Source organism: Micromonospora sp. NPDC005087, from assembly GCF_042872965.1.
Classification (GTDB): domain Bacteria; phylum Actinomycetota; class Actinomycetes; order Mycobacteriales; family Micromonosporaceae; genus Micromonospora.
In genome coordinates, this window is record NZ_JBIALB010000004.1 from 282,904 (window position 1) to 505,776 (window position 222,873).

214 protein-coding genes, 4 tRNA genes, 2 pseudogenes and 1 riboswitch (2 of these 221 cut by a window edge) are annotated in these 222,873 nt (G+C 72.4%); of the genes and pseudogenes, 141 read left to right on the forward strand and 79 right to left on the reverse strand.

The genetic code is table 11. The features are described from left to right. Nucleotides 1-954, reverse strand: the 5' end (the start) of a protein-coding gene (locus ACFYPS_RS12390) for a S8 family serine peptidase (RefSeq protein WP_354963550.1). Its footprint begins 1,527 nt before the window's first position; 954 of the gene's 2,481 nt are visible here — the first part of the coding sequence; it begins with the start codon at nt 952-954; its stop codon lies beyond the left edge, outside the window. A 79-nt stretch (nt 955-1,033) separates the two neighbouring features. On the opposite strand from ACFYPS_RS12390, the gene ACFYPS_RS12395 reads away from it, so the two are divergent. Both ACFYPS_RS12395 and ACFYPS_RS12400 read left to right on the forward strand, forming a co-directional pair. After that, entirely contained in the window at nt 1,034-2,851 is a 1,818-nt protein-coding gene (locus ACFYPS_RS12395; protein WP_354963666.1) for a glycerol-3-phosphate dehydrogenase/oxidase, read from the forward strand. An 88-nt stretch (nt 2,852-2,939) separates the two neighbouring features. After that, on the forward strand, nt 2,940-3,476 hold the full coding sequence (locus tag ACFYPS_RS12400; RefSeq protein WP_354963551.1) for a hypothetical protein: 537 nt from the start codon (nt 2,940-2,942) through the stop codon (nt 3,474-3,476). Nucleotides 3,477-3,497: 21 nt separating this feature from the next. Here ACFYPS_RS12400 and ACFYPS_RS12405 read toward each other — a convergent pair whose 3' ends face one another. Further along, the gene (locus ACFYPS_RS12405; RefSeq protein WP_354963552.1) at nt 3,498-4,898 is read right to left on the reverse strand and encodes an FAD-linked oxidase C-terminal domain-containing protein; all 1,401 of its coding nucleotides are present in this window, start codon (nt 4,896-4,898) and stop codon (nt 3,498-3,500) included. 68 nt (nt 4,899-4,966) lie between these two features. On the opposite strand from ACFYPS_RS12405, the gene ACFYPS_RS12410 reads away from it, so the two are divergent. Beyond that, nucleotides 4,967-5,251, forward strand: coding sequence for a DUF4031 domain-containing protein (locus tag ACFYPS_RS12410; RefSeq protein WP_387324400.1), 285 nt, complete (start codon nt 4,967-4,969; stop codon nt 5,249-5,251). On the opposite strand, the gene ACFYPS_RS12415 is transcribed toward ACFYPS_RS12410, so the two are convergent. Next, complete coding sequence (locus ACFYPS_RS12415; protein ID WP_354963554.1) at nt 5,223-5,879, reverse strand: metal-dependent phosphohydrolase; 657 nt, start codon at nt 5,877-5,879, stop codon at nt 5,223-5,225. The genes ACFYPS_RS12410 and ACFYPS_RS12415 overlap by 29 nt on opposite strands. Before the next feature lie 139 nt (nt 5,880-6,018). Between ACFYPS_RS12415 and ACFYPS_RS12420 the strand changes: the two genes are divergently transcribed. Continuing rightward, nucleotides 6,019-7,221 (forward strand): FUSC family protein, encoded by a 1,203-nt coding sequence (locus tag ACFYPS_RS12420; protein WP_354963667.1) that lies wholly within the window; start codon nt 6,019-6,021, stop codon nt 7,219-7,221. A 44-nt stretch (nt 7,222-7,265) separates the two neighbouring features. Here ACFYPS_RS12420 and ACFYPS_RS12425 read toward each other — a convergent pair whose 3' ends face one another. Then, a complete protein-coding gene (locus ACFYPS_RS12425) occupies nt 7,266-8,516 on the reverse strand; it encodes an aminotransferase class V-fold PLP-dependent enzyme (protein ID WP_387324639.1) in 1,251 nt (416 codons plus the stop codon). 70 nt (nt 8,517-8,586) lie between these two features. Continuing rightward, nucleotides 8,587-8,707: riboswitch (SAM riboswitch) on the reverse strand. 23 nt (nt 8,708-8,730) lie between these two features. Between ACFYPS_RS12425 and ACFYPS_RS12430 the strand changes: the two genes are divergently transcribed. Then, nucleotides 8,731-10,209 (forward strand): PrsW family intramembrane metalloprotease, encoded by a 1,479-nt coding sequence (locus ACFYPS_RS12430; RefSeq protein WP_387324404.1) that lies wholly within the window; start codon nt 8,731-8,733, stop codon nt 10,207-10,209. Nucleotides 10,210-10,224: 15 nt separating this feature from the next. On the opposite strand, the gene ACFYPS_RS12435 is transcribed toward ACFYPS_RS12430, so the two are convergent. Beyond that, nucleotides 10,225-10,392 (reverse strand): hypothetical protein, encoded by a 168-nt coding sequence (locus tag ACFYPS_RS12435; protein ID WP_354963556.1) that lies wholly within the window; start codon nt 10,390-10,392, stop codon nt 10,225-10,227. An 80-nt stretch (nt 10,393-10,472) separates the two neighbouring features. Beyond that, nucleotides 10,473-10,811, reverse strand: a complete 339-nt coding sequence (locus ACFYPS_RS12440; RefSeq protein ID WP_089018760.1) for a co-chaperone GroES — start codon at nt 10,809-10,811, stop codon at nt 10,473-10,475. A 267-nt stretch (nt 10,812-11,078) separates the two neighbouring features. Here ACFYPS_RS12440 and ACFYPS_RS12445 point away from each other — a divergent pair, with 267 nt between their 5' ends. Next, on the forward strand, nt 11,079-12,266 hold the full coding sequence (locus ACFYPS_RS12445; RefSeq protein ID WP_387324408.1) for an AI-2E family transporter: 1,188 nt from the start codon (nt 11,079-11,081) through the stop codon (nt 12,264-12,266). 14 nt (nt 12,267-12,280) lie between these two features. Here the strand turns inward: ACFYPS_RS12445 and ACFYPS_RS12450 are convergent, their stop codons facing one another. Next, nucleotides 12,281-14,488: an ATP-dependent DNA helicase gene (locus tag ACFYPS_RS12450; protein WP_387324410.1), complete on the reverse strand. Its 2,208-nt coding sequence runs from the start codon at nt 14,486-14,488 to the stop codon at nt 12,281-12,283. A gap of 102 nt (nt 14,489-14,590) precedes the next feature. Here ACFYPS_RS12450 and ACFYPS_RS12455 point away from each other — a divergent pair, with 102 nt between their 5' ends. After that, on the forward strand, nt 14,591-15,097 hold the full coding sequence (locus tag ACFYPS_RS12455; protein WP_354963559.1) for a DUF402 domain-containing protein: 507 nt from the start codon (nt 14,591-14,593) through the stop codon (nt 15,095-15,097). A gap of 27 nt (nt 15,098-15,124) precedes the next feature. Here the strand turns inward: ACFYPS_RS12455 and sigJ are convergent, their stop codons facing one another. Beyond that, nucleotides 15,125-16,090, reverse strand: a complete 966-nt coding sequence (gene sigJ / locus ACFYPS_RS12460; RefSeq protein WP_354963560.1) for an RNA polymerase sigma factor SigJ — start codon at nt 16,088-16,090, stop codon at nt 15,125-15,127. A 146-nt stretch (nt 16,091-16,236) separates the two neighbouring features. Here sigJ and ACFYPS_RS12465 point away from each other — a divergent pair, with 146 nt between their 5' ends. From ACFYPS_RS12465 to ACFYPS_RS12475, 3 genes are all read left to right on the forward strand, one after another. Then, nucleotides 16,237-17,178 (forward strand): PPK2 family polyphosphate kinase, encoded by a 942-nt coding sequence (locus ACFYPS_RS12465; protein WP_354963561.1) that lies wholly within the window; start codon nt 16,237-16,239, stop codon nt 17,176-17,178. A gap of 127 nt (nt 17,179-17,305) precedes the next feature. After that, nucleotides 17,306-17,932 carry a DUF47 domain-containing protein gene (locus ACFYPS_RS12470; protein WP_074314917.1) on the forward strand — a complete coding sequence of 209 codons (627 nt, stop codon included), beginning with the start codon at nt 17,306-17,308 and terminating at the stop codon, nt 17,930-17,932. Between the two features lie 4 nt (nt 17,933-17,936). After that, complete coding sequence (locus tag ACFYPS_RS12475) at nt 17,937-18,944, forward strand: inorganic phosphate transporter (RefSeq protein ID WP_354963562.1); 1,008 nt, start codon at nt 17,937-17,939, stop codon at nt 18,942-18,944. 48 nt (nt 18,945-18,992) lie between these two features. Here the strand turns inward: ACFYPS_RS12475 and ACFYPS_RS12480 are convergent, their stop codons facing one another. Then, nucleotides 18,993-19,961 (reverse strand): Gfo/Idh/MocA family protein, encoded by a 969-nt coding sequence (locus ACFYPS_RS12480; protein ID WP_387324415.1) that lies wholly within the window; start codon nt 19,959-19,961, stop codon nt 18,993-18,995. Between the two features lie 263 nt (nt 19,962-20,224). On the opposite strand from ACFYPS_RS12480, the gene ACFYPS_RS12485 reads away from it, so the two are divergent. Beyond that, the gene (locus tag ACFYPS_RS12485; RefSeq protein WP_354963564.1) at nt 20,225-21,058 is read left to right on the forward strand and encodes an NUDIX hydrolase; all 834 of its coding nucleotides are present in this window, start codon (nt 20,225-20,227) and stop codon (nt 21,056-21,058) included. A gap of 70 nt (nt 21,059-21,128) precedes the next feature. Here the strand turns inward: ACFYPS_RS12485 and pstB are convergent, their stop codons facing one another. From pstB to ACFYPS_RS12520, 7 genes are all read right to left on the reverse strand, one after another. Beyond that, nucleotides 21,129-21,905, reverse strand: a complete 777-nt coding sequence (pstB, locus tag ACFYPS_RS12490; RefSeq protein ID WP_089018767.1) for a phosphate ABC transporter ATP-binding protein PstB — start codon at nt 21,903-21,905, stop codon at nt 21,129-21,131. 17 nt (nt 21,906-21,922) lie between these two features. After that, nucleotides 21,923-23,011, reverse strand: a complete 1,089-nt coding sequence (pstA, locus tag ACFYPS_RS12495) for a phosphate ABC transporter permease PstA (RefSeq protein ID WP_387324419.1) — start codon at nt 23,009-23,011, stop codon at nt 21,923-21,925. Beyond that, entirely contained in the window at nt 23,008-24,099 is a 1,092-nt protein-coding gene (gene pstC, locus ACFYPS_RS12500; RefSeq protein WP_074314909.1) for a phosphate ABC transporter permease subunit PstC, read from the reverse strand. Before pstC ends, pstA begins: the two co-directional genes overlap by 4 nt. A 39-nt stretch (nt 24,100-24,138) precedes the next feature. Then, on the reverse strand, nt 24,139-25,245 hold the full coding sequence (gene pstS / locus ACFYPS_RS12505; RefSeq protein ID WP_387324423.1) for a phosphate ABC transporter substrate-binding protein PstS: 1,107 nt from the start codon (nt 25,243-25,245) through the stop codon (nt 24,139-24,141). 291 nt (nt 25,246-25,536) lie between these two features. Further along, on the reverse strand, nt 25,537-26,463 hold the full coding sequence (gene mshD, locus ACFYPS_RS12510) for a mycothiol synthase (RefSeq protein ID WP_354963567.1): 927 nt from the start codon (nt 26,461-26,463) through the stop codon (nt 25,537-25,539). 63 nt (nt 26,464-26,526) lie between these two features. Next, entirely contained in the window at nt 26,527-27,396 is an 870-nt protein-coding gene (locus ACFYPS_RS12515; protein WP_354963568.1) for a polysaccharide deacetylase family protein, read from the reverse strand. Between the two features lie 155 nt (nt 27,397-27,551). Further along, a complete protein-coding gene (locus tag ACFYPS_RS12520; protein ID WP_181518701.1) occupies nt 27,552-28,271 on the reverse strand; it encodes a response regulator transcription factor in 720 nt (239 codons plus the stop codon). A 242-nt stretch (nt 28,272-28,513) separates the two neighbouring features. Here ACFYPS_RS12520 and ACFYPS_RS12525 point away from each other — a divergent pair, with 242 nt between their 5' ends. The 7 genes from ACFYPS_RS12525 to ACFYPS_RS12555 all read left to right on the forward strand — a co-directional run bounded on the left by ACFYPS_RS12525 (nt 28,514) and on the right by ACFYPS_RS12555 (nt 33,679). Further along, entirely contained in the window at nt 28,514-29,545 is a 1,032-nt protein-coding gene (locus ACFYPS_RS12525) for a hypothetical protein (protein WP_387324427.1), read from the forward strand. A gap of 107 nt (nt 29,546-29,652) precedes the next feature. Next, nucleotides 29,653-30,441, forward strand: a complete 789-nt coding sequence (locus tag ACFYPS_RS12530) for a DUF2993 domain-containing protein (RefSeq protein WP_354963569.1) — start codon at nt 29,653-29,655, stop codon at nt 30,439-30,441. 106 nt (nt 30,442-30,547) lie between these two features. Then, a complete protein-coding gene (locus ACFYPS_RS12535) occupies nt 30,548-30,625 on the forward strand; it encodes an Ms5788A family Cys-rich leader peptide (protein WP_310503780.1) in 78 nt (25 codons plus the stop codon). 207 nt (nt 30,626-30,832) lie between these two features. Continuing rightward, entirely contained in the window at nt 30,833-31,681 is an 849-nt protein-coding gene (locus ACFYPS_RS12540; protein WP_354963570.1) for a sulfurtransferase, read from the forward strand. A 2-nt stretch (nt 31,682-31,683) separates the two neighbouring features. Further along, the gene (locus ACFYPS_RS12545) at nt 31,684-32,004 is read left to right on the forward strand and encodes a DUF1416 domain-containing protein (RefSeq protein WP_089018777.1); all 321 of its coding nucleotides are present in this window, start codon (nt 31,684-31,686) and stop codon (nt 32,002-32,004) included. Nucleotides 32,005-32,259: 255 nt separating this feature from the next. After that, nucleotides 32,260-32,772 (forward strand): winged helix-turn-helix domain-containing protein, encoded by a 513-nt coding sequence (locus ACFYPS_RS12550; RefSeq protein ID WP_354963571.1) that lies wholly within the window; start codon nt 32,260-32,262, stop codon nt 32,770-32,772. Between the two features lie 58 nt (nt 32,773-32,830). Further along, the gene (locus ACFYPS_RS12555) at nt 32,831-33,679 is read left to right on the forward strand and encodes a hypothetical protein (RefSeq protein ID WP_387324431.1); all 849 of its coding nucleotides are present in this window, start codon (nt 32,831-32,833) and stop codon (nt 33,677-33,679) included. Nucleotides 33,680-33,714: 35 nt separating this feature from the next. Here the strand turns inward: ACFYPS_RS12555 and ACFYPS_RS12560 are convergent, their stop codons facing one another. The 3 genes from ACFYPS_RS12560 to ACFYPS_RS12570 form a co-directional block, all read right to left on the reverse strand. Continuing rightward, nucleotides 33,715-35,751: a glycogen debranching N-terminal domain-containing protein gene (locus ACFYPS_RS12560; RefSeq protein ID WP_354963573.1), complete on the reverse strand. Its 2,037-nt coding sequence runs from the start codon at nt 35,749-35,751 to the stop codon at nt 33,715-33,717. Then, entirely contained in the window at nt 35,748-36,128 is a 381-nt protein-coding gene (locus tag ACFYPS_RS12565; protein ID WP_354963574.1) for an SCP2 sterol-binding domain-containing protein, read from the reverse strand. The genes ACFYPS_RS12560 and ACFYPS_RS12565 overlap by 4 nt, the downstream gene beginning before the upstream one ends. An 81-nt stretch (nt 36,129-36,209) precedes the next feature. Next, nucleotides 36,210-36,584, reverse strand: coding sequence for a DsrE family protein (locus tag ACFYPS_RS12570; RefSeq protein ID WP_387324435.1), 375 nt, complete (start codon nt 36,582-36,584; stop codon nt 36,210-36,212). A gap of 12 nt (nt 36,585-36,596) precedes the next feature. Between ACFYPS_RS12570 and mtfM the strand changes: the two genes are divergently transcribed. Beyond that, on the forward strand, nt 36,597-36,701 hold the full coding sequence (gene mtfM, locus ACFYPS_RS12575; protein WP_030327764.1) for a small membrane protein MtfM: 105 nt from the start codon (nt 36,597-36,599) through the stop codon (nt 36,699-36,701). A gap of 5 nt (nt 36,702-36,706) precedes the next feature. Then, nucleotides 36,707-37,297 carry an FABP family protein gene (locus ACFYPS_RS12580; RefSeq protein ID WP_354963576.1) on the forward strand — a complete coding sequence of 197 codons (591 nt, stop codon included), beginning with the start codon at nt 36,707-36,709 and terminating at the stop codon, nt 37,295-37,297. A 3-nt stretch (nt 37,298-37,300) separates the two neighbouring features. On the opposite strand, the gene ACFYPS_RS12585 is transcribed toward ACFYPS_RS12580, so the two are convergent. Further along, nucleotides 37,301-38,182, reverse strand: coding sequence for an aminotransferase class IV (locus ACFYPS_RS12585; RefSeq protein WP_354963577.1), 882 nt, complete (start codon nt 38,180-38,182; stop codon nt 37,301-37,303). Nucleotides 38,183-38,251: 69 nt separating this feature from the next. Here ACFYPS_RS12585 and ACFYPS_RS12590 point away from each other — a divergent pair, with 69 nt between their 5' ends. The 4 genes from ACFYPS_RS12590 (at nt 38,252) to ACFYPS_RS12605 (ending at nt 41,694) form a co-directional block, all read left to right on the forward strand. Next, nucleotides 38,252-38,680: a Fur family transcriptional regulator gene (locus ACFYPS_RS12590; RefSeq protein ID WP_089018784.1), complete on the forward strand. Its 429-nt coding sequence runs from the start codon at nt 38,252-38,254 to the stop codon at nt 38,678-38,680. Further along, a complete protein-coding gene (locus ACFYPS_RS12595; RefSeq protein WP_387324439.1) occupies nt 38,677-39,789 on the forward strand; it encodes a YgfZ/GcvT domain-containing protein in 1,113 nt (370 codons plus the stop codon). The genes ACFYPS_RS12590 and ACFYPS_RS12595 overlap by 4 nt, the downstream gene beginning before the upstream one ends. 23 nt (nt 39,790-39,812) lie before the next feature. After that, on the forward strand, nt 39,813-40,640 hold the full coding sequence (locus ACFYPS_RS12600; RefSeq protein ID WP_354963579.1) for a 3-keto-5-aminohexanoate cleavage protein: 828 nt from the start codon (nt 39,813-39,815) through the stop codon (nt 40,638-40,640). 94 nt (nt 40,641-40,734) lie between these two features. Further along, entirely contained in the window at nt 40,735-41,694 is a 960-nt protein-coding gene (locus tag ACFYPS_RS12605; RefSeq protein WP_354963580.1) for an asparaginase, read from the forward strand. A gap of 51 nt (nt 41,695-41,745) precedes the next feature. On the opposite strand, the gene ACFYPS_RS12610 is transcribed toward ACFYPS_RS12605, so the two are convergent. After that, a complete protein-coding gene (locus ACFYPS_RS12610) occupies nt 41,746-42,543 on the reverse strand; it encodes an alpha/beta hydrolase (RefSeq protein ID WP_354963581.1) in 798 nt (265 codons plus the stop codon). A 112-nt stretch (nt 42,544-42,655) separates the two neighbouring features. On the opposite strand from ACFYPS_RS12610, the gene ACFYPS_RS12615 reads away from it, so the two are divergent. The 6 genes from ACFYPS_RS12615 to ACFYPS_RS12640 all read left to right on the forward strand — a co-directional run bounded on the left by ACFYPS_RS12615 (nt 42,656) and on the right by ACFYPS_RS12640 (nt 46,990). Continuing rightward, on the forward strand, nt 42,656-43,279 hold the full coding sequence (locus ACFYPS_RS12615; protein WP_354963582.1) for a helix-turn-helix transcriptional regulator: 624 nt from the start codon (nt 42,656-42,658) through the stop codon (nt 43,277-43,279). Continuing rightward, nucleotides 43,276-43,947: a hypothetical protein gene (locus tag ACFYPS_RS12620; protein ID WP_354963583.1), complete on the forward strand. Its 672-nt coding sequence runs from the start codon at nt 43,276-43,278 to the stop codon at nt 43,945-43,947. The genes ACFYPS_RS12615 and ACFYPS_RS12620 overlap by 4 nt, the downstream gene beginning before the upstream one ends. A gap of 71 nt (nt 43,948-44,018) precedes the next feature. Then, nucleotides 44,019-44,333, forward strand: a complete 315-nt coding sequence (locus ACFYPS_RS12625; protein ID WP_030327754.1) for a DUF2516 family protein — start codon at nt 44,019-44,021, stop codon at nt 44,331-44,333. After that, on the forward strand, nt 44,330-45,217 hold the full coding sequence (locus ACFYPS_RS12630) for an alpha/beta hydrolase (RefSeq protein ID WP_354963584.1): 888 nt from the start codon (nt 44,330-44,332) through the stop codon (nt 45,215-45,217). The genes ACFYPS_RS12625 and ACFYPS_RS12630 overlap by 4 nt, the downstream gene beginning before the upstream one ends. A gap of 11 nt (nt 45,218-45,228) precedes the next feature. Next, nucleotides 45,229-45,966 carry an alanyl-tRNA editing protein gene (locus tag ACFYPS_RS12635; RefSeq protein WP_354963585.1) on the forward strand — a complete coding sequence of 246 codons (738 nt, stop codon included), beginning with the start codon at nt 45,229-45,231 and terminating at the stop codon, nt 45,964-45,966. Between the two features lie 109 nt (nt 45,967-46,075). Next, on the forward strand, nt 46,076-46,990 hold the full coding sequence (locus tag ACFYPS_RS12640) for an SDR family oxidoreductase (RefSeq protein WP_354963586.1): 915 nt from the start codon (nt 46,076-46,078) through the stop codon (nt 46,988-46,990). Here ACFYPS_RS12640 and ACFYPS_RS12645 read toward each other — a convergent pair. The 5 genes from ACFYPS_RS12645 to ACFYPS_RS12665 are packed head-to-tail and all read right to left on the reverse strand — an operon-like array spanning nt 46,981 to nt 51,545. Next, nucleotides 46,981-47,949 (reverse strand): helix-turn-helix transcriptional regulator, encoded by a 969-nt coding sequence (locus ACFYPS_RS12645; protein ID WP_387324444.1) that lies wholly within the window; start codon nt 47,947-47,949, stop codon nt 46,981-46,983. The two genes, ACFYPS_RS12640 and ACFYPS_RS12645, sit on opposite strands and share 10 nt — an antisense overlap. Before the next feature lie 22 nt (nt 47,950-47,971). Continuing rightward, on the reverse strand, nt 47,972-48,613 hold the full coding sequence (locus ACFYPS_RS12650) for a response regulator (protein ID WP_387324447.1): 642 nt from the start codon (nt 48,611-48,613) through the stop codon (nt 47,972-47,974). Further along, on the reverse strand, nt 48,610-49,878 hold the full coding sequence (locus ACFYPS_RS12655) for a sensor histidine kinase (RefSeq protein WP_354963589.1): 1,269 nt from the start codon (nt 49,876-49,878) through the stop codon (nt 48,610-48,612). Before ACFYPS_RS12655 ends, ACFYPS_RS12650 begins: the two co-directional genes overlap by 4 nt. An 11-nt stretch (nt 49,879-49,889) precedes the next feature. After that, a complete protein-coding gene (locus tag ACFYPS_RS12660; protein WP_387324450.1) occupies nt 49,890-50,624 on the reverse strand; it encodes an ABC transporter permease in 735 nt (244 codons plus the stop codon). A 12-nt stretch (nt 50,625-50,636) separates the two neighbouring features. Beyond that, on the reverse strand, nt 50,637-51,545 hold the full coding sequence (locus ACFYPS_RS12665; RefSeq protein WP_354963591.1) for an ABC transporter ATP-binding protein: 909 nt from the start codon (nt 51,543-51,545) through the stop codon (nt 50,637-50,639). Between the two features lie 240 nt (nt 51,546-51,785). Here ACFYPS_RS12665 and ACFYPS_RS12670 point away from each other — a divergent pair, with 240 nt between their 5' ends. Both ACFYPS_RS12670 and ACFYPS_RS12675 read left to right on the forward strand, forming a co-directional pair. Beyond that, nucleotides 51,786-52,616 carry an EI24 domain-containing protein gene (locus ACFYPS_RS12670; protein ID WP_354963592.1) on the forward strand — a complete coding sequence of 277 codons (831 nt, stop codon included), beginning with the start codon at nt 51,786-51,788 and terminating at the stop codon, nt 52,614-52,616. Between the two features lies 1 nt (nt 52,617). Further along, complete coding sequence (locus ACFYPS_RS12675) at nt 52,618-53,142, forward strand: O-acetyl-ADP-ribose deacetylase (protein ID WP_354963593.1); 525 nt, start codon at nt 52,618-52,620, stop codon at nt 53,140-53,142. Nucleotides 53,143-53,352: 210 nt separating this feature from the next. Here ACFYPS_RS12675 and ACFYPS_RS12680 read toward each other — a convergent pair whose 3' ends face one another. From ACFYPS_RS12680 to ACFYPS_RS12700, 5 genes and pseudogenes are all read right to left on the reverse strand, one after another. Then, complete coding sequence (locus tag ACFYPS_RS12680) at nt 53,353-54,249, reverse strand: GNAT family N-acetyltransferase (protein ID WP_387324454.1); 897 nt, start codon at nt 54,247-54,249, stop codon at nt 53,353-53,355. A gap of 1 nt (nt 54,250) precedes the next feature. Further along, nucleotides 54,251-54,664, reverse strand: a complete 414-nt coding sequence (locus tag ACFYPS_RS12685) for a RidA family protein (protein WP_354963595.1) — start codon at nt 54,662-54,664, stop codon at nt 54,251-54,253. Between the two features lie 59 nt (nt 54,665-54,723). Continuing rightward, the gene (locus ACFYPS_RS12690; protein WP_354963596.1) at nt 54,724-55,731 is read right to left on the reverse strand and encodes a LacI family DNA-binding transcriptional regulator; all 1,008 of its coding nucleotides are present in this window, start codon (nt 55,729-55,731) and stop codon (nt 54,724-54,726) included. 19 nt (nt 55,732-55,750) lie between these two features. After that, nucleotides 55,751-56,230: pseudogene (locus tag ACFYPS_RS12695) on the reverse strand (family 1 glycosylhydrolase); the annotation flags it as partial. Between the two features lie 133 nt (nt 56,231-56,363). Next, the gene (locus ACFYPS_RS12700; protein WP_354963597.1) at nt 56,364-57,122 is read right to left on the reverse strand and encodes a maleylpyruvate isomerase family mycothiol-dependent enzyme; all 759 of its coding nucleotides are present in this window, start codon (nt 57,120-57,122) and stop codon (nt 56,364-56,366) included. 69 nt (nt 57,123-57,191) lie between these two features. Between ACFYPS_RS12700 and ACFYPS_RS12705 the strand changes: the two genes are divergently transcribed. Then, complete coding sequence (locus ACFYPS_RS12705; RefSeq protein WP_354963598.1) at nt 57,192-58,274, forward strand: UDP-N-acetylmuramate dehydrogenase; 1,083 nt, start codon at nt 57,192-57,194, stop codon at nt 58,272-58,274. An 18-nt stretch (nt 58,275-58,292) separates the two neighbouring features. On the opposite strand, the gene ACFYPS_RS12710 is transcribed toward ACFYPS_RS12705, so the two are convergent. Further along, a complete protein-coding gene (locus ACFYPS_RS12710) occupies nt 58,293-59,093 on the reverse strand; it encodes a class I SAM-dependent methyltransferase (RefSeq protein ID WP_354963599.1) in 801 nt (266 codons plus the stop codon). A 69-nt stretch (nt 59,094-59,162) separates the two neighbouring features. After that, a complete protein-coding gene (locus ACFYPS_RS12715) occupies nt 59,163-59,930 on the reverse strand; it encodes an SDR family oxidoreductase (protein ID WP_354963600.1) in 768 nt (255 codons plus the stop codon). Between the two features lie 216 nt (nt 59,931-60,146). Here ACFYPS_RS12715 and mshA point away from each other — a divergent pair, with 216 nt between their 5' ends. From mshA to ACFYPS_RS12730, 3 genes are all read left to right on the forward strand, one after another. Further along, nucleotides 60,147-61,511, forward strand: coding sequence for a D-inositol-3-phosphate glycosyltransferase (mshA, locus tag ACFYPS_RS12720; RefSeq protein ID WP_354963601.1), 1,365 nt, complete (start codon nt 60,147-60,149; stop codon nt 61,509-61,511). A gap of 55 nt (nt 61,512-61,566) precedes the next feature. Next, a complete protein-coding gene (locus tag ACFYPS_RS12725; protein ID WP_354963602.1) occupies nt 61,567-62,076 on the forward strand; it encodes a YbjN domain-containing protein in 510 nt (169 codons plus the stop codon). Nucleotides 62,077-62,226: 150 nt separating this feature from the next. Next, nucleotides 62,227-63,390, forward strand: coding sequence for a hypothetical protein (locus tag ACFYPS_RS12730; RefSeq protein ID WP_387324461.1), 1,164 nt, complete (start codon nt 62,227-62,229; stop codon nt 63,388-63,390). A 390-nt stretch (nt 63,391-63,780) separates the two neighbouring features. On the opposite strand, the gene ACFYPS_RS12735 is transcribed toward ACFYPS_RS12730, so the two are convergent. Further along, nucleotides 63,781-65,064, reverse strand: coding sequence for an MFS transporter (locus tag ACFYPS_RS12735; RefSeq protein WP_354963603.1), 1,284 nt, complete (start codon nt 65,062-65,064; stop codon nt 63,781-63,783). A 118-nt stretch (nt 65,065-65,182) separates the two neighbouring features. Next, entirely contained in the window at nt 65,183-66,463 is a 1,281-nt protein-coding gene (locus tag ACFYPS_RS12740) for an MFS transporter (protein ID WP_354963604.1), read from the reverse strand. A 161-nt stretch (nt 66,464-66,624) separates the two neighbouring features. Between ACFYPS_RS12740 and ACFYPS_RS12745 the strand changes: the two genes are divergently transcribed. Next, nucleotides 66,625-67,392 (forward strand): phosphoglyceromutase, encoded by a 768-nt coding sequence (locus ACFYPS_RS12745; RefSeq protein ID WP_354963605.1) that lies wholly within the window; start codon nt 66,625-66,627, stop codon nt 67,390-67,392. Between the two features lie 60 nt (nt 67,393-67,452). Here the strand turns inward: ACFYPS_RS12745 and phoU are convergent, their stop codons facing one another. Beyond that, on the reverse strand, nt 67,453-68,106 hold the full coding sequence (phoU, locus tag ACFYPS_RS12750) for a phosphate signaling complex protein PhoU (protein ID WP_354963606.1): 654 nt from the start codon (nt 68,104-68,106) through the stop codon (nt 67,453-67,455). A gap of 203 nt (nt 68,107-68,309) precedes the next feature. On the opposite strand from phoU, the gene ACFYPS_RS12755 reads away from it, so the two are divergent. Then, nucleotides 68,310-69,593, forward strand: a complete 1,284-nt coding sequence (locus tag ACFYPS_RS12755; RefSeq protein WP_354963607.1) for an ATP-binding protein — start codon at nt 68,310-68,312, stop codon at nt 69,591-69,593. Between the two features lie 23 nt (nt 69,594-69,616). Continuing rightward, entirely contained in the window at nt 69,617-70,300 is a 684-nt protein-coding gene (locus ACFYPS_RS12760) for a response regulator transcription factor (protein WP_074314832.1), read from the forward strand. A 253-nt stretch (nt 70,301-70,553) separates the two neighbouring features. Here ACFYPS_RS12760 and ACFYPS_RS12765 read toward each other — a convergent pair whose 3' ends face one another. After that, complete coding sequence (locus ACFYPS_RS12765) at nt 70,554-71,351, reverse strand: hypothetical protein (RefSeq protein WP_354963670.1); 798 nt, start codon at nt 71,349-71,351, stop codon at nt 70,554-70,556. An 80-nt stretch (nt 71,352-71,431) separates the two neighbouring features. Here ACFYPS_RS12765 and ACFYPS_RS12770 point away from each other — a divergent pair, with 80 nt between their 5' ends. Both ACFYPS_RS12770 and ACFYPS_RS12775 read left to right on the forward strand, forming a co-directional pair. Further along, a complete protein-coding gene (locus ACFYPS_RS12770) occupies nt 71,432-72,376 on the forward strand; it encodes a Ppx/GppA phosphatase family protein (protein WP_354963608.1) in 945 nt (314 codons plus the stop codon). Nucleotides 72,377-72,452: 76 nt separating this feature from the next. After that, nucleotides 72,453-73,259 (forward strand): sugar phosphate isomerase/epimerase, encoded by an 807-nt coding sequence (locus ACFYPS_RS12775; protein ID WP_354963609.1) that lies wholly within the window; start codon nt 72,453-72,455, stop codon nt 73,257-73,259. A 38-nt stretch (nt 73,260-73,297) separates the two neighbouring features. On the opposite strand, the gene ACFYPS_RS12780 is transcribed toward ACFYPS_RS12775, so the two are convergent. From ACFYPS_RS12780 to ACFYPS_RS12790, 3 genes are read right to left on the reverse strand one after another with little or no spacing between them, the layout of a single operon-like run. Continuing rightward, complete coding sequence (locus tag ACFYPS_RS12780) at nt 73,298-73,885, reverse strand: CGNR zinc finger domain-containing protein (RefSeq protein ID WP_354963610.1); 588 nt, start codon at nt 73,883-73,885, stop codon at nt 73,298-73,300. A gap of 19 nt (nt 73,886-73,904) precedes the next feature. Then, complete coding sequence (locus tag ACFYPS_RS12785) at nt 73,905-75,071, reverse strand: glutathionylspermidine synthase family protein (protein WP_354963611.1); 1,167 nt, start codon at nt 75,069-75,071, stop codon at nt 73,905-73,907. A gap of 1 nt (nt 75,072) precedes the next feature. Continuing rightward, nucleotides 75,073-75,345, reverse strand: a complete 273-nt coding sequence (locus tag ACFYPS_RS12790; RefSeq protein ID WP_354963612.1) for a hypothetical protein — start codon at nt 75,343-75,345, stop codon at nt 75,073-75,075. Between the two features lie 85 nt (nt 75,346-75,430). Between ACFYPS_RS12790 and ACFYPS_RS12795 the strand changes: the two genes are divergently transcribed. From ACFYPS_RS12795 to ACFYPS_RS12845, 11 genes are all read left to right on the forward strand, one after another. Continuing rightward, nucleotides 75,431-76,351 (forward strand): proline dehydrogenase family protein, encoded by a 921-nt coding sequence (locus tag ACFYPS_RS12795; RefSeq protein ID WP_354963613.1) that lies wholly within the window; start codon nt 75,431-75,433, stop codon nt 76,349-76,351. Between the two features lie 52 nt (nt 76,352-76,403). Beyond that, a complete protein-coding gene (locus ACFYPS_RS12800) occupies nt 76,404-77,204 on the forward strand; it encodes an alpha/beta hydrolase (RefSeq protein WP_354963614.1) in 801 nt (266 codons plus the stop codon). Between the two features lie 21 nt (nt 77,205-77,225). Continuing rightward, entirely contained in the window at nt 77,226-77,354 is a 129-nt protein-coding gene (locus ACFYPS_RS12805; protein WP_354963615.1) for a hypothetical protein, read from the forward strand. Next, nucleotides 77,351-78,640: a hypothetical protein gene (locus ACFYPS_RS12810; RefSeq protein ID WP_354963616.1), complete on the forward strand. Its 1,290-nt coding sequence runs from the start codon at nt 77,351-77,353 to the stop codon at nt 78,638-78,640. The genes ACFYPS_RS12805 and ACFYPS_RS12810 overlap by 4 nt, the downstream gene beginning before the upstream one ends. 41 nt (nt 78,641-78,681) lie before the next feature. Continuing rightward, the gene (locus tag ACFYPS_RS12815) at nt 78,682-80,073 is read left to right on the forward strand and encodes an efflux RND transporter periplasmic adaptor subunit (RefSeq protein ID WP_387324472.1); all 1,392 of its coding nucleotides are present in this window, start codon (nt 78,682-78,684) and stop codon (nt 80,071-80,073) included. Beyond that, nucleotides 80,070-80,996, forward strand: a complete 927-nt coding sequence (locus ACFYPS_RS12820) for an ABC transporter ATP-binding protein (protein WP_354963618.1) — start codon at nt 80,070-80,072, stop codon at nt 80,994-80,996. Before ACFYPS_RS12815 ends, ACFYPS_RS12820 begins: the two co-directional genes overlap by 4 nt. Then, nucleotides 80,993-82,177: an ABC transporter permease gene (locus ACFYPS_RS12825; protein ID WP_354963619.1), complete on the forward strand. Its 1,185-nt coding sequence runs from the start codon at nt 80,993-80,995 to the stop codon at nt 82,175-82,177. Before ACFYPS_RS12820 ends, ACFYPS_RS12825 begins: the two co-directional genes overlap by 4 nt. 223 nt (nt 82,178-82,400) lie before the next feature. After that, the gene (locus tag ACFYPS_RS12830) at nt 82,401-82,610 is read left to right on the forward strand and encodes a helix-turn-helix domain-containing protein (RefSeq protein ID WP_007465625.1); all 210 of its coding nucleotides are present in this window, start codon (nt 82,401-82,403) and stop codon (nt 82,608-82,610) included. A 249-nt stretch (nt 82,611-82,859) separates the two neighbouring features. Then, nucleotides 82,860-82,961 (forward strand): 30S ribosomal protein bS22, encoded by a 102-nt coding sequence (locus tag ACFYPS_RS12835; RefSeq protein WP_007465623.1) that lies wholly within the window; start codon nt 82,860-82,862, stop codon nt 82,959-82,961. 121 nt (nt 82,962-83,082) lie between these two features. Then, complete coding sequence (locus ACFYPS_RS12840) at nt 83,083-84,156, forward strand: NAD-dependent epimerase/dehydratase family protein (RefSeq protein ID WP_354963620.1); 1,074 nt, start codon at nt 83,083-83,085, stop codon at nt 84,154-84,156. Next, nucleotides 84,153-85,259 carry a 1-acyl-sn-glycerol-3-phosphate acyltransferase gene (locus ACFYPS_RS12845; protein WP_354963621.1) on the forward strand — a complete coding sequence of 369 codons (1,107 nt, stop codon included), beginning with the start codon at nt 84,153-84,155 and terminating at the stop codon, nt 85,257-85,259. The genes ACFYPS_RS12840 and ACFYPS_RS12845 overlap by 4 nt, the downstream gene beginning before the upstream one ends. 12 nt (nt 85,260-85,271) lie before the next feature. On the opposite strand, the gene ACFYPS_RS12850 is transcribed toward ACFYPS_RS12845, so the two are convergent. The 3 genes from ACFYPS_RS12850 to ACFYPS_RS12860 all read right to left on the reverse strand — a co-directional run bounded on the left by ACFYPS_RS12850 (nt 85,272) and on the right by ACFYPS_RS12860 (nt 88,408). Then, nucleotides 85,272-86,171 (reverse strand): HAD-IB family hydrolase, encoded by a 900-nt coding sequence (locus tag ACFYPS_RS12850; protein WP_354963671.1) that lies wholly within the window; start codon nt 86,169-86,171, stop codon nt 85,272-85,274. Between the two features lie 119 nt (nt 86,172-86,290). Next, nucleotides 86,291-87,169: a DUF5667 domain-containing protein gene (locus ACFYPS_RS12855; protein ID WP_354963622.1), complete on the reverse strand. Its 879-nt coding sequence runs from the start codon at nt 87,167-87,169 to the stop codon at nt 86,291-86,293. 288 nt (nt 87,170-87,457) lie between these two features. Continuing rightward, nucleotides 87,458-88,408: an ECF subfamily RNA polymerase sigma factor, BldN family gene (locus tag ACFYPS_RS12860; RefSeq protein WP_354963623.1), complete on the reverse strand. Its 951-nt coding sequence runs from the start codon at nt 88,406-88,408 to the stop codon at nt 87,458-87,460. Between the two features lie 574 nt (nt 88,409-88,982). Here ACFYPS_RS12860 and ACFYPS_RS12865 point away from each other — a divergent pair. Genes ACFYPS_RS12865 through ACFYPS_RS12875 form a run of 3 tightly spaced genes read left to right on the forward strand, consistent with a single transcriptional unit; the run spans nt 88,983 to nt 91,544 of the window. Beyond that, nucleotides 88,983-90,617, forward strand: coding sequence for an AMP-binding protein (locus ACFYPS_RS12865; protein WP_387324478.1), 1,635 nt, complete (start codon nt 88,983-88,985; stop codon nt 90,615-90,617). Then, on the forward strand, nt 90,607-90,861 hold the full coding sequence (locus ACFYPS_RS12870) for a glutaredoxin family protein (RefSeq protein WP_354963625.1): 255 nt from the start codon (nt 90,607-90,609) through the stop codon (nt 90,859-90,861). Before ACFYPS_RS12865 ends, ACFYPS_RS12870 begins: the two co-directional genes overlap by 11 nt. A gap of 20 nt (nt 90,862-90,881) precedes the next feature. Continuing rightward, nucleotides 90,882-91,544, forward strand: coding sequence for an HAD hydrolase-like protein (locus tag ACFYPS_RS12875; RefSeq protein ID WP_354963626.1), 663 nt, complete (start codon nt 90,882-90,884; stop codon nt 91,542-91,544). Here the strand turns inward: ACFYPS_RS12875 and ACFYPS_RS12880 are convergent. Further along, the gene (locus tag ACFYPS_RS12880; RefSeq protein ID WP_074314799.1) at nt 91,525-92,178 is read right to left on the reverse strand and encodes a response regulator transcription factor; all 654 of its coding nucleotides are present in this window, start codon (nt 92,176-92,178) and stop codon (nt 91,525-91,527) included. The two genes, ACFYPS_RS12875 and ACFYPS_RS12880, sit on opposite strands and share 20 nt — an antisense overlap. 58 nt (nt 92,179-92,236) lie before the next feature. Beyond that, nucleotides 92,237-93,535 (reverse strand): sensor histidine kinase, encoded by a 1,299-nt coding sequence (locus tag ACFYPS_RS12885; RefSeq protein WP_354963627.1) that lies wholly within the window; start codon nt 93,533-93,535, stop codon nt 92,237-92,239. A gap of 367 nt (nt 93,536-93,902) precedes the next feature. On the opposite strand from ACFYPS_RS12885, the gene ACFYPS_RS12890 reads away from it, so the two are divergent. The 6 genes from ACFYPS_RS12890 (at nt 93,903) to ACFYPS_RS12915 (ending at nt 100,382) form a co-directional block, all read left to right on the forward strand. Further along, entirely contained in the window at nt 93,903-94,673 is a 771-nt protein-coding gene (locus tag ACFYPS_RS12890) for a redox-sensing transcriptional repressor Rex (protein ID WP_354963628.1), read from the forward strand. Next, nucleotides 94,670-96,067: a glutamyl-tRNA reductase gene (locus ACFYPS_RS12895; protein ID WP_354963629.1), complete on the forward strand. Its 1,398-nt coding sequence runs from the start codon at nt 94,670-94,672 to the stop codon at nt 96,065-96,067. The genes ACFYPS_RS12890 and ACFYPS_RS12895 overlap by 4 nt, the downstream gene beginning before the upstream one ends. Next, nucleotides 96,064-97,032: a hydroxymethylbilane synthase gene (gene hemC / locus ACFYPS_RS12900; RefSeq protein WP_354963630.1), complete on the forward strand. Its 969-nt coding sequence runs from the start codon at nt 96,064-96,066 to the stop codon at nt 97,030-97,032. Before ACFYPS_RS12895 ends, hemC begins: the two co-directional genes overlap by 4 nt. Beyond that, entirely contained in the window at nt 97,029-98,609 is a 1,581-nt protein-coding gene (locus ACFYPS_RS12905; RefSeq protein WP_354963631.1) for a uroporphyrinogen-III synthase, read from the forward strand. Before hemC ends, ACFYPS_RS12905 begins: the two co-directional genes overlap by 4 nt. 21 nt (nt 98,610-98,630) lie before the next feature. Next, the gene (gene hemB, locus ACFYPS_RS12910; RefSeq protein ID WP_354963632.1) at nt 98,631-99,614 is read left to right on the forward strand and encodes a porphobilinogen synthase; all 984 of its coding nucleotides are present in this window, start codon (nt 98,631-98,633) and stop codon (nt 99,612-99,614) included. Between the two features lie 264 nt (nt 99,615-99,878). Then, a complete protein-coding gene (locus tag ACFYPS_RS12915; protein WP_354963633.1) occupies nt 99,879-100,382 on the forward strand; it encodes a helix-turn-helix transcriptional regulator in 504 nt (167 codons plus the stop codon). An 89-nt stretch (nt 100,383-100,471) separates the two neighbouring features. Here the strand turns inward: ACFYPS_RS12915 and ACFYPS_RS12920 are convergent, their stop codons facing one another. The 3 genes from ACFYPS_RS12920 to ACFYPS_RS12930 form a co-directional block, all read right to left on the reverse strand. Then, nucleotides 100,472-103,750, reverse strand: coding sequence for a lamin tail domain-containing protein (locus ACFYPS_RS12920; protein WP_387324485.1), 3,279 nt, complete (start codon nt 103,748-103,750; stop codon nt 100,472-100,474). Between the two features lie 93 nt (nt 103,751-103,843). Then, nucleotides 103,844-104,860, reverse strand: a complete 1,017-nt coding sequence (locus ACFYPS_RS12925) for a GNAT family N-acetyltransferase (RefSeq protein ID WP_354963672.1) — start codon at nt 104,858-104,860, stop codon at nt 103,844-103,846. Nucleotides 104,861-104,932: 72 nt separating this feature from the next. Further along, nucleotides 104,933-106,327, reverse strand: a complete 1,395-nt coding sequence (locus ACFYPS_RS12930) for a lytic murein transglycosylase (protein ID WP_354963635.1) — start codon at nt 106,325-106,327, stop codon at nt 104,933-104,935. Between the two features lie 55 nt (nt 106,328-106,382). Between ACFYPS_RS12930 and ACFYPS_RS12935 the strand changes: the two genes are divergently transcribed. Both ACFYPS_RS12935 and ACFYPS_RS12940 read left to right on the forward strand, forming a co-directional pair. After that, nucleotides 106,383-106,595, forward strand: coding sequence for a zinc ribbon domain-containing protein (locus ACFYPS_RS12935; RefSeq protein ID WP_354963636.1), 213 nt, complete (start codon nt 106,383-106,385; stop codon nt 106,593-106,595). 152 nt (nt 106,596-106,747) lie between these two features. Continuing rightward, nucleotides 106,748-109,588, forward strand: a complete 2,841-nt coding sequence (locus ACFYPS_RS12940) for an ATP-binding protein (protein ID WP_387324487.1) — start codon at nt 106,748-106,750, stop codon at nt 109,586-109,588. A gap of 108 nt (nt 109,589-109,696) precedes the next feature. On the opposite strand, the gene ACFYPS_RS12945 is transcribed toward ACFYPS_RS12940, so the two are convergent. Further along, nucleotides 109,697-110,233 (reverse strand): phospholipase, encoded by a 537-nt coding sequence (locus ACFYPS_RS12945; RefSeq protein ID WP_354963638.1) that lies wholly within the window; start codon nt 110,231-110,233, stop codon nt 109,697-109,699. A gap of 187 nt (nt 110,234-110,420) precedes the next feature. Beyond that, entirely contained in the window at nt 110,421-112,082 is a 1,662-nt protein-coding gene (locus ACFYPS_RS12950) for a family 10 glycosylhydrolase (RefSeq protein WP_354963639.1), read from the reverse strand. 376 nt (nt 112,083-112,458) lie between these two features. Here ACFYPS_RS12950 and ACFYPS_RS12955 point away from each other — a divergent pair, with 376 nt between their 5' ends. Then, nucleotides 112,459-112,887 (forward strand): amino acid permease, encoded by a 429-nt coding sequence (locus ACFYPS_RS12955; protein WP_354963673.1) that lies wholly within the window; start codon nt 112,459-112,461, stop codon nt 112,885-112,887. Between the two features lie 57 nt (nt 112,888-112,944). Here ACFYPS_RS12955 and ACFYPS_RS12960 read toward each other — a convergent pair whose 3' ends face one another. The 5 genes from ACFYPS_RS12960 to ACFYPS_RS12980 are packed head-to-tail and all read right to left on the reverse strand — an operon-like array spanning nt 112,945 to nt 118,709. Next, nucleotides 112,945-113,970: a glycoside hydrolase family 43 protein gene (locus ACFYPS_RS12960; protein ID WP_354963640.1), complete on the reverse strand. Its 1,026-nt coding sequence runs from the start codon at nt 113,968-113,970 to the stop codon at nt 112,945-112,947. Continuing rightward, nucleotides 113,967-114,821 carry a carbohydrate ABC transporter permease gene (locus tag ACFYPS_RS12965; RefSeq protein ID WP_354963641.1) on the reverse strand — a complete coding sequence of 285 codons (855 nt, stop codon included), beginning with the start codon at nt 114,819-114,821 and terminating at the stop codon, nt 113,967-113,969. The genes ACFYPS_RS12960 and ACFYPS_RS12965 overlap by 4 nt, the downstream gene beginning before the upstream one ends. A gap of 10 nt (nt 114,822-114,831) precedes the next feature. Then, a complete protein-coding gene (locus ACFYPS_RS12970; RefSeq protein ID WP_354963642.1) occupies nt 114,832-115,797 on the reverse strand; it encodes a sugar ABC transporter permease in 966 nt (321 codons plus the stop codon). Between the two features lie 6 nt (nt 115,798-115,803). Next, entirely contained in the window at nt 115,804-117,135 is a 1,332-nt protein-coding gene (locus tag ACFYPS_RS12975; protein WP_354963643.1) for an ABC transporter substrate-binding protein, read from the reverse strand. A 59-nt stretch (nt 117,136-117,194) separates the two neighbouring features. Then, a complete protein-coding gene (locus ACFYPS_RS12980) occupies nt 117,195-118,709 on the reverse strand; it encodes an alpha-N-arabinofuranosidase (protein WP_354963644.1) in 1,515 nt (504 codons plus the stop codon). Nucleotides 118,710-118,855: 146 nt separating this feature from the next. Here ACFYPS_RS12980 and ACFYPS_RS12985 point away from each other — a divergent pair, with 146 nt between their 5' ends. Further along, entirely contained in the window at nt 118,856-119,905 is a 1,050-nt protein-coding gene (locus tag ACFYPS_RS12985; protein ID WP_354963645.1) for a LacI family DNA-binding transcriptional regulator, read from the forward strand. Here the strand turns inward: ACFYPS_RS12985 and ACFYPS_RS12990 are convergent. The 3 genes and pseudogenes from ACFYPS_RS12990 to ACFYPS_RS13000 form a co-directional block, all read right to left on the reverse strand. Next, complete coding sequence (locus tag ACFYPS_RS12990) at nt 119,902-120,627, reverse strand: methyltransferase domain-containing protein (protein ID WP_354963646.1); 726 nt, start codon at nt 120,625-120,627, stop codon at nt 119,902-119,904. The genes ACFYPS_RS12985 and ACFYPS_RS12990 overlap by 4 nt on opposite strands. Nucleotides 120,628-121,092: 465 nt before the next feature. Then, nucleotides 121,093-121,338 (reverse strand): annotated as a pseudogene (locus tag ACFYPS_RS12995) (hypothetical protein); the annotation flags it as partial. Between the two features lie 38 nt (nt 121,339-121,376). Next, on the reverse strand, nt 121,377-123,014 hold the full coding sequence (locus ACFYPS_RS13000) for an ABC-F family ATP-binding cassette domain-containing protein (protein ID WP_354963647.1): 1,638 nt from the start codon (nt 123,012-123,014) through the stop codon (nt 121,377-121,379). A 62-nt stretch (nt 123,015-123,076) separates the two neighbouring features. Between ACFYPS_RS13000 and ACFYPS_RS13005 the strand changes: the two genes are divergently transcribed. From ACFYPS_RS13005 to ACFYPS_RS13025, 5 genes are all read left to right on the forward strand, one after another. Continuing rightward, nucleotides 123,077-123,847 (forward strand): ROK family protein, encoded by a 771-nt coding sequence (locus tag ACFYPS_RS13005; RefSeq protein WP_354963648.1) that lies wholly within the window; start codon nt 123,077-123,079, stop codon nt 123,845-123,847. A 100-nt stretch (nt 123,848-123,947) separates the two neighbouring features. After that, entirely contained in the window at nt 123,948-124,316 is a 369-nt protein-coding gene (locus ACFYPS_RS13010) for a M48 family metallopeptidase (RefSeq protein ID WP_089018862.1), read from the forward strand. A 121-nt stretch (nt 124,317-124,437) separates the two neighbouring features. After that, nucleotides 124,438-124,692 carry a Smr/MutS family protein gene (locus ACFYPS_RS13015; protein ID WP_007465523.1) on the forward strand — a complete coding sequence of 85 codons (255 nt, stop codon included), beginning with the start codon at nt 124,438-124,440 and terminating at the stop codon, nt 124,690-124,692. A 171-nt stretch (nt 124,693-124,863) separates the two neighbouring features. Continuing rightward, a complete protein-coding gene (locus ACFYPS_RS13020) occupies nt 124,864-125,184 on the forward strand; it encodes a metalloregulator ArsR/SmtB family transcription factor (protein ID WP_354964869.1) in 321 nt (106 codons plus the stop codon). Next, on the forward strand, nt 125,181-125,663 hold the full coding sequence (locus tag ACFYPS_RS13025; RefSeq protein ID WP_354964868.1) for an SRPBCC family protein: 483 nt from the start codon (nt 125,181-125,183) through the stop codon (nt 125,661-125,663). Before ACFYPS_RS13020 ends, ACFYPS_RS13025 begins: the two co-directional genes overlap by 4 nt. A 271-nt stretch (nt 125,664-125,934) precedes the next feature. Here the strand turns inward: ACFYPS_RS13025 and ACFYPS_RS13030 are convergent, their stop codons facing one another. Beyond that, complete coding sequence (locus tag ACFYPS_RS13030; RefSeq protein WP_387324496.1) at nt 125,935-128,355, reverse strand: M28 family peptidase; 2,421 nt, start codon at nt 128,353-128,355, stop codon at nt 125,935-125,937. Between the two features lie 297 nt (nt 128,356-128,652). Here ACFYPS_RS13030 and ACFYPS_RS13035 point away from each other — a divergent pair, with 297 nt between their 5' ends. The 7 genes from ACFYPS_RS13035 (at nt 128,653) to ACFYPS_RS13065 (ending at nt 137,384) form a co-directional block, all read left to right on the forward strand. Continuing rightward, nucleotides 128,653-129,870, forward strand: coding sequence for a fused response regulator/phosphatase (locus ACFYPS_RS13035; RefSeq protein ID WP_354964867.1), 1,218 nt, complete (start codon nt 128,653-128,655; stop codon nt 129,868-129,870). Further along, a complete protein-coding gene (locus ACFYPS_RS13040; protein ID WP_387324499.1) occupies nt 129,867-131,615 on the forward strand; it encodes an ATP-binding protein in 1,749 nt (582 codons plus the stop codon). Before ACFYPS_RS13035 ends, ACFYPS_RS13040 begins: the two co-directional genes overlap by 4 nt. Further along, nucleotides 131,612-132,064 (forward strand): response regulator, encoded by a 453-nt coding sequence (locus ACFYPS_RS13045; RefSeq protein WP_354964865.1) that lies wholly within the window; start codon nt 131,612-131,614, stop codon nt 132,062-132,064. The genes ACFYPS_RS13040 and ACFYPS_RS13045 overlap by 4 nt, the downstream gene beginning before the upstream one ends. Next, entirely contained in the window at nt 132,057-132,866 is an 810-nt protein-coding gene (locus ACFYPS_RS13050; RefSeq protein WP_354964864.1) for an inositol monophosphatase family protein, read from the forward strand. The genes ACFYPS_RS13045 and ACFYPS_RS13050 overlap by 8 nt, the downstream gene beginning before the upstream one ends. Before the next feature lie 193 nt (nt 132,867-133,059). Continuing rightward, nucleotides 133,060-134,076, forward strand: a complete 1,017-nt coding sequence (locus tag ACFYPS_RS13055) for a hypothetical protein (protein WP_354964863.1) — start codon at nt 133,060-133,062, stop codon at nt 134,074-134,076. 36 nt (nt 134,077-134,112) lie between these two features. Then, the gene (locus ACFYPS_RS13060; RefSeq protein WP_354964862.1) at nt 134,113-135,675 is read left to right on the forward strand and encodes a fused MFS/spermidine synthase; all 1,563 of its coding nucleotides are present in this window, start codon (nt 134,113-134,115) and stop codon (nt 135,673-135,675) included. Nucleotides 135,676-135,746: 71 nt separating this feature from the next. Continuing rightward, nucleotides 135,747-137,384, forward strand: coding sequence for a protein kinase (locus tag ACFYPS_RS13065; protein WP_387324503.1), 1,638 nt, complete (start codon nt 135,747-135,749; stop codon nt 137,382-137,384). Nucleotides 137,385-137,431: 47 nt separating this feature from the next. Here the strand turns inward: ACFYPS_RS13065 and ACFYPS_RS13070 are convergent, their stop codons facing one another. Then, nucleotides 137,432-138,100 carry a TrkA family potassium uptake protein gene (locus tag ACFYPS_RS13070; protein WP_354964860.1) on the reverse strand — a complete coding sequence of 223 codons (669 nt, stop codon included), beginning with the start codon at nt 138,098-138,100 and terminating at the stop codon, nt 137,432-137,434. A gap of 156 nt (nt 138,101-138,256) precedes the next feature. After that, a complete protein-coding gene (locus ACFYPS_RS13075; protein ID WP_354964859.1) occupies nt 138,257-139,591 on the reverse strand; it encodes a potassium transporter TrkG in 1,335 nt (444 codons plus the stop codon). A gap of 480 nt (nt 139,592-140,071) precedes the next feature. On the opposite strand from ACFYPS_RS13075, the gene ACFYPS_RS13080 reads away from it, so the two are divergent. The 8 genes from ACFYPS_RS13080 to ACFYPS_RS13115 all read left to right on the forward strand — a co-directional run bounded on the left by ACFYPS_RS13080 (nt 140,072) and on the right by ACFYPS_RS13115 (nt 149,149). Further along, nucleotides 140,072-141,277: a substrate-binding domain-containing protein gene (locus tag ACFYPS_RS13080; RefSeq protein ID WP_354964858.1), complete on the forward strand. Its 1,206-nt coding sequence runs from the start codon at nt 140,072-140,074 to the stop codon at nt 141,275-141,277. Nucleotides 141,278-141,280: 3 nt separating this feature from the next. Further along, on the forward strand, nt 141,281-142,024 hold the full coding sequence (locus ACFYPS_RS13085; RefSeq protein WP_354964857.1) for an ABC transporter ATP-binding protein: 744 nt from the start codon (nt 141,281-141,283) through the stop codon (nt 142,022-142,024). Next, on the forward strand, nt 142,021-142,791 hold the full coding sequence (locus tag ACFYPS_RS13090; RefSeq protein ID WP_354964856.1) for an ABC transporter ATP-binding protein: 771 nt from the start codon (nt 142,021-142,023) through the stop codon (nt 142,789-142,791). Before ACFYPS_RS13085 ends, ACFYPS_RS13090 begins: the two co-directional genes overlap by 4 nt. Next, entirely contained in the window at nt 142,791-143,681 is an 891-nt protein-coding gene (locus ACFYPS_RS13095) for a branched-chain amino acid ABC transporter permease (RefSeq protein WP_354964855.1), read from the forward strand. The genes ACFYPS_RS13090 and ACFYPS_RS13095 overlap by 1 nt, the downstream gene beginning before the upstream one ends. Then, nucleotides 143,678-144,802: a branched-chain amino acid ABC transporter permease gene (locus ACFYPS_RS13100; protein WP_354964854.1), complete on the forward strand. Its 1,125-nt coding sequence runs from the start codon at nt 143,678-143,680 to the stop codon at nt 144,800-144,802. Before ACFYPS_RS13095 ends, ACFYPS_RS13100 begins: the two co-directional genes overlap by 4 nt. 134 nt (nt 144,803-144,936) lie before the next feature. After that, complete coding sequence (locus ACFYPS_RS13105) at nt 144,937-145,683, forward strand: SDR family NAD(P)-dependent oxidoreductase (protein WP_354964853.1); 747 nt, start codon at nt 144,937-144,939, stop codon at nt 145,681-145,683. Between the two features lie 108 nt (nt 145,684-145,791). Then, complete coding sequence (locus tag ACFYPS_RS13110; RefSeq protein WP_387324509.1) at nt 145,792-147,924, forward strand: DEAD/DEAH box helicase; 2,133 nt, start codon at nt 145,792-145,794, stop codon at nt 147,922-147,924. Nucleotides 147,925-148,219: 295 nt separating this feature from the next. Then, nucleotides 148,220-149,149: a hypothetical protein gene (locus ACFYPS_RS13115; RefSeq protein WP_354964851.1), complete on the forward strand. Its 930-nt coding sequence runs from the start codon at nt 148,220-148,222 to the stop codon at nt 149,147-149,149. Between the two features lie 21 nt (nt 149,150-149,170). Here ACFYPS_RS13115 and ACFYPS_RS13120 read toward each other — a convergent pair whose 3' ends face one another. Beyond that, nucleotides 149,171-149,587, reverse strand: coding sequence for a helix-turn-helix domain-containing protein (locus ACFYPS_RS13120; RefSeq protein WP_354964850.1), 417 nt, complete (start codon nt 149,585-149,587; stop codon nt 149,171-149,173). A gap of 250 nt (nt 149,588-149,837) precedes the next feature. Between ACFYPS_RS13120 and ACFYPS_RS13125 the strand changes: the two genes are divergently transcribed. Further along, nucleotides 149,838-150,284: a hypothetical protein gene (locus ACFYPS_RS13125; protein WP_354964849.1), complete on the forward strand. Its 447-nt coding sequence runs from the start codon at nt 149,838-149,840 to the stop codon at nt 150,282-150,284. A 21-nt stretch (nt 150,285-150,305) separates the two neighbouring features. Here ACFYPS_RS13125 and ACFYPS_RS13130 read toward each other — a convergent pair whose 3' ends face one another. Next, complete coding sequence (locus tag ACFYPS_RS13130; RefSeq protein WP_387324513.1) at nt 150,306-151,469, reverse strand: class I SAM-dependent methyltransferase; 1,164 nt, start codon at nt 151,467-151,469, stop codon at nt 150,306-150,308. Between the two features lie 86 nt (nt 151,470-151,555). Beyond that, entirely contained in the window at nt 151,556-153,244 is a 1,689-nt protein-coding gene (locus ACFYPS_RS13135; RefSeq protein ID WP_354964847.1) for a DEAD/DEAH box helicase, read from the reverse strand. A 316-nt stretch (nt 153,245-153,560) separates the two neighbouring features. Here ACFYPS_RS13135 and ACFYPS_RS13140 point away from each other — a divergent pair, with 316 nt between their 5' ends. After that, nucleotides 153,561-154,211: a ferritin-like fold-containing protein gene (locus ACFYPS_RS13140; protein ID WP_354964846.1), complete on the forward strand. Its 651-nt coding sequence runs from the start codon at nt 153,561-153,563 to the stop codon at nt 154,209-154,211. Between the two features lie 122 nt (nt 154,212-154,333). Here ACFYPS_RS13140 and ACFYPS_RS13145 read toward each other — a convergent pair whose 3' ends face one another. Both ACFYPS_RS13145 and ACFYPS_RS13150 read right to left on the reverse strand, forming a co-directional pair. Continuing rightward, nucleotides 154,334-154,561: a DUF3107 domain-containing protein gene (locus ACFYPS_RS13145; RefSeq protein ID WP_030329796.1), complete on the reverse strand. Its 228-nt coding sequence runs from the start codon at nt 154,559-154,561 to the stop codon at nt 154,334-154,336. Nucleotides 154,562-154,625: 64 nt separating this feature from the next. Further along, nucleotides 154,626-155,264, reverse strand: coding sequence for a TetR/AcrR family transcriptional regulator (locus ACFYPS_RS13150; RefSeq protein ID WP_354964845.1), 639 nt, complete (start codon nt 155,262-155,264; stop codon nt 154,626-154,628). Nucleotides 155,265-156,526: 1,262 nt separating this feature from the next. Between ACFYPS_RS13150 and ACFYPS_RS13155 the strand changes: the two genes are divergently transcribed. The 6 genes from ACFYPS_RS13155 to ACFYPS_RS13180 all read left to right on the forward strand — a co-directional run bounded on the left by ACFYPS_RS13155 (nt 156,527) and on the right by ACFYPS_RS13180 (nt 164,000). Beyond that, a complete protein-coding gene (locus tag ACFYPS_RS13155) occupies nt 156,527-158,863 on the forward strand; it encodes a hypothetical protein (protein ID WP_387324644.1) in 2,337 nt (778 codons plus the stop codon). 23 nt (nt 158,864-158,886) lie between these two features. Next, nucleotides 158,887-159,861, forward strand: coding sequence for an alpha/beta hydrolase (locus ACFYPS_RS13160; RefSeq protein ID WP_354964843.1), 975 nt, complete (start codon nt 158,887-158,889; stop codon nt 159,859-159,861). 5 nt (nt 159,862-159,866) lie between these two features. Continuing rightward, on the forward strand, nt 159,867-160,727 hold the full coding sequence (locus ACFYPS_RS13165) for a DUF3152 domain-containing protein (RefSeq protein ID WP_354964842.1): 861 nt from the start codon (nt 159,867-159,869) through the stop codon (nt 160,725-160,727). A gap of 101 nt (nt 160,728-160,828) precedes the next feature. Next, on the forward strand, nt 160,829-161,671 hold the full coding sequence (locus ACFYPS_RS13170; RefSeq protein ID WP_387324518.1) for a DUF3152 domain-containing protein: 843 nt from the start codon (nt 160,829-160,831) through the stop codon (nt 161,669-161,671). 123 nt (nt 161,672-161,794) lie between these two features. Next, nucleotides 161,795-162,976: an adenylyltransferase/sulfurtransferase MoeZ gene (gene moeZ / locus ACFYPS_RS13175; RefSeq protein WP_387324521.1), complete on the forward strand. Its 1,182-nt coding sequence runs from the start codon at nt 161,795-161,797 to the stop codon at nt 162,974-162,976. Between the two features lie 139 nt (nt 162,977-163,115). Next, complete coding sequence (locus tag ACFYPS_RS13180) at nt 163,116-164,000, forward strand: prenyltransferase/squalene oxidase repeat-containing protein (RefSeq protein WP_387324647.1); 885 nt, start codon at nt 163,116-163,118, stop codon at nt 163,998-164,000. Nucleotides 164,001-164,011: 11 nt separating this feature from the next. Here the strand turns inward: ACFYPS_RS13180 and ACFYPS_RS13185 are convergent, their stop codons facing one another. Further along, a complete protein-coding gene (locus tag ACFYPS_RS13185; RefSeq protein WP_354964840.1) occupies nt 164,012-165,253 on the reverse strand; it encodes a glutamate-5-semialdehyde dehydrogenase in 1,242 nt (413 codons plus the stop codon). Between the two features lie 64 nt (nt 165,254-165,317). Next, the gene (gene proB / locus ACFYPS_RS13190; protein ID WP_354964839.1) at nt 165,318-166,475 is read right to left on the reverse strand and encodes a glutamate 5-kinase; all 1,158 of its coding nucleotides are present in this window, start codon (nt 166,473-166,475) and stop codon (nt 165,318-165,320) included. Between the two features lie 13 nt (nt 166,476-166,488). Between proB and ACFYPS_RS13195 the strand changes: the two genes are divergently transcribed. From ACFYPS_RS13195 to ACFYPS_RS13205, 3 genes are read left to right on the forward strand one after another with little or no spacing between them, the layout of a single operon-like run. Next, nucleotides 166,489-166,803, forward strand: coding sequence for an MGMT family protein (locus ACFYPS_RS13195; RefSeq protein ID WP_354964838.1), 315 nt, complete (start codon nt 166,489-166,491; stop codon nt 166,801-166,803). A gap of 32 nt (nt 166,804-166,835) precedes the next feature. Then, a complete protein-coding gene (locus ACFYPS_RS13200; RefSeq protein WP_387324526.1) occupies nt 166,836-168,245 on the forward strand; it encodes an MFS transporter in 1,410 nt (469 codons plus the stop codon). Nucleotides 168,246-168,272: 27 nt separating this feature from the next. Further along, nucleotides 168,273-169,796: a pyridoxal phosphate-dependent decarboxylase family protein gene (locus tag ACFYPS_RS13205; RefSeq protein WP_387324529.1), complete on the forward strand. Its 1,524-nt coding sequence runs from the start codon at nt 168,273-168,275 to the stop codon at nt 169,794-169,796. Between the two features lie 105 nt (nt 169,797-169,901). Here ACFYPS_RS13205 and ACFYPS_RS13210 read toward each other — a convergent pair whose 3' ends face one another. From ACFYPS_RS13210 to ACFYPS_RS13230, 5 genes are all read right to left on the reverse strand, one after another. Continuing rightward, nucleotides 169,902-170,747 carry a hypothetical protein gene (locus tag ACFYPS_RS13210; protein ID WP_387324531.1) on the reverse strand — a complete coding sequence of 282 codons (846 nt, stop codon included), beginning with the start codon at nt 170,745-170,747 and terminating at the stop codon, nt 169,902-169,904. Continuing rightward, a complete protein-coding gene (locus ACFYPS_RS13215) occupies nt 170,748-171,293 on the reverse strand; it encodes an RNA polymerase sigma factor (RefSeq protein WP_387324534.1) in 546 nt (181 codons plus the stop codon). A 110-nt stretch (nt 171,294-171,403) separates the two neighbouring features. Continuing rightward, on the reverse strand, nt 171,404-172,321 hold the full coding sequence (locus ACFYPS_RS13220; RefSeq protein WP_354964833.1) for a hypothetical protein: 918 nt from the start codon (nt 172,319-172,321) through the stop codon (nt 171,404-171,406). Between the two features lie 219 nt (nt 172,322-172,540). Next, complete coding sequence (locus ACFYPS_RS13225; protein ID WP_387324537.1) at nt 172,541-173,764, reverse strand: hypothetical protein; 1,224 nt, start codon at nt 173,762-173,764, stop codon at nt 172,541-172,543. Then, nucleotides 173,757-174,317, reverse strand: a complete 561-nt coding sequence (locus tag ACFYPS_RS13230) for a SigE family RNA polymerase sigma factor (protein ID WP_354964831.1) — start codon at nt 174,315-174,317, stop codon at nt 173,757-173,759. Before ACFYPS_RS13230 ends, ACFYPS_RS13225 begins: the two co-directional genes overlap by 8 nt. Nucleotides 174,318-174,548: 231 nt before the next feature. Between ACFYPS_RS13230 and ACFYPS_RS13235 the strand changes: the two genes are divergently transcribed. Together ACFYPS_RS13235 and ACFYPS_RS13240 are read left to right on the forward strand one after the other, a co-directional pair. Then, on the forward strand, nt 174,549-175,130 hold the full coding sequence (locus ACFYPS_RS13235) for an NADH-quinone oxidoreductase subunit B family protein (protein WP_354964830.1): 582 nt from the start codon (nt 174,549-174,551) through the stop codon (nt 175,128-175,130). A gap of 87 nt (nt 175,131-175,217) precedes the next feature. Further along, nucleotides 175,218-176,534 carry a DUF2252 domain-containing protein gene (locus ACFYPS_RS13240; protein WP_354964829.1) on the forward strand — a complete coding sequence of 439 codons (1,317 nt, stop codon included), beginning with the start codon at nt 175,218-175,220 and terminating at the stop codon, nt 176,532-176,534. A 16-nt stretch (nt 176,535-176,550) separates the two neighbouring features. Here the strand turns inward: ACFYPS_RS13240 and ACFYPS_RS13245 are convergent, their stop codons facing one another. Then, nucleotides 176,551-177,597 carry a glucose 1-dehydrogenase gene (locus ACFYPS_RS13245; protein WP_354964828.1) on the reverse strand — a complete coding sequence of 349 codons (1,047 nt, stop codon included), beginning with the start codon at nt 177,595-177,597 and terminating at the stop codon, nt 176,551-176,553. A 116-nt stretch (nt 177,598-177,713) separates the two neighbouring features. Between ACFYPS_RS13245 and ACFYPS_RS13250 the strand changes: the two genes are divergently transcribed. Continuing rightward, on the forward strand, nt 177,714-178,532 hold the full coding sequence (locus ACFYPS_RS13250) for an NADH-quinone oxidoreductase subunit C (protein ID WP_354964827.1): 819 nt from the start codon (nt 177,714-177,716) through the stop codon (nt 178,530-178,532). Then, on the forward strand, nt 178,532-179,494 hold the full coding sequence (locus tag ACFYPS_RS13255; protein ID WP_121656084.1) for a complex I subunit 1 family protein: 963 nt from the start codon (nt 178,532-178,534) through the stop codon (nt 179,492-179,494). The genes ACFYPS_RS13250 and ACFYPS_RS13255 overlap by 1 nt, the downstream gene beginning before the upstream one ends. A 90-nt stretch (nt 179,495-179,584) precedes the next feature. Here the strand turns inward: ACFYPS_RS13255 and ACFYPS_RS13260 are convergent, their stop codons facing one another. After that, the gene (locus ACFYPS_RS13260) at nt 179,585-180,604 is read right to left on the reverse strand and encodes a glutathione S-transferase C-terminal domain-containing protein (protein ID WP_354964826.1); all 1,020 of its coding nucleotides are present in this window, start codon (nt 180,602-180,604) and stop codon (nt 179,585-179,587) included. A gap of 174 nt (nt 180,605-180,778) precedes the next feature. Here ACFYPS_RS13260 and ACFYPS_RS13265 point away from each other — a divergent pair, with 174 nt between their 5' ends. Next, nucleotides 180,779-181,207, forward strand: a complete 429-nt coding sequence (locus ACFYPS_RS13265; RefSeq protein ID WP_354964825.1) for an ester cyclase — start codon at nt 180,779-180,781, stop codon at nt 181,205-181,207. Here the strand turns inward: ACFYPS_RS13265 and ACFYPS_RS13270 are convergent. After that, the gene (locus ACFYPS_RS13270; RefSeq protein ID WP_354964824.1) at nt 181,188-181,763 is read right to left on the reverse strand and encodes a Uma2 family endonuclease; all 576 of its coding nucleotides are present in this window, start codon (nt 181,761-181,763) and stop codon (nt 181,188-181,190) included. The two genes, ACFYPS_RS13265 and ACFYPS_RS13270, sit on opposite strands and share 20 nt — an antisense overlap. 96 nt (nt 181,764-181,859) lie before the next feature. Here ACFYPS_RS13270 and ACFYPS_RS13275 point away from each other — a divergent pair, with 96 nt between their 5' ends. The 8 genes from ACFYPS_RS13275 to ACFYPS_RS13310 all read left to right on the forward strand — a co-directional run bounded on the left by ACFYPS_RS13275 (nt 181,860) and on the right by ACFYPS_RS13310 (nt 190,888). Next, nucleotides 181,860-182,468, forward strand: coding sequence for an NADH-quinone oxidoreductase subunit I (locus tag ACFYPS_RS13275; protein ID WP_354964823.1), 609 nt, complete (start codon nt 181,860-181,862; stop codon nt 182,466-182,468). Between the two features lie 40 nt (nt 182,469-182,508). Then, a complete protein-coding gene (locus ACFYPS_RS13280) occupies nt 182,509-183,072 on the forward strand; it encodes an NADH-quinone oxidoreductase subunit J (RefSeq protein WP_354964822.1) in 564 nt (187 codons plus the stop codon). After that, nucleotides 183,069-183,455: an NADH-quinone oxidoreductase subunit NuoK gene (gene nuoK / locus ACFYPS_RS13285; RefSeq protein WP_354964821.1), complete on the forward strand. Its 387-nt coding sequence runs from the start codon at nt 183,069-183,071 to the stop codon at nt 183,453-183,455. The genes ACFYPS_RS13280 and nuoK overlap by 4 nt, the downstream gene beginning before the upstream one ends. Then, entirely contained in the window at nt 183,452-185,389 is a 1,938-nt protein-coding gene (locus tag ACFYPS_RS13290) for an NADH-quinone oxidoreductase subunit L (RefSeq protein WP_387324545.1), read from the forward strand. Before nuoK ends, ACFYPS_RS13290 begins: the two co-directional genes overlap by 4 nt. A 114-nt stretch (nt 185,390-185,503) precedes the next feature. Next, nucleotides 185,504-187,012 (forward strand): NuoM family protein, encoded by a 1,509-nt coding sequence (locus tag ACFYPS_RS13295; protein WP_387324548.1) that lies wholly within the window; start codon nt 185,504-185,506, stop codon nt 187,010-187,012. Then, nucleotides 187,009-188,499 carry a proton-conducting transporter membrane subunit gene (locus tag ACFYPS_RS13300; RefSeq protein WP_354964818.1) on the forward strand — a complete coding sequence of 497 codons (1,491 nt, stop codon included), beginning with the start codon at nt 187,009-187,011 and terminating at the stop codon, nt 188,497-188,499. The genes ACFYPS_RS13295 and ACFYPS_RS13300 overlap by 4 nt, the downstream gene beginning before the upstream one ends. A 112-nt stretch (nt 188,500-188,611) precedes the next feature. Then, complete coding sequence (htpX, locus tag ACFYPS_RS13305; RefSeq protein ID WP_354964817.1) at nt 188,612-189,487, forward strand: zinc metalloprotease HtpX; 876 nt, start codon at nt 188,612-188,614, stop codon at nt 189,485-189,487. Between the two features lie 141 nt (nt 189,488-189,628). Further along, entirely contained in the window at nt 189,629-190,888 is a 1,260-nt protein-coding gene (locus tag ACFYPS_RS13310; RefSeq protein WP_354964816.1) for an MFS transporter, read from the forward strand. A 19-nt stretch (nt 190,889-190,907) separates the two neighbouring features. Here the strand turns inward: ACFYPS_RS13310 and ACFYPS_RS13315 are convergent, their stop codons facing one another. Beyond that, a complete protein-coding gene (locus tag ACFYPS_RS13315; RefSeq protein ID WP_354964815.1) occupies nt 190,908-191,675 on the reverse strand; it encodes a MerR family transcriptional regulator in 768 nt (255 codons plus the stop codon). A 93-nt stretch (nt 191,676-191,768) separates the two neighbouring features. Between ACFYPS_RS13315 and ACFYPS_RS13320 the strand changes: the two genes are divergently transcribed. Continuing rightward, nucleotides 191,769-192,296, forward strand: coding sequence for a dihydrofolate reductase family protein (locus tag ACFYPS_RS13320; protein ID WP_387324553.1), 528 nt, complete (start codon nt 191,769-191,771; stop codon nt 192,294-192,296). 108 nt (nt 192,297-192,404) lie between these two features. On the opposite strand, the gene ACFYPS_RS13325 is transcribed toward ACFYPS_RS13320, so the two are convergent. Together ACFYPS_RS13325 and ACFYPS_RS13330 are read right to left on the reverse strand one after the other, a co-directional pair. Beyond that, nucleotides 192,405-192,839, reverse strand: coding sequence for a hypothetical protein (locus ACFYPS_RS13325; protein WP_354964813.1), 435 nt, complete (start codon nt 192,837-192,839; stop codon nt 192,405-192,407). Nucleotides 192,840-193,021: 182 nt separating this feature from the next. Continuing rightward, complete coding sequence (locus ACFYPS_RS13330; RefSeq protein ID WP_354964812.1) at nt 193,022-193,516, reverse strand: YajQ family cyclic di-GMP-binding protein; 495 nt, start codon at nt 193,514-193,516, stop codon at nt 193,022-193,024. 147 nt (nt 193,517-193,663) lie between these two features. Between ACFYPS_RS13330 and ACFYPS_RS13335 the strand changes: the two genes are divergently transcribed. The 31 genes from ACFYPS_RS13335 to rplB form a co-directional block, all read left to right on the forward strand. Continuing rightward, a tRNA-Tyr gene (locus tag ACFYPS_RS13335) sits at nt 193,664-193,747 on the forward strand. A gap of 183 nt (nt 193,748-193,930) precedes the next feature. Continuing rightward, nucleotides 193,931-195,127, forward strand: coding sequence for an epoxide hydrolase family protein (locus tag ACFYPS_RS13340; protein WP_354964811.1), 1,197 nt, complete (start codon nt 193,931-193,933; stop codon nt 195,125-195,127). A 573-nt stretch (nt 195,128-195,700) separates the two neighbouring features. Beyond that, nucleotides 195,701-195,892: a hypothetical protein gene (locus ACFYPS_RS13345; RefSeq protein ID WP_354964810.1), complete on the forward strand. Its 192-nt coding sequence runs from the start codon at nt 195,701-195,703 to the stop codon at nt 195,890-195,892. A gap of 115 nt (nt 195,893-196,007) precedes the next feature. Then, complete coding sequence (locus ACFYPS_RS13350; protein WP_354964809.1) at nt 196,008-198,536, forward strand: bifunctional diguanylate cyclase/phosphodiesterase; 2,529 nt, start codon at nt 196,008-196,010, stop codon at nt 198,534-198,536. Nucleotides 198,537-198,629: 93 nt separating this feature from the next. Beyond that, nucleotides 198,630-198,702 (forward strand) — tRNA-Thr (locus tag ACFYPS_RS13355). Nucleotides 198,703-198,726: 24 nt separating this feature from the next. Next, nucleotides 198,727-198,799 (forward strand) — tRNA-Met (locus ACFYPS_RS13360). A gap of 132 nt (nt 198,800-198,931) precedes the next feature. Continuing rightward, nucleotides 198,932-199,099, forward strand: coding sequence for a 50S ribosomal protein L33 (gene rpmG, locus ACFYPS_RS13365; protein ID WP_007073056.1), 168 nt, complete (start codon nt 198,932-198,934; stop codon nt 199,097-199,099). A gap of 126 nt (nt 199,100-199,225) precedes the next feature. Beyond that, complete coding sequence (locus ACFYPS_RS13370; protein WP_074314636.1) at nt 199,226-199,672, forward strand: MaoC family dehydratase N-terminal domain-containing protein; 447 nt, start codon at nt 199,226-199,228, stop codon at nt 199,670-199,672. A 1-nt stretch (nt 199,673) separates the two neighbouring features. Further along, nucleotides 199,674-200,066: a MaoC family dehydratase gene (locus ACFYPS_RS13375; protein ID WP_354964808.1), complete on the forward strand. Its 393-nt coding sequence runs from the start codon at nt 199,674-199,676 to the stop codon at nt 200,064-200,066. Nucleotides 200,067-200,194: 128 nt separating this feature from the next. After that, nucleotides 200,195-200,267 (forward strand) — tRNA-Trp (locus tag ACFYPS_RS13380). 210 nt (nt 200,268-200,477) lie between these two features. Then, nucleotides 200,478-200,870, forward strand: coding sequence for a preprotein translocase subunit SecE (secE, locus tag ACFYPS_RS13385; RefSeq protein WP_089018931.1), 393 nt, complete (start codon nt 200,478-200,480; stop codon nt 200,868-200,870). A gap of 41 nt (nt 200,871-200,911) precedes the next feature. Further along, the gene (gene nusG / locus ACFYPS_RS13390) at nt 200,912-201,634 is read left to right on the forward strand and encodes a transcription termination/antitermination protein NusG (protein WP_354964807.1); all 723 of its coding nucleotides are present in this window, start codon (nt 200,912-200,914) and stop codon (nt 201,632-201,634) included. Nucleotides 201,635-201,821: 187 nt separating this feature from the next. Further along, on the forward strand, nt 201,822-202,253 hold the full coding sequence (gene rplK / locus ACFYPS_RS13395) for a 50S ribosomal protein L11 (RefSeq protein ID WP_053653970.1): 432 nt from the start codon (nt 201,822-201,824) through the stop codon (nt 202,251-202,253). Between the two features lie 73 nt (nt 202,254-202,326). Beyond that, nucleotides 202,327-203,043 (forward strand): 50S ribosomal protein L1, encoded by a 717-nt coding sequence (gene rplA / locus ACFYPS_RS13400; RefSeq protein WP_354964805.1) that lies wholly within the window; start codon nt 202,327-202,329, stop codon nt 203,041-203,043. Nucleotides 203,044-203,128: 85 nt separating this feature from the next. Next, nucleotides 203,129-203,974: an ATP-binding cassette domain-containing protein gene (locus ACFYPS_RS13405; protein ID WP_387324561.1), complete on the forward strand. Its 846-nt coding sequence runs from the start codon at nt 203,129-203,131 to the stop codon at nt 203,972-203,974. Next, nucleotides 203,971-204,660: a hypothetical protein gene (locus ACFYPS_RS13410; protein ID WP_387324564.1), complete on the forward strand. Its 690-nt coding sequence runs from the start codon at nt 203,971-203,973 to the stop codon at nt 204,658-204,660. The genes ACFYPS_RS13405 and ACFYPS_RS13410 overlap by 4 nt, the downstream gene beginning before the upstream one ends. A 347-nt stretch (nt 204,661-205,007) precedes the next feature. Then, a complete protein-coding gene (gene rplJ / locus ACFYPS_RS13415) occupies nt 205,008-205,553 on the forward strand; it encodes a 50S ribosomal protein L10 (protein ID WP_354964802.1) in 546 nt (181 codons plus the stop codon). Between the two features lie 54 nt (nt 205,554-205,607). Next, nucleotides 205,608-205,991 (forward strand): 50S ribosomal protein L7/L12, encoded by a 384-nt coding sequence (rplL, locus tag ACFYPS_RS13420; RefSeq protein ID WP_354964801.1) that lies wholly within the window; start codon nt 205,608-205,610, stop codon nt 205,989-205,991. Nucleotides 205,992-206,562: 571 nt separating this feature from the next. Beyond that, nucleotides 206,563-209,994 (forward strand): DNA-directed RNA polymerase subunit beta, encoded by a 3,432-nt coding sequence (locus tag ACFYPS_RS13425; RefSeq protein ID WP_387324568.1) that lies wholly within the window; start codon nt 206,563-206,565, stop codon nt 209,992-209,994. An 81-nt stretch (nt 209,995-210,075) separates the two neighbouring features. Continuing rightward, entirely contained in the window at nt 210,076-213,966 is a 3,891-nt protein-coding gene (locus ACFYPS_RS13430) for a DNA-directed RNA polymerase subunit beta' (protein ID WP_387324571.1), read from the forward strand. Between the two features lie 94 nt (nt 213,967-214,060). Beyond that, a complete protein-coding gene (locus ACFYPS_RS13435) occupies nt 214,061-214,429 on the forward strand; it encodes a hypothetical protein (protein ID WP_387324573.1) in 369 nt (122 codons plus the stop codon). A gap of 551 nt (nt 214,430-214,980) precedes the next feature. Then, nucleotides 214,981-215,361: a hypothetical protein gene (locus tag ACFYPS_RS13440; protein ID WP_387324650.1), complete on the forward strand. Its 381-nt coding sequence runs from the start codon at nt 214,981-214,983 to the stop codon at nt 215,359-215,361. A 522-nt stretch (nt 215,362-215,883) separates the two neighbouring features. Next, nucleotides 215,884-216,258: a 30S ribosomal protein S12 gene (gene rpsL, locus ACFYPS_RS13445; RefSeq protein ID WP_014440718.1), complete on the forward strand. Its 375-nt coding sequence runs from the start codon at nt 215,884-215,886 to the stop codon at nt 216,256-216,258. 1 nt (nt 216,259) lies between these two features. After that, entirely contained in the window at nt 216,260-216,730 is a 471-nt protein-coding gene (gene rpsG / locus ACFYPS_RS13450) for a 30S ribosomal protein S7 (protein WP_007465317.1), read from the forward strand. Nucleotides 216,731-216,804: 74 nt separating this feature from the next. Beyond that, nucleotides 216,805-218,901 (forward strand): elongation factor G, encoded by a 2,097-nt coding sequence (gene fusA / locus ACFYPS_RS13455; RefSeq protein ID WP_387324576.1) that lies wholly within the window; start codon nt 216,805-216,807, stop codon nt 218,899-218,901. A 213-nt stretch (nt 218,902-219,114) separates the two neighbouring features. Then, the gene (gene tuf / locus ACFYPS_RS13460; protein ID WP_354964796.1) at nt 219,115-220,308 is read left to right on the forward strand and encodes an elongation factor Tu; all 1,194 of its coding nucleotides are present in this window, start codon (nt 219,115-219,117) and stop codon (nt 220,306-220,308) included. Nucleotides 220,309-220,659: 351 nt separating this feature from the next. After that, on the forward strand, nt 220,660-220,968 hold the full coding sequence (gene rpsJ, locus ACFYPS_RS13465; protein ID WP_007073037.1) for a 30S ribosomal protein S10: 309 nt from the start codon (nt 220,660-220,662) through the stop codon (nt 220,966-220,968). Between the two features lie 11 nt (nt 220,969-220,979). Further along, the gene (gene rplC, locus ACFYPS_RS13470) at nt 220,980-221,645 is read left to right on the forward strand and encodes a 50S ribosomal protein L3 (protein ID WP_354964795.1); all 666 of its coding nucleotides are present in this window, start codon (nt 220,980-220,982) and stop codon (nt 221,643-221,645) included. After that, nucleotides 221,642-222,292, forward strand: coding sequence for a 50S ribosomal protein L4 (gene rplD / locus ACFYPS_RS13475; protein ID WP_053653946.1), 651 nt, complete (start codon nt 221,642-221,644; stop codon nt 222,290-222,292). Before rplC ends, rplD begins: the two co-directional genes overlap by 4 nt. Then, nucleotides 222,289-222,591 carry a 50S ribosomal protein L23 gene (gene rplW, locus ACFYPS_RS13480; RefSeq protein ID WP_007465304.1) on the forward strand — a complete coding sequence of 101 codons (303 nt, stop codon included), beginning with the start codon at nt 222,289-222,291 and terminating at the stop codon, nt 222,589-222,591. The genes rplD and rplW overlap by 4 nt, the downstream gene beginning before the upstream one ends. 12 nt (nt 222,592-222,603) lie before the next feature. Then, on the forward strand, nt 222,604-222,873 hold the beginning of the coding sequence (rplB, locus tag ACFYPS_RS13485; protein ID WP_088950237.1) for a 50S ribosomal protein L2. It continues 570 nt past the right edge of the window; only the first 270 of its 840 coding nucleotides appear in the window; its start codon is at nt 222,604-222,606; its stop codon lies beyond the right edge, outside the window.

The window sequence follows — 222,873 nt, forward strand, 5'->3', positions numbered from 1 at the left end:
CGGGTCGGTGAAGGCCAGCGGGCCGAGCGTGGCCAGACCCACCAGCCAGCCGGTCGCGGCCCGACCGGCGCGTACGGCGTCCATCGCTTGGTCGGGCGCGTGCGTCGCGCCGTCGGCGGCCGAACGCCAGGCCGCGGCCCACAGGGCGGCCAGCGCGAAACCCACCGGCGGCAGGGTCAGCAGCGCGGGTAGCTGTGCACCGGACTGGCCGGCGCCGGCGGCGAGCAGCAGCAGCGCCACCCCGGCCACCAGGCCGCCGACCAGCACCAACCGCGCCGGCCGGGGCGGCTGGCCGACCGCGAACCGGGACCAGAAGGGAGCGTCCAGCAGCGTCGCGGCGAGCACCCCGAGCGTGGCGGCAGCCAGCACGGCGAGCGCGGTCTCCAGCAGCCCGCCGAGCGCGCCCAGCCAGGCCCAGGGCAGCAGCAGCGCGAGCCCGGCGGCGACCGCGAGCAGGGGCACCGGGCGGGTCGTCGCGCGGGTCCCCGACCGGGCCGGCCCGGCGGAGGCCGACCGACGTGCCGACCAGCGCAGGACGAGCGCGGTGAGCGCCGCCGTGCCGGCGAGGGCGGCCAGGTACGCCTCGTGGTGCACCGGCGGTACGACCCGCGGCAGCGTGAGCACCCCGAGCGCGAGCGCCGCAGCCAGCCACGCCCGCCCGGTGGCCCGGACCGCGGCCGACCGGGGCAGCAGGGCCAGCAGCAGCGCCGGCGTGCCCACCAGCACGACGGTGGCCAGGCCCAGCACCGGCCAGAGCCAGCCCACCCGGTCCCGCCCGAAGCCCAGCAGCACCTGGTCGGTGAGCCAGCCACCCGCCTGGGTGGCCACGGTCACCGCCACCGTCCAGCCGCCGGCCAGCACGGCCGCTACCACCGGCCACGGGTTGGGCCGGCGTGGTGGCGACGGCTGGTGGGGCGGTGGTTGACCAGCGGGTGACGAAGAGCCGACCTGCATGACTCGCACAGTACGGGGCGGGCGGCGCATGCCGACACGCTGGCGCGGCGGTTACGGTGGACAGGTGCGTGACCCCAACATCTCCCGCTCCGTCGCCGGGCAGCTCTCGCCGGTGCGCCGGGCCGCCGACCTGCGCCGACTCCGCGCGGAGCGCTTCGACGTGCTGGTCATCGGGGGTGGGGTGACCGGTGCCGGCGCCGCCCTGGATGCGGCGTCCCGGGGCCTGAAGGTGGCCCTGGTCGAGGCGCGCGACCTCGCCGCGGGCACCTCCAGCCGGTCCAGCAAGCTCATCCACGGCGGCCTGCGCTATCTGGAGCAGTTGGAGTTCCACCTGGTCCACGAGGCGCTCACCGAGCGGGGCCTGCTGGCCACCCGGCTCGCGCCGCACCTGGTCCGCCCGGTGCCGTTCCTGGTGCCGCTGCCGGCCGGTAACGGCCTGCGGGGTCTGCCCGCCCGCATCTTCCGCCGCTCGTACTACGGCGCCGGCGTGGCCACCTACGACGCCTTCGCCGGAGTCTTCGGCGGTGGCCGGGGTATGCCGCTGCACCGGCACCTGACCCGGGAGGGGGCCCGGCGGATCTTCCCGAGCCTGCGGGCCGACGCGCTGGCCGGGGCGATCCGCTACTACGACGGGCAGGTCGACGACGCCCGGCTCGTGGTCACCCTGGCCCGCACCGCGGCCAGCCTCGGCGCCACGGTGGTGAGCAGCACCCGTGCGGTCGGGCTGATCCGGCAGGCGCGCGAGGTGACCGGCGTCCGGGTCCGCGACCTGGAGGCGCCGGCCGGCTCCCCGGACGCCGAGTTCGAGGTGCAGGCCCGGACCGTCATCGCCGCCACCGGCGTGTGGAGCGACGACATGTCCCGGATGCTCAACGACGTGGGCCTGCGGCCCGGCATCCGGGTGCGCGCCTCCAAGGGGGTGCACCTGGTGGTGCCCCGCTCGGCGATCACCGGCGAGACCGGGCTCATCCTGCGCACGGCGAGTTCGGTGCTCTTCGTCATCCCGTGGGGCGGGCACTGGATCATCGGCACGACGGACACCGACTGGCGGCTGGACCGGTCCCACCCGGCGGCGTCGGCCCGCGACATCGACTACCTGTTGGAGCAGGTCAACGTCGTGCTGGACCGGCCACTGACCACGGCCGACATCGAGGGCGTCTACGCCGGGCTGCGGCCGCTGCTGGCCGGTGAGGCCGACTCCACCTCGAAGCTCTCCCGGGAGCACGCGGTCTTCGAGCCGATGCTCGGGCTGCTGCTGGTGGCCGGCGGCAAGTACACGACGTACCGGGTCATGGCCTCCGATGTGGTGGACCGGGCCGCCCGCCGGCTGGGCGGCACCCGCCCGTCGCGCACCGCCGACCTGCCGCTGCTCGGCGCGGACGGTTACCCGGCCATGTGGCGGGATCGGGCCGACCTGGCCCGGCGGCACGGTGTGCCGGTGGGTGTGGTGGAGCACCTGCTGGAGCGGTACGGCACTCTCACCCTGGATCTGCTCGCGCTGATCGACGCGGATCCACTGCTCGCCTCCCCGCTGGCCGGCGCGCCGGAGTACCTGGCCGCGGAGGTCGCCTACGCGGCGCGGGCCGAGGGCGCGCTGCACCTGGAGGACGTGCTGACCCGGCGGACGCGGATCTCCTTCGAGACCAGCCACCGGGGGCTGGAGTCGGCGGAGCACACCGCCGAGCTGATGGGCGCGGTGCTCGGGTGGGACGCCGCCACCCGGGCCTGCGAGGTCGAGCACTACCGCGCCCGGGTGGAGGCGGAACGGCAGTCTCAGCAGATGCCGGACGACGCCGCGGCGGACGCGGTCCGGCTGGGCGCCCCGGATGTACGGGGTTACGCGGCGGACCGGGGTGGCGACGACGATCAGGCCGAGTTGCGTCCGTCCGCTCGGTGACGAAAAATAACGTTACCGAAGGGTAACCATCGATACCGGCCCGGATGGTGGTTTCGGCTGCTATCTAGGGTGGGGTAGGTTTCCGCGCGTGCTTTCCCGCGCGCGCTCCCGCCTGCTCATTCCTCTCCTCGCCACGGCGCTCGCCGGTGCGCTCGCCGGGTGTTCTCTGTTCGACCGCGACACCGGCGGCACACCGACTGCGCAACCGCCGGTCGGCACGGCGGCCGGCGGGCCGGTGCCGGAGATCCCGACGACGGTCGCCGCGGGTCAGGTCAGCCTTTTGCAGCGGCTCGGTGCGGACGGCCCGATACGCACGCTGAGCGTCGAGCGGGACGGCACGTGGCAGTGCCTCGACTGCGCCGGTGACGGCGTCACCTCCCGGGGCCGGCTCGCCCCGGAGCAGACCGAACGGCTCCAGGTGCTGCTGGCCGACCCGAAGCTGGCGAACGAGACCGATCAGGTCCGGCAGTACCGGGTCACCTGCATTGACGCGCTGACCTCCAGCCTGCTCACCTCCGCCGGGCTGATCACCTCGCAGGACTGCCCGGGCGAGGAACGCCCGCCGGTCGCCGGGGAGATCCTGCTGCTGCTCACCCAGGCGACCCCGGCCGAGGTCAAGGGCTGACCCCGGCCGAGGTCAGGTCAGTCAGAGCACCTTGCCGGGGTTGAGCAGACCGGCCGGATCCAGCGCCGACTTGATCGCCTGGTGCACCCGGACCCCGACCGGGCCGATCTCCTGGGCCAGCCAGTCCCGCTTGAGCAGCCCCACCCCGTGCTCACCGGTGCAGGTGCCACCCAGGGCCAGGCCGAGCCGCATGATCTCGTCGAACGCCCGCCGACCCCGCTCCACGCTCGCCGGGTCGGCGCGGTCCACCACGATGTTCGGGTGCATGTTGCCGTCCCCGGCGTGGCCCACCACGCCGATCGGCACCTCGCACTCCGCCGCGATCCGGGCCACCCCGTCCAGCAGCGCGGCGAGCGAACCGCGCGGCACCGCCACGTCGTCGATCACCAGACCGCCGTTGCCACCCGGGTACGCGTCGGCGGCGAACTTCTCCATCGCCGGGTGGGCGAGCCGCCGGGCCTGCAGCAGCGCCGCCGCCTCCACCGCGTCGGTGGCCGCGTAGACCTCGTCGGCCCCGGCCGCCTCGCACACCTCGGCCAGGCCGGCCAGGTCGTCGGCGGCCCGGCTGCCGGTGTCCGCGGCGGCCAGCAGCAGGGCCTGCGCGTCCGTCCGCAGCCCCATCGGCTGGTACGCCTCGATGGCCCGCAGGTGGGTCTGGTCGAGCAGTTCCAGCAGGCTGGGAGTGAGCCCCCGGGCGGCGATCGCGGCCACCGCCGCGCCGGCCGCCGCGGTGGACGGGAAGACCGCCACCAGGGTCAGCGAGTCGGCCGGTGCGGGCCTGAGCGCCACGGTCACCTCGGTGATCACCCCGAGGGTGCCTTCCGAACCGACGAAGAGCCGGGTCAGGTCGTAGCCGGCCACTCCCTTGGCGGTACGCCGGCCGGTGCGCAGCACCTCGCCGGAGGCGAGCACCACCTCCAGGCCGAGCACGTACTCGGTGGTCACGCCGTACTTGACGCAGCACATGCCGCCGGCGTTGGTGGCCACGTTGCCGCCGATGGTGGACGACTCCCAGGAACCGGGGTCCGGCGGGTACCAGAGCCCCTGCTTGCCGACCGCCGCGGCCAATGTCGCGTTGACCACCCCGGGCTGGACCACCGCGATCCGGCTCACCGGGTCGATCTCCCGGATCTCGTCCATCGCGACCGTGCTCAGCACCACCGCGCCGTCCACCGCGTTCGCCGCGCCGGCCAGCCCGGTCCGCGCGCCCTGCGGCACCACCGGTACGCCGTGCCGCGCCGCCGCCCGCATCACCGCGACCACCTGCTCGGTGTCGCGGGGGCGGGTCACCACGAGCGGGGTGCCGGCGGCGCAGAGGTCGGCCTCGTCCCGCTCGTGCATGCGCAGCAGGTCCGGGTCGGTGAGCACGACGCTCTCGCCCAGCGCGGCGCGCAGCTCGTCGATGAGTGCAGTGGGGGCCATGCAGCTGAGGCTAGGTCGCCCGCCGCCGATCATCAACATGATCGTCTGCGCGGGCTAGCTTGGGCACCATGCTCTACCTGGACCGGCCTGCCTGGCCGTGGCGCGGTCGGCTCTGGTCACATCTGATCAGCGACCTCTCGTACGCCGAGTTGCACGCCTTCGCCGAGGCGCTGGGCGCGGCCCGACGCGGTTTCGACCGCGACCACTACGACATCCCGGCCGACCGGTTCGCGGCGGCGGTGTGGCTCGGGGCCCGGGTGGTGTCGAGCCGGGAGCTGGTGCGGCTGCTCCGCGACGCCGGCCTGCGTCGCCCGAAGCACCTGGTCAACCCGCGCCCTCCGGCGGCCCGATGAGCGTGGCCAGCTCGCGGCGCAGGTTTGCCCGGGCCGGCTGCTCCCACCGGCTCGACAGCGGCGGCAGCCGGAACAGCGCGGGCAGCGCCAGCAGCCCGCTGAGCACCCCGGCCCGTCCGGCCCGGAAAGCCGGCTCCGGCACGTGTGCGTACTCCTGCCGGACGGCGGCGGCGTAGCGGTCGTACGCGGCCGGCGGCGCGGCCAGCACGGCGAGGTCCGCGTCGCAGAGCAGGGCGCCGTCCCGGTCACCTGGCGCCACCGCGTGCCCGGCGGTGAGCAGCACCAGCCGGCGCACCTGGGCCACCGCGGGCGCCGGCACGCCGAGCGCGCTGAGCACGCTCCCGGCCAGCGTGGCGCTGTCCCGTTCATTGGCGTCGCCGGCGGCCCGCGGGTCGTAGACCGCGTCGTGGCACCAGGCAGCCAGCCGGACCAGGTCGGCCCGGTCGGCCAGCCCGGCGTGCCGGTCCACCACGTCGAGCACGGCGGTCAGGTGGCCCACCGTGTGGTAGTGCCGGTGCGGCTCCCGCCAGCGGGCGAGCAGCTGCTCCCCGGCCCGCGTCGAGCCCGCGCCGGGTTTCGCTCCGGCGCCCCGGGCCGCCGCCCGCCACCGGTCCAGCAGATCGGCCACCGCCCGAGTCTGCCGCATCCTCCCGCCACGTGCGGAGCGGGAGGATTCAGTAGGCCTGCCTCGGGTAGTCGCGCCCATGGCCGTGGCCCGGGACAAACGACCTCCGTTGGTGCGGCGCACCCCGCTGCGTGAAGGGCTGGTGGACGTCGACGGCGCGCGGATCGCCGAGGCCACCGAGGAGCTGCGGCACCGTGGCCGGGCCACCCTGCACGACCGGCTGCACCGGGTGCGGATGGCCGGCGGGCTGGCCGTGCAGGCCGGGCTCGCCGCCGGGCTGGCGTACTTCATCTCGCACCGGGTGCTCGGCAACCCGCAGCCGGTCTTCGCGCCGATCTCCGCGGTCGGCACCCTGGCCGCGTCGGTCGGGCAGCGGTTTCGCCGGACCGTGGAGCTGATCGTCGGGGTGGGGATCGGGGTGGCCATCGGCGACTTCCTCATCTACCTGCTCGGCACCGGGGCGTGGCAGCTCGGCCTGGTGGTCACGGTGGCGATCCTGCTCACCATCTTCGCCGGGGCCAGCGTGGCCATCGTCATCCAGGCGGCCGCCACGGCGGTGCTGATCGTCACGCTGAGCCCGTCGACCCAGAACCTGGAGATTCCGCGCTTCGTCGACGCGTTCCTCGGCGGTGGGGTCGCGCTGCTGGTGACGGCGGTGCTGCTGCCGCTGAACCCGCTCCGGGTGATCAACCGCGCCGCCCGGCCGGCGCTGGACCTGCTCGCCGCCCAGCTCGACGCCACCGCCGACGGGCTGCGCAACCAGGACCGCGCCACGGTCCAGCAGGCCCTGGAGCGGTTGCGGAACAACAAGGAGGAGCTGGCCACGTTGGCCGAGGCGATCGAGGGGGCGAAGGAGACCGCCACCCTGTCCCCGGCCCGCTGGCACCGGCGCGACGAGCTGACCCACTACGCGGAGGCGGCGGATCCGATCGACCGGGCGATGCGAAACACCGGCACGTTGATCCGCCGGTCCGTCACGCTGATCGAGGACGAGGAACCGGTGCCGGATCCGATGCCCGACGCGATGAACCACCTCGCCGAGTCGGTCCGGTTGCTCAAGCACGAGTTCGCCGTGGGCGAGGAGCCACAGAAGGCCCGGGAGAGGTCACTGCGGGCGGTCAGCGAGGCCGGTCGGGCGTACGGCGCCGGGGTCGGCTTCTCGGGCAGCGTGGTGATCGCCCAGATCCGCACCACGGCGAGTGACCTGCTGGTGGCCTCCGGAATCGAGCAGGAGGAGGCGAACCGGTGCATCCGCACCGCCTTCGGGGAGCAGGAGCGGCCGATCGGTGAACCGGCCGAGCCGGGCGAGAAGCCGAAACCGCCCACCGCCCCACCGGTCGGCTGACCGCACCGCCGGCCGGCCCGGCTCACGCCACCGGCCGGCCCGGCTCAGCCCAGCGTGGCGAGGGCGGCGAGCAGCCGGTCCACCTGGGCGGGCGTGCTGCCCAGGCCGATGCTGGCGCGCAGCGCGGTGGGCGGCAGATCCCGCCGGCCGGTGCGCCCCGCCGCCTCGGTGAGCAGCCGCCGCGCCAGCGGGTGGGCGCAGAACAGCCCGTCCCGTACGCCGATCCGGTGGTCCGCGGCCAGCCGCGCGGCCACCTCGGCCGAGTCCCACCCGGCGACCACGAACGAGACGATGCCGACGCGGGGCGCGTCCGGGCCGAAGGTGCGCAGCTCCACCACGTGCGGCAGGGCGGCGATGCCGGTCCGCAGCCGGGTCAGCAACGCCTGCTCGCTGGCGGCCAGCGTCGCCTGGTCCGCCCCGGCCAGCGCCGCGCACACCGCGGCCAGCGCCACCGCACCGAGCAGGTTCGGCGTGCCGCCCTCGTGCCGGGCCGGGCCGGTCGCCCAGGTCACGTCGTGCGTGGCCGGCCCGACGTGGCTGGTGGCGCCGCCGCCGGCCAGGTACGGCGGAGCGGCGTCCAGCCAGTCCGCCCGGCCGACCAGCACGCCCGCGCCGAACGGCGCGTACAGCTTGTGGCCGGAGACGGCCAGGTAGTCCACGTCGAGCGCGAGAAGGTCGACCGGTGCGTGCGGGGCGAGCTGTGCGGCGTCGAGGACGATCCGTGCCCCATGCCGGTGGGCGACCCGGGCGAGCTCGGCGACCGGCCAGCGCTCGCCGGTCACGTTGCTCGCCCCGGTCACCGCGACCAGCACCGGCAGCGCCGGGTTGCTGTCCCGGCGCAGCTCGGCGAGGGCGGCGGCGAGGGCGCGTACCGCCTCGGCGGGCTCGGTGGGCACCGGCAGCCGTACCGAGCCACGCGGCCAGGGCAGCAGGTTGGCGTGGTGCTCTCCGGCGAAGGTGACCACCGTCGTGCCGGCGGGCACCGCCCGCGCCAGCAGGTTCAGCGCATCCGTGGTGTTGCGGGTGAAGATCACGTGGTCGTCGGCGCGGGCGCCGAAGAAGTCGCCCACCGTCTGCCGGGCCCGCTCGTAGGCCAGCGTGCAGCGCCGGGACAGCGCTCCCGCGCCCCGGTGCACGCTCGCGTACCAGGGCAGCAGCTCGGACACCGCGTCGGCGGCGGCCCGCGCACACGGCGCGGTGGCCGCGTAGTCGAGGTTGATCTCGCCCGGTACGCCGAGCACGTCGAGCGGCCGCGACGGGGCCGGCGCGGGCGTGCTGCCGGACCGGGTGGGCAGCGAGGGTACGAGGGTGACGGACACGCCGGAACCTCCGGGGTCAGGGACCCCGGGTGCGATGTCGGGACGGGGTCCGCGCTTGCCCAGCACACCGATCGGGCTGGGCCCGGTCATCACCCGGGGCACCCCACCGCGAACTCGACGAGGGTTGCCGGCCAGCAAGCCGGGGCTTGACGCTGGCGCTCGTGACCTGCCGGCAGCATAGCGGCTGCCGATGGGCCCGGACCAGCCGGCGGCGGATGGCTACGCTGACCGCATGGCCGACACCCCGCCCGGTGCACCCCTGCCGTCGCCGCCCGCGCCCGCAGCCCCGTCCGCCGGCGCGGCGCCCCGGATGCCGCTGCGCCGACTGGGGTGGCGGCGGTTCCTGGTGCTGGCGGGGGTGGTGCTGTTCATCGCGGGGTGCGCGGTGTTCATGGTCTTCACGCTCGGCCAGTCGCTCGGCGTACGGGCGCTGCTGATCGGGGTGGTCGCCGCCATCCTGCCGGTGCCGGTGCTGGTCGCCTGCTTCCTCTGGCTCGACCGATACGAGCCGGAGCCGCTGAAGTACCTGATCTTCTGTTTCGCCTGGGGGGCGTTCGTCTCCACCGCCGCATCGCTCACCGTGAATGAGTTCGCCGCCGCGCGGTTCGCCGACTGGGGGCTGCCGTCCGCGCTCACCGGTGTGCTGGTGGCGCCGTTCATCGAGGAGCTGACCAAGGCCCTCGGCCCGATCCTGCTGCTGGTGTTCCGTCGCCGGGAGTGGTCCGGGATCACCGACGGCCTGGTCTACTGCGGGCTCTCCGCGGTCGGCTTCGCCATGGTGGAGAACATCCTCTACCTGGGCGGGTACGGCTATGCGGCCGGCGCCGACCGGTACGGCCCGGCGACCGGCACTCAACAGGTCATCGCCATCTTCATCGTCCGGATCCTGCTGTTCGGGTTCGCCCATCCGCTGTTCACCTCGATGACCGGTGTGGGGCTCGGTGTCGCGGCCCGTACCGCCGACCGGCGCGTGCGGGTGCTCGCCCCGGTCGCGGGTCTGCTGCTGGCGATGATGCTGCACGGCACCTGGAACCTGCTGCCGACGCTCACCCAGGCCACCGGGGAGGCGGTGATCATGCTGTACGGCTTCCTGGGCCTGATGGTGCCGATCTTCTTCGGCATGGTGGGGCTGGCGGTGTGGCTGCGCGCGTGGGAGGGACGGCTCACCGAGCGCACGTTGCCGGATTACGTGCGCGCCGGCTGGCTGAGCCCACCCGAGGTGGCCGCGCTGAGCAGCCTCGGTCGCCGGCACGCGGCCCGCAGTTGGGCGCGTCGGGTGGCGGGGGACGCCGGGGTGCGGGCGATGCGTGGGTACCAGTTCGCCGCCACCCGGCTGGCCCTGCTGCGCGACGGGTCGCTGCGCGGCCTGGATCGCAAGCCCGCTGACCGGGAACGGACGGCCACCGAGGAGCGGGAGCTGCTGGAGGCGATCAGCGCGTACCGGTCGTTCTTCGTGGGGCGGGACCCGCAGGCCCCGACCGGAGTCTGGGACGGCAGTCGCTACCACCTGCGCTTCCCGGACGGCTCGCAGCGTCCGGTGGCCGCGCCGGAGGAGCCGGTGGTGCCGATCCCGGTGGTGCTGGCCGCGCCGCCGCCTCCGCTGGGGTATGCCCCGCCCGGCTGGTACGGCCCCCCACCGGCGGGGTCCTGGCCGTCCGGTCACCAGTGACGGCTGGCGGCCGGCTCAGGTCATCATGGTGGTGAGGAAGTCGCCGAGCCCCTGGGCCATCGCCACCAGCGCGGCCCCGATCGCCTTGAACATCTGCGCCGCGCCGTCCGGCCGGAACGCCATGAAGTAGATCAGGAACGCGACGCTGCCCCAGGCCAGCAGCTTCTTCACGAATACCGGCATCGTCCCTCCCCAGGGCCACGGTCGCCGGATGGCTTCCCGTAGCGGGGCCCGGCAAACGGCGTGGTGGCCGGGGAGGCGCGTCAGAGGTAGAGGCCGGTGGAGTCGTTCTCGATCCGTTCGGCGGCCACGGCGTGTACGTCCCGCTCCCGCAGCAGCACGTACCCGCGGCCGTGCAGCTCGACCTCGGAGCGGTCGTCCGGGTCGAAGAGCACCCGGTCGCCGGAGACGATGGCGCGGACGTTCGGCCCCACCCCGACGGCGGTGGCCCAGGCGAGGCGCTTGCCGACCGCGGCGGTCGCCGGGATGACGATGCCGGCGGTGGAGCGGCGCTCGCCCTCGCTGCCTTCCATCCGCACCAGCACGCGGTCGTGCAGGAGGCGGATCGGCAGGCCGGCGTCGAGATCCTGGTCGGCGGTCACGCCGCAGACGCTACCGTGTCGCCGACGGCCGGCCCGACGGTGGTTACGCCCGAGGCGACCGGGGCAATGTGTGGCGGAACTACCCTATGGTGTCGGGAGCGGACGTAAGCTGTCCGGCCTGTCGTTGTGGGCCGACCGGTTCTCTGCCAGGAGGTGCGCTTGAGCCGCTTCGAGCGGGTACGCGGGCGGCTCCGCCGCGCCTACCAGTCGGGACGGGAGTCGGTTCGCGGCGATCGGAGCGCGTCGAGCGACCGCGCGGAGCCTCGGGTGGCGTCCCCCGCCGTGCCCGGGCCGGCCGCGCCGCCGTCGGCCACGGTCGTCGGCGCGGAACCCCCGACGGACGTGCACAGCTCGACCGCCAGCCGCGACGACGCGGACGTCCCGCACGGGCTGCGGATCGCCGCCGCCTGGTGCTGGCGGCTGATCGTGATCGGGCTGGTGGCCTGGGCGCTGCTCCGGATCGTCGGCACCATCAAGATAGTGATCATCCCGCTGGCCATCGCCCTGCTGCTCTCGGCGTTGCTCGCACCGGCGGTGGGCTGGCTGCTGCGGGCGCGGCTGCCCCGGTCGCTGGCGACGGCGGTGGTGCTGGTCGGCGGCCTGGCGGGAGTGATCGGCACGCTGACCCTGGTGGTCAACGAGTTCATCAAGGGGGCGCCGGAGCTGAGCGAGAAGTCCTCGCAGGGCGTCCGGCAGATCCAGAACTGGCTGAAGACAGGTCCGCTGCACCTCTCCGACACCCAGCTCAACCGCTACATCGACGAGGCGCAGGATTGGATCAACTCCAACACCTCGGATCTCACCAGCGGGGCGCTGAGCACCGCGGCGACGCTGGCCGAGGTGCTGACCGGCACGCTGCTGGTGCTCTTCGCGACGTTCTTCTTCCTGCGCGACGGCAACCGGATCTGGCGCTTCCTGGTCCGGCTGCTGCCGGTGGCCGCCCGCTGGAAGGTCGATGACGCCGGCCGCGCCTCCTGGCACACGCTCGGCGCCTACGTCCGGGCGACCGTGCTGGTGGCCTTCATCGACGCGGTGGGCATCGGCATCTTCCTGGTCATCTTCGACGTCCCGTTCGCCTTCCCGCTGGCCGCGCTGGTCTTCCTCGGCGCGTTCATCCCGATCGTCGGCGCGGCGCTCTCCGGTGGCGTGGCGGTGCTGGTGGCGCTCGTCGACAGCGGCCCGGTCACCGCGTTGATCATCCTGGGCGCGGTGATCGGCGTGCAGCAGGTGGAGGGGCACGTCCTCCAGCCGCTGATCATGGGCCGGGCGGTGGCCATCCACCCGCTCGCGGTGATCATCGGTATCGCCGCCGGGGTGGTGCTCGCCGGGATCACCGGTGCGCTGGTGTCCGTGCCGCTGATCGCGGTGCTGAACACCGCGATCCGCCGGCTGGCCGCCCGGACGGTCCCGGACACCCCGCCCGACGCCGTCGTCGTCGCCGCGCAGGCTCCCTGACGCGGCGCGGGCGGTCAGGAGCCGGCGAGACGTTGCAGCGCGCCGCGGGCCACCTCAGGACGGGTCGTGTACCAGAACGGCGGCAGCGAGCGACGCAGGAACGGCCCGTAGCCGCGGGCGGTCTCCAACCGGGAGTCGAGCACCGCGACCACCCCCCGGTCACCGGTCGCCCGGATCAATCGACCCACCCCCTGCGCCAGCCGGACCGCCGCGATCGGCACGCTGACCGCCGCGAAACCCGAGCCGCCGCCCGCGTCCACGGCTGCCGCGCGCGCCGCCGCCAGCGGCTCGTCCGGCCGCGGAAAGGGCAGCCGGTCGATGACCACGAGCTGACAGGCGTCGCCCGGCACGTCCACCCCCTGCCAGAGCGACATCACCCCGAACAGGCAGCTGGAACGCTCCTCGCGGAACCGGCGGACCAGCAGCGGCAGCGCCTCCTCGCCCTGCAGCAGCACCGGCAGGTCGGTCCGCGCGCGCAGCAGCTCCGCCGCCTGCTGCGCGGCCCGCCGGGAGGAGAAGAGCCCGAGAGTACGACCACCGAGCGCCTCGACCAGCGCGAGCAGCTCCTCCCCGGCCGCCTCGGGAAGCCCGGAGACGCTGGGCCGGGGCAGGTGCGAAGCGACGTACAGGATGCCCTGCCGGGCGTAGTCGAACGGCGACCCCACATCCAGCGACCGCCAGCCCGGACCCTCCGTCGCCGGCACGACGGCGCCGGGTGCGGCGTCTCCGGCCAGCCGGCGGCCGGGCGTCTCGGCCGCCGGACGGCCCGGGCCGGTGCGGGCGGCCAGCGCGGCGGCGGCCGGGGACGGCGGTGCGGGCGGCGGCGCGTCCAGCCCGAGAGCGCGGGCCACCGTGTCGAACCGGCCGCCCAGCGCCAGGGTGGCGGAGGTGGCGACCACGGTGCGCTCGTCGTACAGGTGGGTGGCCAGGGTGCCGGCCACCGACAGCGGCGCGACCACCAGCGCCCGCCGGCTGCCGCTGTCGTTCTTCTCCACCCAGGCCACGTCGTGATCGGCCTCCTCCAGCAGCCGCTGCGCGGTCGTGGAGAGCTCGTCCAGCACCGCCTTGGCCTGCTGCTTGCGAACCGGGTCGGGATCGTCAGACTTGACGTCGCCGATCGCGTCCAGCGCGGCGCGGGTGGCCGCGTCGAGCAGCGTGCACGCCTCCCGCAGCGGCGTCGGCAGCCCGGCGGTGAGGCGCCCGGCGGGCGCCTCGGCCAGCCCGACCGCGAGGGCGTCACCGGCCGCGGTGAGCGCCTCGGCGGTCTCCGGCCGCAGCAGCGGGCGGGCCCGCCGGGTGGACCGGTCGATCAACTCCGGCACCAACTCCGCCTGGGCCGCGGAGGAGACCCGGTCGGCCAGCTCGTGTGCCTCGTCCACGATCAGCAGCTTGTGCGGCGGCACGATGTGCCGGTCGGCCAGCATGTCGACGGCGAGCAGGCTGTGGTTGGTCACCACGATGTCGGCCTCGCGGGCCCGGGCCCGGGACGCCTCGGCGAAGCACTCCGCCCCGAACGGGCACCGGGTCGCCCCGACGCACTCCCGGGCCGGCATCGACACCAACCGCCAGGCCTGGTCGTCGACGCCCGGGTCCAGTTCGTCCCGGTCGCCGGTGGCGGTCTTCTCGGCCCAGTCGCGCAGCCGCTCGATCTGCTTGCCCATCCGGCCCGCCTCGCCGAGCCACTTCGTGCCGCCGCCGCCCGGGCGGGTGGCCGGGGCGTCGAAGAGAGTGTCCTCCGGCTCCTCGGCGGTGGAGTTGTCCAGCCGGGCCAGGCAGAGGTAGTGGTGGCGGCCCTTGAGCACCGCGAAGGTGGGCCGGCGGCCGAGGAGCGGCTCGACCGCGTCGGCCATCCGGGGCAGGTCGTGGTCGACCAGCTGGGACTGCAACGCCAGGGTGGCGGTGGAGACCACCACCGGGCCGTCCACGGTGAGCGCCGGCGCGAGGTAGGCCAGCGACTTGCCGGTGCCGGTGCCCGCCTGGACGAGCAGGTGCTCGCCGCTGGTCACGCACTCCTCGATCGCGGTGGTCATCTCCTGCTGGCCGGGGCGTGCCGCGCCGCCGGGCACCGCGCCGACCGCCGCCGCGAGCAGCTCCGCCCCGCTGGGTCGGTTGCCCCGTCGCCGGCTCCCGGCACGGGCCGAGGGGGCGGCGGAACCGGTGGCGGTGCGGGGCGGAGTCACCGTGCGACGGTACCCGTCGCGGCCGACACGGGCTGAGCCCATCCGTCCGCGTGGCGCGGCGCCGATCGGTCCGTCGGCTCGTCCGGCAGCGTCCGGTTACGGCCGCGCTACGACCCGTGGGCAGTATCGGTTAGGGTGCGAATCATGCCGAGCGACGTGGTCCGAGTGATCTACCGCAAGTACGACGGCAGCGCCCACCGTGACTACCCGGCCCGCCGGCTCGCCGAGGACGACCTCGGCATCTGGCTCGGCGTGCCGGCCGGCACCGAGTCGGTCTACCACGGCCGCCCGTCGGTGGAGAAGATCCCGTTCGTCCTGCTGGTGCCGCACCACGCGTGGTGGACGGGGATGTTCAACCCGCCACCGCGGACCAGCGAGGTCTACTGCGACATCGCCACCCCTGCCCACTGGGAGTCCGACGACGTCGTCCACCTGATCGACCTGGACCTGGACGTGGTCCGCCGCCGCGCCACCGGTCTGGTGGAGCTGCTCGACGAGGACGAGTTCGCTGAGCACCGGGCCCTTTACGGCTACCCGGAGGACGTGGTGGTCGAGGCCGAGGCGGCGGCCCGCTGGCTGTTCGGCGCGCTCGGCGACGGCAGCGAGCCGTTCGCCACCTCGTACCGCAAGTGGCTGGCCCTGGTGGTCTGAGCCCGCGCGGGCGCTCGACCGGCCGGCTCACCAACGCGGCGGCCACCGGTCGTCGTCGCCCAACGGTGGCAGGTCGGTCAGCTTCTCCGGGTTGAGCTGGTTGAACACGCCGGTGATCCGGCCCTCGTGCACGGCGAGGGCGGTGACCATGCGGAGCGGCCGGCCGTCGCTGTACACCGTCTCCCACTGGAGGCCGAGCACGCCGTCCACCAGCACCGGCCGGGCCAGCACCTGTTGGGTGTACCGCCCGGCCCGGCCGAACAGGCCGAGCGTGAAGCGACCCACCGCCTCGGCGCCGACCACCGGCCGACGGGCCGCCGGGAAGTGCCCACCGGAGTCGCCGACGAAGACGACGTCCGGCGCGAGGAGGCGGAGCAGCGGGTCCAGCTCGCCGGACTCGGTGGCGGCGACGAACGCTTTGAGCACCCGCCGCTGCTCGGCCGGGTCGGCGGTGTGCCGGGGCACGTCCGGTGCGGTGACCGCCCGGCGGGCGCGGGAGGCGAGCTGCCGGGCGGCCACCTCGGTGGTGCCGAGCACGTCGGCGACCCCGGCGAACGGCACCGCGAACACGTCGTGCAGCACGAGGGCGACCCGCTGCTCCGGCGCGAGCCGTTCCAGCACCACCAGCAGCGCCGTACCGACCTGGTCGGTACGTACCGCCCGCTCCGCGGGGTCGGGGGCGTAGCCGTCGGTCGGCGCCGCGGCGCCCACCTGGCTCACCACCGGCTCCGGCAGCCACTGCCCGGGGTACGCCTCCCGCCGGACCCGGGCCGAGCGGAGCACGTCCAGGCAGATCCGGGCGCAGGTGGTGGTCAGCCACGCGGACAGCTCGCGGATCTCGGCGCGGGCCGCCGGGTCGGCGAGCGCCCCCGCGTAGCGCAGCCACGTCTCCTGCACCGCGTCCTCGGCCTCGCTGCGGCTGCCCAACATCCGGTGGGCCACCGCGAGCAGCCGGCCACGCTCGGCCTCGAACTCCGTCGCCAGGTCCCGCACGACCCACCACCCTCCCCGTTCGGCGCGCCTTCCCGGCGTACATCCTCCCGCCAACAGGACGCGCCGGAGGCCCCGAATGTGACAGCCCAGCGGGGTGGGGCGGCGCTCGGCGGGCGGTTGGTCGGCGGGTGGGCGATGATCCGAGTATGAGCGCACCCCAGGAAGCGCAGATCGTGGCGCCCGCCGGCGGCCAGGTGCGGGAGTTGCTGCGGGTCGCCGCACCGGTGGATCTCGCGGAGATCGACCCCCGGTCCACGCCCGGACTGCCGGGGGCGGAGGTGACCGGAGAGCACCGCAAGGCCTGGGCCCGCGCGCAGGTGGAGCTGGTCGGCGGTGAGCTGGGCCAGCAGCAGGAGATGCTCTTCGCGATGGCCAAGGCCGACCCGGACCGGCCGACGCGCCGGGTGCTGCTGGTGCTCCAGGCGATGGACTGCGGCGGCAAGGACGGCACGATCAAGCGGGTGGCCGGCGCGATGAACCCGCTGGGCCTGCACATCCGCTCGTTCGGGCCGCCCACCGCGCAGGAGCTGCGGCACGACTTCCTGTGGCGCATCCGCCGGGAACTGCCGCCGCCGGGGTACGTCGGGATGTTCAACCGGTCGCACTACGAGGACGTGCTGATCGCCCGGGTCGGCTCGCTGGTGCCGGAGGCCACCTGGCGGGCCCGCTACGACGAGATCAACTCCTTCGAGCGGGACCTGGTCGAGGACGGCGTGACCCTGGTCAAGGTGCTGCTGCACATCTCGTACGCCGAGCAGGGCGAGCGGCTGCTGGAGCGGCTCACCGACCCCCGCAAGCACTGGAAGTACAACCCCTCGGACGTCGACTCCCGGGCCCGTTGGAACGACTACCAGGCCGCGTACGCCGAGGCCCTGAGCCGGTGCGGCACGGACGCCGCGCCGTGGTTCGTGGTGCCGGCGGACCGCAAGTGGTACCGGGACTGGGCGGTGGCCCACCTGCTGAGGGAGACGTTCGACACCCTCGATCTGGGGTATCCGCCTGCCGATTTCGACGTCGCCCGCGAGCGCGAACGGTTGCGTGCTGGGGGAGTGGTGGCGGATGGGACGGCCGAGATGAACAGCAGGTGAACGACCGGTGAATGAGGCCTGACCAGGGGTGGGCCGACGAATTCGCGGTTCTGGCGTTTCCTAGCATTCACCGAGCGGGCGCCCGCGCGTACCGCACCCCTTCCACCGACGCGACGAGGTCTGTGCTGTGAAGTTTTCCTTCCGCCCCACCGAGGGCGCCTTCTACGAGCTCTTCACCAGGGCCGCGCAGAACCTGGTCCGGGGCACCGAGCTGCTGAACGAGCTGGCCCTGCCCGGCGTCGACGTGCAGTCGGTCAGCGAGCGGCTGACCGAGGTCGAGCACGACAGCGACCAGATCACCCACGAGCTGTACAAGAAGATCAACTCAACCTTCATCACGCCGTTCGACCGGGAGGACATCTACCGGCTCGGCTCGCTGCTCGACGACGTGATGGACCACCTGGAGGCGGTCGGCGACCTGCTCTACCTGTACGGGCTGACCGAGCTTCCGGCGCTGCCGCGCGAGCTGCACGAGATGGTGAACGTGCTCGACCAGCAGGCCAAGTTGACCGCCGAGGCGATGCCCCGGCTGAAGTCGATGAAGGACCTTGAGGACTACTGGATCGAGTGCAACCGGCTGGAGAACGAGGGCGACCGGATCAACCGGCAGTTGCTCGTCCGCCTCTTCTCCGGCGAGTACGACGCGTTGACGGTGCTGAAGATGAAGGAGGTGGCCGACGAGCTGGAGGCCGCCTGCGACGCCTTCGAGCACGTGGCCAACACCGTCGAGACCATCGCGGTCAAGGAGTCCTGAGCCAGTGACTCCCGAACTCATCGCCGTGCTGGCGGTGATCGCGGTCGCCCTGGCGTTCGACTACACCAACGGCTTCCACGACGCCGCGAACGCGATCGCGACCAGCGTCTCGACCCGGGCGCTGACACCCAGGATCGCCCTGTTGCTCGCCGCCGTCGGCAACTTCGTCGGGGCCCACTTCGGCGCCGGGGTCGCCAAGACCGTCGGTGACGGCCTGGTCACCCTGCCAACCGGGGTGGCCAGCCTCGGGGTGGTCTTCGCCGGGGTTCTCGGCGCCATCGCCTGGAACCTGATCACCTGGTACTTCGGCCTGCCCTCGTCGTCCTCGCACGCGCTCTTCGGCGGCCTGGTCGGCGCGACCCTGCTGTCCACCGGCGGCGTCGTGCAGTGGGTCACCATCGGCGAGAAGATCCTCCTGCCGATGGTGCTGTCGCCGATCGTCGGCCTCACCCTCGGCTACCTGCTGATGCTGGCCATCCTCTGGCTGTTCCGGAAGGGGCAGCCGGGCAAGCTCAACCGGGGCTTCCGCTGGGCGCAGACGGCCTCGGCGGCGGCCATGTCGGTTGGCCACGGTATGCAGGACGCCGCGAAGACCATGGGCATCGTGGTGCTGGCGCTCTACACCGGCGGCTTCCAGGACGACAAGACGCACATCCCCGGCTGGGTGTTCTGGACCTCGGCGACAATGCTGGCCCTGGGCACGTACGCCGGCGGCTGGCGGATCATCCGCACGCTCGGACGCAAGATCATCGACCTCGGTCCGCCGGAGGGCTTCGCCGCCGAGACGGTGGCCAGCGCGGTGCTCTACTTCAACGCACTGGTGCTGAAGGCGCCGATCTCCACCACCCACACGATCACCTCGGCGATCATGGGTGTGGGCGCGACCAAGCGGCTCTCCGCGGTCCGCTGGAACGTCGCCGGCAACATCGTGATCGCCTGGATCATCACGTTCCCGGCCGCCGCGCTCATCGCCTGCGTGTCGTACCTGCTGGTCCGCCCGCTCTTCGGCTGATCAAGTAAAAGGAGGGGCCCCTTCTCAACGAAGGGGCCCCTCCTTTCATCACAGGTAGCGCACGCCGATCTGCTCGCGTACGGCGTCCAGCAGGGCCATCACCTCGAGGGTGGTGGTGTGCGGCACCAGCGGGCTCTCGGTCAACCCGGCCGCCAGGCAGCGCTGCACCTCGATCGCCTCGTACTGGTAGCCGTTGCCGGCGGTGTCGGCGGTGATCGTCTCCGGCTCGGCGCCGTCCCGCCACAGGGTCAGCGAACCCGGCCGGAAGAACGGCTCCGGCAGGTCGATCCGGCCGGTGCTGCCGGTGATCGAGGCGGACTGCCCGCTGGAGCCGACCATGCCGCAGCTCAGGGTGGCCAGCGCGCCGGTGTCGTAGCCGAACAGGATGCCGGTGTTCTCGTCCACCCCCTCCGGGCCGAGCTTCGCCCAGGACCGGATGTGCTGCGGCGTGCCGAGCAGCAGGTGGGCCAGGCTGACCGGGTAGATCCCCAGGTCGAGCAGGGCGCCTCCGCCCAGCGCCAGGGCCCGCATCCGGTGCTCGGGTGGGAAGGGCCCGGACACCCCGAAGTCGGCCCGGACGCTGCTCACCGTGCCGATCGCGCCCTCCGCGATCAGCTCGGCAGCTTGCATGACCAACGGGTTGGTCCGCATCCACATGGCCTCCATCAGGAAGACCCCGGCGGCGCGGGCGGTGTCCACGAGTTCGGTGCTGCTGGCCAGGTCGAGAGTGAACGGCTTCTCCAGGAGCACCGCCCGCCCGGCCGTCAGGCAGGTCATCGCCGCCTCGTAGTGCGCGGCGTGCGGGGTGGCCACGTAGATCACGTCGACCTCCGGGTCGGCGGCCAGCTCCACCCAGGAGGCGTAGGCGCGCTTCGCGCCGTGCTTGTCGGCGAAGCGCTGCGCGCTGTCCGCGGCGCGGGAGCCGACCGCGACCAGTTCGGCGTCCGGCACCAGCCGGAGGTCTTCGGCGAAACGGCTGGCGATGTGGCCGGTGGCCAGGATGCCCCAACGAGTCATGTCGGCACGCTAGCCGAGCCGGGTGAACGACCGGGCGCCCGGCAGCCGCCGGCTCATCCGTCGGGACCCTGGTGCACGTCCCGGTCGGCTCGTCCGCTCCGGCCGGCCGCCCCTGCGCGTCCCCCTTTGCTCTGCTTACGCGGGCGCGACAGTTACCGATCACTTCTGTTGCGTGGGCTGAAGCAGAGCAAAGGGCGGTCCGGGTGGCGCCGACCGGCACACCGGCCGGGCCGGGGCGGCCGGGCAGGCCCTAGGCTCGCGACATGACGATCGACAGTGACGGTTTCGCCGCCCCGGCCGCCCTGGTCGAGCACGCGCGGCGGTTCCAGGCCGAGGGCGGCATCCCGGCGGTGCCCCGGGTCGCGGCCACCGTGTTGCTGCTGCGTCCGACCGGCGCCGACTTCGAGGTGTACGTCATCCGTCGGGTCGCCGCGATGACCTTCGGCGGGATGTACGCCTTCCCCGGCGGTGGCGTGGACCGCTCCGACTCCGCCGCACACCTGGACTGGGCCGGCCCAACGCCGAGTGAGTGGGCGGGGCGGCTCGGGGTTGCCCCGGACGCCGCCCAAGCGGTGGTCTGCGCCGCCGCCCGGGAGGTCTTCGAGGAGTCCGGCGTGCTGCTCGCCGGCCCGGACCCGGCGACCGTGGTGGGTGACGTCAGCGGTGACGACTGGGAGGCGGCCCGGCAGGACCTGGAGGGGCGCCGGCTGGGCTTCGCCGCGCTGCTCGCCGACCGGCGCCTGACGCTGCGTTCGGACCTGCTGCTGCCGTGGAGCCGGTGGATCACGCCGGAGTTCGAGCCGCGACGCTTCGACACGTACTTCTTCGTCGCCCTGCTGCCGGCCGGGCAGCGGACCCGGGACGTCTCCGGGGAGGCCGACCACACGCTGTGGATCCGGCCGGCGGACGCGCTGGCCCGGGCCGAGGCGGGTGAGCTGACCATGCTGCCGCCGACCCTCGTCACGCTGGCCCAGGTGGCGGCCGCCGGCGACCTGGCCGGGGTTGCCCAGGCGGCGGCCGACCGGGACGCCGCCACCCCGATCACCCCGCGAATGGACTTCCCGGCCGACGGCGAGCCCCGCTTCGTGCTCGGCTGAACCACCCGGGGTACGCCGAGGGGCGCCGGTCAGGTCGACCGACGCCCCACGCAGAGCGGGAACCAGCGGCTCAGCCGAAGCGGCCGGTGATGTAGTCCTCGGTCTTCTTCACGCTCGGGTTGCTGAAGATCTTCTGGGTGTTGTCGTACTCGATCAGCCGGCCCGGGTCGCCGGTCTTCTCGATGGAGAAGAAGGCGGTCCGGTCCGACACCCGAGCGGCCTGCTGCATGTTGTGCGTCACGATGATGATCGTGAACTTGTCCTTGAGCTGGAACATCAGGTCCTCGATGGCCAGCGTGGAGATCGGGTCCAGGGCCGAGCAGGGCTCGTCCATCAACACGACCTGCGGCTCGACCGCGATGGTCCGGGCGATGCAGAGCCGCTGCTGCTGACCGCCGGAGAGGCCCGCGCCGGGCTTGCCCAGCCGGTCCTTGACCTCGTCCCACAGGTTCGCCGAGCGCAGCGCCTTTTCGGCCGCGTCCTCCAGGATCGACTTGCGGCGGACGCCGTTGAGCTTCAGCCCGGCCACCACGTTCTCGAAGATGCTCATGGTGGGGAACGGGTTCGGCCGCTGGAAGACCATGCCGATCGTGCGCCGGACCGCGGTGACGTCCACGTCCCGGTCGTAGATGTCCTGGTCGTCGATTGTCAGGCTGCCCTCGACCCGGGCTCCCGGCAGCACCTCGTGCATCCGGTTGATCGACCGCAGGAAGGTGGACTTGCCGCAGCCGGACGGGCCGATCAGGGCGGTGACCGTCTTCGGCTCGACGGTCAGGTTGATGTTCTCGATGGCCTTGAAGGCACCGTAGTAGGCGGTGACGTTCGAGGCTTCGATGCGCTTGGCCATGGTGGTACCTCCGGGGTTCATCGGCTGAGCCGGTTTCGGCGGGCCAGCAGCTTCGCCGCGATCGTCAGGATCAGCACGAGGGCGACCAGGGTGAGTGCCGCGGTCCACGCCCGTGCCGGCGCGTACCTCGACGCATCACCGGCCTGCTGGTAGACGAAGAGGGACAGCGACGACTGGTTGTTCTCGAAGGGGTTGGTGTTGATCGCGGCGCCACCGCCGGCGACCAGCAGCACCGGCGCGGTCTCGCCGGCCGCACGGGCGATGGCGAGCATGACGCCGGTGACGATGCCGGGCAGCGCCGTCGGCAGGACCACCCGCAGGATGGTCTTCCACTTGGGTACGCCGAGCGCGTAGGCACCCTCGCGCAGCGGCGCCGGGACGAGGCGGAGCATCTCCTCGGTGGACCGGACGATGGTGGGCAGCATCAGCACGCTCAGCGCGAGCGCGGCGGCGAAGCCGGAGAAGCTCGGCCGACCGTCGTTGAACCAAGGCGACACGACGAGCACCCAGAACGCCAGCACGAAGAGGCCGGAGACGATCGACGGGATGCCGGTCATGACGTCCACGAAGAACCGGATCGCGAAGGCGAACTTGCCCCGGCCGTACTCGACGATGTAGATGGCGCAGAGGATGCCGAGCGGCACGGTGATCAGGGTGGCGATGCCGACCTGCTCCAGCGTGCCGACGATCGCGTGGTAGGCGCCGCCGTTGGCGTCGCGGGCCCCGATGTTGTTCATCGAGGTCTGGAAGAAGTTGGCGTCCAGCCGATCGGCGCCCTTGCTGACCAGCGTCCACACCACGGACACGAGCGGCAGGACCGCCAGCACGAACGCGGAGTGGATCAGCGCGCTCCAGGTGCGGTTGCGGGCCGAGCGGCGCCCCTCGACCGCGTTGGCCGCGGCGAAGAGCCCGATCAGGTAGAGCACCGCGCCGAGGGCGACCACGAGGACCGGGCCGCCGATGTCGGTGCCGTAGACGATCACGGTGGAGAGCGCCAGGGCCGCAACGGCGATTGCCGGTGCGGCGTACCAGGGCAGCCGCCGGGCCCGCAGCGAGGCGGGCTGGGCCGCCGGGCGGGTGCGGTGGGAGGTGACGGTGGTGGTCATGCGGCCGACTCCGTGAACTCCCGGCGGCGGTAGATGATCGCCCGCGCCGTGATGTTGACGATCAGCGTGATGGTGAACAGCACCAGGCCGGAGGCGATGAGCGCGCCGCGGCCGGTCTCGTTCGCCTCGCCGAACGCGTTGGCGATGTTGGCGGCGATGGTGTTGCCGCCGTTCTGGATCAGGTTGAACGAGATGCCGAAGGTGATGCCGAGGGTCAGCGCCAGGGCGATGGTCTCGCCGAGCGCCCGGCCGAGGCCGAGCATCACCGCGGCGATGATGCCGGGGCGGCCGTAGGGCAGCACCGCGGTGCGGAGCATCTCCCAGCGGGTGGCGCCCAGGGCGAGGGCGGCCTCCTCGTTCGCGGTCGGCGTCTGGAGGAACACCTCGCGGGAGAGCGAGGTGATGATCGGCAGCACCATGATCGCGAGCACCAGGGCGCCCAGCATGATCGACTTACCGAACGGGCCGTCACCGCCGAAGATCGGGATCCAGCCGAAGTACTCGTTCAGCCAGACCGAGAAGTCCCGGACCGGGTTGATGAAGATGTCCCGCCCCCAGAGACCGAAGACCACACTCGGCACGGCGGCGAGCAGGTCGACCAGGAAGCCGAGCGCGGTGCCCAGCCGGCGCGGCGCGTAGTGCGAGAGGTAGAGCGCGATGCCCAGCGCCACCGGCACTGCCATGAGCAGCGCCAGCGCCGAGCTGAGCACGGTGCCGAAGGCGAGCGTGCCGATGCCGAACTTGGGCTGCGTCTCGTTGGGGGACCAGCCCTCGTAGGACCAGAAGTTCTCGGTGTTGGCGCGCAGGGCCGGCACCGCCTTGGCGATCAGGAAGATCGCAATGGCGGCGATGATGACCAGAACGGCGGTGCCGGCGGCCAGGGTGAGACCGCGGAAGGCCCGCTCGGCGCCGAATTTCCGGCTGCGCGGAAGCGCGCCGCCGCCGCCCAGCCCGGCGCCGCCCGGGGAACGGGTGCTGACTGGTGCCTCGGCCACACGCGCCGAGGCACCGGCGGGCCACTCGTGACTCTGGGTCACGCGCGTCCCGCCGGTGCCGGCGTCGGCCGAGCGGTGAGGGGTTTCACCCATCTGCTCGCTCGATTCGGTTGCGGAGGTGGTGGGGTCGGGTCAGGAGAGGTTCTCGACCGCGGTCTCGACCTTGGTGCGGACCGTCTCCGGCAGCGGGGCGTAGCCCAGGTCGGTCAGCGAGTTCTGGCCCTCGGCGCTGGCGGCGTAGCCCAGCAGACCCTTGACCAGCTTCAGCTTGTCGGCCGCGAGGCCCTTGCTGCAGACGATCTCGTACGTCGCCAGGACGATCGGGTAGGCCCCGGCCTCCTTGGTGTTGTAGTCGATCGACAGCTTGAGGTCGTCGCCCTGGCCCTCGACCTTGGCACCGGCGATGGTCTTGCCAGCCGCCTCGGCGGTCAGCGCGGCGAACTCACCGTTGCCGTTGCCGATCTTGGACATCTTCAGGCCGGCGTTCTCAGCGAACGACCACTCCATGTAGCCGATGGAGCCGTCGGCGCCCTTTACTGAGCTGGCCACGCCGTCCGAGCCCTTGGCGCCGGTACCGCCCGGGGCCTTCCACGCCTTGGCCTTGCCCAGGGTCCAGTCGGCCTCGGCGGTCTTAGACAGGAAGTTGGTGAAGTTGTCGGTGGTGCCCGACTCGTCCGAGCGGTGGACGGTCTGGATGGTGGTCGCCGGGAGCGTGGCACCCGGGTTGTCGGCCTTGATCGCCGCGTCGTCCCACTTGGTCACCTTGCCGGCGAAGATCTTCGCCAGGGTGGCCGGCTTGAGCTGGAGGTTGTCCACGCCGCTGACGTTGTAGGCGATGGCCACCGGGCCGATCACCATCGGCAGGTGGATGGCCTTGCCACCGACGCACTTGGCGTCCGCCTGCGGCTGCTCCTCCGGCTTGAGCGCGGAGTCGGAGCCGGCGAAGTCGGCGGTCCCGGCGATGAACGCCTGGATGCCGGCGCCCGAGCCGGTCGGCTCGTAGTTGATCGTGGTGCCCTGGCACTTCTGCTGGTACGCCTTGATCCACTCGGCCATGGCGTTCTTCTGCGCCGACGAGCCCTGGGCGTTCAGCGTTCCGGTAGCGCAGTCGACCGCGGCGGCCGAGCCCGAAGCGCTGGCGCCGGAGGCGGGCTCGTTGTTGTCCGAGCCGCATGCACTGAGGCCGAGCGTCGCGGCAAGAGCGAGGCAGGCAATAGTGCCGTACCGCTGGAGCTTCACCTGAGGGGTTTCCCTTCGCGTCTGACTTGGCGCCCCGATCCCGGGGCCCGAGGACCGGCACTGACCGGCTGACACGAAAGTTAGAAGTGCCAGGTAGCCGGTTCGCCGGTCGCAAGTGAACGCAAGGTGAACACGTACGGCCGCCGAGGTGACCGCTTGCTGAGGGTGAGTTGTCCGTTAAATGAACCCGGGTACACCTGTCAGAAGTATGGCTATATTTCCGGTACGGTGTTATCTCGCCGACGCGCGGCCGTTACCCGCCAGTGACCCGGCCGCGGCGGCGACCGGCGGTCAGCCGAGGTGATAGTTGATGTGCGCGGACCAGCGGGCGAAGCCGAGCCGCTCGTAGAGCGCGACCGCCCCGGTGTTCGACTCGTCCACGTAGAGCATCACCCGGTCCAGCCCGCGCCGGTCCCGCAGGTACGCCAGCCCGGCATTGGTCAACGCCCGGCCGAGCCCACCGCCGTGCGCGGTCGGCTCCACACCGAGCACGTACACCTCGCCGATCCGGGCCGACCCGGGGCGCTCGTGCACCTTGGTCCAGTGGAAGCCGAGCAGCCGGCCGGTGGCGGTCTCCTCGGCGAGCAGGAAGCCGGCCGGGTCGAACCATGGCTCGGCGAGGCGGACCCGGAGGTCGTCCGAGGTCCAGCGGCCCTGCTCGGGGTGCTCGGCGAAGGCCCGCGCGTTGAGGGCCAGCCAGGCGGCGTCGTCGGCCCCCGGCCGGAACGCGCGCAGCACCACTCCGTCGGGCAGTCGCGGCAACGTCAGCGGGGCGGCCAGTGGTCGGCGCAGTTGCCAGAGCACCCGTGCGCGGGTGAACCCGAGGTCGACCGCGAGTGCGGCCGCCGAGGGGTGGTCACCGTGTGCCCAGGCCCGCAATGGCCCGGTGGCCGAGGCGAGCACGCCCCGCGCCAGAGCCCGCCCGGTGCCCCGCCGCCGGTACGCGGGGTGCACCACCAGCTCCACCCCGATCCCGCCGACCGGGTCGGTCGTGTCCAGGTGCGCGTACCCGGTGAGAACGCCGTCGTCGCCGCGGGCGATCAGGTGCACGGCCGGGGCGTCCGGGTCGCGCAGCCGGAGCAGGACGTGCTCGTCGAGCGGGTCCGCGCCGTCGGTGTCGCCTGCGGAACGGGCGAGGGTCAACACGTCGGCGATCTCCGCCGGAGCCAGTCGGTCGGTCCGGGTCACCTGGTCGCTGGTCGGCTCGGCGCTGCTCATCCCGTCACCGTAGTCGCCGGGAACCGCGGTCCGCCGGGATCCCAGGCCGTGGTGCGGGGCGGCTCACGTCGGATCGGCGGGCAGCGCCTCCAGCTCGAACCGCTGAGTCAGATCGGGCAGGATCCGGCGCAGTGCGTCCACCGTGCCCTGCCGGTCCCCGCCGGCGTCGTGCAGCAGGACCACCGAGCCCGGTTCGACCTGGGTGACAACCGATGCGGCGATCTTGCCGGCGCCGGGTGCCTCCCAGTCCGACGGGTCCACCGACCAGTGCAGCGGAGTCATGCCGAGTTGCTGCGCCACCGACACGACGGGGTAGGTCCAGGCGCCGCCGGGCTGGCGGTACCAGACGATCGGCGCGTCCGGCACCGCTGCCCGGATCGCCTCGTTGGTCCGCGACAGGTCGGCGCGGATCATGTCCGCCGAACGGTTGCCCAGCGTGACGTCGTGGTGCCAGGAGTGGTTGCACAAGGTGTGTCCGTCGGCCACGATCGCCTGAATCAGATCGGGGTGGTCCTGCGCGTTCTCGCCGACCACGCAGAACGTGGCCTTGACGTCGAACTCGCGCAGCGTGGCGAGCACCTGCGGGGTGTAGCGCGGGTCCGGTCCGTCGTCGAAGGTCAGCGCGAGCCGCTCGCTGCCGGTGGTGGAGTGCGCGCCGAACAGCTGGTCACCCTGGGCGTCCCGCCCCGACCCGTCCTGACCCGCGTCGGTGGGGCCGCCGCTGGGACCGGAGGTCGGGGTCCCGCTCGGCTTGTCGCCGGGGGCTTGGTCGGCGTAGTGCGGCTCGTCGGCGTTCGCGGTGACCCCGGTGGCCTGCCGCTGGGGCTGGTCGGGGATGAGGCTGCGGCCCAGCACGTACGCCGAGCCGAGCAGCGCCACCGTCACCACCGTCACGATTCCCGCCGCCCGGACGGTCGGGTTGCTCGGCGTCACGGCTTCCGCCCGGCTGGCCGGTCACGCCGGCCCGTCGCCCCCGTGGTCACTGCGCGCACCGTCGCCCCTTTCTCCGACAAACCCGGCAGTCAGAATAGAACTGACGAGCTGCGCAAAAAGGGCATACGGGGAACCGTCCCCCGAGTGACGTGAGGTCAGACGGGCAGTGGCGCGTGCTCCGCCTCGGGCAGCGACCGCGACGGCGGAACGACGAACTTGTAACCCACCTGGCGGACGGTGCCGATCATCGACTCGTACTCCGAGCCGAGCTTGGCGCGCAGCCGCCGGACGTGCACGTCCACCGTGCGGGTGCCGCCGAAGTAGTCGTACCCCCAGACCTCGCGCAGCAGCTGGTCCCGGGTGAACACGCGGCCCGGGTGCTGCGCGAGGAACTTCAGCAGCTCGAACTCCTTGTAGGTGAGATCGAGGGGACGGCCCTTCAGCTTCGCGGCGTAGGTGTCCGGATCGATGGTCAGCTCGCCCGCCCGGATCGAGCCGCCGGCGCCGGCGGTCGCGTTGCTCAGCCGACCCACCGCGAGCCGCAGCCGCGCCTCCACCTCGGCGGGGCCGGCCGAAGCGAGGATGACGTCGTCGACCCCCCAGTCGGCGTTCAACGCGATCAGACCGGCCTCGGTCACCACCGCGACCAGCGGCACGCCGAGCCCGGTGGCGTGCAGCATGCGACAGGTCGCGCGGGCCTCGCTCAGCTCCGACCGCGCGTCCACCATGACCGCGTCCGGGCTGGGGCCGGCGACCAGGGTGCGGACGTCACGCGGCGCGGTGCGGACCGAGTGCGGCAGCAGGTCGAGTGCCGGCAGCACAGCGGACGGTTCCCCTGCGCGTGCGGTCACCAGCAGCAGGATCTCCACGATCACCTCCGTCCCGGCGGCACGCGGCCGCACGCGACCAGACACACTCACGGAACGTGCGCTGAGAAATTTGCGTGGTCCCGGCGTCGCTGACGGGCGGGTAACGGGTTGAGCGTAACTGATCGCCTCGGTTGCGCCCTCGGATCGTTTCCCGTTTGTCCGCCCTTGCCCCTGATCGTGGCGCAGGTTTTAACGCTGCTGAAACCCGTGACCACCGCGTCGGGCGGTCGGTCTGGCACGATCGGGGCGTGTTTCCTTCCACCTCGCCCGACGGGCCCCGCCCGGGCCCGGCCGCCCCGACCCGTGGCCACCCGCCCGTGCCGCGCACCGGGCCGCCCGTCACCGACGGCGAACGCCGTGAACGGGGTGGGCCCCGCCGTGCCCGCCGAGCCGGGGAGCCGGCCCGCCGCTCCGAGGACGAGATCGACGAGCCGGAGGAGGAGGTCGTACCCCCGGTCGAGGTGCGCCGCCCGCTGGCGCTGACGATCGCCGGTTTCGCGGCGCTGCTCGGTGTCGGCCTGGTGCTCGGCGCGCAGACCTCGGGCCCCGGTCACCGGCTGCCGTTCGCCTTCATCATCTTCGGCGTCCAGCTGCTGTTCGTGCTCGCCTGGACGATGGCCATGCGCCCACCCGCGCTGCTGCTGGTCGCCGGGATCAGCGCCGCGGTCGCCGCGGTCGCCGACATCGCCGCGGTGCAGACCGACATCGCCGGCCTGGCGCCGCTGGGCTACCTGGCAGCCGGCGGGTTCCTCGCCGCGGTGCTCGGTCAGCTGGTCCGCCGGGTCGACCGGGTCCGGGTCACCGACTCGCTCGGCGCCACGCTGCTCATCGTGGTCGGAGTGGTCGCCTTCGGCACCCTGATCGTGCTCAGCCGGATCCCCGCCGGCACCCAGGCGATCACGGTCTGCCTGACCGCGAGCGGAGTCGCGCTGACCGTCGCCCGGCTCACCGACGCGGTGCTGCCCTGGCCCCGGCTGGCCCCGCAGGTGCCCCGGGGCGCCGCCGGCGTGGTCGTCGGCGCGATGGTCGGCACGCTGATCAGCGCGCTTCTGGGCAGCTACCTGGTGGCCCCCTTCACGCCCACCCGGGCCGCGGTGATCGGCCTGGTCGCGGCGGTCACCGCCGTGCTCTCCGACCTCGCTGTCGGGTACGCCGAGGCGGGCCGGCTGATGGCCGGCGAACCACCCACCATGTGGGTAGCCCGGCACATGCAGGGTCCGCTCGGCGGCTTCGCCCTGGCCGCCCCGGCCGCGTACGCCATGTGCATGCTCTTCCTCTGAGCCACGGTTGAGCCCGGAGCCGGTCGGGTACCTACGGGTGCGCCGCCCTGCGGCGCCGGTACGAACGGCCCGTCGCACCGCGGCGGCAGGAGACAGGAGGCGGCGGCGTGGCCCAGGAGTATCCGGCGGACGAAGCCCGTCCCCGAAGGCGCGGTCGCAAGCTGCTCGTCGGCCTGGTCGTCCTGCTCGTGCTGGTGGCGGTGCTGCTGGTGATCGCCGACCGGGTGGCGGTCGGGGTGGCCGAGCGGGCCATCGCCGACCGGGTGAGCCAGGAGGTCACCAAGCAGGGCGCGCAGTCCGCCGAGCCCGACGTCGAGGTCGGCGGGACTCCGTTCCTCACCCAGGTGCTGGACGGCCGCTACCAGCGGATCTCCATCAAGCTGCGGGACGTGCAGGCCTCGGTGGAGGGCGACGCCGTGCGGCTGCCGGTGTTGGATGTGGACGCCCGTAACGTGCGGGCGTCACTGGACACCCTGCGCACCGGTCAGGGCGACGTCGTGGCGGACACCGTCGACGGCACCGGCACGATCAGCTACGACAGTCTCGCCGCGTTGCTGGACCGACCCGGGCTCACCCTCGGCGAGCAGGGCGGCAAGCTCACCGTCACCGCCCCGGTCGACATCCTCGGCCAGAAGCTCACCGTCAGCGGCACCGCCGACGTCACCGTCGCCGAGAGCGGTGCCGTCGCCCTGCGTTTCAACGATCTGGACGCCGCAGGCCTGCCGAACCTGCCGCTGGCCCGCACCCTGCTGAACAACTACGCCAAGGGCATCTCCGTCGACGTGCCCCTGCCCGACCTGCCGTTCCAGCTCGCCGTCCGGGAGGTCCGGCCGCTGCCCGAGGGGCTCGCGGTCACCGCCGACGCGAAGAACGTGCCGATCAACTCCGCGGGTTGAGCGCGCCGCCGGCGATCAGATGCCGGCCCTGCCTGCCGCCCGGGCGATTCCCGGATGCTGGTCGACCCGGTGGCAGCCCCGTCACTGGCTGGTAGGCTCTGTGGCCATGGGGACCCACCTCACCAAACGGCGCGCGGTCGACCTGTGCCGCGTGGCCACCTGCCTGTGTCGCCCCGTCATCTGACGGCGGGGCTGTTTCCGGCCGCCTGACGGCGGCCACCGGCACGCAGGGTCCTTGCACCCTCCGGTGATCCCACCGAAAGCCCGGCAGCGGCGCCGTCGCACGAACCCGTGATCCCGTCCTTCCGCTGGGTCCCGCGCGTGGTGCGACAGTTCAATCCATCGATCTCGCGCGTTGGCTCACCATCCATCCTCACCAGGGAGTGATTCGATGAGTCGCGACACCGCACTCGTTTCGGCCGAGTGGGCCGAGAAGAACCTCGACGCCCCGGGCGTCGTCTTCGTCGAGGTCGACGAGGACACCTCGGCCTACGACACCGGCCACATCGCCGGTGCCATCAAGATCGACTGGAAGATCGACCTGCAGGACCAGGTCCGCCGGGACTTCGTCAACAAGACCCAGTTCGAGGCGCTGCTCTCCGAGCGGGGCATCAGCAACGACGACACCGTCATCCTGTACGGCGGCAACAACAACTGGTTCGCCGCGTACGCCTACTGGTACTTCAAGCTCTACGGCCACCGCGACGTGAAGCTGCTCGACGGCGGTCGCAAGAAGTGGGAACTGGACGCGCGCCCGCTCGTCACCGAGACGGTGACCCGCGCGGCGACGCAGTACGTCGCGCAGGAGCCGGACACCTCCATCCGGGCCTTCCGCGACGAGGTCGTCGCCGCGATCGGCACGAAGAACCTGGTCGACGTACGCAGCCCCGACGAGTTCGCCGGTCGGCTGCTCGCCCCCGCCCACCTGCCGCAGGAGCAGGCGCAGCGGGCCGGTCACATCCCCACCGCGATCAGCGTCCCGTGGTCCAAGGCGGCCAACGAGGACGGCACCTTCCGGTCCGACGACGAGCTCCGCAAGATCTACGGCGACGCCGGCCTCGACGACGGCAAGGAGACCATCGCCTACTGCCGGATCGGTGAGCGCTCCTCGCACACCTGGTTCGTCCTCCAGGAGCTGCTCGGCCACCGCAACGTCAAGAACTACGACGGATCCTGGACCGAGTACGGCTCGCTGGTCGGCGTGCCGGTCGCGCTCGGCGACGAGCCCGGGGAGGCCTGACGATGACCGCTCCCACCGCTGCGGGTTGCGCCGCACCCGACCAGGCCGCGCCCCTGCCGGCCAGCCTGGACCTGGAGAAGGAAACCGTGATCACCGGCATCGTCCGCTCGGCGGCGGACGAGGCGGTGCCGGGCGCGTACGTCCGGCTGCTCGACTCGACCGGCGAGTTCACGGCCGAGGTGGTCACCTCGGCGGCCGGCCAGTTCCGGTTCTTCGCCGCGCCGGGTGCCTGGACGCTGCGGGCCCTGTCCCGGCACGGCAACGGCGACACCGCCGTCACCGCCGGCCGGGGCATCAACGAGGTCAGCGTCACCGTCGCCTGACAACCCACCCTCCGCTCGGCCGGGGCCGTTCACCCGCGAGGGTGAGCGGCCCCGGAGGTTTCGCCTCAGATACCGGTGGCGTCTGCGCCACCGGCGCCGTGTCCCTGGCGGTGCTCAATGCATAACGCCGGTCAGTGCCTGGTCAGTGACGCGGCGCTATCCTGATCGCGGGTCGGCCCCCCAGAATCCATCGGCATGCGTCACTATCGTCGGGTGGAAGTCACGCTCAATACGGTTGGTGCGGGTGGAGGCGGCGTGTCCGGTGAAGAGGTCCCGATCGTCGTCTGCGTGAGTGCGGACGTCTCGATGCGCGAGCGGGTGGTGCGCCAGCTCGACGGGGTCGGCCCGGTGGTGAGCTGCGCCGACCTGACCGAGCTGCGGGCGATGTTGCTCCCGTCGCCGCCCCGGGGTGCGGCCCTGACCATCGCGCCCGTAGGCCCACCCGCGGCCCAGCATGGGCCGGTCAGCTGGGGTGAGCTGGTCGTCGACCGCGCCGGTCACCTGGTCACCTGGTGTGGCGATCCGCTCCCGCTCACCCGCACCGAGCGGGAGTTGCTCGCCCGGCTGATCGGCCCGCCGCTGGTGGTGTGGAGCTACGAACAGCTCTTCGCAGCCATCTGGAACGGCGCGTACCTGGGGGACACCGCGATCCTGCACTCCGCGGTCAAGCGACTCCGGCACAAGCTGCGCGCCCTGCCGGGCGGGCCGCGGGTGCACACCGTGCGGGGGGTCGGCTACCGCATCGATCCGCCGCCCCGGCCCGCCTGACCGCCAGCGCGCCCGACTCCGTCGATCGCCGTCGGACCGCCCGTGACACCATGGCCGGGTGAGCGGAGCTGTCCGGACGGGGTGGGCCCCGTCGACCGGTCCCGCCGCCCCGGCACCTGCCTGGCGGCGGCGCTGGCTGCTGGTCGCGACCGCGGTCTGGGCCGTACTGCTGGCCGTGCTCGCCTGGACGTCGGTCCGCGACGACGCACCGACCGTGCGGGAGCAGCGCTCCCTCGACCAGGCCGGTCCGGTGGTCGACCGGGCGGTCGGAGAGCTGGCCCGGGCGTCCGGCGCGGCCGGGCTGCTGGAGCTGGGGCCGGCGCGGGTCGAGTCAGGCTGCCGCGTCACCCCGTTGGCCGACGGCGCCACGCTGCGGCGTGAGGTCGGCGTGCTCGCGGCCGTCGGCACCGAGCGGGCCGTGCTGTCCGGGATCGCCGATCGACTTCCCGCGAGCTGGCGCGCCGGGGTCGGGCCCGGGCTGGACGGCCCGGAGCTGCGCGCCGACGCCGGGGAGTTCGTCGCCGTCGAGGGCCGGCCGACCGGGGACGGTCGGATCCGCCTGACCGTGGACACCGGCTGTCGGCCGGTCGGCTCCGGCTACGCGCCGCCGCCGGCCACCGACGCCGGCCCGGAGGCCACCGCCCTGACGGCCGCGCTGCGAGCACTCGGCCAGCCTGCCGACGCCGCCCCGGAGCTGGTCACCGCGCCCTGCCCGGGCGGCGTGCTGGCCCGTACCGCGCGGTCCGCCGCCGCCGGGTCGGCCGGCGGGCTCACCCCGCTGGCCGGCGGCGCCCCACTGCTGGACAACCCTCCGGTGTACGCGTACCGCGCGGGCCCGGTCACGGTGCTGGCCGAACTCACGCCGGACGCCGCCCGGCTGGCCGCCACCGTCGGCTGTCCGGGCTGAGCCGGGCGCCCCCGGCAGGGTCAGCCGCCCGGCGGCTACTCCGGGTCGCGGCTGCGGCCCAGCGCGTCGATCCGACCCCACCGGCCGGGAATGTCCAGCAACTCGACCCGGCCCAGGCCCGGGGGCACGGCCGGATCGATGATCAGGTGCTCGCCCTGCGGCTCCAGCCCCAGCATCACCCGCAGCAGCAGCAGCGGGGTGCCGGTCGACCAGGCCTGCGGGCTGCACGCGGTCGGGTACTCCACCGGGTAGTCGGTGAGGTCACGGGCGTAGCCGGCGAACGCCTCCGGCAGCCGTCCGCCGAAGTAGCGCGAGGCGGCCAGCATCGCGCTGCAGATCTGCCCGGCCTCGTCCCGGAAGCCGTACCGCCACAGCCCCCAGGCGATGATCGAGTTGTCGAACGGCCAGACGGTGCCCACGTGGTAGCCGATCGGGTTGTACCGGCTCTGGTCCTCGGCGAGGGTCCGCACCCCCCAGCCGGAGAACAGTCGCGGCCCGAGCAGGTGTTCGACCACCTTGCCGGCCCGGGACTCGTCGACGATGCCGCTCCAGAGCAGGTGCCCGATGTTCGACGACAGCGCGTCGACCTGCCGGCCGTCGGCGTCCAGGGCGAGCGCGAAGTACCCGCGGTCGGCGATCCAGAAGTCGTGGTTGAACCGCTGCTTGAGGGTGGCCGCCTCCCGTTCCAGCCGGTCGGCGTAGGCCGGGTCCCCCCAGAACGTCCGGGCCAGCCGGGCGGCCCGCATCTTCGCGTCGTACGCGTAGCCCTGCAACTCGCAGGTGGCTCGGGGAAAGCCGGGCATCCGACCGTCGGCGTACGAGATGGCGTCCCAGGAATCCTTCCAGCACTGGTTCTTCAGGCCGGTCTCCGGGTTGCGGGTCTGATACCAGAGGTAGCCGGTGCCGAGCAGGTCACCGTAGGTGTCGATCCAATTCAGTGCCGCCCGCACGTGCGGCTCCAACCGCCGGACCAGTTGGGCGTCGCCGGTCCAGCGCTCGTACTCGTCGAGCAGGATGATGAACAGCGGCGTCGAGTCGGCCGACCCGTAGTACGGCGAGTGTGGCTGCTCCTCGAAACCGGCCGTCTCCCCGTATCGCAGCTCGTGCAGGATCTTGCCCGGCTCCTCGTCGCGGAAGTCGTCCACCCGGTGCCCCTGCAACCCGGCCAGCATCAGGATGGTCGGCGGGATCAGCTCCGGCAGGAACGGCAGCACCTGCAACGAGGTGATGATGCTGTCCCGGCCGAACAGGGTCATGAACCACGGCAGCCCGGCGGCGAGCAGCCGTACGCCCAGGGTGATCGACTCGTAGCGCAGCGCGGCCAGGTCGTTGAGGCTGCGCCGGTACGCCCCGGCCAGCGGCTCGCAGTCGCAGCCGAGCTTCGGCGCGCGGTCGATCAGCTCCTGCTGCTCGGCGCGGATGACGTCCGCGCTACGGCTGCCGCCGTACGGCAGGGTGGCCCGGATGTCCTCCCCCCGCGCCCCGTACACGATGGTGGACACGTGCAACCGGGTCTGCCACTCGCTGTTGGGGGGGATTCGGATCCGGAAGGTCATTCCGGCCGCGTCGACCGTTGCCGGCATGCTGGAGCTGATCACCGTCTCCCGGTGGAACGCCTCCCGCCGGTACGTCAGCCGCAGCTCGTTGTCGGCCGCCGTGACCGTCGTCCGCCCCCGCTTCTGCCGGGCGTTCTTGATCTCGAACAGGTCGGCGAAGTCGGCTCCCATCTCCATCCGTACGGTGAACTCGACCTCCTCTCCCGCGTGGTTCAGCACGGTCAGCACCTCCTCGAAGCTGCCGACGATCGCCCGGTTGCGGATCACCGATGTCTTGGCGTCGAGGTAGTGGGTGGGTTCGCCGGGAGCGAGGAAGAACTTCGTCCGGTACGACTCGGAGTCGTCCATCGAGAGGGTGTGCAGCCGCTCGCCGTTCACGGTCAGCACCCAGTTGGACAGGAACCGGGTGTCGAAGGAGAACAGCCCGGTCGGGAAGTCATAGGACGGCTCGATGTCTCCCGTCCGGTCGCTGACCAGGAAGGTGTTGCCGTCCAGGATGCTGACCAGATCCTTCACGCCTGCCGCCCGGCCTGCTTCCGGGCCACCTCGCGCGGGTCGCGGGTGCCCGGCGGGTCGGGGAAGAACCGCCGAAAGGCCAGGAAGAGCACCACGTTCCCGCTGAACGTGCTCTCGTTGCGCAGCACCGCCGCGACCCCCTGGGCCTCGCCGGTCACCAGCCGGTCGAACAGGGCCGCGCTGCTGTACCAGATGGCGTCGGCCGGCCCGCGGTGACGGCTGACCTGGACCGATCCCGGCCGCATCCGAACCAGCCAGTGCTCGGTCGCGTCGTCGGTGGTGAGGTCGATCTGAAGGGTGCCGTCCGCCAGGCCACCGAGGACCGCCGGGGCCCGCGCCGGCAGCGATTCGAAGAACCTCTCCGTCACCTCGGTCACACCCGAATCGTAGGCAGCCGTCCGAGATGTCGGGTCGGTATCCGCACTCCGCCCCGACCGGCCGCCGAGGCGTGCCGCCGGTCAGTAGACCAGCGCCTGCGCTCCCTCGGCCAGGGACTCCTCGACGAAGACCGCGGCGCCGGCGATCCGGACGCCGGGCAGCACGTCGTCCGGTCCGATCTCGCGGCGGGCCGCGCACTGGGTGCAGGCGGTCACCCGGCCACTGGTCAGGATGACGTGCAGCAGCTCGGCCAGCGGCGCCGAATGTGGCAGCTCGAACTCCTGGGCGCGGCCGGGCAGCGCGAACCAGGTCGACTCGCCGGTCAGCCAGAGCGACACGTCCACCCCGGCCGCGACCGCGGTCGCGGCGACCGTGAACGCCTGTGCGCACCGCTCCGGGGCGTCCGCCCCAGCGGTGGCCTTGACGACGAGAGAGCGGGCCATGGGGCCCAGCATAGGATGGCCGGGATGGTTACCGAGATCGGGTTCGTCAGCCTGCTGGTCGCCGGCCTGGGCGGGCTCGCCGGTGGCCTGGTCTACCTCGCCGTACGCATATCGAGAGGACGTTGGTGACACTGGTGAGCGACGAGAACCCGCTGCAGCCCCCGTGGCTGAACGCGCCGCCGGTCGACCCGTACCCGTTCGAGGAGAGTCACGACCTGCGGGTCGGTCCGAAGCTGCACCCCGCGCTGGACGGCCTGCTGCCCTACATCGGGCTGTGGCGCGGCCGCGGCAAGGGCGGTTTCCCCACCATCGAGGACTTCGACTACGCGCAGGAGATCCGGATCAGCCACGACGGTCGGCCGTTCCTGCACTACGAGTCGCGGGCCTGGATCCTCGACGAGCAGAGCCAGCCGGTCCGCCCGGCCGGGCGCGAGGTCGGCTGGTGGCGGCCGGTGCTGGTGGACGGCCGGGCCACCGACGAGCTGGAGGCCCTGCTGACCACCCCGAACGGGGTGATGGAGCTGCACCTCGGCAAGCGCACCGGCACCCAGGTCGAGTTCGCCACCGACGCGGTGGTCCGGACGGCGACCGCCAAGGAGGTGACCGGCGGGCAGCGGCTCTTCGGCATCGTCGAGGGTGCGCTGCTCTACGCCCAGGAGATGGCCGCGATGGGGCACCCGCTCAGCGCTCACCTCTCCGCCCGGCTCGTTCGGGTCGGCGGCTGACCCTCAGGCGACGGCGAAACCCAACAGAGCGTGCAGGGCGGGGGTGCGCGGGGACCGGTCCCGGCGTACCCCGTCCAGGGTGCGCACCTCGGTGATCCCGCGCACCGATGAGCTGAACCAGATGCCGTCCGCGTCGTGCAGCTCGGCCAAGGTGACCATCCGCTCGGCGGCGGTCAGGCCCAACTCGCCGGCATGGCCCAGCAGCCAGGCGGCGGTCGTGCCGGGCAGGATGCCGGTGGTGGCGGCGGGCACCGTGCAGAGCGTGTCGCCGGTGAGCCACACCACGTTCGCGGTCGGGCCCTCCAGCGCGTAGCCGTCCGACGAGATCCAGAGCACGTCGTCCACCCCCGCCCGGTTGGCCCAACGGCGGGCGGCGCTGTTGACCGCGTACGAGGTGGACTTGATCCCGGCCGGCAGCCAGTCCAGCCCGGTGCGCGCGTCGGCGGGCACCCCCAGCGGCAGGGTCGCCACACTGATCCCGTTCCGGCGGGCCGCGCGGGACGACGCCGGCACCTCGGCCAGGGTGGCGTAGACGGTCGGTGGGCCGCCGGCCTCCGGGCCCCGGGTGCAGACCAGCCGCAGAGCCCCCTCCACCTGCGCCGGCCACCCCGCGCACACCGTGTCGAGCAGCTCGATCAGCGCGGCGGCGGATGGCAGGGGCAGCTCGACGGCGGCGGCCGCCGCGGCCAGCCGGGCGAGGTGCTCGTCGCGCAGCCACGGCCGGCCCCGGCGCAGATGCATGGTCTCGAAGAGGCCGTCGCCGCGGAGCACCCCGAGGTCGTCGCCGCGGAGCACGGGCTCGCGGGCTGGCACCGGGCCGTGTCCGAGCATGGCGATCCGCGCGGTCGTATCGGCCGCGACCTTTCCGACGGACGACAGCACCATGACCGTCGAGCGTAGCGGCGGTCCGTCGGCGTGCGGCGGTCGGCATGGTTGCCGAACTATGATCGGACGGTGTCCGAATCCTCCCTCGCGGAAATGCTCCGGGCCCGTGGGCTGCGGCTGACGGCCCAGCGGCAGCTCGTCCTCCAGGCGGTGCTCGATCTGGGCCACGCCACCCCGGAGCAGGTGCACACCGCGGTCCGGGAGGTCGCCGCCGGCGTCAACATCACCACCATCTATCGCACGCTGGAGCTGCTGGAACGGCTCGGCCTGGTGACCCACACCCATCTCTCGCACGGCTCGCCGACCTACCACGCGGCCGGTGAGCACCAACACGTCCACCTGGTCTGCCGGGAGTGCGGCGCGATCGACGAGATCGATCCGGAGCTGCTCCGTCCGCTCGCCGACCAGTTGGCCGCGCAACGGGGGTTCCGGGTGGACATCGGGCACGTGTCGCTCTTCGGCGTCTGCGAACGCTGCGAGAACGGGGACCAGAAATGATCGACATCGCGGGAGCGGTGGCCGTCGAGAGCATCGACGAGGCCAGCCGCGACCAGCCGGAGCCGGCGCACGCCGCGGCCGGCGTGCGGGGGGTGGCCGCGCACTACGGTGACCCGCTGCGCGAGCAGCGCATCCTGGACACCGAGGTCGGCCTGGTCGACCGGTCGCACCGGGGGATCCTCGCAGTGCCCGGGGAGGAACGGGCCGGTTGGCTGCACACGATCACCTCGCAGCACCTGGCGACGCTGGCCGCCGGCGAGGGCACCGAGCTGCTGGTGCTCTCCCCGCACGGGCACGTCGAGCAGCACGCCCTGGTCGCCGAGGACGGCGAGACCACCTGGCTGGACACCGAGCCGGGCGCGACCGCCGACCTGCTGGCGTACCTGGAGAAGATGCGGTTCTTCAGCAAGGTCGAGCCCCGCGACGCCACCGGCGAGCGAGCTCTGCTGTCGCTGGTCGGGCCGGCGGCGCCGGACGCGCTGGGCACGCTCGGCGTGACCGGGCTGGCCGCACCGGACCTGGTCGCGGTGCCCGGTCCGAAGTTCGCGGCCGGCGCCGTGCCACCGCGGGCGAGCGTTCGGTACGACGTACGGCCGCTGCCCGTCGGCGGCTGGGCCCGGCGCGGCCCGCTCGGGGTGGATCTGCTGGTCCCGCGATCGGCGATGGACCAGGTGGTGGCGGAACTGCGCGGCGCGGGCGTGCCGGTCGCGGGGCTCTGGGCGTACGAGGCGATCCGGGTGGCCGCCCGGCGACCCCGGGTCGGGGTGGACACCGACCACCGGACCATCCCGGCGGAGGTCGACCTGATCGGCCCGGCGGTGCACCTGGACAAGGGCTGCTACCGGGGGCAGGAGACGGTGGCCCGGGTGCACAACATGGGCCGACCGCCGCGCCGCCTGGTGCTGCTGCACCTGGACGGGGTGACCACCGACCAGCCGCCGACCGCCGGCACTCCGGTGACCCTCGACGGCCGGGCCGTCGGCTTCGTCGGCACCGCCGTGCTGCACCACGAGCTCGGCCAGATCGCGCTCGCGGTGCTGAAGCGGAACGTCCCGGAGGACGCCGCGCTGCTGATCGGTGCGACGGTGGCGGCGATCGACCCGTCCTGACCGGGCCGTCTAGGATCGCCGGCATGACGACAGGGACGTTGATCACGGTGGCCCCGACCGGCGCGGAGTCGGCCAAGGCGGAGGTGCCGGCGCTGCCGGTGACGCTCGACGAGCTGCTGCGCACCGCCAAGGAGTGCGAGGCGCTCGGCGCCGCCGTGATCCACGTCCACATCCGCGACGACGCGGCGCGGCCGACCCTCGACCCGGTGCGCCTGCGGGAGACGGTCGCGGCGCTGCGGGAGAGCACCGACCTGATCGTGCAGCTCTCCTCCGGCGGTGCGGTGACCGACCCGGAAGCCTCCCGACTCGCCGTGCTCGACGCCGCGCCGGACATGGCCTCGTGCACCATGGGCACGGTCAACTTCGGCGACGACGTCTTCCTCAACCGCTGGGAGTTCATCGTCGACCTGCACACCCGGATGCAGGAACGCGGAATCGTTCCGGAGTACGAGATCTTCGACCTCGGCCACCTGTCCGCGTTGCAGCGGCTGCTCGGCAAGTACGGACCGCCGGCCGGAGGGCATGTGCACGTCGACTTCGTGATGGGTGTGCCGGGCGGCATGCCGGGCACCACCGAGACGTTGGTGGCGGCGCACCGGATGCTGCGTGACCTGCCCGAGGGCACCACCTTCTCGGCCACCGGCATCGGCCGCAGCACGATTCCGGTCATGCTGACGTCGCTGTCGACGGGCGGGCACCTGCGGGTCGGTATGGAGGACACCGTGACGTACGCCAAGGGCCGCCCGGTGGAGTCCAACATGCAACTGGTCGCCCGCGCGGTCGGTTTCGCCCAGCTCGCCCAGCGTCCCCCGTTGACCACCGCCGAGGCCCGCGAGCTGCTGGGGCTGTAAGGCCGAGCCCGTCCGGCGCCCCTGTCACCCGGGCGGTGGACGACCAGGTCACCCCGCCGACGGGCACCTCCGGACCGTCGGTACCGTCCAGCACGTGGGAAAGACGTACGAGGGCGGCGCGCCGCTCGCCGAGGTGGTCCGGTCCGGGTTCGTCGAGGGTATGCACCGCGGCTCGGTGGTGGTGCTGGACGCCGTCGGTGTGCCGGTGGCCGCCGCCGGGGACGTGACCGCACCGATCTTTCCCCGCTCGGCCAGCAAGCCGATGCAGGCGATCGGGATGCTCCGCGCCGGCCTGCCGTTGACCGACCCGGCCGACCTGGCGCTGGTGTCGGCCAGCCACGCGGGTGAGGAGTTCCACCTGGCTCGGGTCGGCGCGTTGCTGGACCGGGCCGGGTTGGACGCCTCGGCCCTGCACTGCCCGCCCGACCTGCCGGTGGGGGCGGCGGCCCGCGAGGCCGTGCTGCGAGCCGGTGGCGGCCCGACCCGGGTGCAGATGAACTGCTCCGGCAAGCACAGCGGCATGCTGCTGACTTGCCAGGCGGCCGGGTGGCCGCTGGACGGCTACTGGCGGCCGGAGCACCCGTTGCAGCAGCGGCTGCGGGCGGCCATCGAGGAGTTCACCGCTGAGCAGGCGGCAGCGGTGGGAGTGGACGGCTGTGGAGCGCCGGTGCTGGCGGTGTCGCTCACCGGCCTGGCCGGGGCGTACCTCCGGCTGGTCGAGGCCGAGCCCGGCTCGGTGCCGCGTGCGGTGGCCGATGCCATGCGCGCCCACCCGGAGATCGTCGGCGGCACCCGGGCCGACGACACCCGGCTGATGCGCGGCGTACCGGGCCTGCTGGCCAAGGTCGGCGCCGAGGGCGTGATCGCGGTGGGGCTGCCGGGCGTCGGCGCCGTCGCGCTGAAGATCGACGATGGCGCGGACCGGGCCAGGATGCCGGTGCTGGTCTCCGCGCTGCGCCGGCTCGGCGTGGACGCTCCGGTGCTGGCCGAGTACGCCGAGATGCCGCTCTTCGGCGGCGGCGTCCCGGTCGGCGCGGTCCGCCCGCTCTGGTGACCGCCAACCCGCCGGTCCGGTGTGCCGGGCCGGCGGGCGGAGCCGGGTGGATCAGCTCAGGAAGTCGAGCAGGGCGGCGTTGACCGGCTCGGGGCGCTCCAGCGGCAGCAGGTGCGCCGCGTCCGGCACGTCGGGCAGGCGTACCGCGCCGGGCACCTCGGCGGCGATCCGGTCGGCGAGGCGGCTGATGTCCGGCACGTCGGCGGCTCCCGCGGTGACCAGGACGGGCATCCGCAGCTCGCCGAGGCGGCCGATCGCCGGCGGCGTCAGCTCGCCCACCTCCACCGCGCCGAGCGCCAACTCGGCGGCTAGCGCGCGCTGGTCCATCTCCTGCGCGAACGCGATGAGCCCGGGGTCGACGTCGGCCGGCTGACGACCCGGGCCGACCACCCAGAACCGCACCTCGCCGGCCGCACCGGCGACGAAGTCGTCGGGGTCGACCTCGCCGACCAGGCCGTCCCAGAGGTCGTTGGCCTCCTCGGACCACTGGTTCCCGGAGACCGCCGTGTCGAACAGCGCGAGCGCGCTTACCCGGTCCGGGTGGGCCAGGGCGGTGTCGATGGCGACCGACCCGCCGAAGGAGCAGCCCACTAGGGCGGCCCGGGGCAGGTCGAGTGCGTCCAGCAGGCCGACCACGTCGTCGTGGTGGGCGAACGGCGTCGGAGGCAGCTCGGAGTCGCCGTAGCCGCGCAGGTCCGGGACGATCACCCGGTGCCGGGCGGCGAGCGCGGGCAGCTGGCCCCGCCACATTCGGCGGTCGGCGATGCCGGCGTGCAGCAGCACGACGGGTGAACCGCTGCCGGCCTCGTCGTACGCGATGACTGCTCCATTGACTGTGATCTTGTCCACGGACGGACGGTACGGATCGTGCGAGCCGCACGCAAGCAGGTTGCTGAGACCTTGCTAACTCTGGCTAGCATTTTGCTTGCAAGAGTTAGCAAGGGCGGTTAGCGTCGCTGTCATGGCCACACCGAAGGACCTCCCCGACGTCGGCGGGTTCATCCGCGATCTGCGGCGCAACGCCAAGATCTCGCTGCGGCAGCTCGCCGAGCAGGCGGGGGTCAGTAACCCGTACCTCAGCCAGATCGAGCGCGGCCTGCGCAAGCCCAGCGCCGAGGTGCTCCAGCAGTTGGCCAGTGCGCTGCGGGTCTCCACTCCCGCGATGTACCTGCGCGCCGGGCTGCTCGACGACAAGGAGGGCCACGGTGTGCTCGCCGCCATCGCGGTGGACCCCGACCTGACGATGGCCCAGAAGCAGTCGCTCAGCCAGATCTACGAGACGTTCCGCCGGGAGAACACCCGGTTGGCGGAGGCCCGGGCCGCCGCCGAGGGCGTCGGCACGGACACCACCGGCGACGTGACCACCCCGACCGATGTCGCCGATCAGCCGGCCGATGTGGCCAACCTGGCGGCCACCGGCCCCACCACCGCCAGCGGCACCCCGACCGAGGCCGTGATCGAGTCGGTTGCCGTCACCGAGGCGGGCAACACACCCGCCCCGACCAGCACCAGCACCCCCGAGAAGAAGGCCGCCGGTCCGGCGGTCCGGAAGGCCGCCGACGCGGCCGAAGAGGAGACCTCATGACCGAGCCGAAGACCAACCGCATCCCCGCCCCTATCTACGCCGCCGCTGGCGCCGGGGAGTTGGCCCTCGAGCAGCTGCGCAAGCTTCCGGCCGTGGTCGGCGTGCTCGGCACCCGGGTCGTCGCCGACCTGGGCGGCCGGGCCGTGCTGACCGGCTTCGATCTGCGCCAGAAGGCCACCGAGACGCTGCGTACCGCCAACGAGACCGCCGAGAGCCTGCGTGGCCGGGCCCAGGCCGAGCTGGACCTGGCGAAGCTGCGCGAGTCGGCCGACCTGGACCGGCTGCGCGCCGCCGCCACCCGCAACGCCGCGGTGGTCGTCGCCGGTGCCCAGGCCGCACAGGAGCGGGCGTTCGCCGCGTACGGCGCACTGGTCGCCCGCGGTGAGCGGGTCGTCGGCGCCGGCGTGCTGGAGGCCGCCGAGACGGTCAACGCCGACATCGAGGCGACCGAGGCCGTGACGCCGGCCGCCACGCCGGTCGAGGCCACCGCCTCGGCCGCCACCACCCCGGTCGAGGTGCCGACCCCGGCCGACGTGGCCGAGATCGCCGAGGCCAAGCCGGCCGCCGTCAAGAAGGCCGCCCGGGCGCCGAAGGCCGCCAAGCCCGCCGTGACTCCGTCGGCGAAGCTGCCCCGGGTGACCAAGCGGACCCGTCCGGCTGCCAAGTAGTTCGTGCTGTCGACGACCCCGACGGCGTCCTTGTCGGACGTAGTCGGGGTCGTCGACATAAACTTGCCGGCATGGCCAACGCCGCGCCGATCTTCGCGTTCGAAGTCCGCTACGTGATCGAGCTGATCCTGCTCGTCTTCGCGCTGATCATCCAGGGTGTCGCGCTGGTGCACGCCGTCACGCAGCGCTCCGACGCCTTCCCCGCAATCGGGACGCTGCCCAAGGGTGGCTGGATCGCCATCCTGGCGGTGTGCCTGGTGCTGACACTGCTCGGCTTCGGTCCGATCAGCCTCTTCGGACTGATCGGCATCGCCGCCGCGCTCATCTACCTGCTCGACGTCCGGGTCGGCCTGCGCGACCTGAGCGACGGCAAAGGGTTCTGGTGAGAGGCTTCCGCTGGCCACCCCCGCCGGACGGCGGGCCCCGCACCTGGGGCCCCGGCCCGGGCGGGCCGCGTACCGGTCGGCCGGCGCTGCCTGAGCCCGAGACCGAGCTGGTCACCACCCCGCACGGCGTACGGCTGGAGCGGCTGGTCACCGGCACCGGTGATCTGGTCACCGTGTTCGCGCACGGGTTGGGCAACGGCATCGCCACCACCCGCCCGTTCGGCAGTGGGGTGACCGGCCGCAAGGTGTTCTTCCAGTTCCGTGGGCACGGCCGCTCCGACGCGCCGGCCGGGCCGTGGAGCTACCTGGACCTGGCCCGGGACCTGCGCTCCATCGCGGATCTCGGCGGAGCCAGCCGCGCGTTCGGGGCGAGCCTCGGCGCGGGCGCGCTCTGCCGGCTGCTGGCCGAGAGCCCGGAGCGCTTCGAGAAACTGGTCTTCTTCCTGCCGGCGGTGCTCGACCAGCCGCGCGGCCCGGTCGCCCGGGAACGCGTCACGGACCTGCTGGAGGCGGTCGAGAGCGGCGACGCCTCGGCGGTCGCCGACGTGGTCTCGCTGGAGTTGCCGACGGCGGTCCGTAACACTCCGGCCGGTTGGTCGTACCTGCGGCAGCGGCTCGACCAGCTGCTCCGCGACGGTCTGGCCGACGGCCTGGCCACCCTGCCGGATCAGGCGCCGCTGCGCGACGCCACGGCCCTGTCGGCGGTCGCCGCGCCGGCCCTGGTGATCGGCTGCGCGGGCGACGACCTGCATCCGGTCGAGGTGGCCGAGCAGCTCGCCGCCGCGCTGCCCCAGGCCACCCTGCACGTGTACGACCGGCCCGGCGTGCTCTGGACGGAACGCGCGGATCTGCGCGAGCGCATCTCCGGCTTCCTCAACGAGTAACGTCGCCTGTCATGGGCGTCACACAGCATGGCCGGACTCACCGGCTGGACCTCACCGACCCGACCCTGCGCGAGTGGACCTGCACGGTTCTGCACGCCGACCCGGAGCAGGGCATCGTGCTCGACCGCTCGGCGTTCTACCCGGGCGGTGGCGGTCAGCCACCGGACCACGGCGTGCTGCTCTGGCAGGGCGTGCAGACCCGGATCGTCGGCACCCGCAAGGGCGACGACCCGTACCTGATCCCCGCCGAGGGTGACCCGCTGCCGCCGGCCGGCACCGAGGTCGTCGGCGCGGTGGAGGACGAGCGCCGCAGCCGTCTGATGCGTACCCACTCCGGGCTGCACGTGCTCTGCGGGGTGGTGTTCCGCGATTTCGGCGCGCTCGTGACCGGGAACTCCATGGAACCGGGCGAGGCCCGGATGGACTTCAACCTCCCCGAGGTGCCGGCCGACTTCAAGAGCCGGATCGAGGAGTTGGTCAACGCCGAGGTGGCCGCCGACCGTTCGGTCGCCGTCCGGGTGCTGCCGCGCGCCGAGGCGCTCTCCCTGCCGGACATCATCCGCACCCAGTCCAACCTCATCCCCGCGGACGAGCAGGAGGTCCGGATCGTCGACATCGTCGGGCTGGACGTGCAGGCCGACGGCGGCACCCACGTCGCGTCCACCGCCCAGATCGGCAAGGTGCAGGTGGTCAAGGTGGAGAGCAAGGGTCGGGCCAATCGCAGGGTCCGCGTCCGCCTGGTCGACTGACCTGGGGGCAACGCCCAGCCGGGTGGTGTGCGGGTACTCACTCGCCGCCTGACAGCCGGTCCGGAAATTCAGACGGCGGCTGTCAGGTATTGCTGACAGCCTCACAGACATGACGCAACCGCTGACAGGAAAGATCGCGCTCGTCGCCGGCGCAACCCGGGGTGCCGGGCGGCAGATCGCCGTCCAGCTCGGCGCCGCCGGGGCCACCGTGTACGCCACCGGCCGGAGCAGCCGCGCCGGCCGCTCCGAGATGGACCGGCCGGAGACCATCGAGGAGACCGCCGAGCTGGTCACCGCCGCCGGCGGCGTCGGCATTCCGGTCCGGGTCGACCACCTCGTGCCGGATCAGGTGCGCGACCTGGTCGCCCGGATCGACGCCGAACAGGGCCGCCTCGACGTGCTGGTCAACGACATCTGGGGCGGCGACCCGCTGGTCACCTGGGAGAAGCCGGTCTGGGAGCAGCCACTGGACGCCGGTTTCCGCACCCTGCGGCTGGCCATCGACACGCACATCATCACCAGCCACTTCGCGCTGCCGCTGCTGATCCGCAGGCCCGGCGGCCTGCTGGTGGAGATCGGCGACGGCACCAAGGCCTACAACGACGACAACTACCGGCTGTCGGTCTTCTACGACCTGGCCAAGGTCTCGGTCAACCGGCTCGCCTTCAGCCAGGCGCACGAGCTGAAGCCGCACGGCGGCACCGCCGTCGCGCTCACCCCCGGCTGGCTCCGCTCCGAGGCCATGTTGGAGCACTTCGGCGTGACCGAGGAGAACTGGCGCGACGGGGCGGCCACCGACCCGCACTTCCTCATCTCGGAGACGCCGGTCTTCGTCGGACGCGCGGTGGCCGCGCTCGCCGCAGACGAGGAGAAGGCCCGCTGGAACGGCATGTCCGTCGACGCCGGCACGCTGGCCAAGGTGTACGGGTTCACCGATCTCGACGGCAGCCAGCCGGAAGCCATCCGGTACATCGTCGAGGTGGTCGAAACCGGTAAGCCGGCCGACGTCACCGGCTACCGGTAGAGCGCGCGGAGCCGGTCGGCCGCCCCGGCGAACAGCTCCCGCAGCTCGGGTGGATCGAGAATCTCCACCTCGGGGCCGAGCCCGAGAAGCTGGTGGTACGCCACCTCGACGGATTCGACCGGCAGCCGCGCCGTCACCCAGCCCTGGCTGTCGGGCTGGGTGGCGGCGGCGACCACCTCGTCGTACACGAAGGGGGCGTCGACGAGGTGTCGGAGCTGGCGCAGGCCGGCGGGGCTGAACCGGACGCCGACCGCGGCCCGCAGCATGGTCCGCAGGAACGACCCGGCCTGCTCGCGCCAGTAACCGGCCAGGTCGAAGGCCTCGTCCCGGTCGAAGCTCTCCTCGCTCACCTCAACCCCGGTCACCCGGTCCACCCGGTAGGTGCGGGTGTCGTCGCCGACCCGTCCCACCAGGTACCAGACCCCGTTCTTGAGCACCAGCCCGTACGGCCACACCCGGCGCGTCACCTCCTGGTCACCGCGCCGGTAGCGCAGCCGCACCACCCGGTCCCGCCAGACCGCCCGGGCCAGCTCGGCCAGCCACGGCGGCGGCCCGGTCTCCCGGAACCAGCCCGGCACGTCCAGGTGGAACCGCTGTCCGGCGCGGGCCGGGGCGTCCCGCAGGGCCGGCGGCAGCGCGGCGAGCACCTTCAGCTCGGCGGCGGCGACCGCGTCGGCGAGCCCCATGTCACCGGCCGGCCCGGGCAGGCCGGCGAGGAAGAGCGCCTCCGCCTCGTCCCGGGTCAGCCCGGTCAACCGGGTGCGGTAACCGCCGAGCAGACGGTAGCCACCGGCGCGACCCCGGTCGGCGTAGACCGGCACCCCGGCGGCGGAAAGCGCCAAAACATCCCGGTAGACGGTCCGCTCGGAGACCTCCAGCTCCCGCGCCAGCTCGCCCGCGGTCATCGACCCGCGAGCCTGCAACAGCAACAGCAGCGAGATCAGTCGGGAGGCGCGCACCCGCCCATCCTGCCCGGCCCGCTCACCGCCCGTTCGGGGTGAGCAGCCCCCGGTCGTACGCGGTGGCCACCGCCGCGGCCCGGTCGTTGACCCCGAGCTTGGCGTACATGTGCAGCAGGTGCGTCTTGACGGTGGCCTCGCTGATGAACAGCCGGGCCGCCGCCTCCCGGTTGGAGGCGCCCCGGGCCACCAGGGTGAGCACCTCCAGTTCGCGTTGGCTGAGCGGCTCCTCGGCCGGCGCGCGCAGCCGACCTATCAGCCGGCCGGCGACGCTCGGCGCGAGCACCGACTCGCCCCGGGCGGCGGCCCGTACCGCCCGGACCAGGTCGTCGCGGGGCGCGTCCTTCAGCAGGTAGCCGGTCGCTCCGGCCTCGATGGCCGGGAGCACGTCCGCGTCCGTGTCGTACGTGGTGAGCACCAGCAGCCGGGCGGTACTGCCGGAGCGGGCCAACCGTCCGATGGCGGTCACCCCGTCCATCCCGGGCATCCGCAGGTCCATCAGCACCACGTCCGGGTGCAGCGCCGCGACCAGCGCCAACGCCTCGGCCCCGTCGGCGGCCTCGCCCACCACGTCGAACCTCGGGTCGCCGGTGAACATCCCCCGCAGCCCGTCCCGCACCACCGGATGGTCGTCGACGATCAGCACCCGGACCGGCCCGCTCATCCGGCGCTCCCGGCGAGCGCGGGCACGGAGGCCGAGACGGCGGTGCCGACGCCCGGCTCGCTCTCGACGGCCAGTTCGCCGCCGACCCGGGCGACCCGCTGCCGCATGACGGTCAGCCCGTACCCGCCGTCGGGTCGGCCCAGGTCGGTCAGGTCGTCAACCGCGAAGCCCACCCCGTCGTCCCGGACGTCGAGGGTGACGACGTCCCCCATGTACGACAGGGTGAGCCCGACCCGGGTCGCCCTGGCGTGCCGGCCCACGTTGGCCAGTGCCTCCTGGCCGGTCCGCAACAGGGTCACCTCGACCTCCGGGTGCAGCGGGCGGGCGTCGCCGGTGACGTTGACCTCGGCGCGGATCTCGTTGATCGTCGACCAGCGCTCGGTCAGCTCCGCCAGCGCTTCCGGCAGCCGCGTTCCCTCCAGGGCCTCGGGGCGGACGGCCCGTACCGAGCGACGCGCCTCAGTGAGGCTCTCCCGGGCCAGGGTGATGGCCCCCGACACGTGCCGCTGCCAGTCGGCGTGCCGGTCCCGGGCCACCCCGGCGGCCTCCAGCTGGGTGATGATGCCGGTGAGACCCTGCGCCAGGGTGTCGTGGATCTCCCGAGCCATCCGCTGCCGCTCGTCGGTCACCCCGGCCTCCCGGGCCTGGGTGAGCAGTTGGGCGTGCAGCCCGTCGTTCTCCCGCATCGTCTCGGCCAGCCGGCGGTTCGTCTCGGCCAGCTCCTCGACCAGCTGCTTGCGGTAGGCGTGCTGCCGGTCGTTGACGGTGCTGAACCAGGTCACGGCGCCGGCCAGACCCAGATTGAACAACACCAGCACGCCCCAGAGCAGCCAGTGCGACAGCACGGACGGCAGGCCCCCGCTCTGCGCGGTGGCCACCAGGACGGCCGACACGGCAACCCCGGCGAACCGCCAGTTGCCGGGCAGCGCGAACGCGTGCAGGAAGCCGCTCCACGCGAGGAAGCCGTACCACGGACTGTCGAGCACCAGGATGGCGCTGAACGTGAGGAGACCGAGGTAGTAGACCACCATCAGCACCCGCTGTGTCGCCCACCCGGGGTGCAGGGTGACGAACCAGGCTACCCAGGCCGCCGTCGCGGCGGCGACGAACAGGTGGGGGACGAACGAGTGGCCCCCGGGCGCGGGCGCGGCGGTGGTGAGCAGCGTTCCGACGGCCAGCCCGAGGTACGGCGCCAACCGGTGCAGGCCCGCTTCCCGGGCCTCCCAGGCGGACAGGCGGTCGACCTGCTCGACGGTGCTGGCCATCGGACCCCCGCTCATTCCCAGCGGAACAGTTTCGCCGCCACCACACCCGCGAGCAGGGCGACCGCCGCCATTATCCCGAGGTGCAACGGGTGTGGCGACGTCCCGGTCCAGGCATCGAGCAGCGCCTGCACCCCGGGCGGCGTGTAGTCGCCGATCCGGACCAGGAAGTCCGGCAGGAGGAACCGGGGAACGTAGACGCCGCCGAAGAACATGGTCAGCATGAACACCGGCACCGCCATGGCCTGCGCCGCCTTGGCCGTGCGGGCCACCGCCGCCACCAGCAGACCCAGCGCGAGCAGCGCCGCCGTGCCGAGGACGAGGGCCAGCGCGAAGCCGAGCGGCCGTTGCGGCAGCGGCACGTCGAAGGCCAGCCGACCGACCACGATGAGCAGCACGGCGCTGACCAGGATGGTGGCGAGCGAGATGACCAGTTGGGCGGCCAGCAGCGCGGCCGGGCTGGCCGGAGTGGTCGCCAGCCGGCGCAGCACCCCACGCTCCCGGTAGGTGGCCAGCACCGTGGGCAGGATGTTCACCGCCGACATGGCGAGCGTGATCACCAGCAGCGACGGGACGAAGTACTCGATGAAGGACCGGTCACCGAACGCCGGATCCGGTTCGCGTAGGGCCGGAATCAGACCGAACACCACGAGCAGCGCGAGCGGCAACGCGACGGTCGTCAGCGGCGAGCCGAAGTCCCGCAGGAAGAGCCGTGTCTCGATCTTGAGGATCTGCCCGAAGGCGTGCATGTCGGTTCTCCCTCAGGCGTCGGGCCGGTGCCCGGTCAGCTCGACGAACGCGTCGTCGAGGGTGGACTGCTCCAGCCGCAGGTCGGCGGCGATGATCTGGTTGCGGGCGAGCACCGAGGTGACCGCGTGCAGCACGTCACCGGTGCCGGTGACCACCAGTCGAGTGCCGGTGCGGTGCACCGCGCTCACCTCGGGCAGGTCGGTGAGGAGCCGGTCGTCGACCGGGCTGGACGGGCGGAACCGGACGCGCTGCTCCGGGACCACCGCCGACACCAGACCCGCCGGGCTGTCCAGTGCGACGACCCTGCCCCGGTCGATCACGGCGATCCGGTCACAGAGCCGCTCGGCCTCCTCCATGAAGTGGGTGACCAGCACGATCGTCACGCCACTGTCCCGGATCTGCTCGATGAGGGCCCAGGTGTCCCGCCGGGACTGCGGGTCCAGCCCGGTGGTCAGCTCGTCCAGGATTGCGATCTGCGGGTTGCCGACCAGCGCCAGCGCGATCGACAGCCGCTGCTTCTGGCCGCCGGAGAGCTTCTTGTACGCGGTGTTCCGCTTCTCGGCCAGACCCAGCCTGTCGATCAGTTGCGCCGGGTCGGCCGGGTCGCGGTAGAACGAGGCGGACAGTTCCAGCGCCTCGGCGACCCGCAGTTGATCCGGCAGTTGGCTCTCCTGGAGCTGCACGCCAACCCGCTGGCGGAGTTGGGCCGCGTCCCTGCGGGGGTCGAGCCCGAGGACCGACACCCCGCCCCCGTCCGGGACGCGAAGCCCGGCGACACACTCCACCGTGGTGGTCTTCCCTGCGCCGTTCGGACCGAGTACGCCGAAGATCTCCCCGGCCTCGACCGTGAACGACACGTCGGCAACGGCGACGACATCGCCGTACCGCTTGTGCAGGTTGGTCACCTCAATGACCGGCATCGTGCCGCCTTCCGCCGTCGTACCCGTACCTCTTCAGCGTGGCGGCAGCGGCACGGCGGCGAATCGACCAGCCGTTGGTGATCTTTGTGGCAGCGGCTGACCCCGGCGATCCACCAACCGGTTGATGTGCAAGGAAGGGCACCTTGTTAACGCCTCGTGTAGAGCAGGGGCCCCCTATTAACGCGCCGCGTCAACGCGCCGCCCGGCGGGGGTCGGCACTGATCGCTAGGCTGCTCGGTCGTGGACGCCAGCAGAATCGCCAGCCCGGTGACCGGGGCCGTCGGACGCTTCTTCACCGGGGCAGGGCTGCTCCTGCGGGGGCTGGGTCTCTACGTCCGCAGCCCCGGTCTGATGCTGCTCGGCATCGTGCCGGCACTGATCTCCGGTGTGCTCTTCGTTGCCGCGTTCGCCACCCTCGTGTACTTCGTGGACGACATCGCCGCCCTGGTCACTCCGTTCGCCGACGACTGGTCGACCACCGCCCGGAACCTGGTCCGGGTGATCGCCGGGCTGGCCGTCCTGGGCCTCGGCGGCCTGCTCGCGGTGGTCAGCTTCACCGCGGTCACCCTGGTCATCGGCGACCCGTTCTACGAGAAGATCTCCGAGCGGGTGGAGGAGCGGTACGGCGGCACCCCGGGTGCGGTGGAGGTGCCCTTCTGGTCGTCGCTGCGTCGCAGCCTCGCCGATTCGGTACGCCTGGTGGCCCTCGCGGCGCTGGTCGGTATCCCGCTCTTCGTGGCCGGCTTCATCCCGGTGGTGGGGCAGACCGTGGTGCCGGTGATCGGGGCGGCGGTGGGCGGATGGTTCCTCGCCCTGGAGCTGGTCGGGGCGCCCTTCTACCGGCGCGGCATGCGGTTGCCGGACCGTCGGTCGGTGCTGAAGGCGGACCGGCCCATGGCGCTCGGCTTCGGCGTGGCGGTCTTCGTCTGCTTCCTGATCCCGCTCGGCGCGGTACTGGTCATGCCGGCCGCGGTTGCCGGCGCCGCGCTACTGGCCCGCCGCTCGCTCGGCCAGTCGATCGACGAACGGGTGTCCACGCCGCCGGCAGGCCACCCCATCGAGGAGCGCTGACATGGAGATCACCCTGATCGAGGGAGACATCACCGCCCAGCGGGTGGACGCGATCGTGAACGCCGCGAACTCGTCCCTGCTCGGCGGCGGTGGGGTCGATGGCGCCATCCACCGGCGTGGCGGGCCGGCCATCCTGACCGAGTGCCGGGCACTGCGGGCATCGCGATACCCGGACGGCCTGCCCACGGGACAGGCGGTGGCGACCACGGCAGGGGAGCTGCCGGCCCGCTGGGTCATCCATACCGTCGGGCCGGTCTGGTCGACCACCGAGGACCGCTCGTCGCTGCTGCGTGACTGCTACGCCAACAGTCTGCGGGTGGCCGACGAGCTGGGCGCGACCACCGTGGCGTTCCCGCTGATTTCCGCCGGCATTTACGGCTGGCCGATTGAGGACGCCGTCGGCCAGGCGCTGTCGGTGCTGCGCCCGGCCGCGCCGGTGAACGTCACCGAGGCCCGCCTGGTCCTCTTCGGCGCCGACACGCACGCCACCGCCCGCCAGGTCTTCGCCGCCGGCCCTCCGGCATAGCGAAAGCCCCCGGAGACGCCGGGGGCTTTCGGGATGTAGCGGTCAGAAGGTGGTCTTCACCTGGTCAACGAACCCCTGCCACGCCTGGGGGTCGAACCGCTCCTCGACGAGGCGTTCGCTGACGCGGTGCAGCTCGGCCTCACCCCCGACCCGGCGGCGTACGTCGAACGGTTCCTCGTCTGGGTCCGTCCCCGCGTCGACTGACGCTGATCAGGTCAGCTCGGCCAGGCAGGACCACTGGGACGCGACCGGCCGGTAGCCGAGCTTGGCGTTGATCGCCAGCATCGGCGCGTTGGCCTCGTCGTTCGAGGTGTAGGCGACGCGGACGCCGCCCGCGGCGGCCCGGTGCAGCGCCGCCTTCTTGACCAGCCGGGCCAGCCCCCGACCCCGGTACGCCGGAACGGTGCCGGTGTAGTCCGACCACATCCGGTCCCCGTCCCGCTTCACGAGGCTGAACGCGGCAACCTTCCCGTCGACCTCGACGGCGGTGCTGGCCGTCTTGTCCAGGCCGAGGTTCTCCCAGACGTCGTACTGCCAGCTCTGGAAACTGATCGCGTCGATCGGCACGTCGCTGGGCTCGTCGACCGACGAGGCGGCGTTGGCCTCGTACAGCAGGTGCGGGTCCAGCTCGGCGATCGGGCGCAGTCGTACGCCCGGCGGTGGCTCGGGTAGCGGGGGCGCCGGATCCAGGTCGAGCGCGGAGTAGCGCAGCTCGCGGCTGGGTTCGAAGCCGTGCCGCCGGGCGAACGGCAACGCGTCCGGCTGCGCCCAGGTGCGTAGCCGGCGGACCCCCAGCGGGGTGAGGTGCTCGGTCGCGGCCGTCAGCAGCGCGGTGCCGATGCCGCGTCGCCGGTGCTCCGGGCGGACGTGCAGCAGTGCGATGTCACCGATGTCCGGCGTCGACGTCCAGCCGGGGCGTTGGGCTGACACCCAGCCGACCACCTGGGCGTCCACCTCGGCCACGAAGGCGGTCCAGCCCGCCTCGGGTGGCGGTTGGGCGATCATTTTCCGGGTCGACTCCACCCCGCGCACCAGGTACGGGTAGACCATCGCCCGCAGCGCCACCACGGCGGGGGCGTCGTCCGGCTGCGCCACACGGGTCCGCATGTCAGTCCGCCATCCGTACGGCGGCGACGGCCTCGACCTCGACGAGCTGGTCGGTGTAGCCGAGCAGGGCCACCCCGAGCAGGGTGCTGGGCGGGTCGTGGTCGCCGAAGGAGTCCCGGACCACCTCCCAGACCTTCACGAGATCGGCCTGCTCGGACGACGCCACGTACACGGTGGTCTTGACCACGTCGGTCAGCCGGGCGCCGGCGGCCCCGAGTGCGGTCTCCAGGTTCGCCATCACCTGCCGGGCCTGCGCGGCGTGGTCGCCGGGCGCGACGGTCCGCCCCTCCGCGTCGAGCGGGCACGCGCCGGCGGTGAACACCAGCCGGGCGGGCGGTTCGACGGTGGAGGCGTACGCGTACTCGGCAACGTCGGAGAGATCGGGGACGTGCAGCAATGCGACAGGATCCGGCATGCCCGCGAGGCTAACGACGATGGAACACCGGGGCGACGGATTAATGACCGGCGAGACGCTCAGGCGGAGGCGCGCCGGATCAGCTCGGTGGGGAGCATGACCGCCGGTTCGATGGTCTCGCCGGCGGCCATCCGGAGCAGCTGCCGGGTCATCCGCCGGCCGATCTCCACGATCGGCTGCCGGACGGTCGTCAGCGGCGGCTCGGTGTACGCGGCGGTCTCGATGTCGTCGAAGCCGACCACCGCGACGTCCTCCGGCACCCGCCGGCCTGCCTCGCGCAGCGTCCGCAGGGCGGCGTGCGCCATCAGGTCCGAGGCGGCGAAGACCGCGTCCAGGTCGGGGTGCTCGGTGAGCAGCCGGTGCATCGCCGCCGCCCCGGATTCCCGGGTGAAGTCCCCGATCGCGACCAGCTCGGGCAGCCCCGCGTCGGCGACCGTGCTGCGGTAACCGCTGAGCCGTTCGATCCCGGCCACCATGTCCTGTGGCCCGGCGATGGTGGCGATCCGCCGGCGACCGCTGTCGATCAGGTGCCGGACGGCCGCGGTGACCCCGCCGACGTGGTCGACGTCGACGTACGGCACGGGCACGTCGCCGAGCGGACGGCCGCTGCACACCACCGGGATGCCGAGCCGGGCGAGCGTGCCGGGCAGTGGGTCGGCGCCGTGCAGCGAGGCGAAGAGCACCCCGTCGACGTGCCGTCCGGTGGTGAACCGCTCGACCCGGTGGTGCCCCGCCGGTGAACCGGCCAGCATCAGCACCAGCTGCTTGTCGGCCGCCTCCAGCTCCTGGCTGACCCCGCGGATGATGCCGGGGAAGACCTGGTCGTCGGAGAAGACCCGGGTGGCCGCCTCCGGCATGACCAGGGCGATCGAGTCGGTGCGTTGGGTGACCAGGCTGCGGGCGGCCAGGTTGGGCACGTACCCCAGCTCGGCGACCGCCCGGTTGACCGCCTCCCGGATGGGCTGGGCGACGGTGGTGGAGCCGTTGACCACGCGCGAGACGGTGGCCCGGGACACCCCGGCCCGCGCCGCCACCGCCTCGAGCGTCGGCCGTTGCGCCGTCGTCATCGCGACTTCCCCCCGCTCGTCACAGCCCGTTCCGGGAGATCACCTCCTGGTACCACCGGGCGCTGGCCTTCGGTGTGCGCCGCTGGGTCAGGTAGTCGACGTGCACGATCCCGAACCGCTTGCGGTAGCCCTCCGCCCACTCGAAGTTGTCCAGGAACGACCATACGAGATAGCCGCGCAGGTCCACGCCCCGGGAGATCGCCTTGTGTGCGGCCCGCAGGTGTCCGTCGAGGTAGGCGATCCGGTCGGTGTCGATCACCTGCCCCGGCCCGTCGGGCGAGTCGGCGCCCGGCTTGTCGGGGAACGCGGCGCCGTTCTCGGTGATCAGCAGCGGCACACCGGGGTAGTCGGTGGCGATCCGCTCCAGCAGCCGGGTCAGCCCGGCCGGTTCGATCATCCAACCCATGTCGGTGAAGGGCCCGGCCGCTGGCAGGAACTGCACGGCGCCCTCGGTGCCCGGGTACGCACCGCCGCCGCCGGCTCCGTCGGGTCGACCGGCGGGTGGTGAATGTCAAGAGAGCGCTCTCTCATCGATGCCCGTCCGTGACGTGCACGCCCACACGACCGAGGGCGCCACCCCCCCCGTGGGGTGACGCCCTCCTCGTGTCGTCCCGGGCCGGCCCGGGCGGCGGTCAGCGGGTGCGCAGCCCGTCGAGCAGGCTGCGGTCGCCGCTGACGTCCAGCGTCTCGAAGTTGATCCGGCCCCAGAGCGCCAGCAGCAGGTCGCTCGCGCTGCCGCTGACCTGCGCCCGGGCGTGGTGGTCGTCGTGGTCGAAGATGGTCGCGGTGTCGAGCAGCGCCACCCCCTCCCCGCGCAGCCGCAGATACCACTCCTGGGCGGCGTCGGTCGCGGAGAGCTGCACCACGCCGTGCCACTCGCCCGGATCCCGCCGCCGGCCCGCGGGCAGCCAGGTGTCCAGCACCTCGCTCACCCCGTCGGCGGCGAGCTTCGCCTCCACCGGCTCACCGGCGGCGATGGCGAGCTGGGCGTCCCAGCGGTGCACCGCCGTCTCGTGCGCCATCCGGCGCGGCCAGAAACCGGCCTTCTTCGGCTGCGGCGCCCAGTTCCACGCCGGAGCCTCCGCGTCGAGCCCGTCGAAGAGGGTCATCAGCTGGTCGTACCCCTGCTGCCAGAGTTGGAGGGGACTCCGGCCCGGGTCCGCCACGAGTGGCTCCCGGCGGGGCGGCGCGGTGGTCAGGCCGGAGCCGACAAACGAGGAAACCCAGTGGTAGATGCCGGCGAGGTGCAGAGTGAGATCGTTGACCGTCCAGCCCGGACAGGACAGCACCGGCGTCTCCGGCGGCGCTTCGGCCACCGCCGAGGCGAAGGCGGGGCCCTCCGTCCGGAGCGCTCCGATCCAGAAATCCTTGCTGCCCTGTAATTTGCTCATCGCCATCCTCCCGGGGGTGCCGGGCCACCACTGGGTGCCACGGCTGCCCCTCAGCCTAAGGTGAAAGACGTGTCAGACGCCTACGCCCAGCCGACAACCGAAGCCGATCGTGCCAGCACTGGTCCACTGGCCGGCTACACCACGCTGCGGATGGGTGGGCCGGCCCGGCGGATCATGGCGGCGGGCAGCGCCGACGAGATCGTCCGGGCCATTCGAGCCACGGACGACCCGCTCCTGATCCTGGCCGGCGGCAGCAACGTGGTGATCGGCGACGCCGGTTTCCCCGGCACCGTCGTCCTGGTGCGCTCCCGCGGCCTGCGGATCGTCGCCGAGGACGCTGATTCGGTCACCGTACGGGTCGAGGCCGGCGAGCCGTGGGACGACCTCGTCGCCGCGACCGTGGCCAACGGCTGGGCCGGGCTGGAGTGCCTCTCCGGCATCCCCGGCTCGACCGGTGCCACCCCGATCCAGAACGTCGGCGCGTACGGCCAGGAGGTCGCCGAGACCATCACCGGGGTCGAGGTGTACGACCGGGCCGAGGACAACCGCCAGTTCGTCCCCGCCGCCGACTGCGGCTTCGCATACCGGGGCAGCATCTTCAAGTACCGGGACCGGATGGTGGTGCTCTCCGTCGACTTCCGGCTCGCCCGGTCCCCGCTCTCCGGCCCGGTGCGCTACGCCGAACTGGCCCGGGCGCTCGGTGTCGAGGTGGGCGAGCGGGTGCCGCTGGCCGATGCCCGAGCGGCGGTGCTGCGGCTGCGCGCCGGCAAGGGCATGGTGCTCGACGCCACCGACCCGGACACTCGCTCGGTCGGCTCGTTCTTCACCAACCCGGTGCTCGACCGGGCGACGTACGAGCTGCTCCGGGAGCGCGCCGCCGAGCTGGGCGAGCCGCCGGCCTGGCCCGGCCACGACGACACGGTCAAGGTGAGCGCGGCCTGGCTGATCGACAAGGCCGGCTTCACCAAGGGCCACCCCGGCCCGGACGGCGTGGCGATCTCCGGCAAGCACACGCTGGCCCTCACCAACCGCAGCGGCGCAGCCAGCACGTCTGACCTGCTCACCCTGGCCGCCGACATCCGGGACACCGTGCACACCCGCTTCGGCGTGACCCTGCACCCCGAACCCGTCCTCATCAACTGCGCCCTCTGACCCCCCGGCGCGGCCCCGTCAGGTGCTGGGAGCGACGCTGGGCCAGGGGAGGGTCAGTTCGCCCTGCCGCCAGCGGTGGGGGCGGTTCAGGACGGGCCAGCCGGCTTCTTTCAGGTGGGTCACGGCGCGTAGCCAGCGTTGGCGGGGGCCGAAGGTGGCGTACGGGGCGGCGGCCTGCCAGGCGCCCTCCAGCGCCCGGATCAGGTCGTGCACCGGCTCGCCGGGGACGTTGCGGTGGATCAGCGCCTTGGGCAGCCGCTCGGCCAGCTCGGCGGGGCTGCCCAGCGTGGTGAGTTTCGCGGCCAGGGTCAGCGTCCGGGGGCCGTCGGCGTCGATCAGCAGCCAGCCGGCGAGCCGGCCCAGCTCGTCGCAGGTGCCCTCGACGAGCACCCCTCTGGGGGCCAGAGCGGCGGTCATCGTCCGCCACGCGTCCGGCACCTCGCGCTCGTCGTACTGGCGCAGCACGTTGAACGCGCGGACCAGCACCGGCCGGAGCCCGGCCAGCTCGAATCCGCCCCGGGCGAAGGTCAGCCCGGGTGGGTCGGCGGCCGGCGTCGCGGCCGCCACCCGGGCCGGGTCGATCTCCAGCCCGACCAGCCGTACGTCCCGGCGGACCCCGGCGGCCAGCCGGGCCCGCAGCTCCACCGCGGTCACCGGGGTGGCGCCGTAGCCGAGGTCGACCACCAGGGGATCGGCCGCCGCCCGTAGCCGGTCGGCGCAGGTGGAGACGATCCAGTTGTCCACCCGGCGGAGTCGGTTCGGATTCGTCGTCCCCCGGGTGACCACGCCGAGCGGCCGCCGCCGCGCCGCCCCGCTCACTCCCGGCGCTTCACTGCGGCCCTCGGCTCGCGACTGCGGGGCTCGCAAAATCGGCTCACTCCTCGCGCTTCACTGGCCGACCCGGTGCACCTTGTGCTGGGCGGCCTGCGCGCGCGGCCGGACCACCAGCCGGTCCACGTTGACGTGCTCGGGGCGGGTGGCGCACCAGGCGACGCAGTCCGCCACGTCCTCGGCGACCAGTGGGTCGGGCACACCGGCGTAGACGGCGGCCGCCCGGTCCGCGTCGCCGTCGAAGCGGACCAGCCCGAACTCGTCGGTCTTCACCATGCCCGGGTCGATCTCGATCACCCGCAGCGGTCGCCCGCACAGCTCCAGCCGGAGCGTGCCGGCGATGGCGGTCTGCGCGTGCTTCGCGGCGGCGTAGCCGCCCCCGCCCTCGTACACGGTCAGGCCGGCGGTGGAGGAGACCACCACGATCGTGCCCGCCCCGGACGCTTCCAGCGCCGGCAGCAGCGCCTGGGTCACCCGCAGCGTGCCGAGCACGTTGACGTCGTACATCCACTGCCAGTCGTCGATCGAACCGGACTCCACCGGGTCCAGCCCGCGCGCGCCGCCGGCGTTGTTGACCAGCAGGGTGACCGGCCCCGGTGCCCGCGCGGCGGCCTCGGCCAGCCCGGCCACCGACTCGTCCGAGGTGACGTCGCAGGTCACCGCGGTGGCCTGCCCGCCGGCGGCGGCGATCTCGGCGATCAGGTCGGCGAGCCGGTCGGTGCGGCGGGCGGCGGCGAGCACGTGGAAACCCTCGGCGGCGAGCCGGCGGGCGGTGGCCGCGCCGATCCCGCTGGAGGCTCCGGTCACGATGGCGACAGAGGTCATCCCGTCATTGTCACCCCGGCCCTCCAGCCCGGTCCGGGCGGGCGTGACGGCTGTCGGCAGCGGGCATGGGGGGTGAGCGGTGATGAGGTCCGTCACGCCGGGGGGCCGCGCCGACGAATTTCCGTAGGCCGATGGGGAAGATGAGATCCGGCGTACGGGTTGACCGAGAAGCGCCGGTCGTGCGAGGCGGCATTAACCGTTACAAGAGGAGCGGACGTGGCGGAACTGCACACCGGCGTCGGTCGTCAGCGAGGTGCCCAACCGTGGCCTCGGCCCCGCCGCATCGCGACCCTGTCGGTGCACACATCCCCGCTGCACCAGCCCGGCACGGGCGACGCCGGGGGAATGAACGTCTACATCCTGGAGGTCGCCCGGCGGCTCGCCGAGGCCAACGTCGAGGTGGAGATCTTCACCCGCGCCACCTCCGGCGACCTGCCCCCGGTGGTCGAGATGGCCCCCGGCGTGCAGGTCCGGCACATCACCTCCGGCCCGCTGGAGGGGCTGACCAAGGAGGAGCTGCCCGGTCAGCTCTGCGCCTTCACGGCCGGGGTGCTGCGCGCCGAGGCGTCCCGCCCGCCCGGCCACTACGACCTGATCCACTCCCACTACTGGCTCTCCGGCCAGGTCGGCTGGCTGGCCAAGGAGCGCTGGGGGGTGCCGCTGGTGCACACCGCGCACACCCTGGCCAAGGTCAAGAACGCCCAGCTCGCGGCCGGTGACCGGCCGGAGCCCAAGGCCCGGGTGATCGGCGAGGAGCAGGTGGTCGCCGAGGCCGACCGGCTGGTCGCCAACACCCGGGTGGAGGCCCGCGACCTCGTCGAGCGGTACGACGCGGACCCCAACCAGGTCGCCGTCGTGCAGCCGGGCGTCGACCTGGACCGGTTCCGGCCCGCGCCGGGCGACCGGTCCGCGGTCGCCCGGGCCGCCCGCCAACGGCTCGGACTTCCGGTCGACGGGTACCTGGTGGCCTTCGTCGGTCGGATCCAGCCGCTCAAGGCACCCGACGTGCTGATCCGCGCGGTCGCCGCGCTGCGGGAGCGCGATCCGGCGTTGGCCGACCAGGTGACTGTGGCAATCTGCGGCGGGCCCAGCGGCAGCGGGCTGGACCGGCCGACCGCGCTCATCGAGCTGGCCGCCGCGCTCGGGGTCACCGACCGGGTGCGCTTCCTGCCGCCGCAGACCGGGGACGACCTGCCGGCCCTGTACCGGGCGGCCGACCTGGTCGCGGTGCCGTCGCACAACGAATCCTTCGGGCTGGTCGCCCTGGAGGCGCAGGCCTCCGGTACGCCGGTGCTGGCCGCCGCCGTCGGCGGGCTGGTCACCGCCGTACGGGATCAGGTGAGCGGGGTGCTGATCGACGGGCACGACCCGGTGGACTGGGCCCTCGCGCTGGCTCGCCTGCTGCCGGACCAGGCCCTGCGGGCGGCGCTGGCCCGAGGCGCCGCGCAGCACGCCCGGCACTTCTCCTGGGATCGCACGGTCGCCGGCCTGCTCGCCGTCTACGGCGAGGCGACCGCCGCGCACCGGGCCCGCCTCGTCGCGGACCTCGCGGGCAACCCCGCGCTCTCCTGCTCCTGGTGACCGGGCGCTGGTCGCCGCCCGGTGCTCCGGCCGGGCCGGTCGTAGAGTGGGTCCGGTGAGCCCACAGAGCGATCTTGCGACCCTGATCGAGTCCGTCTGTGCCGAGCGCGAGCTGACCTGCGAGTCGACCGGGCCGGGCTCGTACGCGGTGACCCTGCCGGGCACCCACAAGCTCAAGACGGTCTGCAACCTGATCGTCGGCGAGCACGCGCTGCGGATCGAGGCGTTCGTGATGCGCCAGCCGGACGAGCGGCGTGAGGAGCTGTGGGCCTGGCTGTTGCAGCGCAACGCCCGGATGTACGGGGTGTCCTTCTCCACTGACGCGGTCGGCGACGTGTACCTGACCGGGCGGGTCAACCCGGCCGGAGTCGACGCCGACGAGCTGGACCGGCTCCTCGGTGCGGTGCTCACGTACGCCGACGAGTCCTTCGACACCATGCTGGAGATCGGCTTCGGCAGCTCCATCCGCCGGGAGTACGAGTGGCGGGTCAAGCGCGGCGAGTCGACCGCCAACCTGGCCGCTTTCGCGCACCTCTTCGAACCCTCCGGCTCCGACCCGGCCTGACCGCCCGTCGCGCCCCGGCTCGACCCCAGCGCCCGGAGGCGGGTTGCCGGCTGGTGGTTCGGAGCGGTCCTGACGGGTATGCCGCACCGCGCGGTGCGGCAAGGGACCCCCGCGCGCCGAGGACGGAGTGTCGAGGAGCGTGAGCGTCCCATGGCTCAGCGGAACAGCTCAGGTCGCGGCGGGACTGCGACCAGGACGAAACGACAGACCGGCAACCAGACGCCGAACACTCCCGGAATCTCCGAGTCGGAGATCTCCGGGATGCGGGTGGACGACATCCGCGGGCAACTGCGCAAACGCGGGGTCTCCGGGATCTCCGCACTGCGCAAGCCCGACCTGGTGAAACAGTTGGTGCGCTCGCTGCGCGCCGAGAGCAGTGGCGCGGGCCGGCGCAGCACCGGTCCGGCCGGCCGGGCCGCCGGCACCCGGGCGTCGGCGGGTCGTGCCGCCGCGACGAAGAAGTCGGCGGCGCGGGCGGCGCCGAGCCGCGCGAAGGCCGCACCGGCGAACAAGAGCGCCCCCGCGAAGCGGGCCGCGGCCAAGAAGGCGACGGCCGCGCAGAAAACGACGGCGGCCGCCAAGAAGACGACGGCCGCGAAGAGGACAACGGCGGCCGCCAAGAAGACGACGGCCGCGAAGAGGACGACGGAGGCCGCCAAGAAGACGACCGCCGCGAAGAGGACGACGGCGCCGGCGAAGAAGACGACCGCGGCGAAGTCGACGACCGCCCGCAAGACGGCGGCCGCCCGCAAGACGGCGGCCGCACGTAAGACGACGGCCGCACGCAAGACGACGGCCGCACGTAAGACGACGGCCCGGACCGCTCCCGCGCGGAAGGCCCCGGCCAAGAAGGCCCCGGCGCGGCCGTCGGCGGCGAAGCGGGCCGCGCCCGCCAAGCGTGCTGCGACGGCCCGGCCGGCCGGCGGCGGTACGACGGCTGGCGGGATCCGGACGGGCCGGGGCACCGGACGGTCGGTTCGCAGCTCGCAGGTGATCTCGTCGATCGCGGACCGGCCGGAGCGCCCGGGACGGAGCCTGATCACCGCGAACCACGAGGTGATCCAGCGCTGGGCACGCGAGCGCGGGGCGAAGCCGGCGACCATCGCCGGCACCGAGCGGGAGGGCCGGGCGGGGGTTCTGACCTTCAACATCCCCGGTTACCGGGAGAGCAGCCGGATCCGTGAGATCACCTGGGATGCCTGGTTCCACACCTTCGACCTGCGCCGGCTGAACCTGATCTACCAGGAGCAGATGCGGGACGGCCGGCAGAGCAACTTCTTCCGGACCGAATCACCCGATCGGGAGGACGGTTGAGGTGTTTGCGGGAATGCGCGAGGGGTATGCGGCTGTTGCCACAAACCGAGGCCCGAACTGCGGATACTCGCCAGTTGTGACCGGCAAGACAGTGGTCTGGGTTGAATCCAGAATCCGGGCGAACTAGCTTTATTGCACCGCGCCACGCTTGGAAACGTTCGGGGGAGCGGCGGATCGATCAGATCCGCGCACCAGGCGAGGCGCGAGGGGACGGGTGGATCAACCGTTGGGGGACGGTGCCCACCTGTTTGGACCGGCGGCGCGAGCGGGCGACGCTTACGGGGGTGAGTGTTGCCCGCCGCCGCCGGCCCCGCCGGCGGGCGCCCACCACGACCTTTGGTCGTGGTGGGCGCTTTGCGTGTGTCGTACCCCGTGGCGGGTTCGGCCCGATCAGGCGGCCGGCACGCGGTCCCCGGGCGGTGTCGGCTCCCGGTCGGCGGCCCGGCGCAGCGCGGCGACGTGCCGCTCCCGGGACGGCCCGGCCAGCAGATGCCCGAACGCGGCCAGGAGGCCGAGCCCACCCACGATCAGCCAGTGCCGGTCGCCGAGGTACTGGAGGCTCACCCCGCCGAGCGTGGGTGCGACGAACGCCGCGGCGGGGAACGTCAGGTAGAAGACCGACTGGTACCGCGCGCGCAGTTGCGGCGGTGCCAGATCCGCGTTGATCTGCGCGTTGGGCGGGGCGGCGAGCATCGAGCCGACCGTCCAGACGACCGCGGCGCCCAGGTAGACGGCCAGCTCGTCGGCGACCGCGAGTACGCCGAAGCCGACCGCGAGCAGGGCGGTCGAGGCCGCCAGCACGACGTCCTTGCGGTGCCGGTCGATCAGCCGGGGTACGAACAGTTGCCCGAGCACGATCAGCGCGCCGCCGAGCGCCACGACCAGCCCGTACGCCGAGGGGCCCAGGCCGTCCGCGCGCATGGCCAGCGGCATGATCGTCTGAGTCTGCAGGGTGAGCACGGCCAGCACGAACGTGAGCCCGACGAAGACCAGGAAGGTCCGGTCGGTGAGCGCGGTGTGCAGACCCGGTCCCCGGGACCGGACGGAGCGGTCCGCGGGCGGTGCGGTCGGCGTCGTCGCACTGCGCCGCAGGGTTTCCGGCACCTTCCAGCCGATCACGGCGGCGGCGGTGAGGGTGGCGGCCGCGTCGACCAGGAACAGCGCGGTGAAGCTCGCCTCGGCCAGCACCCCGGCGAGCACCGAGGCGACCGCCATGCCCAGGTTGAACGCCCAGAACTGGAGGTTGAATGCGCGTGAGCGGCGCTGCGCGGGCACCACGTCCACGATCGCCGCGACGAAGGCCGGGCTCGGCATGGAGTGCACCACGCCGACCAGTGCCGAGAGCACCGCGATCAACAGCAGGGGTCGACTGAAGGCCAGCGCCACCATCAGGACGGCGGTGACCAGGTGCGCGGCGAGCAGGGTGGACCGACGGCCCCACCGGTCGGCCAGCACCCCGCCGAGCAGCACGCCGGCCGCCCCGCCGGCCCCGTACGCGCCGACCACCGTGCCGGCCAGCGCCTCGCTGGCCCCTCGCGCGTCGGTGAGGTACAGCGACAGGAAGAGCATGGCGAACGCGCCCGCTCGGTTGATGAGCAGGCCGGCCCAGAGGTACCAGAAGGTGGCGGGAAGCCCACCCGCGGTGTCGTGCCACCAGCGCCGCAGGGCGTGCACCCGACCTCCCGATAGTTCGGTTTCCTAACTGTTTCCTCTGAACGGTAGGAAATCGACCAGGGTCCCGCTACCCGATTACCTGATCATGGGCTCTTCGTCACAGCGATCGGTCCGCCTGTCAGACGGTCGCCGCCTCCGCGGGTTGTGCCGCGGGCGGCGGCGTGGCGCTGATCGGTGCCAGCGCCTCGCCGGTGCGGCGCAGGGTGGCGGCGCGTCGCTCCCGGGCCGGGCCGGACACCAGGTGTGCCACCGCGGTCACGACGCCGATCGCGGCACAGGCGAGCCAGAGCGTGGCGTTGCCGGCATGCTCGCGCACCAGGCCGCCGAGGATCGGCGCACAGGCACCGGCGATCTGCCACGAGAGGGAGAACACGCCCTGGTAGCGCCCGCGCAGCTCGGCCGGGGAGAGCTCGGCGATCAGGGTGGAGTTGGACGGCGAGTTCAGCATCTCGCCGACCGTCCAGATCAGCACGGTCAGCCCGTAGAGCCAGACGGTGCCGGCGAACGCGGTCAGCCCGAACCCGGCACCCATCACCACGGCGGCCAGCGCGAGCACGTGCGAGCGGCTCCGGCCCCGGATCAGCCGGGGCACGAAGAGCTGGCCGATCACGATCAGGACGCCGTTGAGCGCGATCACCGAGCCGTAGGTGGCGGGGCTGAGGCCGTCGTCGCTCATGGCGATCGGCAGCATCGAGATGTGCTGGAGGAACACCAGGGCGGCCAACAGGTTCAGCGCCACGAAGCCGAGGTAGACCCGGTCGCTGAGGATCGTCCGCAGGGCGCCGCGCGGGGCCTTCGCCGCGGTGGCCGCACGGCCGCTCTGCCGGGTCTCCGGCACGCGGGTGAAGATGATCAGCGCGGTGATCAGCATGGTGGCCGCGTCGACCACGAAGAGCAGCAGGTAGTCGGCCTGCGCCGCGAGGCCGGCGAGGACGGCGGCGCAGGCGAAGCCCAGGTTGATCGCCCAGTAGTTGAGCGAGAAGGCGCGCAACCGGTCCTTCGCCGGCACCACGTCGATCATCATGGCCCCGAACGCGGGCCGGGCCGCCTCGGCGAACAAGCCGAGCAGCAGCGCGCCCAACGCCACGGCCCAGAGGTCCTTGGCCAGCCCGAGGCCGAGCATCATGGCGGCCGCGCCCACGTGCGCGGTGAGCAACGTCGGTCGCCGGCCCCACCGGTCGGCCAGGGTGCCGCCAGCGGTGGTGCCGACCGCGCCGCCGACGCCCCACAGCCCGAGCACCAGGCCCGCCTGGGAGGCGGAGAAACCGCGCTCCTGGGTGAGGTAGATGGCGAGGAAGACGAGGACGAACGAGCCGAGCCGATTGATCAGCGTGCCGGTCCACAGGTACCAGAAAGTGGTTGGCAGGCCGCCGGTGGTATCCCGGAACCAGCTCCGCATCGTCCGCACGTGGTGCCCCCGCTTGCAAGTAATGACCGATGTGACTTGAGCGCCTTACAACCTAGTCGGGCGCGGAGTCGCTGGTCACCAGCTTTTTCACGTGGTGGTCGTCACGACGGGTGCCCGCGTGTCCCCGCAGCGGTTGAGGCAGGATGATCCGCATGACTGCGAGCGAGGGGCCCACCGTCGGGACGCTGGTCCTGCTGCGGCACGGCGAGAGCGACTGGAACGCCAAGAACCTCTTCACCGGCTGGGTGGACGTCGACCTGACCGAGAAGGGCGAGGGTGAGGCGCGGCGCGGCGGCGAGCTGATGCGCGAGCACAGCCTGCTGCCGGACGTCGTGCACACCAGCGTGATGCGCCGGGCGATCCGCACCGCCGAGCTGGCGCTGAACGCCGCCGACCGGCACTGGATCGCGGTGCGCCGGTCCTGGCGGCTCAACGAGCGGCACTATGGCGCCCTGCAGGGCAAGAACAAGAAGCAGACCCTGGACGAGTACGGCGAGGAGCAGTTCATGCTCTGGCGCCGGTCGTACGACACCCCACCGCCGCCGATCGCCGACGACGACGAGTGGTCGCAGGTGGGCGATCCGCGGTACGCGCTGCTGCCGACCGAGCTGATGCCGCGCACCGAGTGCCTCAAGGACGTCGTCGAGCGGATGCTGCCCTACTGGTACGACTCGATCGTGCCGGACGTCCTGGCCGGCCGGACGGTGCTGATCGCCGCGCACGGCAACTCGCTGCGGGCCCTGGTCAAGCACCTCGACCAGATCTCCGACGAGGCGATCGCCAAGCTGAACATCCCGACCGGCATACCGCTGCGCTACGACCTCGACCCGCAGCTGCGCCCGCTCACCCTGGGCGGCACCTACCTCGACCCGACGGCCGCCAAGGCGGCCGCCGCCGCGGTCGCCAACCAGGGCCGCTGAGACGTTAGCAAGGGCCCCTTGTTATGCGAAAAGCGATAACAAGAGGCCCTTCCTTGCACGTCAGCTGGCGGTGGGGGCGGTCTCCCCGGTGATCAGGTAGACCACGTGCTCACCGGCGTTGACCGCGTGGTCGGCGAAGCGCTCGTAGAAGCGGCCGAGCAACGTGGCGTCGATAGCGGTCTCCACCCCGTACGGCCAGTCGTCGCCGAGCAGCATGGCGAACAGGTTCTTGTGCAGCTCGTCCATCGCGTCGTCGTCGCGGTCCAGCTCGCCGGCGAGGTCGGCGTCGGGCTTCGCCAGCACCGAGCCGATCTTCACCGCCATCCGGTCGGCGATGTCCGACATCTCGGTGAAGATCGTCCGCAGCTCCGCCGGTACGGCGGGCGAGGGGTGCCGGCGCAGCGCGGTCTTCGCCACGTGGTCGGCGAGGTCGCCCATCCGCTCCAGGTCGGCGGCCACGTGCAGTGCGGTGATCATGGCTCGCAGGTCGGAGGCGACCGGCGCCTGCCGGGCGAGCAGGTCACAGACCCTCTCCTCGACGTGCCGGTAGAGGTCGTCGATCTCGGCGTCCCGCTCGATGACCGTCTCGGCGGCCTGCCGGTCGGCGGTGAGCAGGGCCCGGGTGGCCTGGCGCATGGCGGCGCGGACGCCCTCCGCCATGTCCACCAGTAGTTGGCTGACGATCTGGAGATCGGCCCGGAACTCGTCGCGCATCATCACGTCCTGTGGTCGGTCGCCGCCGACGGGTGTCGGCGCAGGGGTTGAGCAGGTGCGCCGCCAACGGTAGGTGGCGCGGGCGGACCGTTGATGAACCCCGGTGAACGACGCCAGACGCGGGGGTGAACATTCGCGAAAGTGAGGGTGGTTCGTCCTGGTCTGTGTGGTAGCCAGGTTAACAATGACCCTACGATCGCCGGGTGGAGTGGGCGGTGGCGGTCGTGGTGGCCGTGGCGTTGGTGGCCGGGTTGGCCGCCGGTTTCCTGCTGTCCCGGTTCCTGCCGGCGCGGGAGGGCCTCTCCACGTCGACGGGGGGCGCAGGCTCCCGCTGGAGCAGGGGGAGGCCCGCGATAGCCGACGAGCAGCAGACCGGGCTCGGCCGCCGGACGATCGACTCGCTCCGGGCCGGTGTCGTGGTGCTGGACAACGACGACGTGCCCGTGCTGATCAACCCGGCCGCCCGCGCGATGGGTCTGCTGCGCACCGGCAGCACCCCGGGCTCGATAGCCGCACACCCGCTGATCCGTACCCTCGCTGGCCAGGTGCGGCGCACCGGGGTGCGGCGCGAGATCGAGCTGGACCTGCCCCGGGGTCGCGACAGCGCCGGGGAGAACCCGCTCGGCGTGCACCTGCGGGCGATGGGTCTCGGCAACGGCTTCATCGCCGTGGAGGCGGTCGACGTGACCGAGTCGCACCGACTGACGCGGGTGCGACGTGACTTCGTGGCCAACGTGAGCCACGAGCTCAAGACACCGATCGGGGCGCTTCAACTGCTTGCCGAGGCGTTGCTCGACGCCACCGAGCCGGCCGAGGCCGCGGCACCCGACCTCTCCGAGGACCTGGTCGCCGCCCGCCGGTTCGCCGAACGGATCCAGCACGAGTCGACCCGGCTGGGTCGGCTGGTGCAGGAGTTGCTGGAGCTGACCCGGTTGCAGGGCGCCGAGCCGCAGCCGCCGGCGGAACCGGTGGCGCTGGACTGGGTGATCGCCGAGGTGGTCGACCGGACCCGCACCACGGCCTCCGCCCGGGGCGTCGAGGTGTCGGTGACCGGGGAGCGCGGCCTCACCGCGTACGGCAGCGACACCCAACTCGCCACCGCGGTGGCGAATCTGGTGGAGAACGCCATCAACTACTCGGGTGCGGACACCACGGTCCAGGTCGCCATCCACGGCGACGACGAGCACATCGAGATCGCCGTCGCCGACCAGGGCATCGGCATCGCCCCGACGGACGTGGACCGGATCTTCGAGCGGTTCTACCGGGCCGACCAGGCCCGCTCGCGTGCCACCGGCGGCACCGGGCTCGGCCTGGCCATCGTCAAACACATCGCGAGCAACCATGGCGGACGGGTGGAGGTGTCGAGCACTCTTGGTGGTGGATCGACGTTCACCCTCCGGCTGCCCGCCCGTCCACCGGACGACCTGCTGGCGACACTGCCGCCGGCTGGGATCGAGGCCGGTCCGGCCGAGCTACGGCAGGTCTGACAGCAATGGAAAGGAAATCCCCGTTGAGCCGCGTTCTGGTGGTCGAGGACGAGGAGTCGTTCTCCGACGCCCTGTCGTACATGCTCCGCAAGGAGGGCTTTGAGGTTTCGGTCGCCGCGACCGGCACCGACGCCCTCACCGAGTTCGACCGAACCGGCGCCGACATCGTGCTGCTCGACCTGATGTTGCCGGAGATGTCGGGGACCGAGGTCTGCCGCCAGCTCCGGCAGCGGTCGGCCGTTCCGATCATCATGGTCACCGCCCGCGACAGCGAGATCGACAAGGTCGTCGGCCTGGAGATCGGCGCCGACGACTACGTCACCAAGCCGTACTCGCCCCGCGAGCTGGTGGCCCGGATCCGGGCGGTGCTGCGCCGGCAGAGCCCGGAGGTGGCCGACTCGGGTGCCCCCACCCTGGCCGCCGGGCCGGTGCGGATGGACATCGAGCGGCACGTGGTGACCGTCGACGGTGGTGCCGTGCAGCTGCCGCTCAAGGAGTTCGAGCTGCTGGAGCTGCTGCTCCGCAACGCCGGCCGGGTGCTGACCCGGGGTCAGCTCATCGACCGGGTCTGGGGCGCCGACTACGTCGGTGACACCAAGACGCTGGACGTGCACGTCAAGCGGCTGCGGTCCAAGATCGAGCCGGAGCCGTCCGCGCCGCGCTTCATCGTCACCGTCCGGGGCCTGGGCTACAAGTTCGAGCCGTGATCGGCGTACCCGAAAGGGCCCGCGCTCGGTGGGGCCAGACCGGCCGGGGAGATCACCCTCCCCACCTGTAGAGCTGCCCCAGATGTGGGACCGCCCAACCCCCCGAGAGCCGCCCGGCAGCCACCAACCGCGCGGCTCTCGGTGAGGCTTGACGGGCCCGCGGCGCGACGCGCGGTCAGCCCCACATGTGGGGCAGGTCGACAGGGCCCACGGGGTACGGACGCCAGACCAGCCACGTCCAGGGCGATGCCGGTCAGACCTCGTCGGCGGGGTGCGGGGCGACCAGGCCCTGCTTCGTTCGGGCCGCGCACAGCTCGGCCAGCCGCTCGTACGCGGCCGCGCCAATCAGCGCCGTCAACTCGGGCCCGTACGACAGGTACATCGGCTCGGCGCCGACGTGCGCGTCCGTCGAGGAGGTGCACCACCAGTCCAGGTCGTGCCCGCCGGCACCCCAGCCCCGCCGGTCGAACTCGGACAGGGTGGAGACCAGCACCTTGCTATTGTCCGGACGCTTGACCCAGTCCTGGTCCCGTCGGATCGGCAGCTGCCAGCAGACGTCCGGCTTGTACTCCAGTGGGTGCACGCCGTCGCGCAGCGCCTGGGCGTGCAGCGCGCAGCCACCCCCGCCAGCGAAATCGGCGTCGTTGAGGAAGACGCACGGACCGTCGGGACCCTGGGTCGCGGTCCGGCGGGCCGGGTTCTTGCCGTCGATGGTGTCGTTGTCGGTCCAGTTCTTGAACCCTCGCCGGAAGTGCTGCCAGGTCGACGGGGTGAGCGTCTTGACAGCGTTGCGGACCCGCTTCTCGTCGTCCGAGTCGGTGAAGAACGCCCCGTGCGAGCAGCAGCCGTCGGCGGACCGGCCGGCGATGATGCCGTGGCAGCCCCGGCCGAAGATGCAGGTCCAGCGGGAGAGCAACCAGGTCAGGTCGGCCCGGATCAGGTGGGCCTCGTCCGCGGGGTCGGCGAACTCGATCCACTCCCGGGGAAAGTCCAGCGGCACCTCGCGGCTGCGCGGGTCACCCGGATCGTCCACCACTACGCGGAGCTCCATCGTCACCCGGCCCAGCGTACGCGCGGTCCCCTCTGCGGGCCGGCGAGCCGCGCAAACGTCTTGCACCTAGGGTCTTCACCATGCGACTGGGTGTCCTCGACGTCGGATCCAACACGGTGCACCTGTTGGTGGTGGACGCGCACCACGGCGCGCACCCGTGGCCGGCGCACTCGGAGAAGGTGGTGCTCCGGCTGGCCGAGCAGATCGGCCCCGACGGAGCGTTGACCGACGCGGGCGCGGACGGTCTGGTCAAGGCGGTCGGCATGTCGAAGGCGGCGGCCGCCGGGCTGGAGGCCGACGACCTGATCGCGTTCGCCACCTCCGCGGTGCGTGACGCCACCAACGCCGCCGAGGTGCTGGCGCGGGTCCGCGACGAGACCGGCGTACGGCTGGCGGTGCTCTCCGGGGCGGACGAGGCGCGGATGACCTTCCTGGCGGTGCGGCGCTGGTTCGGCTGGTCGGCCGGTCGGCTGCTGGTGCTGGACATCGGCGGCGGCTCGCTGGAGATCGCCGCCGGGATCGACGAGGACCCGACCGTCGCGGTCTCGCTGCCACTCGGCGCCGGCCGACTGACCCGGGAGCGGTTGCAGGTCGACCCGGCGAGCGCGGCGCCGCCGTCCGCGGAGGCCGTCGACAAGCTGCGGGAGTACGTGGACGGCCGGCTGGACAAGGTGGTCGACCAGATGACCGGCGTCGGCTGGGACCGGGCGGTGGGCACCTCGAAGACGTTCCGCACCCTTGCCCGGCTGGCCGGGGCGGCGCCGTCCGGGGCCGGGCTCTGGGCGCGGCGCAGCCTGACCCGCGCCGGGTTGCGGCAGGTCATCGGCTTCATCCGGCACATCCCGCCGGCCCAACTGATGGAGCTGGAAGGGGTCAGTACGGGCCGGGCCCATCAGTTGCTGGCCGGCGCGGTGGTCGCCGAGGCGGTCATGCGCCGTCTGGATCTGGAGTCGTTGGACATCTGCCCCTGGGCGCTGCGCGAGGGGGTCATCCTCCGCCGGCTCGATCAACTCGCACCGATGTGACCGGGGCGGGCGGTAACGGGTGGTTTGCCGGCGCTCGTCACGATGGCGACGGCGCAGCCGGGCTACCCTGGCTGATGTGACTTCCCGCGTTCCGGTGCTCCTGTCCAGCTCGTCGGTCTTCCCCGAGCCGACCGCGGCGGCGTTCCAGCTGGCCGCGGCGCTCGGCTACGACGGGGTCGAGGTGATGGTCTGGACCGACGTCGTCAGTCAGGACGCGGGCGCGCTGCGCGGTCTCTCCGCCCACTACGACGTGCCGGTGCTCTCGGTGCACGCACCCTGCCTGCTGGTCACCCAGAGGGTGTGGAGCCCCGACCCATGGGAGCGGCTGCGCAAGGCCGCCGAGCTGGCCGAAACGCTGGAGGCACCGACCGTCGTGGTGCACCCACCGTTCACCTGGCAGCGCGACTACGCGCGCCGGTTCACCGAGGGGCTCGCCGAGGTGGAGGACCGGTTCACCGGGCTGCGCTTCGCGGTGGAGAACATGTACCCGGTGCGGATGGCGGGCCGGCGGTTCGTCCCGTACGTGCCCGGCTGGGATCCGACCGACACCGGGTACCCGTCGTACACCCTGGATCTGTCGCACTGCGCGGCGTCGCACAGCGACCCGCTGGAGATGGCCGACCGGATGGGCGCCGGGCTGGCCCACGTGCACCTCGGCGACGGCACCGGTGAGGGTCGCGACGAGCACCTGGTGCCCGGGCGCGGCACCCAACCCTGCGGGGAGCTGCTCTCCTCGCTGGCCGGGCGGGGCTTCTCCGGAGCAGTGGCGGTGGAGGTGGCGACCCGGGGCGCGAAGAGCCGGGCGGTGCGCGAGGCGGACCTGCGCGCCGCGTTGGAGTTCGCCCGCCAGCACCTGACCGCGCCGTCTCCGGTCGACGCCTGACCCCCGACGGGGACGTCAGGGCGTCGACCGGGACGACGTCAGCTGACCGGGGTGAGCGAGTCGGCGCCCGCCGTCGGCTGCGCGGCGACCGTCAGCTGCTCGCCGACCGCGGCCCGCTTGCGGGCCCGGTGCGCCGCCACGTGCGAGCGGGTGGCGCAGCGCTCGGAGCAGAACCGCCGGCAGCAGTTGGACGACGTGTCCAGGTAGACGTTGCCGCACCGCTCGTCGGCGCAGACGCCGAACCGGGCGCTGCCGTACTCGCAGAGCCAGACCGACAGCCCCCAGACCGCGCCGGCCAGGTATTCGGCGCTGACCGAAGCGCCCCGGCTGGTCACGTGCATGTGCCAGTCGCTGGAGTCGTGCCCGGAGATGCGCGGCTGGACCGGGAACGCCTCGAGCAGCGCGTTCAGCTCCGTCACCGCGTGGGCGTCCCGCCCCGAAGTGCCGTACTCGAAGACGTCGCGCAACCGCTTCTGTGCCCGCCGGAAAATCGCGACATCCCGTTCCGCGACCTCGTCGCGCATCCAGGCGTTTTCGTCGGGGAAGAGGGCCCGCAGGTCGTCGAGGTCGTCCAGGCGGGCGTTGACCAGGTCAACGCCGGTCCGGGCGTACGCGTCGAAGTTCACGCCCCCAACCGTAGACGACTCACGGGGTGCGCGGCGCGTCGATGTAGTGCGGCAGAAACCGCGCGTAGCCGTCGGTGATCAGACTCGCGCTCTCCCGCACCCCCACGCCCGCCGATTCGCCGTCGACGATCCAGCTGCCCAACACCATCCGGTTGCCGTCGAACTGCGGCAACGCCCGGAATTCCTGGTAGCACCAGCCCTCGTCGCCGTAGATCCCCGGGTTGGTGATCTCCTGCTCGGCGGTGACGATGCGTACCGAGCCGCCCTCCCGGCCCAGCAGCGGCTTGGCCACGTACTCCGGCATGTCACGCGGCGAGTCGAGGTACGCCGGCAGCAGGTACTCGTGGCCGGGGTACAGCTCCCACAGGACCGCGAGCAGCGCCTTGTTGGACAGCAGCAGCTTCCAGGCCGGCTCGATCCAGGTGGTCGGGGTGCCCGGGGCCAGCGCGGGCGGCCCGTACGGCTCGGCCAGCATCCACTCCCACGGGTAGAGCTTGAAGCAGGTGGTCACCGGGCGGCCGGTGGAGTCGACGAAGCGCCGGCCGTCCCAGCCGATCTCCTGGATGGGCTGTAGCTCCACGGTCAGGCCGGCCTGCCGGGCGGTCTCGGCCAGGTAGCCGGCGGTCATGTGGTCCTCGCCCGACTCCTCCTCGTTCGACCAGAGCACGTGCACCCGGGGGTCGTGCAGCCCGGCCCCGATCTTCGCCCAGGCGCCGACCAGCCGCTCGTGCAGGCTGTTCCACTGGTCCAGCTCCGGCCGGGTCTGCTCCAGCCAGTACCACTGGATGATGCTCGCCTCGACCAGCGCGGTCGGGGTGTCCGCGTTGTACTCCAGCAGCTTCGGCGGCCAGACGCCGTCGTAGGCGAGGTCGAACCGCCCGTAGAGGGTGGGCGGCGCCTCGCGCAGCGAACGGGCCACCGCCTCGGCTGCCCACTCCGGGATGCCGAACTCGGCGTACCGGTGCTGGGCCACCACGTGCTCGGCGGCAACCACCGACATCCGGTGCAGCTCCTCGGTGGCCTCCTCCAGCCGCAGCACCTCATCCAGGTCGAAGGCGTACGCGGCGGTCTCGTCCCAGTACGACATGACGCCGCCGTCGGGCAGCTCGGTGTCGACGTAGACCAGCCCCTGAGCCCGGATGGTGGCGTCCCAGTCGGGTCGTGGCGTGACCTGGTCGCGGCGCACCTCAGCCGCCGCAGGCGGCGAGGTGGGTGCCGAACCCGCCGCGCTCGGGCAGGGCCGCGGCCGTCGGCTCGGGGGCGGCGCGGCCGACGCCCGGGTCGGCGACCCGCATCGCGAGCGCGACCGTGTCGCCGCCGCCGACCGGCCCGAGGGCGCAGTCGTCGTCATCATCGTCGTCCGAGGTCATGTTGCAGCCGGAGAGGGCGAGCGCGAGAGCGGTGAGCGCGCCGAGCTGCACGGAGGCCGACCGGAGCCGGCGGCGGGGGCGTTGGTCCACGGCATCGTTGTAGCCGATCGACGCCACCGCCGCAGCCCCGGCCGCCCCTCGGCGGGGGCTCTGGCAGGGGCGTTACGCTCGGCTCATGCTCCGTTCCGTCATCCTCGCCGCCTCCCGGTCATCCCAGGTCGAGCGGCTCGTCGCGACCGCCCCGTTCACCCGGGACGTCGTCCGCCGGTTCGTCGCCGGCGCCGCCACCGACGACGCGTTGCGCGCGACCCGCGGCCTCGTCGACGACGGCCTGGCGGTCACCCTCGACCACCTCGGTGAGGACACCGTCCGTCCCGAGCAGGCCACCGCCACCCGGGACGAATACCTGAAGCTGCTGAAGATGCTCGGTGCCGCCGGGCTGACCCCGGCCGCCGAGGTGAGCGTGAAGCTGTCCGCCCTCGGCCAGATGATCGACGAGCAGCTGGCGTACGACAACGCGCGGGCGATCTGCGCGGCCGCCGACGCGGCGGGCACCACGGTCACCCTGGACATGGAGGACCACACCACCACCGACTCGACGTTGGAGGTGCTGGAGAAGCTGCGCAAGGACTTCCCGTCGACGGGCGCGGTGCTCCAGGCGTACCTGCGCCGCACCGAGTCGGACTGCCGGGAGCTGTCCTCGGCCGGGTCGCGGGTGCGGCTGTGCAAGGGCGCCTACAAGGAGCCGGAGTCGGTGGCGTACCAGTCGGCCCGCGAGGTGGACAAGTCCTACGTCCGCTGCATGAACATCCTGATGTCCGGCGACGGCTACCCGATGCTGGCCACCCACGACCCTCGCATGATCGCCATCGGCGAGGACCGGGCCCGGTGGTTCGACCGGGGGCCGGAGCGCTTCGAGTTCCAGATGCTCTACGGCATCCGCCCCGAGGAGCAGGCCCGGCTGGCCGGCGAGGGCTACACCGTGCGCACCTACGTCCCGTACGGCGACGAGTGGTACGGCTACCTGATGCGCCGGCTCGCCGAGCGCCCGGCCAATCTGGTCTTCTTCGGCCGGGCCCTGATCTCGAAGAAGTAGTCCGCACGCGTATCCGGGTCGACGGTCGTGGCTAATAGGGTTAGCTACGGCTATGACAACCAGCCAGGTGCGGCGGGACGGCGGCCACATCGCGTACGAGGTGCACGGCGAGGGCCCGTTGGTCGTCCTCTCGCACGGCATGGGCGAGAACCGGGCGAGCTTCCGGCACCTGGCGCCGCTGCTGGTCGCGGCCGGCCACCGGGTCGCCTCGGTCGACGTTCGGGGGCACGGGGAGTCCAGCGTCGGCTGGCCCACGTACGCCCCGGCCGAGGTCGGCGCCGACCTGCTGGCCGTGGTCTGCGACCTCGGCGCCGGGCCGGCGGTGCTGGTCGGCAGCTCGTCCAGCGCGGCGGCGGTGGTCTTCGCCGCGACCGACGCGCCCGAGCTGGTCTCCGGCATCGTGCAGATCGGCGCGTTCGTCGGTCAGCAGAAGCCCAACCCGGGGATGCGGGTGGCGCTGGCGGTGGTGCTGCGCAGCCCTCGACTGTTCGGGATGTTCCACAAGACGCTCTTCCCGGTGCACCGGCCCGCCGACGACGTGGCGTACCGCCGATCGATGGTGGCCAACCTGCGCGAGCCCGGCCGGATGGCCGCGGCGCGTCGGGTGGTCGTGCCGGTCGAGCCGCACTGGACCGCCCGCGCCCCGCAGGTCCGGCAACCGGTGCTGGTGCTGATGGGCGCCAAGGACCCGGACTTTCCCGACCCCGGTGCGGAGGCGCGGGCGGCCCGCCGGCTGTTCCGCACCGCCGAGGCCCGGATGATCGAGGAGTCCGGGCACTACCCGCACGCCGACCGACCGCAGCGCACCGCCGACGAGCTTCTCGGGTTCCTGGCGGTGTGCATCGGTGCCTAGGTCGGCCTCAACCAGCAGACCGTGTCGCTGAAGGCTGCGGGCGGCTTCGGCCTGTCCCGAGGGGTGGACCTCTCGTACCAACAACTGGTCGCCAACCTCGGCGTCTCGTTCCGTTCCTGGCCGCGCGCTCGCGTACCCTTCGCCGGGTGACCGACGGGGTGCATCAGCCATCACTGCGACGGCTCTGGCCACTGTGGACAGCGCTCGTGGTGTTAGTCCTCCTGCTGGGCTGCGGCCTGCCGACGGTGCTGCTGGTCGGCGTGGTGCGCGAGTCCGGGGACCGGGCCGTCGTCGGCCGGGTCGGCACGTCGGCTCCCGACGATCCCGCCACCGCGGTCGCCCGAGGACTGGGCGACCGGATGACCGCCCAGCTCAGACGGCAGTCCACCGCGCTGCTCGGCGGGGACCGGGCCGGCTTCCTCGCCGTCGCCGAGCCCGCCGTGCAGGCCGACCTGCGCCGCCGCTTCGCCGCGCTGCGCGCGCTCAAGGTCACCGTCTGGCGGGCCGAACCGAGCGGCCTGCCGGCACCGGTCGTCGGCAAACCGGGTGAGTGGCGGCTGCTGGTGCGCTTCCAGTACTGTTTCGTGGTTCCCGGCTGCCGCCCCAGCCCGGTGCTGATCGGCACCCGCTGGCGGGAGAACGGCGCCCAGCCCCTGCTGGTCGCCATGGAGGAGTCCAAGTCGGCGGAGACCGGCACCCGACCCTGGGAGATCAGTGACCTGGCCGTGGCGATCGGCCCGCGGACCATCGTGGCCACCACCCCGGCGCTGCGCGGCAGGTTGCCCGGCCTGCTCGCGCAGGCCGAGGCGGCGGCCACGGTCGCCGACGGGTACGTGGTGACCGGGTCGCCACCGGACCGGTACCGGATCTTCTACGCCGGGCGTAGCGAGTGGCAGAGCTGGTACGGCGGAGGCCGGCCACAGTGGACCGGCGGCTACGCGGTGACGGTGGGCGGCGGACACCACGAGGTGGTGCTCAACGCCGACGGGCTGCCGAGCAGCGGCGCCGACGACCTGCTGCGGCACGAGCTGACCCACGCCGCGTCGCTGCCGGAGCGCGGCTACCCGGGCAAGACGACCTGGTGGCTGGTGGAGGGGCTGGCCGAGTACGCGGGCGCGGGTGGCCAGCCGGTCGACCGGTACGAGGGACTCGCCCAGGTGCGCAAGCTGGTCCGGAGCAGCTGGGACGGCCGGCTGGAGGGCATCACCCCCGCCGACGACGCCTCCGCGGACCGGGTCGGTGGCAGCTACGGCGTCGGCTACCTGGCCGTCCGGCATCTCGTCGACCGGTACGGGCCGCAGCGGCTGCTCGCCTTCTTCGAGGCCGTGGTGCACGGGCGCAAGGCGTTCGAGGACGCCGCCGAGCAGGCGTTCGGCGAGCAGTGGTCGACGTTGCACGACGAGTGCGTGGCGTACGTCCGCGCCGCCGCCGCCTGACGGCCCGTGGGGGTCGTGGCGGTGAGCCGTACGATCGATGGGTGCGCCGCACCCAGTCGCCGCGGCCTACCCACGTCACGCGGCCCCGCCTGCTCACCGCCCTGACCGCCGTCGCCGTCCTCACCGCCACCACCGCCGCCTCGTGCGGCGACGACCGGCCGGCCGTCACGCTCGCCTCGGTCGCTCGCAACCCGGTCACCGAGGTGATCGACGCACCGGCGACGGTGACCGCCCGCGCCGCCGCCACCCTGACCGCCCCCGCCGACGGCACCCTGGCCAGCCTCCGCGTCGAGCCGGGACAGCGGGTGAAGCGGGGCCAGGTGCTCGCCGTGGTCGATTCACCCTCCGCGCAGCAGCGGTTCCGCCAGGCGAAGGAGGCGCTCACCGCCGCGAAGCGAGCCGGCCGGGGCGTCTCCACCGGCGACCTGGCCGGCAGCCGGCGCGGCACCGACAAGGCCGCCGACGAGGCGTTCGACGCGGCGCGCAAGGCCGCCGAGAAGATCTCCGACCCGCAGCTGCGGGACGCGCTGCTGACCCAGGTGACCTCCGCCCAACGGCAGTACACCGCGGCCGCGCGCACCGCCGACCAGGCCGTCCGCGCGGTGCAGAGGGGGATCAGCGGGCTGAACTCGGCCGTCGGCGCGCTCTCCGCGGCGCAACGGTTGCAGGCCCAGCAGGCGTACGACCTGGCGAAGGCGACCGTCGACGCGCTGACCCTGCGCGCCCCGATCGCCGGGGTGGTGCAGCCGGGCGGCACCCGGGCCGGCGGTGGCCCGGCCGGTGGCCTCGCCGGGTTGCTCGAGCAGGCCGGTGCCGCCCAGGCGGCCGGGATCGACCCGTCGGCGCTGGCCCCCAACCAGGGCGGGCCGCCCGCGGGCGTGGATGACGCGGTCGCGGTGGGCGGCCGGGTCGCCGCCGGCACGCCCGTGCTCACCGTGGTGGACACCGGGCAGCTGGGGCTGCTGGCCGAGGTGGACGAGACCGACGTGCTGCTGGTCAGGGCCGGCGTGACCGCGACGGTCGAGCTGGACGCCGTCACCGGCGCCAGTTACGACGCCACGGTCCGCTCGGTCGACGTGCTCCCCACCAACTCCGCCCAGGGCGGTGTCACCTACCGGGTCCGCCTGGCGTTGGGCACCGGAAAGCTGGCTGAGGACGAGCTGGCCCCGACGCCGCGCCCCGGCATGAACGCGATCGTCCACCTGCGGGTGCGCGAGGCCGCCGACGCGGTGACCGTCCCCGCCTCGGCGGTGTTCTCCGCCGACGGCCGGGACGCCGTCTGGGTCGTCCGCGACGGAAAGGCGGACCGGGCACCGGTGACCGTCGGCGTCCAGGGATCGGACCTGGTGCAGATCCTCGACGGTGTGCAGGCCGGCGACCGGGTCGTGGTGCGCGGTGCCGACCAGGTCCGCGACGGCCAGGAGGTGCGGTGACCGGCTCCCCGCCGGCAATCGAGGCGGTGGACGTTTCCCGGACGTACCAGCTGGACGGGGTGTCGGTCGAGGCGCTGCGCGGCGTGTCGCTGGTCGTGCAGCCGGGTGACCACGTGGCGCTGGTCGGGCCGTCCGGGTCGGGCAAGTCCACCCTCATGCACCTCCTCGGCGGGCTCGACCGGCCCACCGGCGGCCGGCTGGTGATCGGCGGCCGGGACGTCAACGCCCTGTCTCCGCCGGAGATGGCCACCCTGCGCAACGAGACGATCGGCTTCGTCTTCCAAGCGTTCCACCTGCTGCCGCGTACCTCGGCGGTGGAGAACGTGGCGCTGCCACTGGTCTACCGGGGCGTGCCGGCCCGCCAGCGCCGGGAGCGGGCTGCGGCGATGCTCGGCCGGGTCGGCCTCGGGCACCGGCTGGACCACCGGCCCAACCAGATGTCCGGCGGTGAGCAGCAGCGGGTGGCGATCGCCCGCGCGCTGGTCACCGAGCCGACGGTGCTGCTGGCCGACGAACCCACCGGCAACCTGGACAGCGTCACGGGCGCCGCGGTGCTGGAGCTGCTGGAACAACTGAACGCCGAGTCCGGGGTGGCGCTGGTGATGGTCACCCATGACCAGGAGGTCGCGGCCCGGGCCCGCCGCCGGATCACCATGCGCGACGGCGTGGTGGTGGCGGACAGCGCGGCCGACGACGACCCCACCCACCTGCATGATCGACCGCTGTCCGTTGATCATGGTCGACCTGCGACACTGGTCCCCGCTCCCAGCGCGGAGCCCCGGTCCGTGTCCGGAAGCGGCCCGGGGCACCCGTCCGGTGGCTCTGGTGGCGCCGCCGGAGCCACCGGGCGCCTTCCGCGCCCGGCTAACGGCCGTGGGACCGACGACGCCGCCGCGGTGACCGGCGACGGGAGCGAGTCGTGAGGGTCGCCGAGGCGTGGCGGGTGGCGCTGGACGCGTTACGGGCCAACCGGCTGCGCAGTGCGCTGACCATGCTCGGGGTGATCATCGGGGTGGCCTCGGTGGTGCTGCTGGTGGCCATCGGCACCGGCACCAAACAGAAGGTGGAGCAGCAGGTCGAGGGGCTCGGCTCCAACCTGCTGCTGGTCGTCCCCGGCCGGATCGAGGTGGGGACCGCGCCGGTGGTCTCGCCGCTCACGCTCAAGGACGTGGACGCGGTCACCCGGGTGGTCGGCGATCCCGATCGGGTGGCGGTCACCATCGCCTCCGGGGCGACCGCGCGGGCCGGCGCCCGCTCCGACTTCACCACCGTGCAGGGCGTACTGGAGACCACGCCGGAGGTGTTCACGCGGTCGCTGGCCCGGGGCCGCTACCTCACCGGCACGGACGTGGACACCAGCCGGCGGGTGGCGGTGCTCGGCGACTCGGTGGCCCGCGCTCTCTTCCCCGACCGGGACCCGCTCGGGCAGCAGGTGACGCTGGCCGGCGTGCGGTTCCGGGTCATCGGCGTCTTCGCGCCGCTCGGGCAGAGCCTCGGCGTCGACCGGGACGACGAGGTGCACGTGCCGGTGACCGCCGCGCAGCGGCTCTGGGGCACCCAGCGGGTGGACGGCATCGCGGTGAAGGCACCGGACCGGGAGCGCATCGACGAGCTGGGCGAACGGATCGTGGCCGAGCTCAGCCACCGGCATCCGGACACCGAGTTCAGTGCGGTCACCCAGCAGCAGATCCTCGGCGTGCTCGGCGACATCCTCGGTGTGCTCACCGGCGTGCTGGCGGCCATCGCCGGCATCTCGCTGCTCGTCGGCGGGGTGGGCGTCTCCAACATCATGCTAGTCAGCGTCCGGGAGCGGACACGGGAGATCGGGCTGCGCAAGGCCGTCGGTGCCCGCCCCCGTGACATCGGTGTGCAGTTCCTGTTGGAGGCGGTGCTGCTCACCACGATCGGTGGGCTGACCGGGATGGCGCTCGGCGTGGGTACCGCACTGCTGGTGGACGCGCTGTCACCGATCCCGGCGGCGATCACCTGGTGGTCGTTGGCGCTCGCCTTCGGCGTGTCGGCGGCCGTGGGCATCGTCTTCGGGGTGGTTCCCGCGCAGCGCGCCGGCCGGCTCGACCCGGTGGTCGCGCTGCGCGCGGAGTGAGCCACGACCACGCCGGGCTGCCGCAACCGGACGCCCGGCGCAGGCGGGGAGATACCGGGAGCGCGGACCGGGTGAACCGGCAACCAGAACATGATCAGTTGTACGAAGGGATCGCGCCGGTCACAGCCGCCCCGCTACCGTACTGGTAACACGCGCGTCGCCGGCCCGGCCCGGAGCATCCGTCGGGTTGGCACGCGCCGGGCATGGGATGGGTCGGTGAGCCATGGCCGGGTCGCAGTCCGACGGACGGCTGTCGGAGGTCAAGTTCCTCACCGTTGCCGAGGTGGCGACGGTGATGCGGGTGTCGAAGATGACGGTCTATCGCCTGGTGCACAGCGGTGAGCTCACCGCGGTCCGGGTCGGCCGTTCGTTCCGGGTGCCTGAGCACGCGGTGCACGAATATCTCCGGGGTGCCTTTCAGGAGACCGCCTGAGCCACCGCCGCGCTCACCGAGCGCGACGTAGCGGAAGCTTGCGGGCCCCACGGTCACGCCCGGAAAGCGGCATCGACGGGGGCGCGTTGGTCCTGCTGACGCTCTCCGGCTACCCTGGAGCCCGACCGAGACCCCACCGGTGCGCCCCGCCGCCCAGACTGGTCCGGTCCGTTGTCCGCAAGCGGTCGCCGTCGCCACCTGCGTGGTGTCAACCGGTCCGCCCCGCACGTTGTATCGAAAGGCTGTCGTATGGGCTCGGTGGTCAAGAAGCGCCGCAAGCGCATGGCTAAGAAGAAGCACCGCAAGCTGCTGCGCAAGACCCGCGTCCAGCGTCGCCGTCTCGGCAAGTGATCGCCGCCGGGCTTGCGGCCCGGCATCCGGCATCACTTGCCACCTGTCGACCTCCGGAGGCTCAGGTGATCAGGCCGTGGTCGTCCCGGCTCGATCACTCCTGCCGGGGTAGGTGCGTCAGATGACCCCCGGTAGCACCTCAGGTGCTCCGGGGGTCGTCGTCGTCACCGGTGTCGGTCGCTACCTGGGCGCCCACGTGGCGGCCCGGCTGGCCGCCGACCCGCGCATCGAGCGGGTCATCGGGGTGGACGCGCCCGAGCCCGGCGCCGAGTTCACCGACCTGCTGGACCGCGTCGAACGGATCCGCGTCGACGCCGGTTCGCTCGGCGGGCTCCTCGCCGACCTGGACGTCGACGCGGTGGTGCACCTCGCGCTGGTCAGCTCCGCCGACCCGCAGCACGGCGGCCGGTCGGCCATGAAGGACCAGAACGTCATCGGCACCATGCAGCTGCTCGCCGCCTGCCAACGGGCGCCCCGGCTGCGCAAGCTGGTGGTCCGCTCGTCGACCGCCGCGTACGGCGTGTCGTTCCGGGACCCGGCGGTGTTCACCGAGGAGACCGAGCCGCGCGAGGTGCCACGCGGCGGTTTCGGCCGCGACATCCTCGACGTCGAGGGGTACGTTCGCGGTTTTCGCCGTCGCCGGTCCGACGTCACCGCGACGGTGCTGCGCTTCGCGCCGTTCATCGGCTCGACCGCCGACACGACGCTGACCCGCTACTTCGCGCAGCCGCTGGTGCCCACCGTCTTCGGCCGCGATCCGCGCCTGCAGTTCCTGCACTTCGACGACGCGCTGGAGGTGCTGCACCGGTCGATCGTGGAGGATCACCCCGGCACCTACAACGTCGCCGGGCCGGGGGTGCTCTCCCTGTCCCAGGCGATCCGGCGGGCCGGTCGGGTGGCCGTCCCGGTGCTGGAGCCGGGCCTCTCCGGCGCCGCCGCGCTGGCCCGCAGCATGGGCTTCGGCCGTTACGGCCTGGACCAGGTCGACCTCTTCGTGCACGGCCGGGTGGTCGACACCACCCGGCTGGAGCGGGAGTATGGCTTCACGCCCCGCTCCACCGCCGCGGCCTTCGACGACTTCATCCGCGCCCACCACGGAGGCGTCGTGGTCACCCGGGATCACCTGGCCGTCGCTGAACAACTCGTCCTGGACGGCATCCGGCAGGTTCGCTCGGCGATGCGGGAGCGGTCGTGACCGGGTCGGGGGAGGGGCGTGACCCAGCAGGCCTCGGGCGGTTCGACGTACCGCGGGAAACGACCGCGCCAGCCGCGGAGTCGGCGCGGCGCAACGGACACCGACCGACGGACCGGGTCGCGCCGACCCCGGCGGCGGCCGACGAGGTCGACACCGCGGCCACCGACGAGCCGGCGGGCGGCCCGACCACGGACGAGCCGGCGGGTCCGGCCACCGGTGGCGATCCCGGTGGCACCGAGCCGGCCGTTTCGGATCGGCCGGGCGACCACTGGGACCGGAAGGTCGCGAACGGCCTCGCGTTCCTGCGCCGGCGGCTCTCCGGCGACTACGAGGTCGACGAGTTCGGCTTCGACCCGGAGCTGACCGACGCGGTCTTCCACCCGCTGCTGCGGCTGCTCTACCGGGACTGGTTCCGCACCGAGGTCAGCGGGGTGGAGCACGTGCCCGTCAACGGGCCCGCCCTGGCGGTCGGCAACCACTCGGGCACGGTGGCGCTGGACGCGTTGATCCTCTCGGCGGCGCTGCACGACAAGCACCCCGCTCATCGCTACCTGCGCCTGCTCGGTGCGGACCTGGTCTTCCGAATGCCGGTGGTGTCGGAGATCGCCCGCAAGACCGGTGGCACCGTGGCCTGCAACCCGGACGCCGAGCGGCTGCTCCGTAGCGGCGATCTGGTCGGCGTCTTCCCCGAGGGCTTCAAGGGCATCGGCAAGCTCTACGCCGACCGGTACAAGCTGCAACGGTTCGGCCGGGGCGGCTTCGTCTCGGCGGCGCTGCGCACCGGCACCCCGATCGTGCCGGTCGCCATCGTCGGTGGCGAGGAGATCTATCCGATGCTCGCCGACATCAAGCCCCTCGCGCGGCTGCTCAAGCTGCCGTACTTCCCGGTCACGCCGACCTTCCCGTGGCTCGGGCCGCTGGGCATGGTGCCGCTGCCCAGCAAGTGGCTGATCCAGTTCTGCCCACCGATCCCGACCGCGCACCTGACCGACTCCGCGGACGATCCGCTGGTGGTCTTCAACCTCGCCGACCAGGTGCGGGAAACCATCCAGCAGACCCTGCACACGCTGTTGGAGCGGCGGCCGGACCCGTTCGGCCCCTGAGCGGGAGTCGGGTCAGCCGCTGCGGCGGCGGCGTGACAACGCCAGGCCGGCGGTGACCGCGCCGGCGACCAGACCGGCCGCCGCGGTCGACGGTACGGCGATCTTCACAGCACGGCGGCCGGTACGGAAGTCCCGCACCTCCCAGCCACGCTGCCGCGCCTGCCGCAGCAGGGTGCCGTCCGGATTGACCGCCACCGCCCGCCCCACGGTGGAGAGCAGCGGCAGGTCGTTGGCCGAGTCGCTGTAGGCCGCGCAGCGGGCCAGGTCCAGCCGCTCCACGGCGGCGAGCTGGGTGACCGCCTCGGCCTTCGCCGGCCCGTGCATCAGGTCGCCCACCAGCCGCCCGGTGTACGCCCCGTCCACCACCTCGGCCACCGTGCCGATGGCGCCGGTCAGGCCGAGCCGGGCGGCGATCACCCGACCGATCTCCACCGGGGCGGCGCTGACCAGCCAGACCCGCTGGCCGGCGTCCAGGTGGCGCTGGGCGAGCTGGTGGGTGCCGGTCCAGATCCGGGGTGCCATCAGCTCGTCGAAGATTTCCTCCGTGAGGCGTTCCACGTCGTCCACCCGCCAGCCCTCGACGAAGGCCAGCGCTGCTTCCTTGGCCTGGGACATGTCACCGGCGTGCTCCCGGGCCAGCAACCGGAACCGGAGCTGCTGCCAGGCGAACCGGGCCAGGTCGGCGCTGGTGAAGTAGTTCCGGGCGGCGAGGCCGCGAGCGAACCAGTAGATCGACGCGCCCTGCATCATCGTGTTGTCCACGTCGAAGAACGCCGCCGCGGTCGGGTCTGGCGCGGCCGTCGGAGCCAACTCGGTCTCCGCCCAGCCGGCGGTGTGACCGTGGACGTCGGTGCTGACCGTCACCTTGCGGCTGCGGGCCACGCGTCTCCCTTCCTCGCCGGTGCGACGGATGCCTCCAGCGAGGGTAGCCGGGAAGCATGGTCGACCGGCCGGGCAGACCGCAAACTGTGGCACGACCGGCCGGACCTGCGGTATGGGAGTGGCCGGGGCGTCCGGCCGCCCCGGGTGGGTCAGCGGGTGCCGGGGCAGGCGGACGGCGCGGGGCCGAGGGCGTCGCTGGCCGCCGGCGCCGGCATGCCGCAGGCGATCGCCGCGCGCAGCGTGTCCGAGCGTTCCCGGATGCTGTCCAGCAGCACCAGAGAACGCCGGGTGCGCTCCCGGTCGGCCCGGGTGGCCCCGTCGAGCAGGTTGCTCACCGCTCGGTGCTGACCGGCGACGAAGGTGTTGACAGTGTCCAGGCTGGCCGGCTCGGCCCGCTGCACGGCGGCGGCGTTGAGCAGGCGCACACCCTGCCGGGTGTCGGCGTCCATGTCGTCGAGGACCGCGCTGTAGCCGATCCGGTCACCGCGCAGCTCGGCGGCCTCGCCGAGCCGGGTCCGGGCGAAGTCCAGGAAGAGCTGACCGCGGCTGATGTCCGAGCTGGCCAGGGCCAGCTGGGCCCGCTCGGTCGAGCGCTTCATGCCGTACAGCGCGTCGCCGGGGACGGCGTTCTCGCTGGCGGCGGAGATGCCGGAGACGGCGATGGCGCCGGCCGCGATGCCGATCAGGATCGCGCCCCGGGCGCGGGCCCGGCGGGCGGTGACCGCCGGGAGCAGCGAACCGCGGGTGGTGCTGGGGGAACGCGTGGTGGCCGGTTCGCCGGCCGGCGGGGTGGCGCCCAGCCCTTCCCGCACGGCGGTGGCGAGCAGCATCGCCCGCAGGCCGGTGCGGAAGTCGGGGTCCACCTCGACCGCCGGTGGATCGACGCTGAGCCGCTGACCCACCGCGACGAGTGGGGCGAGCTGGCCGTCCACCCGGGACCGGACGTGGTGCCGCCGGCCGCCGTTGGCCTCGTCGAGAAGCTGCGCGAAGCGCTCCGCGCGCCGGCGGGAGAAGAGGATGTTGTCCACCGCAGGCACCTCCTCTCGCTGGTCACGGCCGGTCGGCCGCCGTCGTTGCCAGCGACCGGGCGGCAGTGTGACACCACGGAGGTGAGGCCCCGTCCGGCATGCCGGTCGGACCTCGGTGACCCGGGCCTGCCGGGGCAACCACCGGTCGCACCCGGAGAAACGCCGCGGACCGGGCACGGGTTACGGGCCTGGCGGGGCGGAAATCACAGAAAGTGATGGTTGTCACCAGGCGGGACCGACTGAGCTGCCCGGACGTCGATCGACGCCCATCGGTCCCGCGGAAAAGAACTACGGCTGGAAGCCGTCGGGCAGGAGTCGGGCCAGCGCGCGGACCGCCCGGTACTGGAGGGCCTTGATGGCGCCCTCGTTCTTGCCCATCGCCCGGGCCGTCTCGGCGACCGAGAAGCCCTGGAGGAACCGGAGCACGATGCACTCCTGCTGCTCCGGGTTGAGCTGCTTCACGGCGGTGAGCAGGGCGACGTTGGTGATGTGCTCAACCACCGCGGCTTCCGGGCTGCCCTCCGGGCCCCGGTCCTCCCGGTCGGCGTCGAGCACGTCGCCGGTGGTGACCTCCAGCCGGTACCGGCCGGACTTGAAGTGGTCCGCGACCAGGTTGCGGGCGATGGTCACCAGCCAGGCGCCGAGGTCGCGGCCCTGCCAGGTGAAGCTGCTGATCCGCTTGAGAGCGCGGAGGAAGGTGTCCGAGGTGAGGTCCTCGGCGAGCTGCCGGTTGCCGACCCGGAAGTAGACGAACCGGAACACGGTGTCCACGTACCGGTCGTAGATGAGGCCGAACGCCTCGGACTCGCCGGCCTGGGCCCGCTCGATCAGCGTCCAGACCTCGGTGGCCGGGTCGGACGGATCCGGTCGGCTCGGAAAGCCGGTCGGGGTGGTGGTGGCCGGCACCGCCGGGATCACCGCCGTCTCGCCCGCGGACGGGTCGGTGGTCGCCGCCGGCGTGTCGCTGACCCGTCGGCCCTGGGCCGGCATGGTCGGTCGGGCCGGTACGGCGACCCGGCCCCCGGCCGGCTTCGAGTTCCCGCCGGGCACCGCTGGTCGCGGTGGCGGCTCGTTGTGGTGTGGCCTGTTGCGTATCCGCTGCGCTGTGCCGTCGCCCCGCACGGCGGCGCTGTGTGGTTCATCCAGCGGGGCGCGGGCCGCCGGCCGCTCGTTGACCTGGGCACGAGTCGTCTGACCGGTCAGGCCGACCGGGCGTTCCGCGTAACCGAAGGTGGTCACCGCGTCGCCCCCGTCCCGTCGGTCGCCGGGCGGGCCGGTCTGCGGGTCGTCGGTGCGGACCGACCGGGCTTCCGGTCGGGCAGGACGGTTCCGGGGTGTGCCGACGGGCGGCAGTTCCCCTTGAGGTGCTGGTCCAATGCGCTCACAGGCACGGGGGCCTCCTCGGGCTGAGGGGTGTCGACTCACGGCAAATGGGGTGAGCCGACCCGAGTGATGATAGGGCCAACGTCACCCGCGCGTGGCAAGTCCGTTACACAGGGCGGAAGTATTTCCCGCTCCATCGCACCGTCGGCGGACCGGTTGTCCGTCGTGTGCGTTTGACTTTGGAGCGGCGTGGCGCTCCAGGGTGGATCTCCTGGTCGAGGGCGGATTGCCCGTTCGGATGACCCGTCCCGCCGGGTGGTCGTGTGCGCCCGGCCGAACCGCCGACGGATGGCGTCAGCCGTCCCATCGACGGGACCTGATCGGACCGCCGGTGGCACAGAGATCAGTCCCGTGGGCGGGACTGTCGCGGCGCCGCGGTCCGGCCGCCGGGCGTGGCCTGGCGGCGCCCGCTGTGCCAGACTCGATCACCGTGCAGGACGCATCGGCAAACCCCGCGCCGAACCTCGCCGACCGGGTCCACCGGGCGGCCCTCGACCACGGCGACCGGGCCGCGCTGCACTGGCGTGACCGGACACTCAGCTGGTCCGAACTGGACGCCGCAGTGGACTCCACCGCGCACGCGCTGACCGCCACCGCGCCGCCCACCGACCCGGGCGGTACGCCGCCACGCGTCGCGATCGCGCTGCCCAACACCCTCGACTTCGTGGTCAGCTGGCTCGCCGCCCTGCGCGCCGGGCTGGTCGCGGTGCCGGTCAACCCCGGCTTCACCGCCCCGGAGCTGCGGCACGTGCTGGCCGACTCCGGCGCGTCGGTGCTGATCGGCACCGAGCGGATCCGGAGCCTGCTCGCCGAGGTGGCCGTCGATCTGCCCGCGCTCACCGCCGTGCACGGCACGCCGCCGCGGTCGGTCGACGACGCACCGGAGCCGCCCACACGCCCGCGTCGGGGCGGTGCCGACCTGGCCGTGCTGCTCTACACCTCCGGGACCGAGGGCCGGCCCAAGGGCGCGATGCTCTCGCACCACGCGCTGCTGGCCAACCACGAGCAGGTCGGCCGGATCGAGCCGCCGGTGGTCGGTCCGGAGGACACCGTGCTCCTGGCCCTGCCGCTGTTCCACGCGTACGGGCTCAACTCGGGGCTCGGCGCGGTCGTCCACCATGGCGCGACCGGCGTGCTGCTCGACGAGCCGGGGCCCACGGCGGGGCTCGACGAGATCGCCCGGCACCGGGTCAGCGTGCTGGTCGGCGTACCGTCGATGTTCCTGGCCTGGGCCGGCGTGGCGGAGGTCCGCGCGGCGACCGCCTCCGTCCGGGTGGCGGTCTGCGCCGCGGCGCCGCTGGAGCCGGCGGTCGCGGCGCGCTTCACCGAGGCCACCGGTCATCCGGTGCACATCGGGTACGGCCTCACCGAGACCGCGCCGGTGCTCACCTCGACCCTGGTCGGCGGGGTGGCCAAGGCCGGCTCGATCGGTCGGCCGCTGCCCGGCGTCCGGTTGCGCCTGGTCGGCGCCGACGGCGCGGACCTCTGGCGCGACGGCCTGGCCACCCCCGACGAGGACCCGGACGAGATGGACATCTCCGACGCGGCGCCGGGCACCGACCCGGGGCAGATCGTCGTGCGCGGCCCCAACGTCTTCACCGGCTACTGGCCGGACGGCCGGGACGGGCCGGACGCCGACGGCTGGTGGGGGACCGGCGACGTCGCGTACGCCGACGAGGACGGCGACCTCTTCCTGGTCGACCGGCTCGGCGAGCTGATCCTCGTCAACGGGTTCAACGTCTATCCGCACGAGGTCGAGCTGGTGCTCGCCGGGCACCCCGGGGTGGCCGAGTCGGCCGTACTGGGTGTGCCGCATCCCCGGACCGGCGAGACTGTCCGGGCGTACGTGGTGCCGGCACCGGGGCGGCAGGTGACCAGCGAGGAGCTGCTCGCCCACTGCGCGCGGAACCTGGCCCGGTTCAAGTGCCCGACCGGGGTCGAGTTCGTCGACGCCCTGCCGCACTCGGCGATCGGCAAGGTACGCAAGACCCAGCTCCGGTCGGCGACGCCGGCCGACCCGCCGGCGAGCGCCGACACCCGCACGGAGGTAACCGATGTCCACTGACGCCCGGCTCGCCCTGGTCACCCGCCCCGGCTGCCACCTGTGCGACGACGCCAAGGCGGCGCTCGACCGGGTGGTGGCGGTCACCGGGGACAAGTGGGTCGAGTGGGACGTCACCGGCGACGAGGGGCTGGAGCGGGAGTACGGGGACCGGCTGCCGGTGGTGATGCTCGACGGCAAGGAGCACGGCTACTGGCGGGTGGAGGAGGAACGGCTGCTGCGGGACCTGACCACGCCGCAGCTCTGAGCGGTGCCTATGGTGCTCTGATGACCCCTGCACGCCCCCACCTCGTATGGGACTGGAACGGCACCCTGCTCAACGACCTCAGCCTGGTGGTCGCGGCCACCAACGCGGCGTTCGCCAGCGTGGGCGGGCCGGTGGTCACCTCCGACGAGCACCGGGTGCGGTTCCGCCGGCCGATCGCCGAGTACTACGCCGAGGTGCTCGGTCAGGCCGTGGACGACGACGAGTTCGGCCGGCTGGACCGGATCTTCCACGACGCGTACCGCAGCGGGTTGACCACCTGCGAGCTGGCCGCTGACGCGCGGACCGCGATGGCCACCTGGCCGGGCAACCAGAGCCTGCTCTCCATGTGGTTCCACGAGGAGCTGGTGCCGACCGTGCACACCTACGGGCTGACCGGCCACTTCACCCGGGTGGACGGGCTGCGTGCCACGGTCGGCGGCGGCCGCAAGGCGGAGTCGCTCGAACGGCACCTCGCCGAGCTGGGCGTGGACGGCGCGTCGGTGGTGCTGATCGGCGACTCCATCGACGACGCCGACGCGGCGCTCGCGGTGGGTGGCCGGGCGGTGCTCTACACCGGCGGCTTCACCGACCCGGCCCGGCTGCGTGCCTCCGGTCACCCGGTCGCCGACACCCTCACCGACGCCGTGACCCTGGCCCGGGAGGTCAGTTCCGCAGGTAGGTGAGGACGGCCAGCACCCGCCGGTGCTGCTCGGTGTCCGGTGGCAGGGTGAGCTTGGTGAAGATGTTGCGCACGTGCTTCTCCACCGCGCCGTCGCTGACCACCAGGGCGCGGGCGATGGCGGTGTTCGAGCGCCCCTCGGCCATCAGAGCGAGCACCTCGCGCTCGCGCGGGGTCAGCTCGCGCAGCGGGTCGTCCCGGCGGCGTCGGGCGAAGAGCTGACCGACCACCTCCGGGTCGAGCACGGTGCCGCCGGCCGCCACCCGGCGCAGCGCGTCGAGGAACTCGTCGATCGCCGCCACCCGGTCCTTGAGCAGGTAGCCGATACCGCCACCCGCGCCACCGGTTGTGGCGAGCAGGTCGTCGGCGTACGAGACCTCGACGTACTGGGACAACACCAGGATCGGGGTACGCGGCACCAGCCGGCGGGCCTCCACCGCCGCGCGCAGCCCCTCGTCGGTGTGCGACGGGGGCATCCGAACGTCGACGATCGACACGTCCGGCCGGTGCTCCACCACCGCCTCGACCAGCGCGTCGCCGTCCCCGACGGCGGCCACCACCTGGTGTCCGCTCTCGGTCAGCAGCCGCACCAGCCCCTCGCGGAGCAGGACGGCGTCGTCGGCGATCACGATGCGCATGGCTGTGTTGTCTACCACGTCCGGCCCGCCGGGAGGGCTCGACGCGGTGTCCGCCAACTCACAGCGGAAGCTCCGCGCGGATCTCGGTGGGCCCGCCGGTCGGGCTGACGACGGCCAGTTCGCCGCCGGCGGCCCGCACCCGGTCGGCGATGCCGACCAGGCCGTGCCCCTTGGCCAGGTGCGCACCGCCCTGCCCGTCATCGCCCACCCGGACCAGGAGACGGCTGCCCTGCCGGGTCAGTGCGACGGTGGCTTCGGTGGCCCGGCTGTGTTTGGCGACGTTGGTCAACGCCTCGGCCACCATGAAGTACGCGGTGTTCTCCACCGCCGGGTCGAGTCGCCCGCCCGGCGTGCCGAGCTGCGGGTCCACCTGAAGCTCGATGGGGATCAGCCCCCGGCCGGCGAGCGCGGCCAGGGCGCTGGGCAGGCCCCGGTCGACCAGGATCGGTGGGGCGATGCCCCGGGACAGCGCCCGCAGCTCGGCCAATGTGTCCCGGGTCTGGGTGACCGCCTCGTCGATGGTCCGGCCGGCCGCCTCCGGGTCGGAGGCGAGCTGCTGCCGGGCCCGGCTGAGGTCCATCGCAAGCCGGACCAGGCGCTGCTGGGGGCCGTCGTGAATGTCGCGTTCCAGCCGGCGCAGCGCGGACGCCTCGGCGGAGACGGCGGCGCGCTTCTGCTCCTCCAGCACGGTGATCCGGTCCCGCATCTCGGCCACCCCGGTCAGCATGGCCCGGGCGAAGCTCGCCTGGAGCAGCGCGCAGCCCCGGATCACGATCGGCAGGGTGATCAGGAAGAACACCCCGATCGCGGTGGTCAGCCCGATCCGCGCGGTGGTCGAGTCGCCGAGGCCGAGCAGTTGGGCGAGGTCGCCCTCGCCGTCGCCGCGCGGCAGCGTCCAGTCGTACGCCCAGTAGAGCGAGCCGGTGACCGCGGCGGCCCACCAGGCCAGCGCCACCACGAACGTGACAACCGACACGATCAGACGCAGCACGCCGTGTGCCACGTCGAGCCAGGACTGGGCGTCCCGCATCGGCACGAAGATCCGCCGCCAGGCGTTCGCTCCCGCCTCCGGCAGCCGGTAGTGCGGCCGGATCCGGGGCTGACGGAGTACCGCCGGCAGCCGCAGCCGCTCGATGTCGGCGAGCCCGCGGGCGGCGTACAGGGTGCCGCTGATGATCGGCAGGCCGATCACCGTGACCACCAGCCCGACGCCGACCACGAGGCCCACCACGAGGACGACGAAGCTGGTCAGGGCCAGGGGCAGGCCGAGCAGCACGTACCCGGAGTCGACGAAGAGCTGGCGGGGGATGCTCGGTGCCAGCGTCGGCTGGTCGCTGGTGGCGGCAACGGCGGTCATGCCCAAAGGCTAGGCAGCCCGGGTCCGCCACCCCATCCCGAAGCCCTGCCTCTCCTCCGTAGTGCTGTCCCTACCTGTCCCGGCACGCCTGTCCGACCTGGGCGCGGGATTGGTCAGAGAAGTCGGGAATGAGCAATAATTACGCGGGCGGTGCGGGCGGACGCCGCTGGATCGATCTTGCAGAACGGAGGCGCTGGTGGGGTCGCGCCGCGCAGCGACAAGATCGCGATTTGTGCACGTCTTCACAAGCGCCTACTCTCTAGTTCCGACGCGCCCTGCTAGCACAGCCGGCAATCTCGGTCGCCAGCGGGAGTCCATAAGCGGCCGACCAGCGGAGTTGGCCGAGGATCGCACCGCACGGAGTCTCATGAGTCAGCATCGTCACCCAGGCGCGCCCGGCCGCGCCGGTGCCGTACCCGCGCTCCCGGACCTGCCCGAGGCGACCGTCGCGCGACTCCCGGAATACCTGCGTGCGCTGCACAACCTCGCCGACGTCGGCCACGAGACGGTCTCCAGCGAGGGCCTGTCCGCCGCCGCCGGCGTCAACTCTGCCAAGCTCCGCAAGGACCTCTCCCACCTCGGCTCGTACGGCACCCGGGGCGTCGGCTACGACGTCGCGCTGCTGATCGAGCAGATCGAGTACGTGCTCGGGCTCACCCAGCGCAGGGCGGTCGCCCTGGTCGGCGTGGGTAATCTCGGTCACGCTCTGGCCGGTTACGACGGTTTCGCGAGCCGGGGCTTCCGGATCGCCGCACTGCTCGACGCCGACCCCTCCCGGGTCGGCGAAGAGATCAACGGCCTGGTGGTCCGGCATGTCGACGAGCTTCCGGCGATCGCCGCGGAGGAGTCCATCGCGATCGGCGTGATCGCCACCCCGGCCGCCGCCGCCCAGCGGGTCGCCGACCAGCTGGTCGCGGTCGGCGTGACGAGCATCCTCAACTTCGCGCCGTGCGTACTCTCGGTTCCGGAGGGGGTTGACGTGCGCAAGGTCGACCTCGCCATCGAGCTGCAGATTCTGTCCTTCCACGAGCACCGCAAGGCGTCACTGACCGCGCTTCCCGCCACCGGCGGGTCCGCTCTCACCGCCCTGCCGGGTGGGCTCGCGGCCACCGACACCCAGGAGGCGATCGGCACGTGAAACTGCTCGTCGTCGGCGCGTCCTACCGGACCGCCCCGGTCGCCACGCTGGAGCAGCTGGCCGTGCCCCCCGCCGACCTCACCCGCACCCTGGACCGCCTGGTCGCCCAGCCGTACGTGGCCGAGGCGGTACTCGTCTCCACCTGCAACCGGGTGGAGGTCTACGCCGCCGTGTCCGGTTTCCACGGCGGGCTCGGCGACGTCTGCGCCGTCCTGGCCGAGCAGGCCGGCAGCTCGCCGGCGGCGCTCGCCAGCCACCTGTACGTGCACTACGACGCCGCCGCCGTGGACCACGTCTTCCGGGTCGCCACCGGGCTGGACTCGATGGTGGTCGGCGAGGCGCAGATCCTCGGGCAGTTGCGCGACGCGTACCACTGGGCCACCGGCGCGGACTCGGCCGGCCGCCTGCTGCACGAGCTGATGCAGCAGGCACTGCGGGTCGGCAAGCGGGCCCACGCCGAGACTGGCATCGACCGGGCCGGCCAGAGCGTGGTCACCGCCGCGCTGGAGCTGGCCGCCGGGCACCTCGACGGTGCCCTCGCCGGTCACCCGGCCCTGGTTGTCGGGGCCGGCGCGATGGGCTCGCTCGGGGTGGCCACGCTGTCCCGGCTGGGCGCCGGGCCGCTCACCGTCACCAACCGGGGCGCCGACCGGGCCGCGCGGCTCGCCGAGTCGTACGGGGCGAACGCCGTGCCGATGGCCGAGCTGGCCGAGACGCTCTCCACAGTGGACATCGTAGTGGCCGCCACCGCCTCCACCGAACCGGTCCTCAACCGGACGGTGGTCGGCGCGGCGCTGGCCGAGCGGGACCCGGCCCGGGGCCCACTGGTCCTGCTCGACCTGGCCGTCCCGCGCGACGTCGAGGAGGGCGTCGTCGACCTCCCCGGCGTCGAGGTGATCGACATCGACCGGATGGCGGCGCTGCTCGCCGACGGTCCGGCCGCCGCGGACGCCGCCGCCGTCGAGCGGATCGTGCTCGGCGAGGTGGAGAGCTTCCTGTCCTGGCTGCGCGGCGCCGACGTGGCGCCCACCGTGGCCGCGCTGCGCGGCCGGGCCGACGACGTGGTCACCGCCGAGCTGCGCCGGCTGGCCCAGCGCCGCCCCGACCTCGGTGACGACCTGCGGGCCGAGGTGGCCCGCACGGTGCACCGCGTGGTGCAGCGGCTGCTGCACCAGCCCACCGTCAAGGTCCGCCAGTTGGCCGCGGAGCCCGGCGGCGACCAGTACGCAGCCCTGCTGCGCGAGCTGTTCGACCTCCAGGTGCCGCAGACCTCGCCGGTGGACACCGTTCCCGACGTGGTGGCACCCGACCTCGGCGCGGCGTTCAGCGCCATCGACCCGGTGCTCGGCGCGGACGCCACCGACCCGACCCCGCCCACCGGAGGTGCGCGATGACCACCCCCCTACGCCTCGGCACCCGGGGCAGCGCCCTGGCCATGGCCCAGTCCGGTCAGGTCGCCGAGGCGTTGACCGCCGCCACCGGCCGCCCGGTGGAGCTGGTCGAGGTGATCACCGCCGGCGACCGCTCCAGCGCGCCGGTGCACCGGCTCGGCGTCGGGGTGTTCGTCTCCGCGCTGCGCGACGCGCTGGCCGCCCGGACCATCGACTTCGCGGTGCACTCCTACAAGGATCTGCCCACGGCCGCCGCCGGCGGGCTGCACATCGCCGCGGTGCCGGCCCGGCAGGACCCACGCGACGCGTTGATCGCCCGGGACGCCCGGACGCTCACCGAGCTGCCGCCCGGGGCCACCGTGGGCACCGGCGCGCTGCGCCGGATCGCCCAGCTGCACGCGCTCGGCCTGCAGCTGGAGGTCACCCCGATCCGGGGCAACGTGGACACCCGCCTGGCGCGGGTGCTCGGCCCCGAGGCCGACCTCGACGCCGTCGTGCTGGCCCGGGCCGGGCTGGCCCGACTCGGCCGGGCCGACGTGATCACCGAGACGCTGGACCCGATGCTGATGCTGCCCGCGCCCGCCCAGGGTGCGCTGGCCGTGGAGTGCCGGGTCGACGACCAGGACCTGGTCGAGCTGCTCGCCGTGCTCGACCACGCACCGTCGCACGCCGCCGTCACCGCGGAGCGCGCGTTGCTGGCCACCCTGGAGGCCGGGTGCAGCGCACCCGTCGCCGCCTATGCGGAACTCGCCGAAGGTGACGCCGGCGATGAGATCTACCTGCGCGGGGCGGTGATCAGCCCGGACGGCACTCGTGACCTCCGGCTGTCCCGCACCGGAACGCCCGCCGACGCGGCGGAGATCGGTAAGGCACTCGCCGCCGAACTCCTCGACCTCGGCGCCGACTCGATCCTCGGCCAGGAAGGAAACACCGGCTCGGGGACCCAGCAATTTGGGAGCACAGAATGACCCGCACCCGTAAGCCCGTCGGCCGTATCGCGTTCGTCGGGGCTGGCCCCGGCGACCCGGGCCTGCTGACCCGTCGGGCGCACGACGCCCTGGTCGACGCCGACCAGGTGATCTACGACCGGGGAGTCCCGGAGTCGTTGCTCGCCGTCGTACGCGCCGAGGCCAGGGACGACGCCGAATTCACCCCGGCCGAAGGCGCGCCGGGGGACGTGGCGAAGGTGCTGATCTCCGCGGCCCGGTCCGGGCTGAACGCGGTGCACCTGGTCGCCGGCGACCCGTTCGGCCACGACTCGGTGGTCAAGGAGGTGCAGGCGGTGGCCCGCACCGCCGCTCACTTCGAGGTGGTGCCCGGGGTCGGTCAGGCCGAGGGCGTGGCCACCTACGCGGGGGTCCCGTTGCCGGGTGTGCGTACCGCCGCCGACGTCGAGGACGTCAGCGCTCTGGACTTCGAGGCGCTGGCCGCAGCCGTCGGCCGGGGCTCGCTCGCCGTCGCGGTGGACGCCGGTGACCTCGCCGCCGTCCGGGACGGGCTGCTGGCCGCCGGGGTCGACGGCACCACCGGCGTCGGGGTGACCGGCGACGGCACCGGCGAGACCCAGTACACGACCACGTCGACCGTCGACAGCTTCGTGGCCGCCGCGCTCGGCTTCACCGGCCGGGTGGTGCTCACCGTCGGCGCCGCTGTGGGCCAGCGGGACAAGCTGAGCTGGTGGGAGAACCGCCCGCTGTACGGCTGGAAGGTGCTGGTGCCGCGGACCAAGGAGCAGGCCGGCGTGATGAGCGCCCGGCTGCGCGCGTACGGGGCGATCCCGTGCGAGGTGCCGACCATTGCGGTCGAGCCGCCGCGTACCCCGGCGCAGATGGAGCGGGCGGTCAAGGGCCTGGTCGACGGCCGGTACGCCTGGGTCATCTTCACCTCGGTGAACGCGGTCCGCGCGGTCTGGGAGAAGTTCGCCGAGCACGGCCTGGACGCCCGGCACTTCGGTGGCGTCAAGATTGCCTGCATCGGTGAGGCGACGGCGGACGCGGTCCGCGCGTTCGGCATCCAGCCGGAGTTGATCCCCGCCGGGGAACAGTCCTCCGACGGGCTGCTGGCCGAGTTCTCGCCGCACGACGAGATCCTCGACCCGGTGGGCCGGGTGCTGCTGCCGCGCGCCGACATCGCCACCGAGACGCTTGCCGCCGGGCTCACCGAGCGTGGCTGGGAGGTCGACGACGTGACCGCGTACCGGACGGTCCGGGCCGCGCCGCCGCCCGCCGAGATCCGGGACGCGATCAAGTCGGGCGGGTTCGACGCGGTGCTCTTCACCTCGTCCTCCACCGTGCGGAACCTGGTCGGCATCGCGGGGAAGCCGCACGCGCGTACCGTTGTTGCCGTCATCGGGCCCAAGACGGCGGAGACCGCGACGGAGTTCGGCCTGCGGGTCGACGTCCAGCCGCCGCACGCCTCGGTGCCCGACCTGGTGGAGGCGCTCGCCGCCTACGCCGTCGAGCTGCGCGAGAAGCTCGCCGCCATGCCGGCGAAGCAGCGTCGCGGCTCGAAGGTGCAGGGGCCGACCGCCCTGCGCTTCCGGTAGTCGTCTTCAGGAGGGGCTCCCATGTCGTACCCCGAGATCCGGCCCCGCCGGCTGCGCCGCACCCCGGCGATCCGCCGGCTGGTCTCCGAGACGCGGGTCGACCCGGCCGAGCTGGTCGTGCCGATGTTCGTCAAGGAGGGGCTGACCGAGCCCCGCGCCATCGCGTCGCTCCCGGGGGTGCTCCAGCACTCCCGGGACTCGCTGCGCAAGGCGGCGGTCGAGGCGGTCCAGGCCGGTGTCGGCGGGATCATGCTCTTCGGTGTGCCGGAGCATCGTGACCCGACCGGGTCCGGTGGCATCGACCCGGACGGCATCCTGAACGTCGCCATCCGCGACGTGGTGGCCGAGGTCGGCGACGCCACGGTGGTGATGAGCGACCTGTGCCTGGACGAGTTCACCTCGCACGGGCACTGCGGCCTGCTCACCCCGGGCGGCGAGGTGGACAACGACGCGACCCTGGAGGCGTACGCCGAGATGGCGGTGGCCCAGGCCGCCGCCGGGGTCCACATGGTCGGGCCGTCCGGGATGATGGACGGCCAGGTCGGCGTCGTGCGCCGGGCGCTCGACGCCGCCGGGCACCAGGACGTGACCGTGCTGGCGTACGCCGTGAAGTACGCCTCGGCCTTCTACGGCCCGTTCCGGGACGCGGTGGAGTCGGCGCTGGAGGGCGACCGGCGCTCCTACCAGCAGGACCCGGCCAACCTGCGCGAGTCGCTGCGCGAGGTGGCGCTGGACGTCGCCGAGGGCGCCGACCTGGTGATGGTCAAGCCGGCGCTGCCCTACCTCGACGTGGTGTCGGCGGTGCGGGCCGCGGTGGACGTTCCGGTCGCCGCCTACCAGGTCTCCGGTGAGTACGCGATGGTCGAGGCGGCCGCCGCGAACGGCTGGATCGACCGCGAGCGGGTGATGCTGGAGACGCTCACCTCGATCAAGCGGGCCGGCGCGCAGATCATCCTCACCTACTGGGCTGTCGAGGCCGCCGGACTGCTCCGCGAGCGCTACTGAGCGGCCGGTAGCGGGCCTCTCGCGCGCCCCCATCGCGCCCCCCCGACCCCCCTTTGCTCTGCTTCAACGGGCGCAACACTTTTCGGGTCCGGCTGTTGCGTCCGTTGAAGCAGAGCAAAGGGCGCCAACCACGCCCTCGCCCCCGCCTCCGCCCCCGCCTCCGCCCCCGCCTCCGCCTCCGCCTCGGCCCCCGCCCCCGCCGGGTGTCCACAGGTTTATCCACAGGGATTGAGCTCGGGTGGCACTACCGGGGACGGTGGCCGAATGGCGTCGGCACTCGATCCTCCTTCTCCCACCGGTCCCACCGTCGGTCAATTTCCCATTGCCGGTCTGGTTCGCCGGGCACGTCGGATCGTCCGGCTGAGCCAGCACCAGATGGCTCGCTTCGCCAAAGTTTCGCCCTCGACGGTGGGGCGGGTCGAAGCGGGCAGCCTGACCCCCAGCCTGGCCGTGCTGGAGCGCCTCCTCGCAGCGGCCGGGCTCTACATCGCCGTGGTCGACCAGAACGGCCGGGTGATTCTGCCGATGGCCGACCGGGAGGACATTCACGACGGCGCCGGTCGCCGCTACCCCTCACATCTGGACACCATCCTCGACCCGGAGCCGGGGGAGTGGTGGGCGGACATCTACGGGCTGGCCCGGCCGCCGGAGACCTATCACCGCTCCTCGGCGGATCGGGAGGCGCGGCGACGACGCAGCCAGTGGGAGGTACGGGTCGCGCAACACCGTCATCTGCCACCCCCGCCGGCCATCCACGACTACTACTGACCGCTGACGCCGGGAACGAGCGAGCGGGCCGTCGTCCGGCGCAAACCTGGACGACGGCCCGCTCGGACCAGCGAACGAGCAGAAACGGGTCAGTCGTCGTTCGTGATGGTGCCGGTCGCCGCCGGGTCGGCCAGCCGCAGGCCGGGCACGCCGGCCACCAGCAGCGTGAGCCTCTCGTCCGCCTCCCGCTTCCGGTCACCGCGCACGGTCACCGGCAAGGCCAGCGAGGTCTGCCCAGCGGCCAGGGTCCGGCAGCCGACGTACGGGTCGAAGTCCGAACCGGCCTGCGCCGTGCCGCCGAGGGTGGCGGCGCAGAGCAGCACCGGCTGGGACAACGGCCGGGACACGGTGGCGGTGAAGGTGAGCTGCCGGGTGCCCTTGTCGCCCTCGACCACCGTTGTGTCGGCGACGGTCAGCGACGCCCGGGAGCGGAACCGGGCCACCTGCGGGTCGTGGTCGCTGGAGCCCCGCGACCCGTCGCCGCTGAACTCCGCGGGCCAGTCCGCGTTGACGTGCGCTGCCCGCACCTGCACCAGGTCACCGTAGAGCGCGTCGTTGACGAACAGGTGGTCGAGCGTCTGCGCCTGCCCCTCGAAGCTGTACGAGTACGCGGCCGACGGGGTGTCCGCGACCAGGTTGTCCCACAGGTTGTGCAGGCCCGCCTCGTAGAGCGGGGCGAGCTGGTCCGACGGGGTAGGCTGGCTGCCCGTCGCGATGGGATCATCCGGGCGGGGGAAGACGTTCAGGTCCCCGCCGTAGACCACCCGGGCGTTCTGGTCGGCGGCCTCGATCGCGGTCACGATCGCCGCGCCGTACGCCGCCTGCTCCCGACGCTGCCCGACCCGGCTGTCCGGGCCGGAGGAGAAGTGGTTGCTGAGCGCGTACAGGGTGAACCGCTCCGCCGAGCCCGGCGTCGCGGCCACGCTGAACCTGCCCAACTGGGGAGCCCGGGTGAAGACGTTGTTCCCGTCCCGGCCCGTCGAGGTGTCCACGTCGGCCGGCAGCACCGCGTTGAGCGCCTTCGGGTTCTGCACGTCGGCGTTGGCCGGCAGCCCCGGGGCGCGGTACTGGACGGTCGGCGCCGAACCCAGCAGCGGGTCGGTCGCCGTCGCGGCAGCCAACGACAGCCGGTCGGTGCGGTACAGGAAGGCGGCCGTGATGCCGCGGGCGTCCGCGCCGGTCCGGTCGTAGGCAGCGGCGTACGCCGGACCGCCGGCCGCCGCCACCGCGAGCGCCAGCTCCTGGATGGTGTCCGGGGCGCCGTCGGCGTTGTTCGTGTCGCCGCAGGCCAGCGCGGCCCCGGACACCGTGCAGATGTCCTGGTCCTCGGCCTCCTGCACCAGGATCAGGTCCGGCGCGTGCAGGTCCTTGACGATCTGGTCGGCGAGCGCGGTGAGGTGCTCGCGGTAGTCCGCCTCACCGCTCGGCACGTAGTCGAACGGCGGGTTGACGCCCGGGCAGCCGGCGTTGCCGGTGAAGTCGCAGCCGTCGAACGGGTCGTCCCGGTGGTCGTAAAGGTTCTCCACGTTGTAGGTGGCGACCGCCACCTCCTGCGACCGGTCGGCCGGCTTCGGCGGGTTGTTCTTCGACGGGTCGGCCCCGGCGTCGAACTCCGCCCGCTCGACCTGGACGCCGTACTTCTCGAACGAGTAGTAGACCCCGCCCACCGCGTCCGCGCGCAGCGTGTCGAAGGTGTGCGCCGGCGGGAGCAGCGCGGTGCTGACCCCGGCGGTGGCCTTCACGCCCATGCTGCCGAGCAGCACCCGCTGGCCGTTGCCGTCGTCGAAGCGACGGGTCGGGTCGTTGTCCAGCGGGTGGGAGTCCCGGAACACCCGCCGGGCGTACGGGTCGGCGCGGTCCAACAGTGGGTCGTCCCGGTCGACCACCCACAGCTCCGCGTCGGCGGTGGAGGAGAAGACGTCCCGACCGCTCACCGCGCCGCTGCCCGCGCGTACCCGCAGCCGGGCGCCCTCGTGCCGCTCCCAGAAGCGCTGCGCGTCGGTCAGCTCAGCTGGCGGGGCCGCGTCCGTCACCGCGACCGCCGTGGCCACGTCCAGGCCGGTGGCGATCCGGCGGACCAGCGAGGCACCGGAGAGCTGAGTGAAGTTGAAATACTCGGACACCCGGGCCCGGAGCACCACCTCGTCGCCGACCGTCGGCACGTAGCCACCGATCAACGAGGTGAACGTGCCCATGAACACGAAGATGCCGTCGGAGCTGGTCGGGTCGCCGTCGGTGTCGCCGGTGCGGCTCTGCAGGAAGAACCCGTGCTGTTCCGCCCCGGCCGAGGTGCGGGCCAGGGTCAACTGGGTGATCACCCCACGTACGTCGTACAAAGTGCTGCTCGTGCCGTTGCCGCTCGCCGGTGCGAGCGGCGACCGGTCGGTCGGGCCGGACTCGGCGTCGGTGGTCGGGCCCTGCACCTCGCCGACGGTGAGCTCCCGGGTCACCTGCACGACCAGAGCGCAGCTGGCGGTGCCGCCGCCCGCGTCGGTCGCGGTCACCGTGACGGTGTACGCCCCGGCGGCGAGGTCGGCGCTCGCGCTGACCGTGGCGCGGGCGGTGCCACCCAGCCCTTCGGCCGGGGTCAGCGCGGTGCGGGTGATCGAGCCGGTGGCCGGGGTCGGGCTGACCGCGCTCACCGCCAGGTCGACGACGGTGTCATCGGGGTCGGTGGCGGTGACCTCACGGGTAGCCGCCGTGCCGGCAGCGGTGACCAGCGGCCCGCCGCAGGTCAGCGTGGCCGGCGCGTCGACCGGGCCACCACCGTCCACGGTGTGCGTGCCGAGCCCGTCGAAGGTGTCGACCGGGAAGCCGGCCCACTGCGCGGCGGGATCGAACGCGTCCGACGGGTCGGTGTCACCGGCGGTCACGGCGGGCAGCCGACGCAGGGTGTTGTCGGCCGTGCTGGTGACGCCGGTGCCCCACTCGGTGCCCGGGTCGACACCCACCTGGCCGATCGAGTCGAGCACCGTGGTGCCCCGGCGCAGCACGATCGCGTCGTCACCGTTGAACAGGCTCGCCCCGGTCGTCTGGTCGGCCTGGGCGAGGATGGCGGACCCGGCCGAGGCGCTGGCGAACACGAACGCGTCGCCAGCGGCCACCGTCCCGGTCAGCGCGATGTTGGTGGCCGTGGCGGAGCCGTTGAAGAAGAGCTGGAGCTGGTAGCCGCCGGTCGTGAGGTCGACGGCACCACCGGTGCCGTTGAACAGCTCGATCGCCTTGTTGTTCGACGAACCTTCGACGTACTCCGAGATGAACAGGTCGGTGGGTGCGGCGCTTGCCGCGGTGGGTGCGACGCCGAGGGCCGTGACGGTCACGGCGACGGTGGCGGTCGCGAGCGCGGCGATTGTGCGGCGCGGGCGCATAGGGCCTCCACGATGGGTGGATGGGAATCAACGCACGTTAAGGTGCGCGACTGTCCACCGTCCATCCCCCATTGGACAGTTTCGTGAATTCTTTCAGCGTGGCGGATCGATGCGGTGCACCAGCTCGGCGATGTCGACGCTGTATTCGCACCAGTCCCGGTCGGGCCGGTAACCCAGCTCCGCGTTGACCTTGAGCATCGCCTCGTTGGCCTGGGCGTTCCAGGTCTGCACCTCGGCCAGCTCCGGCTCGGCGGAGCGCAGCTCCCGCAGCATCCGGGCCTTGATCGCTCGATCGATGCCGTAGCCCCGGTGGTCCTGGGCGACGATCGTGTCGTACTGGTCGGCGCGGGTCGGGTGCTGGGCCGGCACCACCACCTCGGTCAGGCCGGCCACCTCGCCGCTCTGCTCGTGCCGAGCGAGCACGATGTACGGCTTCATGCCCCGCCGGTGGAGGGTGTCCAGGCTGTCCCGCAGCCGCTGCGGGTCGTAGGAGCTGGGGCGCAGCTCGCCGTCGTCGACGTCGCGCACCTCCGCCTTGGCCCGCGCGTACGCCTCGATCAGGTCGTCCGGCGGCCCGCCGGGGAAGAACTCCAGGTGGTAGCCCGCGCCGATGCCGGTGGCCATTCCGGCCAGCTCGGTCCAGTCGACCGTGGAGAGGTCGAGCACGCTGCGGGTCTCCACGTACTCCCGGGTGAAGCCGAGCGCCTCGTAGAAGCCCACCGCCGGCGTGTCGCCGACCACCTCGACCCCGATCGACCGGAAGCCCTCCTGGTAGACCCGGCGGGCAGCGCGCAGCACCAGGTCACGGCCGAGCCCGGCGCGCCGCACGGACGGGTGCACCAGCACTTCGAGCACGCCGATGTCGCCCAGGAGCAGCACGTGGACCTGCCCGAGCACCGCGCCCGGACCGCCGGGGTCGGTCGGATCGGCCTGGGCGATCCAGGAGAGCCGCCGCTCACCGGGCATCACCTCGGCGAGGTATTCCCGCAGGGAGTCCTCCCGCCACGGCGGGTCCTGCGGCAGATCGACCGCCAGAACCGCGTTCAGCGTGTCCAGCAGCGACGCGATCTCGGCGGACGACGCGGTCCTGGGGTCCCACTCGCGCACCATCACCTGTCTAGCTTGCCGCTAACAGCTGCCCGGGGGAAGTGTCCAGTTCTCCAATGTATGCGGACGATCACTTCACGTACGGCTGGCCCGTCCGTATCGGTTTGCGGTGTCGTAGACGTCCTGGGCGTACCGGCGCACGTCGTTGTACGACAGGATCGCGTTCCACCAGTCGGCGGCGATGCTCAGGTTGCGGTTGTTCTTGCACAGGTAGTTTCCCGCCGCCAGGGCCGCGTCGTCCAGATCGTGCGGGTCCTTGACGCCGTCGTTGTCGGCGTCGGCGCCGATCTCCTGCCAGGTGGTCGGGATGAACTGCATCGGCCCGATCGCGCGGTCGAACGAGGTGTCCTGGTCGAGGTTCCCACGATCGGTGTCGATGATCCGCATGCGCCCGTCCCGCCCGTCCAGCGGCAGGCCGATGATCTGCGGAAGCGCCTTGCCGTCCGGCCCCAACCGGGCGCCGTTGGCCGTGCCGTGCCCCGATTCGACCTGGCCGATCGCGGCCAGCGTGGTCCAGCTCAGCGCGCAGCTGCGGTTGGTCTGGGCGAGCACCAGCTCGGCGTAGCCGTACGCCTGCATCGCGGCCGGCGGGACACCGACCTTGGTGCCGACCTGCTGCGCCCAGCCGGCCAGGGCGTCCGAGGGCCGCCCACCGGTCACCGGCCCACCGGCCGGCCCGGTCGGCAGCGCGCCGGTCGGCAGTCCGCCGGTGGGAAGGGGCCCGGTCGGCAGCGGTCCGGTGGGAACTCCGGACGGCAGCACCGGGGGCGGTACGGCCGCGGCCGGCGTGTCGGAGGCGTCGACGGCGACCGGCCGGGGTGCGCGGATGGCCGCCGGGACGAGCAGCGCGCCCGCCGCGGCGGTCGCGGCCACTAGGGCGAGCAGGAAGACCCCGGGCAGGGTGAGCCGACCGCTGGGGCGGCGGGCCCAGGCGCGGGTCGCCCGGGCAGCGGTCGCCGCTGCCTGCCGTGGCGGCAGGCGAAGCGCGTGCGCGAACGGCACCCGTCGCCGCCGGCCCGGATCGATCTTCGGTGCGCTGGCCACGTCGTCCACACTGGCCGGCTTCGGGTCTGCCTCGGCGGCGGGCAGGGGTGTGGTCTTCGCATCGCCAGCCGGCGTCTCGGCGCCCGCCCCGGCCGGCGCGGTCACCGCGTCCGAGTCGACGGCCGGGGGTGCGGCGGTCAGGTCGTCAGCGGGTGCGTCGGCGTTCGTCCCTCCACCGGTGGCGTCGGTCTTCGTCCCTTGACCGGGTGCGTCGGCCTTCGTGCCTCCATCGGGGGCGTCGGTCTTCGGGGCTCCGGCCGTCGGGTTGGGCGCAGCGGGGGCCTTGCCACTCAGCCAGGGCCGGCGGGGGCGGGGCACGGCCCGTGGCACCGGATCCGGCGCGGCCCCCGATCCTTCGAGCGGCCCGTCCAGCGGCGCGGACGGTCGCAACGGTTGCACACGCGTTTTGTCCTCGCCGTCCACCACCCGTCGAGTATCACCCATACCCCGTTGGACGTCAGGTCCCCGTACCCTGGTTGCCATGCCCAGGTACGAGTTCCGCTGCCGCGCCTGCGGCGACACGTTCGAGGTCAACCGTCCAATGGCGTCGGCTGGCGCGCCCGCCACCTGCCCGCAGGGCCACACCGACACGGTCAAGCTGCTCTCCGCGGTCGCGGTCACCGGCCGGGGTGCGGGCGGCGGCGCCGCGGCCGCCACCGGGGGCGGCTGCTGCGGCGGTGCCTGCGGCTGCTGATCCAACCAATTCGCGGCCGTCTGGTCGGCCGCCCTTGCCGGGAACGGGTCCGAGTGGCACTTTGAGGCGGCACGTGCCCGGCCGTTCTCACGATGTGTGACCGCTCGGACTCAGGCAGCATGAACCCGACGTCACGGGCGGAGGTTCCACGCATGTCGCCACGGATCCAGCTCCCGAGCGGTTGGGTGACCTTCGTGTTCACCGACATCGAGGGCTCGACCCGGCTGGCCCAGCTGCTCGGCCCGGACTACCGCCCGGTGCTCGCCGAACACCGACGGCTGCTACGCCGGACGCTGGCCAGCACCGGTGGCGCCGAGCTGCTGACCGAGGGCGACTCGTTCTTCCTGGCCTTCGACGACGCCGCGGCGGCGTTGACCGCCTGCCTGACCGCCCAGCGCGCGCTGGCCAGCCACGACTGGCCCACGGAGGAAGCGGCGCCGCGGGTGCGGATGGGCCTGCACACCGGTTACGCCGAGCCGCGCGACGGGGAGTACGCCAGCCCCGAGGTGCACCGGGCGGCCCGGGTGGCCGCCGCCGCGCACGGCGGGCAGGTGCTCTGTTCGGCGTCCACCGCCCGCCGGGCGGAACCGCTGCCACCCGGTGCCACCCTGCTCGACCTGGGCCTGCACCGGCTGCGTGGCTTCGACGACCGGGAACGACTGTTCCAGCTGGTCGCGCCCGGGCTGGAACGGCAGTTCCCCCGGCCCCGCACGGCCGACGCGGTGGCGCACAACCTGCCGACCCAGGTGACCTCGTTCGTCGGCCGGCAGGCCGAGCGGGCCGAGCTGGGCCGGCTGGTCGAGGAGCACCGGCTGGTCACCGTGCTGGGCGCGGGTGGGGCGGGCAAGACCCGGCTCGCCGTGGAGCTGGCCAGCGGGGTGGTCGAGGCGTACCCGGACGGGGTCTGGTTCGTCGACGTCGCCGTGGTGACCGACCCGGGGTTGGTGGCGTTCGCCATCGCCGCGGTGCTCGGGCTGCGACCCGAGCCGGGCCGGCCGATACTGGACACCCTTGTCGAGTACGCGGCCGGCCGTCGGATGCTGGTCGTGCTGGACACCTGCGACACGCAGCCGGCCGCCTGCGCGGAAGTCATTTCCCGCCTGCTCTCCGGCGGGGGCGGTGTGCGGGTGCTGGCCACCAGCCGCGAGTCGTTCAGCCTGCCCGGCGAAGTGGTCTGGCGGATCCCGCCGCTCTCGGTCGATCCGAGCGCGGAGGGCGCGGAGAGCGACGCGGTGGCGCTGTTGCTGGACCGTACGGCGGCCGCACGCGGTGGGCGGCAGCCGGATCCGGCCGAGTCGGCCGATCTGGGCCGGGTGGTGCAGCGGCTGGACGGTCTGCCGCTGGCCATCGAGCTGGCCGCCGCCCGGTTGCGGGTGCTCTCCGTCGGTCAGCTCGCCGAGCGGCTGGACGACGTGCTCGGCACGCTGGACGCCGGCCGGGAGGACCCGGAGCCGCCGCCGGTGGAGCGGGGATGGTCGGGGAACCAGCAGGACACCGTGGACCTGGTGGCCGCGGCGGCCGGCGCGTCGCCGCCCACCCCGGCGAGCAGGGCGGTGCAGCGCTCGGCCACCAAGCGGCACCTGACCATGCAGGCCACCGTCACCTGGTCGTACCGCACGTTGGGGCCGCGGGCCGCCCGGCTGCTGCGCTGGCTGGCGGTCTTCGCCGGGCCGGTGGACCTGGCGACGGTGGAGTGGCTGCTGGGCGACGACCCGTTGGATCCGCTCTCGGTGCTGGTGGACAAGTCGATGGTGCTGGCCGAGCCGCGTGCCGCCGGCAGCACGTACCGGATGCTCGACCCGATCCGGGCGTACGCCGCGCGGCGGCTGGCCGAGGCGGGCGAGGAGCAGGCCGCCCGGGACCGGCACGTGGCCTGGTCGGCGCACGCGCTGGAGCGGGCACACCTGGGCCCGGACGGTCGGCCGGTGACGCTGTCGCTCTACGCCCTCGACCCGCTGGCCGGGGAGCTTCGGGCCGCGTTGCGCTGGTGCACCACCGGCGGCAGCGCGCGCGCCGGCCTCCGCCTGGCCGGCGGCCTGGACCAGTGGTGGCGTGAGCGTGGGCTGGCCCGGGAGGGGCGGCTCTGGCTGTTCCGGCTGTACGGGCGGATCGCCGAGACCGGAGAGCAGATCCCGGAGGCCGAGCTGGCGGCGGCGTACCACATGCACTCGCTGCACGCCGGCGGGGACGGCGAGTTCGCCGAGGAGCTGCGCTTCTCCCAGCGGGCGGAGGCGGCCGCCCGGCAGGCCGGTGACGCCGGTCTGCTGGCCCGGGTGCTCGCCGGGCGGGCCGCGCCGCTGGTCGACATGGGACAGTGCGTCGAGGCGGAGCGGGTGTGCCGGGAGGTCATCGACTGGGCGCACGGTCAGGACGTGGTCGGCGAGGCGTTGTTCGCGGTGTTCAGCCTGGCCGAGCTGCTGTGGCGGAGGGGCGCGCTGGAGGAGGCGGCGGATCTGCTGGGTGCGGTCCGTCCGGTGGAGGCGGCCCGGCCGGTGGAGCGGGGCCGGCGCTCGGTCGACATGCTGCTCGGTATGGTCGCGCTGGCCCGGGGCGACGTGATCGCGGCGCACGAGCACCTGCTGGTGGCGCTGCGCTCCCGGATGGGCCACGGCTACCACGGCCTGGCGTGCGAGACGCTGAACGCGATCGCGGTGCGCTGCGCGGCCGGCGGGGACCAGTTGACCGCCGCTCGGCTGTTCGGGGCGGCGCAGGCGACGCGGGCCAGCATGCGGTCCACGCCGGGCATCTACGGCGGCTACTGGGACGACCAGCAGGCGGAGCTGCGTGGGGTGCTGGGTGACGCGGCCTTCGACGACGCGTACGGAGAGGGCGCCGAGCTGGGGTTGGACGAGGCGGCGGCGCTGGCGCTCGACGTGGAGCATCCGGACCTGGCGGCGGATTCGACCCGGTTCAGCACCGGGCTGTCCCAGCCGGCGCCGCGTCGTCCCGCCGAACCCGACCGGTACCCGGCCACGCGGACCGAACGCGCCTGACCCCACCCTCCAGCGTTGTTGATCAAGAGGTTTGCGTCAGGAAGCGGGCTTCCGATGACCGAAACCTCTTGATCAACGCGGCCAGGAGGCGGGGTGGGGTGGGTGGGTTTAGCGGGCGGCGGCGCGGCGCTCGGCGTCGGCCTTCATCCGGGCGGCACGGTCGATGTCGGCCTGCTGCACGGCCGCCACCGAACCGAAGATGCTGACCGCCTGGTAGTAGGTCCAGGCCAGGCTGTAGCAGGCGGGCCGGACGACCGCGTTGTACGTGGCGCAGACCCGCTTGAGGTCCTCGTAGAAGGCGCTGTCCAGCCGGGACTTGTTGGCGGAGAACTGACCGACCGACTTGTAGTTGCGGTAGCCGAAGTCGTGTCGGTAGCAGCCCAGGTTGAAGGTGAACCCGAGCGGGTTGTCGGGGCTCGACGAGCAGTAGTCGGTGGACCAGTTGAAGTTGTACTCGGCCCAGGGTGCCCGGTTGACCCGGGCGTTGTTCCAGGAGTTGTAGCTGCTCGCGCTGGTCTGGGTCCAGCTGGAGAGCACCGAGAGTCGCTGTGCGGGGGTGACGGCGGCGGCGGGGGAGGCGACGGCGAGGGTGGCGAGCAGCGCGAGCGCGCCCGAGGCGAGCAGGGTGGCGAGACGTCGGGACACGGGTTACCTCCGCGGGGGTGAGCGGGCGGGGCGGTAAGTTACCGGCGGGTTACCGGATGTCGATCAGTGTCGATCAACTGATCAACTCATCGGTATGTGTCTCGCGAACTATTGGTGACATACGTTGAAACAGACGAATGCCCCGGGTGCTCGATGGCACCCGGGGCACTCGGCGAGGGCCGTACGGTCAGCGCAGAACGAAGGCCGGCGGGCTCGCCGGGCTCTCGTTGGCCGACCGGTCCAGCGCGGTCACCTGGTAGGTGTACCGCCGGCCGGGCTCGGCCGACGTGTCCACCCAGGACTGCGCCCCACCGGCCGTGGCGCGGACGGTGTCGACCAGGTGCGATGCGTCCGCGATGCCGCACCGACCGGGCAGCGTGGTGCCGTCGAACCGGTAGATCGCGTACGAGGTGGCAGTGCCGAACGGCCCGGCGCCGTCGGCGGGCTGACGCCAGGTCAGCCGCACTCCGTCGGCGTTCCGGGTGGCCTTGGTGACCACCGGGAAGAGCAGCGGCTTGGACGGCAGGTGCGGCATGGCCGGCACCAGCGCCGGGCGGGAGTAGTGCTCGGCGGCGTAGATGTCGGTGGCGCCGAGCCGGTTGGCCCGCACCTGTACGGCGGAGAAGTGCACGTTGCCCTGCACCTCCGGGTACGCCTGGTTGAGCGTCAGGTGGTCGGACAGTTCCTGCGGGTTCTGCCAGAACGGCCCGTACGCCGCGTCGCCGCTCTTGTAGTCGGCCTGGCCGATGTAGAGCTGGACGCGGGTCCCGCGCACCGTCTCGGCCCACCACGGCACCAGCCGGGCGTAGTCGGCCGCCGGGTACTGGCCGATGTACCAGTAGAGCTGCGGCACCACGTAGTCGATCCACTCCTGCTTGACCCACTTACGGGTGTCGGCGGAGATGATGTCGTACGACTGGCTGCCGGTGGTGTCCGAGCCGAGCGGGTCGGCGGCCTTGTTGCGCCAGATGCCGAACGGGCTGACTCCGAACTTCACCCACGGCTTCACCGCCTTGATCTTGCCGTTCATCTCCTGGATCAGCAGGTTGATGTTGTCCCGCCGCCAGTCGGCCCGGTCGGTGAAGCCCCGGTTGTACGCCGCGAAGGTGGCGTCGTCCGGCACCTGGTGGGTACCGCTGGGGTAGGGGTAGAAGTAGTCGTCGAAGTGCACGCCGTCGATGTCGTACCGGCTGACCGCGTCCATCATCGCGGTCTGCACGAACTCGCGGACCTCGGGGATGCCGGGGTTGTAGTAGAGCCGGCTGCCGGCCACGCCGGCCGGCGGGTAGGCGAAGGTCCAGTCCGGGTGCTGCCGGGCCGGGTGGCCGGGGGCGAGCAGATTGATGTCCGCGCCGGCGCCACCGGGGGCCGGCATGGAGACGCGGTACGGGTTGAACCAGGCGTGGAACTCCAGGTTGCGCTTGTGCGCCTCGTCGACCAGGAACGCCAGCGGGTCCCAGCCCGGGTCCTGCCCGCGTACGCCGGTCAGGTACTCCGACCAGGGCTCGTACGGGGAGGGCCACAGCGCGTCGGCGGTCGGGCGGACCTGCACCACGACCGCGTTGTGGTTCAGCCGCTCGGCGAGGTCGAGCAGGCCGCGATACTCGGCCTGCTGGGCGGCGACCCGGTCCGGGTCGGTCTGAGATGCCTTGCTGGGCCAGTCGATGTTGACGACCGACGAGATCCACATCGCCCGGAACTGCCGCTTCGGGGTGGCCGGGTCGGTGCTGCAGGCGGCGGTGGTGGCGGTGCCGGCCGCGGCGGGCGCGGCGCTCGCGGGGGTGGCGGTGACGAGCGTGCCGAGCAGGGCTGCGACCAGCCCGGCGGCTCCGAGCCGAGTTGCCTTCATGCGGTGTGTCCCTTCGTTGGGGCTCCCGGGTGTTCAGCGCGGCACTCCCGGCAAGATTCGCCGCTGGCTATCTGCCGCTGGAAGGAAATTTTCACACTCGGGTCGTTATCGCAAGGGTTCGCACGCGCTCGATTCGCCCGCCGGGCATCGGGTCGTTCCGCGCCGTTGCTCATCGTGGCGGAGGTCGCACTCGGTGTGAAGGATGGTTGCCGCGGTTGACAGCTCCCGTGGGTGGGTAGCAACGCCGGTCACCGGCCGCCACGGTGGTGGTCGCACGGTGGGAGGAGTGAGCACGACGGCCGGCCTGGGTTGAAGAGGCGGCTCGGCGCGGTCGACCTCACCGGCTTCGGCATCGGCATCGTGATCGGCACCGGGGCTGGTCCCGCCGTCGATCGCGGCGGTGCACCCGCGCTGGGGCACCCCGTACCGGATCTCGGCGATCATGACGGTCACGGTCGCGCTGCTGGCCGGCTTCCTGCCGCTCTCCGCCCTGGCCGACCTGGTCAGCATCGGCGCGCTGTGCGCGTTCGTGCTGGTCTCGGTCGCGGTGCCGATCCTGCGCCGCAAGCGTCCGGACCTGGAACGGCCGTTCCGGGTGCCGTTCTCCCCGGTGCTGCCGATCGTCTCCGCGCTGGCCTGCTTCTACCTGATGCTCAACCTGTCGGTGGAGACCTGGCTGCGGTTCCTGGCCTGGATGCTGCTCGGCGGGCTGATCTACTTCGGCTACGGCTACCGCCGCAACCGGCTGGCCCGGCACGAGCCCGCCGTCGCCCCGGCCCCCCGCGAGCCGGCCGCCGACAGCTGAGCCCGAACGTGCGCAGGGGCCCCTCGCGATCGCGAGGGGCCCCTCCTCGCGTACGTGTCAGGGACGGGGCTGGGGTTCGCCCGTCGGGCCCTTGAGGACCGGCTTGCCGTCGACCCAGGTCACCTCGTCCAGCCAGGTCTGGCGGCCGGGGTCGACGCTGCCCTCCTGGCCAGGCGGCCAGGCGTGGTACAGCAGCCAGGTCCGACCGTCCTTGACCACCATCGAGGCGTGCCCGGGGCCGGAGGCGGCTTCGCTGGTCTTCAGGATCGGGTTCTCGGCGGCCTTCACGCACGGACCGGTCGGGCTCTCGCAGATTGCGTAGCCCTCGGCGTACTCGGCCCGGTCGTAGGCGTTCGCGGCGAAGAAGAGCAGCAGCCGACCGTCCTGGCGCTGGAAGAACGGCCCCTCGATCAGGGTGCCCTCCCACGGCTCGGTCTGCTTGAGCAGCTTCGTCGGCTCACCGACCAGCGTCAGGCCGTCCTCGGCGAGGCGCTGCGACCACAACCAGGTGTCCACCCCGATCGCGTTGCCGTCGTTCTTCCACAGCAGCCAGAGGCTGCCGTCGGTGTCCCGGAACGGGCTGGCGTCGATCGCTCCGCCCAGCTCCGCCTGGCAGATCAGCGGGCCGGCCGAGTCGTCCCGGTACGGGCCCTGCGGCGCGCTGGCCACCGCCCGCCCGACGCACTGCCGCCCGGACTCCCGACCGGCGACGGTGTAGTAGAGCAGGAACTTCTCCGGTGCCAGCTGGATCGCCTCCGGCGCCCAGGTCTTGCCGGCGTCCGCCCAGTCCGGCAGGGCCGGCAGGGCGTCCCCGGCTTCGGTCCAGTCGACCAGGTCCGTGGAGGTCAGCACCGGGACGTTGCGGCCTCCGGAGTTGGTGTGGAACAGGTACCAGGTGTCGCCCACCTGGATCGCCTGCGGGTCCGGAGCGTCCGTGCTGATGACGGGGTTGGTGAACATCCTGGAGCCGCCTCCGTTGCTGTTGTCGATGGATTCGTCGCCGTCGGAACAGCCCGTGACGAGCAGCGCGGCGGCGAGGGTGATCGCCGCCGCGCCGCGTCGCCGGGTGGTTGCCCGGGTCATCCCTTCAGACCGCTGCGGGAGACGCCCTGGATGATGTGCCGCTGGGCCAGCACGAAGAGGATCAGCACCGGCAGGCTGGCCAGCACCGCACCCGCCATGATCACCGGATAGTCGGTGACGTACGACCCCTGGAGCAGGCCCAGGCCCGGCGGCAGGGTGAGCTTCTCCGGGCTGAACAGCACGAAGATCGGCCAGAGGAAGTCGTTCCAGTTGGTGAGGAACGACAGGACGGCCAGGGTGGCCAGCGCCGGCTTGGACAACGGCAGCACCACCCGGAAGAAGATCTGCCACTGGTTGGCGCCGTCCAGCGTGGCGGCCTCCTCCAGCTCGTTGGGGAGCGAGAGGAAGAACTGCCGCAGGAAGAACACCCCGAACGCGCTGGCCGCGCCCGGCACCACCACCACGGCGAGGGTGTCGATCCAGTTGAGCTGGTCGACGATCAGGAAGTTCGGGATGAGCAGCGACGTCGGCGGGATGAACAGCGTCCCGACGATCAGCGCGAAGGTCACCCCGCGCCCCCGGAACCGCAGCCGTGCCAGCGAGTACGCGGCCATCGAGGCGGTCACCAGCACCAGCAGCGAGTGCAGCGTGGCGACCAGCATGCTGTTGAGGAACCAGCGCAGGACCGGGTTGGCCGTGTTGTTCAAGATCTGCTCGTAGCCGTAGCCGGCGAGCGGATTCGGTAGCCAGCTCGGCGGGATCTGCTGGGCGGCGGTGTAGGTCTTCAGAGAGGTGATGACCATCCACACCAGCGGGGTCAGGAAGATCAGGGCCAGCGCCACGAGGGTGGCGTAGAGCACGATCCGGCTCGCGGCCGCGGAACCGCGGCTGGTCCGCGTGGGCGTCGTCATGGCGGTCCCCTCAGTCTTCCTTGTAGCGGAAGAGGCGGAAGTTGGCGATGCTCACGACCGCCAGCATCAGGGCGAACACGATGCTCATCGCGGCCGCGCGGCCGGCGTCGTTGTCCCGCAGGCCCTCCTCGACGATGAACCAGACCACCGTCCGGGTCTCCGTGCCGGGCGCCCCCTGGGTGATCAGGAACGACTGGCCGAACATGTTCGCCGAGGCGAGCACGGTCGTGGTGATCACGAAGAGCAGCACCGGGCGCAACCCGGGCAGGGTGACGTTGCGGAACCGCTGCCAGGCGCTGGCGCCGTCCATTCGGGCAGCCTCGTACAGCTCCGGCGAGATGTCCTGCAGACCGGCCAGGTAGATCACCGCGTTGAAGCCGGAGGTCCACCAGACCGTGACACCAACCAGCGAGATCCACGCCCACGGCATGTTGGTAACCCAGGGGGTGTCCGCGGGCAGCCCGACGGCGCCGGCGAGCCGGTTGACCAGGCCCAGGTTGGCATCGAGCAGGAACCGCCAGAGCAGGCCGACCACCGCCACACCCAGCACGTACGGCGCGAAGTAGATCGCCCGGAAGAAGGTCCGACCCGGGAAGGAACGGTTCAGCAGCAGCGCCAGCCCGAGCGGTACGACCACCAGCAGCGGCACCGACAGCACCGTGAAGATCGCGGTGGCCCGGACGCTCTCCCACCAGTCGCCGTAGATGGCGGAGTCGCTGGAGAACAGGTCCTTGTAGTTGTCCAACCCGATGAACGGCCGGTTGGGCAGCTGGAAGTCCCACTGGTGCACGCTGAGCCAGAGGCCGAGGACGATCGGCAGCAGGCCGAAGACCCCGAACAGGACCAGGTAGGGGGCGAGGAACAGATATGGCGTCGCCCGTCCGGTCCGGCCCGCCGAGGCGCCCCGGCGGGCTGCGTTGGCCGCCGGGGGCGGCGCGTCACCGCGCGCCGCCCCGACCTCGATCACGTCCGCCACGAGCTATCAGCTCCCGTACTTCTTGCGGTTGTCCTCGAGCTGCCTGTTGGCCTTCGCGACCCCGTCGTCCAGCGCCTGCTTGGGCGACTTCTTGCCCAGCGCGGCCTCGTTGAACGAGTTGTAGAAGGTCGTCATGACCTCGCCCAGGCCCGGGGCCGCCGGCGGGAAGGCCGCGTACTCCAGCTCGGGGGCGAGCGACGAGATCTCCGGCAGCGCCTTGAACTCGGCGCCCTCGCGGACCGCCTTACGGGCCGGCACCTGGCCGCCCTTCGCCCAGTCCAGCGAGTGCTCGCTCAGCCAGTTGATGAAGACCTTCGAGCCGGAGACCTTGTTGGCGTCGTTGGCCCGCTGCTTCACGATCGTGAAGTTGTGCGAGTTGGCCCAGGCCGCAGGCTTGCTGCCGATCTGGGGCAGCGGGGCGACACCCCACTGCACCTCCGGGCTCTTCTTCAGATCGTTGATCTGCCAGATGCCGTTCCAGGTGAAGGCGTTCTTGCCGCTCTTGAACGCCAGGTAGTCGGCGTCCTGGCCGACGTTGGCTGGCGAGTAGCCCTGCCTGATCATGTCGACCAGCCAGGTGCAGGCCTCGACGGCCGGGTCGGAGTTGAAGGTGGCCTTGGCCACGTCGGCGTCGAAGAGCGTGGCGCCCCACTGGTTGAGCAGCGAGTAGAAGGTCATGCCGCCGGTGAACTGGAACGGGCTGACCCAGAAGCCCTGCACGCCGGCCTTCTTCAGCTCGGCCAGCGCTGCGACGTACTCGTCCTTGGTCGTCGGCGGCTTGTTCGGGTCCAGGCCGGCCTTCTGCATGACGGTCTTGTTGTAGTAGAAGCCCAGCGGGTGCATGTCCAGCGGGATGCCGTACCGCTTGTTGTTGTAGAGCCCGCCCTTCCACACCGTGGGGGCGAAGTCGCCCTCGGCGAGCTCCAGGTTCTTGGCCACGTCGTCCAGCTCGGTGATCACGCCACGGGCGGCGAAGGTGGCGAGCTGGTCCATGTGCATGACCGCGATGTCCGGGCCGTTGCCGCTGGAGGCCGCGCCGGGGAGCTTGTTGTAGTAGTCCTCCCACTGGTACGTGGCCACCGACACGGCGATGTTCTTGTGCTCGGTGTTGAACTGGTTCACCAGCGCCTTGAAGATGTCGCCGTCGCCGCCGGTGAAGCCGTTCCACAGCTTCAGGTCGACCTTGGGGCCGGTGTACTCCTTGCCGCCGTTGCCGGCGGCCGGACCGGAGCTGCTGTCACCGTCGCCGCCGCAGCCGGCGAGGGTCAGCGAGGCAGCGGCACCGAGTCCGAGACCGAGGCCGAGCAGGCGACGCCGACTCATGTCGTTCTGGATCATGCTGGTTCTCTCCTTGAGGGGGACGGAATGAATTGTGCCTGGTCAAACCCGGTACGACATCAGGCGCCGGCCGGGCCGAAGCGCAGCACGCTCCAGGACACGGCGGGCAGGCGCACAGTGCACCGGCCGCCGTCGGGGGTGGGGGTGGGCAGTTCCCGGGGCGTCACCCGGTCGGGCTCGGCCTCGGTGTTGATCGCCGACGGGTCAGACCCGGCGGCGAGACTGACGAATGACAGACCGGACATTCCCGGCAGGCCACGCAGGTCGATCTCCAACGGCAGGTCCTCCTCGCCGCGGTTGACCGCGAAGACGCTCAGCTCGCCGGTCTCCTCGTCGTGCACGGCGACGGTGTCGAGCACCGGCACGTCCCCGTACTTCTTCGTGTCGTAGCGCGGCGACACCGGCTCGGTCCGCAGCACGGTGCCGCGGGCGTACCGGGCGGTCAGCGCGAACGGGTGGAAGATGCTCTGCCGCCAGGCCGGGCCGCCGTTGCGGGTGCGGATCGGCGCGATCACATTGGCGAGCTGGGCCTGGGCGGCCACCCCGACCCGGTCGGCGTGCCGGAGCAGGGTGATCAGCAGGTCGCCGACGACCACCGCGTCGACCGCGGTGAAGTTGTCCTCGATCAGCGCCGGGGCCTCGACCCAGCCGCGCCTGTCCAGGTCGGCCTGGAGGCGGGACTCGTACCAGACGTTCCACTCGTCGAACGAGATCTTCAGCTTGCGCTTGTGCCGCTGCTTGGCGGCCACGTGGTCGGCGGTCGCGACCACCTCGGTGATGAAGTTGTCCATGTCGACGGCCGAGGCCAGGATGCTCGCCTGGTCGCCGTCGGACGGGTCGTAGTAGGTGTGCGCCGAGATGTAGTCGACGTGCTCGTAGGTGTGCTCCAGCACGGTCGCCTCCCAGGAAGCGAACGTGGGCATCCGCCGGTTGGAGCTGCCGCAGGCGATCAGGCTGATCGACGGGTCGACCATCTTCATCGCCCTGGCGGCCTCGGCGGCCAGCCGGCCGTACTCGTCGGCGGTCTTGTGGCCGACCTGCCACGGGCCGTCCATCTCGTTGCCCAGGCACCACAGTCGCACCCCGTACGGGTCCTCCGCGCCGTGCTTGCGTCGCAGGTCGGAGAGCTGCGTGCCGCCCGGGTGGTTGGCGTACTCCAGCAGGTCCAGCGCCTCCTGCACGCCGCGGGTGCCGAGGTTCACCGCCATCATCGGCTCGACACCGGCCTCGGCGGCCCAGGTCATGAACTCGTCCAGCCCGAACGCGTTCGTCTCGATCGTCTTCCAGGCCAGGTCGAGCCGGCGCGGCCGGTCGCCGACGGGGCCCACCCCGTCCTCCCAGCGGTAGCCGGAGACGAAGTTGCCGCCCGGGTAGCGGACCACCGAGACGCCCAGCTCCCGGGTCAGCTCCAGCACGTCGCCGCGCAGGCCGCGCGAGTCGGCGCTGGGGTGGCCTGGCTCGTAGACCCCGCCGTAGACGCATCGCCCCATGTGCTCGACGAAGGAGCCGAAGAGACGTCGGTCGGCGGGGCCGATCGCGAAGGCTGGGTCGATCGTCAGCTGCGCGGTCCGCAAGGGGTGCCACCTTTCCTCATTGCCGGTGCCGGGTGACCGCAGTCACCGCCCACCCGGCCTCCCTGCTTTCTACAACGTTGTAGGCAACGTTGTAAAGGGCTGGTGACGGGGTAGGGTGCGGAGTGTTACATCGGGGAGGTTGCGGAGTGCGACACAGGCTCAAGGATGTGGCCGAACGGGCAGGCGTGTCGGTGAAGACGGTCTCCAACGTGGTCAACGGCTACGTGCACGTCCGGCCGGACACCCGGGCCCGGGTCGAGGAGGCGATCGCCGAATTGAACTACCGGCCCAACCTCTCCGCCCGCCACCTGCGCAAGGGGCGCACCGGCGTGATCGCGCTGGCGGTGCCGGAACTGGACATCCCGTACTTCGCCGAGCTGGCCCGCTACGTGGTCACCGCGGCCGCCGACTTCGGCTGGACGGTGCTGATCGACCAGACCGGCGGTGGGCGCGAGCAGGAACGGGTGGTCGCCTCCGGCATCACCGACCACCTGATCGACGGGCTGATCTTCAGTCCGTTGGCGCTCACCGCGGACGACCTGGCCGGCCTGGACAACAGGCCGATGGTGCTGCTCGGCGAGCGCGTCGACCACGGCCCGGCGGATCATGTGGTGATCGACAACGTGGGCGCGGCGCGGGAGATCACCAGCCACCTGATCGGGCTCGGCCGGCGCCGGATCGCCGCCATCGGTTCGCAGCGCACCCCGGAGGGCGCCAGCGCCCGACTGCGCCTGACCGGCTACGCCGACGCACTGCGCGCCGCCGGCCTGGACTACGACGAGGCCCTGGTGGCGCCCGCGCCGGCCTGGCACCGCGCGGACGGCGCGGCCGCCATGCGCGGCCTGCTCACCTCCGGGGTACGCCCCGACGCCGTCTTCTGTTTCAACGACACGCTCGCCCTGGGTGCCCTGCGCGCCCTGCACGAGGCCGGCCTGCGGGTGCCCGAGGACGTGGCGGTGGTCGGCTTCGACGACATCGAGGACGGCCGGTTCTCGATCCCCACGCTGACCACCGTCGCCCCGGACAAGGCGCAGATCGCCCGGCTCGCCGTCGAACTGCTCGCCGAACGCCTCGACGGCGACCGCACGGCCCCCGCCCGCGAACTCTCCGCCCCCTACCGCCTGGAACTCCGCGAATCCACCCACCTCCCCCTAACCCCGGCCCAGCTCGGGGTGTGCGGGCGGGGTGGGGGTTAATTGAAGAAGCGGGCCAGGTGGGGTTGGGGGGCCGGGTCGGCGTCGGGTGGTAGTGGGGTCAGGTCGGCGAAGATGGAGGCGCCGTCGCAGCCGGCGTGCAGTGGGTACCAGCGCGGCGTGCCGGGCGGCCGGAGTTGGCAGATCCCCTTGAACGTCTGCACGTCCATCAGCCGGACGTGGGTCGGGTCCGCGACCGCGTTCACATGTCCCCACCAGGGGCTCATCACGTGCAGCACACCGCCCGGGCGGAGCACCCGGTGGCACTCGTCGACCAGCGGCAGGAAGTCGATCAGGTGCTCCAGGATGTGCACCGCGAAGAGGACGTCCACCGAGTTGTCGGCCAGCGGCAGCGAGCCGGAGAGGTCCGCCACCGCGTCCACCCCCGGGGCCGGGAAGATGTCCAGCCCCAGGTTGCCCGACCACTGCTTGGTCGGTCCGCAGCCGAGGTCCACCACCACGGGCGCACGCCCGCCGACGCCGACCCGGCACCACACGCCGTAGACCCCGGCCAGCCGCCCCACGAGGTCCCGGACGAGCCGCAGCTCGGTGGGCTCGGCCACCCCTCCGCTCAGGTGGGCGACACCCCGGTCGAACCGCACCTCGACCCCCAGGCCCCGCAGCCGGTCGTCGTGCCGGACCTGGTCCGCCCACGCCTGTGCGAGGAACTCGTCGATCGCCCGCAGCCGGTCGGCCGAGGGCGGAGTCTGTGCCAAAGCGACCATTCGGGCCACCTCCCGCCGCGCGTTACCCGCATCCGCGCCCGGTATGCCCCGCCCGTCGACCGGCTCGGCGGGTCTCCCGAGCGTCGGTCGGCGTGTCGCGGCGCGAGGCGGATGGCCGAGAAAGCGCTATACCTCACAGGTATAAATATGCCTCCCAGGTATAAGACTCAATCGCGCCGGTGCCGGCCGAGCCCCGGGTCGCGGCGGAGCCGCGGGGCCGCGTGCTAAGGCTTCCCGGCCGCGCTGCGGGGCCGCGTGACGGAGCGCCGCGCCGCGTGACGCAGCGTCGGGCCGCGTGATGGAGCGTCGGGACCGCGCGCCGGTGCCCGAGGGCGTTCCCCGGTGGCTGAGGACCGTGCGTCGCAGGGCAGTTCGCCCGGGGCCGGGCGGTCAGCCCGAGAAGGTGCGGCGGCCCGGCCGGCCGCCGCCACGCATCCGCTGGCGGGGAGGCGGGGCGGCCGGCTTCGGGCGCTTGAGGTGGTAGCGGTGCAACTCGTTGTGGCCGGGCAGGGACGGGTCCTCGCTCATCGCGACCAACTCCCAGCCCTGGTCGCCGGCCCGGTTCAGGTGGGCCAGCGCCGTGTCGCCGTAGGGCGTCACATCGACCATCGAGCCGTCGGGGCCGTACCAGACGAAGACGACCTCCCAGCCGAGATCGTTGGCCGCCGGTTGGCGACGGCGGATCAGTAGCGCGTACTCCCACTTGAGCATGGCGTCATTCTCACCCCGCGCCGGCCCGCCGGCACGGATCAATCCTCGGCGATCCGTCCGGCGTCGACCCGCAGCCGGCGGTTCGTCTCGATGGCGGCCAGCATCCGCCGGTCGTGGGTGACCAGCAGCAGCGTGCCCGGGTAGCTGGCCAGGGCCGCTTCGAGCTGCTCGATGGCCGGCAGGTCCAGGTGGTTGGTGGGCTCGTCGAGTACCAGCAGGTTGACCCCGCGCCCCTGGAGCAGGGCCAGCGCCGCCCGCGTCCGCTCGCCGGGGGACAGGGTGGCCGCCGGCCGTGGCACGTGCGCCGCGCGCAGCCCGAACTTGGCCAGCAGGGTCCGCGCGTCCGCCGGCGACATCTCCGGTACGGCCGCCTGGAAGGCGTCGATCAGCGGCGCGTCGCCGAGGAACAGCCCTCGGGCCTGGTCCACCTCGCCGACCACCACCCCGGGCCCGAGCGACGCGGTTCCGGCGTCCAGCGGCAGCCGACCGAGCAACGCGGCCAGCAGGGTGGACTTGCCCGAGCCGTTCGCCCCGGTCACCGCGACCCGGTCCGCCCAGTCGATCTGGAGGTCGATCGGGCCGAGGGTGAACCCGCCCCGGCGTACCACCGCGCCGCGCAGCGTGGCCACGACGGCGCCGGCGCGGGGCGCGGCGGCGATCTCCATCCGCAGCTCCCACTCCTTGCGGGGCTCCTCGACCACGTCGAGCCGTTCGATCAGCCGCTCGGTCTGCTTGGCCTTGGCCGCCTGCTTCTCGGTCGCCTCGCTGCGGAACTTGCGGCCGATCTTGTCGTTGTCGGTGGCCTTGCGGCGGGCGTTCTTCACGCCCTTCTCCATCCAGGCGCGCTGGGTGCGGGCCCGCGCTTCCAGGCCAGCCCGGGCGTCCGCGTACTCCTCGAAGTCGGCGCGGGCGTGCCGCCGCGCCACCTCGCGCTCCTCCAGATAAGCCGCGTAGCCACCGCCGTAGTGGTGCACCTGCTGCTGCGGCAGGTCCAGCTCCAGCACCCGGGTCACCGTGCGGGTCAGGAACTCCCGGTCGTGGCTGACCAGCACCGTGCCGGCCCGCAGCCCCGTGACGAACTCCTCCAATCGCTCCAGCCCGGCCAGGTCCAGGTCGTTGGTCGGCTCGTCGAGCAGGAACACGTCGTAGCGGCTGAGCAGCAGCGAGGCCAGCCCCGCCCGGGCGGCCTGACCGCCGGAGAGCCCGGTCGTCGGATGGTCCAGGTCGACCGCGAGCCCAAGGTCGGCGCTGACCTGCTCGGCGCGCTCGTCCAGGTCCGCGCCGCCGAGGGCCAGCCAGCGCTCCAGCGCGTCGGCGTACGCGTCGTCGGCGCCCGCGGCCCCGGCGGTCAGCGCCTCGGTCGCCACGTCCAGCGCGGCCTGCGCGGCCGTCACCCCGGTCCGCCGGGCCAGGAAATCGCGCACCGTCTCGCCCGGCCGCCGTTCCGGTTCCTGCGGCAGGTGCCCGACGGTCGCGGTGGGAGGGCTGAGCCGGACGCTGCCGGCCTCCACCGGCAGCAACCCGGCGAGGGTACGCAGCAGCGTCGACTTGCCGGCGCCGTTCGGCCCGACCAGGCCGACCACGTCGCCGGGGGCGACGACCAGGTCCAATCCGGCGAAGAGCGGGCGGTCGCCGTGCCCGGCGGCCAGGTCCTTGACGATCATCGTGGCGCTCATCAGGACGGCAGCCTATCCGGCCGCCGGCATACGGCCGGGCGGCAGCGGGCAGACTCAACGACGTGGTGACCACACTGGCGATCGACTGCGGTGGCGGGGGCATCAAGGCGTCGGTACTCGACGAGGCCGGCACGATGCGGGCCCGGCCGCTGCGGGTGCCGACCCCGTACCCGCTGCCGCCTGAGCTGTTCGTCCGAACCCTGCTCGACCTGGGCGGGCGGCTGCCGGCGGCCGACCGGCTCACCGTGGGCGTGCCCGGGATGATCCGGCACGGAGTGGTGGTGACCACACCGCACTACGTGACCCGCAGCGGACCACGCAGCCGGGTCGATCCGGACCTGCTCGCCGAGTGGTCCGGCTGGGACGCGCGGGGCGCGCTGGCCGACGCGTTCGGGGTGCCGGCGCTGGTGCTCAACGACGCCGAGGTGCACGGCGCCGGGGTGGTCGCCGGCACCGGATGCGAGCTGGTCCTGACCCTGGGCACCGGGCTGGGTAGCGCCCTCTTCGACGGCGGGGTGCTCGCCCCGCACCTGGAGTTGTCCCACGCGCCGGTGCGGTGGGGCACCACCTACGACACGTACGTGGGCGAGCCGGAGCGCCGCCGGCTCGGCGACGCCTTCTGGTCCCGGCGGATCCGGCAGGTGGTGGACGGGCTCCGCCCGGTGTTCCGTTGGGACCGGCTCTACCTGGGCGGGGGCAACTCCCGGCTGATCCGGCCCGAGCAGCTGGCCCGGATGGGCGACGACGTCGTCGTGGTGCCGAACACCGCGGGGATCGTCGGCGGCGTCCGCGCCTGGGAGCTGTCCACCGGACGCCGGGACGCCCGCACCTGACCCGCCGAGGGTGGAAAGAGACCCGGGGAACAGTCGCCAAACGCCCAGCGTTGTGCCAGCGTCGGAACAGTGACGGCGCGCGACCCGAGGAGGTGGGCAGATGGATCTTCTGGCGGACTACCGGCGGGCGACCATGTTCTTCGAAACAGGTGATCCGAGCGGAGCGGCCCGACTGCTGGAGCCGATCGTGGACGCCGAACCCGGCAACGCGGCGGTCCGGCAGCTGCTGGCCCGGGCGTACTTCCAGTCGGCTCAGCTCAACCGGGCCGAGGAGCAGCTGCGGGAGCTGGTCGACCGGGACCCGAGCGACCACTACGCGCACCACGTGCTGGGCCGGACGCTGGAGCGGCTGAACCGGCACTCGGACGCGCTGCGGCACCTGCGGATCGCCGCCGCGATGTACGCGGCCAACGACGACTACCGGGTCGCGCTGGAGCGGGTGGAGACCCGCCTGGGCGGTACGCGCTGAACGCGGACCGGTGACGTGCACGGGGCGGCCCTTCGGGGCCGCCCCGTCGTCGTCCGGCGGGCGCCCCGCCTGGCGTGCCTAGGATGGCGGACATGGGACCTGACCGGCCGGGGGCTGCGGCATGAAGCTCAAGCTGGACCTGCACGAGATCTTCAACAAGGGCCAGGACATCGACCGCGCGTTACGCGGGATCATGGACGAGGCGGTGGCGAAGAAGGCCACCCTCGTGGAGATCATCCCGGGCAAGGGATCGGGCCAGCTCAAGAAGCGGGTGCTGCGGTTCCTCGACCAGAAGGACGTCAAGCAGCTCTATCACCGGGTGGAGAAGGACTCCAAGAACTTCGGCCGACTCTTCGTGCACTTCCGCTGGAAGTAGAGGCGGCGGGGCCGGCCTGGTCCCCGCCGAGTGCCATATCGATGGCCCGCCGGGTGCGATCTTCGCTGGCCGGCAGTTGACGAGATGGCCGGACGGGAGCGACCGGCCTGAGCGGCGAGCCGTTTCGTGGTTTGCCTTGACGACGGCAACGGTAAGTCGTAGCTTTCGTTCGTGGCCACTTACGGAATGCACCCGGGCTGGGAGGCGCTGGGTGATCCCAGCAGGCTCGCCATCGTTCAGCGCCTAGCCGAGCGACCACGCGCCGTGGGGGAGTTGGCAGATGAGCTGCCGATCAGTCGGCCAGCCGTGTCGCAGCACCTCAAGGTGCTCAAGAGCGCGGGCCTGGTCGTTGACCAGGCGGTGGGCACCCGCCGCGTCTACCGGCTCAGTCCGGTTGGGTTGGTCGCTCTACGGGACCAGCTCGACACATTCTGGCGACGGGCGCTGGACGGGTATCAGGACGTCGTTGAAGAGACCGAGGAGAGTTCATGACGCAAGCAGCTACGGCGGTGGTCCGCCGACAGATCGTCGTCAACGCGCCGATCGAGCAGGCCTTCACCGTATTCACCGAGCGGTTCGGCGACTTCAAGCCGCGCGAACACAATCTGCTCCAGGTCCCGATCGCCGAGACCGTGTTCGAGCCCCGGGTTGGCGGGCACATCTACGACCGGGGTGCCGACGGAAGCGAATGCCGGTGGGCGCGCATTCTCGCGTACGAGCCGCCGACCCGGGTCGTCTTCAGCTGGGACATCGGACCGACCTGGCAGGTCGAAACCGATCCGGACCTCACCAGCGAGGTCGAAGTCATATTCGTCGTCGAGACGCCAGCTCAGACCCGGATCGAGCTGGAACACCGGCACCTTGACCGGCACGGCCCTGGCTGGGAGTCGGTCCGAGATGGGGTCGACAGCGACACCGGGTGGCCCCTTTACCTCGGCCGGTATCTCTCCCTCTTTGGTGGCGACAGCTAACGGCCCGACCAAGCCGCCGTAGGAGTACAGCAGGGAAGTGCAGCAGCCGACGGAAGCGGGCCGAGCCGGTAGGGACGTGGCTCGGCCCGCCGACCGCGCACCGGACCTCAAGCGGCCCGCCTTGCCGGCAGTTCACACCGAGAAAATCGAATCCACCAAGATCATGCCGTTTCCGGGCCGTCGGGGGACCGCTGTCTACCAGGCGATCGATGATTGACCGCGGGGCCGATGGTCCGGCGGAGAATGCTCCAGCGGACCACCGGACCGCCCGTCAGATGGGATAGGTGCGGGCGACCGCCAGCATCTCGGAGCTGTGCGAGCCGACGATGCCGACGGCCGGTGGCCGGGGGCGGAAGCCGGGCAGCGCGTCCAGCCCGTCACTGGCGTCCATCGCCCGCACCGCAACCTGCCCGGCGATCGGTCGCAGGGTCAGCGTGACCTCGATCCCTTCCGCCGGTGGGGCGTGGAAGACCAGCCCGAAGCCCCATCGGCCGTCCCGGGGCTCCACCGGCACCGACCGGCCGGCCACCTCGGCCCGCAGCACGGTGGCGGTCGACGTGTCGACGTGCAGGGTGGCGAGCCGGACCTCCCGCTGCGGGGTGAGCCGCAGCCGGAGCGTGCGTTCCCCACCCGAGCCGGAGTCGGCGAGCACCTCCAGCTTCGGCGCCGGCAGGTTCGCCGGCTGCGCCGGGCCGGTCCGTAGCTCACCGTCGCCGAGGCCGGGGAAGTCGTCGCCGACGTCGGTCACCCCGTCCACGTAGCCATCCGTCCACGGCTGCGGGTCGGTCTCATGGCTCAGCCAGCGGGCCTGGCCGGTGCCGGCGTCCATTGCGTACATCAGGTGGGTGGGCGCGGGGTGGGCGGCGTCGAACCGGTCGACGGCCAGCCCGACCCCGGCGAGCACCACGGCCGCCAGGGCGGCGGCTCCGGCCGGCAGGATCGCGAGCCGCCGGGCCCGCAGCGCGACCAGCCCGCGCTGGCCGCCGGCCTGCGGGTGCAGCAGGTCGACCACCGGAAGCGCGGTCAGGCCGAGCAGCACCGCGACCAGCGCGGCCACCCCACCCATCGCCATTCCCAGCGCGGGAAAGAGCAGCACCACGGTGGGCAGCAGGATGACCACGCCGACCGCCGCGGCGGCGGTCACCGCCACCACCGGCCACGGCCCGGTCTGCCGGGTGCGCAGCGCGAGCAGGCCGCCGAGGGCGCCGGCGAGCGCCGGCAGGGTGGTGAGGTACGCCCCGCCGGGCACCGCCACGGCGAGCAGCACCCCGAGCAGGGCCAGCCAGGCCAGCCCGCCGACGGCGAGCGCGGCCGGTCCGATCCGGCGGCGGGTCAGCGCGTACCAGGTGAACAGGATGGCGGCGGCGAGGGCCAGCACGGCCAGCCGGTACCAGGTCGGCCGGTAGGGGTCGAGCAGTTCGGCGTACCCCGGTCGGATCGCGGTGATCGCCATCCAGAGCAGTTGCGCGGCCACCGGCGCGGCCACGATCGGCACCAGGGCCAGCCCGAAGCCGGCGGCGAGCCGACCGGTGGTGGCCCGGCCCCGTCGCCGGGTCAGCCAGCCCAGCGCGGCCACCGCGAGCACCGCGAGCAGTGCCAGCGGCAGGGTGAGCCAGCCGGGGTAGCGGACCAGCCCGCCGGGGACCGGGAAGTAGGTGGCGTCGTGCCCGGAGCGCAGGTCGGTCAGGTCGGTGCGACCGAACTCCCGGGCCAGGCCCAGCGCGTTGTCCCCGTGCTGCTGGAGACTGCCGCGGTCCATGGCCGCCGGGGTGTCCAGCGGTGTGTGGTAGATCGCGCCGCCGTCGATGTACGCCGAATTCAGCCCGACGAACTTCCGGTCCAGGAAGGCGGTGAAGTCGGTGTCGTTGGGCAGCGCGCGGTAGATCTCCACGGCGAAGGAGGTGCCGACCGGGTGCGGGGCGGCCCGGCCGAAGACGTCCACCAGCTTCGCGTTGTTCCGGGACGTCTCGAACATGATCACCGGCCCGGTGGAGCCACGCGCCTCCAGGTTGAGCACCACCCCACCGTCGGCCGCCAGCGGGTGGCTGGCGGCGAACGCGGACGCGCCGCAGAGGCAGGCCTCCTCGGCGTCGGTCAGCACGAAGACGATGTCGTTGCGCGGCCGGGGGCCGGCAGCCAGCGCCCGGGCCACCTCCAGGATCGCCGAGGTGCCGGCGGCGTCGTCGTTGCCGCCCGGGCCCGTCTGCACCGAGTCGTAGTGGGCGACGAGGAAGACCCGGCCGGTCGGGTCGGTGCCGGGCATTCGGGCCACCACGTTGCGGACCCGGGCCAGGGTGGCCCCGCCCGCGGCCCCGCTGAGCTGGCCGGCTTCCGGTGCGACCGTGTCCTGCACCCCGGTCTCCAGGCCCAGACCGCGTAGCTGCTGCTCGATGTGCGCGCGAACCTGGTCGTTGGCCGGGCTGCCGGCGACGTGCGACCGGGCTGCGATGACCTGGACGTCCTCGTACGCCCGGGTGGCGCTGAACTCGTCGGAGGGCGCGTCGGCCGGCGTCGGGGCCGGGGTGCGCAGGTCGAGCAGGCTGCCGGCGCCGACGGCGACCAGCGCGACGAGGGCGGCCGCGACGGCCGTGAGCCGCCGGCGGGGCCGGGCCAGCGCGCGGTCGGCGGCCGGTACGCCCGGACCCGGGCGAACCGGCATGCCCGTCGTGGCGGGGGTGGGGGGTGCGCCCACGGGAACTCCTCGGGGTGGTGGTGCCTGGGGTGGCACCATCCTGCCCTCCGGCAGCCCCGGGTGGGACGGCCGGTCGGGTAGTCGTCGGGTGGGACGGCCGGACGCTCGAGTGTCCACCGTGCCCGGTTTGTCCTTCGGCGGGGCAGTGAGGCGGCCCATCCCCGGCCGCGCCGAAGCCGTCGTGTTGTGTGCGACCGTTGTCTAATACAGGATCAGCAGGGCACTCGGAAGGAGCCCGACATCACCAGCGATCTCCCGCGTCTCGCGGCGGTGACCCGGCCGCACCGGGGAGGCGGCATGGCCGGTTCCCCCGTTGTGCCGTACCCGCACGGCGGCTTGGCGCGGCACGCCAACCTACCGCCCGGTGAGCGGTTGCGGGTGCTGCTGGTGGAGGACGACGAGGGCGACGCCTTCCTGGTCGGCGAGCTGCTGGCCGAAACGAACTCGATGATCGACCTGCTGGTCGCCAGCAGCCTCAGTGAGGCGCGGCAGCGGATGATCGGCGTCGACTGTGTCCTGCTCGACCTGGGCCTGCCGGACGCGCAGGGCCTGGACGGCCTGCGTCAGGTGCTGGAGATGTCCAGTGGCGCCGCGGTCTGTGTGCTGACCGGCCGCTCAGACGAGCACCTGGGCATCGTGGCGGTCGCCGAGGGTGCGCAGGACTACCTGGTCAAGGGCCAGGTGGACGGGGTGCTGCTGACCCGGGCGCTGCGCTACGCGGTGGAGCGCAAGCGCGCCGACGTGAACGCCCGCCGGCTGCGCGAGGTCGAGCTGCGTCAGGCCGAGTCGGCTCGGCTCGAACGCGGCCTGCTGCCCCAGCCACTGATGTCCACCGACGAGGTGGCTGTGCACACCTTCTACCGGCCGGGCCGGCACGCCGCGCTGATCGGCGGGGACTTCTTCGACGTGGTGCAGACCCGTCCGGACCGCCTCGACCTGATCGTCGGGGATGTCTGCGGGCACGGCGTGGACGAGGCCGCGCTCGGCGTGGAGCTGCGGGTGGCCTGGCGGGCCCTGGTGCTGGCCAAGGTGCCGGACGACGAGGTGCTGCCGGCGCTGGAGCAGGTGCTGATGAGCGAGCGCCGCCTCCAGGAGATCTTCGCGACGGTGGCCACCACCCGACTCGACCTGGACGCCAACCGGGCGACCGTCCGGCTCGCCGGGCACCCGCCGCCGCTGCTGCTCGCGAACGGGCGGGTCGCCCCGGTGCCCGCGCCCGGGGGCCTGCTGCTGGGCGTACGACCGCGCCGCCCGATCGCCTATGACCTGGAGTTCGACACCGATGACTGGTCCCTGCTGATGTACACCGACGGCCTGATCGAGGGGCGGGTGGGCGAGGGCAACGAGCGGCTCGACGTGCCGGGCCTGAGCGGGCTGCTCGACGAGCCGGCCAACCGTGACGTGTCCCTGCCCGAACTGCCGGCGTGGCTGGTCGGCCGGGCCGAGCAGATCAACGGTGGCCCCCTCGCTGACGACGTGGCCATGCTGCTGGTCAGCCGTGGCGGTGGCCGGTGACGCCGGTGGTCGGCGGCTGGAGTCTGCGCCGCCGGGTCATCACCCTGCTCACCGTCGTGGGCGTGCTGTTGATCGGCCTGGCCGGGGCGGAGGCGGCGATGGCCGCGCGCAACCGCACCCAGATCGACGCCATCCTGAACGAGACCGGCCCGCTGCGGGTGCAGGCGCAGGAGTTGCTCAACGCGGTGCTCGACCAGGAGACGGCGGTTCGCGGGTACGCCGTCAGCGGTGATCCGAACGACCTGGGCCCGTACCACGCGGGGCTCGACCAGGAGCAGAAGGTCGTCGCCGCGATGCAGGCCCTGCTCGACAACTACCCGCAGATCGGCCAGGAACTGCGGATCGTCGAGGAGCGGGCCGAGCAGTGGCGGCAGTCGGTGGCGTTGCCGGTGATCAGCACCACCGAGCAGAGCGGCACCAGCGCCGGTCAGGCGTTGGTCACCGAACGGGCCCGGCAGCAGTTCGACGAGGTCCGGTCGGCGATCGACGACCTCCAGCGGGAGATACTGGCGGCCCGGGAACAGTCCGCGTCTGACGTACGCAGCAGCAGCAACCTGCTGGTCGCGCTCTTGATCATTGCCGCGTTGGTGGTGGTAGTCGCCGGCGCGGTGCTGCTGCTCTCGCTGGACCGGATGGTGATCCGGCCGCTGATCGGGCTCGCCGACCAGGTCCGCGAGGTCGCCGAGGGCGACTACCAGCACGGCATCGCCACCACCGGCCCGCCGGAGTTCGTCCAACTCGGCGCGGGTGTGGACGCGATGCGCCAGAAGATCGCCTCCGACCTGGCCGAGGTGCGGGAGGCCCGCGAGCGCATCGAGTGGGTCAACAGTCAGCTGCAGAAGCAGGCCGAGGAGCTGACCCGGTCCAATCGCGACCTGGAGCAGTTCGCGTACGTGGCCTCGCACGACCTTCAGGAGCCGCTGCGCAAGGTCGCCAGCTTCTGCCAGCTGCTCCAGCGCCGCTACGCCGGTCAGCTCGACGAGCGGGCCGACCAGTACATCGCCTTCGCGGTGGACGGCGCGCAGCGGATGCAGCGGCTGATCAACGACCTGCTCGCGTTCTCCCGGATCGGGCGGCTCACCAACGGCTTCGTCGAGGTCGACCTGAACAAGGTGATGGGCGACGTGGCCGGTCAGACCGAGGCCGCCCGGCAGTACGCCGACGCCGAGCTGACCTGGACCGAGCTGCCGGTGATCCGGGGCGAGGAGCCGCTGCTCACCAACCTGCTGGCCAACCTGGTCAGCAACTCGATCAAGTTCCGCCGCCCGGACGTGCCGCCGAAGGTGCACATTTCGACCCGGCTGGTCGGCTCCGAGTGGGAGATCAGCTGCCAGGACAACGGCATCGGGATCGAGCCGGAGTTCGCCGACAAGATCTTCGTGATCTTCCAGCGGCTGCACTCGAAGGACGCGTACCCGGGCACCGGCATCGGCTTGGCCATCGTCAAGAAGATCGTCGAATATCACGGCGGCCGGGTCTGGGTGGACACGGACGTACCGGAGGGCACGGCGATCCGGTTCACCCTGCCGGCGCTGCCCGAGGACGTCGAGCCGGCGGCAGCCGCCGCGGAGTCGCCGGAACCGCCGCAGGCGCCCGCGGCGGGTGTCGCGACCGGCGACGCCGTGCCCTCGAACGAGGCGCCGGCAACCTCCGCGGACCAGTCCGCCGGGGCGGACCGGCCGGACCGGGCCGACGGATCCCCGGAAGGCGGTAGAACGGGTGACATGAGGGAGACGGTGGGATGACCGCGCCGGCGGACGGCAAGAGCCCGATCGAGGTCCTGCTCGTGGAGGACGATCCGGGTGACGTGTTGATGACCCAGGAGGCGTTCGAGGAGCACAAGCTCCGCAACCGGCTGACCGTCGTGTCCGACGGCGCCGAGGCGCTCGCCTACCTGCGGCAGGAGGGCCAGTACGCCGAGGCCGTGACGCCCGACCTGATCCTGCTCGACCTCAACCTGCCCCGCCGCGACGGCCGGGAGGTGCTGGAAGAGATCAAGAAGGACGAGGAGCTGCGTCGGATCCCGGTCGTGGTGCTCACCACCTCGCAGGCCGACGAGGACATCCTGCGCAGCTACCAGCTGCACGCCAACGCCTACGTGACCAAGCCGGTGGACTTCGAGCGCTTCATCTCGGTGGTCCGGCAGATCGACGAGTTCTTCGTCAGCGTGGTCAAGCTGCCGCCGCGTGGCTGACGGCCTGCTCGACGACGTCGGTGACCTGCTCCGGGAGGCCGCCGACCAGATCGTGCTGCCGCTGTTCCGCAAGCTGGACGAGGCCGACGTGTCGGAGAAGGCGCCCGGCGAGATCGTCACCGTCGCGGACCGCCGCGCCGAGGAGCTGATCTCCGCGGGGCTGCGCCGGCTGCGGCCCGGCTCGATGGTGGTCGGCGAGGAGGGCGTCGCCGACGATCCGGGGTTGCTGCGGCACCTGCGCGACGGCGGGGACGTCTGGTTGGTCGACCCGATCGACGGCACCGCCAACTTCGCCGCCGGTCGCCGGCCGTTCGCCCTGATGGTGGCGTTGCTGACCGACGGGCGGCCGGCCGCCGGCTGGATCCTGGACCCGCTGGCCGGGATCCTGGCCAGCGGTCGGGCCGACGACGGCACCCTGCTCAACGGCCGGCCGGTGGGCGACACCGGTGCCGGGCCGCGCATGGGCGAGCTGCGTGGCGCCGCGATGACCCGGTTCCTGCCACCGGAGACCCGGGACCGGGTCCGTGCCGGTGGCCGGCGGCTCGGCGAGCTGCTGCCCGGCCAGCACTGCGCCGGCCGGGAGTACCTGGACATCCTCACCGGTGAGCAGCAGTTCGTCCTCTTCTGGCGCACCCTGCCGTGGGACCACGGCCCTGGCACCCTGCTGGTCCGTGCGGCCGGCGGCGTCGCCCGCCGGTTCGACGGGGTCGACTATCACCCGGCCGACGAGGGTCACGGCCTGCTCGTCGCGGCCAACGAGCAGGTCTGGGCCGAGGTGCACGACGCCCTGCTCGGCACCTGATCCGCGCACTCCGCGACGGTGGTGGCACGTTGCGTCGACACCGGAGCCGCCCAGCCGTCACGGGACTGGTCACCGGCGTGGCTTCCGGTATCGTGACCGGCGGTCTCCGCCAGCAGGCCGCCGACCGGCGCCGGCGGGGACGCCGCCGCGCAGTGGTTCACCGGGGGCCGGCGGTCGACGGAAGGACGCTTTCGTGCCCAGGATCAGGCTCAGCCAGCGACGCGGTCGCCGCGTGCTGCTCACTCTCGTCGCCGCCGCCGCGCTGGTGCTCGCCGGTGGCGCGGTGCCCGCGTACGCGGAGCCCGGCGAGGGCGGCAGCAAGAAGCTGCGGGACGCGCTGGAGCTGACCGCCAAGGGTCACATCGAGGCGAAGGCCAAGCTGGACAACTCCAAGCGTCGGCAGACGGCGCTCACCGGCGAGCTGAAGAGCGTCGAGGGCCGGCTGGTCGAGCTCACCGCCCAGGTCGGCGAGGTGGCCGCGCAGTCGTACCGCGCGGGCCGGCTCACCCCGGTGACGATGCTGCTCAACTCCGCCGACCCGCAGGCGTTCCTGCAACGCGCGGCCGACCTCGATCTGATGGCCCAGCGGGACGGCAAGCGGCTCCGCACGCTGACCGACGCCCGGCAGCAGGCGCAGCAGGCGAAGGTCGCCATCGACACGGAGGTCCGCGAGCAGCGGAAGCAGCTCGCCGTGATGGCGAAGAAGAAGAAGGAAGCCGAGGCGGCGCTCGCCGAGGTCAGCTCGGGCAGCAGCAACGGCTTCAGCGGCGGCAGCTCCGCCTCGGCCAAGCCGGCGCCGCGCAACTCGGACGGATCCTGGCCGTCAGAGTCCTGCTCGGTGGATGACCCGACCACGTCCGGGTGCATCACCCCGCGCACTCTCAACGCGCTCAAGCAGACCCAGGCGGCCGGCTACAAGCGGCACGTCTCCTGCCACCGCAGCGGCGGCGGCGGCGAGCACCCGAAGGGGCGGGCCTGCGACTTCGCGGCCGCCACGAATGGCTTCGAGGACCGCAACGCGACCGGCGGCGACAAGGCGTACGGGGACAGCCTGGCCGCCTGGCACGTGCGCAACGCCGATCGTCTGGGTGTGCTCTACGTGATCTGGTACAGGCAGATCTGGCATCCCGGCACCGGGTGGCGCTCGTACAGCGGCAGCGGCAGTCCGGCCGCCAGCCACACGAACCATGTTCATCTCTCGATGTACTGACCCGCGGCACCAGCTTGGCTGCGTACCATCGCGACGATGAGCTCCCCACCGTCCGATGTAGCGGCCCCGCCGGCTTCCTCGGCCCCGTCCGTGCCGGTCACCGGCCGGGCGCTGCCCAACGGCCTGGCCGCCTTCCTGGTCTTCTTCTCCAGCGGCGCCGTGCTGGTGCTGGAGACGGTCGCGCTGCGCCTGGTCGGCCCGTACGTCGGGGTGACCCTCCAGGTGACCAGTTCGGTGATCGGCATCGCGCTGGCCGCGATCGCGTACGGGGCGTGGTCCGGCGGCTGGCTGGCCGACCGGCGCGACCCGCGGGGCCTGCTGGCGCCGGCGCTGGTGCTGGCCGGCATCGCCACCGCGGTCACCCTGCCCGTGGTCCGGTACGCCGGTGAGGTGCTGCGCGGCGGTGCCGCCAGCGCCATCCTGCTGCTGGTGGCGCTGGCCGTGTTCGTGCCGGCGGCGCTGCTCGCCGCGGTCACCCCGCTGGTCGTGAAGCTCCAGCTCGCCGACCTGCGTCGGACCGGCCAGGTGGTCGGCCGGCTCTCCGGGATCGGCACCCTGGGCGGCATCACCGCCACCCTGCTCACCGGCTTCGTGCTGGTCGCCGCGCTGCCCAGCACGGTGATCCTGCTGGCGCTGGCGGTGGCGCTCGGGCTGGCCGGCATCGGCCTCGGCTGGTACCTGCGCCGGCAGTCGCGCACCGAGCTGCCCGGTCCGGCCAGGACCCGGGCCGCGCTGGCGGTGCTCGGCCTGGTCGGGGCGGGGCTGACCACCGTCGCGCCGAACCCGTGCGACATCGAGACGGCGTACCACTGCGCCCGGGTGACGTCGGACCCGGACCGGCCCAGCGGGCGGACGCTGCTGCTCAACTCGGCCCAGCACTCGTACGTGGACCTGGCCGACCCGAAGCACCTGGAGTACGCGTACACCAAGTGGATCGGCGCCGTCGCGGACGTGGCCGCGCCCGCCGGGCAGCGGCTGGACGCGCTGCACCTGGGCGGTGGCGGGTTCACCGTGCCGCGCTACCTGACCGCCACCCGGCCGGGCACCGACAACGTGGTGTTCGAGATCGACGGCGGGCTGGTCGAGCTGGGCGAGCGGGAGCTGGGCGTACGCCCGGGGCCGGGGCTGCGGGCGGTGGTGGGCGACGCCCGGATGCTGGTCGTCGGCGAGCCGACGGACAGTCGCGACCTGGTGGTCGGTGACGCGTTCGGCCACCTGGTGGTGCCCTGGCACCTGGCCACCCGGGAGATGGTCGCCGAGGTCCGGCGGGTGACCCGCCCCGGCGGGGTGTACGTGCAGAACGTCATCGACTACCCGCCACTGCGGTTCATCCGCGCCGAGCTGGCCACGGTGTCCGCCGAGTTCGCGCACGTCGCGTTGATCGCCCCGCCGGAGGCGCTCGCCGAGGAGCAGGGCGCGAACTTCCTCATCGTCGCCTCCGACGCGCCGCTGCCGCTGGCCGCCGTCCGTGCCCGGTTGGACGAGGTCGACCGGCGGGTCAGCCTGCTCTCCGGCGCGGACCTGACGGACTTCATCGGGGACGCGCTGGTGCTGACCGACGACTACGCCCCGGTGGATCAGCTGCTGGCCACCGCCTGATCGGGTGACATTCCTGACCGATTCCGATACCCGAGGTGTAGCCGGGCCGCACCTGGGCAACAACGGCCACCATGGGCGGTGGGGACCGGAACAGTGCGCAACTCCTCGATGAGCGGTACCGGCTGATCGAGCAGCTCGGCGCGGGCGGCATGTCGGTGGTCTGGCGGGGCTACGACGAGGTGCTCGGCCGGCAGGTCGCGGTGAAGGTGCTCGCCTCCCGGCTGGCCACCGACCGGGCCTTCCGGCACCGCATCCGCATCGAGGCGCAGGCCGCCGCGCGGCTCTGCCACCCGAACATCACCAACGTGTACGACTACGGCGAGTCCGAGCAGGCCGGCCTGACCGTGCCGTACGTGGTGATGGAGCTGGTCGACGGCGGTTCGCTGGCCGGCAGGCTGGGCCGGGAGGGGCGGCTGCCGTGGCGGGAGGCGGTGACCATCGGCGCGGAGGTCAGCTCGGCGCTGGCCACCGCGCACGCCCGGGGTGTGGTACACCGGGACGTCACGCCGGGCAACGTGATGCTCACGTCGACCGGGGTCAAGGTGGTCGACTTCGGTATCTCCGCGCTGGTGGGGGAGAGCGAGAAGGGGCCGGACGGGACGCTGCTCGGCACGCCCGCGTACCTCGCCCCCGAGCGACTGGACAACGGTCAGGTCTCCCCGGCCACCGACGTCTACGCCGTCGGGCTGCTGCTCTACCGGATGCTCACCGGCCGGCTGCCCTGGCAGGCCAGCACGACCACGCAGATGCTGCGCGCGCACATGTACAACGACCCCGACCCGATGCCGCAGGTGTCGGAGCTGCCCGACGAGGTGACCGACCTGGTGCGGCGCTGTCTGGCCAAGCAGCCCGGGGAACGACCCGCCACCGCCGAACTGGCCCGGACCCTCGCCGACGCGGCCGGAATGCTGGCGGCGGTGCCGGTCTCGCCGGCCGCCTGGCCAGTGGACCCGGCCGCGCTGGCCAGCGCCGGCACCACGATCCTGCCCTGGTCGGCGGAGACCGACGCGTTGCCGCTGTCGCGCACCCGCAACCGAAGCAGGCGGGCGACCAGGCGTCGGCGGGTTGAGGCCGGGGTGGCCGCCGCCAGCCTGCTCGCGGTCACCGGGGCCCTGTGGGGGCTCACCTCGCGCAGCCCGGCCAACGGCGGGGACCAGCCGCCGACCGAGGCCCGGATGGGTCTGCCGCCGGCGGCGCCCTGCGAGGTGGCGTACGCGCTGCGCGCAGACTCCGGCAAGGACTTCGCCGCCGAGCTGACCCTGACCAACACCGGGGGCAGCGCGCTGCGCGACTGGACGCTGAGCTTCACCTTTCCCGGTCAGCAGACGGTGACGAAGGCGCAGCCGGCCCCGGTGCGCCAGCAGGGCCGCACGGTGCTGATCCGGCCGGCGGCCCAGCGCGGCACGCTCGCGCCCGGCGCGGCCGAGAAACTCACCCTGGCGGGGAAGTACAGCGGGGCGAACCCGCTGCCGGTGGAGTTCCGGCTCGGCGACGCGACCTGCGGGGTACGGGTCTCCGGGGTGGCCGGCAGCACACCGTCCGCCGCCATGCCGAGCAACGCCGCCACGACGAAGGCCCCGCCCAAGGCGGCGACGGTCCGCGGCGGCTCCGGCTCGGGTGGGCCGGGCGGTGCCCCGACGAAGGCGAAGCCGGAGAAGCCCGGCAAGGGCAAGGGGCCGGGTGGTGGTTCGGGAAAAGGGGGAAAGTGACCAAGGGTGAGGGGAGGGGGCACGGCGGCGGGAAGAAGTGAGGCGGTTCAGCGGAGCCCCGCGAACCGTTGCACCTGGTCGATCCCACCCTCCACCACGAGCAGCCCGCCCTGGGGAAGTTCCGTGCTGTCCGACGCGTACTTGAAGCGCTCGCCGGGCAGCTTGGCGCCGATGACCCGGACCCCGTAGCGATCGTCCGGGCGCAGGTCGAGCACGGTGCGCCCGACCAGGGACTCCGGCACGCGAACGGTGGCGATCGCGAAGTCGTCGTCGAACTCGATGAAGTCGAGCAGCCGGCTGACGATCAGGTGTGCCACCCGGTCGCCCGTCTCCGCCTCCGGAAAGATCACGTGGTGCGCGCCCACCGACGAGAGAATCTTGGCGTGCTTCTGCGAGGTCGCCCGGGCCCAGATCTGCGGCAGGCCCAGCTCGGTCAGCGCCAGTACGGTGAGCACGCTCGCCTCCACCGAGGCGCCGATGGCCACCACCGCCCGCCCGAAGCTGGCGACGCCGACCTGCCGCAGCGCCCCGTCCTCGGTCGAGTCGGCCTGGACGACCCGGTCCAGCTGGGCCGACCAGCGCTGTACCCGGTCCGGGTTGCGGTCGATGGCCAGCACCTCGTGGTCCATCTGGGTCAGCGAGCCGGCCAGGTGGCTGCCGAACCGACCCAGCCCGATCACCACGACGCCGCTGCCGTCCGCTCGCCTAGCCGACACCTCGACCCTCCTCGCTGCCAGGGCCCGCGGTAGAGCCCCTGGCCGGCCTGCGGCAGGCCCAGATGACAACCAACCGCGTTGGAGATTCTTCCGGATGAAACACCGGTATCCGGAAGAATCTCCGCCTCCGCTCGACCGGCGACTCTGACACCGGTCCTAGCCGACAATGGGTTGTTCCTGCGGATAGCGGTAGAGCCGGCGTCGGGTGTTCAGTGCGATCGCCGACCCGAGGGTGAGCGGCCCGACCCGGCCGATGAACATCAGGACGGTCAGGGTCAGTTGGCCGCTGGCCGGCAGCTCGCCGGCCAGCCCGACGGTCAGCCCGGTGGTGCTGAACGCGGAGGTGACCTCGAACAGGGCCCCGACGAAGCGGACGCCCTCGGTGATCAGCAGCAGGATCATCGTGCCGGCCGTGACCAGCGCGACGCTGAGCAACGACACCGTGACGGCCTGCCGCTGGCTGGCGTTGGCCACCCGGCGGCGCCCGACCGTCACGTCCGGCTCGCCCCGCAGCTCCGCCCAGATGGTGAACGCCAGCAGGAAGAACGTGGAGACCTTGATCCCGCCGGCCGTGCTGGCGCTGCCGCCGCCGATGAACATGAGCACGATCAGCAGCGGGTAGCTCTCCTCCTGCAGGGCGGTGATGTCCAGGACGCTGAAACCCCCGGTGCGGCTCAACGCGATCTGGGTGAACGACGCGAGCACCTTGCCCCGGACGTCGTACGTGCCGATGGTGCCGACATTGGTCCACTCGGCGGCGAGCAGACCGGCGAAGCCGAGCAGGAGCAGCGCGACACTGCCCCAGATGGTCAGCTTGGTGGCCACCGCCCAGCGCCTCGGTCGGCGCCACTCGCGCGCCGCCTCGAACAGGGCGGGAAACCCGAGCCCACCGACGATCGCGCCGAACGCCAGCGGCAGCGACACCCACGGGTCGCGGTCGAACGCCAGCAGGCCTTCGGAGTAGAGCGCGAAGCCACCGTTGTTGAACGCCTGGATGGCGTGGAAGAGGCCCGACCAGAGGGCTCGCCCGGGTGGATACTCGTAGGCCAGCCAGAGCCGGCCGGCGACCAGCGCGGTCATCACCGCCTCGCAGGCGAAGACGGTGACCGCGATCCGGCGCAGCAGCCGGGCGACGTCACCGATGCCGAACTCCGCCGTCTCGGCCTGCACCAGAAGCCGGTTGCGCAGCCCGAGCTGGCGGGCGACCACCAGGATGACCAGTGCCGCGCCGGTGAGGATGCCGAGGCCGCCGAGCTGGGTGAGCAGGGTTATCACCACCAGTCCTCCGCCGGACCAGTAGTTGGGGGTGTCGGTGACCGCCATGCCGGTGACCGACACGGCCGAGGTGGCGGTGAAGAGCGCGGTGACCAGCGGCGGGCGCTGGTGTTCGACGGTCGCCCAACGCGCCATCAGCAGCCCGGTGCCGAGCAGGATCGGCACCAGAAACCCGAACGGCACCAGCCGCACCGGGTTGCGGAAAAACTGGCGCACCAGACAATCTTCCGTTTTCGCGCCGGGGTGTGAGCGGGAACGCCCATTCCGGAGGGTCCCCTGCCGCCGCTCGGCGGCGCACGCCCGTCCAAGATCGCGCTTGATCCTGGATGTAGTGGTCTCCCGAAACGTCTGACACCACTACATCCACGATCCAGCACGACCTTGAGCGGGAGCGGCTTTGGAGCCGCTGCTGCGACAACCTGCTCGACGGTCGCCGGCGGTGCCCGCGCCCGGCGGCGCACGAGGGGCCCTGCGGTCGTTCGGGTGGATGAGTGCGACACAGCGGCCGGGCGGTCCGTGGGGGTTCGGGCCATCGGGAGGCCGGGCCCTCGGGTGGTAGTGCGGCCAGTTGTAACGTCCGGCTACCCCTCTCCTGTTACTTGTGTGTTTCCACCACATAGCTCGTGGGTGACGTCACTTCTAGCGTGGGCCGTCACGAAGAAGTTCTCTCCCTCCGAGTCCTCATGTGGAGTCGCAATGACGGTCCGGACGACGCGGCGGGTGTTCCTCTCCGCCGCCACGATGATGGCCGCGGCGTTGGCCGCCACGGCCTGTGGCAGCCCGCAGGACACCGCCACCGGCGGCGGCGACAGTGCCGCGCCGGTCAAGGTCGGCCTGGTGTACTCCCAGTCGGGTGCCCTGGCCAGTTACGGAAAGCAGTACATCGAGGGGTTCAAGGCGGGGCTCGACTTCGCCACCAAGGGCACCGGCAAGGTCGGTGACCGCAAGATCGAGCTGACCGAGGTCGACGACGCGGGCGACCCGGCCAAGGCGGTCTCCGCGGCCAAGAACCTGATCGGCAAGGGCACGAAGATCATTGCCGGCTCCACCGCCTCCGGCGTGGCGCTCCAGGTCGCGCCGATCGCGGCGCAGAACAAGGTCCTGTTCATCTCCGGGCCGGCCGCCACCGACGCGGTTACCGGGGCGAACAAGTACACCTTCCGCTCTGGTCGCCAGTCGTACCAGGACGTGGTGACCGCGAAGTCGTTCATCGGCGACCCGGCCGGCAGGAAGGTCGTGGTCTTCGCCCAGGACGGCGCGTTCGGCGACGCCAACGAGGCGGCGGTCAAGGCGGTCATCGGCGGCGCGGGCGCGACCGTGAGCAGCGTCCGGGCCCCGGCCAGCGCCACCGAGTTCACCCCGTTCGCCAGCCAGATCAAGACGGCCAAGCCGGATCTGCTCTTCGTCGCCTGGGCCGGCGCCACCGCCCCGGCCATGTGGCAGAGCCTCGACCAGCAGGGCGTGCTCTCCTCCACCACGGTCGTCACCGGCCTGGACATCCGGGCCTCCTGGCCGACGTTCGGCGCCGCCGGCACGAAGATCTCCTTCCTGTCGCACTACTTCGACGGGGCGAGCGACACCGAGGCGTCCAAGGCCGCCAAGGCGAAGATCCCCGGCGGCACGCTCGACCTGTTCCACCCGGACGGCTTCGCCGCCGCCCAGATGGTGGTCCGCGCGGTGCAGGAGGGTGGGGACGACGTCGACAAGATGGTCACCGCCCTGGAGGGCTGGAGCTTCGACGGGGTCAAGGGCAAGATGACCATCCGGGCCGCGGACCACGCGCTGCTCCAGCCGATGTTCCAGGCCAAGCTGACCGGCAGCGGCACCGCCTTCACGGCGACCGCGCAGAAGAGCCTCACCGGTGACGAGTCCGCGCCGCCGGCCGTGGCCATGAAGGGCTGACCCATGCTCGCCACCCGCGGTCTGACCTGGCGGATCGGTGAGGTCGCCATCGTCGACAGCGTCTACCTCGACCTGGCGCCCGGGGAGTTCCTGGGCGTGATCGGGCCGAACGGCGCCGGCAAGACCTCACTGTTCAACCTGATCACCGGCCTGCGCCGGGCCACGGAGGGCCGGATCACCCTGGACGGGCAGGACATCGAGGCGCTCCCGCCGCACCGGCGGGCCCGCCTCGGGTTGGGCCGTACCTTCCAGGCGTCGTCGGTCTTCGGCTCGCTCAGCGTGCGGGAGAACGTCCGGCTCGCCGTGCAGGCGCACCGCGGGGGCTCGATGAAACTGTGGCGGCGGGCGGCGGCCGACCGGGAGGTGGCCGCCGCCGCCGACGCGGCGCTCGACCGGGTCGGCCTCGCCCACCGGGGTACGGCGCTGGCCGGCACCCTCGCGCACGGCGAGAAGCGCAAGCTGGAGATCGCCCTGCTGCTCGCCGGTGAACCGCGGGTGATGCTCCTGGACGAACCGATGGCCGGGGTCAGCGCCGAGGACGTGCCCGAGCTGGTCTCGGTGATCAAGTCGTTGACCGGGGACAGCGGCCGGGCGGTGTTGATGGTCGAGCACCACATGGACGTCATCCTGGAGCTGGCCGACCGGATCGCCGTCATGCACCACGGCGCACTGCTGGCCTGCGACACCCCGGAGACGGTGATGGCCAACCCCACGGTGCAAGAGGCCTATCTCGGAGAGGCGCTATGACCGAGCCGATCCTGAACGTGGAGGATCTGTCGGTCCGGATCTCCGGGCTGCACATCCTCCAGGGCGTGTCCTTCACGGTCGCACCCACCGGCGTCACCGTTCTGCTCGGTCGCAACGGTGTCGGCAAGACCACCACGCTGCGCGCGATCGTCGGCCTCACCCCGCCCGCCGGGGAGGTCCGCGGCACCATCCGGATGGGCGCGCAGAGCCTGCTGGCCCGCCCCACCCACCGGCTGGTCCGCGGCGGGCTCGGCTACGTGCCGGAGGACCGCTGCGTGTTCGCCGGCCTCACTGTCGCGGAGAACCTGCGGCTGGCCGAGCGGCGCGGCGTCAGCCCGGCGTACGACAAGGTCTTCGCGCTCTTTCCGGAGCTGGACCGGCGCGGACGGCAACGGGCCGGCTCGCTCTCCGGCGGGCAGCAGCAGATGCTCGCGATCGGCCGGGTGCTGCTCAACGACAACCGGCTGCTGCTGGTCGACGAGCCGACCAAGGGGTTGGCGCCGAAAGTGGTGACCGAGGTGGCCGAGGTGCTGGAACGGGTCGCGGAGTCCGTGCCGGTGCTGCTCGTCGAGCAGAACCTGGCGGTGGTCCGGCGGCTCGCCAGGGACGCGGTGGTGCTCGCCGCCGGCAAGGTCGCCTGGACCGGTGACGCGCAGGAACTGCTGCTGGAGACGGCGCTGACCAGGTCCCTGCTGGGCGTGGGCAGCGGCGAATCGCACCACCCGGCAGAGCCGGGCCGCGCCGCGGCGGGGAAGGACGGCCACTGATGGGGACCGTGATCCTGTTGACGCTGACCGGGCTCGGCCTGGCGGCGCTGTACTTCCTGGTCGCCTCCGGGTTGTCGCTGGTCTTCGGCCTGGCCGACGTGCTCAACTTCGCGCACGGGCTGTTCCTCGGCGTCGGCGCGTACGCGACGTGGTGGGCGGCGGGCAACCTGCCGGGCGCCGGGTCGGACGGGTTCGGCTTCGTGCTCGCGGTCGTCTTCGGGGTGGCCGCCGGCACGCTGGTGGCGGTGCTGGTCGAGCTGGTGCTGATCCGGCCGCTCTACTCGCGCACCATCGAGCAGGTGCTGGTCACCGTCGGCCTCTCGCTGGCCGGGGTGGCGCTGCTCCAGGCCACCTGGGGCGCCGACGCCCGGCCGTTCCCGCGGCCGGACTGGACCCGGGAGGTCACCGGGATCCTCGGCGCGCAGGTGCCCAACGGCGGGCTGCTGCTGATCATCGCGGCGGTGCTGGTGCTGGGCGCGCTGCTCGCCTTCCTCCGCTGGACCCGCTACGGCCTGGTGATCCGGGCCGGGGTGGAGAACCGGGAGATGGTCACCGCACTCGGCATCGACGTGCGCAAGGCGTTCACCCTGGTCTTCGCGATCGGTGGGGCCGCCGCGGCGCTGGCCGGGGCGCTCGGCGGGGTCTACTTCGGCACCGTCTCGCCCGGGCAGGGCAGCTCGCTGCTGATCTTCGCGTTCATCGTGGTGGTGATCGGCGGGATGGGCTCGGTGGTCGGCTCCGCGTACGCGGCGGTCGCCGTCGGGCTGCTGCAACAGTTCGTCAACTACTACGGCCCCTCCGGTCTCGGCGACGTCTGCGTGGTCGGGCTGCTGGCCGTGGTGCTGCTGCTGCGCCCCCAGGGCATCGCCGGAAAGGTGGCAACGGCATGACCGAGGTCAAGAGCCCCGAGGTACCCGCCCCGCCGGCGGCGGTACCCGCCGAGCTGACCCCCGGTCGCGGGCGGTGGCACCGGGTACGACCGTTCCTGCCACTGGTCGCGCTGGTGGTCGCGCTGATCGTGCCGTACTCGACGCTGCCCCTGCCGGGGATCTTCGAGGGACCGCTGAACTCGCCCGGCACCCTGCAGGTGCTCGCCGTCTGCCTGGTCTTCGGTGGCCTCGCTGCCGGTTACGACCTGCTCTTCGGCCGAACCGGGATGCTCTCCTTCGGGCACGCGCTCTACTTCGCCGCCGGGGTGTACGGCACCGACATCCTGGTCACCAAGGCCGGGTTGCCGCTCTGGCAGGCGGCGCTGCTGACCGTCACCGGCGGGACGATCCTGGCCGCGCTGCTCGGCGCGGTGGCGCTGCGTACGGTCGGCATCGCGTTCGCCATGGTGACGCTGGCCTTCGCCCAGGTCGGGGCGATCCTGGTGGCCCGTGACTTCGGTGGCTTCACCGGCGGTGAGGAGGGCCTGCCGCTGGACGTCTCCGGGCTACCCGCCGGGCTGGTCGGGGTGACCAACACCGTCAACCTCTACTGGTTGGCGCTGGCGTACCTGACCCTGGTGGTCTTCGTGGTGCACCGGGTCTCCGGCTCGCCGACCGGGCGGGTGCTGGCCGGGTTGCGCGACGACGAGCGCCGGATCGGCGTGCTCGGGCTCGACCCGTACCGCTACAAGCTGGTGGCGTTCACCCTGGCCGGCGGGCTAGCAGCGGCCGGGGGAGCGGTCTACTGCCTGATCGTCGGCGGCGCCTCGCCGCACATCACCTCGTCCGAGCTGACCCTGTCGCTGCTGGTCATGGTGGTGCTCGGCGGGCCGGGCACGCGGTGGGGGCCGGTGCTCGGCGGCGTCCTCTACATGTACCTGGACCACCGGCTCACCGCGTTCGGCAGCTCCGACGCGGTGGAGAGCCTGCCCGCCGTGCTCAGCCGGCCGCTCTCCCAGCCCCTCTTCGTGCTCGGCACCCTCTTCATCCTGGCCGTCTACTTCTTCCCCGGCGGCCTCGCCAGCCTCGGTCCCCGCCTGACCCTCCTCCGCCGCTCCCTACTCCCACCCTCCCGCCGCTGACCCACCCCCGCACCCCGCCCCGGCCGCACCCCGCGTCTCACCCCGTCGATCATGAAGTTATAGCCGTGACAAGCCGCGGCGGATGGCGATAACTTCATGATCGACGGGGTTCTGCGCCAGGGGAGGTCGGGGAGATGGACTCGCGGGTTGCGGTTGTCAGTGGGGGCGGGACCGGGATCGGGGCGGCCGTCGCGAGGGTTCTTGCCCGGGACGGGTACGACGTACTGATCGTCGGGCGGCGGGTGGAGGTGTTGACGGCCACCGCCGAGCAGATCGCCGCCGACTGCGGGCGGCCGGACGCCGTCACCGCCGTGACCGCGGACCTGACCGACCCAGAGCAGCTCGACCGGGTCCTGGCGGCGGTCGGCGGTCGACCGGTCGACGTGGTGGTCAACAACGCTGGCGGCTACCTGGGCGGGGACACCGGCACGTTGGCCGGAACCGCCGCACACTGGCGGGCCAACCTGGACGCCAACGTGCTCACCGCCGTGCTGCTGACCGAGGCGCTGCGACCGGCCCTGCGCCGTCCGGGCGGCCGGGTGATCCTGGTCAGTTCGATCGCCGCGCAACGTGGCGGCGCCGGGCCGTACTCGGCGGCGAAGGCGGCGCTGCACGGCTGGGCGTACGCCCTGGCAGCGGAGCTCGGCCCGGAACAGATCACGGTCAACGTGGTCAGCCCCGGCTACGTCGCCGACACCGAGTTCTTCGGTGACCGGATGACGCCGGAGGGCCACGCGACGCGGGTCGCGGCGACCCTGGTCGGGCGAGCCGGGCTACCGGACGACGTCGCCGAGGCGGTCCGCTATCTGGCCAGCCCGACAGCCGGCTACGTGACGGGCCAGGTCCTGGGCGTCAACGGAGGCTCAGTCCTCGGCCGCTGAGCACCCGCACCCTGTTGATCAAGAGGTTTGCGTCAGGATTCGGCCGGAGGATGACGCAGACCTCTTGATCAACAGGGGGATGACGGACGGCGCTGGTAGAAATGCCGGGTGGAGACAGCAGAGCGGGCGTCGGTACGGGAGCGGGCCGAGGCGGTGCTGCGCCGGCTGGCCGGTGAGCACGCCCGGCTGCGCGAGGACCAGTGGCGGGCGATCGAAGCGCTGGTCGTGGACCGGCGGCGGGTGCTCTGCGTGCAGCGCACCGGCTGGGGCAAGTCGGCGGTCTACTTCGTGGCCACCGCGCTGCTCCGAGACAGCGAGCAGGCCGACCAGGCCGGCCCGACCGTCATCGTCTCGCCCCTGTTGGCGCTGATGCGTAACCAGGTCGAGGCGGCCGCTCGAGCCGGCATCCGGGCCCGCACGATCAACTCGGCGAACCTCGACGAGTGGGACGAGATCACCGCCGAGATCCAGACCGGCGCGGTGGACGTGCTCCTGATCAGCCCGGAGCGGCTCAACAACCCGGACTTCCGCGACGGCGTACTGCCGAAGCTGGCCGCGACCACCGGGCTGCTGGTCGTCGACGAGGCGCACTGCGTCTCCGACTGGGGGCACGACTTCCGGCCGGACTACCGGCGGCTGCGCACCTTCCTCGCCGAGCTGCCGGAGCGCACCCCCGTGCTGGCCACCACCGCCACCGCCAACACCCGGGTCACCCAGGACGTGGCCGAGCAGTTGGGTGACGCCCTGGTGCTGCGCGGCACGCTGGACCGGGAGTCGCTGCGCCTCGGCGTGCTCGACCTGCCCAGCCCGGCGCACCGCCTGGCCTGGCTCGCGGACCACCTGGACCAGCTGCCCGGCTCCGGCATCGTCTACACGCTGACCGTCGCGGCGGCTGGGGAGACCGCCGAGTTCCTGCGCACCCGGGGCTACCCGGTGGCCTCGTACACCGGGCAGGCCGACGACGCCGACCGGCGGGCCGCCGAGCAGGACCTGCTGGACAACAAGATCAAGGCGTTGGTCGCCACCAGCGCGCTCGGCATGGGCTTCGACAAGCCCGACCTGGGCTTCGTCGTCCACCTCGGCGCGCCGCCCTCGCCGATCGCCTACTACCAGCAGGTCGGCCGCGCCGGCCGCGCCGTCGAACACGCCGAGGTGCTGCTCCTGCCCGGTGCCGAGGACGCCGCCATCTGGCGCTACTTCGCCTCGCTCGCGTTCCCTCCCGAGCAGCAGGTGCGGGCCGTGCTGGCCGCCCTGCACACCGACCGCCCGCTTTCCACCCAGGCACTCGAGCCGCTGGTCGACCTGCGCCGGGCCCGGTTGGAGCTGATGCTCAAGGTGCTCGACGTGGACGGCGCGGTCCGCCGGGTGCGCGGTGGCTGGCTCGCTACCGGCGAGCCCTGGGTCTACGACGAGGCCCGGTTGCGGCGCGTCGCCGAGGCGCGCACCGTCGAGCAAGAGGCCATGCGGGAGTACGCGACCACGTCCGGCTGCCGGATGCGGTATCTACGTGAGTGCCTCGACGACACCGGGGCGGCCGACTGCGGCCGGTGCGACCGGTGCGCCGACCCGCTCTTCGGCTCGGACGTGTCGACGGCCGCGCTCACCGCCGCGCAGACGTTCCTGGGGCGGCCCGGCGTGGAGATCGCCCCGAAGAAGCTGTGGCCGACCGGGCTGGACGCGGTGGGCGTACCGCTGAAAGGCCGGATCCCCCCGGCGGAGCAGGCGCTGCCCGGGCGTGCCGTGGGGCGTCTCTCCGACCTGGGCTGGGGTGGTCGGCTGCGCGACCTGGTCGGCCCGGACGCTCCCGACGCCCCGGTGCCCGACGATGTGGCCGCAGCGGTGGTGGAGGTGCTGAAGGCGTGGGCGCACGGCGACGACCCGTGGCCCCGTCGCCCAGCGGCGGTGGCCGCGGTCGGCTCCCGACGGCGGCCCCGGCTGGTCGGCTCGCTGGCCGAGCGGATCGCCGCCGTGGGTCGGCTGCCGCTGCTCGGCGAGGTTTCCCCGACCGGTCCGGGTGGCGCCGGCGGGCCGCGCGGCAACAGCGCCCAGCGGGTCCGCGCGCTGCATGTCGCGTTCACCGTGCCGGCCGAGCTGGCCGACGCGCTGGCCGGGCTGGCCGGACCGGTGCTGCTCGTCGACGACCTGGTCGACTCGGGATGGACGATGACGATGGTGACCCGGGTGCTGCGCCAGGCTGGTGCGCCGGACGTGCTTCCGCTCGCCCTCGCTGTGGCCGGCTGAGCCCGCCGAGCCGCCCTCGCCGGCCGTTCCGCAGCCCGACGGGCGGTCCCCTCCGGCGTCCGCCGCCCCTGGCCGGTCGGCCAGCCCTGGTGGTGGCGGAAAAGTTCCCGGGCAGGGCGGATTGCGACAGTCGCCACGCCGCCCCGGCGTCGCCCGGGACCGGCCGGCCGCGGCGGTACCGTGGGCGGCATGACCGATCAACCGTCCGTCACCGCGTACGCCATCCCCGGGATGACCTGCGAGCACCGCGTGCGGGCGGCCGTCGGCGACGGTGTCCACGCGCTGGACGCCAGCGGTGCCTGACCGGATCTCCACCACGCCGGACCGGAGCACACTCCGGCTGGCGCTGGTGGTCGGCGGGCTGGTACTCGCGGTGCTGCTCGGCTTCGGCCTGGGTCGGATGAACGCTGGCGGCGCCACCAGCGCCGGCGGTACGGCGCTGGCCGCCGACCACACCCACCCGCCGGGCACGGAACCGCACGACCACGGCAGCGCCACCGTTGCGGACCAGGGCGCGGGCGCGGAGCCGGGCGGCCTGTCGGTCAGCTCCGCCGGGTACACCCTGGCCCCCGAGGCCACCGAGTTCCCGGCGGGCCGTTCCGGGCAGCTCCGGTTCCAGGTACGCGACGCGCAGCGCCGGCCGGTCACCCGCTTCGCCGTGGTGCACGACAAGCCGATGCACCTCATCGTGGTCCGCCGGGACCTGACCGGCTACCAGCACCTGCACCCGACCATGGCGCCGGACGGCACCTGGTCGGTGCCGTTGACCCTCGCGCAGCCCGGCGTTTGGCGGGCGTACGGCGACTTCACCGTGGTCGCCGACGACGGCGGCCAGACCGCGGTGACCCTCGGCACGGACCTGGTCGCGCCCGGCGGCTACCAGCCCCGTTCGCTGCCGGCGCCGGCCACCTCGACGGCGGTCGACGGGTTCACGGTGGGCTACCAGGGCGGCCCGCAGGCCGCCGCGACGGTGCCGCTCACGTTCCGGATCGACGCCGCTGGCGGCGCCGCCCCGCTGGAGCGCTACCTCGGGGCGTACGGGCACCTGGTGGCGCTACGCGAGGGCGACCTGGCCTACCTGCACGTACACCCTGAACCGGAACTCGTGGACGGCCAGGTCAAGTTCTGGCTGACCACCCCCGGCCCCGGCCGCTACCGCCTCTACCTCGACTTTCAGGTAGCCACCAAGGTCCACACCGCAGAGTTCACCCTCACGGTCCCCTAACCCCCCGGGGCGGGGCCGGGGTTAGCCGGCGCGGCGGATGGGGCGGCGGGCCAGGTAGCGGAGCAGGTCGCGGATGTGGTGCTTCTCCTCGGCGGGGACGGTGGGGTCGGCCAGCCGGTCCAGGATGGCGCGAACGTCCGCCTCGACCGGGCCGTCGTCGTTGCGTCGGCGGGGTGCCGGGCCGGCGTCGGGCAGCCCGAGCGCCCGGAACGCCGCCGCGACCGGCAGATCCAGCGCGGAGCAGAAGCCGCGCACCTTCGCCAGTTCGGGGTAGTCCTGCCAGTCACCGGCCAGCCAACGGAACACCGTGGAACGGCCCACGCCCGTGTGCGAGGCAAGGTCGGTGACCGTCCACCCGCGTTCGTCGCGAGCGTCGTCGATGGCGCGCCGGACGAAGCGGGCGAAGGCCATCTGTGGTGAAACGTCTGCGGAACCCATCCCTGCGGGTCTTCCCCTTCCGGCCGAAGCACTGGGGCATGCGCTTTCCGAGGGTAGTACGCCGAGGGGTGGAAACAATTGACTGACCGCACAAACTGTCCCGTGGATGGGACTTTTGCTGAGCCGGAGTATGGGCCAGGCCGGAACGCGTACCCAGCGATCATCGTCGTTCTTCCACTAGGCTCGGTGCCCGTCCCGGCATGGCGTGCTCGCCTGCCGCGTCCGACCGGACCACCTGTCGAGGAGCACCATGGCCGACTTGAGCCGCCCCCAGCCGTACCAGCCCGGTGCGGTGAGCCTCTTCTTCGTCGCCAAGGCCGGCGTCTTCGCCGCCGCGCTCTGGATCTGGTTGCTGGTCCTGGTGCTCCGCACCGACGCGGCGACCGGCGCGCACGTGCTCGCCGCCACTGGCGCGATCACCACCACGCTGGTGGCAGTGGTGCTGGGCGCTCGGATGGCGTTGCAGCACAACGCCGCCGTGCGGCACGCGGAGATGAAGAAGCTGCTGGTCGACATCTCCTGGAACGCCTTCGCTGCGGCCGGCAACGCCGAGAGCGCGGGCAAGGTGGTGCCCTTCCCAGCCGGCGCGGCCGACAGCGAGTGGGCAGCCCAGCGGGCGGGCAGCGACCGGGTGTCGGTCTTCGACCGTGGCTCTGGCGGGCGGGACCGCGGCAGCAACGGCGACCGCCGTCGCTAGCCGAGGGGCGACCCGTCGTCGTTAGGCGGCGGGCGGCTCGTAGGTGGCGAGCAGGGTCTCCAGCCGGGGCGTGACCCGCCACTGGTCCACCAGCTCGCGATACTCCGCACGTTGCGGACCGGTGGCCCCGGTACCGGTACGGCGGGCCCGGATCAGCAGGTTGCGCGGGGTGTGCTGCGAGTCCACGAACTCCACCACCTCGGCCCGGTACCCGTGCACCCGCAACAACCCGGCGCGCAGCGCGTCGGTGAGCACGTCGGCGAAACGCTCCCGCAGGATGCCCTGTCGGGTCAGCAGCTCGTACGGGGCCGGGGTGGGTTGGGCGCGTAGCTGTTTCGCCAGGTCGTGGTGGCAGCAGGGCGCGGCGAGCACCCAGCGGGCCTCCCAGCGCACCGCGCGGGCCAGCGCCTCGTCGGTGGCGGTGTCGCAGGCGTGCAGCGCCAGCACCAGATCCGGTGCGGGGTCGACGATAGCGTCGGCGATCGTGCCGGCCACGAAGCTGACCCGGTCGGCCCAGCCCAGTCGCTGTGCCAGCTCGGTGTTGCGCCGCCGCTGGTCCTCCCGGACGTCCACGCCGATCAGCTCGACGGCGAGCCCCCGGCCGGACAGGTAGCGGTACGCGGCGAAGGTCAGGTACGCGTTGCCACAGCCCAGGTCGACCACCCGCAGCGGACCGGTCAGGTCGTCCGGCAGGGTCGCCGCCAGGGCCCGCAGGAACGCGTCCACCTGGCGGCGCTTGGCCGCCGAGCCGCCGATCTCGGCGAAGATCTCATCGCCCGGGTCCAGCAGGTACTCCTTGGCCCGGTCGTTCCCGGCGGGTGGCGCGACCGGCCGGGCCGGCGCGGCGGCCCGGTGCACCTGCGCCTCGCCGGACTTCGTCACCCGGAGCTGGAGCGTCGCGTCCGTCGTCTCCACGTGCCAGTTGCCGAACGGCTCCGCCAGCAGCTCGTCGATCGCCGCGGCGGTCTCCGGGCCGGGGGTGACGTTGCGGGTGTACGGGCGGGCACCGTCGGAGGTGGCGATCTGGAGGCGCGGCCCGGCCTTGAGGGTCACCGGCCGCAGCTCGGCCCGGACCACCGTCGGACGGCGGCCACGGCGGCGCCCGGCGGCGACCGCCCGGGTCAGCGCGGGATCGAGCAGCAGTGCCCTGACCTGGGACAGGGCGGCGTCCAGTGGTTCCGGCATCGTTCCATCTTCTGACGGTGGGGTGGGAAGGGAACATCCCCCGTACCGCGCGGGGCGGTGCGGGGGATGTCGGGTGTGGCTGTGCGTCAGTCCGCGGTCGCCTCGGCCGGCGTACCCGCGCCGGAACCGCCACCACGGCGACGGCGACGGCGACGCGGCTTCGACGGCTCACCGTCGGTCGCGGCCACCGGCTCGGCCGGGGTCGTGTCGGCGGAGATCACCGCAGTCGGCTCGCCCACGGCCGCCTCGCCGGCCCGGCGGCGACGCCGGCGGCGGGGGGTGCGGGTGCCCTCTTCGTCGACGGCGGCGTTGTCCGCGGGTGCGTCGGCGGCCGGCGTGCCGGCGTCGGTGCGGTCCCGACGGCCGTCGCTGCGACCGCGGCGCTCGCCCCGGCCGTCGCCACGACTCTCGCCACGCCGGGAGCCCCGGCCGCCGCTGTCGCCACGCCGGGAGCGCGTGCCGCCCAGGTCTTCCTCGATCTCGGCGGACAGCCCGGCCCGGGTCCGCTCGGCGGTGGGCAGCGTGCCGGTGATCTCGGTGGAGATGTGCAGGTCGGTGTAGAGGTGCGGGGACGTGTGGTACGTCTCCGGCGGCTCCGGCATCTCCAGACCGAGGGTCTTGTCGATGATCCGCCAGCGGGGCATGTCGTCCCAGTCGACGAAGGTCACCGCGACACCGGTCGCCCCGGCCCGGCCGGTCCGGCCGATCCGGTGGGTGTAGGTGTCCTGGTCTTCCGGGCAGTCGTAGTTGATGACGTGGGTGACGCCGGTGACGTCGAGCCCGCGGGCCGCCACGTCGGTGGCGACCAGAATGTCGATCTTGCCGGCCCGGAACGCCCGCAGCGCCCGCTCGCGGGCACCCTGGCCGAGGTCACCGTGCACCGCGGCGACCGCGAAACCGCGGAAGTCGAGATCCTCGGCGACTCGGTCGGCGGCCCGCTTGGTGCGGGTGAAGATCATGGTCAGCCCGCGCCCCTCCGCCTGGAGGATGCGCGCCACCACCTCGACCTTGTTCATCGAGTGGGTGCGGTAGACCAGCTGCTGGGTCTGCGGGGACGGGCCGGTCTCGGCGGTGTGCCCGGCGTGGATCGTCATCGGCTGACGCAGGAAGCGCCGGGACAGGGTGACGATCGGGTCCGGCATGGTGGCCGAGAAGAGCATCGTCTGCCGGTCTTCCGGCAGCATCGCCAGGATCTTCTCGACGTCGTCGAGGAAGCCCAGGTCGAGCATCCGGTCGGCCTCGTCGAGGACGAGTGCGTGCACCCGGTCCAGACGCAGGTGCTTCTGCTTCTGCAGGTCCATCAGCCGGCCGGGGGTGCCGACCAGGATCTCCACGCCCTTGCGCAGCGCGTCGATCTGCGGCTCGTACGCCACGCCGCCGTAGATCGGCAGCACCCGGACGCCCCGCGTTCGGCCGGCGGCGGCCAGGTCCTTGGCGACCTGGATGCCCAGCTCGCGGGTGGGGACGACGACCAGCGCCTGCGGGACGCCGTCGCTGCCCTCGCCCGGCGCGAAGACCCGCTCCAGCAGCGGTACGCCGAAGCCGAGGGTCTTGCCGGTGCCGGTGGGCGCCTGACCGATCAGGTCGACGCCGCGCAGCGCGATCGGGATCGCGTACTCCTGGATCGCGAACGCGCGGGTGATGCCGGCCGCGGCCAGCGCCTCGACGGTCTCGTCGCGAGCGCCGAGTGCGGCGAAGGTGGGGGCCTCCGGTCGAACCGGGGCGGTGGGGGCCAGTTCCTGGCCGTCCATCAGATCTTGAGTCAATTCGCTCATGTGGATGTGGGGGTGCCCTCTCGTGGGTGCGCCCCGTCATGTCCTCAGGGCGCGTTCGGTATGACGCGGGCCACACGGTCGGGGGCGGACTGCCGAGCCGGACCGGGCCGCACGCGCGCCGCAGGCTGAGCTTCGATCAGATCGGCGCCCACGGCAACTGCTCTATGCTACCTGAACAGGCATACCCCCGTCCCGATTCCCGGCCGGGGTGAGTCCAGCCGGGGCAACCAGATGTGACCCGGGTCACAATGTTCGGGTGTGGGTCGTGCCACGCGCGGGGCACCCACGCCCCGACGACGAACGGTAACCTGCGCTCGTGTCCGCGCCGACCACCCCCGGTCCCGCCGTCGCCGACCTGCTGGGTCTGGTCGCCTTCGGTGAGCTGCTCGCCTTCGAGCGGATGGCCGGCGACGCCCGGCTCGCGCCCGATCTGCACCGCCGCGCCGCGCTGAGCGAGATGGCCGCCGCCGAGATCGCCAACTACCGCCGGCTCGCCGACCGGCTCACCGCGTTGGGCGTGCCGCCGGCGGACGCGATGGCGCCCTATCTGACGGCCCTGCAGGCGTACCACGACTCGACCGAGCCACGGGACTGGGCGGAGGTCGTGACCAAGGCGTACGTCGGTGACGCCATCACCGACGACTTCCTCCGCGAGATCGCCGACGCGTTGGACGAGCCCGACCGGGCGCTGGTGCTGGACGTGCTGCACGACTCCCGGTACGCGGAGTTCGCCGCCGCGGAGATCCGGGTGGCAGTCGCCGCCGACCCCCGGGTTGCCGGCCGACTCTCCATGTGGGCCCGGCGGCTGGTCGGCGAGGCGCTCTCCCAGGCCGGCCGCGTGGCCGCCGAGCGGGCCGCGCTCACCACGCTGATCGCGCAGGACGACCGGGTCGACGTGCCGGGGCTGTTCCGGCGGCTCACCGCAGCGCACACCGCGCGGATGGCCGCCGTCGGGCTGAACAACTGATCACCCGGGCCGCCGGGTGCGGTGCCGGCCCGCGGCAGGTGGGCCAACGCCGACCTGCCGCGATGGCCGAACCGGTCAGCGGCAGGTGGGCCAACGCCGACCTGCCGCGATGGCCGAACCGGTCAGCGGACGGTGAAACCGACCGCCCGGGGCGACGCCTCGGCGATCTCGACGTAGGCGACCTTCTCGACCGGAACGATGACCCGCCGGCCCTTCTCGTCGGTCAGGGAGAGCGTGCCGCCGTTGCCGGCGAAGGCGTCGGTCACGATCTGCTCGATCTCGGCCGGCGACTGCGCGCTGTCCAGAACCAGCTCGCGCGGCGCGTACTGCACGCCGATCTTGACCTCCACTGTGCCTCCTCAACTGGGGCGAAAGAACCGCCCTGCGAAGGCTATCCGATCACGGGGGCGGTGGTCAGGCTGACTCACCTTGCAGCGGGAAGCTCGCGATGCCCCGCCAGGACAACGCCGCCACCAACGCCTCGGCCTCGGCCTTCGGCACCTGTCGACCGCCGGCCAGCCAGAACTGCGCGGCCGTCTCCGCCGCGCCGACCAGCCCGGAGGCCAGCAGCTCGGCGTGCGCCCGGCTCACGCCGGTGTCCGAGATGATGGTGTCGGTGATCGCCGCGATGCAGCCCTGCTCGACCCGCTCGACCCGCTGCCGCACCGCCGGATCGTTGCGCAGGTCCGACTCGAAGACGAGGCGGAACGCCTCGCTCTCGTGGTCGACGAAGTCGAAGTATGCCCGCACCGACGCGCTGACCCGCTCCTTGTTGTCGCTGGTACCGCGCATCGCGTCGTGCACCTTTGCGACGATGGCGTCACAGTGCGTGTCCAGCAGGGCCAGGTAGAGCTCCATCTTTCCCGGGAAGTGCTGATAGAGCACCGGCTTGGAGACCCCCGCCCGCTCGGCGATGTCGTCCATCGCCGCGGCGTGGTAACCCTGCGCGACGAACACCTCCTGCGCCGCCGCGAGCAGCTGCTTACGGCGCGCTGAACGGGGCAGGCGGGTGGGCCGGCCGGCGGTCTGTGCACCGTTCCCCACAGCGGTCATGGGATCCTCCGAGTTCTCCGTACGAGCCGGCATTTTCCCCCCAGACCGGGCGTGGCCCGTGACCCCCGTCGTGGAAATGGCCCGCCGCTGTAACTTATCGCCACTGTCACCACACGGTAGCCTCAGCGAGGGCGACCAAGGAGCGCGCGGTGAGTGAAACAGGGCAACCCGGAGCCGCCACCCCGGGAGAGCACGGTGACGGAGCGGGTCAGCACGACGACCCGGGCCGTTCCGGCAGCGGGTGGGCGCCCCCGGCGGGCGGATGGTCCCGGGCCGCCGAGCGCGAGGACGCCCGGGAACAGGCGGCCCGCTGGCAGCCCGATGCCGCGTCCGGTTGGCGTACGTCCTCCACCCGGCACGGCGACCTGCCAGCATCCCTGCCCGGTGCCACCGACCCACCGGCCCGGGTCAACGGCCACCACGCCAACGGCGTCCGCCACGCGGGTGCCGAAGCCAACGGCGTCCACCACCCCGGTGCCGAAACGCCGGCTGGCCGCCCGGCGCCGGTGAGCGCGCCGCCCGGGTCGACCGCCGAGGACCGGCGCGACCAGGCCAGCGACCGCCTGGTGGTGCCCGCCCAGCGCCCGGCACCGCCGCAGGAACAGGGGCCTGGCGAGCCTGACAGCGGCCCGGCCCGACACTCCACCGTCGATCCTGCCGCCGGCCAGAGCGCCCGCTGGGCCGACCCCGGTATGCCCACCTCGGCGCCCCCCGGCGTCCAGGTGCCACCCGTCGGCACCGCCGCCTCGGGCTTCGAGGTCCCGCCCGGTTTCCACGCACCCACCGCCGAGCGGCCGTCCGCCGACGAACCGCCAGCCGCGCCGCGCGGCTGGCGCGACCCGCTCGCGCCGCAGGCATCGAGTGAGCCGAGGCGCATCCCCGACCGGGCCGCCGGGCACGCCGACGATTCCGAGTCGGGCCGCGCCGCCGAAGGCCCCGTGCCCGGGGACACGCCCCGGGCAGGGGAGTCGCCGGCGATCGAGCCGGACTGGTCCGGGCCGAGCTGGAATCGCCCGAGCTGGGGCAGCGGCTGGGCGCCGCCCTGGTCCCGACAGGATGGCGAGCCCGCCGCACGCTCGACACCGGACGAGCCCGCGCCGGGTTGGGTCGCCGACCCGAACGTGCCGTACGAGCCGGCACGCGTCGAGCCGACCCGCCCGTACGACCCGGTACGCGCCGATCCGCCGCGCGGGTACGACGTCGCCCGCGACGAACCTGAGCCCGGGGCATCGACCGAGCCGGCTGCGGCGGCTGGTGCCGCTGTGCCGGGCGAGGGTCCCTCCTGGGCCGGTGGACGACCGGCACTGAGCCCCACCGGCACACCGCCGGAGTCGTCCCGGGCCGAGCCGGCGGATCGCCCCTCCTGGGCCGGCGGTCGCCCCGCCCCGACCAGCGGCCCACCCGCCGACCGGCCCTCCTGGGCCAGTTCCGCGCCGACAAGTGCCCCCCGGGTCGAGCCGACCAGCGCCCCGCGGGCCGTCCGGCCCTCCCCGGCCGGTGGATCGGACCCGGCGCCCACCAGCGGCCCGCCGTCGCGTCCGTCCTGGGCCGGTCCGGCCCCGACCAGCGCTCCGCCCGCCGTCCGGCCCTCCCCGGCCGGTGGATCGGACCCGGCGCCCACCAGTGCCCCGCCGTCGCGTCCGTCCTGGGCCGGTCCGGCCCCGACCAGCGCTCCGCCCGCCGTCCGGCCCTCCTGGGCCGGTGGACCGGAGCCGTCGCCGACCAGCGCTCCGCCGTCGCGTCCGTCCTGGGCCGGCGAATCGACGCCCAGTAGCGCACCCACGGGCGACCGGCCGTCCTGGGCCGGCCCGGCGCCGACCGACCCGCCGCTGCCGACCGAGGCTCCTCCGGCGCCGGCCGGAGCACCTCCGGCGCTGTCCGACGCACCCCCGGAACCGACCGGTCCGGCGCTCGTGGCGGAGCGGCCCTCCTGGACCGGCCGGTCGCCGGCCACTCCGGCGGGCGAGCCGCGGACCGAGCGGGCCGACTGGTCCGAGGGACGCCTCCCCGCGGCCCCGGCCGAGCGCCCGTCCTGGCCGGCCAGTCGGTCCGCGAGCACGCCCCGTGCGAGCGACGTGGGGGAGCCGTCCGGCCCGCTCCGGCCCGAAACCCGATCGACCGCGCCGTTCCGGTTCCGGCCGGAGACCCCCGAGCCGCCCCGTTCGGCTCCGGCGGCCACCGGCCCGTCACCCGCTGCCAACGCGCCGACCCCGACCGGTGCCGTCCCGGCCCCCTCGACGAGCGGGTCCGGGCGCAGCGACCGGCCCTCACCCGCGCCCGCCCCGACGAGCGCTCCTCCCTACGCGGCTCGCCGATCCGCGCCCGATCCCGCGTCGCCGGTCGACCCGGCCGACGGCGCTCGGCTGCCGGACCAGACGTCGGCGGTGCTGCCGCAGCGCGTTCCTGCGGAACCGGACGTGCCCGTCGTGCCGGAGCCGCCAGCCGTGGAGCCACCCGCCGAAACCCCGGAACTCGCCCGTATCGCCACCCACCTACGTCGTGACGACGAGCCCGCGCCCCTGCGGGAGCGCCCCGAGGGGTTCGACGTCAACGCCATCCTGGACGCCGTCCGGGAGGTCGCCGGCGTGCGGGACGCGGCGCTGCGCCGTACCCCGGCGGGAGCGCACAGTCTCCGCCTCGACCTGGCCGACGGCGCCGACCCGGCCGAGGTGAGCCGGCAGGTGGCGCGGCTGCTCCAGGAGCGGATGGGGTTGGCCGCCGCCCCGCAGAACCTGCCTGGCCTGCCCAGCACGCCGGCTCCGCCGGTCCGCCGCCGGGCGGCCGAGCCCCGCTCCGCTGAGCCCCGGCAGGCTGAGTCCCGGCAGGCTGCGCCCCGGCAAACCGAGCCCCGGTCCGCCGAGCGGCGTTCTCCAGAGCCCCGGCCCGCCGAGCCGCGCGACGCCGGTGCGGAACCGCGTACCGGCGAGGTGCGGGCCACCGGATCGGTTGCGCCCGGTCGGGTCGAGGCCACGCCGCCGAGCCCTGAACAGCAGGTGGGAGCGGACGGCTCGCGCCGTCGCCGGGCGATCGCCCCGCACCGGGGCCGCGCCACGGTGGAGGAGCCGGGGTCGGTCTCGGCCGCGCCGGCCGGTGCGGCCACCGGCAGTCCCGCGACGCTCGGCACGTCGTACTCCGGTGGTCAGGTGACCACCACGGAGTCGGCGCCGTCCCGGCCGCTGGAGACGGGCGGCACGCCGGGGCCGCGGGTGGTGATCGACCACGTGCAGGTCAGCACCTTCGGCCTGGACGCCAACGTGGAGGTCCGGCTGCTGGCCGGCGGTGAGAGCGCCGCCGGTTACGCCACAGGCCCGGCGGTGGACGGCTACGTCCTGCGGCTCTGCGCGGTGGCCGCGGCCGCCGCCGTGGACGAGTTGCTGCGCGGCGCGGAGAACGCCGAGCGGGGGCGCTGCTTCGTGGAGCACGCGGCGGTGGTGCCGTTCGGCAACTGCGAGGTGGCCACCGTGGTGGTGCTGCTGGTGTGCGAGGGCTGGGTCGAGCAGCTCGCCGGTTCGGCCCTGGTCGCCGGCGATCCGAGACAGGCGGTGGTCCGGGCGACGCTGGCAGCGGTGAACCGTCGCCTGGAGGCGCTGCTGTCCTGAGTGGTCCGGGGCAGACTGGAACGATGAAGCCCGCCACTCTCTGGCCGGACCATTTCCTTCCCGAGGCCCGTGTCCCGCCGCCGTGGCCGGGTCGGGCGGTCCGCCTCGACGGCTCGGTCACGTACGTACGGGACACCCCGGCCACCGCCGCCGGCGCGGAGCCGGCGTTGTACGTGCACGGCCTGGGCGGCTCATCGCAGAACTGGACCGACCTGGCCGGCCTGCTCGCCGATCGTCTGGACGGCCAGGCCATCGACCTGCCCGGCTTCGGCCGCAGCGAGCCGGGCCGCCGCTACACCGTGCCGGCCTTCGCTGATCTGGTCGTCCGCTGGATCGAGCACTCCGGTCGGGGTCCGGTGCACCTGTTCGGCAACTCGCTGGGCGGTGCGGTCGTGGTTCAGGTGGCCGGGCTCCAGCCCGACCTGGTGCGCACCCTCACGCTGATCTCTCCGGCGCTGCCGTTCCTGGACTTCCGTCGCTCGTTGCAGGGGCGCCTGCTGCCGGTGCTGGCCGTTCCCGGGGGTGAACGGTTGGTCGCCCGGCGGCTCACCCAGCTCGCCCCGGAGGTGATGGCCGAGCAGGTGTTGGAGGCGTGTGTCGCCGACCTCAGCCGGATCTGCGCGCAGCGCCGCGCCGAGGCGCTGGAGGAGATCCGGGTGCGCTACGAGGCGGAGCACTACGCGGCCGCGTACGTCCGGACGTTCCGCGGGCTGGTCTCCAGCTTCCTGCGGGCGTACCTGCCGGGGTCGGGCTCGCTGTGGCGGCTTGCCCGGGCGGTGCGCGCGCCGACCCTGGTGGTGGGCGGTCGGCAGGATCGGCTCGTCGACGTGCGGGTCGCGCCGCAGACCGCCCGGGCCATCCCGGACAGCCGGCTGCTGATGCTCGACGGCGTCGGCCACGTGGCGCAGATGGAGGTGCCTCGGCTGGTCGCTCGGGCGGTGGTCGGCCTCCTCGCCGAAACGGAGGAGACCGCCACGCGGCCTGATCTGGCAGGCTGAGCCGGATGCGCACGTCCTCCCGCCGCCCTGGTCGCCGTCACCGACAACTCGCACTGCTCGCCCAGCTGGTCGCGGTCGTGCTGGCCGTCGGCGCGGTGGTGACGGTGGTCGCCGAAGGGCCGGGCGGGCATCCTGGCGCCGACCGGCTGGCCGCCGACGAGATCACCGGGCCGCCACCGCTGGTGGCCGCACCGTTGCCGCCGTCGGCCGACCCGTCGCCGTCCGGGTCGCCGGTCGCCCCGTCGAGTGCACCCCCGGTGCTGCGGCTGTCCGGGGCGGTGCCGACCGCCGGCACCGGTCGGTTCGGCTACGACGACCGCACCGGGCCGTTGCTGGGCCGCGCGGGTGAGCTGCGGCGCTACCGGGTGGCGGTCGAGTCGGGCAGTGGGGAGGACCCGGTCGCGTTCGGGCAGGCGGTCCAGACGGCACTCGCCGGGCCGGGGAGCTGGGTCGACAGCGGCCGGCTGAGGTTGCAGCAGGTGCCCGGGGGCGCGGCCCGTGACTTCACCGTCTACCTGGCCACCGCTCGCACGGCGGGCCGGATGTGCGCCGACGGTGGAGTGGACATCCGGGTCGGCGGCCGGCCGTATACCTCGTGCCGCGCGCCCGGCAAAGTGGTCATCAATCTGGACCGGTGGCGGCTGTCCGTGCCGCACTTCGTCACGGCCCGCGTGCCGCCGGCGGTCTATCGGACGTACGTGGTCAACCACGAGGTGGGCCACCAGCTCGGGCACCGGCACGAGCGCTGCCCGGGCGCCGGTCGACCGGCTCCGGTGATGATGCAGCAGACCCTCTTCCTGAACGGGTGCCGGGTCAATCCGTGGCCGTACCTCGAGGGTCGCCGCTACGCCGGCCCCGCGCTCTGACCGCCTGGTCCGACACGCCGAACCATCGCGACCATCAGGCGTATTGCGTTAATCGCGGCAAAGGCGGGGAAATGCCCGAATAATCTGGCAGGCTCGAGTTCATGACGCCGTCGTCCCCTTACGGCCCGCCTCGGCCGCCCGGCCCGTCCGGCCGGTCGGAGTACCGGGCCCCGGACGCACGGCCCGCGCTGGTCCGGATGCTCCGACGACGCCGTCGCAGCCTGGTGCTCGGCCTGCTCCTGCTCGCCGTCGCCGCCGCCGCCGCCGGAGTGACGTTGACCCGGGGCGGCGAGCCGCCGGCCGGGCCGCCACCCGTCACCCATGGCCGGATGGGTCATGGCGGTGGGGTGGGCGCGCACCCGGCACCAACCAGCTACCCGTCCGTCGGCGCGGGCCGCTTCACCTCCGCCGACGCTGAGACCGCGGTGCACGGCGAAGACGGGCCGCTGCGCCGTTACCGGGTCGCGGTCGAACGCGGCACCGGCCAGGACGCCGACGCCTTCGCCGACACGGTGGACGAGGTGCTTGCCGACCCCCGTAGCTGGATCGCCTCCGACGAGCTGCGGGTGCAGCGGGTCGCCGACGCCGGTGCCGCCGACTTCACCATCTACCTGGCCACCCCGGTCACGTCGGAGCGGATGTGCGCCGAGGGTGGGCTGACCACCGAGCGCTACACCTCCTGCCGCCTCCCCGGTCAGGTCATCATCAACCTGGCGCGCTGGCTGGAGGCGGTGCCGGACTACGGCGCCCCGCTGGAGACGTACCGGACGTACGTGATCAACCACGAGGTCGGCCACGAGCTCGGCGAGGAGCACGAGGCCTGTCCGGGCCCCGGCGAGCCCGCGCCGGTGATGCAGCAGCAGACGTACGGCCTGGAGGGCTGCGTCGCCAACGCCTGGCCCTACGTCGACGGTCGTCGTTACGCGGGGGACATCGTCCCCTGATCGACCCGGTCGTCGGTTATTCCCGCTCCCGCATCGCGGGCCACGTGTCCTCCCTCATGGCCGAGCATCGGGCCGGCGAGCGACAATGGCGCGGTTCACACCGCCGATCCCGGGGAGTCCACCGTGTCGTTGCCCCCGCTCGTCGAGCCCGCCGCCGAGCTGACCGTTGACGAGATCCGCCGCTACTCCCGCCACCTGATCATTCCGGACGTCGGGGTGACCGGGCAGAAGCGGTTGAAGAACGCCCGGGTGCTCTGTGTCGGCGCCGGTGGCCTCGGGTCGCCCGCCCTGCTGTACCTCGCCGCGGCCGGGGTCGGCACGCTCGGCATCATCGACTTCGACACCGTCGACGAGTCCAACCTCCAGCGCCAGGTCATCCACGGCGTGTCCGACGTCGGCCGGTCCAAGGCCGAGTCCGCCGCCGCGTCGATCCGCGAGATCAACCCGCTGGTCAACGTGGAGATCCACAACACCGCGCTGGACCGGGACAACGTCCGCGAGATCTTCGCCCAGTACGACCTGATCGTCGACGGCACCGACAACTTCGCCACCCGGTACATGGTCAACGACGCGGCGGTGCTGCTCGGCAAGCCGTACGTCTGGGGCTCGATCTACCGTTTCGACGGCCAGGCGTCGGTGTTCTGGGCCGAGCATGGCCCCTGCTACCGGTGCCTCTACCCGGAGCCGCCGCCGCCCGGCATGGTTCCGTCCTGCGCCGAGGGTGGCGTGCTCGGTGTCCTCTGCGCGTCGATCGGCTCGATCCAGGTGAACGAGGCGATCAAGCTGCTCACCGGCATCGGCGAGCCGCTGGTCGGCCGGCTGATGGTCTACGACGCGCTGGAGATGGAATACCGCAAGATCAAGGTTCGCAAGGACCCGAACTGCGCGCTCTGCGGCGAGAACCCGACGGTCACCGACCTGCTGGAGGACTACGAGGACTTCTGCGGCGCGGTCTCCGACGAGGCACAGGAGGCGACGGTCGACTCGACCATCACCGCGCTGGAGCTCAAGGAGTGGCAGGACGCCGGCAAGGACATCTTCCTGGTCGACGTCCGGGAGCCGGCCGAGTACGAGATCGTCCGGATCCCCGGCGCCACCCTGATCCCCAAGGGCGACATCATCTCCGGTGAGGCGCTGGCCCAGCTGCCGCAGGACCGGCAGATCGTGCTGCACTGCAAGTCCGGCGTCCGCTCGGCGGAGGCGCTCGCCGCGCTCAAGGCGGCCGGGTTCCGCGACGCCGTGCACGTGCAGGGCGGCGTGCTCTCCTGGATCAAGCAGATCGACCCCGCGCTGCCCGCGTACTGACCGGCCCGAGCCGGGGTGGCCGACACCGCCGCCCCGGCTCCCGCACGGGAGTGCCGGGCCCGCCGGCCGGGATGCGCCGGCGAATCGACGCAGGCGGCTCCAAGCGGCCCTTTGCCCGGAGCGACGCAGCCATTCCCGGCTGGCCGATTCCCCGAGGCGGTATCGCGTCTGCGCAGGTAGCGTCTCCGCCGTGGTCGACTTGGATGCCGCGATCGGGTTCGTCGTGGCGCACGGGGACGCGGTGGAGCGTGCCCGACTCTCCTGGCTGCGCAACGGCACGCCGGTGCCCGACGAGCTGCTGGAGACCGCCGAGATCGGCCAGGCACCCGACGGCGGCTGGCCGGCGACCTGGGGCGGCGAGATCGCGTCGATCGACGCCACCTGCTTCCGGCTCGCCGAGCTGGACGACCTGGGCGCGCTCGGTCGTCCCGCCGCCCGCCGGGCACTGGACTGGCTGGCCTCCCGTCAGCAGGCCGACGGTGGCTGGGACGAGGACCCGACACTGGCCGGCTCGGCTCCGGAGTGGGCCCGCCCCGGCGATCCGGAGGCAGGGCTTTTCCTCACCGCCAACGCCGGCTTCTGGCTCACCGTGGCCGGCCTGGACGCCCGTGCCGCGGGTCCGCTCGATCACCGGGTCGGAGGGGCGTACGCGGGGGTGGTGCAGGCGGCCGCCCACTCGCTCGCCGTGCGGCTGCACCCGGACGGCAGTTGGCCGTCCTTCCTCGCCGCCGGCTGGCTGAGCGCGGCCGTGCTGCACCGCCAGGACATGTTCCAGGAGTCCGCGCGGATCCAGGTGGTGCTCGCCGAGCGGATGCCCAAGATGTCCCCGGGGGACGTGGCCTGGCTGGCGGCCACGCTGCGCCGGGTCGGCATCGACCCGCAGGACTGGATCATGGTCCGGGCCCTGCGCCGCCTGGCCGAGACCCAGCGCAGCGACGGTGGCTGGGAGAGCGACGACGGGCACCAGTTCGACGTGCACTCCACGCTGTCCGCCATCCGGGCCTGCCGGCCGGCGACCAGCTGAGGCCCTCGGCTCTAGCGCAGGTGCCCGTTCCCGGTGACCACGTACTTGGTGCTGGTCAGCTCGGGCAGGCCCATCGGACCCCGGGCGTGCAGCTTCTGCGTCGAGATGCCGATCTCCGCGCCGAATCCGAACTCGCCCCCGTCCGTGAACCGGGTCGAGGCGTTCACCATCACCGCCGCCGCGTCCACCCGGGCGACGAACTCCCGGGCCGCGCTCGCCGAGTCGGTGAGAATCGCCTCGGTGTGCCCGGTGCCGTACCGCCGGATGTGCGCGACCGCCGCGTCGAGCGAGTCGACGACCGTGACGGAGATGTCCGCTGAGAGGTATTCGGTGGCGTAGTCCTCCTCGGTGGCCGGGACCACGGCGGCGGAATGTTCGGCCACCTCGGGCGAGCCGTGCACGGTCACCCCGGCCTCGGCGAACGCGGCCAGCATCGGCGGCAGGAACGCGTCGGCGACGCCCGCGTGCACCAGCAGCGACTCGGCGGTGTTGCAGGTGGAGAGGCGCTGGGTCTTCGCGTTCAGCGTCACCGCCACGGCCTGCGCCACGTCCGCTGCGGCGTCCACGTAGACGTGGCAGTTGCCCACCCCCGTCTCGATGACCGGCACGGTGGACTCTTCGACCACGGTGCGGATCAGCGACGCGCCGCCGCGCGGGATCAGCACGTCGACCAGCCCCCGGGCGCGCATCAGCTCCTTGACCGACTCCCGGGAGCTGGCGTCGAGCAGCTGCACCGCGTCGGCCGGCAGCCCGGCCCCGGCGACCGCGTCGCGCAGCACCGCGACGAGCGCGGCGTTGGAGTGCGCGGCCGACGACGACCCGCGCAGCAGCGCCGCGTTGCCGGACTTCAGGCAGATCCCGGCCGCGTCCACGGTCACGTTGGGGCGTGCCTCGTAGATGATCCCGACCACCCCGAACGGCACCCGGATCTGGCGCAGCTCCAGCCCGTTGGGCAGGGTCGAGCCGCGGACCACCTCGCCGACCGGGTCGGGCAGCGCGGCCATCTGGTGCAGCGCGTCGGCGATGCCGGCCACCCTGCCCGCGTCGAGGGCGAGCCGGTCCAGCACGGCCGCGCTCAGCCCGGCCTCCCGGCCGGCCGCCAGGTCCGTCGCGTTCGCGGCCAGGATCTCCGGGGTACGCGCCACCAGCGCGTCGGCCATCGCGGCCAGCGCGGCGTCCTTGGCGGTACGCGTCGCCACGGCCAGCGTCTCCGCCGCCGCCCGTGCCCGCCGGGCCTGCTCGCTCACGCTCATCGGTCACTCCTCGCGTTAGGAAGGGCCCCTTGTACAACGCCAGGCGTTAACAAGGTGCCCTTGCTTACAGCAGGACGAGGTCGTCGCGGTGGACGACCTCCCGCTCGTACGCCGGGCCGAGCGCCGCGGCGAGTTCGGAGGTGGAGCGACCGAGCAGCCCGGGCAGCTCCACCGCGTCGTAGTTGACCAGCCCGCGCGCGACCGGCGCGCCGCCGGCGTCCACCAGGTCGACCGGGTCCCCGGCGGTGAACGTCCCGTCCACCGCGGTGATGCCGGCGGGCAGCAGCGACTTGCGCCGCCCGACGACGGCGGCCACCGCGCCCGGGTCGAGGTGCAGCCGTCCCCGTGGGGAGGTGGCGTGGGCCAGCCAGAACAGTCGTGCCGCCGGGCGCTGCCGCTGCGGGTGGAACAGCGTGCCGACCGGCTCGCCGGCCAGCGCAGGCGCGGCCAGGTCGGCGCCGGTGAGCACCACCGGGATGCCGAAGCCGGTGGCGATCCGGGCCGCCTCGACCTTGGTCACCATGCCGCCGGTGCCGACCCCGGATCGCCCGGCCCCGCCGATGGTGATCCCGGCGAGGTCCTTCTCGTCGCGGACCTCGGTGATCCGGGTGGAGTGCGGCCGGGTCGGGTCACCGGTCCAGAGCGCGTCCACGTCGGAGAGCAGCACCAGCAGGTCGGCGTGCACGAGCGCGGCCACCAGGGCGGCCAGCCGGTCGTTGTCGCCGAACCGGATCTCCTCGGTGGCCACCGTGTCGTTCTCGTTGACGATCGGCACCGCGTGCAGGTCGAGCAGCTTGCGCAGGGTGCGGTACGCGTTGCGGTAGTGCGCCCGTCGGGTCACGTCGTCGACGGTGAGCAGCACCTGCCCGACGGTCAGGCCGTGCCGGGCGAAGGCCGCCGCGTACCGGCCGATCAGCAGGCCCTGGCCGACGCTGGCGGCGGCCTGCTGGGTGGCCAGGTCACGCGGGCGTCGGGTCAGCCCGAGTGGGGCCAGGCCGGCGGCGATCGCGCCCGAGGAGACGAGCACCACCTCGCGCCCCTCAGTGGCGAGCCGACCGAGGGTGTCGACCAGCGCGTCGACCCGCTCGTCGGCCAGCCCGCCGGTGGCGGTGGTCAACGAGGAGGATCCGATCTTGACGACGACCCGTCGGGCCGCCGTGACTGCGTCGCGCACCCGCCCATTCTGCGTGGTCGGTGCGGCGGGGCCCGGTTGCGTTCCCATATCGTGGCGGACTGTGACACCTGACGAGTACGTCGAGGCGGTCCTCGACCTGGTCGAGCGGATTCCGGAGGGCCGGGTGATGTCGTACGGCGGGGTCGCCGACGCGCTCGCCGAGCGCTCCGGCCGCACCTCGGCCCGGCTGGTGGGCAGCATCATGGCCCGACACGGCGGCTCGGTGCCCTGGCACCGGGTGGTCACCTCCGCGGGCCGGCTGCCCCCGGGGCACGAGCGGGAGGCGCGGGCCCGACTGCGCGCCGAGGGGGCACCACTGCGCGGTGCGGGAGTGGACATCCGGGTGGCGGCTTGGTCGCCGGAGGAGGGGATGTGACCTCCGCCATAACGTGAGTAACATTCGGCCCCATGAACCCGCCGCCGGGTGATGCCGGCTCACCAGCCGCCGGCCCGTTGCCCCGGCTGGTGCACGCCGGATACGCGCTCGGCTCCCTGGCCACCGGCGCGTTCGGCACCGTCCCCGGGCTCCTGCTGCTGCCGTATCTGACCGACACACTCGGGGTGGCCGCCGGGGTGGCCGCCCTGCTGGTGCTGCTACCCAAGGCATGGGACGTGCTGGTCAACCCGGTCGCCGGGCGGATCTCCGACCGCACCCGGTCCCGCTGGGGCGCCCGCCGCCCATACCTGCTCATCGCCGGCCTCGCGCTCGCCGTGCTCTTCGCGGCCATCTTCGCCGCGCCCTTCGACGGTGGTCCCGCCGCGGCGGCGTACGTGGCGTTCGCCTTCCTCGCCACCGCCACCGCATTCGCCTTCTTCCAGGTGCCGTACGTGGCGATGCCGGCCGAGTTGACCGACGACTACACCGAGCGCACGCGGTTGATGACTTGGCGGATCGCCGTGCTGGCGCTGGCCATCCTGGTCTCCGGCGCGGTCGCCCCGCTGGTGGTGACAGCCGGCGGCGACGGTGTGCCCGGGCACCGGTGGATGGGGTTGTTCGTGGCGGTGCTGATCGCCCTCGGCGCCGTCGGCGCGTTCCTCGGCACCCGGTCCGCGCCGACCGGCACGGTGGGCGGCAGCGAGCCCACACTCCGCGCCCAGCTCGCCGTCGCCGGTGCCAACCGGCCGTTCCGGGCGCTGCTGATCTGCTTCGTGGTGCAGTCCGCCGGGGTGGCGACCATCCTGGCCGGGGTCAACTACTTCGCCGGGCAGATCCTGCGCGACGAGCAGAGCGGCCCGACGTTGCTCTTCGTCTGCTTCGTCGGACCGGCGCTGCTGGTGATGCCGGTCTGGACCCGGGTCGGCGCCCGGCTGGGCAAACGGGCCGCCCTGGCCGCCGCCGCGCTGATCCTCGCCGCCGGTGCGCTCGCCCTGGTCGCCGCGCCGGTGCTGCCGGCGGTCGCGGTCTACCTGCTGGTCGCGGTGATCGGCGTCGGGTACGCCGGGCAGCAGGTGTTCGCACTGGCCATGCTGCCGGACTGCATCGCGTACGACACCGCGCGCACCGGCCGGCGGCAGGCGGGCGTGTTCACCGGGATCTGGACCGCCGGGGAGACCTTCGGCCTGGCCCTCGGCCCGGGCATCTACGGTCTGGTGCTCCAGCTCTCCGGCTACGTCTCCTCCGACACCGGCACCGCCGCCGCGCAGTCCGACCTCGCCCGCCTCGGCGTCCTGCTCGGCTTCACCGTTCTGCCCGCCCTCCTGGTGGGCCCGCCGGTCCTCCTGCTCCGCCGCTACACCCTGACTCCCGCCGTCCTGGCCGCCGCCACGCACCACCAGAGCGTCGATCATGGAGTTGTGGTGGGGGACGAAAACCGCTGACCATCACGAGAAGGGCACCACGAGTCCATGATCGACGAGAACAGGGTGGGGGCTGGGGCGCTTTCCGCCGACGGGATGGCGGCGGAGGACGTTCTCGCCGAGGTTCGTGCGCTGCGCGCGGGTGACCGGCCTACGCACGGTGGGCGGTTGTTCGCCTACGTGTACGACCCCGCGGTGCCCGGCCTGGACGAGCTGGCGGCCGCCGCGCACCGCGAGAGCGCGCACGTCAACGGGTTAGACCCGACCGCGTTTCCGTCCCTGCTGGCCATGGAGAACGCGCTGGTCGCCGCAGCCGGCTGGGTGCTCGGCGGTGGGCCGGGCACGACCGCCCCGGACGTCGTCGGCAGCGTCACCAGCGGCGGCACCGAGTCGCTGATCCTCGCGGTCAAGGCGGCCCGGGACGCCCACCCGGAGCAGGCCGCACCCCGGATCGTGGTGCCGGCGAGCGCGCACGCGGCGTTCGCCAAGGCGGCGCACTACCTGCGGGTGGCGCTGGACGTGGTGCCGGTCTCCCCGGACACGCTGCGCCCCGACCCGGCCGCGATGGCCGCCGCGATCCGCCCGGAGACGGTGCTGGTGGCCTGCTCCGCGCCGTCGTACGCGCACGGTGTGGTGGACCCGGTCGAGGAGATCGCCGCGGCGGCGGCCCGCGCCGGGGTGCGCTGCCACGTGGACGCCTGCTTCGGCGGCTGGACCCTGCCGTACCTGCGCCGCCTCGGCGAGCCGGTGCCGCCGTTCGACTTCTCGGTGCCGGGGGTCACCTCCATCTCGGTGGACCTGCACAAGTATGCGTACGCGCCGAAGGGCGTGTCGGTGCTGCTGCACCGTGACGCCGCCCTGCGCGCCCCGCAGTACTTCGCGTACGCGGACTGGCCCGGCTACACCATGATCAATCCGGTGATCGCGTCCACCCGCTCGGGTGGGCCGATCGCCGCCGCGTACGCGACCCTGCGGCACCTCGGCGACGCCGGATACCTGGCGTTGGCCGAGCGCACCCGGGACGCGGTGGCCGGGCTGGCCGCCGCCGTGCGCGGGGTCGACGGGCTGCGGCTGATGGCCGAGCCGGAGTCCACGGTGGTCTGCTTCACCGCCACCGAGGACGGGCCCGACCTGTTCGTCCTGGTCGACGAGTTGACGGCGCGCGGCTGGCACACCCAGCCCCAGCTGTCGTACGCCGGTCTGCCGGCGAGCGTGCACCTCACGGTGACCGCCGCGGTGGCGCCCCGGGTGCCCGAGTTCGGGCCGGACCTGAGCGAGGCGGTGGCGGCGGCGCGGGCGGCCGGGCCGGTCGCGCTGCCCCCCGAGTTGGCAGCCCTGGCCGGCGCCCTCACCCCGGACGCGTTGACCCCGGAGCTGGTGGCGGGTCTGGCCGCCGGACTGGGGCTGGGCGCCGAACCGGACGACGGCTCGGGCCCGGACGGCGAATCGAGCGCCGCGCCGCTCCCGGAGCGGATGGCGGTGGTGAACACGCTGCTCGACGCCGCTCCGGCGGCGTTGCGCGAGCGGCTGCTGGTGGAGTTCGTCGGCCTGCTGCAACGCCCGTCCTGGTGACCGGTGGGGTGGCGGTCAGCCCGCCACCCCAGGGTCGATCAGGCGCAGCCCGGCGAAAGCTCCGGCCGGCCTGCGCCGCCGGAGGACATCCGGCGGCGCGGCCAGTCAGCTGGCGGGCAGCTTCAAGTCGGTACGGGCCGTGTTGTCGTCGGACGAGCGGTCGGCCGGGAAGCTCCCGCTCACGTTGGCCCGCACGGTGAGCGCACAGCCGGTGAGGGTCCGTGCCGGTCCGCCCGGGGCGATGTTCACCGTGACGCCGATCCGGTACGACCGGGTACCGCCGGAGGGAATCGGCCCGTCGCCGGTGCAGAACATCGTCTTGAGGTCGTCGGTCTGGCCCTGATTGAAGCAGCCGCCGATGTTCGTGCCATTCAGGTCGATCGTCGCCTCGACGGGCAGCACCACGATCAGGTCACCAGCGTCGTATGCCCGGGTGCCGGCGTTGCCCATCGTGATGGTGAGTGATCCGGTGTAGCCGGCGTCGGACGGCCGCAGGGTGAGGATGCGGGGGGCGCTGATCGACAGGTCGATGTATCGGGTCGAGGTCGGTGTGGGGGTGGGGCGGGAGCTGGTCGAGCCGGTGGGATGGGGGGTGGGGGACCGCGTCGCACTCGGCGTCGCCGAACGGCTCGGCGGGAGCGTCGGCGATTCGCTGGGTGTGGGACCCGACGGGCTGCTCGGCAGGACCGAGGGGAGATCGGTAGCTGTCGGGCTGGCGATGACACCGGTGGGCGGCGGAGCGGCCAAGGGTCGGGCCAGGCTCACCCCGCCGATTGCGGCGGCGACCACCGCAGCGGCGATCCCCGGGGCCACCGCCCGGTTCCGAAGCCGGCGGTACGCCCGTCGACGCGGCACGTCCGGATCCGGTTCGGCGACCTGCCGGAGGCTGACGGTGTTCAGCTCGTTGAAGGCGGCCGACAACCGATCCGCTCGCTCGTTGCGCTGTTCCATCTAGTCCGCCCTCCTCTCGGTCGGGTCGTCGACCGTCGCGGGTTCGCGACCGGTGCGCTCGGGTTCGTGCTCTGCCAGGCAGTCGGCCAGTGTTGCCCGGGCTCGGTGTAGCCAGGACTTGACCGTGCCGGGGGCCACCCCGCAGTCCTCGGCGATCTCACCGACGGTCAGACCGGCCAGGTAGTGCAGGACCACCGCGCGCCGATGGTTGACCGGCAGGGTGGCCAGGGCGGCGGCGAGCACCACCCGGTCCGGACCTGGCCCGTTCACCACCTCCACCCGCTGCCGAAGGCTGAACAGCCGGGCGGTGCGCAGGCGGTGCCACCGGCTGATCGCGATGTTCCAGGCGACCCGGCGGACCCAGGCCACCGGATCGTCGTACCGGGAGATCCGGTGCCAACGGGGCCAGGCCCGACTGAACGCCTCCTGCACCAGGTCCTGCGCTTCGCTCATGTCTGCGACGAACGCGTACAGCTGGACCACCAGCGGCTGGAAGTGTCGGCGGTAGACCTCGTCGAAGGTGGGGCCGTCGTCGTGCGCGGCCATCCCGCTCACCTCGATGTGCAGACGCGCGGGGGACGGCGCCGCATCGGGCGAGGTGGGCGTGCGCGGCCGCAGGAACACCTGCGGCCGCGCCCCAGCCGATGACATGTCCGTCAGCCGGCGGTGACGTCGAAGCTGGCGGTGTTGTCGGCCGGGTCGACGTCGGTCAGCACGTCGCCCCAGCCGAAGGTGGCGTCCAGCAGCACCGAGCCGGTGCCGAGGTCCCCGGGGGACACCTCGGCGGGTGCCTGGATCAGCAGCGAGACCTCTCGTTCCTCGCCCGGCATGAACCCGCCGCCGGCCACCAGGCAACTCGCCGAGCAGGCCTCGACGGGTTCGATGCCGACGATCCCGACCCCGCTCGGCAGCGTCGGGGTGAGCCAGTACCCGTCGTGCGGCGCGTCACCGGCGACCCGGACGGTCACCGGCACCCGGCCGAGCCAGCTCCCGTCTTCCTGACGCGTCAGGGCTGCGGGGCCGGCGGCAACCGCCGCGTCCGTGCTCGTGTCCCGCACGTACGGTCGAGGGGCGCGCAGCGAGCCGGTCGTCGCGCGGAACAGCGCGGCGAAGGTGGCCGTGTCGTTCTTCGGGTTCCGGTCCCCGGTCGTGACGCCGATCTGCCCACCGGAGGTGATCATCGGATACGGCCGGGTGGTGGTGAGCACCCGGAAGTCGACGGTGAACCTCCGTCGCTCGTCCCGTTGCAGCACACCACCCGGCACCTGGCAGTAGATCGTCCGCGCTGGCTGGGCCACGCCGTAGGAGCAGGGGGCGGCCGGGTCGAGTCCGGCGAAGGTGCCGGGGACCGGCTCGGTGATCGTCAGGTCGAGGTAGGACGCCTCGTTGCCGCGGTAGGTGACGGTCACCGGAAGGCTGCCCGCGTACCCCCGGTCGGTCGGCTCGAGCACCAGCCGCCCGACGGAGATCGCCGTGTCGCGTGGGGCGGCGACGGCCGTCCCGGGCAGACTGGTCAGCGCAACCGCCGTGCCCAGGGCGCCGGCCACGAGCCCGCGGGTGATGGTTCTGGTCATCTTCGTTGCTCCGTTCCCCGTAGTGCCGCCCCCCGTTAACCGGGTGGCGGTGATGCGAGCAAGACACCGGAAGAGCCCCGCGACGGTTGCGGGGGAGCCAACCGCCGAGCTGTCAGAAGCGCGACAGTTCATCGCCGCCAGCACGGGTCCGTCGGCCTGCTGCAACGCCCGTCCTGGTGACCGGTGGGGTGGCGGTCAGCCCGCCACCCCGCCGACCGTTCACCGGTACGCCATCGTGTCCTCGTTGTTCCCGAGGTCGGGATCGATCAGGTAGTGCCCACCGGGGCCGGCTGCCGTGCCGCGCACCGTCGCCGTGCCCGGTGCCAGCTCGGTGCCCGGGGGCAGCCGCACGCCGAGGCGCACCGTCAGCTCGCCGTTCGCCTCGATCGGACCGAGTCGGCACAGCAGCGGGGGACGGTACTCCCCGACGTTCGGCCCGCAGCCGGACCAGGCGGGGCCGTCCGGCGCGAGGGAGGCCGGCAGGTCCAGTTCGAGGAGAACCTCGTCGGCGCGCCGGTCCCCGACGGCGCGGATCCGCACCTCGACGGCGCCGACCCGGGACCCGTCGGTGGGGTCGTCGGCCAGGACGAGGTCCTTCGCGGTCACCGTCAGGTTGGTGGAGTACGGGTTCGGGCCGAACGAAGTAGGACCCTCGACCTGCGAGAACCGCTCGCCCGTCCAGCGGTACCCGCGCCACTGCCGCTGGGACCACTCGCCCGGCCAGCCACCGCCCGGGTGCAGGTCGGCCACCTCCACTCGGACGGTGCCGTCGGAACGGCCGTCCAGCGCGGTCAACCACTGCGGCTTCTCGCGGCTGGTGGCCACCACCCGGCCGATCGTGACGATCCTGCCTGCCTCGTCCCGATCGAACGCGACGACCTGCTGCGGGCCACCGCTGCCGAACGAACACAGCAGCATGGCCACCGTCTCGGTCGCACCGTCGCCGTCGACGTCGGCGTAGTCGATCGCCTCGATGGCGTTCGTTCCCTCCTTGGCGATGCGCGGGTCGCCGACCAACCGGACCGTGTTCACCGGGCAGTCGGGTGGCCCTGATCGCCAGGCCGGCAGGTCCACCGGTGCGGCGACCAGTTGGGCCCGGCTGAGCCGCCCGTCCGGAGCCGTGGGCCGGGTGGGGCTGGCACTGGTCGTCGAGGGCGTGCCGACGGGGCTCGGTGACAGGCTCGACGTCGGGCTCGCGGTCACGCTCGGGGTGGGCGGCAGCGGCCCGGGTGCCGGGCCGGGGCGGTTCAGGGCCGCGTACCCGACTGCAGGGCCGCCCAGCAGCGCGACCGCCACCGATGCGGCCGTGGCGCGGTGACGCCGCCGCCGGCGGCGAACCGTCCGACGGACCTCCGCGGGCCCCGGCACCTCGATCTCGGCCAGCAGCACGCTGCGGTACCGGTTGAACTCCCCGGCGAGGTCGACGTTCTCCAGCTCAGGCACTTTCCGCCCCCTCCGTGGTGTCGCGCAGATACCCGGCGAGCGTCGTCCGGCTCCGGTGCAGCCAGGACTTGACGGTGCCCTCGGCGACCCGTTCCTGAGCCGCGATCTCGGCCACCGTCAGGTCGGCGAGATAGTGCAGCACCACGGCCCGGCGCTGGCGCGGCGGCAACTTCGCCAGCGCGACGTCGAGCGCCACCCGGTCCGGCGTCGGTCCCGCGACGTGCGTCTCCCGTTGCCGCAGCAGGTAGGCCTGCGCGGTGCGCAGCCGTCGCCACCGGTTGTGGCCGAGGTTCCAGGCCACCCTGCGGACCCAGGCCAGCGGGTCGTCGTAGCCGGCCAACCGATTCCACTGCGCGAACGCCTTGCAGAAGGCCTCCTGAACCAGGTCCTGCGCGTGGCCGCGGTCCCCGGTGTAGGCGGTGAGCTGGACCACGAGGCCCCGGTAGTGCGCGTGGTAGAAGTCGTCGAAGCTCATCTCGGCCTGATCGGGCCCGGTGTCCTGAAGGTGGTCCGGCGGGGGCTCACCCGCCCGAACGTCTCTCGTCACACTCACTCGCTCTCCCCCGTGGCGTACCGGCATCGGGCACCCCGACAGAGGTGACACACCGCGCCGCCGGGGAAGGTTGCGACTGCCGGGAAGCCGACTGTGCCACGGCTCACATCGATTGGGGCGGATCCACCCCCCGACGTGTCGGGGCAGGGCCATGGCCTGCGCCGAGCGGCCACCCGGTCGCGTTCGGTCGCTGTGGTTGACTGTCTGGTGGGGGACAGGAAGGGGACGCTCGTGCAGCTGCCGGCAGTGCTCGGCGAGCCGATCCGGTTCGTGCTGAACTGGGGCCGCCGCTACTCGCTCTGGGTCTTCAACTTCGGCCTGGCCTGCTGCGCGATCGAGTTCATCGCCACCAGCATGGGTCGGCACGACTTCATCCGGCTCGGCGTGATCCCGTTCGCCCACGGCCCCCGGCAGGCCGACCTGATGGTGGTCTCCGGCACGGTGACCGACAAGATGGCCCCGGCGATCAAGCGGCTCTACGACCAGATGCCGGAGCCGAAGTACGTCATCTCGTTCGGCGCCTGCTCCAACTGTGGTGGCCCCTACTGGGACTCGTACTCGGTGACCAAGGGCGTCGACCAGCTCATCCCGGTCGACGTCTACGTGCCCGGCTGCCCGCCCCGGCCGGAGGCGCTGCTGCACGGCATCCTGCGCCTCCAGGAGAAGATCGCCGCCGAGCAGTCCGGCGTCGGTGGGGTGTCCCGCCCGGATCTGCTCGCCCCGCCGGTCGACGCGCCGCCCCGCGACGGCTCCGCCCCGCGCTCCGTCGACTCGCTCACCGCCCCGCCGGTCCGCCCACCCGCCGCCGGCTGACGTCCGCACCGGCATCGGCCCGTCGGCCGAGCGGACCAGTCGGTCGTCCGACGCCCCGGGTGGTCCGGGCGAGCTAGCCTGCGCACCATGAGCAACTCGGTGGACCAGCGGTCAGCCCACATCGTCGACGTGCTGACCGAGGAGTTCGGCGCGTCCATGGCGATCGACCCGGCCGCCTTTCGCCGCAAGTTCCGCAAGATGGCCGCCTCACCCTTCGCCTTCTACCGGGGCAGCGCCGCCCTGTTCTACGCCGACCAGCGCGGCGACTGCGCCGACGACCGGTTCCTGGACGAGCGGACCAGCCGGGTGTGGATCCACGGTGACCTGCACGCCGAGAACTTCGGCACCTACATGAACGCGTCCGGGCAGCTGGTGTTCAACGTCAACGACTTCGACGAGGCGTACGTCGGGCCGTTCACCTGGGACCTGCGACGGTTCGCCGCCAGCGTCGCGCTGCTCGGCTACAGCAAGGCGCTCTCCGACACGGTGATCGGCGAGCTGGTGGCCGGCTTCGCCGGGTCGTACCTGACCGAGCTGCGGGCGATCGCCGCCGGCGGGGACGACGCCATCGGCTCGATCACCCTGGACAACGCCGACGGGGTGCTGCGCCGGGTGCTCCAGCAGGCCCGGCTGAACACCCGGGTCGACCTGCTCGCCGAGCAGACCACCGTCGACAACTACGAGCGGCGCTTCTCCGTCGGCGACGGGGTCTTCGAGGTCGACGGGGACACCCGCGCCAAGGTGCTCGCCGCCTTCGAGGAGTACTTGGGCACGCTGCCCGCCGCCTCGGCTCGGCTGCGCCCGGTGGCGACGCGGATCAAGGACGTGGTGCTGCGCAAGGGGGTGGGCATCGGCTCGGCCGGGCTGCCGTCGTACAACCTGCTGCTGGAGGGCCACACCCAGGCACTGGAGAACGACGTCGTCATCTACATGAAGCAGGCGCAGGTGCCGGCGGTGACCCGGTACGTGTCCGACGAGTCGGTGCGCGGCTACTTCCAGCACCAGGGCCACCGGACCGCGGAGTCGCAGCGGGCGTTGCAGGCGCACGCCGACCCGTGGCTCGGCTTCACCGAGCTGGACGGGGCCGGCCAGCTGGTCGCCGAGGTCTCCCCGTACGCCGCCGACCTGGACTGGTCCGACGTCAACGAGCCGGAGGAGCTGACCGGGGTGCTCGCCGACCTCGGCCGGGCGGTGGCGCGGATGCACTCCGTCGCCGACGACGAGTCCAGCCACGACCTGGTGGACTACTCCACCGAGGAGGCGATCGTGGCCGCCGTGGAGACCGACGAGCGGGGCTTCGTCACCCACCTGGTGGAGTTCGCGCACGCGTACGGGGTGCGCGCCCGGCAGGACCACCAGCTCTTCGTGGACCTGTTCCGCAACGGCCGGCTGCCCGGCATCTGACCGGCCCGCCCGCCGCTCAGACCCCGAACTCCAGCACCACCTTGATGTCGTCCGGCTCTGCGGTGTACGCCTCGGCGTACCGGTCGACCTGCACGCGCCGGGTGAGCAGCGACTCCAACCAGGGCTGCTCGGCGCGGCTGAGCGCCTGAGCGGCCATGCTCCAGTGCCGGCGGTTGGCGTTGACCGAGCCGAAGACCACGTTGTTCTCCAGGACCAGCGCCCGGTTGAGCGCGCCGGCGTCGAAGTCGATGCTCCGGCCGCCGCTGGACACCCCGGCCAGGCAGACGATCCCGGTCTGGCCCGCCTTGCACATCACGTCGAGGACCACGGTCGGGGCGCCGGTGCACTCGACCACCACGTCCGGCTCGAAGGGCAGGTCGTTGACCGGCACCGTGTGGTACGTGGCGCCCAGCGCCGCGACCAGCTCCGGCTTCGGCCCCGAGGTCGCCCGGTCCAGCACGTGCACGGTGAGCCCGCGCTGGGTGGCGAGGAGCGCGGCCAGCAGCCCGATCGGCCCCGCCCCGGTCACCAGGACCGTCTGCGGCTGCCACTCGGCCCGGTGCCCGATCCGCTCGATGTGGTCCCACGCCTTGGCCACCACGCTGGTCGGCTCGAGCAGCACGCCAACCCGCGCCAGCGCCGGGTCGAGCCGGACCGCGAACCGGGGCTCGATCCGCCAGCGGTCGCGGGCGAACCCCGGCAGCGCCTTGATGCCGTGCTCGGTGAACTGCCCGTTGCGGCACATGTCCCACTCGCCGGCCGCGCAGTTGGGGCAGGGCACCGGGTCGGGGTGCCGGACGATCCCGGCCACCAGGTCACCGGGTTGAAAGGCGCCGCTCGGGTCTTCCAGCACCCGGCCCAACGACTCGTGTCCGATGATCAGGCGGTCCGAGCCGGGCGGCGCCTCGCCGTACTGCCCATCGATGATCTCGTGGTCGGTGCCGCAGATCCCCACCGCCAGCGCCTGGACCAGGACGGCGCCCTCCCCGGGCGCCGGCTCGGGCTGATCCTCGATGAGGCTCAGCGAGTTGGCGGTTCCGGGTTTCACGGTGACAGCGCGCACGCCCTCATCTTTCCCCGCCCAGCACCGGGCCGCCCCCCAAAGCCGGCAGATCGTCGGGCACCTCGGCTCCACTCGGCCCGAACGGCGACTTCCACACAGGCCCTAGGATCAGCGGCATGACTCCCGAAGAGGTCGGCGCTCGGCTGGTCGCGCTGCTCGCGCCGGTCGAGGCGACCCCGTCGGTCTCCGGCGGGCAGCGGTACGCGCGGGCCACCGTCGATGTTCCGCCGGGGAGCTGGCCGGACGCGCTGCGCGCCGCCCGCGACGACACCGAGCTGGCCTGCGACTTCTTCGACTGGCTCTCCGCCGTGGACGAGCTGGCCGAGGGCTTCGACGTGGTGGCGCACCTCTGGTCGACCCGGCTGCGGCGCGGCGTGTTGCTGCGTACCCGGCTGCCCCGCGGCGCGGCCACGGTGGCGTCGGTGGTCGATGTCTACCCGGGTGCCGCCTGGCACGAGCGGGAGACGCACGAGATGTTCGGCATCGGCTTCGACGGCCACGGGGAGCTGCGACCGCTGCTGCTGCCGCCGGAGTTCGAGGGCCATCCGCTGCGCAAGGAGTTCGTGCTCGCCTCCCGGGTGGCCAAGCCGTGGCCGGGTGCGAAGGAACCGGGCGAGTCCGAGGCCGGCGGTGGCCGCCGACCGATCCGCCCGCCGGGCGTGCCCGCTCCGGGCGAGTGGGGCACCACGCCCACCCCGGCCGGGGCGGGCGGGGCGGGGGAGGGTCCGCGCGGCGGCACCCCGGCCAGACCGGCCGGTGAGCGGCCGGCGCGGCCTGCCCCGGGGGCCCGTCCGGCGCGTACTCCCCGACCCGCCGGCACCGCCGACGGCCCGGCCGCGCCCGACCAGGCCGCGCCCGGCGGGAGCCCGGGCGGTCCGGTCGCGGACCCGCCGGCCCGCGGCGACCGGACCGACGACGACGGGGGTACGGCCTGATGCCGCTCTGGGTGGAGCTGGTGCTGCGGGTGGGCGGCGTGCTGGTCGCGTTCCTCACCCTGCCGTTGCTGGTGGGGCAGGCCGAACACAAGGTGATGGCGCACATGCAGGGCCGGCTCGGCCCGATGTACGCGGGCGGCTTCCACGGCTGGGCGCAGCTCGTGGCCGACGGGGTCAAGTTCGTGCAGAAGGAGGACATCACCCCGCGCGAGGCGGACCGGGCCGTGTTCCGGCTGGCGCCGGCGGTGGCCCTGGTGCCCTACCTGCTGGTGCTGCTGGTCATCCCGCTCGGCCCGAACGACCTGGTCGGGCAGCCACTGGACATCGGCCTGTTCTTCGTGCTGGCCGTGGTCGGCGTCGGGGTGGTGGCGGTGCTCATGTCGGCTTGGGCGTCGGCCAACAAGTACAGCCTGCTCGGCGGGCTGCGCGGGGCCGCCCAGCTGCTCGGCTACGAGCTGCCGCTGGTGCTGGCCGCCGCCTCGGTGGCGATGGCGGCGGGCACGCTCAGCCTCTCCGGCATCGTCGCGGCGTGGCAGCCGTGGTGGCTGCTCTGGCAGGCACCCGCGATGATCATTTTCTTCGTCGCCGGCCTGGCCGAGATCCGCCGGCCCCCGTTCGACATGCCGGTGGCCGACTCGGAGCTGGTCTTCGGGTACATGACCGAGTACACGGGCCTCCGCTTCGCGTTCTTCCTGCTCGCCGAGTACGTCGGCATCGTGGTGATCGCCGCGCTGACCACGGTGCTGTTCCTCGGCGGCTGGCAGGGCCCGTTCGCCGACGACCAGCTGGGCTGGCTCTGGACCCTGCTCAAGGTCTTCGCCGTGGCGTTCGTGATCATCTGGCTCCGGGTGTCCTACCCGCGGCTGCGCGAGGACCAGCTCCAGCGGCTCTGCTGGCTGGTGCTGGTGCCGGCCTCCCTCGCGCAGCTGGTCCTCACCGCGGCCGTCCGCATCGCCCTCTGACCGCGAAGGAAGGGCACCTTGTTAACGCCTGCGGTAGAGCAGGGGCCCCTTCTTAACGGTTGAGGAAGGGCCGCAGCTGAGGCAGAGCGGTCAGCGCAGCGGGGTGTGCGCGGGGTCGACGGGCTCGGCCGGCGGCGGTGGCGGCGTGCCGTCGCCGAAGGGACGGCCACCCAGCGCTTCCCGGCCGTGCGGGGTGATCCAGTTGGACAGGTCGGGGCCGAGGGGGACGATCCCGGTCGGGTTGATGTCCCGGTGCACCTCGTAGTAGTGCCGCTTGATGTGGTCGAAGTCGATGGTGTCCCCGAACCCCGGAGTCTGGAACAGGTCCCGGGCGTACGCCCAGAGCACCGGCATCTCGCTCAACTTCTGCCGGTTGCACTTGAAGTGGCCGTGGTAGACCGGGTCGAAGCGGACCAGCGTGGTGAAGAGCCGCACGTCGGCCTCGGTGATGGTGTCGCCGACCAGGTAGCGCTGGTTGGTCAGCCGCCCGGACAACCAGTCCAGCCGGTCGAACAGCCGGTGGTACGCCTTGTCGTACGCCTCCTGGCTGCCGGCGAAGCCGCACCGGTAGACGCCGTTGTTGACGTCCCGGAACACCACGTCGTTGACCTCGTCGATCTGCGCCCGGAGGTGGTCGGGGTAGAGCTGCGGCGCGCCCTCGCGGTGGTACGGGCCCCACTGCGTGGACAGGTCGAGGCTCATCTGCGCGTAGTCGTTGGTCACCACCTGCCCGGTCGGCACGTCGACGATCGCCGGCACGGTGATGCCCCGCTCGTAGCCGGGGAAGCGCTTGAAGTACGCCTCCTGGATGCGCTCGATGCCGAGCACCGGGTCCCGGCCGTCCGGGTCGAGGTCGAAGGTCCAGCTGCGAGCGTCGTGGGTGGGGCCGGCCACCGCCATCGAGATGGCGTCCTCCAGACCGAGCAGCCGCCGCACGATGATCAGGCGGTTGGCCCACGGGCAGGCGCGGCTGACCGCCAGCCGGTACCGGCCCGGCTCCACCGGGTAACCGTCCCGCCCGTCCGCCGTGATCCGGGTGGCTATGTACCGCTGGTCCCGGGTGAACTCACCGCCCGGCTCGACGTACTTCCCGCCTGTTTCCTCGCCCACGTCGCCCTCCCGGTCCGGAATCGTCTTCGGTTCCCATCCTCGCTGATCTCCGGCCCGCCGGCTCGCAGCTGCCCAACCTGACCGCCGGTCCCACGTCCCGATCCGACCGCGGCTGCGGTCCCGCGTCCCGGCCGGGACCGGGCCCGGTGCGACGGCGCCGGTTAACCTGCCGGCATGACGGATGTGGAGGCGGCGGCCCGGCGTTTCATCGCCGATGTGTGGAACGCCCGCCGGGAGGAGTCCGCGTACGAGCTGATCGCCGAGGAATGCCCAGGGCTGGGCGGCACCGGGCCGGAGGCGACGCTGGCCTGGCACCGGGAGCGGCGGGCGGCCTTCCCGGACCTGCGCTACAAGATCGTGGACGTGGTGGCCGCCGGCGAGCGGGTGGCCGTGCACTGGCGGGCGGCCGGCACCCAGGCGGGGCAGTTCGGGCCGGTGCCGCCGACCGGGCAGGTGGTCAGCTACTCCGGGGCGACGTTCCTGCGCTTCGACGCGGCGGGCCGGATCGTCGAGGTGTGGAGCTGCAACGAGCTGTTCCAGCTGCTCCAGCAGCTGGGCGTCGAGATGCTCCCACCGACCGTCGTCAGCGGGCCCGGGGCGTGATTCGCTCCAGCGGGATGTCCATCTCCCACGGCTCCGGCACCAGAATGCCGTCAGTGAGTTGTGCCTGCTCGACGTAGACCTGCTTCATCGCGTCGAGCTTGTGGGTGTGTACGACGATGCCGGCCTCGGTCTCTATCCGCCAGAGGTAGGGGATGTCCGCCTCGGCGTAGAGGGCCGGTTTGAGTACCCGATCGATGCTGCGGGACCCTTCCGAGACGATTTCAACCACCAGAAGAACCTGGTCCGGTAGATAGTGCGACGGATTCCGCTCTGCGGCGTCGAGGTAGGTGACCAGCAGATCAGGGATGAAGGAACGCTTCCGTGAGATGCGTACCTCGACGCCCTGGGTGACGTCGAAATCGCGTGGGCAGCTCTCCAGCATGGCCGAGCCCAGCATGAGCGCGATGGACTGATGGAGTCGCGTGGGGGAGGGCGACATGAGCAGGTTTCCGTCCAGAATCTCGGGGCGAGGCCTGCCGTCGTTGGGCAGGGCGTCCAAGGCGTCGGTTGTCCACTCGCCCGGCGGCGGAACGTCGTCGTGCAGCGCGGCGGTCATCGACGGGTCCTTTCCAGTGCGTTCGTTCTCCCCGCGACCACGGTACCGCCGCAGACCCACGGGTGGTGGTCGCGCGCGCGGGGGCCACAGGGCAGGATGGTCGACATGAGCGACCCCAGCGAGCACGGCGGCACCGAGCGTGGCCTCCCCGGCGCGGGCCTGGTGAAGGGGCTGGCGGTCACTCTCAAGACGATGACCAGCCGCTCGACCACCCAGCAGTACCCGGACGTCGCCCCCGAGCTGCCGCCCCGCTCGCGCGGCGTGATCGCGCTGTCCGAGGAGAACTGCACGGTCTGCATGCTGTGCGCCCGCGAGTGTCCGGACTGGTGCATCTACATCGACTCGCACAAGGAGGAGGTGGCGGTGCCCGGCGCCGCCCGCCCCCGCCAGCGCAACGTGCTCGACAAGTTCGACATCGACTTCTCGCTCTGCATGTACTGCGGCATCTGCATCGAGGTCTGCCCGTTCGACGCGCTCTACTGGTCGCCCGAGTTCGAGTACGCCGAGTACGACATCAAGGACCTGCTGCACGACAAGGACCACCTGGGCCAGTGGATGGCCACGGTTCCGCCGCCGCCGGCGCACGACCCGAACGGCGAGCCGGCCAAGGAGGAGACCGCCGCCGCGCGCAAGGCGGCCGCCGCACGTCCGACCCCGCCGGCGGTACGCCCCGAGCCCGGCGCCGACCCGGGTGCCGCGTCGTGACCGCGCGACAGTCGGCGCCCCGAGCCCGGAGGGCGGCCCGGTGACCGGCGCGGATCTGCTGCTGCTCGCCCTCGGCGCGGTGGCGGTCGGTGCCGGTGCGCTGGTGGTGACCACGAAACACCTGGTCCGGGCGGGGCTCTACCTGGTGGTCTGCCTGGGCGCGCTGGCCGGCGACTATCTCGTGCTCAGCGCTGAGCTGGTGGCCTGGGTGCAGGTGCTGATCTACGTGGGCGCGGTGGTGGTGCTGCTGCTGTTCGCGGTGATGCTGACCCGGGCGCCGATCGGCGCCTCCGACGACCTTGACCGGCCCGGCTGGCCGGCGGCGCTGATCGGCGGCGGCGCCGGGCTGGGGCTGACCGTCCTGCTGGTCGACGCCTACCGGTGGAGCACGGTCGCGCTGCCCGACGCGGGTACCGCGGAACGGTTGGGGGAGCAGATCTTCCGGTCGTGGGTGCTGCCGTTCGAGGTGCTCTCCGTACTGCTGCTGTCGGCGCTGGTGGGCGCGGTGGTGCTGTCCCGGCCGGATATCGGCCGGTCCGGCGCGGGAGCGGACGGCGCGGCAGCGCCGGACGGGGTGGACGTGACCTCCGGGGGGCGCCGGTGAGACCGGTCATCCCGTACGTGACCGCCGCGTTGCTGTTCGGCCTCGGCGTCTACGGCGTACTGCGCCGGCGTAACGCGGTGCTGGTGCTGATGGCGGTGGAGCTGATGCTCAACGCGGTGAACCTGATCCTGGTCACCGCGGACACCACCGCCCGCTCGGTGCTGCCGCACTCCGGTCAGGTCTTCGCGCTCTTCGTCATCGTCCTCGCCGCCGCCGAGATCGGGGTGGGGTTGGCGATCGTCCTTCAGCTCTACCGGCTGCGCGCCAGCGTGGCGGTGGACGAGGTGCAGTTGACCGAACCCGCCGAGTCGCCGCGGACCGCCGGTACGCCGGAGCCAGCCGCCGCCGGCACCGCCGGCCGGGACGCGGAGGCGGGCCGGTGACCGGGGTGCTGGGCGCGCTGCTGCCCGCCGTACCGCTGGCCGCCGGGCTCCTCGGCCTGCTGCTGCCGCCGGCCCCGCGTCACCCGACCACCGGTGTGGGCGGTGACGATCGGGCCCGGCGGGTGGCCGTCGCGCTCGGGGTGACCGGCGCGGCCGGCGCGCTCGCGCTGGCCGTCGCGCTGCTGGTCACGGTCGACGGACCCCGGGAGACGTCGACCACCTGGGTCGACCTCGGTGGGCTGACGGTGACCCTCGGCGTGCGGCTGGACGGCGCCGCCGCGCTGGTCGCGGTGGCGGTCGCCGCGGTCGCCCTGGCCGTGCAGGTCTACTCGATCGGCTACCTGCGGCGCGGCCCGCACGACGACGTCGACGTCGACCACCGCTACCCGCCGTACGCGGCGCAGATCAGTCTCTTCACCGCCGCGATGCTGCTGGTGGTGGTCGCCGGCGACCTGATCATGCTGCTGGTCGGCTGGGAGGTGATGGGCCTCTGCTCGTACCTGCTCATCGCCCATGACCGCCGGCTGCCCGGTGCGCCCGCCGCCGCGATGAAGGCGTTCCTGGTCACGCGGGTCGGCGACGTCGGGTTCCTGCTCGGCATCGCGCTGCTCGGCGTGTCGACGGGCAGCTTCCGGATCGCCGACGTGCTCGCCCACGACCACTCCACCGCGACCCTGACCGCGGCCGGTCTGCTGCTGCTGGCCGGGGTGGCCGGCAAGAGCGCGCAGTTCCCGCTGCACACCTGGCTGCCGGACGCGATGGCCGGCCCGACGCCGATCTCGGCGCTGATCCACGCCGCGACGATGGTCGCCGCCGGGGTGTACGCGGTGACCCGCCTCTATCCGCTGTTCACGGCCGCGCCGGTGACGCTGACCGTGCTCGGGGTGATCGGGTCGATCACCCTGCTGCTCGGTGCGCTCGCCGCCACCGCGCAGGACGACATCAAGCGTGTGCTGGCCTGGTCGACCGTGTCCCAACTGGGTTACATGACCGGCGCGCTGGCGGTCGGCTCGCCGTCGGCGGCGCTGTTCCACCTGTTGACCCACGCCGCGTTCAAGGCGTTGCTGTTCCTCGCCGCCGGCGCGGTGATCCACGCGGTGGGCACCACGCAGATGTCGGAGATGGGCGGGCTGCGCCGCAGCATGCCGGTGACCTTCTGGTGCACGGTGGTGGGCCTGGGCGCACTGGCCGGGGTGCCGCCGCTGGCTGGCTTCTGGAGCAAGGACGGCGTGCTGACGGTCGCCGAAGCCGCCGCCCGGGAGGGCACCGGCCCGGCGCCGTCCTGGGTGGGCTGGCTGGTCTGGCTGGCCGGGCTGGCCGGCGTCGCGATCACCGCCTGGTACGCCGGCCGGCTGCTGCTGCGGACCTTCTTCGGCGAGCCCCGGCTGCCGCTGCTCCGGCCGCACGATCCGCCGGCGGTGCTGCGCTGGCCGGTGCTGCTCCTGGCCGTGCCAGCCGCGCTGCTCGGCCTGGCCGGGTTCGTCGGGGCGTTCGCCGACCGGCTGCGGTTCGCCACCGTGCCGGTGGCGGGCGCGGAGGACGGCCTGGTCCACCTCGGGCCGGGGCTGCTGCTGCCGCTCGCGCTGCTGCTGGTCGGGGCGGGGCTGGTGCTGCTGGGCTGGCGCCAGGCCCCGGCCGCCGACCCGGCGGCCGCGCTGGGTCCGCTGCGGCCGGTCTTCGCCCGCGCGTTCCGGCTCGACGACGTCCAGCACGCCCTGGTGGTACGTCCCGTCCGCGCGCTGGCCCGGGCCGCGCGCACCGGCGACGAGGTGTTCGTGGACGGTGCTGTCGAGGGCAGCGGGCGGGCCGCGTCCGGCCTGGGCGCCGGGCTCGCCGCGCTGCACCGGGCGGCGCTGCCACGGGCCGCCGCCGGGGTGCTGGCCGGCGCGCTGTTGATCGGGCTGGCCGCCGCTCTGATCGGAGGGGTGCGGTGAGCGCGAGGAGTGAGCCGGTGTTGCGAGCCCCGCAGTCGCGAGCAGAGGCGGTCCGGTGAGCGCGAGGAGTGAGCCGGTGTTGCGAGCCCCGCAGTCGCGAACAGAGGCGGTCCGATGAGTGTCGGGCAGGTGTTGCTGGTCGCCGTCCTGGCGCTGCCGGCGCTCGGCGCGGTTGCGGTGGCGGCGACACCGCGGGACCGGACGGCCCGACTGGTCGGCACGGTGGCGGCGACGTTGACCCTGCTGGCCGCGGTGCCGCTGGTGTTCGGCGGCCGGAGCTGGGTCGCCTGGTCGGCCGGCGCGCCGGCGGTGCGGCCCTGGCACCAACTGGACCTGCCCTGGGTGCCCGGCCTGGATCTGCGTTTCCACCTCGGCGTCGACGGCATCTCCTGGCCGCTGGTGGTGCTGACCGCGCTGCTCACGCTGTTGTGCTGCGGGTACACGCTGTGGCGGGTGCCGGCCGGCGGCAGTGGCCGAGCCCTGGTCGCGTTGCTGCTGGTGGTCGAGGTGGGCATCCTGGGCACCTTCCTCGCCCTGGACCTGGTGCTGTTCTTCCTCTTCTTCGAGGTCGTCCTGCTGCCGATGTACGCGATCATCGCCGGCTGGGGCGGCGCGGACCGGCGTCGGGCGGCCCGCAAGTTCGCGCTCTACACCCTGCTCGGCTCGGTGCTGCTGCTGGTCGGCGTGTACGTCGTGGTCGCCGCCGCGGGCACCGCCGACGTGGTGGCGCTGACCGGTGGCGGCGGATTGTCCCGGGGCACCCAGCTCGCCGCGTTCACCCTGCTCGCGCTCGCCTTCGCGGTGAAGAGCCCACTCTGGCCGCTGCACTCCTGGCTGCCCGACGCGCACACCCAGGCCCCCACGGTGGGCAGTGTGGTGCTGGCCGGGGTGCTGCTCAAGATGGGCACCTACGGCCTGATCCGGGTGGCGGTGGGGGTGGCGCCGGAGGGTGCCCGCTGGGCGGCGCCGGTGCTCGGCGTGCTGGCCGTCGCCGCGATCCTGGTCGGCTCGCTGGTCTGCCTCGCGCAGGACGAGGTCAAGCGGCTGATCGCTTACTCCAGCGTCGGCCACATGGGCTTCGTGCTGCTGGGCGTCGCCACGTTGACCACCACCGGCATCCAGGCGGCGCTGATCGGCAACGTCGCGCACGGCGTGATCACCGGCCTGCTGTTCTTCCTGGCCGGCGCGGTGAAGGACCGTACCGGCACGGGCAGCCTGTCCGAGCTGTCCGGGCTGCGGGAGACCGCGCCCCGGCTGGCCGGTCTGCTCGCGTTCGCGGCGATCGCGTCGCTCGGCCTGCCTGGGCTGGCCGGCTTCTGGGGGGAGGCGTTCGCGGTGATCGCGGCGATCCAGGTGGGCGGCCCGCTCTGGACCACCCTCGGTGTGCTGGCCGCGCTCGGCGGCGCGCTCACCGCCGCGTATTTCCTGCGGCTGCTGCGCCGTGTCACCCACGGCCGGCCGACCACCGCCGTCGGCGGGGTCGGTCCCACCCTGGCCGGGGCCGAGCTGACCGCGTGGGCGCCGCTGGTGCTGCTCGCCCTGGCCATCGGGCTGGCCCCGGCGCTGGTCCTCGGGGTCGCCGAGGCCCCGGTCGACGCCCTGGTGGGGGTGGTCCTCCGATGAACACGGTGCAGAGCGTGGACAGCGTGGCGCTGCTGCCGGCCTACCTGGCCGCCGGTACCGCCGTGCTCGTGCTGGTCACCGACCTGCTGCTGGCCCGCCCGCGGGCCACGGTCGTGGTGGCCGCGCTCGGGGCGCTCAGCACCGCCGTCGGTGCCGCCCTGGTCGGGGCGGGTGGCGAGCGGCGGACGTTCTGCGTCGGCGCCGACTGCTCCTGGATCTTCGGCGGCCGGGCCGCCCTGGTCGGCGCGGTGGTGGCGCTGCTCACCCTGGGCGTGCTCGGGTTGTCCGTGCCCGCGCTGCGGGCCGGGCGGTCACCGGTGGGGGAGTACTGCTTCCTGCTTGCCTGCTCGATGACCGGCGGCGTCGTGCTCGGCGCGGCCGGTGACCTCATCACCCTGATCGTCGCCCTGGAGACGCTTACCCTGCCGCTGTACGTGCTGGTCGGCCTGCGCCGGGGGAGTCTGGCCAGCGCCGAGGCGGCGGTCACCTTCTTCGTGGTCAGCGTCGTGGCCACCACGGTCGCCCTGCTCGGCGCGGCGCTGCTGTACGCGGTGACCGGCTCGCTGCACCTGGACCGGCTCGGCACGCTGCTCGCCGAGCGGCCGGAGCTGCGGGACCTGCCGCTGACCACCGCCGCGGTGGCGTTGCTGCTGCTCGGGCTGGCCTTCAAGGTGGCGGCGGTGCCGTTCCACGCCTGGGCCCCGGCCACCTACGACGGCGCACCCCTGCCGGTGGCCGCGTACCTGTCCACGGCGTCGAAGGTCGGCGGCGTGGTCGCGTTGCTCGCCGTGGTGCAGCGGTCGCTGCCGGCCGACCAGACCGGTCCGGTGCTGGCCCTGCTCGCGGTGCTCACCATGACCGTCGGCAACCTCGTGGCCCTGCGCCAACGGCGTACCGTCCGGCTGCTCGCCTGGTCCTCGGTCGCGCAGGCCGGTTACATCCTCGCCCCGCTGGGCGCGTTGGCGCTGGCCGCCGGCCGTACGGGCGAGGCACGGGATGCCGCGTACGCGGCCGCGGTGGCGTACACCGTCTTCTTCGTGGTCCTGGAGCTGGCCGCGTTCGCCGGGGTGACCGCCCTGCGCCCGACGGGTGCGGACGGCGGCACCCTGGACGACCTGCGCGGTGCGGCCCGCCGGCACCCGTGGCGGGGTGCGGCGCTCGGTCTCGCGCTGGTCGGCCTGGCCGGTCTGCCGCCCGGGTTGGCCGGGTTGTTCGCGAAGGTGACCGTGGTCCGGGCGCTGCTGGACGGTGGCGCCGCCTGGCTGGCGCTGGTGGTGGCGGTCAACGCGGTGATCGGGCTGGCCTACTACCTACGCATGACCGCCGCCCTGTGGGCGCCGACGGCGACGCCGGGCGTGGCGGTTCCCGGCGGTGCGGCGGCCGTACCTCTGGTGGGTGTGGTGGCGGTGGTGCTCGCGGTGGCCACGGTGGCTGCCGTGGTGCTGGGAGTCGCCCCGCAGTTGGTGCTCGACCTGGCCGGCCGTTGATCGCACCGGGCAGGTCTCAGTGAATTCTCAGCGTTGAGACGGATGGTTGGTGGGTACCGGGTTGTTGCACCGGTCAGCGGATCCCGGCGATCCGTGCACCGAAGGAGACATTGTGCACCACAACCGTCTGAAGACCGCCGCGCTGCTCGGCCTGCTCACCGCCCTGATCCTGGCGGTCGGCTACGGGTTCGGCGGCAGTGGCGGCCTGGTCATCGCCGTCCTCGTGTCTCTGGTCATGAACGGCATTTCCTACTTCTACTCCGACAAGCTCGCACTGCGCTCGATGCGGGCGCAACCGGTCAGCGAGGCGGAGTTCCCCGAGCTGTACCGGATGGTGCGGGAGTTGGCGGCCGAGGCCCGGCAGCCGATGCCGCGGCTCTACGTCAGCCCGACCGCGCAGCCCAACGCGTTCGCCACGGGTCGTAACCCACAGCACGCGGCGGTCTGCGTGACCCAGGGCATCACCGAGATCCTCGACTACCGCGAGCTGCGCGGTGTGATCGGGCACGAACTGTCGCACGTCTACAACCGCGACATCCTGATCTCCAGCGTGGCGGCCGGCCTGGCCGGCATCATCACCTTCCTGGCGAACATCGCCTTCTTCATCCCGCTGGGCGGTGGCGACGACGAGGACCGGCCGAACCCGGCCGTGCTGCTGTTGACCCTGATCCTGGGGCCGATCGCGGCCACCGTGATCCAGCTGGCGATCAGCCGGAGCCGCGAGTTCCAGGCGGACGCCTCGGGCGCCGAGTTGAGTCGTGACCCGCTTGCCCTCGCGAGCGCACTTCGCAAGATCGACGCCGTGGCGCGACGCCGGCCGTTGCCGGCACAGGGCCAGCTCACCAGCACCGCGCACCTCATGATCGCCAACCCGTTCCGGGGCGGCGGCGTGGCCGCGCTCTTCTCCACCCACCCGAAGATGGAGGACCGGGTCGCCCGGCTGGAGCAGATGGCCGCCAACTCGGGGCCTGTGCAGTTCCAGCGCTGACCCGCTGATCCAAGCCTCCGCCCGCACCCGTACCGGGTGCGGGCGGAGTGCTGTGTCACCCGCGATATCCGATACCTCGCACTGACCGGCGGCGTTAGGGTCGGAACGGCTCACGCTCATTACATTCTCTGGAGGTTCACGGTGGCCGCACTGCGCCAGTACCTGGGTGTCTGGCGGATCCCCGGCGCGCCGATGCTGCTGATCACCGGCATCATCGGGCGACTCGGGATCGGCATGACCCCGCTGGCGCTGCTGCTGGTGGTCGAGCAGGTGACCGGGCGGTACGCTCTCGCCGCCGTCGCCGGCGGGATCTACGCCGTCGCCGGTGCCGCGCTCAGCCCGGTGGCCGGCCGGATCGCCGACCGGGTCGGCCCGAGCCCGGTCCTGCTGGTCACCGCGGTGGCCCACCCGCTGGCGCTGATCGGGCTGCTGCTGGCCAGCCGGTCGGGCGACGACGCCCTTCCCGCCATCTACCTGGCCGCCGGCATCGCCGGAGCGACCTACCCGCCGCTCACCGCCGCGATCCGTGGTGCGTGGAACGACCTCACCGGCCCCGGCTCCGACCGGTACCACCTGCGCAACACCGCCCTGGCCGCGGAGACCTCGCTGTTCGAGATCGTCTTCGTGCTCGGCCCGCTGCTCGTCGCCGGCTTCGTGCTGTTCGCCGACGCCGCGGCCGCGCTGATCGGGGCGGCCGTGGTCACCCTGGTCGGCACCACCGCCGTCGCCCTCGGCCGTGTGATGCGTGGCTGGCGTCCGCACTCGCGTGAGCACCACGCCCGGGGGCTCGGCCCGCTGCGGGTGGGGGGCTTCCCGGCCCTGCTGGTCTGCGTGGCCAGCCTCGGCATCGCGTTCGGCGCGGCCGGCGTGATTGTCCCGGCGTACGCCGGCAACTACACCGCCGACGACCCGGAGAGCCTGGCCGGGATCCTGCTGGCGGTCTGGGGGATCGGCAGCGCGGCCGGAGGCTTCTGGTTCGGTGTCCGCCGGCCGTCCCCGAACATGACCCGGCAGTTCGCCATGCTGCTCGCCGCGCTCGCCGGCACCTTCGTGGTGTTCGCGGTCATGCCCACGCCGCTGGCGCTGGGTGTCGCGCTGGTCGTCGGCGGGGCCACCATCGCTCCCGCGCTGACCCTGGAGAACACCCTGGTCGGCCGGATCGCGCCGACCGGCATGCTGAACGAGGCGTACACCTGGGTGGTGACCATGTCGGTGGCGGCGAGCGCCGCCGGCGGCGCGGTGGCCGGCCTGATCGTGGACCACGCCGGCGGTGTGCCGTGGGCGTTCCTGTTCGCGGGGGCGTCGGTCGCCGTCGGGGCCGCGGTCGCCGCGCTGCCCGCCGGGCCGATCGCCCGCGCGGAGATTTCGACGGTACGCACCGACGAGCCCGTCGCCGCCTGACCCACCTGCCGCCGCGCGGTCAGGCTTGATCGAACGGGAGCGGGCAGCCGGAGCTGCCGGCGCAGGCCACCAGGTCGTCGCAGCCGGCGGAGATCGCCGCTCGCAGGGTGTCTCGGACGGCCGTCAGGTCGGCCAGCCTCCGCTCCACCTCGGCCAGCTTGGCCGTGGCCTGAGCCGGTAGGCCCGTGCTCGGGCGGTGATGCCGCTGGCCGGCGTGGAGCAGGTCGGCGACCTCGCCGAGCGTGAAGCCGAGACGCTGCGCGGTCTTGATGACCCGCAGCCGGGTGACCGACTCCGCCGGGTACAGCCGGTGCCCTCCGGGCGAGCGCCGTGGCGCGGCCAGCAGGCCACGACGTTCGTAGTAGCGCAGCGTCTGCGGGTTCACCCCCGCCGCGTCGGCCAGTTGACCGCTGCGCAACCACGACCCGGCCGACCCGGGTACGCCGACGGGCCGCGCCCGCTCCGCCAGGCCGTCGAGAACGCCGACGTGCGAGGCCGGCACCCGTACGTCGAGCGTCACCGCGTCCCGGCCGGTCCGCGTGACCTCGAAGGTGAAGAACGAGCAGCACGCCGACTCACGGGCGGTCAGGTCCCGGGCGGCGCGCTCGGCCTCCGCCGTGCCGACCAGGTGCAGCCGCAGGAGCTGCGCGGACGGCCGATCGAGCCGTCGGACGGCGTCGGCGAAGAAGCGGTCGAACTCGGCGAGGCGCACGGGCTGCTCGGCGGTGGGCAGGTCACAGGAGTCGGGGACCCACGTATCGTCCGTCCCAGGGTGTCGGTCGCTCACCACCCGACGGTAAGCCCGTACCCAGGTACCGGATGCAAGCCCGCACCCTTCCGGCTCTAGGCGGTCTTCGGACCGACCAGTGGAAGGAGACCCATGGCAAAGCTGCTGTACTCCGCGACAGCGTCACTCGACGGCTACATCGCCGGCTCGGGTGGTGACATGTCCTGGCTGACCGAGCACCTCGTCGGCGAGAACCCGACGGCGGACCACCTGTTGGCCAACATCGGCGCGATCCTGGCCGGCAACAGCACCTTCGGCGGCGACGACCCGAACCGCGGCACCGACAGCGAAGGGGCCTTCGGCGGTCGGTACCACGGACCGGTGGTCGTGCTCACCCACCGGCCGCCGGTCGAGCCAGCCCCGGGCGTCACCTTCGCCGGCGACCTGCACAGCGCCGTCGCGCAGGCCAAGGAGGCCGCCGGGGACAGGTACGTGAACGTCCTCGGCGCGAACGTCGCCAGACAGTGCATCCAGGCCGGGCTGCTCGACGAGATCCTGATGCTCTTCGCCCCGGTGCTGCTCGGCGACGGGGTACGCATGTTCGACCAGCCGGGCGGAACCAGGGTGCGATTGGCACCGATTCCCGGCGAGACCGCCCACTGGTACAGCGTCATCTATTGAGCCGTGTGTGGCGTCGCCGGAAACCGCTTCAGGCGGCGGGTGAGGTTGGCGGCGGGTACCTGTTGCTCAGCGGGTTCTTGTAGCTGAGGGGTTGCGCCGAGTCCAGAACTACGCCCAAGGTGGGGTGTATCGGCTCACGTAGTCGCGAGCACGGGGGAGCGGGTCCTGCCAGTACTGGTGCGGCATGCGGGAGTGGTGCGCCTCGCAGAATTCGGCGAGACTGTCCACGATCTTGACGCGCTCCAGCGGCCGGCATTCGAAGGCTGTGTTGGCCGTCAGCAATTCCGGCTCGGGGTTCCACCCCGAATGGTCGAACGCCCAGCCATCCCAGAGCGCGTAGGCGTGGAAGACCTGCCAGCCGTCTGCCAAGCGCACCCCTGCGATCTCAATCGGCCGATCCGGGTAGGAATCCCGGCACACCCAGGCCAGGATGTGACACGCTCCGGCAGCGAAGAAGGCCTGGTCCGTCCGGTCCCAGGCGATTCGCTGATCCGATCGCTCAATCGCAGTCCGACGAAATGCCCCCGCTGCTTCGGCCGCCACCAGCCAGACGTTAGCGAATGGTCCGACCCATCGCTCATGCCGCGATGCATCGCAGTCGCGGCCGTAAAGGCCACCAGAAGAGGTACGCCGGCTTCGGGCGGGCCGACGAGGACCAGCCCCAGGCCGTCGTCTGCCGAGGTGACAAGGCGTGATCGGCCCCATGGCCGGGCCCCGAAGCCGCCTTACCTGTAGTTGGTGAACTGGAGCGCGACGCCGAAGTCCTCGCCCTTGAGCAGCGAGATGACCGCCTGGAGGTCGTCCCTCTTCTTGCCGGTGACGCGCAGCTGGTCGCCCTGGATCTGGGCCTGGACGCCCTTGGGGCCCTCGTCGCGGATCTTCTTGCTGATCGCCTTGGCCTTGTCCGTCTCGATGCCCTGGATCACCTTGCAGTCGATCTTGAATACCTTGCCGGACGGGCGCGGATCGCCGGCGTCCAACGACTTCAGCGAGATGTTCCGCTTGACCAACTTCTCCTTGAAAACGTCCAGCGCGGCGCGCACCCGCTCCTCGGTCTCCGCCTGGAGGCCGATCGCCTCCTCGCCCGACCAGGAGATCTCCGCGCCGGTGCCACGAAAGTCGAACCGCGTCGAGAACTCCTTCTCCGCCTGGCGGAGGGCGTTGTCGACCTCCTGGCGGTCGACCTTGCTCACGATGTCGAACGACGGGTTCGCTGCCATGCTTCTGCTCCTGCTGTCCGGCGGACTGGGCCTGCCGTCGGCCGCCGACCGGCAGCACGACCCCCTGACCGTACCCGGTTGCGCCGGTGCCGGGGTGAGCCGCTATCCTTGCTTCCGCCGCCGCGTTACGACGCGGTGGGGTGCCCTGGCGGGTTGCCCGAGCGGCCAATGGGAGCGGACTGTAAATCCGTCGCGAAAGCTACAGAGGTTCGAATCCTCTACCCGCCACCAGGTGCAGAGATGACCCCGTGAGCTGCGGAAACGCGCTCCGGGGTCTTTCTCGTGGAGGCCACGGGCTGGACCCAGGCGCGAATTCGCGTTTCGGTGCGCCGGTTGCGGGTCCGCTGCGAGACTGGGCGCGTGCCAGCTCGCCGGCGCCCGGTGCCGGTCGATCCGACCCGGTAGGTGGAGAACATGTCTGACGACAACGAGATCCGCCCCTTTCGGCTCGACACGCCGGAAGAAGTGATCGACGACATGCGGCGCCGGATCGCGGCCACGCGCTGGCCCACCCGAGAGCTGGTCACCGATCGCTCCCAGGGCGTGCAGTTGGCGACGGTCCAGGAGCTGGCCCGCTACTGGACGACCGACTACGACTGGCGTGCGTGTGAGGCGAAGCTGAACGCCATGCCGCAGTACACGACCGTCATCGACGGCGTCGAGATCCACTTCATCCACGTACGGTCGCAGCACGAGGACGCCCTGCCGCTGATCATGACGCACGGCTGGCCAGGGTCGGTCGTCGAACTGCTCGGGACCGTCGGGCCGCTCACCGACCCGACCGCGCACGGCGCCGCCGCCGAGGACGCCTTCCATCTGGTGCTGCCGTCCCTGCCTGGCTACGGCTTCTCGGGTGAGCCGACCGAGCTCGGCTGGGACTCCAACCGCATGGCCGGCGCGTGGGCGCAGCTGATGGCCCGCCTCGGCTACACGCGCTACGTCGCCCAGGGTGGTGACGTGGGTGCCGCCGTCACGGACGCGATGGGCCGCCAGGGACCCGATGGCCTGGTCGGCATCCACGTCAATCTGCTCGCCGGGGCGATCGGTATCAAGGACAAACTGCCGGCGAAGTCCGAGCAGGAGCGCGTGGCGCTCGACGCGCTCAACACGTTCACAATGGACGGCTTCGGCTACTTCCTGGAGCAGTCCACCCGGCCGCAGACGATCGGCTACTCCCTGCTGGATTCACCCGTCGGGCTGGCGGCCTGGATGCTCGACCACGACACGGACAGCTATTACAAGATCTCCCGCGCGTTCGTCGACGGCAAGCCGGTGGGCAACCTGACCCGTGACAGCATCGTCGACAACATCACGCTGTACTGGCTGACGGGCACCGGCGCCTCGGCCGCCCGGTGGTACTGGGAATTTGGACGGACCATCGCCGCAGCCACCGCGTCCGGCCAGGCGCCTCCGCCGGTCTCGGTTCCGGTCGGCTTCACGACGTTCCCCGACGAGATCTGGGCTGCCCCGCGTAGCTGGGCCGAGACGGTCTACCCCGACCTCGCGTACTTCAACGAGGTCGACCGCGGCGGCCACTTCGCCGCCTGGGAGGAACCGGAGCTCTTCTCCACCGAGGTGCGGGCCGTGTTCCGGCCGCTTCGGAGCTCCTGAGCTCGTACGTCCGAGGTCGCCAAAGCGTAGGCAGTTCACCGTCGGGCGCGACGGTGGCTCGGCCTGGCGAGGAAGGCCATCCAGACGGGATCTCACCTCGGCCTGTCCTTGGGCTGGTGCAGCGTTCTTCGAGCCGCCAGCCGTGGATCCGGAAGGGATCCGTCGAGGTGCTGGCGCGCTGGCGAAGACCCGGTATGGTGGTCGATGGCTGGACACGGAGCGCAAGCGCGTCCTACCCTTGAGGCCCGTCACTGACAGTGACCGGCTCGCCAGATTTGATCGCCCCAGCACGGCTGAGCCGAATTGTGTTGAAGGTCGTATTCAATGCTGTACGAAGCGGTGAGCTGCCCTGCGGGCTCGTGATCAGGCCCGGCGTGATGAGGGCGGTGGGCCGAACGGCGGGAAGTCACAGACGGTGGGGCCATTCGGGCCGCCCACCACTTCTCTGGCTGCGCTCACTGTGGCACGATCGTGGAACCTCCACTACCCCCACGATACTTTCCGACAGGAGCAATCATGTCTGGTCGTAGGTTGGGCCGGCTGTTTGGCTCACTTCTAGTCCTCGCCGCACTCGTGAGCGGCATCGGCGGTGTCAGTCTCGGCGGCAGCGCAGGGGGCGGCGCGCAGGCTGGCGACATTGTCTGGCAGAGCGTGCAGGCTGGCGACATTGTGTGGCAGAGCGTGCAGGCTGGCGACATTGTCTGGCAGGTGCGGGGTGACCACGTCAGGCCGACCGCGCAGACGGCAGACATCGTCTGGCAGTGAGCGGCTGGGCGCCCTGGGTCCGTCATCCAATTGGGCTGTTCGGGGCGCCACGCGCCAATGGCGGAGTGCTCCGTGACGGTGTCGTGACCGCTCGGCGTCATTCCGAAGGAGCGCCATGATCGGTCGCGGTCAACCCCGGCGCAGGTCGTCCGAGGACGCATGGATCATCACCGCGCCTCTCGCTTTGATCGCGGTCACCTGCGCCACCATCACGGGGTTGGTCGCGAAGGAGCCATTCGGCGACTGGCCGGAGGCAGCTCTTCTTCTCGTCCTGATGATCGTGGCGGGGTTGCCGCTGCTCAGCCTGGTTGTTCGGCGGCAGACGATCGGTGTCACGCTCACCGAGCTGCCAATGGTCCTCGCGCTCTACTTTCTGCCGCCGCTGACGGTGGTGGTCATCTACACGTTGAGTTCGCTCATCACCCACACTCGGCAGCGGTTTTCGGCGCCCAAAGTGTGGTTCAACGTGGCGCGGGCCGCTGCGGGGACGTCACTGGCCGTCTTGGTCCTCCAGGCATTCCCGCCCATCAAGGGGGTGGGGCCAAGCACTTGGGTCAGCATCTTCGCCGCCGTAAGCATGGTGATCCTGATCAGTTACGCCAGCGTGGCCGCGGTGCACACGCTGCTGCACGGCTGGCAGACCGGGCGCGGGACATTGCGTACCGCCACGCCGGCGGTGCTCACCGCGGCGATCAACGTGTCGGTTGGCCTGATTGTGCTGATCATGGTCCGGAGCACGTGGTGGTCGCTGCTCCTGCTCGCCGCCCTCGGCGCCGGCCTTGTCCTGGTCTATCGGGCCTACGCCCAGTTCTTCCGTCAGCACCGCACCCTCACCGACCTGTACGACCTGACCCGCGCGGTGGTCGAGAGCGGGCACAGCGGCAGGCTGGCGGACGCGCTGCTCGGCCGGGTCCGCGCTCTGATGCAGGTGGAGTACGCGACGCTGTGGCTCCCGGCCCAGGGGCGGCACCCCGAGACCTTGTTGACTGCCCGGGTGGACGACCCCGGTCTGCTCGACCTGGCGCTCACCCCGCCGACGATCCGGGAGCGGGTCCGCGACACCCGGCGCACGATTGCCGTCGGCCGCGGTGTGACCACCGACGGAGAGTTCCGCGCCGATCTGGCCGAACGGCGGATCAAGGACGTGGTAGTGGTGCCGCTGCGGTCTGGTCAGGTCGTCATCGGCACCCTCGAGGTGGCCAATCGCCTCGGTGATGGCAACAACTTCACGCCCGCGGACATCGCCGTCTTCGAGACGGTGGCCGCGCACGCCGCGGTGGCCCTGGAGAATTCTCGGCTGGTCGATCGGTTGCGACACGACGCGTACCACGACGCCCTGACCAAGCTGCCCAATCGGCGGCGGATCACCGGCGCACTGGAGGAGTCGGTCAAGATCCGCACCGACGGCGAGGTGGTGGCCTTGCTGCTCTTCGACGTCGACGGGTTGCGGCAGGTCAACGAGTCGCTCGGCCACGCGGCGGGTGACAAGGTCCTCGCCGAGGTCGCCAACCGGTTGCGGGCCAGCGCGCCGTCGTCGGCCCTGGTCGGCCGGGCCGGTGGGGACGAGTTCCTGGTGACGCTGCGGTTGGAGAGCGCCGACGCGGCACTGGAGCTGGCCGGCCAGTTGCGCGACCAGATCCGCGACGAGATGGTCTTCGACGCGCTCACCCTCGACGTGAACACCGCCGTCGGGGTGGCCGTACACCCGGATCATGGCAGCGACGCGGCGACCCTGCTGCTCCGGGTCGACCTCGCCGCCACGGCCGCCAAGTCGGTGCCGGGCAGCGTACAGCTGTTCAACCCTGCGCTGGAGTCCCGATCGCTGCGCCGGCTGGGTCTCGCCGGCGATCTGCGCCGAGCACTGGACCATGACGAGCTGGAGGTCTACTTCCAGCCCAAGGTCACTCTGCGGGACCGCCACCTGGTCGGTGTCGAGTGCCTGGCCCGGTGGGAGCACCCGACGCACGGCACCGTGGCCCCCGAAGACTTCGTGGCGGTGGCCGAACACACCGGCCAGTTGAGCCGGCTCACCGAGGTGGTGCTCCGCGAGGGGCTGCGCCGCAGCCGGGACTGGGCACTGGCCGAACAGCCGCTGTCCATCGCGGTCAACCTCTCGGCCCGTACGCTCACCGACCAGCATTTCCCGGACCGGGTGCAGGAGCTGTTGACGGAGTACGGGGTGCCGGCGCAACGCCTCACCCTGGAGATCACCGAGGCGGGGGTGCTGGACGGCACCGACCGGCCCATTCCGACCCTGCGCCGACTGCGCGACCTCGGCGTCCGGCTGTCGGTGGACGACTTCGGCACCGGCGACTCGTCCCTGGCCCACCTCCGTCGGCTGCCGGTGCACGAGGTGAAGGTGGACCGCTCCTTCGTGCAGGGCATGGCGACCGACCCGGGTGACCTGGCGATCGTCAACGCGGTGGTGACCCTGTCCCAGCAGTTCGGCCTGGCCGTGGTCGCCGAGGGTGTGGAGAGTGAGCTGACCCTGGAGCTCCTCCAGGACATCGGCTGCGAGATCGGTCAGGGCTTCCTGTTCAGCCGACCGCTGCCGTACGAGCGTCTGGCCGCCTGGTTCGGCGCCCAGGCCGACCCGGAAACGATCTCCGGCGGGGAGCTCCCACGCCTTCGTGTCGTGCCCTGAGCTGGGCGCGGACGATCATCGGGGATCCGATTTCACCTGTCGAGCCGGGCCGTGTACTCTTACTTCTGCGCGCCTCCAGGGGAGATCGCGCAGGCCCCCTTAGCTCAGTCGGCAGAGCGTCTCCATGGTAAGGAGAAGGTCTACGGTTCGATTCCGTAAGGGGGCTCGAGGGTTCAGCTGGACCCACCGCGGCGGTGTAGCTCAGATGGCAGAGCAAGCGGCTCATAATCGCTGTGTCGCCGGTTCAAGTCCGGCCACCGCTACTCTCGTCTTCCGGGCACGGTCCCGGTGGCCGTGGGGATGGGCGCCACTGGCGCTCACTTTGCATGTCCGCGCAGTCAGCGACTAGGCTGACGCGTCGTAGTTGTTTCCGTTAGCGAGGAAGGCACTCCGCCGTGGCGAAGGCTACCGATGTCCGGCCGAAGATCACTTTGGCGTGTGTGGAGTGCAAGGAGCGCAACTACATCACGCGCAAGAACCGTCGTAACGACCCCGACCGCATCGAGCTGAAGAAGTTCTGCCCGCGCGACGGTCGGCACACGGTCCACCGCGAGACCCGCTGACCTGCGGCCGGCCCCACGCCGGCCATTGTTGAAGCTTTCCCGATCGCCGATCTGGCCGGGCCGGCGCGGCTCCGCCGCCGCCGACCGAGCAGATCGGCGATTGTGTTCTCCGTGTAGGTTCGCGGCATGTCTCTGGACCCTTCCTTCGTCGGCCGGACCTATCCGCCGACCGCCCCCTACCAGGTGGGCCGAGAAAAGATCCGTGAGTTCGCCACCGCCATCGGCGCCACCGACCCGGCCCACCACGACCCGGAGGCGGCCCGGGCGCTGGGCCACCCGGACGTGGTCGCCCCGCCGACCTTTCCGGTGGTCGTCACGATGGCCGCGAGCCGCCAGATCGTCGAGGACCCGGCGCTCGGCGTCGACTACAGCCGCGTGGTGCACGGCGACCAGCGGTTCGCGTACACCCGGCCGGTGGTCGCCGGCGATGAGCTGGTGTGCGCGAGCACCATCGAGGACGTCACCACCCGGGGCGGGCACGGCTTCCTGACCACCCGCACCGACGTGAGCACGGTCGCCGGCGAGCCGGTGGTCGCCGTCTGGTCCAAGATCGTCGTACGTGGGGAGGCGTGAGATGGAGCTGCCAGCCAAGACGTTCCAGGTGACCCGCGCGGACCTGGTCCGCTACGCCGGCGCCTCGGGCGACTTCAACCCGATCCACTGGAGCGACCGGTTCGCCACCAAGGTGGGTCTGCCCGGGGTGATCGCGCACGGCATGTTCACCATGGCGCTGGTCGGCCGGGCCGTCACCGAGTGGGCCGGGTCGCCCGACGCGGTGGTCGACTACGGCGTCCGGTTCACCCGGCCGGTCGTGGTCCCCGACGACGACCAGGGGACCGAGATCGAGGTCACCGCGGTGGTCCGTGAGGTGACCGAGGACGGCCTGACCCGGCTCGACGTGACCGCCACCTGCCTGGGTGAAAAGGTGCTCTCGCAGGCGCGGGCCACCATCCGGACGGCACGCTGAATCTTCCCGCCACGCGAGGCGGGGAGACCGGTTGGGAAAGTCGGGCGGCTACCCGTACACTGGTCCGCCGTGGGGCAAGTGACCCCTGCTCGGCCGTCTGTGGCCGCGTGGGGCGAGAGTTGCCGCACAGGGGTGTAGCTCAATTGGCAGAGCAGCGGTCTCCAAAACCGCAGGCTGCAGGTTCAAGTCCTGTCACCCCTGCGCCTCAGGCCTGACCGTTCCCGTGGGTCGCGCCGCCGAGATGGCGGCGTCCGGCCCGTGGTGGTGGCATTGGCGGGGTGGTTCCGAGGCATCGGGCCCCCCGGTTGATCCACCGGCCGCGGCCCGTCGCGGGACGGTTGGTCCGGCCGGCGTGACAGCGCCGCGCACGCCGTCCGGCGTGCGACCCGAGATTCCGCGACGGAGGGCGAAGTGGCCGACAACAAGCGGCGCGGCGAGGACGCCGGCGACGATCGTCTGGACGACGAGGTCGTCGACGACGTAGCCGACGACGACGCCACCAGCGCGGACGAGCCGGTCTCCCGGGGAGGCACCGCGACGCGGTCCCGCGCCCGGGCGGAGTCGGCGGACAGCCGGCCGACCACCCGGTCGGAGACCGGTCGGGTGGGCGTGTTCGGCCGCATCGCCCGGTTTTTCCGCGAGGTAGTGGCCGAGCTGCGTAAGGTCATCTGGCCGACGCGCAAGGAGTTGCTGACATACACCGCCGTGGTGGTGGCGTTCGTCGCAGTGATGCTGACGATCGTGGGTGTGCTGGACTACGGCTTCGCCAAGGTCGTGCTGTTTGTCTTCGGCAACTCGAGCTGACCGGCTGCCTCCAGAGCCGATAGTGACGGAAGTGAGCGAGCGTGCCTGAGTACGACGAGACCGCCGGACCGGTGGACGAGCAGTCCACGGTCGCGACGGCGGCTGGTGACGAGTCGGTTGAGGCCGCCAGCGAGCCGGAGTTCCCAACCACCGAGCCCGCCCCGGACGAGGAGTACGACCCGGTCGCCGAGCTGCGGCAGAAGCTGCGCTACGCGCCGGGTGACTGGTACGTGGTGCACTCCTACGCCGGCTACGAGAACAAGGTCAAGACCAACCTCGAGACCCGGATCACGAGCCTCGACATGGAGGACTTCATTTACCAGGTCGAGGTGCCGACCCGGGAAGAGGTCGAGGTCAAGAACGGCAAGCGTTCGCAGATCCAGGCCAAGGTCTTCCCGGGCTACATCCTGGTTCGGATGGAGCTGACCGCCGAGTCCTACTCCTGTGTCCGTAACACCCCGGGCGTGACCGGCTTCGTCGGCGCGACCGACCGGGCCGACCGGCCCGCGCCGCTCTCCCTCGACGAGGTGCTGAAGTGGCTGGCGCCGGCGATCGAGACCGAGCAGAAGAAGGCGAAGCCCGAGATCAAGGTCCTCGACTTCGAGGTGGGCGACTCGGTCACCGTCACCGACGGCGCGTTCGCGTCGCTGCCGGCCACGATCAGCGAGATCAACGCCGACCAGCAGAAGCTCAAGGTGCTGGTGTCGATCTTCGGCCGGGAGACCCCGGTGGAGCTCAACTTCAACCAGGTCGCCAAGATCTGACCGGTCGTCGGCGGCGGGCCCGGCCCGCCGCTGACGTCGGCGTACGCCCTCCCGCTCGACCTCGGCGGACGAGTGGGCTGCGGCCTGCGCTACTCTTGAACGTCGCCGCTGTCGCACCGCGCTGACCGTGCGCGCCCCGAGGGCGGTGTCAGCCGCATTTTCCCAGCTCCAAGCCCCAGGAAGTGACATGCCTCCGAAGAAGAAGCTCGTCAAGACGTTCACGCTTCAGCTGCCGGCGGGCCAGGCCACGCCGGCGCCGCCGGTCGGCCCCGCGCTCGGCCAGCACGGCGTGAACATCATGGAGTTCTGCAAGTCCTACAACGCGCAGACCGAATCCCAGCGGGGCGACATCGTCCCCGCCGAGATCAGCGTGTACGAGGACCGGTCCTTCACCTTCGTGCTGAAGACCCCGCCCGCTGCCCGGCTGCTGATCAAGGCCGCCGGTGTGCAGAAGGGCTCGGGCGTTCCGCAGAGCGAGAAGGTCGGCTCGGTCAGCCGCGCCCAGCTGCGTGAGATCGCCGAGAAGAAGATGGCCGACCTCAACGCCAACGACCTGGACCAGGCCGAGAAGATCATCGCCGGCACCGCCCGGTCGATGGGCATCACCGTCAACGACTGACCTCGGCCTAGGCCGACCACCGTGGGAGGGCCCGCGCCGAGCGGCCCGCCAGAGACCACAGGAGTATTCAGCAATGCAGCGCAGCAAGAGCTACCGCAAGGCCGCCGATGTCATCGACCGGTCCAAGCTCTACACCCCCTCCGAGGCCGTGAAGCTGGCCAAGGAGACCACCAACGTCAAGTTCGACGCCACGGTCGAGGTCGCCATGCGCCTCGGCGTCGACCCCCGCAAGGCGGACCAGATGGTCCGCGGCACGGTCAACCTGCCGCACGGCACCGGTAAGACCGCCCGCGTGATCGTCTTCGCCGCCGGCGCGAAGGCCGATGAGGCCACCGCGGCGGGTGCGGACGAGGTGGGCACCGACGAGCTGGTCGCCCGGATCCAGGGCGGTTGGCTCGACTTCGACGCGGCGATCGCCACGCCGGACCAGATGGCCAAGATCGGCCGGATCGCGCGGATCCTGGGCCCGCGCGGTCTCATGCCGAACCCGAAGACCGGCACGGTGACCATGGACGTCACCAAGGCCGTGCAGGACATTAAGGGCGGCAAGATCACCTTCCGGGTGGACAAGCACTCCAACCTGCACCTGATCATCGGCAAGGCCTCCTTCTCGGAGAGCCAGCTGGTGGACAACTACGCCGCGGTGCTCGACGAGGTGCTGCGCGCCAAGCCGTCCGCGGCGAAGGGCAAGTACCTCCGCAAGGTCATCCTGACCACCACGATGGGCCCGGGTGTCCCGGTCGACCCCAACCTGGTGAAGAACCTGCGCGAGGACTCGGCCGAGGCCTGAGCCGAGCCGACACTTCGCTCCACCGGGGCGCCGCCACCACCGTGGCGGCGCCCCGGCGCGTCTGAGGTGTGACAGGCTCGACCGCATGCGGCTGGAGAACGTCTGGTTTCGGTACCACCGGCGTGGTCCGTGGGTGCTGCGGAGCGTGGATGTGCGGATCGGTCCGGGTGAGGTGGCGGTCGTGCTGGGCCGTAACGGGGTGGGCAAGTCCACCCTGCTCCAGGTGGCCGCCGGGGTGCTCCGGCCGGCTCGGGGCCGGGTCACCGACCGGCCCGGGCGGGTGGGCTGGGTGCCGGAGCGCTTCCCGGCCGACCAGCCCTTCACGGTGGCGCGCTACCTGACCGGGATGGCCCGGGCGGCCGGGCTGGGCCGGGCCGCGGCCGACGCGGCCGTGACGGCCTGGACCGACCGGCTGGGGCTGGTCGCGTTCCGCGCGGTCCGGCTTCCGGAGCTGTCGAAGGGCACCGCGCAGAAGGTCGGCCTCGCCCAGGCCATGCTGCGCCCGCCGGGCCTGCTGGTGCTCGACGAGCCGTGGGAGGGGCTGGACGCCACCACCCGGGCCCTGGTTCCCGAGCTGATCGACGAGGTTCTGGCCGTCGGCGGGGCGGTCCTGGTCAGCGACCACCGTGGCGAGACGGTTCGGCTGCCGGGCGCGCGCCACTGGGCGGTGGCCGACGGCACGGTGGTCGAGGAGACCCCGGCGCCGGACGGGACGGTCGCGGTGATCGAGGTCGCGGTGCCGACCGCGCGGGTCGCCGGCACCGTCGCCCGGTTGCGCGCCGAGGGCCACCAGGTGCTGCGGGTACGCGCCGACGCCCGGCCCGCCCCGCCGCCGGCCCGACCAGGCGGTGACGACCCGGCACCGGACGAGCCGGTGACGGTGGACGGCGTCGGCGTGGCCGTCGATCACGCCGCGGGGGAGGCCCGATGATCGCCCTGGTCCGGCTGCGACTGGCCGGTTTCCTGCGGACCGGGCGGGCGGTCGCGCCGCTGCTCGCCGGCCTCGTCGCGCTCGGCATCCTGTACGGCGGCGGCCGGTCCCAGCCGGCGGAGGCGTACGGCGTCTCCGCGGTGGTGCTGTTCCCGTTGCTCGCCTGGCAGACCAAGATCCTGCTGGACGTCGAACCGGACGTGCAGCGCCGGCTCGCCCAGGTGACGGTGGGGGTGGCCCGGGAGCGGCTGGCGGGGCTGTTCGCCGCCGGCGTGGCGGCGCTGGTCGCGGTGGCCGTCGCGCTGGCCTTCCCGTGGTTGGTGGGCGGGGTCAACGGTCCGGTCGACCCGACGGACCGATCGGTGCCGGTCGGTGTCGCGCTGGGGCTGTGGGCGCATCTGTTGGTCGTACCCGCCGCGGTGGCCCTCGGCGCGCTGGCCAGCCGGCCCTCCGTGGGCGGCGCCGGGTACGGCGTCGCGGTGCTGGCCCTCGGCGGCGTCGGCGCGGTCGTGCTCGGCCTGACCGGGTCGGTGGCCCCCTGGCTGGCGCCGCCGATCATGGCGATAGCCCGGACCACGGCGGGCGACGCCGCCGTCCTCACCCTGCTCGGGCTCACCGCCTGGGCGCTGGCCTGGAGCGCCGCGGCGGTCGGCGGCTACCTGTGGCGGCGGCGAGCCCGGGGTTGAGGCGCCCGGAGTCGAGGCAGCGGTGGCCTGGCTCACACCGGGCGATTTGGTGCTGGTCACGGGGTCGCGTACTCTTCAAACGTCATCCGTGTTCTCATGGATGAGGAACCACCCAGAGACCGCTGGTCACCGTGCTTCGGCACGGTCGAAGGTCCCGCGACAACGGGCGACCCGCGTAGGGCGGCAAGCGTAACTCGGCAGTGAGCATGGTCCGCCGACCGTGACGATCCGCCGGCCCTCGCCCCGTGCGCCCTGCGCCGGGGCTTTTTCGTTGTCGTGCTGCCTCCGCCCCCGCTCCGGCTTCGGCCGTGACGGGGACCAGCCTCGAGTAACGAGAGAGGAGGGACATGGCGGACAAGCCGATCCGGGCCGACAAGGCCACGGCCGTCGCAGAGCTGACCGAGAACTTCCGCAACGCGGGCGCCACCGTGCTGACCGAGTACCGCGGTCTGACGGTCTCCCAGCTCACCCAGCTGCGGCGCTCGCTCGGCGCCGACACCAGCTACACGGTCGCGAAGAACACGCTGGCGAAGCGTGCTGCGACGGACGCGGGCATCAACGGCCTCGACGAGCTGTTCACCGGTCCTACCGCGCTGACTTTCGTTTCGGGCGACGTCGTCGAGGCGGCGAAGGGGCTTCGCGACTTCGCGAAGGCCAACCCGAAGCTCGTCATCAAGGGCGGTGTCTTCGAGGGCAAGGCCATCACCGCGGCCGAGGTCACGAAGCTCGCCGACCTGGAGTCCCGCGAGGTGCTGCTGGCCAAGCTGGCCGGCGCGATGAAGGGCAACCTGAGCAAGGCCGCGGCCCTGTTCCAGGCCCCGCTGTCGAAGACCGCCCGTCTGGCGGCTGCCCTGCAGGACAAGCGCGAGAAGGAGGGCGCCGAGGCGGCCTGACGGCCTCCCGGCGCACCAGTTCTTACTTAACAGATCCAGGAAAGGACGCCAGACATGGCGAAGCTCAGCACCGACGAGCTGCTCGACGCGTTCAAGGAGATGACGCTGATCGAGCTCTCCGAGTTCGTGAAGCAGTTCGAGACGACCTTCGAGGTCACCGCCGCGGCCCCGGTCGCCGTGGCCGCCGCGGGTGGGGCTCCGGCCGCCGCCGAGGCCGAGCCGGAGAAGGACGAGTTCGACGTCGTCCTCGAGGCTGACGGTGGCAAGAAGATCCAGGTCATCAAGGTCGTGCGTGAGCTGACCGGCCTGGGCCTCAAGGAGGCCAAGGACGCGGTCGAGTCCGCGCCGAAGGCCATCCTGGAGAAGGTCAACAAGGAGACCGCCGAGAAGGCGAAGGCCAAGCTCGAGGGCGAGGGCGCCAAGGTCACCCTCAAGTGACCTGACGTTCCACCTGCGCGTGCCCGGCTCGGCGAGCGGGGACACGATCGCGTCGCGACGGGCGGCGATCCGACACGGATCGCCGCCCGCCGTGTTGGTGAACCCGGCGACAGCCGTCCTGAGCTGGGCGCCGACGCCCTCTCGGGAGGACCCGAACGAGCGCGGCGGGTCGCCCTTCGGTGGGAAAGACGGCGCGACCCGGATTCCGGCCCTTGACGCGGCCCCGGGCTGCCAGGCACGCTGACACCAGCAAGACACCGCGCTTGCGACGGCCACGACGTGGGTAATGAAAGCGGCGGCACCATCGGCCGCGGCAACCCGAGCGGCCCAGCGGGAACGTTGCGTTCCGAGCGGCCCGGCAGACCCCCGGTTCACGGGGGCCGAGGCACGTTCCGCAACGACCTGCGGGGTGGGCTGGACAGCGGTTAGCCTCTCGGCTACACTGCTAGTTTGCGCTGCCTTCCGACTTGACCCCTGCTCGGAAATGTCCGTTTACGGATATTTCTGGTGGGGTCATTGGAGTGCACGCGTACCAGCCGTTCTGCAGCACCGGTCCTCGGAAGGACGCATCTTGGCAGCTTCCCGCCCTGCGAAGACCAGTCGTACGTCGAGCGCATTCGCGCCCCGTCGAGTTTCATTCGGCAGGATCACCGAACACCTCGAGGTCCCCAACCTCCTTGCCATCCAGAACGAGTCCTTCGACTGGCTCGTCGGCAACGAGGGTTGGCAGGGCCGGTCGGCGGACGACCCGCACGCACGCTCGGGTCTCGCGGAGATCCTCGAAGAGATCAGTCCCATTGAGGACTTCTCCGGCACCATGTCGCTCTCTTTCTCGGCGCCGCGCTTCGACGAGGTCAAGGCCTCGATCGAGGAGTGCAAGGAGAAGGACCTGACCTACTGCGCTCCGCTCTTCGTGACCGCGGAGTTCACCAACAACACCACTGGCGAGATCAAGAGCCAGACGGTGTTCATGGGTGACTTCCCGATGATGACGCCCAAGGGCACCTTCGTCATCAACGGCACCGAGCGCGTCGTGGTCAGCCAGCTCGTCCGGTCCCCGGGCGTGTATTTCGACAAGCAGCCGGACAAGACCTCCGACCGCGACCTCTCCAGCGTCAAGGTCATCCCGAGTCGGGGTGCCTGGCTGGAGTTTGACATCGACAAGCGCGACACGGTCGGCGTACGCATCGACCGCAAGCGTCGGCAGGCCGTCACGGTCCTGCTCAAGGCCATCGGATGGTCGGCCGAGCGGATCCGTGAGCGGTTCGGCTGGTCCGAGCTGATGATGACCACGCTCGAGAAGGACCACATCGCCGGCCAGGACGAGGCCCTGCTCGACATCTACCGCAAGCTGCGCCCTGGCGAGCCGCCGACGCGCGAGAACGCCCAGACCCTGCTCGACAACCTCTTCTTCAACCCGAAGAGGTACGACGTCGCCAAGGTCGGGCGCTACAAGTTCAACAAGAAGCTCGAAGTCGACGTGCCGATCACCACCGGCACGCTCACCGAGGACGACATCGTCGCCACCGTGGAATACCTCTGCCGGCTGCACGCCGGTGAGGAGGGCTACGAGGCCGACGACATCGACCACTTCGGCAACCGCCGCCTGCGCACCGTGGGCGAGCTGATCCAGAACCAGGTTCGGGTCGGCCTGTCCCGGATGGAGCGGGTCGTCCGCGAGCGGATGACCACGCAGGACGTCGAGGCGATCACCCCGCAGACCCTGATCAACATCCGCCCGGTGGTGGCGGCGATCAAGGAGTTCTTCGGGACGTCGCAGCTGTCCCAGTTCATGGACCAGACCAACCCGCTGGCGGGCCTGACCCACCGGCGCCGGCTGAGCGCGCTCGGCCCGGGTGGTCTGTCCCGGGAGCGGGCCGGCTTCGAGGTCCGCGACGTGCACCCGTCCCACTACGGCCGGATGTGCCCGATCGAGACGCCGGAAGGCCCGAACATCGGCCTGATCGGCGCGCTGTCCACCTTCGCCCGGGTCAACCCGTTCGGCTTCATCGAGACGCCGTACCGGAAGGTCGTCGAGGGTCGGGTCACCGACCAGATCGACTACCTGACCGCGGACGAGGAGGACCGGTTCGTCAAGGCCCAGGCCAACGCGCCGCTGAAGGCTGACGGCACGTTCGCCGAGGACCGGGTCCTGTGTCGTCGTAAGGGTGGCGAGACCGAGGACGTGGTCCCCGCCGCCGTCGACTACATGGACGTGTCGCCGCGGCAGATGGTCTCGGTCGCGACCGCCATGATCCCGTTCCTCGAGCACGACGACGCCAACCGGGCACTGATGGGCGCGAACATGCAGCGCCAGGCGGTGCCGCTGGTCAAGGCCGAGGCGCCGCTGGTGGGTACGGGCATGGAGTACCGGGCCGCGGTCGACGCTGGCGACGTGGTGGTCGCCGAGGTCGGCGGTGTGATCGAGGATCTCTGCGCCGACTACGTCACCATCCACCAGGACGACGGTCACCGCCGGACGTACCTGCTGCACAAGTTCCGCCGCTCCAACGCCGGCTCCTGCGTCAACCAGAAGCCGGTCGTCTTCGAGGGCGACCGCGTCGAGGCCGGTCAGGTCATCGCCGACGGTCCCTGCACCGACGAGGGCGAGATGGCGCTCGGGCGCAACCTGCTCGTGGCGTTCATGTGCTGGGAGGGTCACAACTACGAGGACGCGATCATCCTGTCGCAGCGCCTCGTGCAGCAGGACGTGCTCACCTCGATCCACATCGAGGAGCACGAGGTCGACGCCCGGGACACCAAGCTCGGCCCGGAGGAGATCACCCGCGACATCCCGAACGTCAGCGAGGAAATGCTCGCCGACCTCGACGAGCGCGGCATCATCCGGATCGGTGCCGAGGTCGTCCCCGGCGACATCCTGGTCGGCAAGGTCACGCCGAAGGGCGAGACCGAGCTGACCCCGGAGGAGCGGCTGCTCCGCGCGATCTTCGGTGAGAAGGCGCGCGAGGTTCGGGACACCTCGCTGAAGGTGCCGCACGGCGAGACCGGCACGGTCATCGGTGTGCGTACCTTCTCCCGCGAGGACGGCGACGAGCTGCCTCCGGGTGTCAACGAGCTGGTCCGGGTCTACGTCGCCCAGAAGCGGAAGATCCAGGACGGCGACAAGCTCGCCGGCCGGCACGGTAACAAGGGCGTCATCTCCAAGATCCTGCCGATCGAGGACATGCCGTTCCTTGAGGATGGCACCCCCGTCGACATCGTGCTCAACCCGCTGGGTGTGCCGAGCCGGATGAACATCGGCCAGGTGCTCGAAACCCACCTCGGCTGGGTCGCCAAGACCGGCTGGAAGGTCGAGGGCGACGACGCGTCCTGGAAGAAGCAGCTGCGCTCGATCGGCGCCGACGAGTCCGAGGGGGACACCAACGTGGCCACCCCGGTCTTCGACGGTGCCCGCGAGGAGGAGATCGCCGGTCTGCTCTCGTCGACCCTGCCCAACCGGGACGGCAACCAGCTGATCGGCGCCAGCGGCAAGGCGCAGCTGTTCGACGGCCGCTCCGGCGAGCCGCTGCCGGACCCGATCGCGGTCGGCTACATCTACATCCTGAAGCTCAACCACCTGGTCGACGACAAGATCCACGCACGGTCGACCGGCCCGTACTCGATGATCACGCAGCAGCCGCTGGGTGGTAAGGCGCAGTTCGGTGGTCAGCGCTTCGGTGAGATGGAGTGCTGGGCGATGCAGGCGTACGGCGCCGCGTACGCCCTGCAGGAGCTGCTCACGATCAAGTCCGACGACGTGCTCGGCCGGGTGAAGGTCTACGAGGCCATCGTCAAGGGCGAGAACATCCCGGAGCCGGGCATCCCGGAGTCCTTCAAGGTGCTGCTCAAGGAGCTGCAGTCGCTGTGCCTCAACGTTGAGGTGCTGTCCAGCGACGGCGTGGCCCTGGAGATGCGCGAGACCGACGACGAGGTGTTCCGGGCCGCCGAGGAGCTGGGGATCGACCTGTCCCGGCGCGAGCCGAGCTCGGTCGAAGAGGTCTGAGGTGAGCGGTCCGGGGGCCGGCTTGCCGGCCCCCGACCTCGCCCGAGTATTAGCAGTACAGACGACGACATAGGGGACATAGTGCTCGACGTCAACTTCTTCGACGAGCTGCGCATTGGTCTCGCCACCGCCGACGACATCCGTCAGTGGTCGCACGGCGAGGTCAAGAAGCCTGAGACGATCAACTACCGCACCCTGAAGCCGGAGAAGGACGGGCTCTTCTGCGAGAAGATCTTCGGTCCGCAGCGGGACTGGGAGTGCTACTGCGGTAAGTACAAGCGCGTCCGGTTCAAGGGCATCATCTGTGAGCGCTGCGGCGTCGAGGTGACCCGTTCCAAGGTCCGTCGTGAGCGGATGGGGCACATCGAGCTCGCCGCTCCGGTGACCCACATCTGGTACTTCAAGGGCGTGCCGAGCCGGCTGGGCTACCTGCTGGACCTCGCCCCCAAGGACCTCGAGAAGATCATCTACTTCGCCTCGTACGTCGTGACGAGCGTGGACGCGGAGTCGCGTCACCGTGACCTCTCGACGATCGAGAACGAGATCCTGGCCGAGAAGCGGCAGTCCGAGAACAGCCGCGACTCGGAGATCGAGAAGCGGGCCGCCAAGCTCGAGGCCGACCTGGCCGAGCTGGAGGCCGAGGGTGCCAAGGCGGACGTCCGGCGCAAGGTCAAGGAGGGCGGAGAGCGCGAGATGCGCCAGATCCGCGACCGGGCCCAGCGCGAGATCGACCGCCTGGACGAGGTGCTGGACACCTTCCGCAAGCTGGAGCCGAAGCAGCTGGTCACCGACGAGCTGCTCTACCGCGAGCTGCGCGACCGGTTCGGTGAGTACTTCACCGGTTCCATGGGCGCCGAGGCGATCAAGGCGCTGGTCCAGAACATGGACCTCGACGCCGAGGCCGACAGCCTGCGGGAGACCATCCGGTCCGGCAAGGGCCAGCGGAAGATCCGGGCGCTCAAGCGGCTCAAGGTCGTGGCGGCGTTCCTGAACACCCGCAACTCGCCGCTCGGCATGGTGCTGGACTGCGTCCCGGTCATCCCGCCGGACCTGCGCCCGATGGTCCAGCTCGACGGTGGCCGTTTCGCCACCTCGGACCTGAACGACCTGTACCGCCGCGTGATCAACCGGAACAACCGCCTCAAGCGGCTGATCGACCTCGGCGCGCCCGAGATCATCGTCAACAACGAGAAGCGGATGCTCCAGGAGGCCGTCGACGCGCTGTTCGACAACGGCCGCCGTGGCCGGCCGGTCACCGGTCCGGGTAACCGCCCGCTCAAGTCGCTGTCCGACATGCTCAAGGGCAAGCAGGGCCGGTTCCGGCAGAACCTGCTGGGCAAGCGCGTCGACTACTCCGGCCGTTCGGTCATCGTGGTCGGCCCGAAGCTCAAGCTGCACCAGTGCGGCCTGCCCAAGCAGATGGCGCTGGAGCTGTTCAAGCCGTTCGTGATGAAGCGGCTGGTCGACCTCAACCACGCGCAGAACATCAAGTCCGCCAAGCGGATGGTCGAGCGGCAGCGCCCGGTCGTCTGGGACGTGCTGGAAGAGGTCATCGGCGAGCACCCGGTGCTGCTCAACCGGGCACCGACCCTGCACCGCCTGGGCATCCAGGCCTTCGAGCCGCAGCTGGTCGAGGGCAAGGCGATCCAGATCCACCCGCTGGTCTGCACCGCGTTCAACGCCGACTTCGACGGTGACCAGATGGCGGTGCACGTGCCGCTGTCCGCCGAGGCCCAGGCCGAGGCACGGATCCTGATGCTGTCGTCGAACAACATCCTCAAGCCGGCCGACGGCAAGCCGGTCACCATGCCCACCCAGGACATGGTCATCGGTCTCTACCACCTCACCCACCTCACCCTCGGTGAGAAGGGCGAGGGCCGGGCGTTCAGCTCGGACGCCGAGGCGCGGATGGCGTTCGACAACGGCGAGCTGCACCTGCAGGCGCCGGTGCGGATCCGGCTGCGTGACGTGATCGGGGTCGACAACGGCGCCGGCGCCGAGCCGTGGACCGCTCCGGAGGGCTGGGTCGAGGGTGAGCCGCTGACCGTGGAGACCACCCTCGGTCGGGTGCTGTTCAACGAGACGCTGCCGCAGGGCTACCGCTTCGTGAACTACGAGATCCGCAAGGGTCAGCTCTCCGCGATCGTCAACGATCTGGCCGAGCGCTTCCCCAAGGTGGCGCTGGCCGCCACCCTGGACGGGCTCAAGGAGGCCGGTTTCCACTGGGCCACCTGGTCCGGCGTGACGATCGGCATGGAGGACGTCATCGCTCCGCCGCGCAAGGCGGAGATCCTGGCGAAGTACGAGAAGGAAGCCGACCGGATCGACAAGCAGTACCAGCGTGGTCTGATGACCGCCGAGGAGCGTCGCGGCGAGCTCATCGAGATCTGGACCAAGGCGACCAACGAGGTCGCCAAGGAGATGGACACCGCGCTTCCGCAGGAGAACCCACTGTGGAAGATGATCAACTCGGGTGCCCGCGGTAACCTGCTCCAGCTCCGGCAGATCGCGGCGATCCGTGGTCTGGTGGCCAACCCGAAGGGCGAGATCATCCCGCGGCCGATCAAGGCCAGCTACCGGGAGGGTCTGTCCGTGCTGGAGTACTTCATCTCCACGCACGGTGCGCGTAAGGGTCTCGCCGACACCGCGCTGCGTACCGCCGACTCGGGTTACCTGACCCGTCGTCTGGTGGACGTCTCGCAGGACGTGATCATCCGCGAGGAGGACTGCGGCACCGACCGGGCGATCCCGATGCAGATCGGCGAGCGCCTGGAGGACGGCAGGCTGGTCGTGCACGAGCACGCCGAGACCAGCGTGCACGCCCGTACGCTGGCCGACGACATCAAGGGGCCGGACGGCACCGTCGTCGCCGAGCGGGGTCAGGACATCAACTCCATCGGGGTCGACAAGATCGTCGCCGCCGGCGTGGAGACGGTCCGGGTGCGCAGCGTGCTCACCTGCGAGTCGAAGCTGGGTGTCTGCGGTGCCTGCTACGGGCGCTCGCTGCCGACCGGCAAGACCGTGGACGTCGGCGAGGCGGTCGGCATCATCGCCGCCCAGTCGATCGGTGAGCCGGGTACGCAGCTGACGATGCGTACCTTCCACACCGGTGGTGTCGCGGGTGAGGACATCACCCAGGGTCTGCCGCGTGTCCAGGAAATCTTCGAGGCCCGGGTCCCGAAGGGTAAGGCGCCCATCGCCGACACCCCCGGCCGGATCCGGATCGAGGACGGCGAGCGCTCGCGGAAGATCATCGTGGTGCCGGACGACGGCAGCGAGGAGATCGTCTACGACAAGATCTCCAAGCGGGTTCGGCTGCGGACCCACGACGGCGGTCACGTCGCGGTCGGCGAGAAGCTCACCGAGGGCACCATCGACCCGCACGAGCTTCTGCGGATCATGGGTCCGCGGGCGGTCCAGGTCCACCTGACCAGTGAGGTCCAGGAGGTCTACCGCTCGCAGGGCGTGCTCATCCACGACAAGCACATCGAGATCATCATCCGTCAGATGCTCAAGCGGGTGACGGTCATCGACTCCGGCTCGACCGAGTTCCTGCCGGGTGTGCTGGTCGACCGGGCGCTGTTCGAGTCGGAGAACCGCCGGCTCGTCTCGGAGGGTGGCGAGCCCGCCGCCGGTCGTCCGGTGCTGATGGGTATCACCAAGGCCTCGCTGGCCACCGACTCCTGGCTCTCGGCGGCCTCCTTCCAGGAGACCACCCGGGTGCTGACCGACGCTGCGATCAACTCGCGCAGCGACTCGCTGGTCGGCCTCAAGGAGAACGTGATCATCGGCAAGCTCATCCCGGCGGGTACCGGCATCAGCAAGTACCGCAACGTCCGGGTGGAGCCGACCGAGGAGGCCAAGGCCAAGGTCTACTCGATGACCGGGTACCCGGAGACCGACTACGGCTTCGGGCCGGCCAGCGGGCAGGCTGTGCCGCTGGACGACTTCGACTTCGGGTCGTACCGCTAAGCACCAACCGCACGACGAGGCCCCCGGCATCCGCCGGGGGCCTCGTCGCGTCCGGAGCTGCCCACCCAAGGACCGGGTTCGGCATGATGGAGGCATGACGACCGCACCCGAGCAGGTGTCCGTCGCGCAGCAGGGCCTGCGCCACCCGCTCGATCCCGACCCGGTCCGCTCCACCAAGGCGCGGGCGGTCTTCGCGCTGGGGCTGCTCGGCATGCTGACCGGCCTGTTCATCGGCGGGGTGGTGCCCGCGACGGTGGCACTCCACCTGGCGCGGCAGGCGCGCCGGGAGGCGTACGCCTCGGGGGGCTTTCTGACCGGTGGCGTCTGGCTGCGGCGAGGGGAGCGGCTGGCCTGGGCCGGTCTGGCGCTGGCCGCGGTCAGCATGGTGGCCGCGGTGGTGATCGGGGTGGTCCGGTTGGCCGGCGCGCCGTTCGGCCACGACTACCCCGCGAACATGGACTGAGCCGCCCGCGGCCGCGCCCGTCGGGGCGGCGGCGCCCCGGCGGTAGCCTGACGGGTGTCCGCCGTGCGGCGGTGGCGGCCCTGTGACAGGAGGACCTCGTGACGGAACCGGCGCGGCCCCCGGCGGACGATCCGGCCGGGCACCCTGGCGCGTCGGCCCCCGGCCCGGGCGGGTCCGAGCCGAGCGGCTGGGCGCGACCCGACCCGAGCGGGCAGCCGGGATCGCCCGCAGCCTCACCCGGCCCGGGTACGCCGCCCGACTGGGGCAACCCACCCCCGACCGTGCCCGGTTGGGGTGCGCCGGCCCATCCCGCGTCGGCCCCCGGTTGGGGGGCGCCGCCGCCCGGTTGGGGTGCGACCCCGCCTGGTTCCGGTCACCCGTACCCGGTGCCGCCCGGTTGGGGGCAGCCGTCGTCCGGCCCGGCGGGCGGGCACGGTGCGCCGGCGGGATGGGGGCAGGCGATGCCGGGTCACGGCCCCGGCTGGGTCCCGACGCCGGGTCGGCCGGTGCCACCGCCGCCCACCGACGACCAGCGCCGGCCGCCGAAGCGGGTGGAGTCGGTGTCGGGCACCCCGTTCGGTGTCGTCTACCTGGATGTGCCCCCGGTCACCTCGGGGCTGGCCGTCGGGGCGCTGCTGGCCGGGATCGCGTCGATCCTGGTCTCGCTGCTGGTGATCTGTTTCGGGGCGCTCGGCGCAAACGCCGGCGGGGTCTGGGCGTCCGGGGCGTTCACCGTGCTCGGCGTGCTGGCCGGGGTGGCGGCGACCGGCGCCGGCCTGCTCGGTCAGCGGCAGATCCGCCGGCCGGCCCAACCGCCGGCGGTCCGCTTCACCGGCCGGGGCCTGGCCGTCGCGGGGATCAGCTGCGGGGCGGCGGGGGCACTGCTGAGCCTGCTGGGTCTGGGCCTGGCGCTGGCGATCTCCCTGGCGTGAGGCCGGTCACCCTCCGATCGGGCGCCCGGCCTGGTTGACGCGGGTCGCGCGTCGGGTCGTCGGTGCCCGCCTCGGGGGCGACGGGTGGTTCCTCCGGAGAAGCCGGTACACTTGTGCCTGTAGGTGCCCATCGCGGGCGACGGGGCAGGACGAGATCCGGTCGGCGGGTGTGAGACGTTCGCCGGGCCATTCCGTTTTGACCTGGGCGGCTGTGGTAGGTACTCTTTCCCCTTGTGCCCGGGCGTGCCCGGGCAACTCGTGCGTGCGCTGGATCCGGAGTCCGGACGGCGGCACGACAAGCCAAAGATCCGGGGCGGGGCGACTCGCGTGCCGGTGACAGAACCCGGTACGTCCGCGCCAGCGTCCGCACCGGGACCGTGAGTTGGGCGACACGCCCGACCGCGGGTGCCGGGACCTCCGCAAGGTGGCCCTGGCCGGAATGTAGGAGAGCCGGTCATCAGGCCGGCTAACGAGCAGACGGCGCGGCCGCAACACTGCGGCCGAAGGGAGCGGAGAAACCCGGTGCCCACGATCCAGCAGCTGGTCCGAAAGGGCCGCCAGGCAAAGACGAGCAAGACCAAGACCCCGGCGCTGAAGGGTTCCCCTCAGCGGCGCGGCGTGTGCACCCGCGTGTACACCACCACCCCGAAGAAGCCGAACTCAGCGCTGCGCAAGGTCGCTCGTGTGAAGCTCAGCAGCCAGATCGAGGTGACCGCCTACATCCCGGGCGTCGGTCACAACCTGCAGGAGCACTCGATCGTGCTCGTTCGCGGCGGCCGGGTGAAGGACCTCCCCGGCGTGCGTTACAAGATCGTCCGCGGCTCGCTGGACACCCAGGGTGTCCGCAACCGCAAGCAGGCGCGCAGCCGTTACGGCGCGAAGAAGGAGAAGAGCTGACATGCCGCGTAAGGGACCCGCTCCGCGGCGGCCGCTGGTCGCTGACCCGGTGTACAACTCGCCGCTGGTCACCCAGCTGGTGAACAAGATCCTGCTCCGTGGCAAGCGCCAGCTCGCCGAATCCATCGTGTACGCGGCCCTCGAGGGCTGCCGCGAGAAGTCCGGCACCGACCCGGTCGTCACCCTCAAGCGGGCGATGGACAACGTCAAGCCGACCCTCGAGGTGCGTAGCCGTCGTGTCGGTGGCGCCACCTACCAGGTTCCGGTCGAGGTTCGCCCCACGCGGGCGACCACGCTGGGCCTGCGCTGGCTGGTCACGTACTCCCGCGCTCGGCGTGAGAAGACCATGGTCGAGCGGCTGATGAACGAGCTGCTGGACGCGAGCAACGGCCTCGGTGCCGCCGTCAAGCGGCGCGAGGACACGCACAAGATGGCCGAGTCCAACAAGGCCTTCGCGCACTACCGCTGGTAACACCCTGGTTCCGGCGCCCTCGGGCGCCGGAACCGCCACCAGTTGAGTCGAGACGACGATAAGTAGGGATTGAAGTGGCCGCCGCAGACGCGCTCGCCAACGTACGCAACATCGGCATCATGGCGCACATCGATGCCGGTAAGACCACGACCACCGAGCGGATCCTGTTCTACACCGGCATCACGTACAAGATCGGTGAGGTCCACGAGGGCGCTGCCGTCATGGACTGGATGGAGCAGGAGCAGGAGCGTGGTATCACCATCACCTCCGCTGCTACCAAGTGTGAGTGGAAGGGCCACACGATCCAGATCATCGACACGCCTGGCCACGTCGACTTCACGGTCGAGGTCGAGCGGTCGCTGCGCGTGCTGGATGGTGCGGTCGCGGTCTACGACGGTGTCGCCGGCGTGGAGCCGCAGACGGAGAACGTCTGGCGGCAGGCCGACAAGTACAACGTCCCGCGGATGTGCTTCGTCAACAAGCTCGACCGGACCGGCGCCGACTTCTTCCGCTGCGTGCAGATGATGATCGACCGGCTCAACGCCACCCCGCTGGTGCTCCAGATCCCGATCGGGCTCGAGGGCGACCACATCGGCGTCGTCGACCTGATCGGCATGCGCGCGCTCACCTGGCGTGGGGAGACCCAGAAGGGTGACGACTACGCGGTCGAGGAGATCCCGGCCGAGCTGGCCGACTCCGCGGCCGAGTGGCGCGAGAAGCTGATGGAGACCCTGGCCGACGTCGACGACACGGTGATGGAGAAGTACCTGGAAGGCGAAGAGGTCTCCGTCGAGGAGATCAAGGCCGCCATCCGGCGCGCCACCATCGGCGGCAAGGCCAACCCGGTGCTCTGCGGCTCGGCGTTCAAGAACAAGGGCGTCCAGCCGATGCTTGACGCCGTGGTCGACTTCCTGCCGTCGCCGCTGGACGTTCCGGCGATCGAGGGTACGGCCACCGACGGCGAGACCCCGCTGATTCGGAAGCCGTCCAAGTCGGAGCCGTTCTCCGGGCTGGCCTTCAAGATCCAGACAGACAAGCACCTGGGCAAGCTCACCTACGTCCGGGTCTACTCCGGCCTGCTCGAATCCGGCTCCCAGGTGGTCAACTCCACCAAGGACCGCAAGGAGCGGATCGGCAAGATCTACCAGATGCACGCCAACAAGCGGGAAGAGCGTCCGTCGGCGCAGGCCGGCGACATCATCGCGGTGCAGGGCCTCAAGCAGACCACCACCGGCGACACGCTCTCCGACCCGGCGAACCCGGTGATCCTGGAGTCGATGACCTTCCCGGAGCCGGTCATCTCGGTGGCGATCGAGCCGAAGACCAAGTCCGACCAGGAGAAGCTGGGCGCGGCCATCCAGCGGCTGGCCGAGGAGGACCCGACCTTCCGCGTCCGGCTGGACGAGGAGACCGGTCAGACGGTCATCTCCGGCATGGGCGAGCTGCACCTGGACATCCTGGTCGACCGGATGCGGCGTGAGTTCAACGTCGAGGCCAATGTCGGCAAGCCGCAGGTGGCGTACCGCGAGACCATCCGCCGCAAGGTGGACAAGGTCGAGTACACCCACAAGAAGCAGACCGGTGGTTCCGGCCAGTACGCGCGGGTCATCGTGAGCATCGAGCCGCTGCCGCTGGACAACGACTCGCCGACCTACGAGTTCGCGAACGCCGTTAGCGGTGGCCGCATCCCCCGGGAGTTCATCCCGTCAGTGGACGCGGGCGCGCAGGACGCCATGCAGTACGGCATCCTTGCCGGCTTCCCGCTGGTCGGTGTGAAGCTGACCCTGCTGGACGGCCAGTACCACGAGGTCGACTCGTCGGAAATGGCATTCAAGATCGCAGGCTCGATGGTGATGAAGGACGCGGCCCGCAAGGCCGACCCGGCGTTGCTCGAGCCGATGATGGCCGTTGAGGTCACCACTCCTGAGGAGAACATGGGTGACGTCATCGGCGACCTCAACTCCCGCCGCGGCCTGATCCAGGCGATGGAGGAGCGCAGTGGCGCCCGCATCGTGAGGGCTCTGGTGCCGTTGTCGGAGATGTTCGGCTACGTCGGCGACCTGCGGTCGAAGACCCAGGGCCGGGCTAGCTACAGCATGCAGTTCGACTCCTACGCGGAGGTTCCGCAGAACGTCGCGAAGGAGATCATCGCCAAGGCAACGGGCGAGTAACGTCCCCGAGCAGCTGATTCGTGGTCGGTCGCGGGAGCGTTCACCCGCCCGCGGCCACCACGATCGGGTTGCGTGAGACCGGGCCTGTAGGCTTCATCGCCGCAGAACCCACAAAAGCTCTCCGGCCATCAGGCCGGAAAGGCTGTCGACAGAGTCCTAAGCGCCGACCGGCGCGCCGGGCGTACGAACCAAGAAGTCCACAGGAGGACACCAGTGGCGAAGGCGAAGTTCGAGCGGACTAAGCCGCACGTCAACATCGGCACCATTGGTCACATCGACCACGGTAAGACGACGCTGACGGCGGCCATCACCAAGGTCCTGCACGACCAGTACCCCGACCTGAACCCTTACACGCCGTTCGACGAGATCGACAAGGCGCCGGAGGAGAAGGCCCGCGGCATCACGATCTCGATCGCGCACGTCGAGTACCAGACCGAGGCGCGGCACTACGCGCACGTCGACTGCCCCGGCCACGCGGACTACATCAAGAACATGATCACCGGTGCCGCGCAGATGGACGGCGCGATCCTGGTGGTCGCGGCGACCGACGGCCCGATGCCGCAGACCCGCGAGCACGTGCTGCTGGCCCGTCAGGTTGGCGTTCCGTACATCGTCGTGGCGCTCAACAAGAGCGACATGGTCGACGACGAGGAGCTCCTGGAGCTCGTCGAGCTCGAGGTGCGCGAGCTGCTCTCCTCGCAGGAGTACCCGGGTGACGACCTGCCGGTCGTCCGTGTCTCGGCGCTGAAGGCCCTCGAGGGTGACCCCGAGTGGACCGGCAAGCTGCTGGACCTGATGACCGCGGTCGACACCTCGATCCCCCAGCCGGAGCGGGATGTCGACAAGCCGTTCCTGATGCCCGTCGAGGATGTGTTCACGATCACCGGTCGTGGCACCGTCGTCACCGGGCGGGTGGAGCGCGGCGTGCTGCTGCCGAACGAGGACGTTGAGCTCGTCGGCATCAGGGAGAAGAGCTTCAAGACCAAGGTCACCGCGATCGAGATGTTCCGGAAGACCCTGGACGACGCCCGCGCAGGTGAGAACGTCGGCCTGCTGCTGCGTGGCACCAAGCGCGACGAGGTCGAGCGCGGCATGGTCGTCGTGAAGCCGGGCTCGAACACCCCGCACACGGAGTTCGAGGCGACGGTCTACATCCTCTCCAAGGAGGAGGGCGGCCGGCACACCCCGTTCTTCCAGAACTACCGTCCGCAGTTCTACTTCCGCACCACGGACGTCACCGGTGTCGTCACTCTCCCCGAGGGCACCGAGATGGTCATGCCGGGTGACAACACCACCATGTCGGTGAAGCTGATCCAGCCCATCGCCATGGAGGAGAACCTCAAGTTCGCGATCCGCGAGGGCGGCCGCACCGTCGGCGCCGGGTTCGTCACCAAGATCATGAAGTGAACTAGGTAACCCCGATTAGACCCGCCGCCGGTCGTGCGGCATACTAGTCAGGTTGCGTAACGACAGTTCGTCGCCTGTGTTCGGCTCTCGCTGAACCTCCGGGTGACGGGACAGTCGAGCGTAGGGTGGTTGGCGGCCTCGCCGCCAACCACCCTCGCACGGCGTTCAGGTCGCGGTAATTGCGATCGGCGCCTTGACCCACCGCGCGGTCAGCACCGCTCTGGAGTCCCAGGGCGGAGCCCGGCCCGAGGGCGCGACACGCCCGACCGCGGGGGTCGGCGAAGTGGGCCTGTGCCAGCCGGCACAGGCGCCCGCAACACAGCGGCATCGAGAGAAGGAACAGAAGCCACCATGGCGGGACAGAAGATCCGCATCCGGCTCAAGGCCTATGACCACGAGGTCGTCGACTCCTCGGCTCGGAAGATCGTCGAGACGGTGACGCGCACCGGGGCGCAGGTCGCGGGCCCGGTGCCGCTGCCCACGGAGATCAACCGTTTCTGCGTTATCCGCTCGCCGCACAAGTACAAGGACTCGCGCGAGCACTTCGAGATGCGCACGCACAAGCGGCTGATCGACATCATCGACCCGACCCCGAAGACGGTCGACTCGCTCATGCGCCTCGACCTGCCGGCTGGCGTCGACATCGAGATCAAGCTGTAGGGACCGGACAAATGGACAGGCAAGTCAAGGGGATCCTGGGCGCCAAGCTCGGCATGACCCAGGTCTGGGAGAACAACCGTGTTGTTCCCGTGACCGTGGTCGAGGCCGGCCCGTGCGTCATCAGCCAGGTTCGTAGCGCCGAGAAGGACGGTTACTCCGCGGTCCAGCTGGCGTACGGCATCATCGACCCGCGCAAGGTCAAGAAGCCGATCAGCGGCCACTACGCCAAGGCGGACGTGGCGCCGCGCCGGCACATCGTCGAGCTGCGCACCGCGGACGCTGGGGAATACTCGCTCGGCCAGGAAGTCACGGTCGAGGAGTTCCCGGCCGGCGTCACCATCGACGTCACCGGCAAGACCAAGGGCAAGGGCTACGCCGGCCCGATGAAGCGGCACGGCTTCCACGGCCTGGGTGCCGGTCACGGTGTCGAGCGGAAGCACCGCTCGCCCGGCTCCATCGGCGCCTGCGCCACTCCGGGTCGTGTCTTCAAGGGCACCCGGATGGCCGGCCGGATGGGTGGCGTTCGCTACACCGTGCAGAACCTCACCGTCCAGGCGGTCGACACCGAGAACAACCTGCTGCTCGTCCGGGGTGCCATCCCTGGTCCCAAGGGCGCGCTGGTTCTGGTCCGTACCGCGGCCAAGAGCAAGGTGAAGAAGGGCGGTGCGGCCAAGTGACCACCGTTGACGTGCGCACCGTCGAAGGCAGCACCAGCGGCTCCGTCGAGCTGCCGGCTGACATCTTCGACGTGCAGGCCAACGTCGCGCTGATGCACCAGGTCGTGGTGGCCCAGCTCGCGGCGGCCCGACAGGGCACGCACAAGACCAAGACCCGCGGCGAGGTCGCCGGTGGCGGCAAGAAGCCGTACAAGCAGAAGGGCACCGGTCGCGCCCGGCAGGGCTCGATCCGCGCGCCGCAGTTCGCCGGCGGTGGCGTGGTGCACGGTCCCGTGCCGCGCGACTACAGCCAGCGGACCCCGAAGAAGATGAAGGCCGCCGCGCTGCGGGGTGCCCTCTCCGACCGGGCCCGCGCCGGGCAGGTGCATGTCGTCGAGGCGTTCGTCTCGGGCGAGAAGCCGTCGACCAAGGCGGCCCTTGCCACGCTGACCAAGCTCACCGAGGCCCGTCGGGTCCTGGTCGTGCTGAGCAGCACCGACGAACTGAACTGGGTGTCGCTGCGCAACGAGCCGCGGGTGCACCTGATCGAGTCCGGCCAGCTCAACACGTATGACGTGCTGGTGGCCGACGATGTGGTCTTCACCAAGGACGCCCTGGACGAGTTCCTGGGCGTGCCCGCCGAGACCACCGAGGAGGGTGGCAAGTGAGCACGATCGCCGACCCGCGCGACATCATCGTGGCGCCGGTCGTCTCGGAGAAGAGCTACAGCGAGCTGAACCGGAACTGGTACACCTTCCTGGTGCACCCGGACGCGAACAAGACCGAGATCAAGATCGCTATCCAGCAGATCTTCAACGTCCGCGTCCTGACGGTCAACACGCTCAACCGCCAGGGTAAGCGCAAGCGCACCAAGACCGGCTTCGGTCAGCGCAAGGCGACCAAGCGGGCGATCGTGAAGCTGGCTGACGGTGACCGCATCGAGGCCTTCGGCGGCCCGGTCAGCTGAGGGGTGTAGACAATGGCTATCCGTAAGTACAAGCCGACGACGCCGGGCCGACGTGGTTCCAGTGTCGCCGACTTCGCCGAGATCACCCGGTCCACGCCGGAGAAGTCGCTGCTGGCTCCGCTGCCGAAGAAGGGCGGGCGTAACGCCCACGGCCGGATCACCACGCGGCACCACGGTGGCGGTCACAAGCGCCAGTACCGTCTGATCGACTTCAAGCGGGTCGACAAGGACGGCGTGCCGGCGAAGGTCGCTCACATCGAGTACGACCCGAACCGCACCGCG

Excerpts from the sequence above, each read along its gene's own strand:
- rplJ (WP_354964802.1), top strand. The coding sequence starts at position 205,008 with ATGGCGGACAAGCCGATCCGGGCCGACAAGGCCACGGCCGTCGCAGAG.
- ACFYPS_RS13080 (WP_354964858.1), top strand. The coding sequence starts at position 140,072 with ATGACGGTCCGGACGACGCGGCGGGTGTTCCTCTCCGCCGCCACGATG.
- ACFYPS_RS13250 (WP_354964827.1), top strand. The coding sequence starts at position 177,714 with ATGACTCCCGAAGAGGTCGGCGCTCGGCTGGTCGCGCTGCTCGCGCCG.
- ACFYPS_RS12690 (WP_354963596.1), bottom strand. The coding sequence starts at position 55,731 with ATGACGACGGCGCAACGGCCGACGCTCGAGGCGGTGGCGGCGCGGGCC.
- ACFYPS_RS12430 (WP_387324404.1), top strand. The coding sequence starts at position 8,731 with ATGGGCCCGGACCAGCCGGCGGCGGATGGCTACGCTGACCGCATGGCC.
- ACFYPS_RS13170 (WP_387324518.1), top strand. The coding sequence starts at position 160,829 with ATGACGCCGTCGTCCCCTTACGGCCCGCCTCGGCCGCCCGGCCCGTCC.
- ACFYPS_RS13090 (WP_354964856.1), top strand. The coding sequence starts at position 142,021 with ATGACCGAGCCGATCCTGAACGTGGAGGATCTGTCGGTCCGGATCTCC.
- ACFYPS_RS12715 (WP_354963600.1), bottom strand. The coding sequence starts at position 59,930 with ATGACCTCTGTCGCCATCGTGACCGGAGCCTCCAGCGGGATCGGCGCG.
- ACFYPS_RS12620 (WP_354963583.1), top strand. The coding sequence starts at position 43,276 with ATGACCGAGCCGAAGACCAACCGCATCCCCGCCCCTATCTACGCCGCC.
- ACFYPS_RS12410 (WP_387324400.1), top strand. The coding sequence starts at position 4,967 with ATGCTCTACCTGGACCGGCCTGCCTGGCCGTGGCGCGGTCGGCTCTGG.
- ACFYPS_RS12650 (WP_387324447.1), bottom strand. The coding sequence starts at position 48,613 with ATGAGCGGGCCGGTCCGGGTGCTGATCGTCGACGACCATCCGGTGGTG.
- ACFYPS_RS12800 (WP_354963614.1), top strand. The coding sequence starts at position 76,404 with ATGACAACCAGCCAGGTGCGGCGGGACGGCGGCCACATCGCGTACGAG.
- mshD (WP_354963567.1), bottom strand. The coding sequence starts at position 26,463 with ATGAGCAGCGCCGAGCCGACCAGCGACCAGGTGACCCGGACCGACCGA.
- ACFYPS_RS13025 (WP_354964868.1), top strand. The coding sequence starts at position 125,181 with ATGACGCAAGCAGCTACGGCGGTGGTCCGCCGACAGATCGTCGTCAAC.
- ACFYPS_RS12915 (WP_354963633.1), top strand. The coding sequence starts at position 99,879 with ATGGCGTCGGCACTCGATCCTCCTTCTCCCACCGGTCCCACCGTCGGT.
- ACFYPS_RS12830 (WP_007465625.1), top strand. The coding sequence starts at position 82,401 with ATGGCCGGGTCGCAGTCCGACGGACGGCTGTCGGAGGTCAAGTTCCTC.
- ACFYPS_RS12840 (WP_354963620.1), top strand. The coding sequence starts at position 83,083 with ATGACCCCCGGTAGCACCTCAGGTGCTCCGGGGGTCGTCGTCGTCACC.
- ACFYPS_RS12700 (WP_354963597.1), bottom strand. The coding sequence starts at position 57,122 with ATGAGCAAATTACAGGGCAGCAAGGATTTCTGGATCGGAGCGCTCCGG.
- ACFYPS_RS13045 (WP_354964865.1), top strand. The coding sequence starts at position 131,612 with ATGACCGCGCCGGCGGACGGCAAGAGCCCGATCGAGGTCCTGCTCGTG.
- ACFYPS_RS12875 (WP_354963626.1), top strand. The coding sequence starts at position 90,882 with ATGACCCCTGCACGCCCCCACCTCGTATGGGACTGGAACGGCACCCTG.
- ACFYPS_RS12765 (WP_354963670.1), bottom strand. The coding sequence starts at position 71,351 with ATGGAGCTCCGCGTAGTGGTGGACGATCCGGGTGACCCGCGCAGCCGC.
- ACFYPS_RS12655 (WP_354963589.1), bottom strand. The coding sequence starts at position 49,878 with ATGGCCAGCACCGTCGAGCAGGTCGACCGCCTGTCCGCCTGGGAGGCC.
- ACFYPS_RS13340 (WP_354964811.1), top strand. The coding sequence starts at position 193,931 with ATGTCTGACGACAACGAGATCCGCCCCTTTCGGCTCGACACGCCGGAA.
- ACFYPS_RS12885 (WP_354963627.1), bottom strand. The coding sequence starts at position 93,535 with ATGACCGCCGTTGCCGCCACCAGCGACCAGCCGACGCTGGCACCGAGC.
- ACFYPS_RS13265 (WP_354964825.1), top strand. The coding sequence starts at position 180,779 with ATGACGGATGTGGAGGCGGCGGCCCGGCGTTTCATCGCCGATGTGTGG.
- ACFYPS_RS12740 (WP_354963604.1), bottom strand. The coding sequence starts at position 66,463 with ATGCGGAGCTGGTTCCGGGATACCACCGGCGGCCTGCCAACCACTTTC.
- ACFYPS_RS12905 (WP_354963631.1), top strand. The coding sequence starts at position 97,029 with ATGACCCGCACCCGTAAGCCCGTCGGCCGTATCGCGTTCGTCGGGGCT.
- ACFYPS_RS12635 (WP_354963585.1), top strand. The coding sequence starts at position 45,229 with ATGGGCGTCACACAGCATGGCCGGACTCACCGGCTGGACCTCACCGAC.
- rplK (WP_053653970.1), top strand. The coding sequence starts at position 201,822 with ATGCCTCCGAAGAAGAAGCTCGTCAAGACGTTCACGCTTCAGCTGCCG.
- ACFYPS_RS12545 (WP_089018777.1), top strand. The coding sequence starts at position 31,684 with ATGACCGCTCCCACCGCTGCGGGTTGCGCCGCACCCGACCAGGCCGCG.
- ACFYPS_RS12880 (WP_074314799.1), bottom strand. The coding sequence starts at position 92,178 with ATGCGCATCGTGATCGCCGACGACGCCGTCCTGCTCCGCGAGGGGCTG.
- ACFYPS_RS12680 (WP_387324454.1), bottom strand. The coding sequence starts at position 54,249 with ATGCGGACCCGTGTGGCGCAGCCGGACGACGCCCCCGCCGTGGTGGCG.
- proB (WP_354964839.1), bottom strand. The coding sequence starts at position 166,475 with ATGGGAACGCAACCGGGCCCCGCCGCACCGACCACGCAGAATGGGCGG.
- ACFYPS_RS13375 (WP_354964808.1), top strand. The coding sequence starts at position 199,674 with ATGGAGCTGCCAGCCAAGACGTTCCAGGTGACCCGCGCGGACCTGGTC.
- ACFYPS_RS13255 (WP_121656084.1), top strand. The coding sequence starts at position 178,532 with ATGCCGCTCTGGGTGGAGCTGGTGCTGCGGGTGGGCGGCGTGCTGGTC.
- hemC (WP_354963630.1), top strand. The coding sequence starts at position 96,064 with ATGACCACCCCCCTACGCCTCGGCACCCGGGGCAGCGCCCTGGCCATG.
- mtfM (WP_030327764.1), top strand. The coding sequence starts at position 36,597 with ATGGTTACCGAGATCGGGTTCGTCAGCCTGCTGGTCGCCGGCCTGGGC.
- ACFYPS_RS12795 (WP_354963613.1), top strand. The coding sequence starts at position 75,431 with ATGCTCCGTTCCGTCATCCTCGCCGCCTCCCGGTCATCCCAGGTCGAG.
- ACFYPS_RS13215 (WP_387324534.1), bottom strand. The coding sequence starts at position 171,293 with ATGGCCGCGCACGACGACGGCCCCACCTTCGACGAGGTCTACCGCCGA.
- ACFYPS_RS13125 (WP_354964849.1), top strand. The coding sequence starts at position 149,838 with ATGGCCGACTTGAGCCGCCCCCAGCCGTACCAGCCCGGTGCGGTGAGC.
- ACFYPS_RS12950 (WP_354963639.1), bottom strand. The coding sequence starts at position 112,082 with ATGAAGGCAACTCGGCTCGGAGCCGCCGGGCTGGTCGCAGCCCTGCTC.
- ACFYPS_RS12450 (WP_387324410.1), bottom strand. The coding sequence starts at position 14,488 with ATGGGCTCAGCCCGTGTCGGCCGCGACGGGTACCGTCGCACGGTGACT.
- ACFYPS_RS13200 (WP_387324526.1), top strand. The coding sequence starts at position 166,836 with ATGAACCCGCCGCCGGGTGATGCCGGCTCACCAGCCGCCGGCCCGTTG.
- ACFYPS_RS12730 (WP_387324461.1), top strand. The coding sequence starts at position 62,227 with ATGGCTCAGCGGAACAGCTCAGGTCGCGGCGGGACTGCGACCAGGACG.
- ACFYPS_RS12925 (WP_354963672.1), bottom strand. The coding sequence starts at position 104,860 with ATGGTGCGCGAGTGGGACCCCAGGACCGCGTCGTCCGCCGAGATCGCG.
- ACFYPS_RS12890 (WP_354963628.1), top strand. The coding sequence starts at position 93,903 with ATGAGTCAGCATCGTCACCCAGGCGCGCCCGGCCGCGCCGGTGCCGTA.
- ACFYPS_RS12685 (WP_354963595.1), bottom strand. The coding sequence starts at position 54,664 with ATGCCGGATCCTGTCGCATTGCTGCACGTCCCCGATCTCTCCGACGTT.
- ACFYPS_RS13085 (WP_354964857.1), top strand. The coding sequence starts at position 141,281 with ATGCTCGCCACCCGCGGTCTGACCTGGCGGATCGGTGAGGTCGCCATC.
- ACFYPS_RS13330 (WP_354964812.1), bottom strand. The coding sequence starts at position 193,516 with ATGGCAGCGAACCCGTCGTTCGACATCGTGAGCAAGGTCGACCGCCAG.
- ACFYPS_RS13150 (WP_354964845.1), bottom strand. The coding sequence starts at position 155,264 with ATGACCGCTGTGGGGAACGGTGCACAGACCGCCGGCCGGCCCACCCGC.
- ACFYPS_RS12990 (WP_354963646.1), bottom strand. The coding sequence starts at position 120,627 with ATGGTCGCTTTGGCACAGACTCCGCCCTCGGCCGACCGGCTGCGGGCG.
- ACFYPS_RS13240 (WP_354964829.1), top strand. The coding sequence starts at position 175,218 with ATGAGCAACTCGGTGGACCAGCGGTCAGCCCACATCGTCGACGTGCTG.
- ACFYPS_RS12570 (WP_387324435.1), bottom strand. The coding sequence starts at position 36,584 with ATGCTGGGCCCCATGGCCCGCTCTCTCGTCGTCAAGGCCACCGCTGGG.
- ACFYPS_RS13165 (WP_354964842.1), top strand. The coding sequence starts at position 159,867 with ATGCGCACGTCCTCCCGCCGCCCTGGTCGCCGTCACCGACAACTCGCA.
- ACFYPS_RS13160 (WP_354964843.1), top strand. The coding sequence starts at position 158,887 with ATGAAGCCCGCCACTCTCTGGCCGGACCATTTCCTTCCCGAGGCCCGT.
- ACFYPS_RS12480 (WP_387324415.1), bottom strand. The coding sequence starts at position 19,961 with ATGACTCGTTGGGGCATCCTGGCCACCGGCCACATCGCCAGCCGTTTC.
- ACFYPS_RS13295 (WP_387324548.1), top strand. The coding sequence starts at position 185,504 with ATGAGTGTCGGGCAGGTGTTGCTGGTCGCCGTCCTGGCGCTGCCGGCG.
- ACFYPS_RS13130 (WP_387324513.1), bottom strand. The coding sequence starts at position 151,469 with ATGCCGGAACCACTGGACGCCGCCCTGTCCCAGGTCAGGGCACTGCTG.
- ACFYPS_RS13095 (WP_354964855.1), top strand. The coding sequence starts at position 142,791 with ATGGGGACCGTGATCCTGTTGACGCTGACCGGGCTCGGCCTGGCGGCG.
- ACFYPS_RS13185 (WP_354964840.1), bottom strand. The coding sequence starts at position 165,253 with ATGAGCGTGAGCGAGCAGGCCCGGCGGGCACGGGCGGCGGCGGAGACG.
- pstB (WP_089018767.1), bottom strand. The coding sequence starts at position 21,905 with ATGGCCAAGCGCATCGAAGCCTCGAACGTCACCGCCTACTACGGTGCC.
- phoU (WP_354963606.1), bottom strand. The coding sequence starts at position 68,106 with ATGCGCGACGAGTTCCGGGCCGATCTCCAGATCGTCAGCCAACTACTG.
- ACFYPS_RS13405 (WP_387324561.1), top strand. The coding sequence starts at position 203,129 with ATGCGGCTGGAGAACGTCTGGTTTCGGTACCACCGGCGTGGTCCGTGG.
- ACFYPS_RS13120 (WP_354964850.1), bottom strand. The coding sequence starts at position 149,587 with ATGGGTTCCGCAGACGTTTCACCACAGATGGCCTTCGCCCGCTTCGTC.
- ACFYPS_RS13010 (WP_089018862.1), top strand. The coding sequence starts at position 123,948 with ATGGATCTTCTGGCGGACTACCGGCGGGCGACCATGTTCTTCGAAACA.
- ACFYPS_RS13205 (WP_387324529.1), top strand. The coding sequence starts at position 168,273 with ATGATCGACGAGAACAGGGTGGGGGCTGGGGCGCTTTCCGCCGACGGG.
- ACFYPS_RS12465 (WP_354963561.1), top strand. The coding sequence starts at position 16,237 with ATGAGCGCACCCCAGGAAGCGCAGATCGTGGCGCCCGCCGGCGGCCAG.
- ACFYPS_RS13300 (WP_354964818.1), top strand. The coding sequence starts at position 187,009 with ATGAACACGGTGCAGAGCGTGGACAGCGTGGCGCTGCTGCCGGCCTAC.
- ACFYPS_RS13100 (WP_354964854.1), top strand. The coding sequence starts at position 143,678 with ATGACCGAGGTCAAGAGCCCCGAGGTACCCGCCCCGCCGGCGGCGGTA.
- ACFYPS_RS13370 (WP_074314636.1), top strand. The coding sequence starts at position 199,226 with ATGTCTCTGGACCCTTCCTTCGTCGGCCGGACCTATCCGCCGACCGCC.
- ACFYPS_RS13000 (WP_354963647.1), bottom strand. The coding sequence starts at position 123,014 with ATGAGCGCCACGATGATCGTCAAGGACCTGGCCGCCGGGCACGGCGAC.
- ACFYPS_RS13210 (WP_387324531.1), bottom strand. The coding sequence starts at position 170,747 with ATGGAACAGCGCAACGAGCGAGCGGATCGGTTGTCGGCCGCCTTCAAC.
- ACFYPS_RS13320 (WP_387324553.1), top strand. The coding sequence starts at position 191,769 with ATGGCAAAGCTGCTGTACTCCGCGACAGCGTCACTCGACGGCTACATC.
- ACFYPS_RS12600 (WP_354963579.1), top strand. The coding sequence starts at position 39,813 with ATGACGACAGGGACGTTGATCACGGTGGCCCCGACCGGCGCGGAGTCG.
- ACFYPS_RS13410 (WP_387324564.1), top strand. The coding sequence starts at position 203,971 with ATGATCGCCCTGGTCCGGCTGCGACTGGCCGGTTTCCTGCGGACCGGG.
- ACFYPS_RS12770 (WP_354963608.1), top strand. The coding sequence starts at position 71,432 with ATGCGACTGGGTGTCCTCGACGTCGGATCCAACACGGTGCACCTGTTG.
- ACFYPS_RS12675 (WP_354963593.1), top strand. The coding sequence starts at position 52,618 with ATGGAGATCACCCTGATCGAGGGAGACATCACCGCCCAGCGGGTGGAC.
- ACFYPS_RS12940 (WP_387324487.1), top strand. The coding sequence starts at position 106,748 with ATGTCGCCACGGATCCAGCTCCCGAGCGGTTGGGTGACCTTCGTGTTC.
- ACFYPS_RS13015 (WP_007465523.1), top strand. The coding sequence starts at position 124,438 with ATGAAGCTCAAGCTGGACCTGCACGAGATCTTCAACAAGGGCCAGGAC.
- rplC (WP_354964795.1), top strand. The coding sequence starts at position 220,980 with ATGGACAGGCAAGTCAAGGGGATCCTGGGCGCCAAGCTCGGCATGACC.
- ACFYPS_RS13435 (WP_387324573.1), top strand. The coding sequence starts at position 214,061 with ATGACGACCGCACCCGAGCAGGTGTCCGTCGCGCAGCAGGGCCTGCGC.
- rplA (WP_354964805.1), top strand. The coding sequence starts at position 202,327 with ATGCAGCGCAGCAAGAGCTACCGCAAGGCCGCCGATGTCATCGACCGG.
- ACFYPS_RS12455 (WP_354963559.1), top strand. The coding sequence starts at position 14,591 with ATGCCGAGCGACGTGGTCCGAGTGATCTACCGCAAGTACGACGGCAGC.
- pstA (WP_387324419.1), bottom strand. The coding sequence starts at position 23,011 with ATGACCACCACCGTCACCTCCCACCGCACCCGCCCGGCGGCCCAGCCC.
- ACFYPS_RS12920 (WP_387324485.1), bottom strand. The coding sequence starts at position 103,750 with ATGCGCCCGCGCCGCACAATCGCCGCGCTCGCGACCGCCACCGTCGCC.
- ACFYPS_RS13135 (WP_354964847.1), bottom strand. The coding sequence starts at position 153,244 with ATGAGCGAATTGACTCAAGATCTGATGGACGGCCAGGAACTGGCCCCC.
- ACFYPS_RS13065 (WP_387324503.1), top strand. The coding sequence starts at position 135,747 with ATGGGCGGTGGGGACCGGAACAGTGCGCAACTCCTCGATGAGCGGTAC.
- hemB (WP_354963632.1), top strand. The coding sequence starts at position 98,631 with ATGTCGTACCCCGAGATCCGGCCCCGCCGGCTGCGCCGCACCCCGGCG.
- ACFYPS_RS12540 (WP_354963570.1), top strand. The coding sequence starts at position 30,833 with ATGAGTCGCGACACCGCACTCGTTTCGGCCGAGTGGGCCGAGAAGAAC.
- ACFYPS_RS12640 (WP_354963586.1), top strand. The coding sequence starts at position 46,076 with ATGACGCAACCGCTGACAGGAAAGATCGCGCTCGTCGCCGGCGCAACC.
- ACFYPS_RS12935 (WP_354963636.1), top strand. The coding sequence starts at position 106,383 with ATGCCCAGGTACGAGTTCCGCTGCCGCGCCTGCGGCGACACGTTCGAG.
- ACFYPS_RS12965 (WP_354963641.1), bottom strand. The coding sequence starts at position 114,821 with ATGACGACGCCCACGCGGACCAGCCGCGGTTCCGCGGCCGCGAGCCGG.
- ACFYPS_RS12485 (WP_354963564.1), top strand. The coding sequence starts at position 20,225 with ATGACGATCGACAGTGACGGTTTCGCCGCCCCGGCCGCCCTGGTCGAG.
- ACFYPS_RS13060 (WP_354964862.1), top strand. The coding sequence starts at position 134,113 with ATGAGCTCCCCACCGTCCGATGTAGCGGCCCCGCCGGCTTCCTCGGCC.
- ACFYPS_RS13275 (WP_354964823.1), top strand. The coding sequence starts at position 181,860 with ATGGTCGACATGAGCGACCCCAGCGAGCACGGCGGCACCGAGCGTGGC.
- ACFYPS_RS13035 (WP_354964867.1), top strand. The coding sequence starts at position 128,653 with ATGGCCGGTTCCCCCGTTGTGCCGTACCCGCACGGCGGCTTGGCGCGG.
- ACFYPS_RS12835 (WP_007465623.1), top strand. The coding sequence starts at position 82,860 with ATGGGCTCGGTGGTCAAGAAGCGCCGCAAGCGCATGGCTAAGAAGAAG.
- ACFYPS_RS12665 (WP_354963591.1), bottom strand. The coding sequence starts at position 51,545 with ATGCCGGTCATTGAGGTGACCAACCTGCACAAGCGGTACGGCGATGTC.
- rplL (WP_354964801.1), top strand. The coding sequence starts at position 205,608 with ATGGCGAAGCTCAGCACCGACGAGCTGCTCGACGCGTTCAAGGAGATG.
- ACFYPS_RS12405 (WP_354963552.1), bottom strand. The coding sequence starts at position 4,898 with ATGGCCCCCACTGCACTCATCGACGAGCTGCGCGCCGCGCTGGGCGAG.
- ACFYPS_RS12585 (WP_354963577.1), bottom strand. The coding sequence starts at position 38,182 with ATGGTGCTGTCGTCCGTCGGAAAGGTCGCGGCCGATACGACCGCGCGG.
- ACFYPS_RS12960 (WP_354963640.1), bottom strand. The coding sequence starts at position 113,970 with ATGACCCGGGCAACCACCCGGCGACGCGGCGCGGCGGCGATCACCCTC.
- ACFYPS_RS12615 (WP_354963582.1), top strand. The coding sequence starts at position 42,656 with ATGGCCACACCGAAGGACCTCCCCGACGTCGGCGGGTTCATCCGCGAT.
- ACFYPS_RS12625 (WP_030327754.1), top strand. The coding sequence starts at position 44,019 with ATGGCCAACGCCGCGCCGATCTTCGCGTTCGAAGTCCGCTACGTGATC.
- ACFYPS_RS13350 (WP_354964809.1), top strand. The coding sequence starts at position 196,008 with ATGATCGGTCGCGGTCAACCCCGGCGCAGGTCGTCCGAGGACGCATGG.
- ACFYPS_RS12870 (WP_354963625.1), top strand. The coding sequence starts at position 90,607 with ATGTCCACTGACGCCCGGCTCGCCCTGGTCACCCGCCCCGGCTGCCAC.
- ACFYPS_RS12595 (WP_387324439.1), top strand. The coding sequence starts at position 38,677 with ATGATCGACATCGCGGGAGCGGTGGCCGTCGAGAGCATCGACGAGGCC.
- ACFYPS_RS13220 (WP_354964833.1), bottom strand. The coding sequence starts at position 172,321 with ATGACCAGAACCATCACCCGCGGGCTCGTGGCCGGCGCCCTGGGCACG.
- ACFYPS_RS13105 (WP_354964853.1), top strand. The coding sequence starts at position 144,937 with ATGGACTCGCGGGTTGCGGTTGTCAGTGGGGGCGGGACCGGGATCGGG.
- ACFYPS_RS12745 (WP_354963605.1), top strand. The coding sequence starts at position 66,625 with ATGACTGCGAGCGAGGGGCCCACCGTCGGGACGCTGGTCCTGCTGCGG.
- ACFYPS_RS12975 (WP_354963643.1), bottom strand. The coding sequence starts at position 117,135 with ATGATCCAGAACGACATGAGTCGGCGTCGCCTGCTCGGCCTCGGTCTC.
- rpsG (WP_007465317.1), top strand. The coding sequence starts at position 216,260 with ATGCCGCGTAAGGGACCCGCTCCGCGGCGGCCGCTGGTCGCTGACCCG.
- pstC (WP_074314909.1), bottom strand. The coding sequence starts at position 24,099 with ATGGGTGAAACCCCTCACCGCTCGGCCGACGCCGGCACCGGCGGGACG.
- ACFYPS_RS13270 (WP_354964824.1), bottom strand. The coding sequence starts at position 181,763 with ATGACCGCCGCGCTGCACGACGACGTTCCGCCGCCGGGCGAGTGGACA.
- ACFYPS_RS12535 (WP_310503780.1), top strand. The coding sequence starts at position 30,548 with ATGGGGACCCACCTCACCAAACGGCGCGCGGTCGACCTGTGCCGCGTG.
- ACFYPS_RS12435 (WP_354963556.1), bottom strand. The coding sequence starts at position 10,392 with ATGCCGGTATTCGTGAAGAAGCTGCTGGCCTGGGGCAGCGTCGCGTTC.
- rpsJ (WP_007073037.1), top strand. The coding sequence starts at position 220,660 with ATGGCGGGACAGAAGATCCGCATCCGGCTCAAGGCCTATGACCACGAG.
- ACFYPS_RS12660 (WP_387324450.1), bottom strand. The coding sequence starts at position 50,624 with ATGCACGCCTTCGGGCAGATCCTCAAGATCGAGACACGGCTCTTCCTG.